The 230,686-nt window shown below is 43.4% G+C and carries 188 protein-coding genes and 3 pseudogenes (2 of these 191 only partly in view); 141 read left to right on the top strand and 50 right to left on the bottom strand.

The window, feature by feature from the left end:
- The 8 genes from MKY23_RS14260 to MKY23_RS14295 all read left to right on the top strand — a co-directional run.
- Window positions 1–611, top strand: partial view of a carbohydrate ABC transporter permease gene (locus MKY23_RS14260; RefSeq protein WP_221788779.1) — the 3' portion only. Its footprint begins 268 nt before the window's first position; only the last 611 of its 879 coding nucleotides appear in the window; its start codon lies beyond the left edge, outside the window; the stop codon is at window positions 609–611.
- A 42-nt stretch (window positions 612–653) separates the two neighbouring features.
- Window positions 654–5,129 (top strand): carbohydrate binding domain-containing protein, encoded by a 4,476-nt coding sequence (locus MKY23_RS14265; RefSeq protein WP_339839056.1) that lies wholly within the window; start codon window positions 654–656, stop codon window positions 5,127–5,129.
- Window positions 5,130–5,485: 356 nt separating this feature from the next.
- Window positions 5,486–5,860 carry a response regulator gene (locus MKY23_RS14270; RefSeq protein ID WP_090915992.1) on the top strand — a complete coding sequence of 125 codons (375 nt, stop codon included), beginning with the start codon at window positions 5,486–5,488 and terminating at the stop codon, window positions 5,858–5,860.
- The gene (locus MKY23_RS14275) at window positions 5,850–6,476 is read left to right on the top strand and encodes a chemotaxis protein CheC (protein WP_154984037.1); all 627 of its coding nucleotides are present in this window, start codon (window positions 5,850–5,852) and stop codon (window positions 6,474–6,476) included. The genes MKY23_RS14270 and MKY23_RS14275 overlap by 11 nt, the downstream gene beginning before the upstream one ends.
- A 2-nt stretch (window positions 6,477–6,478) precedes the next feature.
- Entirely contained in the window at window positions 6,479–7,453 is a 975-nt protein-coding gene (locus tag MKY23_RS14280) for a sensor domain-containing diguanylate cyclase (RefSeq protein WP_154984036.1), read from the top strand.
- Between the two features lie 223 nt (window positions 7,454–7,676).
- Window positions 7,677–8,108 (top strand): DUF3237 family protein, encoded by a 432-nt coding sequence (locus tag MKY23_RS14285; RefSeq protein ID WP_154984228.1) that lies wholly within the window; start codon window positions 7,677–7,679, stop codon window positions 8,106–8,108.
- 425 nt (window positions 8,109–8,533) lie between these two features.
- Window positions 8,534–9,193 (top strand): TetR/AcrR family transcriptional regulator, encoded by a 660-nt coding sequence (locus tag MKY23_RS14290; RefSeq protein WP_154984035.1) that lies wholly within the window; start codon window positions 8,534–8,536, stop codon window positions 9,191–9,193.
- On the top strand, window positions 9,190–9,537 hold the full coding sequence (locus MKY23_RS14295; RefSeq protein ID WP_154984034.1) for a DUF4260 domain-containing protein: 348 nt from the start codon (window positions 9,190–9,192) through the stop codon (window positions 9,535–9,537). Before MKY23_RS14290 ends, MKY23_RS14295 begins: the two co-directional genes overlap by 4 nt.
- Window positions 9,538–9,660: 123 nt before the next feature.
- Here the strand turns inward: MKY23_RS14295 and MKY23_RS14300 are convergent.
- Both MKY23_RS14300 and MKY23_RS14305 read right to left on the bottom strand, forming a co-directional pair.
- A protein-coding gene (locus MKY23_RS14300; RefSeq protein WP_260511209.1) for an IS3 family transposase occupies window positions 9,661–10,988 on the bottom strand; the annotation gives its coding sequence in 2 pieces (ribosomal slippage) (window positions 9,661–10,619 and window positions 10,619–10,988; 1,329 coding nt in all).
- Window positions 10,989–11,163: 175 nt separating this feature from the next.
- On the bottom strand, window positions 11,164–11,931 hold the full coding sequence (locus tag MKY23_RS14305) for a sulfite exporter TauE/SafE family protein (protein ID WP_154985326.1): 768 nt from the start codon (window positions 11,929–11,931) through the stop codon (window positions 11,164–11,166).
- 166 nt (window positions 11,932–12,097) lie between these two features.
- Between MKY23_RS14305 and MKY23_RS14310 the strand changes: the two genes are divergently transcribed.
- Window positions 12,098–14,362, top strand: coding sequence for a glycoside hydrolase family 3 N-terminal domain-containing protein (locus MKY23_RS14310; RefSeq protein WP_339839064.1), 2,265 nt, complete (start codon window positions 12,098–12,100; stop codon window positions 14,360–14,362).
- A 177-nt stretch (window positions 14,363–14,539) separates the two neighbouring features.
- Here MKY23_RS14310 and MKY23_RS14315 read toward each other — a convergent pair whose 3' ends face one another.
- Window positions 14,540–15,109 (bottom strand): GerMN domain-containing protein, encoded by a 570-nt coding sequence (locus MKY23_RS14315; protein WP_339839067.1) that lies wholly within the window; start codon window positions 15,107–15,109, stop codon window positions 14,540–14,542.
- Window positions 15,110–15,157: 48 nt separating this feature from the next.
- Entirely contained in the window at window positions 15,158–16,579 is a 1,422-nt protein-coding gene (locus MKY23_RS14320) for an N-acetylmuramoyl-L-alanine amidase family protein (protein ID WP_339839070.1), read from the bottom strand.
- Between the two features lie 461 nt (window positions 16,580–17,040).
- Here MKY23_RS14320 and codB point away from each other — a divergent pair, with 461 nt between their 5' ends.
- The 5 genes from codB to MKY23_RS14345 all read left to right on the top strand — a co-directional run bounded on the left by codB (window position 17,041) and on the right by MKY23_RS14345 (window position 22,684).
- Complete coding sequence (gene codB, locus MKY23_RS14325) at window positions 17,041–18,318, top strand: cytosine permease (protein ID WP_339839074.1); 1,278 nt, start codon at window positions 17,041–17,043, stop codon at window positions 18,316–18,318.
- Window positions 18,287–19,561, top strand: a complete 1,275-nt coding sequence (locus MKY23_RS14330) for a cytosine deaminase (protein WP_154985332.1) — start codon at window positions 18,287–18,289, stop codon at window positions 19,559–19,561. The genes codB and MKY23_RS14330 overlap by 32 nt, the downstream gene beginning before the upstream one ends.
- A gap of 334 nt (window positions 19,562–19,895) precedes the next feature.
- Complete coding sequence (locus MKY23_RS14335; RefSeq protein ID WP_154889021.1) at window positions 19,896–20,960, top strand: polysaccharide deacetylase family protein; 1,065 nt, start codon at window positions 19,896–19,898, stop codon at window positions 20,958–20,960.
- 207 nt (window positions 20,961–21,167) lie between these two features.
- Complete coding sequence (locus tag MKY23_RS14340) at window positions 21,168–21,662, top strand: sigma-70 family RNA polymerase sigma factor (protein WP_090916020.1); 495 nt, start codon at window positions 21,168–21,170, stop codon at window positions 21,660–21,662.
- Window positions 21,659–22,684, top strand: coding sequence for a hypothetical protein (locus MKY23_RS14345; protein WP_339839083.1), 1,026 nt, complete (start codon window positions 21,659–21,661; stop codon window positions 22,682–22,684). The genes MKY23_RS14340 and MKY23_RS14345 overlap by 4 nt, the downstream gene beginning before the upstream one ends.
- A gap of 93 nt (window positions 22,685–22,777) precedes the next feature.
- Here MKY23_RS14345 and MKY23_RS14350 read toward each other — a convergent pair whose 3' ends face one another.
- Window positions 22,778–23,128, bottom strand: coding sequence for a helix-turn-helix domain-containing protein (locus MKY23_RS14350; protein WP_154959093.1), 351 nt, complete (start codon window positions 23,126–23,128; stop codon window positions 22,778–22,780).
- 159 nt (window positions 23,129–23,287) lie between these two features.
- Between MKY23_RS14350 and MKY23_RS14355 the strand changes: the two genes are divergently transcribed.
- Complete coding sequence (locus tag MKY23_RS14355; protein WP_253500148.1) at window positions 23,288–24,202, top strand: DsbA family protein; 915 nt, start codon at window positions 23,288–23,290, stop codon at window positions 24,200–24,202.
- 269 nt (window positions 24,203–24,471) lie between these two features.
- Here MKY23_RS14355 and MKY23_RS14360 read toward each other — a convergent pair whose 3' ends face one another.
- Window positions 24,472–25,008: a GNAT family N-acetyltransferase gene (locus MKY23_RS14360; RefSeq protein ID WP_090916506.1), complete on the bottom strand. Its 537-nt coding sequence runs from the start codon at window positions 25,006–25,008 to the stop codon at window positions 24,472–24,474.
- Between the two features lie 543 nt (window positions 25,009–25,551).
- Here MKY23_RS14360 and MKY23_RS14365 point away from each other — a divergent pair.
- The 11 genes and pseudogenes from MKY23_RS14365 (at window position 25,552) to MKY23_RS14415 (ending at window position 36,701) form a co-directional block, all read left to right on the top strand.
- Window positions 25,552–26,925, top strand: coding sequence for a cytochrome ubiquinol oxidase subunit I (locus MKY23_RS14365; protein ID WP_339839087.1), 1,374 nt, complete (start codon window positions 25,552–25,554; stop codon window positions 26,923–26,925).
- A complete protein-coding gene (locus MKY23_RS14370) occupies window positions 26,925–27,938 on the top strand; it encodes a cytochrome d ubiquinol oxidase subunit II (protein ID WP_339839090.1) in 1,014 nt (337 codons plus the stop codon). Before MKY23_RS14365 ends, MKY23_RS14370 begins: the two co-directional genes overlap by 1 nt.
- A gap of 97 nt (window positions 27,939–28,035) precedes the next feature.
- Window positions 28,036–29,796 (top strand): thiol reductant ABC exporter subunit CydD, encoded by a 1,761-nt coding sequence (cydD, locus tag MKY23_RS14375; RefSeq protein WP_339839439.1) that lies wholly within the window; start codon window positions 28,036–28,038, stop codon window positions 29,794–29,796.
- Window positions 29,793–31,550, top strand: coding sequence for a thiol reductant ABC exporter subunit CydC (cydC, locus tag MKY23_RS14380; protein ID WP_339839093.1), 1,758 nt, complete (start codon window positions 29,793–29,795; stop codon window positions 31,548–31,550). Before cydD ends, cydC begins: the two co-directional genes overlap by 4 nt.
- Window positions 31,551–31,744: 194 nt before the next feature.
- Window positions 31,745–32,551 carry a type II CAAX endopeptidase family protein gene (locus MKY23_RS14385; RefSeq protein WP_261769266.1) on the top strand — a complete coding sequence of 269 codons (807 nt, stop codon included), beginning with the start codon at window positions 31,745–31,747 and terminating at the stop codon, window positions 32,549–32,551.
- Between the two features lie 220 nt (window positions 32,552–32,771).
- Window positions 32,772–32,951, top strand: a pseudogene (locus MKY23_RS14390) (MerR family transcriptional regulator); the annotation flags it as partial.
- Window positions 32,952–33,124: 173 nt separating this feature from the next.
- Entirely contained in the window at window positions 33,125–33,724 is a 600-nt protein-coding gene (locus tag MKY23_RS14395) for a hypothetical protein (protein ID WP_339839098.1), read from the top strand.
- Between the two features lie 164 nt (window positions 33,725–33,888).
- Window positions 33,889–34,680 (top strand): MerR family transcriptional regulator, encoded by a 792-nt coding sequence (locus tag MKY23_RS14400; RefSeq protein WP_339839101.1) that lies wholly within the window; start codon window positions 33,889–33,891, stop codon window positions 34,678–34,680.
- Window positions 34,667–35,146 (top strand): hypothetical protein, encoded by a 480-nt coding sequence (locus tag MKY23_RS14405; protein ID WP_154889000.1) that lies wholly within the window; start codon window positions 34,667–34,669, stop codon window positions 35,144–35,146. The genes MKY23_RS14400 and MKY23_RS14405 overlap by 14 nt, the downstream gene beginning before the upstream one ends.
- 101 nt (window positions 35,147–35,247) lie before the next feature.
- Entirely contained in the window at window positions 35,248–35,970 is a 723-nt protein-coding gene (locus MKY23_RS14410) for a GAP family protein (protein ID WP_339839443.1), read from the top strand.
- A gap of 134 nt (window positions 35,971–36,104) precedes the next feature.
- Window positions 36,105–36,701 (top strand): hypothetical protein, encoded by a 597-nt coding sequence (locus tag MKY23_RS14415; protein ID WP_154888996.1) that lies wholly within the window; start codon window positions 36,105–36,107, stop codon window positions 36,699–36,701.
- Window positions 36,702–37,206: 505 nt separating this feature from the next.
- Here the strand turns inward: MKY23_RS14415 and MKY23_RS14420 are convergent.
- Window positions 37,207–38,715, bottom strand: coding sequence for an alpha-N-arabinofuranosidase (locus MKY23_RS14420; RefSeq protein WP_154888994.1), 1,509 nt, complete (start codon window positions 38,713–38,715; stop codon window positions 37,207–37,209).
- A gap of 308 nt (window positions 38,716–39,023) precedes the next feature.
- Here MKY23_RS14420 and MKY23_RS14425 point away from each other — a divergent pair, with 308 nt between their 5' ends.
- From MKY23_RS14425 to MKY23_RS14450, 6 genes are all read left to right on the top strand, one after another.
- Window positions 39,024–39,962: an ArsR family transcriptional regulator gene (locus MKY23_RS14425; RefSeq protein WP_154888991.1), complete on the top strand. Its 939-nt coding sequence runs from the start codon at window positions 39,024–39,026 to the stop codon at window positions 39,960–39,962.
- A gap of 236 nt (window positions 39,963–40,198) precedes the next feature.
- Window positions 40,199–41,047 carry a PRD domain-containing protein gene (locus tag MKY23_RS14430; RefSeq protein ID WP_339839106.1) on the top strand — a complete coding sequence of 283 codons (849 nt, stop codon included), beginning with the start codon at window positions 40,199–40,201 and terminating at the stop codon, window positions 41,045–41,047.
- Window positions 41,048–41,203: 156 nt separating this feature from the next.
- Window positions 41,204–43,162: a beta-glucoside-specific PTS transporter subunit IIABC gene (locus tag MKY23_RS14435; protein WP_339839109.1), complete on the top strand. Its 1,959-nt coding sequence runs from the start codon at window positions 41,204–41,206 to the stop codon at window positions 43,160–43,162.
- Between the two features lie 278 nt (window positions 43,163–43,440).
- Window positions 43,441–44,907, top strand: coding sequence for a 6-phospho-beta-glucosidase (gene ascB / locus MKY23_RS14440; RefSeq protein ID WP_154888985.1), 1,467 nt, complete (start codon window positions 43,441–43,443; stop codon window positions 44,905–44,907).
- 171 nt (window positions 44,908–45,078) lie between these two features.
- Window positions 45,079–45,381: a metalloregulator ArsR/SmtB family transcription factor gene (locus MKY23_RS14445; RefSeq protein WP_154888983.1), complete on the top strand. Its 303-nt coding sequence runs from the start codon at window positions 45,079–45,081 to the stop codon at window positions 45,379–45,381.
- A 142-nt stretch (window positions 45,382–45,523) separates the two neighbouring features.
- Window positions 45,524–46,693, top strand: a complete 1,170-nt coding sequence (locus tag MKY23_RS14450; protein ID WP_154985424.1) for an MFS transporter — start codon at window positions 45,524–45,526, stop codon at window positions 46,691–46,693.
- A gap of 10 nt (window positions 46,694–46,703) precedes the next feature.
- Here MKY23_RS14450 and arr read toward each other — a convergent pair whose 3' ends face one another.
- Both arr and MKY23_RS14460 read right to left on the bottom strand, forming a co-directional pair.
- Window positions 46,704–47,120, bottom strand: a complete 417-nt coding sequence (gene arr / locus MKY23_RS14455) for an NAD(+)--rifampin ADP-ribosyltransferase (protein WP_154888981.1) — start codon at window positions 47,118–47,120, stop codon at window positions 46,704–46,706.
- Window positions 47,121–47,369: 249 nt separating this feature from the next.
- The gene (locus MKY23_RS14460; RefSeq protein WP_308721807.1) at window positions 47,370–48,254 is read right to left on the bottom strand and encodes a LysR family transcriptional regulator; all 885 of its coding nucleotides are present in this window, start codon (window positions 48,252–48,254) and stop codon (window positions 47,370–47,372) included.
- 165 nt (window positions 48,255–48,419) lie between these two features.
- Between MKY23_RS14460 and MKY23_RS14465 the strand changes: the two genes are divergently transcribed.
- Both MKY23_RS14465 and MKY23_RS14470 read left to right on the top strand, forming a co-directional pair.
- On the top strand, window positions 48,420–49,166 hold the full coding sequence (locus MKY23_RS14465; RefSeq protein WP_090916072.1) for an acetoacetate decarboxylase: 747 nt from the start codon (window positions 48,420–48,422) through the stop codon (window positions 49,164–49,166).
- Between the two features lie 13 nt (window positions 49,167–49,179).
- On the top strand, window positions 49,180–50,217 hold the full coding sequence (locus tag MKY23_RS14470; protein WP_339830302.1) for a 2-dehydropantoate 2-reductase: 1,038 nt from the start codon (window positions 49,180–49,182) through the stop codon (window positions 50,215–50,217).
- A gap of 171 nt (window positions 50,218–50,388) precedes the next feature.
- Here MKY23_RS14470 and MKY23_RS14475 read toward each other — a convergent pair whose 3' ends face one another.
- The gene (locus MKY23_RS14475; protein WP_339830305.1) at window positions 50,389–51,036 is read right to left on the bottom strand and encodes a TetR/AcrR family transcriptional regulator; all 648 of its coding nucleotides are present in this window, start codon (window positions 51,034–51,036) and stop codon (window positions 50,389–50,391) included.
- On the bottom strand, window positions 51,023–52,225 hold the full coding sequence (locus tag MKY23_RS14480) for an MFS transporter (protein WP_339830308.1): 1,203 nt from the start codon (window positions 52,223–52,225) through the stop codon (window positions 51,023–51,025). Before MKY23_RS14480 ends, MKY23_RS14475 begins: the two co-directional genes overlap by 14 nt.
- A gap of 138 nt (window positions 52,226–52,363) precedes the next feature.
- On the opposite strand from MKY23_RS14480, the gene MKY23_RS14485 reads away from it, so the two are divergent.
- The 6 genes from MKY23_RS14485 to MKY23_RS14510 all read left to right on the top strand — a co-directional run bounded on the left by MKY23_RS14485 (window position 52,364) and on the right by MKY23_RS14510 (window position 58,958).
- Window positions 52,364–53,104, top strand: coding sequence for a class I SAM-dependent methyltransferase (locus MKY23_RS14485; protein WP_261771648.1), 741 nt, complete (start codon window positions 52,364–52,366; stop codon window positions 53,102–53,104).
- Window positions 53,105–53,177: 73 nt separating this feature from the next.
- Window positions 53,178–53,363: a hypothetical protein gene (locus MKY23_RS14490; protein WP_090916079.1), complete on the top strand. Its 186-nt coding sequence runs from the start codon at window positions 53,178–53,180 to the stop codon at window positions 53,361–53,363.
- Between the two features lie 200 nt (window positions 53,364–53,563).
- Entirely contained in the window at window positions 53,564–54,265 is a 702-nt protein-coding gene (locus MKY23_RS14495; protein WP_339830314.1) for a response regulator transcription factor, read from the top strand.
- Entirely contained in the window at window positions 54,265–55,509 is a 1,245-nt protein-coding gene (locus MKY23_RS14500; RefSeq protein ID WP_339830317.1) for a HAMP domain-containing sensor histidine kinase, read from the top strand. Before MKY23_RS14495 ends, MKY23_RS14500 begins: the two co-directional genes overlap by 1 nt.
- A 112-nt stretch (window positions 55,510–55,621) precedes the next feature.
- Window positions 55,622–56,314, top strand: a complete 693-nt coding sequence (locus tag MKY23_RS14505; protein WP_154959114.1) for an ABC transporter ATP-binding protein — start codon at window positions 55,622–55,624, stop codon at window positions 56,312–56,314.
- A complete protein-coding gene (locus MKY23_RS14510) occupies window positions 56,307–58,958 on the top strand; it encodes an ABC transporter permease (RefSeq protein ID WP_339830325.1) in 2,652 nt (883 codons plus the stop codon). The genes MKY23_RS14505 and MKY23_RS14510 overlap by 8 nt, the downstream gene beginning before the upstream one ends.
- Window positions 58,959–59,014: 56 nt before the next feature.
- Here MKY23_RS14510 and MKY23_RS14515 read toward each other — a convergent pair whose 3' ends face one another.
- Window positions 59,015–59,632 (bottom strand): helix-turn-helix domain-containing protein, encoded by a 618-nt coding sequence (locus tag MKY23_RS14515; RefSeq protein WP_339830328.1) that lies wholly within the window; start codon window positions 59,630–59,632, stop codon window positions 59,015–59,017.
- A gap of 137 nt (window positions 59,633–59,769) precedes the next feature.
- Between MKY23_RS14515 and MKY23_RS14520 the strand changes: the two genes are divergently transcribed.
- Entirely contained in the window at window positions 59,770–60,537 is a 768-nt protein-coding gene (locus MKY23_RS14520) for an alpha/beta hydrolase (RefSeq protein WP_339830332.1), read from the top strand.
- Between the two features lie 102 nt (window positions 60,538–60,639).
- Here MKY23_RS14520 and MKY23_RS14525 read toward each other — a convergent pair whose 3' ends face one another.
- Window positions 60,640–60,897: a GlsB/YeaQ/YmgE family stress response membrane protein gene (locus tag MKY23_RS14525; protein ID WP_090916093.1), complete on the bottom strand. Its 258-nt coding sequence runs from the start codon at window positions 60,895–60,897 to the stop codon at window positions 60,640–60,642.
- 157 nt (window positions 60,898–61,054) lie between these two features.
- Between MKY23_RS14525 and MKY23_RS14530 the strand changes: the two genes are divergently transcribed.
- The 4 genes from MKY23_RS14530 (at window position 61,055) to MKY23_RS14545 (ending at window position 65,278) form a co-directional block, all read left to right on the top strand.
- The gene (locus MKY23_RS14530; RefSeq protein WP_154888955.1) at window positions 61,055–61,762 is read left to right on the top strand and encodes a response regulator transcription factor; all 708 of its coding nucleotides are present in this window, start codon (window positions 61,055–61,057) and stop codon (window positions 61,760–61,762) included.
- 44 nt (window positions 61,763–61,806) lie between these two features.
- Entirely contained in the window at window positions 61,807–63,186 is a 1,380-nt protein-coding gene (locus MKY23_RS14535) for a HAMP domain-containing sensor histidine kinase (protein WP_339830335.1), read from the top strand.
- A 125-nt stretch (window positions 63,187–63,311) separates the two neighbouring features.
- Window positions 63,312–64,031, top strand: a complete 720-nt coding sequence (locus tag MKY23_RS14540) for a hypothetical protein (RefSeq protein WP_339830338.1) — start codon at window positions 63,312–63,314, stop codon at window positions 64,029–64,031.
- 347 nt (window positions 64,032–64,378) lie between these two features.
- Window positions 64,379–65,278: a cation diffusion facilitator family transporter gene (locus MKY23_RS14545; RefSeq protein WP_090916101.1), complete on the top strand. Its 900-nt coding sequence runs from the start codon at window positions 64,379–64,381 to the stop codon at window positions 65,276–65,278.
- Window positions 65,279–65,428: 150 nt separating this feature from the next.
- Here the strand turns inward: MKY23_RS14545 and MKY23_RS14550 are convergent, their stop codons facing one another.
- From MKY23_RS14550 to MKY23_RS14560, 3 genes are all read right to left on the bottom strand, one after another.
- Window positions 65,429–65,899: a ferritin-like domain-containing protein gene (locus MKY23_RS14550; protein WP_154888949.1), complete on the bottom strand. Its 471-nt coding sequence runs from the start codon at window positions 65,897–65,899 to the stop codon at window positions 65,429–65,431.
- Between the two features lie 104 nt (window positions 65,900–66,003).
- Complete coding sequence (locus tag MKY23_RS14555) at window positions 66,004–66,474, bottom strand: hypothetical protein (protein ID WP_339830344.1); 471 nt, start codon at window positions 66,472–66,474, stop codon at window positions 66,004–66,006.
- 84 nt (window positions 66,475–66,558) lie between these two features.
- Complete coding sequence (locus tag MKY23_RS14560) at window positions 66,559–66,744, bottom strand: hypothetical protein (RefSeq protein WP_339830346.1); 186 nt, start codon at window positions 66,742–66,744, stop codon at window positions 66,559–66,561.
- A 291-nt stretch (window positions 66,745–67,035) separates the two neighbouring features.
- On the opposite strand from MKY23_RS14560, the gene MKY23_RS14565 reads away from it, so the two are divergent.
- From MKY23_RS14565 to map, 5 genes are all read left to right on the top strand, one after another.
- Entirely contained in the window at window positions 67,036–68,934 is a 1,899-nt protein-coding gene (locus MKY23_RS14565; RefSeq protein ID WP_339830349.1) for a beta-glucoside-specific PTS transporter subunit IIABC, read from the top strand.
- A gap of 43 nt (window positions 68,935–68,977) precedes the next feature.
- On the top strand, window positions 68,978–69,817 hold the full coding sequence (locus MKY23_RS14570) for a PRD domain-containing protein (RefSeq protein WP_339830352.1): 840 nt from the start codon (window positions 68,978–68,980) through the stop codon (window positions 69,815–69,817).
- A gap of 15 nt (window positions 69,818–69,832) precedes the next feature.
- Window positions 69,833–71,287, top strand: coding sequence for a family 1 glycosylhydrolase (locus MKY23_RS14575; RefSeq protein WP_339830355.1), 1,455 nt, complete (start codon window positions 69,833–69,835; stop codon window positions 71,285–71,287).
- Between the two features lie 227 nt (window positions 71,288–71,514).
- Window positions 71,515–73,563 (top strand): glycoside hydrolase family 16 protein, encoded by a 2,049-nt coding sequence (locus MKY23_RS14580; protein ID WP_339830358.1) that lies wholly within the window; start codon window positions 71,515–71,517, stop codon window positions 73,561–73,563.
- A gap of 284 nt (window positions 73,564–73,847) precedes the next feature.
- A complete protein-coding gene (gene map, locus MKY23_RS14585; RefSeq protein ID WP_339830361.1) occupies window positions 73,848–74,588 on the top strand; it encodes a type I methionyl aminopeptidase in 741 nt (246 codons plus the stop codon).
- Window positions 74,589–74,760: 172 nt separating this feature from the next.
- Here map and MKY23_RS14590 read toward each other — a convergent pair whose 3' ends face one another.
- Window positions 74,761–75,987: an FAD-dependent oxidoreductase gene (locus MKY23_RS14590; RefSeq protein ID WP_339830364.1), complete on the bottom strand. Its 1,227-nt coding sequence runs from the start codon at window positions 75,985–75,987 to the stop codon at window positions 74,761–74,763.
- A gap of 250 nt (window positions 75,988–76,237) precedes the next feature.
- On the opposite strand from MKY23_RS14590, the gene MKY23_RS14595 reads away from it, so the two are divergent.
- Together MKY23_RS14595 and MKY23_RS14600 are read left to right on the top strand one after the other, a co-directional pair.
- A complete protein-coding gene (locus tag MKY23_RS14595) occupies window positions 76,238–77,671 on the top strand; it encodes an MFS transporter (RefSeq protein WP_339830367.1) in 1,434 nt (477 codons plus the stop codon).
- A gap of 63 nt (window positions 77,672–77,734) precedes the next feature.
- Window positions 77,735–78,937: a macrolide family glycosyltransferase gene (locus MKY23_RS14600; protein WP_339830370.1), complete on the top strand. Its 1,203-nt coding sequence runs from the start codon at window positions 77,735–77,737 to the stop codon at window positions 78,935–78,937.
- Between the two features lie 155 nt (window positions 78,938–79,092).
- Here the strand turns inward: MKY23_RS14600 and MKY23_RS14605 are convergent, their stop codons facing one another.
- Window positions 79,093–80,481: an alkaline phosphatase gene (locus MKY23_RS14605; RefSeq protein ID WP_339830373.1), complete on the bottom strand. Its 1,389-nt coding sequence runs from the start codon at window positions 80,479–80,481 to the stop codon at window positions 79,093–79,095.
- Window positions 80,482–80,901: 420 nt separating this feature from the next.
- On the opposite strand from MKY23_RS14605, the gene MKY23_RS14610 reads away from it, so the two are divergent.
- Together MKY23_RS14610 and MKY23_RS14615 are read left to right on the top strand one after the other, a co-directional pair.
- On the top strand, window positions 80,902–82,200 hold the full coding sequence (locus tag MKY23_RS14610; protein WP_339830376.1) for an NCS2 family permease: 1,299 nt from the start codon (window positions 80,902–80,904) through the stop codon (window positions 82,198–82,200).
- Between the two features lie 380 nt (window positions 82,201–82,580).
- On the top strand, window positions 82,581–83,564 hold the full coding sequence (locus MKY23_RS14615; RefSeq protein ID WP_339830379.1) for an alpha/beta hydrolase: 984 nt from the start codon (window positions 82,581–82,583) through the stop codon (window positions 83,562–83,564).
- A 105-nt stretch (window positions 83,565–83,669) separates the two neighbouring features.
- Here MKY23_RS14615 and MKY23_RS14620 read toward each other — a convergent pair whose 3' ends face one another.
- Complete coding sequence (locus MKY23_RS14620) at window positions 83,670–84,041, bottom strand: helix-turn-helix domain-containing protein (protein ID WP_090916121.1); 372 nt, start codon at window positions 84,039–84,041, stop codon at window positions 83,670–83,672.
- 158 nt (window positions 84,042–84,199) lie between these two features.
- On the opposite strand from MKY23_RS14620, the gene MKY23_RS14625 reads away from it, so the two are divergent.
- The 9 genes from MKY23_RS14625 (at window position 84,200) to MKY23_RS14665 (ending at window position 97,899) form a co-directional block, all read left to right on the top strand.
- Window positions 84,200–85,159 (top strand): nitronate monooxygenase, encoded by a 960-nt coding sequence (locus tag MKY23_RS14625; RefSeq protein ID WP_339830384.1) that lies wholly within the window; start codon window positions 84,200–84,202, stop codon window positions 85,157–85,159.
- 331 nt (window positions 85,160–85,490) lie between these two features.
- Window positions 85,491–87,869, top strand: coding sequence for a glycoside hydrolase family 95 protein (locus MKY23_RS14630; RefSeq protein WP_339830387.1), 2,379 nt, complete (start codon window positions 85,491–85,493; stop codon window positions 87,867–87,869).
- Window positions 87,870–88,089: 220 nt separating this feature from the next.
- Entirely contained in the window at window positions 88,090–89,115 is a 1,026-nt protein-coding gene (locus MKY23_RS14635; protein ID WP_154888906.1) for a LacI family DNA-binding transcriptional regulator, read from the top strand.
- Between the two features lie 133 nt (window positions 89,116–89,248).
- On the top strand, window positions 89,249–90,238 hold the full coding sequence (locus MKY23_RS14640) for an ABC transporter permease subunit (RefSeq protein ID WP_339830391.1): 990 nt from the start codon (window positions 89,249–89,251) through the stop codon (window positions 90,236–90,238).
- 14 nt (window positions 90,239–90,252) lie between these two features.
- Window positions 90,253–91,140, top strand: coding sequence for a carbohydrate ABC transporter permease (locus tag MKY23_RS14645; protein WP_339830394.1), 888 nt, complete (start codon window positions 90,253–90,255; stop codon window positions 91,138–91,140).
- Between the two features lie 51 nt (window positions 91,141–91,191).
- Entirely contained in the window at window positions 91,192–92,835 is a 1,644-nt protein-coding gene (locus tag MKY23_RS14650) for a sugar ABC transporter substrate-binding protein (RefSeq protein WP_339830397.1), read from the top strand.
- Window positions 92,836–92,850: 15 nt separating this feature from the next.
- The gene (locus tag MKY23_RS14655) at window positions 92,851–94,209 is read left to right on the top strand and encodes a glycoside hydrolase family 30 beta sandwich domain-containing protein (RefSeq protein WP_339830400.1); all 1,359 of its coding nucleotides are present in this window, start codon (window positions 92,851–92,853) and stop codon (window positions 94,207–94,209) included.
- Between the two features lie 295 nt (window positions 94,210–94,504).
- The gene (locus MKY23_RS14660; RefSeq protein ID WP_339830403.1) at window positions 94,505–96,133 is read left to right on the top strand and encodes a response regulator; all 1,629 of its coding nucleotides are present in this window, start codon (window positions 94,505–94,507) and stop codon (window positions 96,131–96,133) included.
- A gap of 11 nt (window positions 96,134–96,144) precedes the next feature.
- Window positions 96,145–97,899, top strand: coding sequence for a sensor histidine kinase (locus MKY23_RS14665; RefSeq protein ID WP_336119967.1), 1,755 nt, complete (start codon window positions 96,145–96,147; stop codon window positions 97,897–97,899).
- Window positions 97,900–97,945: 46 nt separating this feature from the next.
- Here MKY23_RS14665 and MKY23_RS14670 read toward each other — a convergent pair whose 3' ends face one another.
- The 3 genes from MKY23_RS14670 to MKY23_RS14680 form a co-directional block, all read right to left on the bottom strand.
- A complete protein-coding gene (locus MKY23_RS14670; protein ID WP_090916140.1) occupies window positions 97,946–98,836 on the bottom strand; it encodes a carbohydrate ABC transporter permease in 891 nt (296 codons plus the stop codon).
- A gap of 15 nt (window positions 98,837–98,851) precedes the next feature.
- Window positions 98,852–99,742, bottom strand: coding sequence for an ABC transporter permease subunit (locus MKY23_RS14675; RefSeq protein WP_090916142.1), 891 nt, complete (start codon window positions 99,740–99,742; stop codon window positions 98,852–98,854).
- Window positions 99,743–99,819: 77 nt separating this feature from the next.
- Complete coding sequence (locus MKY23_RS14680) at window positions 99,820–101,415, bottom strand: hypothetical protein (RefSeq protein WP_339830415.1); 1,596 nt, start codon at window positions 101,413–101,415, stop codon at window positions 99,820–99,822.
- Between the two features lie 321 nt (window positions 101,416–101,736).
- On the opposite strand from MKY23_RS14680, the gene MKY23_RS14685 reads away from it, so the two are divergent.
- From MKY23_RS14685 to MKY23_RS14735, 11 genes are all read left to right on the top strand, one after another.
- Entirely contained in the window at window positions 101,737–102,972 is a 1,236-nt protein-coding gene (locus MKY23_RS14685) for a sigma-70 family RNA polymerase sigma factor (protein ID WP_339830418.1), read from the top strand.
- Between the two features lie 285 nt (window positions 102,973–103,257).
- Window positions 103,258–104,259, top strand: a complete 1,002-nt coding sequence (locus MKY23_RS14690) for an alpha/beta hydrolase (protein WP_339830421.1) — start codon at window positions 103,258–103,260, stop codon at window positions 104,257–104,259.
- Between the two features lie 119 nt (window positions 104,260–104,378).
- Window positions 104,379–104,999 (top strand): SDR family oxidoreductase, encoded by a 621-nt coding sequence (locus tag MKY23_RS14695; protein WP_221788060.1) that lies wholly within the window; start codon window positions 104,379–104,381, stop codon window positions 104,997–104,999.
- A gap of 320 nt (window positions 105,000–105,319) precedes the next feature.
- Window positions 105,320–105,727 (top strand): hypothetical protein, encoded by a 408-nt coding sequence (locus tag MKY23_RS14700; protein WP_260510788.1) that lies wholly within the window; start codon window positions 105,320–105,322, stop codon window positions 105,725–105,727.
- A complete protein-coding gene (locus MKY23_RS14705; RefSeq protein WP_221788064.1) occupies window positions 105,724–106,779 on the top strand; it encodes a CehA/McbA family metallohydrolase in 1,056 nt (351 codons plus the stop codon). The genes MKY23_RS14700 and MKY23_RS14705 overlap by 4 nt, the downstream gene beginning before the upstream one ends.
- Window positions 106,776–107,534 (top strand): glycerophosphodiester phosphodiesterase, encoded by a 759-nt coding sequence (locus tag MKY23_RS14710; protein ID WP_221788065.1) that lies wholly within the window; start codon window positions 106,776–106,778, stop codon window positions 107,532–107,534. The genes MKY23_RS14705 and MKY23_RS14710 overlap by 4 nt, the downstream gene beginning before the upstream one ends.
- The gene (locus MKY23_RS14715; RefSeq protein ID WP_336119972.1) at window positions 107,512–108,549 is read left to right on the top strand and encodes a LacI family DNA-binding transcriptional regulator; all 1,038 of its coding nucleotides are present in this window, start codon (window positions 107,512–107,514) and stop codon (window positions 108,547–108,549) included. The genes MKY23_RS14710 and MKY23_RS14715 overlap by 23 nt, the downstream gene beginning before the upstream one ends.
- Window positions 108,550–108,551: 2 nt before the next feature.
- Window positions 108,552–109,376, top strand: coding sequence for an ABC transporter permease subunit (locus MKY23_RS14720; RefSeq protein WP_221788067.1), 825 nt, complete (start codon window positions 108,552–108,554; stop codon window positions 109,374–109,376).
- 47 nt (window positions 109,377–109,423) lie between these two features.
- Window positions 109,424–110,464, top strand: coding sequence for an ABC transporter ATP-binding protein (locus MKY23_RS14725; RefSeq protein ID WP_221788068.1), 1,041 nt, complete (start codon window positions 109,424–109,426; stop codon window positions 110,462–110,464).
- Window positions 110,465–110,478: 14 nt separating this feature from the next.
- Window positions 110,479–111,642 carry an extracellular solute-binding protein gene (locus tag MKY23_RS14730; RefSeq protein ID WP_221788069.1) on the top strand — a complete coding sequence of 388 codons (1,164 nt, stop codon included), beginning with the start codon at window positions 110,479–110,481 and terminating at the stop codon, window positions 111,640–111,642.
- On the top strand, window positions 111,639–112,478 hold the full coding sequence (locus tag MKY23_RS14735; protein WP_339830429.1) for an ABC transporter permease subunit: 840 nt from the start codon (window positions 111,639–111,641) through the stop codon (window positions 112,476–112,478). The genes MKY23_RS14730 and MKY23_RS14735 overlap by 4 nt, the downstream gene beginning before the upstream one ends.
- 186 nt (window positions 112,479–112,664) lie before the next feature.
- On the opposite strand, the gene MKY23_RS14740 is transcribed toward MKY23_RS14735, so the two are convergent.
- Complete coding sequence (locus MKY23_RS14740) at window positions 112,665–113,087, bottom strand: VOC family protein (protein ID WP_221788071.1); 423 nt, start codon at window positions 113,085–113,087, stop codon at window positions 112,665–112,667.
- 191 nt (window positions 113,088–113,278) lie between these two features.
- Here MKY23_RS14740 and MKY23_RS14745 point away from each other — a divergent pair, with 191 nt between their 5' ends.
- The 3 genes from MKY23_RS14745 (at window position 113,279) to MKY23_RS14755 (ending at window position 118,018) form a co-directional block, all read left to right on the top strand.
- Window positions 113,279–115,093 carry a family 43 glycosylhydrolase gene (locus MKY23_RS14745; RefSeq protein ID WP_336119973.1) on the top strand — a complete coding sequence of 605 codons (1,815 nt, stop codon included), beginning with the start codon at window positions 113,279–113,281 and terminating at the stop codon, window positions 115,091–115,093.
- 360 nt (window positions 115,094–115,453) lie between these two features.
- Entirely contained in the window at window positions 115,454–116,806 is a 1,353-nt protein-coding gene (locus MKY23_RS14750) for a glucoamylase family protein (RefSeq protein WP_154888881.1), read from the top strand.
- A 192-nt stretch (window positions 116,807–116,998) separates the two neighbouring features.
- Entirely contained in the window at window positions 116,999–118,018 is a 1,020-nt protein-coding gene (locus MKY23_RS14755; protein ID WP_154888879.1) for a phosphotransferase, read from the top strand.
- Window positions 118,019–118,105: 87 nt separating this feature from the next.
- Here MKY23_RS14755 and MKY23_RS14760 read toward each other — a convergent pair whose 3' ends face one another.
- From MKY23_RS14760 to MKY23_RS14770, 3 genes are read right to left on the bottom strand one after another with little or no spacing between them, the layout of a single operon-like run.
- On the bottom strand, window positions 118,106–118,573 hold the full coding sequence (locus MKY23_RS14760; protein WP_261769262.1) for a hypothetical protein: 468 nt from the start codon (window positions 118,571–118,573) through the stop codon (window positions 118,106–118,108).
- Window positions 118,552–118,803: a hypothetical protein gene (locus tag MKY23_RS14765; protein ID WP_336119974.1), complete on the bottom strand. Its 252-nt coding sequence runs from the start codon at window positions 118,801–118,803 to the stop codon at window positions 118,552–118,554. Before MKY23_RS14765 ends, MKY23_RS14760 begins: the two co-directional genes overlap by 22 nt.
- Window positions 118,804–118,832: 29 nt before the next feature.
- Complete coding sequence (locus tag MKY23_RS14770; RefSeq protein ID WP_336122684.1) at window positions 118,833–119,594, bottom strand: AraC family transcriptional regulator; 762 nt, start codon at window positions 119,592–119,594, stop codon at window positions 118,833–118,835.
- Window positions 119,595–119,694: 100 nt separating this feature from the next.
- Here MKY23_RS14770 and MKY23_RS14775 point away from each other — a divergent pair, with 100 nt between their 5' ends.
- The gene (locus MKY23_RS14775; protein ID WP_339830437.1) at window positions 119,695–120,408 is read left to right on the top strand and encodes a hypothetical protein; all 714 of its coding nucleotides are present in this window, start codon (window positions 119,695–119,697) and stop codon (window positions 120,406–120,408) included.
- A gap of 78 nt (window positions 120,409–120,486) precedes the next feature.
- Complete coding sequence (locus MKY23_RS14780) at window positions 120,487–121,242, top strand: SDR family oxidoreductase (RefSeq protein WP_154985414.1); 756 nt, start codon at window positions 120,487–120,489, stop codon at window positions 121,240–121,242.
- Window positions 121,243–121,357: 115 nt separating this feature from the next.
- Here MKY23_RS14780 and ureC read toward each other — a convergent pair whose 3' ends face one another.
- From ureC to MKY23_RS14795, 3 genes are all read right to left on the bottom strand, one after another.
- On the bottom strand, window positions 121,358–123,070 hold the full coding sequence (gene ureC / locus MKY23_RS14785; RefSeq protein ID WP_339839452.1) for an urease subunit alpha: 1,713 nt from the start codon (window positions 123,068–123,070) through the stop codon (window positions 121,358–121,360).
- A complete protein-coding gene (gene ureA, locus MKY23_RS14790) occupies window positions 123,070–123,693 on the bottom strand; it encodes an urease subunit gamma (protein WP_339830439.1) in 624 nt (207 codons plus the stop codon). Before ureA ends, ureC begins: the two co-directional genes overlap by 1 nt.
- Window positions 123,694–123,983: 290 nt before the next feature.
- Window positions 123,984–125,000, bottom strand: coding sequence for a patatin-like phospholipase family protein (locus MKY23_RS14795; protein WP_339830441.1), 1,017 nt, complete (start codon window positions 124,998–125,000; stop codon window positions 123,984–123,986).
- Between the two features lie 506 nt (window positions 125,001–125,506).
- Between MKY23_RS14795 and MKY23_RS14800 the strand changes: the two genes are divergently transcribed.
- The gene (locus tag MKY23_RS14800; RefSeq protein WP_339830443.1) at window positions 125,507–126,487 is read left to right on the top strand and encodes an ROK family protein; all 981 of its coding nucleotides are present in this window, start codon (window positions 125,507–125,509) and stop codon (window positions 126,485–126,487) included.
- A 69-nt stretch (window positions 126,488–126,556) separates the two neighbouring features.
- Here the strand turns inward: MKY23_RS14800 and MKY23_RS14805 are convergent, their stop codons facing one another.
- Entirely contained in the window at window positions 126,557–127,759 is a 1,203-nt protein-coding gene (locus tag MKY23_RS14805) for an AraC family transcriptional regulator (protein WP_339830445.1), read from the bottom strand.
- Window positions 127,760–128,068: 309 nt separating this feature from the next.
- Between MKY23_RS14805 and MKY23_RS14810 the strand changes: the two genes are divergently transcribed.
- Entirely contained in the window at window positions 128,069–129,421 is a 1,353-nt protein-coding gene (locus tag MKY23_RS14810; RefSeq protein ID WP_339830447.1) for a glycoside-pentoside-hexuronide (GPH):cation symporter, read from the top strand.
- A gap of 81 nt (window positions 129,422–129,502) precedes the next feature.
- A complete protein-coding gene (gene uidA / locus MKY23_RS14815) occupies window positions 129,503–131,290 on the top strand; it encodes a beta-glucuronidase (protein ID WP_339830449.1) in 1,788 nt (595 codons plus the stop codon).
- A 194-nt stretch (window positions 131,291–131,484) separates the two neighbouring features.
- On the opposite strand, the gene MKY23_RS14820 is transcribed toward uidA, so the two are convergent.
- The 3 genes from MKY23_RS14820 to MKY23_RS14830 all read right to left on the bottom strand — a co-directional run bounded on the left by MKY23_RS14820 (window position 131,485) and on the right by MKY23_RS14830 (window position 133,785).
- Window positions 131,485–132,258: an AAA family ATPase gene (locus tag MKY23_RS14820; protein WP_339830451.1), complete on the bottom strand. Its 774-nt coding sequence runs from the start codon at window positions 132,256–132,258 to the stop codon at window positions 131,485–131,487.
- Between the two features lie 8 nt (window positions 132,259–132,266).
- Window positions 132,267–132,788 (bottom strand): DinB family protein, encoded by a 522-nt coding sequence (locus MKY23_RS14825; RefSeq protein ID WP_154888862.1) that lies wholly within the window; start codon window positions 132,786–132,788, stop codon window positions 132,267–132,269.
- A 238-nt stretch (window positions 132,789–133,026) separates the two neighbouring features.
- Window positions 133,027–133,785: an AraC family transcriptional regulator gene (locus tag MKY23_RS14830; RefSeq protein WP_339830453.1), complete on the bottom strand. Its 759-nt coding sequence runs from the start codon at window positions 133,783–133,785 to the stop codon at window positions 133,027–133,029.
- A gap of 138 nt (window positions 133,786–133,923) precedes the next feature.
- On the opposite strand from MKY23_RS14830, the gene MKY23_RS14835 reads away from it, so the two are divergent.
- Entirely contained in the window at window positions 133,924–135,345 is a 1,422-nt protein-coding gene (locus MKY23_RS14835; protein WP_339830455.1) for a family 43 glycosylhydrolase, read from the top strand.
- 124 nt (window positions 135,346–135,469) lie between these two features.
- Here MKY23_RS14835 and MKY23_RS14840 read toward each other — a convergent pair whose 3' ends face one another.
- Entirely contained in the window at window positions 135,470–136,384 is a 915-nt protein-coding gene (locus MKY23_RS14840; protein WP_339830456.1) for an AraC family transcriptional regulator, read from the bottom strand.
- A gap of 213 nt (window positions 136,385–136,597) precedes the next feature.
- On the opposite strand from MKY23_RS14840, the gene MKY23_RS14845 reads away from it, so the two are divergent.
- The 4 genes from MKY23_RS14845 (at window position 136,598) to MKY23_RS14860 (ending at window position 142,689) form a co-directional block, all read left to right on the top strand.
- On the top strand, window positions 136,598–137,476 hold the full coding sequence (locus MKY23_RS14845; RefSeq protein WP_339830457.1) for a fumarylacetoacetate hydrolase family protein: 879 nt from the start codon (window positions 136,598–136,600) through the stop codon (window positions 137,474–137,476).
- Window positions 137,477–137,532: 56 nt separating this feature from the next.
- On the top strand, window positions 137,533–138,999 hold the full coding sequence (gene gucD, locus MKY23_RS14850; RefSeq protein ID WP_339830458.1) for an alpha-ketoglutaric semialdehyde dehydrogenase GucD: 1,467 nt from the start codon (window positions 137,533–137,535) through the stop codon (window positions 138,997–138,999).
- Between the two features lie 18 nt (window positions 139,000–139,017).
- A complete protein-coding gene (locus MKY23_RS14855; RefSeq protein WP_339830460.1) occupies window positions 139,018–141,015 on the top strand; it encodes a YjhG/YagF family D-xylonate dehydratase in 1,998 nt (665 codons plus the stop codon).
- A gap of 81 nt (window positions 141,016–141,096) precedes the next feature.
- Window positions 141,097–142,689, top strand: a complete 1,593-nt coding sequence (locus MKY23_RS14860; protein ID WP_339830462.1) for a glycoside hydrolase family 43 protein — start codon at window positions 141,097–141,099, stop codon at window positions 142,687–142,689.
- 86 nt (window positions 142,690–142,775) lie between these two features.
- On the opposite strand, the gene MKY23_RS14865 is transcribed toward MKY23_RS14860, so the two are convergent.
- The gene (locus tag MKY23_RS14865) at window positions 142,776–144,344 is read right to left on the bottom strand and encodes an FAD-dependent monooxygenase (RefSeq protein WP_339830464.1); all 1,569 of its coding nucleotides are present in this window, start codon (window positions 144,342–144,344) and stop codon (window positions 142,776–142,778) included.
- 121 nt (window positions 144,345–144,465) lie between these two features.
- Here MKY23_RS14865 and MKY23_RS14870 point away from each other — a divergent pair, with 121 nt between their 5' ends.
- The gene (locus MKY23_RS14870; RefSeq protein WP_339830466.1) at window positions 144,466–145,113 is read left to right on the top strand and encodes a TetR/AcrR family transcriptional regulator; all 648 of its coding nucleotides are present in this window, start codon (window positions 144,466–144,468) and stop codon (window positions 145,111–145,113) included.
- Window positions 145,114–145,172: 59 nt separating this feature from the next.
- Window positions 145,173–145,526: an SH3 domain-containing protein gene (locus tag MKY23_RS14875; RefSeq protein WP_154888834.1), complete on the top strand. Its 354-nt coding sequence runs from the start codon at window positions 145,173–145,175 to the stop codon at window positions 145,524–145,526.
- Between the two features lie 48 nt (window positions 145,527–145,574).
- On the opposite strand, the gene MKY23_RS14880 is transcribed toward MKY23_RS14875, so the two are convergent.
- On the bottom strand, window positions 145,575–146,138 hold the full coding sequence (locus tag MKY23_RS14880; RefSeq protein ID WP_339830470.1) for a GNAT family protein: 564 nt from the start codon (window positions 146,136–146,138) through the stop codon (window positions 145,575–145,577).
- A gap of 41 nt (window positions 146,139–146,179) precedes the next feature.
- Window positions 146,180–147,070 carry a LysR family transcriptional regulator gene (locus MKY23_RS14885; RefSeq protein WP_339830472.1) on the bottom strand — a complete coding sequence of 297 codons (891 nt, stop codon included), beginning with the start codon at window positions 147,068–147,070 and terminating at the stop codon, window positions 146,180–146,182.
- A gap of 123 nt (window positions 147,071–147,193) precedes the next feature.
- On the opposite strand from MKY23_RS14885, the gene MKY23_RS14890 reads away from it, so the two are divergent.
- The gene (locus MKY23_RS14890) at window positions 147,194–148,372 is read left to right on the top strand and encodes an MFS transporter (protein WP_339830474.1); all 1,179 of its coding nucleotides are present in this window, start codon (window positions 147,194–147,196) and stop codon (window positions 148,370–148,372) included.
- A gap of 128 nt (window positions 148,373–148,500) precedes the next feature.
- On the opposite strand, the gene lpdA is transcribed toward MKY23_RS14890, so the two are convergent.
- Complete coding sequence (lpdA, locus tag MKY23_RS14895; RefSeq protein ID WP_339830476.1) at window positions 148,501–149,865, bottom strand: dihydrolipoyl dehydrogenase; 1,365 nt, start codon at window positions 149,863–149,865, stop codon at window positions 148,501–148,503.
- Between the two features lie 200 nt (window positions 149,866–150,065).
- On the opposite strand from lpdA, the gene MKY23_RS14900 reads away from it, so the two are divergent.
- From MKY23_RS14900 to MKY23_RS14925, 6 genes are all read left to right on the top strand, one after another.
- Window positions 150,066–150,647, top strand: coding sequence for a TetR/AcrR family transcriptional regulator (locus MKY23_RS14900; protein WP_154959170.1), 582 nt, complete (start codon window positions 150,066–150,068; stop codon window positions 150,645–150,647).
- Window positions 150,648–150,691: 44 nt separating this feature from the next.
- A complete protein-coding gene (locus MKY23_RS14905; protein WP_154959171.1) occupies window positions 150,692–151,111 on the top strand; it encodes a GNAT family N-acetyltransferase in 420 nt (139 codons plus the stop codon).
- Window positions 151,112–151,187: 76 nt separating this feature from the next.
- On the top strand, window positions 151,188–151,544 hold the full coding sequence (locus MKY23_RS14910) for a DUF4180 domain-containing protein (RefSeq protein WP_154959172.1): 357 nt from the start codon (window positions 151,188–151,190) through the stop codon (window positions 151,542–151,544).
- Window positions 151,545–151,797: 253 nt separating this feature from the next.
- Window positions 151,798–153,411, top strand: coding sequence for an FGGY-family carbohydrate kinase (locus tag MKY23_RS14915; protein ID WP_339830479.1), 1,614 nt, complete (start codon window positions 151,798–151,800; stop codon window positions 153,409–153,411).
- A gap of 331 nt (window positions 153,412–153,742) precedes the next feature.
- Window positions 153,743–154,237, top strand: a complete 495-nt coding sequence (locus tag MKY23_RS14920) for an SMI1/KNR4 family protein (RefSeq protein WP_339830481.1) — start codon at window positions 153,743–153,745, stop codon at window positions 154,235–154,237.
- Between the two features lie 203 nt (window positions 154,238–154,440).
- Window positions 154,441–155,826 carry an erythromycin esterase family protein gene (locus MKY23_RS14925; protein WP_339830482.1) on the top strand — a complete coding sequence of 462 codons (1,386 nt, stop codon included), beginning with the start codon at window positions 154,441–154,443 and terminating at the stop codon, window positions 155,824–155,826.
- A gap of 198 nt (window positions 155,827–156,024) precedes the next feature.
- On the opposite strand, the pseudogene MKY23_RS14930 reads toward MKY23_RS14925, so the two are convergent.
- Window positions 156,025–156,921, bottom strand: a pseudogene (locus MKY23_RS14930) (alpha/beta hydrolase); the annotation flags it as partial.
- A gap of 87 nt (window positions 156,922–157,008) precedes the next feature.
- Between MKY23_RS14930 and MKY23_RS14935 the strand changes: the two are divergent.
- The 5 genes from MKY23_RS14935 (at window position 157,009) to MKY23_RS14955 (ending at window position 160,587) form a co-directional block, all read left to right on the top strand.
- Window positions 157,009–157,923 (top strand): LysR family transcriptional regulator, encoded by a 915-nt coding sequence (locus MKY23_RS14935; protein WP_339830484.1) that lies wholly within the window; start codon window positions 157,009–157,011, stop codon window positions 157,921–157,923.
- A gap of 180 nt (window positions 157,924–158,103) precedes the next feature.
- Window positions 158,104–158,622, top strand: coding sequence for a GNAT family N-acetyltransferase (locus MKY23_RS14940; RefSeq protein WP_339830486.1), 519 nt, complete (start codon window positions 158,104–158,106; stop codon window positions 158,620–158,622).
- Window positions 158,623–158,692: 70 nt separating this feature from the next.
- Entirely contained in the window at window positions 158,693–158,821 is a 129-nt protein-coding gene (locus MKY23_RS14945; protein ID WP_222128654.1) for a DUF6254 family protein, read from the top strand.
- A 249-nt stretch (window positions 158,822–159,070) separates the two neighbouring features.
- Window positions 159,071–159,691 (top strand): DUF2239 family protein, encoded by a 621-nt coding sequence (locus MKY23_RS14950; protein ID WP_339830489.1) that lies wholly within the window; start codon window positions 159,071–159,073, stop codon window positions 159,689–159,691.
- The gene (locus MKY23_RS14955; RefSeq protein WP_339830491.1) at window positions 159,691–160,587 is read left to right on the top strand and encodes an alpha/beta hydrolase; all 897 of its coding nucleotides are present in this window, start codon (window positions 159,691–159,693) and stop codon (window positions 160,585–160,587) included. Before MKY23_RS14950 ends, MKY23_RS14955 begins: the two co-directional genes overlap by 1 nt.
- A gap of 222 nt (window positions 160,588–160,809) precedes the next feature.
- On the opposite strand, the gene MKY23_RS14960 is transcribed toward MKY23_RS14955, so the two are convergent.
- Window positions 160,810–163,338 (bottom strand): tetratricopeptide repeat protein, encoded by a 2,529-nt coding sequence (locus tag MKY23_RS14960; RefSeq protein ID WP_339830493.1) that lies wholly within the window; start codon window positions 163,336–163,338, stop codon window positions 160,810–160,812.
- 132 nt (window positions 163,339–163,470) lie between these two features.
- Between MKY23_RS14960 and MKY23_RS14965 the strand changes: the two genes are divergently transcribed.
- The 8 genes from MKY23_RS14965 (at window position 163,471) to MKY23_RS15000 (ending at window position 171,405) form a co-directional block, all read left to right on the top strand.
- Entirely contained in the window at window positions 163,471–163,854 is a 384-nt protein-coding gene (locus MKY23_RS14965; protein ID WP_339830495.1) for a tautomerase family protein, read from the top strand.
- A 48-nt stretch (window positions 163,855–163,902) separates the two neighbouring features.
- On the top strand, window positions 163,903–164,538 hold the full coding sequence (locus MKY23_RS14970; RefSeq protein WP_339830497.1) for an FMN-dependent NADH-azoreductase: 636 nt from the start codon (window positions 163,903–163,905) through the stop codon (window positions 164,536–164,538).
- Between the two features lie 138 nt (window positions 164,539–164,676).
- Window positions 164,677–165,360 carry a metal-dependent hydrolase gene (locus tag MKY23_RS14975; protein WP_339830498.1) on the top strand — a complete coding sequence of 228 codons (684 nt, stop codon included), beginning with the start codon at window positions 164,677–164,679 and terminating at the stop codon, window positions 165,358–165,360.
- Between the two features lie 180 nt (window positions 165,361–165,540).
- Window positions 165,541–166,569 (top strand): ornithine cyclodeaminase family protein, encoded by a 1,029-nt coding sequence (locus MKY23_RS14980; protein ID WP_339830499.1) that lies wholly within the window; start codon window positions 165,541–165,543, stop codon window positions 166,567–166,569.
- A gap of 12 nt (window positions 166,570–166,581) precedes the next feature.
- A complete protein-coding gene (locus tag MKY23_RS14985) occupies window positions 166,582–167,544 on the top strand; it encodes a threonine/serine dehydratase (protein WP_339830501.1) in 963 nt (320 codons plus the stop codon).
- A 373-nt stretch (window positions 167,545–167,917) separates the two neighbouring features.
- Complete coding sequence (locus tag MKY23_RS14990; protein ID WP_253500130.1) at window positions 167,918–168,775, top strand: ABC transporter permease subunit; 858 nt, start codon at window positions 167,918–167,920, stop codon at window positions 168,773–168,775.
- An 18-nt stretch (window positions 168,776–168,793) separates the two neighbouring features.
- Window positions 168,794–169,672, top strand: coding sequence for a carbohydrate ABC transporter permease (locus tag MKY23_RS14995; RefSeq protein ID WP_154985469.1), 879 nt, complete (start codon window positions 168,794–168,796; stop codon window positions 169,670–169,672).
- Between the two features lie 47 nt (window positions 169,673–169,719).
- Window positions 169,720–171,405: an extracellular solute-binding protein gene (locus MKY23_RS15000; protein ID WP_154888778.1), complete on the top strand. Its 1,686-nt coding sequence runs from the start codon at window positions 169,720–169,722 to the stop codon at window positions 171,403–171,405.
- 102 nt (window positions 171,406–171,507) lie between these two features.
- On the opposite strand, the gene MKY23_RS15005 is transcribed toward MKY23_RS15000, so the two are convergent.
- Entirely contained in the window at window positions 171,508–173,157 is a 1,650-nt protein-coding gene (locus MKY23_RS15005) for a response regulator (RefSeq protein WP_339830506.1), read from the bottom strand.
- Entirely contained in the window at window positions 173,135–174,865 is a 1,731-nt protein-coding gene (locus MKY23_RS15010; protein ID WP_339830508.1) for a histidine kinase, read from the bottom strand. Before MKY23_RS15010 ends, MKY23_RS15005 begins: the two co-directional genes overlap by 23 nt.
- Before the next feature lie 594 nt (window positions 174,866–175,459).
- Between MKY23_RS15010 and MKY23_RS15015 the strand changes: the two genes are divergently transcribed.
- From MKY23_RS15015 to MKY23_RS15125, 23 genes are all read left to right on the top strand, one after another.
- A complete protein-coding gene (locus tag MKY23_RS15015) occupies window positions 175,460–177,487 on the top strand; it encodes a tetratricopeptide repeat protein (protein ID WP_339830510.1) in 2,028 nt (675 codons plus the stop codon).
- Complete coding sequence (locus MKY23_RS15020) at window positions 177,477–179,651, top strand: hypothetical protein (protein WP_339830512.1); 2,175 nt, start codon at window positions 177,477–177,479, stop codon at window positions 179,649–179,651. The genes MKY23_RS15015 and MKY23_RS15020 overlap by 11 nt, the downstream gene beginning before the upstream one ends.
- Before the next feature lie 45 nt (window positions 179,652–179,696).
- Window positions 179,697–179,807 (top strand): ammosamide/lymphostin RiPP family protein, encoded by a 111-nt coding sequence (locus MKY23_RS15025; protein ID WP_139168847.1) that lies wholly within the window; start codon window positions 179,697–179,699, stop codon window positions 179,805–179,807.
- A gap of 88 nt (window positions 179,808–179,895) precedes the next feature.
- Complete coding sequence (locus tag MKY23_RS15030; RefSeq protein ID WP_339830516.1) at window positions 179,896–181,197, top strand: TldD/PmbA family protein; 1,302 nt, start codon at window positions 179,896–179,898, stop codon at window positions 181,195–181,197.
- A gap of 50 nt (window positions 181,198–181,247) precedes the next feature.
- Window positions 181,248–182,444 carry a TldD/PmbA family protein gene (locus MKY23_RS15035; RefSeq protein WP_339830518.1) on the top strand — a complete coding sequence of 399 codons (1,197 nt, stop codon included), beginning with the start codon at window positions 181,248–181,250 and terminating at the stop codon, window positions 182,442–182,444.
- Window positions 182,445–182,456: 12 nt separating this feature from the next.
- The gene (locus tag MKY23_RS15040) at window positions 182,457–184,190 is read left to right on the top strand and encodes a hypothetical protein (RefSeq protein ID WP_339830520.1); all 1,734 of its coding nucleotides are present in this window, start codon (window positions 182,457–182,459) and stop codon (window positions 184,188–184,190) included.
- A 14-nt stretch (window positions 184,191–184,204) separates the two neighbouring features.
- Window positions 184,205–185,458, top strand: a complete 1,254-nt coding sequence (locus MKY23_RS15045) for an MFS transporter (RefSeq protein WP_339830522.1) — start codon at window positions 184,205–184,207, stop codon at window positions 185,456–185,458.
- A gap of 11 nt (window positions 185,459–185,469) precedes the next feature.
- Window positions 185,470–187,929 carry a hypothetical protein gene (locus MKY23_RS15050; RefSeq protein WP_339830524.1) on the top strand — a complete coding sequence of 820 codons (2,460 nt, stop codon included), beginning with the start codon at window positions 185,470–185,472 and terminating at the stop codon, window positions 187,927–187,929.
- Window positions 187,930–187,958: 29 nt separating this feature from the next.
- Entirely contained in the window at window positions 187,959–189,089 is a 1,131-nt protein-coding gene (gene thiO / locus MKY23_RS15055) for a glycine oxidase ThiO (protein WP_090916280.1), read from the top strand.
- 8 nt (window positions 189,090–189,097) lie between these two features.
- Complete coding sequence (locus MKY23_RS15060; protein ID WP_339830528.1) at window positions 189,098–191,569, top strand: lantibiotic dehydratase; 2,472 nt, start codon at window positions 189,098–189,100, stop codon at window positions 191,567–191,569.
- The gene (locus tag MKY23_RS15065; RefSeq protein ID WP_339830530.1) at window positions 191,550–194,105 is read left to right on the top strand and encodes a lantibiotic dehydratase; all 2,556 of its coding nucleotides are present in this window, start codon (window positions 191,550–191,552) and stop codon (window positions 194,103–194,105) included. Before MKY23_RS15060 ends, MKY23_RS15065 begins: the two co-directional genes overlap by 20 nt.
- A complete protein-coding gene (locus MKY23_RS15070; RefSeq protein WP_339830532.1) occupies window positions 194,086–196,368 on the top strand; it encodes a lantibiotic dehydratase in 2,283 nt (760 codons plus the stop codon). Before MKY23_RS15065 ends, MKY23_RS15070 begins: the two co-directional genes overlap by 20 nt.
- Window positions 196,361–197,974: a hypothetical protein gene (locus MKY23_RS15075; protein ID WP_339830534.1), complete on the top strand. Its 1,614-nt coding sequence runs from the start codon at window positions 196,361–196,363 to the stop codon at window positions 197,972–197,974. Before MKY23_RS15070 ends, MKY23_RS15075 begins: the two co-directional genes overlap by 8 nt.
- Window positions 197,975–198,005: 31 nt before the next feature.
- On the top strand, window positions 198,006–200,543 hold the full coding sequence (locus MKY23_RS15080; protein ID WP_339830536.1) for a lantibiotic dehydratase: 2,538 nt from the start codon (window positions 198,006–198,008) through the stop codon (window positions 200,541–200,543).
- Entirely contained in the window at window positions 200,515–202,953 is a 2,439-nt protein-coding gene (locus MKY23_RS15085) for a lantibiotic dehydratase (protein WP_339830538.1), read from the top strand. The genes MKY23_RS15080 and MKY23_RS15085 overlap by 29 nt, the downstream gene beginning before the upstream one ends.
- Complete coding sequence (locus MKY23_RS15090) at window positions 202,937–204,856, top strand: hypothetical protein (RefSeq protein WP_339830540.1); 1,920 nt, start codon at window positions 202,937–202,939, stop codon at window positions 204,854–204,856. Before MKY23_RS15085 ends, MKY23_RS15090 begins: the two co-directional genes overlap by 17 nt.
- Entirely contained in the window at window positions 204,825–205,493 is a 669-nt protein-coding gene (locus tag MKY23_RS15095; RefSeq protein ID WP_339830542.1) for a tetratricopeptide repeat protein, read from the top strand. Before MKY23_RS15090 ends, MKY23_RS15095 begins: the two co-directional genes overlap by 32 nt.
- A gap of 41 nt (window positions 205,494–205,534) precedes the next feature.
- A complete protein-coding gene (locus tag MKY23_RS15100) occupies window positions 205,535–206,071 on the top strand; it encodes an NAD(P)H-dependent oxidoreductase (protein WP_339830544.1) in 537 nt (178 codons plus the stop codon).
- An 11-nt stretch (window positions 206,072–206,082) separates the two neighbouring features.
- Window positions 206,083–206,883 (top strand): class I SAM-dependent methyltransferase, encoded by an 801-nt coding sequence (locus tag MKY23_RS15105; RefSeq protein ID WP_339830546.1) that lies wholly within the window; start codon window positions 206,083–206,085, stop codon window positions 206,881–206,883.
- A 270-nt stretch (window positions 206,884–207,153) separates the two neighbouring features.
- On the top strand, window positions 207,154–208,212 hold the full coding sequence (locus tag MKY23_RS15110) for a helix-turn-helix domain-containing protein (RefSeq protein ID WP_339830548.1): 1,059 nt from the start codon (window positions 207,154–207,156) through the stop codon (window positions 208,210–208,212).
- A complete protein-coding gene (locus tag MKY23_RS15115; RefSeq protein WP_154959207.1) occupies window positions 208,193–208,984 on the top strand; it encodes an SDR family NAD(P)-dependent oxidoreductase in 792 nt (263 codons plus the stop codon). The genes MKY23_RS15110 and MKY23_RS15115 overlap by 20 nt, the downstream gene beginning before the upstream one ends.
- Before the next feature lie 328 nt (window positions 208,985–209,312).
- Window positions 209,313–210,059 carry an ABC transporter ATP-binding protein gene (locus MKY23_RS15120; RefSeq protein ID WP_154888732.1) on the top strand — a complete coding sequence of 249 codons (747 nt, stop codon included), beginning with the start codon at window positions 209,313–209,315 and terminating at the stop codon, window positions 210,057–210,059.
- Window positions 210,043–211,677, top strand: a complete 1,635-nt coding sequence (locus MKY23_RS15125) for a hypothetical protein (RefSeq protein ID WP_339830552.1) — start codon at window positions 210,043–210,045, stop codon at window positions 211,675–211,677. The genes MKY23_RS15120 and MKY23_RS15125 overlap by 17 nt, the downstream gene beginning before the upstream one ends.
- 91 nt (window positions 211,678–211,768) lie before the next feature.
- On the opposite strand, the gene MKY23_RS15130 is transcribed toward MKY23_RS15125, so the two are convergent.
- A complete protein-coding gene (locus MKY23_RS15130) occupies window positions 211,769–212,590 on the bottom strand; it encodes a MerR family transcriptional regulator (RefSeq protein WP_186811726.1) in 822 nt (273 codons plus the stop codon).
- 132 nt (window positions 212,591–212,722) lie between these two features.
- Between MKY23_RS15130 and MKY23_RS15135 the strand changes: the two genes are divergently transcribed.
- Window positions 212,723–214,231, top strand: coding sequence for an MFS transporter (locus MKY23_RS15135; RefSeq protein ID WP_154888726.1), 1,509 nt, complete (start codon window positions 212,723–212,725; stop codon window positions 214,229–214,231).
- A 233-nt stretch (window positions 214,232–214,464) separates the two neighbouring features.
- Window positions 214,465–215,028, top strand: coding sequence for a GNAT family N-acetyltransferase (locus MKY23_RS15140; protein WP_154888724.1), 564 nt, complete (start codon window positions 214,465–214,467; stop codon window positions 215,026–215,028).
- Between the two features lie 7 nt (window positions 215,029–215,035).
- Here MKY23_RS15140 and MKY23_RS15145 read toward each other — a convergent pair whose 3' ends face one another.
- On the bottom strand, window positions 215,036–215,929 hold the full coding sequence (locus MKY23_RS15145; RefSeq protein WP_154888722.1) for an AraC family transcriptional regulator: 894 nt from the start codon (window positions 215,927–215,929) through the stop codon (window positions 215,036–215,038).
- A gap of 130 nt (window positions 215,930–216,059) precedes the next feature.
- Here MKY23_RS15145 and MKY23_RS15150 point away from each other — a divergent pair, with 130 nt between their 5' ends.
- The 3 genes from MKY23_RS15150 (at window position 216,060) to MKY23_RS15160 (ending at window position 220,128) form a co-directional block, all read left to right on the top strand.
- Window positions 216,060–218,774: a glycoside hydrolase family 95 protein gene (locus tag MKY23_RS15150; protein WP_261769258.1), complete on the top strand. Its 2,715-nt coding sequence runs from the start codon at window positions 216,060–216,062 to the stop codon at window positions 218,772–218,774.
- A 145-nt stretch (window positions 218,775–218,919) separates the two neighbouring features.
- On the top strand, window positions 218,920–219,081 hold the full coding sequence (locus MKY23_RS15155; RefSeq protein ID WP_186809642.1) for a hypothetical protein: 162 nt from the start codon (window positions 218,920–218,922) through the stop codon (window positions 219,079–219,081).
- Window positions 219,082–219,237: 156 nt separating this feature from the next.
- Entirely contained in the window at window positions 219,238–220,128 is an 891-nt protein-coding gene (locus tag MKY23_RS15160) for a chromosome condensation regulator (protein WP_154959214.1), read from the top strand.
- An 86-nt stretch (window positions 220,129–220,214) separates the two neighbouring features.
- On the opposite strand, the gene MKY23_RS15165 is transcribed toward MKY23_RS15160, so the two are convergent.
- Both MKY23_RS15165 and MKY23_RS15170 read right to left on the bottom strand, forming a co-directional pair.
- Complete coding sequence (locus MKY23_RS15165) at window positions 220,215–221,756, bottom strand: BCCT family transporter (protein WP_154959215.1); 1,542 nt, start codon at window positions 221,754–221,756, stop codon at window positions 220,215–220,217.
- Window positions 221,757–221,993: 237 nt separating this feature from the next.
- The gene (locus tag MKY23_RS15170; protein ID WP_339830561.1) at window positions 221,994–223,757 is read right to left on the bottom strand and encodes a methyl-accepting chemotaxis protein; all 1,764 of its coding nucleotides are present in this window, start codon (window positions 223,755–223,757) and stop codon (window positions 221,994–221,996) included.
- 289 nt (window positions 223,758–224,046) lie between these two features.
- On the opposite strand from MKY23_RS15170, the pseudogene MKY23_RS15175 reads away from it, so the two are divergent.
- Window positions 224,047–224,526, top strand: a pseudogene (locus tag MKY23_RS15175) (CPCC family cysteine-rich protein).
- 164 nt (window positions 224,527–224,690) lie between these two features.
- Here MKY23_RS15175 and MKY23_RS15180 read toward each other — a convergent pair.
- Together MKY23_RS15180 and MKY23_RS15185 are read right to left on the bottom strand one after the other, a co-directional pair.
- Complete coding sequence (locus tag MKY23_RS15180; protein WP_336120003.1) at window positions 224,691–225,263, bottom strand: flavin reductase family protein; 573 nt, start codon at window positions 225,261–225,263, stop codon at window positions 224,691–224,693.
- A gap of 74 nt (window positions 225,264–225,337) precedes the next feature.
- A complete protein-coding gene (locus MKY23_RS15185) occupies window positions 225,338–225,715 on the bottom strand; it encodes a MerR family transcriptional regulator (protein WP_339830565.1) in 378 nt (125 codons plus the stop codon).
- A 134-nt stretch (window positions 225,716–225,849) separates the two neighbouring features.
- Here MKY23_RS15185 and MKY23_RS15190 point away from each other — a divergent pair, with 134 nt between their 5' ends.
- Window positions 225,850–226,821 carry an aldo/keto reductase family protein gene (locus MKY23_RS15190; protein WP_221789589.1) on the top strand — a complete coding sequence of 324 codons (972 nt, stop codon included), beginning with the start codon at window positions 225,850–225,852 and terminating at the stop codon, window positions 226,819–226,821.
- Between the two features lie 169 nt (window positions 226,822–226,990).
- Here the strand turns inward: MKY23_RS15190 and MKY23_RS15195 are convergent, their stop codons facing one another.
- The gene (locus MKY23_RS15195) at window positions 226,991–227,776 is read right to left on the bottom strand and encodes a leucine-rich repeat domain-containing protein (protein WP_221789588.1); all 786 of its coding nucleotides are present in this window, start codon (window positions 227,774–227,776) and stop codon (window positions 226,991–226,993) included.
- A 314-nt stretch (window positions 227,777–228,090) separates the two neighbouring features.
- On the opposite strand from MKY23_RS15195, the gene MKY23_RS15200 reads away from it, so the two are divergent.
- Entirely contained in the window at window positions 228,091–229,281 is a 1,191-nt protein-coding gene (locus MKY23_RS15200) for a glycine C-acetyltransferase (protein ID WP_221789587.1), read from the top strand.
- Window positions 229,282–229,318: 37 nt separating this feature from the next.
- Window positions 229,319–230,278, top strand: coding sequence for an L-threonine 3-dehydrogenase (locus MKY23_RS15205; RefSeq protein WP_221789586.1), 960 nt, complete (start codon window positions 229,319–229,321; stop codon window positions 230,276–230,278).
- A gap of 122 nt (window positions 230,279–230,400) precedes the next feature.
- Here MKY23_RS15205 and MKY23_RS15210 read toward each other — a convergent pair whose 3' ends face one another.
- On the bottom strand, window positions 230,401–230,686 hold the 3' portion of the coding sequence (locus MKY23_RS15210; protein WP_339830571.1) for a DinB family protein. It continues 188 nt past the right edge of the window; only the last 286 of its 474 coding nucleotides appear in the window; its start codon lies off the right edge, out of view; its stop codon occupies window positions 230,401–230,403.

Genomic DNA, 230,686 nt, shown 5'->3' on the forward strand with positions numbered 1-230,686 from the left:
TGATTATGCTTCTGACAGCTTTTCCGCTGTCGAAGGAAGATCTGAATTTCAAAGGCCGCTCGATCTACACCTGGTTCTTTGTATTTACGATTTTGTTCAGCGGAGGTCTGATTCCAAGTTACATCCTGGTGCAGAAGCTGGGTCTGATGGATACGATCTGGGCGCTGGTACTGCCAGGTGCACTGTCCGTGTGGAATGTTATCCTGATGATGAACTTCTTCCGCGGTCTGCCTAAAGAGCTGGAAGAAGCGGCTTACCTGGATGGGGCAGGTCATATTAAAACGCTCGCGCTGGTTTATATACCGCTGTCCATGCCAGCGATTGCAACCTTGTCATTGTTTACCATGGTAGGTCAGTGGAACTCTTGGTTCGACGGCATGATCTATATGTCCGATGTCAAAAATTATCCGCTGGCTTCCTTGCTACAAACCATTATCGTGCAACAAGACCTCAGTAAAATCAACGTGGACCCGTCCATGCTGGAGAATGTTTCCCAGCGTACGGTTCGCGCAGCACAGATTTTCATCGGGGCATTGCCGATCTTGGTCATATATCCATTCTTGCAACGCTTTTTCGTTAAAGGTATCGTCATTGGGGCAGTAAAAGAGTAGTACTGCCCTGCAAGTGACCACACATTCTAGGGAGGAATATGAGTGAAAAAAGGGTTGGCTTGTCTCGTAGCAGGAAGCATGATGGTTTCACTAGCAGCTCCGGCATTAGTCGGGGCAGAACAGATGAAGCAACAAACGGTAACGGAGCAGGGGCAGGCATCAAGCCTGCTTCGGGCGCCGTACAAAGATTTGAAGGGACATTGGGCTGAAAATGCTGTGATGCGTATGCAGGATATGGCGCTAACCAAAGGTTATGCGGATGGCACATTCAGACCGAGTGAACGTATCAGCCGTGCTGAATTTGTTGTGATGCTTGATCGGGTGTTCGGATTCGCAGGAGGATCAGGAGCGGCGTCATACACAGATGTTAGTGAAAAAGACTGGTATTATGATGCGGTTACACGTGCAAGCGGATCTGGCATTATTCAGGGAACCGATGCATCACATCTGTCTCCCCAGCTTCCGATTACCCGGCAGGATGCTGTCGTGATGGCAGATCGTGCGTTTCAGTTATCGACAGGCAGTGAGAATAAAGCGCTTGATTCTACATTTAAAGACGAAAAAGATGTAGCCGACTATGCAAGAAATGCGATGAACTACTTTGTGAAAAATAAAATTGTAAACGGATACAATGGAAATCTTACACCTGAATCCAACATTACGAGAGCAGAAGCTGCTACGATGATGTCTACTTTGATAGCAGATATTCATAGCAAACCCGGCACCTATGAATCCAATGTAGATGGCAATCTGATCGTTCGCTCAACCGATGTGACGCTGAAAAATACAACAGTTAACGGCAACTTGTTACTTACAGAAGCCATCGGAGAAGGTACAGTGATGCTCGACGGAGTAACGGTCACTGGAAGTGTAATCGTGAAGGGCGGAGGAAGCCACTCGATCGATATTCATAACTCTAAATTGAATCGAGTTCTGGTCGACAAAAACGTGAGTCCGGTACATGTGAAGATCACAGGGACAACACAGGTTGAAGAGCTATTTGTCGAACGCAAGGCTACAGTTGAATTGTCTGCCGAGAGTACAATTAATACTTTAAAAGTAAATAGTAAAGCCCGTAATACGATGATTGAGAGCAAAGGTAAAATCAAACTGTTGGACGTAGATGCCACCAACGTATTGCTAAATGGGAAAGCGGTTGCACCAGGGCAATATAAGGATAACATTACGTCTGGGACAGGACAGTCCGAGCAACCAAACACTGCTACACCAGGTACTTCTAACGGTGGCAGTAGTTCTAGCTCAGGCGGGGGCGGATCTTCCAATTCAGGAGGAACGACACCATCCGTTCCGGGCACTCCTTCAGGTGAAAAACCAATTCCGGCAACGACGATTCCGGATGAGCAGTGGGAAATGGTCTGGAATGATGAATTCAATGCGCCTTCCGTGGATGCATCCAAATGGACCATTCAAGATACGGAGCTTGTGTACAACAATGAGTTGCAATATTACAGCCCGAATAATACACGTATTGTGAAGGATGGCAACCGCAATGTGTTGCAGATTGAAGCAAAGCGGGAGCAGAAGGGCAGTAAAAATTATACTTCCGGCAAACTGATTACGAAAGAGAAGGGCGACTGGACGTACGGAAAAGTGGTTGTGAGAGCGAAGCTTCCCATCCAGCAGGGCATGTGGCCAGCAATCTGGATGATGCCTACGGATGAAGCGCATTATGGTGGATGGCCTGCTTCCGGTGAGATTGACATTATGGAGCTAATTGGCGGCCAAAACAAAGATCATGAAATCTACAGCACGATCCATTACGATTCAAAGAAACCAGACGGCTCTCACGGACATGATCAGGGAAAATTTACATTGCCGCAAGGTGAATCCTTTGCCGATGAATATCATGATTTTCAGGTGGAATGGTTGCCTGGCATGATCCGGTTCTATGTAGATGGCAAACTGCATCATCAGATTAACAACTGGCAGACAACAGCGGCTGGACAGCCGGAAAGCTACACGTTCCCTGCACCGTTTGATCGCCCGTTCTATCTCATTCTCAACCTTGCGGTTGGCGGAGACTGGCCGGGATCACCGGAGAATGATTTTGTTTCCGAGAAGATGAATGTGGATTTTGTGCGGGTGTATTCGTATAAAAATATGGATCAATGGCCTGACGTGACTTCCAGTCCGATTGAGCCTGAGAAACAGCGCGCACCGCAAGCGGACGGTAACCAGATTTACAATGAACGCTTCACCAAAGGTGCAGATGCAAATGGTGTTCCTGCGGACTGGAAGTTCATTACAAATGCTGGCGGAGAGGGCAAGGTTGAAGTTGTCGATGATCCGATGAAAGACAAAGTTGCCAAAGTAACGATCGCCAAAGCAGGAACTGAAACGTATTCGGTACAGCTCACTCAAATGCCGATGTATATCAAGAAAGACAAAAAATATAAAGTCGAGTTTGATGCAAAAGCTTCTGCAAACCGGATTATCCGCTCCAAAGTAACTCAGTTTGAGAAAAGCTGGACGAATTACTCTGAAGAAAAAGCATTTTCAGTCACAACTGATTGGCAGCCGTATGAATACGAATTCAATATGCGTAATGGTTCAGACAACAATGCACGCTTCGAATTTAATCTGGGATTAAACGAAGGCGAAGTTTCGGTAACCAACGTGAGACTGACGGAGATTGGGGAGGCTGATCCACTCCCAGTGGAACGAAAAGCACTCCCGGATGGGAATTACGTATTCAATGGTACATTTGATCAAGGGAAACAACGGCTCGGCTTCTGGAACACTGACATTCAATCCGATGCTGAAGCACAGGTATCCGTCAATAACTTCTTGAAATTCCCGATCATGGAGAGACAACTCGTTGTCGATGTGAAGAAAACAAATGGTCAACCTGAGCAGGTAGCTGTTGTTCAGCCCGGTATGAAGTTAGAAGGTAACACGACCTACGGGTTCTCGTTTGATGCCAAGGCAGATACGACAGGCGTTATGGATATCGGTTTATCTACCGAGGAGGGCCATGACGTGCAAGTTAATCAAGGCCAGCAGATTCAGATTGGGTCTGATATGAAAACATACACTGGTGAAATTGTGATCAGAGAAGGTGATGCTACAGCAACATCTACATTAAAGCTTTTATTTGGCGGGGCTACTGGCAAGCTTTATGTAGATAATGTGCGGCTGACGAAACGTGGAAAACCGGTAGCGATTCAGAATTATACTCATATTCCTGCCACAGATGCTTACGTGATGCAGGGATTACAGCTTGAGAATTCCGATGAAGGCGGCGAGCATGTTAGCTATATGGATGAAGGGGATCTACTTCAATTCAAAATTACTGCAGCGAATGAAGGTGCATATGCCTTCTCCACACGGATGGCAAGTGCAAAAGCTGATGCAAAGGTACGTTTTACAGTCAAAGATGAAGAAGGCCATACCGTTGCAAGTTCTAATCTTACGTTAGGAGATACTGGCGGCTGGCAAACATATAAAACGGTATATTTTCCGTCGGTATCTTTGAAAGCAGGAACAACGTATTACGTGAATTTTGAAGGAAACGAGTACAACACACGCTGGCTGGACATCTCTCGTAGTATAGTAAAGAATGGCGAGTTGAGTACAGCAACATCGGATTGGATGGTACCTGCTAGTGTCACTACGGCGACATATAGTAACGACCAAGGCATTAGCTTAACTGTACCTGGTACAACCCAGAATTGGTGGGATGCTATATTACAGCAAGGACAGCTAGCGCTTGAAGCAGGGAAAACGTATCGTCTAAGCTTTGATGCTTCGGCTACAGTACCGAAACCAATGCAAGTGGTTGTGTCACAAACGGGAAGTGATGATGTGAAGTATTTGGAGCAGGCAGCTGAACTGGCCACAACGAAACAGCCATATGCCTATACCTTTACGATGGGAGATACTGCGGATGAGGCGGGTTTATTAAACTTCGGCCTGGGTAATTCACTGGAGCCGGCAGCCGAACATGTGGTATCCATTCAGAATGTAATGCTGTTTGAGGTCAACCCCGGTGCAGACGAGGGTGGGCAACCTGTACATGTCAATCTCATCAAAAATGGTGACTTTACGCAAGGAACGAACGGCTGGTTCCCGTATGCGGCCAGCAATAAGCCGGAAGACTTGATGCTTAGCGCTGACAATCAGAAGTTGCAGGCTCGGATTGGGCAAGTTGGAGAGAATCCATGGGACCGGCAGTTGATTCAGGAAGGCTTTGCCATGCAGCAGGGATACACATATAAACTGACGTTCAAAGCAAAAGCGGATAAAGCACGCAAGCTGGGTGTTGGAATTGGATGGGTAGACATTCCTGCAAATTATAAGTGGACTGGATTCTATGGCAATCAAATGAATCTGACGACGGAAGAACAACAATTTACGTTTACGTTCCAGGCGACCGAGGCGAGTTATGCGAACAGCCGAATTGTGTTTGACATGGGTAAGATCGATGGTACTGAGCAAGCCGATACCACGATTACACTGTCTGATGTAAATCTGGTTAATATGGGGAAGACACAATAAAGCGTTATTATAAGATGTAAAGGAACGATCTTTAATGGAGATGTTTCCAAATGTAAACCGATTATCAAGCACATAGTCCAAGAAGTGACGAAGCAGAGATTCTCTGCTCGTCCTTTTTACTTTACGTATCCTTGGGATTTCCCTTCCATTGACAAATGAATACGTTTTAATTTATTTTTAAATATTGTTGACAATCTATTTTTCTAGTAACTATAATTTATATTGTTTTGCCTAATTTATTCGTCAGTCACTTTTAAGGGGTTCCACCTGTGCGCGAAGCTCCTTCTCAAGAAACTGTCTACAGCGCCTGATATCTTTGCGCCCTTAAAACTTTATCAAGGAGACTGAGTAGAATCATGAAAGTATTAATTGTGGAAGACTCGATTTTTGTGCAGAAATTGATGAGCAAGTTGATTAGTGATCATATTCCGGATTGCGAAATTCGAACGGCCACCAACGGAGAAGACGGTTACCAACTTTATCAAGATTACAAACCTGATTTGATAACAACAGATCTTTTGATGCCAGGACTGAATGGTCAGGATATGTTGCGTTTGATTCGAGAGAATGATCAGAATGTCAAAATTATTATTTTGTCTGCGGATATTCAGAAGGCTACCCGTGAGGAAGTGGAGGAGCTGGGCATTTCAGGATTCCTGAACAAACCTTTAACTGCAGAAAGAGCAGGTACATTGCTCCAAATGATTCAGGTGGCACGTTATGCTGAATGAGCTACAAAAAGATCTGCTTACTGAACTTGTCAATGTTTACGTCGGACAAGCTGCTAATATGTTATCGGAAATTGTAGACAAACATATTGTGCTCAATATCCCCGAGGTTGAGCTAATCTCCATTAAAGAAGTAGACCCCGAGGATCGTAGGTACAACATTTTATTTGCGGAAGGCCATCTCTTTCGGTCATCGTTGCAGTTCGGGTATCAGTTCCAAGGCAAAGCTTTCCTGATGTTTCCTGCCGAGCAGGCAAAAGTGTTAGCGAATATGTGTCTCGGAGAATTGACAGAGAACGTGGATGCAAACGATTCTCTATTAATGGACACGGATCTCGATGTGTTGCAGGAAATCAGCAATGTGCTGCTCAATGCCATTATTGGCGAATTCGGAAATTTTCTCGAAATAAAGCTGGAGTATGTCCTGCCTGATATTGAGCTGCTTCACGTTACACGAACTGACCCGCAAATTTTGCTTCAGAATGAAGTGTACATATTGGTGTTGCATACCTCCTTTTTGCTTGCGGATACAGATATAAAAGGAATTATCGTTATTGCATTGAGCATGGATTCCATCTCCAGTCTGCTGGATAAGATAAATGCTCTACTGGGAGGATAACCATGGATAATCTCATTGTACAGGCGCTGAACAAAACCAAAATGGGCATTATGATTGTCGACAAACAATTGAAAATTCTCGTGTGGAACGGCTGGTTGGAACGTTTAACAGGTATGCTCGCTGCAGACGTGCTGGGTAAAAACCTGCTCGAGATTTGCCCCAGATTCAAGGCTAATATGTACATGAACATCATACAAAATGCGCTGTATCACGGGCAGAGCAGATTCTGCTCCAGCGCTTTACATAAATCTTTTGTCCTTCCGAAGGATGGAGGAGATGAGAGTTTTTACAGACAAAATCTGCATGTTGAACCCCTTTATGAAAATGATCACAGTTATGCACTGCTACAGATTAGCGACACAACCAATACGAGCACTCGCGTTTACAAACTCAAAAACCTGATTAAGGAACTGGATACGGAGTATACCAAGATCAAAGTTTCCGAGAAAATCAGCAAACATCTTTCATTGCATGATTCCTTGACAGGTCTTCCTAATCGTTTAGCCTTTAAAGATCGTCTTGCATGGGCTGTCAGCAATGCGCTAAGAAGTGAGTCGCGGTTTGCAGTAATGTATATCGATACGGACGGGTTCAAACAGATTAATGATACCTACGGTCATGATATAGGTGATCAGGTGTTAATGGAAGTTTCCCGTCGATTGAAGGGCAGTATTCGTAGTACGGATTGCGTAGCAAGACTGGGAGGTGACGAATTCAGCATTATCTTGAACCAGCTTAAGGAAGATGATGATGCGGAGATCGTTGCCAGGAACTTGACTGCTGCGTTTGAAGCTCCGATTCATGTTAATGCCATTGAGATCCATCTGTCTGCCAGTATTGGCATCAGTTTGTTTCCAAAGCATGGACAAGATGCAACGGAACTTCTCAAACTTGCGGATATGGCCATGTACAGAATCAAGAAAAATGGAAAGTGTGGTTATGCCTTCTTTCATCCTGAGCTGGATCAAGTCTGGTAATATATTGTTCTTTTATAAGCGTCTGCTTCCAATCCTTATTAAATATATGCTCAACCTCTCAAAGTTGCTATTCTGGCAACTTTTTTTGTTAGGCTTCATAGAGAAGCTGTTCATTAGCTCGCTTGTTAGCAGGAGTCCTTAAGTAACTGACGAAGTGAAGTAAGGTAGTGTCAATACATGGGTAGAATCACGAAATAACAGACAGAGAGGATGACAATGATTGATGACGAAGCTAGAGATGGAAGAGTTGTTTACTGTGCACGTTAAGATTGAAAATTCAATTGAGCTAAAGAGCGCAGAGGGAGACTCAGTAGTGATGATTATGTTTACAGGACATGTCACCGGAACCTGTTTCGAAGGCTTCGTTCGTGAGGGAGGCGTGGATACACAAATTATTGGAAAAGCGGGAGGACGTCACAGCTTGTCAGCCAGATATATGTTACAGGGACAAGATTATACGGGGCAAGCTTGTGAGATCTACATCGAGAATAATGGGTATATCGGAGAAGTAAAGGGTGACATGTTGTTTCGCACCTCACCTCGAATTATAACCAACAGTCAGGCGTTATCATATTTGAACGTGGATGCGCTTATTGGTGAGGGTTATCCGGCGGAGGGCGGTGTAGATATTAAGATTTTCAATGTGAAGTCATAAGTTTAAGTCGCTGAAGGGAACGGCGGTGCGTGAACACATCTTGCAAAATTGGTTGAGACACTTTATATCTCGAAAGCGTTGTTATGGCAAACAACGCTTTTTTCATGTTTAACAGCATGTATTCACGGAAGTAACCCATGTTAATAAAGTTTGTTTTTCTCATCGTTTCAATATTCTTCGAATCAGCATAATCAATAGAATCAGAAAGACTATTGCAAATAACATACCTGGAAATCCCACACTGCTCATCACGTTTAAAACCTCCTAAAATAAACCATTAATATAACGTGTATAGTATAACATATTCATTTGGAAGCAACATACAATTTGAAATGTCAAAAAACATGTTGACTGTTCGACCAAACAGTTTTAAGATAAGTACATAAATTGACTGTTCAACCAAACAGTATTGGAGTTGAAATTAAATGTCTAAGCAACAATCCGAAAATCAAGATGAGCGCAGAAACGCCATTTTACAAGCGGCCTTTACATTGTTCGGTCAGGTAGGCTATTCCAAAGCTACCATGAAAGAAATTGCAGCCAAAGCTGGCGTGGCACAGGGACTGATCGGCTACCATTTTTATACGAAGGAAACACTTCTGGTGGAAGTTGTGCGGGAATGGATGATTAACCGCGGGATGAAGGAAGCACTGCAACAATTGGATATGTCAGCACAACCTGCAGCATTGCTCCAGCAAGCGTTGCAACACGTCGTTGAATTTCGTAAAACAAACCCGGAGTGGTTTACACTGTTAATCAGTCTCTGGACGGAAAGTGTCAGTAATGAGAAACTCGCGCACGAGTTAGTAAAGCTCTATCAAGAGATGAAATCGGGTATTCGATTAATCATTGATCGGTTGGATCTGCCTCTGGACGAAGGTGAAAAAGAAACCTTAGCAGTCTTAATTCAAGCTGTGTTCGACGGATTAACGTTACAATCGCCTGTATTGCTGTCCGCCCAGCCGCTCTCACACGAACAGGTATCTCAGGGCGTCGGGTGGATGCTAAGTGGAATAAAATCTCCCAATGGAGAACATGAAAATCAAAATAAATTACATTTAAACAAAGGAGATCAAACCAAATGACTAGATTATGGATTCGATTAGAGGGTTTGCTGGTGCTCGCAGTAGCGACAACGATTTACTTTTACAATGATTACTCCTTGTGGCTCTTCCTGCTGTTGCTTCTCGTCCCGGATGTGTTCATGATTGGCTATGTAGCTAACAATAAGCTGGGCGCACTGATTTACAATGTGGGACATACGTACATTATTCCTATGGTATTTTTGGCAGCGGGTTACGTGTTGAAAATGGACGTTCTGACGTTGATCAGCTTCATCTGGATCGCTCACATTGGTATGGATCGCATGTTTGGTTTTGGTTTGAAATATGAAACGGAGTTTAAGGATACCCATCTCCAGCGTGTATAATCTAATAGGGTATCTATGATAGATTAGTATTTTTACTTTAAAAATAGACACCCGAAAAAGGATGTCTCTCACATCATCGAGATGTTTAAAATGTACCCCTTGTAAAGGACAAATTAAAAAAGGTTAGGCTGCTTCAAGCTGTCGTCTGTATCTTGCAGGCGGCAGCTTGTTTAAGTTCCATTGGCCTCGATAATGATTGTAGTAGATCATGTAGCTCTTTACTTCTTGCTTAACCTCCTCCAGAGTCATGCATGTTTTAAAATTGGTTTCATCTTTAAAATGCCCAAAGAAGGATTCTTGTGGAGCGTTGTCCCAACAGTTTCCTCGCCGTGACATGGATTGATTGAACCCCATTTGTTTCACAAGCTTTTGGAACTTGGGGCTTGTATAGTGAAATCCTTGATCCGAATGAATCAAGGCATCCGAAGTCAGATGCCTATGCTTTTTGAGTTGTTTCAACGACTCCATTGCAATGTCCAATCCAAGGGAAGCGGAGACTTCATAGGCTAATATTTCATTCGTCTCGGCATCTTTAATCGTTGATAGATAGGCTCGTTTGCTTATCCCATAAGTTAAGTACGTAATGTCGGTTAAGAGAACCTTGCCTGCAATTCCTGGCTTAAAGGCTCGCTTTAACAGGTTGGGACAGGTTCGATGCTCTTGCGTCGCTTTAGCCATACGACGTGCTGGATTTGCTTTTCGAATGGGACAAACGATGTTGTACTTCTGCATGATCCGACGAATGCGCTTAAGATTGTATATGACGTTATACTCAAGTGCGAGCGTCATTTTAATTTGACGTGCGCCTTTGTTCCTCCTACGGTAATGGTAGGCTTTCAGGATGATCGCTTTCACCTTATGGTCGTCCTGTTCCTGCTTTTGACGATGTAGCCTGGCGCTTTCACTACAATAGCGGTAGTAGCCTGAGCGTGAAACACCAGCAATAGCACAAAGAACATGCACCTTGCCTTGGAAAGAGCAGGTATGCATCATCTGTTGAATCAGTTCGAATTTTTGTCGTGTACGGAGTTGGATTTTTTTCTTCTCATCTGCCTTTCGAGGTGATCGAGCTTTTTTAAGAATTCATTCTCCGCTTCAAGCCATTTCATTTTTGCTTCCAAACGGGCATATTTTTCTTCAAGACTTAATTCACGGTTTAGAGGACGGCCTGAAGCGTGTTTTCTACCATCCGTTAATCCAGCAGATCCTTGTTCCTGAAATGCCGTACGCCACCGATTGGAAGCCTTTTGAATCCGGGTTGCACCCAAAACGTCAATGGGGAAGCCAGCTTCCTGAAAGATTTCACTGGGAAGCGTACCTTGACTATGTTGTTGAATAAATCGTTCTTTGAATGCATCCGTGTATGTAATCGCTTTAGCACTAACATTTCTTACATAGGGATTTCTTCTCAACTGATCTTGCTCTTGCATTGTAAAGTGTTTTTTTGACATTTGCTTGACCACCGCTCGTTTTTTATTCATTGTACACAAAAAAGACCCTACAAGATGACCTTTTTTAAGTGTCCATCTTATAGGGTACATTTTAGTTAGGGGACATCCTTTTTTAATTGAACAATGAACTTCTTCGTTACATCTAGCACGCCTTACACAGAACGCTTCAAGAAAGTCACAGCCATAATATAGTTGCTCCAATCATCGGAGTCACGACCATACTCACTTTCAGCCATAGTGCAGGCACACGTTTCGTAAATTTCGCTCCAACGTATGAACCGGACATCGTGCCGATTACAACCAGCAATAGCAACTGCAAGTCCAGATAACCGATCCTCATATATCCGGCTCCGCCAGCCAAAGCTATGGGAATGATGACCAACATCGTTGTTCCAGCGGCATATCTCATAGGCATATTCAACAACAGCATAAGTCCTAATTGGATAAAGGGCGTGGAGCCAATACCGAACAGTCCGGATAACATACCTGTAACTACCCCAATCAATAACGAATATACCCAGTAACGCAGACCTTTTCCGAGTATGACAGTCTGTATTTCAGAACCAGCAGGGCGCCGCGAAACAAGAATCAAGCGAAGCCACAGCGCAAGTCCTGATGCAAAAAGCATAAAAGAAGTCAGCATACCAAGCCGATCCTCAGGAATATAGGATGACCATCCTGAGCTTACCCAGGCTCCTGTTGCACCGGCCAGACCAACGATCACACCGGTTTTGAGCATTGCATTACCTTCCCGGTAATGACTGATTGAACCCGAGAGCGAGGAGAAAAACATCGCAGCAAGCGCCGTCCCGAGAGCAACATGAATAGGATATCCGAATGCAACCGTCAGGATCGAGATAATGAAACCGGAACCTCCTGCGCCAACAAAACCAAGAAGAAGACCTAGCAAAAACATAACAAGCACTATATTTACCATTAACATAAGATGTCTCCAAACTCTTATTCCCCCGAAAACCATGTCAGACGTTTTCTTGACGAATAGTAATATGAATTCGATTATATCATGCATGAGCAACAAAAGCGGGGGGTTCGCGTCTAACCCTTCATGAACTATTGAATTAAACAGGGAGTGAAATGAATTGCGTTTAATGTATAAAACCATTGCGGCGGCAGCGTTCGGTTCTATGTTGATCTGGGCGGGGAGTGCCAACGCAGAAACCACCTTTGTCGACCTCCAGCATACGCAATGGGCCAAGGATGGTATTCAGTATATGGCCAAAAGGGGCACAGTCGCAGGTTATGGCAATGGCAAGTTCCAGCCACAGACATCCGTAACCCGAGGACAGGCCGTTACCTTCTTGGTGCGTGAACTTTATGCGGATCAGCTTGAACAACCCGTGGAAAAGCTGAAATATACAGATGTGCCGATAACCCATCCTTTTTACCGTGAGATTGCCATCGCTGAGCAACATGGGCTGGCTGGTGGATTTCCAGATGGCTCCTTTCGACCGAATATACCGATTAGTCGGGCCGAAACAGCAGCTTTTTTGACGCGCGCATATCCGCTTCAACAAGGGACTTTGATCGCTAAGTGGACCGATACGGAGAAACATTGGGGGGCGGCACCGATCCAGATTATGAGTTCAAACGGACTCGTTGGAGGTTATCCCGATGGGACGTATCAACCGGATCGGACGGTGACACGAGCGGAATATGCCGTATTCATGGCACGTGTCATTCAATTTGAACGTGAATCGGCGATTCAGGCGAAGGATTGGGACAAGCTCATTTCGTATATGACCGTTAGCGAGCAGGTAGGTCAGATGCTTATGCCCGATATCAGACAATGGAACGGCAAAGCGACAACGACTGTAAACGAGGGATTGAAACTTAACCTTCAAGATCAGCATGTGGGCGGACTTATCCTTTTTGAAAAAAATATCGTGGATGCACAGCAAGTTACAACGTTTACGCATCAAATCCAAAACCAGACTGGCGATATCCCGCTATTTATTGGCATCGATCAGGAAGGAGGGGTGATTCGTCGTATTCCTGGCGGCACCAATCTCCCTGGACAGATGGCGCTAGGCGCAACGGGTGATCCTGCACTGGCAGAAGCAGCCGGACGACTGACTGGAGAAGAGTTAAAAGCGCTTGGTGTTCAGGTTAATTTTGCGCCTGTGCTTGATGTGAATAGCAATCCGGACAATCCCATTATCGGTATGCGATCCTTTAGCTCGAATGCGGAGCTGGTAACCCGGCTCGGCCTAGCCATGATCAAGGGACTTCATCAGTCGGATGTTGTTGCAGGCGTGAAGCATTTTCCAGGGCATGGGGATACATCCGTTGACTCTCACCTGGGATTGCCTGTGCTTACACATGGACGTGAGCGACTGGACGCGGTGGAGTTAAAACCGTTTAAGGCGGCAATTAAGGAAGGTGTCGATATGATAATGACGGCACATATTGCCTTTCCGGCGATAGATAACGAGCAAGTAACCTCACGCAAGGACGGTACACCGGTTCCGCTTCCAGCTACACTATCTCGTAAGGTGTTAACCGGCTTGCTTCGTGAAGAGTTGCAGTATAAAGGTCTGATTATTTCCGATGCTTTCACGATGAAGGGGATTAGTGAGCATTTTGGTGAAACGGAAGCCGTTAGGCGTGCCGCTGACGCGGGTGTAGACATCATACTCATGCCACAAGATGTGTCCAATGCTCATCAGGCACTCATTCAAGCTGTGAATAACGGAACACTTTCTAAAGAACGGGTGCATGAGGCGGTAAAACGTATTTTGACGGTGAAATCGAAATATCATCTGTTTGAGTCTGGTCCATCTCTGACACAAAAGTTAAATAAGTTGAAAAGCATCATCGGATCTGATGCTCACCTTCAGGTGGAGCGTAGCATTGCGGAGCGCGCAGTTACGGTTTTGGCTGGAGCGGATGGCAAGAGCGTAGAGACAATTCGAGCCAGTGATCGAGTCGTCATCGTGGCTTCTGATGCCGATCAGGCTGAGCAGTTGCAAAAGCAACTCAAGCAAACCGCTGGTAATGCTTCCATTGAAACGGTGACGGTTGTTTTGAATTCGAATAATATGAAAACGGTGCTCCAGACCGTAAACAAGGCCGACTATGTTCTTATGGCTTCGTATCAATTCCGCAACGTAGCAAGTCAGTTTCGTTGGGAAGAGATGCAGTTATTCATCAACGAACTGAACCAACGCCAAGTCCGTTATACGTTGCTGTCTCTTGGCAATCCCTATGAGATGCTTCATTTGCACAATGTACGTTCAGCCCTTGCTGTGTATGGTAAACAGGAGCCCAACACGCTTGCTGTTATCAAGGTACTGCTAGGAAAACTTGAGGCAAAAGGCAAACTTCCAATCGATTCCGGACAGTCCGGCGAATAAACCGAATCGGATCACATTAGAAAAGATCAAGTTTCATCGTCGAAAAACCTTGCCCCTGAATAGAATCAGGTAGCAAGGTTTTTTACGCTTTACAGTGTGGCAATCGCTGAAGTTATCCACGCGTTGCCTTATTCATATCTTTGCTCTCGTAGACGCCATTTACCAGGCATGATCCAATTATTCCGTACCACGAACGATGGGATTCTCCAATTCCACATGCCCCATCAGGCTCTCGCTTTGTTTTCCATCTACCAGAAGCTGAATGCTTTGGATGTCTTTAAACTGAAACATGGTTTGTTTCAACGTATCCAGGAAAAGAAGTTCGCCGCCAGAACCGAGTCTGGCTTCGTCGGGAATATGAATATTTAACGTAAGTACGCCGTCGGCTTCGTGAAACTCAAGTGATTCCAGCCCGATGTCACTCCACAACGAGATATACTCCGGGTCATCCGAGCGCTGCATCTCATCAAACGCTTGTGTATATTTCTCGTTATTGTTTGAAAATTCAATTTGAGCTTTTTTGGTTTTGACTTGCGTGAGTTCCGAGTCCACATAACCCACTTCAATTTCCTGTGATTCTTTTTTCTCGGCATCTGGTGCAGAGGGGGAAGAGCCGTTAGATGGAGTCGTATTAGGTGCAGGCTCCGCATTCCCAGGGTCTGTAGCCGGTTTATTGCCGCAACCGGCAAGGATGAGCAATACAGCCGTAAGATAGAGCAGGAGCATAATATTTGTCTTTTTTTTCATCAAAGCACATCCTTATCTTCACATTCAGTTCTCAATTACATTCACTGTTCATTGCGATTGGTGTAAAAACTCCTTGATTCCATCCACGATAGCCTGAGCTGCTTTATTCTGAACACTGTCGGAAAGCATTGCTTGTTCTTCAACGAGATTGCTTAGAAATCCAATTTCAAGCAGTACAGCGGGCATCGTTGTATTGCGAAGCACTTCCAAATTGCCGTTCTTAACCTTGCGATCCTTAAAGCCTAACGCTTCTATGAGATGTCTGTGTACGATATCTGCCAGTTCTTTACTGCTGCTTCGTTTGTAATAGTACGTCTCGGTGCCTGTGGTCTGTGGTGAGGCTTTCACGCTGTTTCCATGGATGGATACAAACACATCCGCGTTTAACGTGTTAGCCAGCTGCACCCGCTCTGGGCGGGTAGGGTAAACGTCTGTGTCACGTGTCATTACAACTTCAATATCCGGCTCCTGAATTAGAAGAGCTTGAACTTTGAGAGCTAGCGGCAACGTGAAATCTTTTTCTTGTGTGTTGGAGATGCCGATGGTGCCTGGGTCTTTGCCACCATGCCCGGGATCAATGACAACGATTTTTTTGCCACCTTCATTTCCAACGGGGCTGATTGGAACGCCGATCGTAGGTGTAAGCGCTAAGTCAAGAATTAGTTTGCCACTGACATATTGAGAACTGACCTGCACGTCGCTCAAATTATTCAACTCAATAACAACTCTAACTTGAGCCGGATCATTTTTGAAAAGGGCATATCGAACTTCTGTTACATTCTCAATACCGCTAACATCAAGCTTACCCATCGTGCCCTGCTGTAATGTTGACCCGATATCTCCAAAGGTGGTATTCGGCAGATCAACCACGATACGATCAGGATTGGATAGTCTGGTGATCTGTGGCGTAACCTCTTTGTCAACAGATACAACAAGCTGCTGATTAGCAAAGCTGAGATCATTAACTTTGCCCCATACGATGTTATTTCCTACGCCTGGAACAGTGGGTGCAGGGGATGGCTCAGCAACAGGAGGAACTTCAGTGCTTGTCAGGCCAACAATTTTTTCTTTGTTATTCCAGCTTACGGACAGTCCCATCTCTTCACTAACAAAACGAAGGGGAACAACGACCGTATTTTTGATTAATTTCGGTGCCGTGTTCAGAGTTACTTTTTCATTCTGAACCCTAGCTTCTTTCTTGCCTACGTTGAGAGACAGGATCTTGGCATTTTGTTCAATGCTCACATTCTGACTCTTCTGATCCCATTTCACGTTGAATTTCAAATTCTCAGCAACAACACGAATGGGAATCATGACATTGTTGTTTACATTGACAACTTCGACATCTGACGGCAACACAAGCTCCTGACCGTCCAATATAATTTTAGTTTGCGGGGCAGCTTGTCCCACATTGGGCAGGACAATCAGAAAAAATAAACTGAACAAGAGTACACTTACGAATTTTCTCATTTCACACCTCAATTTAATTATGCTTGTGACAATATTCTACATTTATGCGAATTGTTCCTGCTACGTGCTTCATTCTTTTTTAATAAATTACATCCTATTTTGACGTAGCAAGGGAAGACGTGGAGACCAAGCTACGACAGGAATTATGAGTTAAATACCGGCTTCTCGCGATGCGAATATTAATGAATTTGGATGAAAATGACATTGACAGTCAACCAGTTTTCCAAAATAATAGAATGTAATTGAATACTGGTACCTTTAATTCAGTCCAGAGAGGCTGGCAAGGGCAGCGGATTTTGTAATCACGCGAGAATCAGAGCATTTCCTGCACAGGAATGTTCTGTGTCTTCGCGCGGATTATGATGCATAAAGAGGCTACTTGTCAGCGTATAAGCGTGACAAGTAGCCTCTTTTTCTGCTTTTTTTATGGTATCAGAACACTTTTAACTGGAGGGTTTCTGATGAGCAAACAAGATCAAGAGTTTTCATGGCAAGAGGTGCCGAAGGCACAGCGCAATCATTTCTGGAAGACGTTATCCGTCATGCTTGGATTCACGTTTTTCTCGGCTAGTATGCTGGCTGGTGGGACACTTGGTGTCAGCCTCACCTTTATGGAATTTATGGCGATCGTGCTGGCGGGTAATCTGGTGCTTGGCATCTACACCGGGGCGCTGGCGCATATCGCTGCCAAAACAGGATTGTCCACCCATTTGCTGGCGAAATATTCGTTTGGTGAAAAAGGATCTTATCTGCCTTCGTTCTTGCTCGGTTTTACACAGGTTGGATGGTTCGGGGTTGGGGTAGCGATGTTTGCCATTCCGGTTGCCAAAGCGATGGACTGGAACGTATACCTGCTTATCGTTGTATTTGGTCTGGCGATGACCGCATCCGCGATCTTCGGTATGAAGTCTCTTGTTATTCTTGGTTATATTGCAGTACCTGCCATAGCGATTCTCGGAGGGTACTCCATGTTTGAGGGAGCTGGCTCGCTGGGCGGGCTACAAGGGTTGCTGGATTACACGCCAACACAGACGCTTACCGCGGCCGCAGCGCTCACCATCTGTATCGGTTCTTTCATAAGCGGCGGGACGCTCACGCCAGACTTTGCACGTTTCTCCCGGACGTCGCGGCAGGCGGTTACGGCGACGGTGATTGCATTTTTCCTCGGTAACTCACTCATGTTCTTGTTCGGGGCTGTCGGCGCAATGGCGTACAATCTGGCTGACATATCAGAAGTTATGTTCCTGCAAGGGTTACTTATTCCAGCAATTATCGTACTGGGCCTCAATATCTGGACAACCAACGACAATGCTTTATATGCTTCGGGTCTTGGTTTTGCCAACATTACGAAAATATCGAAAAAATTCTTTGTTATCGTTAACGGGATCATCGGGACCGTATTTGCGATGTGGATGTACAACAACTTCGTGGGTTTCCTGAATGTGCTCGGCGCAGCAATTCCCTCGATTGGAGCAATCATCATTGCGGACTACTTCATTGTAAAACGCACATCGTATGCACCATTTGCCGACATGAATTTCAAAAAAGTAAACTGGGTTGCTATGGTTGCATGGGCTATAGGTGTAGCATTTGCGCAACTGGCTCCCGGTGTAACACCGCTTAATGCGCTTATCGGTACAGCCGTAGCGTATGTAATCCTCATGGCTATCGTGTCCATGACATCATCCAAAGAAAAGGGGAAAACACATGATTATACAGAACGCAAAATTGCGGGGTAAAGAAGGCCTCTGGAATATCGTCGTCAGAGACGGGAAGTTTGAGCAGATTACACAAGATCCACAGCCAGCTTCGGGTACAAATGAAGAGACGCTGGATGCAGGCGGAGCACTGGTGTTGCCACCATTCATTGAACCACATATTCACCTGGATACAACGCTGACAGCAGGGGAGCCGGAGTGGAATCTGAGTGGTACGTTGTTCGAAGGTATCCAGCGCTGGTCGGAGCGAAAAGCATTTCTGACCCATGAGGACGTGAAAACACGTTCCAAAACAGCTTTGAAATGGCAGATGGCGCAAGGCATTCAGCATGTGAGAACACATGTGGATGTGACAGATCCAAGCCTGATCGCCGTTAAAGCGATGCTTGAAGTGAAGGAAGAATTGGCACCGTACATCGATATTCAATTGGTTGCTTTCCCGCAGGAAGGCATTCACTCTTATCCAAACGGTGTGGAGCTGCTGGAAGAATCACTTAAAATGGGTGTGGACGTTGTCGGCGGCATTCCGCACTTTGAGTTTACACGTGAGTATGGCGTTGATTCCATGAGAGTTGCTTTTGACCTGGCTGAAAAATACGACCGTCTCATTGATATTCACTGTGATGAAATTGATGATGAGCAATCCCGTTTCATTGAAGTTGTTGCCAAGGAAGCGTATGAACGAGGGCTAGGCTCACGTACTACAGCAAGTCACACCACTGCAATGGGGTCATACAACGATGCATACACGTACAAGCTGTTCCGGCTGCTCAAGATGGCCAATCTGAACTTTGTATCCAATCCGCTGGTGAACATTCACCTGCAAGGACGCTTTGACACGTATCCGAAGAGAAGAGGGCTGACACGAGTGAAGGAGCTGCAGGAAGCGGGCTTGAACGTCTGCTTCGGCCATGATGATATCTTCGATCCATGGTATCCGCTCGGTACGGGCAATATGATGCAAGTGCTTCACATGGGTATTCACGCTTCACAGTTGCTGGGTTACGACCAGATTGTTAATTCCATCGATCTGATTACGAAAAATAGTGCCAAAACACTGCACATTGAAGATCGTTACGGTATTGAAGAAGGCAAGCCAGCAAACTTCATTATTATGGAAGCAGAGAATGAATACGAAGCGGTGCGCAAACAGGCAGCGGTTCTGTACTCCTTCAGAGAAGGACGTAAAATTGCGGAAACAAAACCGCGTGATACATCCATTATTCTGGATGGAAGCGTAGAAAAGGTTACCTTTAATAAATAGTGTGAAAGTTATCTCCTTGATACAGGTTTAAACCCTCTATGTTCTAGGTGGTGTTGACTCTGTATCAAGGATTTTCTTTTTGGGATCGAAAAATAAATAGGATATATTGTAATAATTTGAATTTACTTCAATATAATCATCGTTTATACTAGATTCAACCCGGGCGAAGTGCTAGAAACATCATAATGATAGAGTTTAATCTATTCATCTATGTAAGCGCTTTTATCGGAAGGTGATTTTGGTTAAGAGAGGAGGCAGAGCGAAGTACGGCAGTAAGCCATTTCGATTGAATCATAAAGAATATGATGTTAACCAATTAACTGGAGGTGTATTCATGTTTAAATCCAAGCTCATTAAAGCTGCCATGTCTGTTGCCCTTTTAGGTTCGTTATTCGCTATTCCGCCACTGCCTTCTGCGACTGCGGCCGATGCCCGTTGTCCTAACGGTTATGTAGGTCTGACTTTTGATGACGGCCCTTCCAACAATACCAACAATATACTTAATGCACTGAAACAGTCGGGTCTGCGCGCTACCATGTTTAATACCGGACAAAACTCGCAAAACAATCAAGCTTTGGTTCGTGCGCAGGTATCCGCCGGCATGTGGATTGCCAACCATTCCTATACACATGCGGATATGACGAAGCTGAATACTTCTCAGATGGCATCTGAGATTACACGTACACAGCAGACCATTCGTTCCATTACTGGTTCATCGCCTTCACTCTTCAGACCCCCCTATGGTGCTACCAACGCAACGGTGAAATCGGTCATTAGCCAGAACGGTTTGAGAGAAGTGTTGTGGAATGTCGATTCACAGGATTGGAATGGGGCGAGTGCCTCCCAGATAGTAGCTGCGGTGAATCGTATGGCAAGTGGAGATGTTATTCTGATGCATGATCAGTACCAGACAACACTTCAGGCTATTCCTCAAATTGCTCAAAATCTGAAAAACCGAGGCCTGTGTGCCGGTATGATCTCTCCATCCACCGGACGAGCTGTTGCACCGGATGGGGCAACCAACAATCCACCCGCAACGACGGTAAGAATCGAAACAGAAAATATGACCAAGAGTGGACAGTATACTGGCAATATCAGCTCTCCGTTCAACGGTGTTGTCTTGTATGCGAATAATGACGCCGTGCGGACGACGCATAACTTCTCAAGCGGGACGCATTCATTCGCATTGCGAGGTGCGTCGAATAATGCCAATATGGCCAGAGTGGATCTAAAGATTGGCGGGCAGACGAAAGGTACATTTTATTTTGGAGGCAGCAGTCCCGCAGTGTATACGCTGAATAATATCAGTCATGGCACCGGAAATCAGGTGATTGAGCTGATCGTAACAGCAGATGACGGTACATGGGACGCATATCTCGATTATTTGGAAATAAGTTAGTTTGTGAATCAACCCGTTTAAAGCGGGGCACTTTACCGTTAATGTTAATATGAATGGGCTATTTCAATGACACGCACTTGGTAGTGTGTTGTCAGCGAAATAGCCTTTTTTGCGTATTTTGCAAGCGGAGATAAAAAAAGTGAAAACAAAATGTGACCAAATGTCGTCCGTAAGAGTGTTTAGGGTATAAAGGAGGGCACAACAACCATGCAGCAAACCATATCCCAACCAAGTGATGAAGTCACGAACATCTATGATACATACGCGGATACGCTGTTCCGGATTGCAATGGTTCACCTCGGCAGGCGGGAAGACGCGGAAGAAGCCACTCAGGATACGTTCATTAAATGGATGGAAAAAGCGCCTGCGTTCAACGATGCGGAACATCAAAAAGCATGGTTGATCCGAGTAATTACCAATCATTGCAAATCCCTGCTCCGTAAAGGCTGGCGTAAACGGGAAGTCAAGCTGGGAACCGTGGAACCCGTCATGATGGATAATCCTGAAGATCAGGCTTTGATTGAACTGGTGTTGTCTCTGCCCGTGAAATATAGATCGGTAGTTCATCTCTATTATTACGAAGACTATGGCATCCGGGATATTAGCCAAATTTTAGAGATTAGTGAATCAGCTGTGAAGATGAGATTACAACGGGGGAGACAACTATTAAAACTGGAGCTTGAGGGGGAGGAACAACCATGAACGAACAACAATTCAAACAACGATATAAGAAAGCGGTGGATCAGATGAAACCAGATGACCAGATGAAAAAAAGAATCGAACAGAACGTGAATGTCCAGCGTCAACCCACGAAACGTCCTCGTAAATCGTTGTACATCGTCGCAGCAAGCATTGTTGTCGCCGCCAGTATCGGACTTGCAGCACCAACCGTCTGGCAGCAATGGGGTGGAACGACTGCACCTGCAAAAGAGACTGCGTTAAATAATGGAGAGGTTAACCAAGGAAAGGTTACCAAAGGAGAGACTGCGATCAAAACTGAAAACTCAAATATTGTTCCCGTCGAGATTCCGAAGATTGAGTTACCCAGTGATGATAAGAATGTTAAAGCAAGTATGATCGGATTAGTTGTTTATCATGGTAACGTCTACACCGAATCTGCGACAACGGTGGATGCTGCAGATGCCTTGGCGCTACGAGGTGAGAAACTGGGCAAAACGACTGGTGGCATCCATGAGCTAAGTGGTAAGGATGACTACAAGGATCTGGCCTCGACGATTGGTACAGCAGATATTTACACCGTGAACGGATACGATTCTGATTTTCGGATTATGTCTTATACGGAAATAGACGGACAAGTTTACGCCCAATTGTTCGATAAAACCAATGGTATGTCGATTAGCAGCGGCACCGATCTAATTGGCAAGCTTAACATCGAGGGTCATGTGACTGCAGCGCAGTGGGAGAGCTTTGATAGCTGGAATAATGGGCTGGGGCAGCTACAGCAGCTTCCGGCAGACGAGTCACTGAACCGTTTTATTGAAGCATTGTACAAAGCAACACCAGTTGCAACAAGTTCTGAACTGGAAGAACGTCTCTATGGCAAAGAAGATCGCAAAATGATTTATTTGACCCTGAAAGATAAAACAAAGGTTCAGCTTGTGTTGTTCGGTGAGGAAGGCATGGTGCGTTACGGTCATGTACCTGTATTTTTTGAAGTAGAGCAGGGGGTATTTCAGCAATTATGGAACAGTTTGAGTAAATAAAAGGATTATCAAAATTCATCTCTAAATTTGATGAGGGCAGCCCTAGCCGGGTGCCCTTTATAATACATGAATTGTCAGAAAGAGAAATTCAGCTTATACTGTCTCGGTTTTCCCCGTGCCTGCATTCATATTTCTTTGACCCCATAACACCATCGATTCAATTAAAGGAACGAGTTCTTTGCCAGATAGTGTGAGTGAATATTCGACTCTTGGCGGAATTTCGTTATATTGCTCCCGATGCACGATTCCGTATTGAATCAAATCTTTCAAACAATTGGTTAACATCGTTGGTGTGATGCCCGGCAGCCTTCTTTTTAATTCGTTATATCGAATAGCGTCATCTTCACTTAGAATCGCCAGAATTGGCAGATTCCACTTGCCACCAATCACTTGAAATGCATAAGTAGCCGGACAGAGTTGCTCAAAATTAAAATCATACTTCACACAAAAACCTCCAAGCCAAAGTTGTTGTTCCGGTCCATTAGTATACTTTTTGATACTTAGTCAGAAAAAGAATCGTACTTGTTCTGTAGATTGTAGATATTATAATCATACTAACACAAAGTCAATTCAATAGATAAGATCAAAAAGGATGGGATAATGATGAGTAATGAATCCATGATGTGTGATTTGGAAACGGGTATATGTGGTGTAAGTGATGAAGAAGAAATGCAAGTGATTAATCTAAAGCAGGAAGAGAAACAAATAACACTTTATTATGCTACAGACCCCATTTGCTCACACTGCTGGGCACTGGAACCTGTGTTGAATCGTTTTATAGAAGAGTACGGTCATTATTTTAATGTGGAGACCAAAATGGGTGGTTTGTTAGCGAGCTGGGAAGGGTTCTCTGATGGGGCAAATGGCATTTCGAAACCTGCAGATGTGGCAGGGCATTGGAGAGAAGTAGGTGAGCACTCACGGATGCCGATTGACGGTTCCGTTTGGCTTGAGAACCCAATCCAGTCATCCTATCCGCCTTCTCGTGTGTTTAAAGTCATAGAGCGCATGTATCCTGGGAAAGAACAAGCCTTTCTAAGAGTTGCACGTGAAGCCGTATTTGCGATGAATCGAAATATTGGAGAAGATGATGTGCTGATTGAGCTTGTGAATGGGCTAGGGCTGAATGGAAAAGAAATCGTGGCCAGTGCTGCTCAGCAATCTGCACAAGACTTGTTGGAAGAAGACTTTGAGATGACTGCTCGGCTAGGCGTAAGAGGTTTCCCATCTATTATTATTGTCAACAAGGAGCAGCAAGGCATTAAAGTGGTTGGGGCTCGCCCTCTGGAAACCTACGTTCAAGCGCTACAGCAGATTCTGGGTGATGCGCCGAAGCCGAAGAAGATTGCTACATTGTCTAACAAAATCAAAGAAGGACATCTTCTGTTCTCTAGAGAAATTGAAGTACTGTATGACGTAGAGAAGGATCGTGTGGAGTCATTTGTACAATCTGAATTAGAAGAGGGCACCTACCAAGTAAGGCATATCTTAAATGAAATGGCTGTTCAGCGGGTGTAACTGACTCAGGAAAAAGATAGAAATAGAATTAGTACATTTATCCATGTGTTATTGCAAATTTCTCGAGGTCTGTATTCAAAAAAAGTCACATTAATACATGTGAATATGAGTTGGTTAATATATGAAGTGTATCTCTGATCTGAATCCACATCGTAAAATAAATGTATTTTATTAGTTCACTTGGTCTGATCTGATATTGAAGTAAAAGCAGCTACCTTGGATGGTAGCTGCCTTTTTCAGGTTATCTGTTTTTAAATAAATAGACCGCTTTAAAACAGGTTCTTGAAATATACCAGATGATCCGTCCATTCCTCATGTTCATAGATAAAACCTTTGCGAATACATTCAAACTCCAGACCGACACTTTCAGCCAGCTTGATAGAGGGCAGGTTATCCAGGTTGATATGTGCTTCCAAACGGTGGAATTTTAAAGACTCGGCTGCAATACGGAGGACCTGACGCACTGCTTCTTTGCCGTATCCTTTTTTCCAGTGCTGATTGTGAATCGTGTACCCAAAGCTCGCCCACTGAAAAGGTTCTCTCGCCAAGGTGGCAATATCGATCATGCCCAAGTGGGTGCCATCTTCTTTGCGGAAAACCCCAAAGACATATACTTTATCGTTAAACGCCAGTTCCTGATGTCTTGCTACCAGACGCTCGAACCATTCTAATGTACATTCGCTCATATCCATTTTTCCAGGATCGTGTCGATGCTGGGAAGGAGAACGGCTCTCGAATTCGTGAAGCCAGTTCTCGTAATCTTTATCTTGTAGTGGGCGGATCACGAGTCTTTCGGTTTCTGACATATAATCGAATTTATTTTTAATATTACTCAATAGAACATCTCCTTAAGCTATGTATCGTTATTAATCGTTATGAATTGCATGTCTCTCTGTCGGAGGACAGAAGTATCTCTAGTGTAACACAGATCATTTCTAATATTGGTTGGATAATCTCTCAAGGATTCAAACTCAATCAATGAGCAATCAGCTAATATCATTAACACGGCATATCACGGCTAAGCTAGATAATGCAATAGCCCTAAAGGGTGATTGTGCCTATTTTCACGAAGTTGTCAGAAAGAGTTGAGCCTTTCTTGAACGTTTAACAACGAAGACGTATCAGCGATTGAATTGCTTAAAATTAAGGATATAATAATTTTGATTAATAGGTTTAAGCCAATGATTAAGACGCTTTGTGATTAGAGAAGAAGAGACATCCAACCTTGGATAGCGTTCAAGGGTTACAGGATTAAATGCACGGGACATGTGGCAACCTATCCTTGTATTTTGGTTTGTGATTTTTTTCTCATAATGAATCGAATGGAATTTGAGAGGAGGCAATACAAAATGGCAGTCGATACGGTGTTATGGAGCAGACTCGTAACGGGTCTGACACTTGGATTTCACGTTATTTTTGCAACACTTGGTGTGGGTATACCTTTGATGATTGCGATTGCTGAATTTATCGGTATTCGGAAGAAAGACCCCCACTACATACTTATGGCGAAAAGATGGTCACGAGGTTTTGTCATTTCGGTGGCTGTGGGGGTGGTGACAGGTACAGCGATATCGCTACAGCTGGCCCTGGTGTGGCCGAATTTTATGAAGCTGGCTGGTAATGTCATTGCATTGCCGCTATTTATGGAAGTGTTCGCCTTCTTTTTCGAAGCGATCTTCCTGGGCATTTACCTCTATACATGGGATCGATTCAAAAACCCGTATATTCACTGGCTACTTACAATTCCGGTTGTTGCCGGGGCAGGGATGTCTGCCGTTTTCATCACAACCGTGAACGGATTCATGAACCAACCGGAAGGATTTGTGATGCAGGCTGGTCAATTTACAGCGGTTAATCCCGTGCAAGCCATGCTGAATACAGCAACGTTCTCTAAAGTGTTCCATGTCTTAAGCTCGGCTTATCTGACAGGAGCGGCTTTGCTCGCCGGGATCGCGGCTCTTGCGATGTTGAAGAGAGGGGGATCTGCTTACCACAAGAAAGGCCTAAACCTGATGATGGCCGTAGTTCTGGTATTCAGTTTGCTGAACACACTTGCTGGAGATGTATCTGCAAAGTTTTTGGCTGAACACCAACCGGAGAAATTGGCAGCAGCAGAATGGCATTTTGAGACAGAGAGCGGCGCGGATTTGATCCTACTCGGCTGGCTGAATGCAGAACATGAGATTATAGGCGCGTTACATCTGCCCAAGTTGCTCAGCTTTCTGGCCTTTGGAGACTTCAATGCAGAAGTCACCGGGCTGAACGAATTCCCACCCGATGAACAACCGCCACTACTGGTGCATTATCTATTCGATCTAATGGCTGGCATCGGATTTGCTCTACTCGCCATCTCCAGCCTATATTTCCTTTTTGTGTTATGGAAGAAGCGTAATCCGCTGAACAAATGGCTGCTTGGCCTAGTTGCACTCAGCGCACCGCTTGCTTTCCTCGCTGTAGAGATGGGCTGGTTCTATGCCGAAATCGGGCGGCAGCCATGGATTATTCGTGGGTACATGCGTGTCGAAGAAGCCGCCACATCTTCTCCGAGTGTGCGAATTTTATTTTTTGTTTTCTTGCTTTTGTATATCGTGCTTGGTGTAATCTGCGTTCTCGTGTTGAAACGTTTGTTCAATAACAATCCTGCTGAGCTAGAAATGGAGAAATGGTTACAAGCGAAACAAGATAAGACTGCGGCGAATACTGAGAATGGAGGACATGCCTAATGAGTTATGAGTTGATTGGTATTTCGGTGCTCTGGCTGTTCCTGTACGGATATTTGATTGTTGCATCAATCGATTTCGGAGCTGGATTTTTTGCCTTTTATGCACGTCTAACGAAACAGGATCATCTGATTAACCGTTTGATCTCTCGTTATCTATCGCCCGTATGGGAGATTACGAATGTATTTTTTGTCTTTTTCTATATTGGTATCGTTGGCTTTTTCCCAGATACGGCCTCTTATTATGGCGCAGCCTTGATCGTTCCCGGAAGTATCGCCGTTATACTTTTAGCAATCCGTGGCTCGTTCTATGCCTTTGAAAATTACGGTTCCAAGAACAACATCGTGTACCTGTTTTTATATGGGGCAACGGGTTTGTTGATTCCGGCATCTCTGTCCGTAGCCCTGACCTTGTCAGAAGGTGGTTTCATTCTGAAGCAGGGAGAGGCGGTTTCACTGGATTACTGGGCGTTATTCACCAACCCGTTATCCTGGAGCATCGTTGGACTAGCGATTGTTTCTGTATTGTTTATCAGTGGAACTTTTCTAACCTTCTACGCCTCACGGGCTGAAGATCAAGGTGCCTTGAAGCTCATGCGGAATTATTCCTTATTTTGGAGCACACCTACGATTATTCTGGCGCTGACTGCATTTATATATTTGGGTCAGCACAATGAACGCCATTTTCAAAATATGATGGATCTCTGGTGGCTGCTCGCCTTATCCGTCGCTTTCTTCATAGTTGCCATGTGGCTGCTGTATAACGAACGCCGCTACGGACTTGCTTTTATTTGCATCATGCTACAGTTTTTCTGTGCGTTCTTTGCCTATGGCATCGGTCAGTACCCATACATCCTTGATCCGTACATCACGATTCAGAGCAGTGCTACCTCGCCAGCTATGGGTTTCGCATTGGTTGTCGTCTTTATCGGAGGATTATGTCTGCTCATTCCATCTCTGATTCTGGTGTTCAAACTGTTCCTGTTTGATGCGGATTATGTCAAAGGAAACAAATAAAAAGGAGGGTCGCCCTGTGAAAAGGCAAAGGAAAGAGCGAACCAAACAGCAAGGAAAACAGTCGGGTCGGCAAAAATCGATTCTGATTCAACAGCAGATGTCTTTACTTCGAAAAAGTAGACTTCTCCTTATGGCCTTTTCACTGGCCCTTGGTGCAGCGATTATAAGCCAGGCTGTATTTATGGCAGAAGCTGTACAGCGTATTTTTGTAGAAAAGGCGTCCTTATCATCGATCATGCCACTTCTCGGGTTATTACTTACCGTTATGGCTCTACGTACGCTGTTAACATACGGCAACGGCAAAGTTGGTTTGCATATGGCTGCACGTGCCAAAACCAATATTCGTGCCAAGGTGTTACAAAATCTTACCCACACTTCCATGTTCTCTGCATTGCAGGGACAGACAGGAGGCAAGGTCAGCGTTGCCCTGGACGCCATCGATGAGGCGGACAGCTATTTCAGTCAGTACATGCCCCGTATGATGGAAGCTTCGATGATTCCGATTGTGATTCTGGTTGTTGCCTTCACGCTACATGCCAACACAGGCTGGATTCTGTTGTGTACAGCACCGTTTATTCCATTGTTCATGATTCTCGTTGGTTTGCAGACCAAGAATAAATCTGAAGAAAAGTATGCACAGCTGGCGGAGTTTTCCGGTACGTTTCTCGATTCGCTGCAAGGTCTGGTGACACTGAAAATATTCGGACGGGTGAATCGTCAGCAACAGGAAATCGAACGCAGCAGTCTGGGTTATCGGGATAGCACGATGAGCATTTTGAAGATTGCTTTTACGAATACGTTTATGCTTGAAGCGATTGTCATGTTAAGTATCGGTATCGTTGCGTTAGAGCTTGCCATTCAGCTACTTGTGTATAAATCAATGACCTTTCATACCGCTTTTCTGTTGTTGTTGCTCGTTCCCGAGTTCTACAGTTTGTTAAAAAATACAGGTACCGCCTTTCACAGCGGTCGAACAAGCATGGGCGCTATTCGTAAGGTGGAGCAACTAATTGCGGAAAACGAACAACGAAAAGAGAATTCACAGCCTAAGGAAGTTGAGAAAAAGTCGTCACATCAGCAATTATTGACCGGACCTGCGTCAACGAAGTCAGATATGCCTTCATTCATTGAATTAAAAAATGTCCGGTTTCACTATGTCCCAGGTTCGTTTGCACTTGAAACGGGACATGTATCGATAAAACCAGGAGAAAAGCTCGCCATTGTTGGTCCAAGCGGCTCAGGTAAAACAACCTTATTAAGCCTGATCTCCGGTTTGTTACATCCAACCTCGGGAGAAGTTTGTATTAACGGAAGACCGCTTGTACAAATAAACGAGGCCGACTGGTTTAAACAGATCAGTTATATTACACAGCATCCCTATATTTTTGCAGGCACATTAGCTGAAAATATAGCTATAGGTTCAGGAAGCGCTGAACCCCGTGCGGAGATAGAAAAAGCGGCTGAACAAGCTGGACTCATTTCACTAATTGCTCAACTGGATAAAGGATTGGATACCCCTGTTGGGGAAGGAGGACGTGGACTTTCTGGGGGAGAAAAACAAAGATTAGCTCTCGCTCGCGCTTTTCTGAAAAAGCCTGCCCTCATACTGTTTGATGAACCAACAGTTGGCCTCGACCTTCGCACCGAACAAATTCTACAGCGTTCTATCGCAGCATTGTCGGAACAGGCCACGATCATTACGGTAGCGCACCGATTATATACGATTCAGCAAGCGGACCAGATTTGGTTCATGTCAGATGGTGTACTCGCAGATTCGGGAACACATCAGGAGTTGTTAGAACGAGTGCCTGTGTATGCCGAGATGGTACAAATTCAGAGAACAGGAGGGATCGCATGAAAGAGTTAGCTGTTCTGTCCAAGGCGATGATGCAGGAGCGCAAAGATATTTTGCTCTCTATATTATGTGGATTCATTGCAGGTACAGCAGGTGTAGCCCTTTTCTCCGCAAGTGGATACCTCATCTCGCAAACGGTATTTGCACCGCCACTGTACACCTTGATTGTTCTAACGTCGATGGTCAAACTGCTTGGATTCGTACGAGCGGCTAGCCGTTATGGGGAGAGACTTGCTTCTCACCGGGCAACCTTTTCTATCCTCAGCCGTTTACGAACCTCATTTTTTGCCAAGCTTATACCGGTTACGCCTGGAATTTTGAACAAAAACCGAAGCGGGGATCTGCTGGCACGAATCGTAGGAGATGTAGAGAGTTTACAACATTATTTTCTGCGTGTTGCTTATCCTCCTATTATGGTGGTGATGGTATTCTTGAGCACCGTCCTGTTTACAGCGATTTTTTCATTCTGGATTGCGTGTTTAATCATCGTTGGCATGTTGATTACAGCTTTTGTTGTTCCAAACCTGGTGCTGATCGGTCAACGGAAAATCAACGAACATGTACGTCAGCAACGGGCAAAGCTATCTACGGAGGTAACTGAAGTATTGTATGGTTTTCGTGATTTGAAAGTATATGGACAATTGGCAGGGCGTGAACAGCAACTTCAGCAGGATTCGGCTGAACTCGCAACGCAGCAACAAAGAGCTGCTACACAATTGGTGCTGGGACAATCCATGCATATTTTTGTCACCTATCTGGTCACATGGGGTGTGCTGGTAATCAGTGCTTTTCTCATTGCAGACGGAGTCTTTGCCGGAGTTTATCTTGCGATGTTGATTCTGGCAACACAAACGATGTTTGAAGAATCCGCAGCAATGGCCGTGTTACCAGCGTATAAGTTGGACAGTGAACATGCTGCGAAACGTTTGGCTGAGACGGTGCTTGAACCGCAGACCAATGGACATATTAGTCAGGCTCATTCATCTAAAACCTATTTATCTCTGCAAGTCGATGCAGAAGTGGAAGCGGCAACGATCGAACTGTCTCATGTTTCTTTTCAATATGAAGGGGAATGGAGATCTGCGCTAGATGACGTATCGCTCTACCTTGCACCTGGATCCAAAACGGCGATTGTCGGGCCAATCGGCTCTGGAAAATCTACGATTTTGGATTTACTTCTCAAGCTACGGACACCTGGTGCTGGCAAAATAAAATTCAATGACATCTCGGTGAATGAGTTGAATGAAAAATGCATATGGCAAAATACCCATGTTGTGTTGCAACAGAGCCACTTTTTCCGGGGAACGATTCGGGATAATTTACTACTCAGTGGCGAGTCTTACTCGGATGAATATGTGGAAGATATACTCCATCAAGTTCAACTTTCTAATACATCCTTGGACGACAACGTATACGAAAAAGGAGAAAACCTGTCCGATGGTGAGAAACAGCGGCTGGCTCTGGCCCGTGCCATGTTGCGCAAGGGCAGGTTATGGTTGCTGGACGAACCAACCTCTTCGCTGGACTATGTTACGGAAGCACGTGTGTTACAGAACTTGTTGACACAGGCGGCTGAAGACACGTTGCTACTAATCTGTCACCGTCTGACAGGGCTTGAACGGATGGATCAGATTGTGGTCATGGATCAAGGCCAGATTGTCGAAACAGGTTCCTTCGAGGAGTTGATGGAGCGTAAGGGTTATTTTTACGAAATGAAGAAGATTGAACTGCAGATGATTGGAGAGCAAGGAACTTAAGTCTATAAAGAAAAGCCGCACTTAAGCGGCTTTTTTGCGTTAGATTCGAAACTACCAAACGGCTAAATGGTTACTTTGCTCCAAACTATTGTAAATACAACGATCCATTACGAAGGATTGCTTGAAAGCAATATTCACGTCATACATATATACTAAAGGTAACTAGTCCAATCATGTGAGGAGGTTCGGTTGAAGTGAGGAAAATAATGCAGTTCCCGCTCGTATGGATGTTTACAGGTGTTATTCTCCTGGGCCTGTCCGGCTTCATGACCCAAAAGTTGTTCGTTGATTCGCAAGGCATACTGTCGATTATGCTGGCACTTGCAGGGGGGATCGTCTCCATTGCGGTCTACTGGTTTGTTATGAAATTCATGGCAGGGCGCAACGTACAGGAATTACAACTTCGTAGGGCAGGAACTGAGTTGGTATTAGGCTCGGGAGTTGGTCTTATCTTGATTGGGGTTTCTGTCGGGATCATCACGTTGCTTGGTGGATACAGCTTTACATGGTCAGCGACGAACGCGATTGGTTCTATTTTGGCTTTGGCGATTGGTGCGGCCATTGTGGAGGAATTGATCTTTCGCGGCCTATTCCTGCAAGCAATTGAAAAACGACTTGGAAGCTGGTTTGCTTTGGCAATAACTTCACTATTTTTCGGTTTGGCTCATCTGCCAAATCCCGGAGCAACACTTTGGAGTTCAGTTGCCATTGTCATCGAAGCAGGTATTTTGCTCGGAGCCGGGTTTCTGTGGCGACGTAATCTGTGGTTTGTCATGGGACTTCATTTTGCATGGAATGCACTGGAGGGAATGCTGGGAATACCGGTGTCGGGCATAGCGACACAAGGTTTTTTTGATGTACAGCTATCCGGGTCGCCTTGGTTGACAGGTGGAAGCTTTGGACTGGAGGCATCCATTGTACCGATCATCGTCAGTTTGCTGATCGCCATCCCCATGCTGATTAGCGCGTATCACAAAGGAAATATGAGATTCAAAAAATAGGCAAGCACACCGTACTTTTTTTCGGGATTTTTGCAAAATACGTACGCGAAGGGTGAACCGCTATATGGTTTTCCCTTCTTTGTGATGTTTCCGTACATTCATAATTTCAGACATACATAAAGGATTATAAGAAATTGAAAATTAATCTTGACCTTAGGTCAGACCTAAGGTTTATGCTAACTATAGATAAGAGAACAAAGGTGGAGTTTACATGAATGAAATAAAAGATGGAATTACGATTAGCGAGCTGGCTAAGCTCTTGCAAGTATCCGTGCACCAGATTCGTTATTTTGAAAAAAAAGGAGTGCTAACCCCGGCATATACCGGTGAAAATCAATACCGAATGTATGGAATGGATGAGGTGTACCGTTTAGCTCATATTTTATTGCTGCGTAAGATGGGCTTTCGTTCAATTACCTAAAATTATACAAAAAGACCTGGTACTTCTGGTATAATAGTAATTTCTATAAAGGTATCTTGATTATCCGTTCTACAAGTAATCCATCATGAAAGGAATGAAGGCCGGGGGTGAGTAGGTGGGAAATTGTTTCTTATGTTGCTATATTTGTTTACATGCTTGTGATGTTGTTGAATGACCAATCGATTTTTCTAGTGTTAGGTACAGTGCTGGTTGCTGGACTCATTATGTTTAGCATTTTTGTTTTATATCCTATGGTCTGGGAAACGCGTATGGATCGGTTAGAGGTTTTTTTACGAAGAAGACAACATGCACCTTATATTTATATTATTTATGCGACAGCCAACAGGTTGGATGAAGAAGTTGAGCTCACGATGGAAAAGCTGATGAGCAATACATCAGCCAGCAAGTCGACGAAGGCCAACTATCAGGCAGCATACGGTGCTTACCGGAAGGATCTGTTTACCGTGAGAAAAGCGGTACGCGAGATGCGTAAATCGGTTTATCGTACATACTATGAAACGTTTGTCCTGATCGAAGAAGGAGAGACTGAACGAGCCAGAGAGCATTTAAGTTCCATTAAAAGAGAGTGGATGCGATTTGCCCTTCTAGCCGAAATTGAGCGTAAGCTGAATCATTACAAGGAAGCAGAAGAGTTGGCTGCGCAAGCCGTACAAGCTAGTAGAGGAGTTCATCGATACGCGATGACGAAAGAATACGAAAGATATTACACTAAAGAACAGCAGGCACAATAATAGAAATTGTTTTCAAGGAGAGAGGAAGTTCATATCACAGCGAGGACGATGTAAGCATCGTCTTTTTTTCGTTTTATTGAGCAATAGTCTTCTATCGAAATTATGGGGCTTTACCCTAACGTATACGTTATGGTTTATAATGTTCTCAGGAAGGGGAGGTACGCATGATCCTGATTGGAGAATTAGCGAAAAAAACAAATATCAGCAAAAGAACACTTCATTATTATGAACAGATCGAATTGTTACAACCGACACTTATTACGGAAAACGGGTATCGATACTATGATGAGAGTGCTATTCTTCGCCTGCAAAAAATTCTTCTGTTGAAGTCCATCGGCTATACATTAGAACAGATTAAAGAATTGTTTCAGAACCAAGAAAATAAGGGAGACCATGAAAATTGGGTGGCCTCTTTAAACGAACAAATAGAGCTAATTGAACAGAAAAAAGAAGAATTAAGCCGAAAGCAATATTATCTCAGATCAACCCTTCATACGTTAAAATTTGCAGGAATGAGCAATCTCGAAAGTTTATTGCAAATTATTTCCCAAATGGAAGATCGGCCGCTCTCTGAAGGGATAATTCGTCCCGAATACAGCGATGATTTACAGTTAACATCAAGAGAAACGGATATACTGAATCATCTGCCTATACTCGGGAGTAACGATCCGCGAATGGAGGGACTTTTAACTATTTTCCAACGTGTACGATCCTTGATGCCCTCATCTCCCCATTCTGAAGAGGTCCAAGTCGTTGCGAGGCAATTGTATGAAACAGCATTAGAGCTGTTTGATCATGATGAAAAACTACTCGACAAGTATTGGGAACTTATCAATCCAAGAGATGCGTCTGAGCCTGTAGTCATGGGCATGGATCATGAATTCATGTCCTATGTTGATGAGATGATCCGCTTTTTTCTAAAACAAAGAGAGGACATTGCTAATGAAGGAGATTAAACAAAACAAGACAAAAATTAAAAACATCTGGATTCTGTTATTGCTCTCCGGTCTGCTTATAATATTCTCAGCTTGTGGAATGACAGAAGATGTAGTGAATGATGAACTGGATCGTGAAAAGTCAAAACAAAATACAGCACATGAGTCGGATGGCATCGTCGTTGAGGTGCTTGTTGAAAGTGATGTTAATTCGGCATCTGATCTGGAAGTAGAGATCAATGCTCGAAAAAATCCGGAGAGTGTATATTGGGATACGATTGAAGTTCCGTACAAAGATAGATTTGTTATTCCAAAAGATACGTTTATTCCGCTGCTTTCAACTCACGTTAGGGCAAAAGCAGATGACAGTGCAAGCTGGATAAGCTGTTCCATTTGGTATGACGGGGAGTTAGTTGCATCTCATAAGTCGCGAGGGAGCGATGCGAAGGCTGTCTGTGAGAAGAAGTTCCAGCTGGGGCCAGGATAACTTCGTTCGTAGATGGAGGTCCTGTTCTATGTTCTACATTTTGTTCCAGCAAGTGGTTAAAATTATAACAGAGAGTGAGGAAAATCATGACGTTAACCGCAATGTTATTTACCCTTGTACTGCTAGCACTAATAGATTCAACGAGTTTGGGCACTCTCTTAATTCCTGTCTGGTTACTGATGACACCTGGGCGTGTTCGAGTAGATCGGTTTTTGATCTATATATTCACAGTGTCCGGTTGTTACTTTGCAATTGGCCTCATCATCATGTTAGGAACAGATTCATTTCTGAAACAATATGCACCCCTAATGGGATCTCAGCCCTTCCTTTTAGGACAACTGGTGATAGGTATATTGTTAATGATTGTAAGCCAACTCATGGATACCAAAAGATCTCGGGCTCGTGCTGCGGAACGTGCAGGAAGTGGGGAAGGTACTATTTTAAAATGGAGGGCTCGTGTTACGGGAGAGACCGTTTCCAGCAGAAGTTCTATTAGTATACTTATTGGGCTTGCCCTGACCGCGGTCGTACTGGAACTTGGAACGATGTTGCCCTATCTAGCAGCCATAGGCGTATTAGTTAGTGAAGGACCTGCCTGGCCTATGTCGGGAATTCTGTTACTGGGATATTGCTTCGTTATGATATTACCTTCGCTCATTTTGCTGGCAGGGAGATTGCTCGCCTACCCTGTTTTGAAACAACCTCTAGCTAAAATGGATAGGTGGCTGGTGAACAATGCACAGAATGCTACTGCCTGGATTGTAGGTATCGTTGGTTTTTTGCTAACGGTTAATGCAGTTTATGATTTAGGCTGGTTTCAGTGAGACGATGTGGTATAAGCCGTGTTGACAGAACCCGTATCTTTTCTCTTTTCGGCACAAGCATGTGTTATTCGCACAGGCAAGTCGTCCACCCATCGCGTAGACTAGATTAGATCAAGTTGAGTGAGGTGAATTCCATGGCTAAGACCAATGAAATACACGTGAAGGCAAAACGATTCAAGGATCGTCCGGTCTGCGTGACTCTTCATAATGGTGAGACGTACATCGGGTACATCTCTGGCGTGAGCAACGAGGGTGTAGAGCTTACCGGGGGCGGGAAATTTACACAAACTTCAACAACCACGGCAAAAAAAGCGCGGGCGGTACGGAGTCGTGATCGTCAAATGAAAAACAAACCAATCAAGTCAAACAAGTCCGTATCTTCTTCAAGCCGGAAAAAGGTTAATCGTTCCCGCAAATCCTCCGTGCAACCCCGGGTAACTTCACATAGATCCTCTCGTCAACGTCAGGCACAGGTATCATCCTTTATGCCGATGATGGGATCTTTATTAGGTGGACTGGGCGGGGCAGGATCATTTGGAGGCATGCTCGGAGGCGGCATGCGTTTGTTCGGCATGATTCAGCGTTTTGTGCCTGTTGTGAAAATGGGCTACGGCATGATTAAACAAATTCAGCCGTTTATGGGAGCTGTGCAAGGGTTGATGTCACCAGCAAGTCAGGCATCGCAGACCGAGGATGAAGCTGAAGCCGAAGCGGAAACCCAACGGGGGTAACTTGAGTACACAAGTGTAGTGTCGAGAACATGTTGATGTGCTAAGAAATAGTGGAGAAAAGATTAGTAAACACTCCTAAGTCGCTATTATAGCGGCTTTTTTTATCATTTAAGTTGTTTCGGAATAGGATAAAGATTCAATGCGAGCTCCAATACTTACTCAATTTCTATAATTAAGAGGCGGAAACAACAGAGCATTAGAGATCTTATCGAGCAAAGCGCTAACGATCACCAGGAACCTTATTGGGCCGAATATCGAGCGTTCCAAATTCTAACGATCATGAGAGACCTTATTTTGTTGAAACACGAGATTGTACATTGAAAACAGCCGAATTGTCCAAAATAGCGTCTCCTGTGATCGTTAGAATTTAAGCTACATACTGGGGCCATTTAAGCACCTCAATATCCCATTACCACACGTCCGTCAGCAAAGGCAAAAGCTAATACTAATGCTAAAGCCCAGAGCGGGTATGCTCTGGGCTTTTTGATCTTATGCGATTTGTCGATTACGCTTGTTTTGTTTTCAAACGGATTACGTTCCAGGACGCTTTGTTCAGCACAGCTTGTACTTTACCTTGATCCACGGTTGTATGTCCGCCGTTGTGAGGCAACACGTTACGTGGATTTTCTTTGGTATTGCTTGCTTTCAGGTCATTGTTTTCCAGAACAATGTGTTCTACAAATGTTGTTTCCCCGAACGAACGAAGATCAACATTCAGTTCCATGGCCTCATCGAGATGTCTGTTCACCGCAAAGATGGTGATGGTGCCATTTTCTTCATCATGTACACTGATGGATTCGAGATAAGGTACATCCGTGAAGTCTTTTGAATCATATTTAGGTGAAGATGTGATGGACCGCAGCACCGTACCACGTCCGAAGTTGGAAGCGTGCAGGAACGGGAAGTACGTCGTTTGTAACCAGATTGCTCCGTTATTTTCAGTCATGATTGGTGCGATCGTGTTAATCAACTGCGCAAGGCAAGCCATTTTTACACGGTCAGCATGTTTAAGAATGGTGATCAGGTAACAGCCTACTGCCAGTGCATCTTCATGCGTGTACACATCTTCGAACTCAGGAGGTGCAATCTGCCAACGTTCTTCCATACGGCTTGTACCAATGGATTTCCACACATTCCATTCATCCAGAGAGAGCATCAATTTCTTTTTGCTACGTTTTTTCGCTTGTACAAAATCACAGATCGAAGCCACACTATCAATAAATTGATCCAGATCCAGTGAGGTTGCTAGGAAATCATACGTGTTGTCTTTGTTGTTATTGTAATACTGATGCAGAGACAAGTAGTCTACATTTTCATAGGTAAGATCAAGCACAGTTGCTTCCCAATCTGCAAATGTCTTCATGTCACGGCTGGAGCTACCACATGCAACGAGCTCGATCTCCGGATCAACCCATTTCATCGCTTTGGCTGTTTCATTGGCAATACGGCCATATTCATATGCGGTCATCGCACCAATCTGCCAAGGACCGTCCATTTCATTGCCGAGGCACCATGTTTTGAATTTATGTGGATCTTTATATCCGTGAGAGATACGCAGATCACTCCAGTATGTGCCCGAAGGGTGGTTGCAATATTCAACCAGATTTCTGGCTGCATCGATACCGCGAGTTCCCAAGTTAACAGCCATCATCACTTCCGTACCTGCCAGCTTAGCCCAATCTGCAAATTCGTTCGTACCTACCGCATTCGTTTCAATCGTCCACCAAGCCAGCTCTAGTCTACGTTTACGTTCAGCTACTGGACCCACGCCATCTTCCCAGTTGTAACCGGATACGAAGTTGCCGCCAGGATAACGAACGATGGGTACGTTAAGCGCTTTAATCGCTTCAATAGCATCCTGACGGAAGCCTTGTGCATCTGCGGTTGGATGACCTGGATCATATATGCCGCCATACACGGCACGTCCCAAATGTTCTATAAATGAACCGTAGACACGCGGGTCTACTTCAGCAATTTGAAAATCTTTATCGATCAGCATTTTGGATTTAAGCATAGTGAAAACCTCCATAAGATTGAATTTTATAGTGCATGTGAATGATTGTGTAATACATATCATCGTTTGTAATGTCATATGATGTCGCTAATCTATATTGAATTCGCCTGAAAGCAAAATCAATACATTGATTTGTTATCTAATATGTATCATAATGCGGATATACAGAGCAAGTTCATTTTACACAGTTCGCTAAATAGCGAATTCTATAATTTCAATACAAGATCAAATTAACCCATAGAACAGAAGCTTGAACACAAATGGGATACCAAATATATAAGCAAAAAATACAAAAGGAAGTGTATTCTATGATGCTTGGAACAGATGCATCCTCATTGCTTGTCTACGAGGCGCTGGCAAGTGAAGCCCGTTTAAATATTGTGAGGCTGTTGCTGCAAAATAGGGAGATGCATATCAATGCGCTCGCCCAAGAACTATATCTGAGCAAAGCCATCGTCAGTACACATGTTAGCAAACTGCAGAAAGCAGGCATCGTAGGCAGCCGAATGAAACGTGAAAATGGCGGAACCTATAAATATTGTTTTATCGTGCAGGAGTTCATGACCATTCAACTGTCGCCCCCCGAACCCGCTGAGGCTTCTTATCATGAAGTATCCATCCCCGTTGGACATTATACAGATTATGAAGCATGGCCGACATGCGGGCTCGCAACGACCACTCAGATGATCGGACAATACGATACACCCGCCTGTTTCATGGACCCCGATCGGGTTAACGCGGCAATTCTTTGGATGGCACGAGGTTTTCTGGAATATAAGATTCCCAATTATCTGAATAATGATCAGCATCTTCGGGAGATAGAGATTTCACTTGAACTCAGTTCGGAAGCACCCAAAGTCAATGAAAACTGGCCATCCGATATCCGTTTTACGCTTAACGGCAATGATCTCGGTACATGGACAAGCCCTGGAGACTTCGGAGATCGGAAGGGCAAGCATACCCCACTATGGTGGAAACTGGATGTAAACCAGTATGGTGTGTTAAAAGTACTGCGCATTAACGAGGAAGGCACGTTTATGGATGGTCAACAAATTTCGGATGTCACGATCTCGGATCTGGATCTACGAGCAGCTACCTATTGGACATTTGGGTTAAAACCCGAAGAGAGCGCAGCAGGTCGAGGTGGGCTGACCCTATTTGGGAAAGGGTTTGGCAACTATGATCAGGACATTCTGATTCGGTATTATTATGAAAATGCTCTAGAAAACAACACTTCAGAAGAATAAAATGTGCAATTTGGTATCAACCTATATAAGAGCAGCGCATAATCCGACTTAAACGAAGCATATACCCATTCCAGCGTTATGGTATTGACAACGATTACATGGCTGGTATAGAATACAGCTAAATAAGGAGTGTCACTGATTCGATCAGGCACCACCACAGTCTGGATTTCACAAGTTTATTTCTTGTGTACCTGGCCATGGTGGTGCTTTTTGCATATATGGGGGGTGAAAACATCATGAGGTTCAAGAAATCGTTAAACAACAATATCGCCCTGGCGGAGGACGCTGAAGGCTGTGAAGTCATTGTCATCGGAACAGGTGTAGGCTTCAAAAAAGTAAAGGGACAGCCGATCGAGCAAAGCCAGATTCAGAAAATGTTCCGGATCGGCTCGAATGATAAATATCAGCGAGTCGAGCAATTTCTTAGCGATATCCCTCTGCAAGTTATCGATATCACGGATCAGATTATAGAAGAAGGCAGGGAGATCATCGGGAAAAAGCTGAATGATTCTATCCTACTAACGCTTGCGGATCATATTCATTTTGCTCTGGATCGTTTCAGAAAAGGGGTGGACATGCAAAATCCGCTACACTGGGATATTCGCCATCTGTATCCTGCAGAATATCGTGCTGGTGAGTTAGCGGTACGCAAGATCAATGAAGCTTTTCTGGTCGCATTGCCTGCGGGTGAGGCCAGCTCCATTGCTTTTCATTTTGTGAATTCACAATTTGATTCGGGTAGCATGAATCAGACGATCAAGATTACACAGATGATTAATGACATTCTTGGGATCATGACCGATCATTTTGGGAGAACGCTGAATCAGGAGTCTGCTGATTTCTCCAGGTTCATTACCCATCTGAGATACTTCATCGTTCGGCAAATGAACCGGGAAGTGCTCTCATTCAAGGATCAGCAGTTTTTATATGATGTATTGTCGGAACGTTATCCAGATAGCTTCCAATGCGCACTCAAGATCAAGGAGACGATGGAACAGCAACGCGGATTTGTAATTACTCCCGATGAGATGGTATACCTTATGATCCACATCGAAAGAGTAACATCCCGTACCGACACGGGTTGACCTCAAAACAGCTCTTAGAAGATATTCCATTACCATGTTAATTGAATATGGAGTGTTACTGATTCGATCAGGCACCACCAAATGTTTCCGATTCCGCTTAAGTAGCGGGGCGGGTTTACATTTGGTTTTTTTTTCGCCAAAAAAGGAGGAAGCAGCATGAATCACCGGGAGTTGTCCAAAGAGATCATCCGATTAACAGGAGGGCAGGAAAATATTACGCAAGCCTGGCATTGTATCACTCGATTGCGCTTTAATGTGCGTGAAGAAAAGAAAGTGCAGCTTGAACAGATTCGCGCACTGGATGGTGTTCTTGGGGCACAGTTCCAAAACGATCAGTTCCAGGTTGTGATTGGCAACAAAGTTGCGGCCGTCTATGAAGAGCTGGAGGACCAGTTGAAACAAGCTGGTGCAACGGAGAGAGAAGCAGAACCGCCGCGTTCAAGAGGTCTTAATGCCGTACTGGACACGATCTCGGGTATTTTCACCCCGATTCTTCCAGCCATTGTAGGTACCGGGATGCTGAAAGGCATTCTCGCATTACTTGTTACTCTGGGAGTTATTCAAGAGACTAGCGGTGAGTATCAGATTTTGGCGTCCATAGCCAATGCGGCCTTTTATTTCTTACCCTTCCTGCTCGCTGTATCGTCTGCGCGGAAGTTTAAAGTCAATGAATATATCGCCTTGACGCTTGCAGGTACACTATTATATCCAACCATTTTGAATGCTTATCTGGAAAATCATCTGGAACCGATTCGTTTTCTATCTCTGCCGGTGTCGATCGTGAATTACACCCAGTCTGTCATTCCGATTATTCTCGGGGTGTGGCTTCTCAGTTATATACATCGCTGGGTCGATCGTTTCATTCCTGGTCCGGTTAAAGTCATCTTCACCTCAATGATCGTGCTGGTGATTACCGTCCCGATTCTGCTAATAGCTATTGGACCGCTTGGTAATTACATCGGCATTTATCTGGAGATCGGTACATCCTGGCTCTTTGCTCACTCGGGCCCATTAACAGGAATCGTGCTGGGCGGACTTATGCCAGTGATCGTTATGACGGGTATGCATTATGCATTTTTCCCGGGAACATTACAGAATTTGAGCAAACTCGGTTACGACGTGCTGTTACTACCGCTTAACCTTGTAGCCAATATGAGTCAAGCTGGTGCCGTAATGGCGGTATTCCTCAAAACTAAAAACAAATCGATGAGATCAATTGCTTTATCCAGCGGTATATCTGCTTTTCTGGGCATCACAGAGCCTGCAATCTATGGAGTAACGTTGAAGCTGAAAAAACCGTTCTATGCTTCGATCATCGGTGGAGCAGCCGGCGGTGGATTTATTACAGCGGTAGGGTTAAAATGTTTCGGTTTTGCCGTTCCGGGTCTGCTGTCGTTGCCTTTATACATTGGTCCAAACGGGGGGATGGCGAATTTCTGGTACGCGCTCATCGGTGTAGGTATCAGCTTCGTAGTTTCGTTTACAGTGACCTTATTGCTTAAGTGGGATGAACCGATTACGCAGCAACCTGCTGGGGCAAGTTCGTCAGCAATAGCTCCAACAACAGCATCGGAATCAGCAAAACGATCAGGAACAACAAATCGGTCTAATCAAGAACCTTCACAACCGCCTGTGACCGTTCATTCGATCGAGGAAAAGAAAGGTGAAATATTCAGCCCGCTTACCGGTGAACTGGTCTCACTCAAAGAACTGCCTGATCCTACGTTTGCAGAGGAAATGACGGGAAAAGGAATTGCTATTTTTCCAAAAGAAGGCCGTGTAACCGCACCATTTGACGGAACGGTCACAATGATCGCGAAAAGCAAACATGCCATCATGCTGACTTCCTCCAGCGGAATCGACATTCTCATTCATGTTGGACTTAACACGGTGTCCCTGAAAGGCAAGTTTTTTGAAGAGAAGGTTGTCATCGGACAACGAGTGAACAAGGGTGATTTATTGCTGGAATTTGATATCGAGAGCATTCAAGCCGCCGGTATTGATCTGACCACCCCGGTCATTGTAGCCAACACGCCAGATTACCTTGATGTAGTACCCGTTCAGGTGAAGGGGGTGGTTCCAATGAATGAATTACTGCTACTCACCGTTCGTTAAAAACACTTATTACAAAACAACGAATGAAGGATTTCTATTTTACCGAGTTATAGAATTTAACGATATATTTACACAAAAACGGAGAGGACAGAAATAACCAGAAAAAGCAACGCGATCGCCTAAAAGCTTTCTGTAAGAAAGCTGCTTCGGAAGCATATGCTTATCACCATATTTCTCAACTAAAAAATAATTCAAAAAAATCTGGGGATAACAGCGATGGGAAGGTTAATCTGTCATTGAAGTGGCACGTGTAAATAAAAAAAAGGAGAGAAACCATCATGACACAAACGACAAAACACACTTTTCCTAAAGGCTTCCTATGGGGCGGTGCTACCGCTGCCAATCAGCTGGAAGGCGCATTTGATGCTGACGGCAAAGGACTTTCTACCTCTGACATGGCACCTTATGTTCCCCATGAGGAGCGAAATGGCAAAGATTTTACGTTCGACGTCAATTCCGTGGAATTGGAGCAATATTTGAGCGGCAACAGTGACGTGTATTTCCCGAAACGGAATGGAGTAGATTTCTACCACCGCTACAAAGAAGATATCGCTTTGTTTGCGGAGATGGGCTTCAAAGTATTCCGCCTTTCCATTGCTTGGCCGCGAATTTTTCCGACAGGAGAAGAAGCCGTTCCGAACGAAGCAGGGCTTGCTTTCTATGATAAAGTGTTCGACGAACTGTTGAAATACGGCATTGAGCCGTTGGTTACGATCTCTCACTATGAGATGCCGATTGAGTTAACCCGCAAATATAATGGCTGGGAAAGCCGCGAGATGATTGATTTGTATTTAAAATTTGCGAACACACTGTTTGACCGTTACAAAGATAAAGTGAAATACTGGATTACCTTCAATGAGATGAATATGATGCTAACCAGTCTGTATACAGGTGGCGGCATTTTGGAAGATAAAATCAAGGGCACACCGGAACAGGTAGCCTATCAAGCAACACATCATCAGTTTGTGGCAAGTGCGCTGGCTGTAAAAAGCGGCAAAGAGAAAATGCCTAATGCCCAAATCGGCTGTATGATCTGCCGTCTGGAGACATACGCTGCATCCAGCAAACCGGAAGATGCGCTGCAAACCATGAAGGAAGATCAGATGAACCTGTTCTATCCGGAAGTACAGGCGCGTGGAGAGTACCCGTCCTATATGCAAAGATATTTTAAAGAGCAAGGCATTGAACTGGTGAAAGAGCCTGAAGATGATGCGATTATTCGCGACAATACAGTGGACTTCATTGCATTCAGTTATTACATGACGTATATCGGAAAATACGACCCGAATGACAACAGCAACTCCGGTATGCTGGTAAGTCAGATCAAAAACCCGCATCTGAAAGCCACCGAATGGGGATGGCCAATCGATCCAATCGGTCTTCGCATCGCACTGAACCGGTTGTATGACCGCTACCGGATGCCGCTCTTTATCGTAGAGAACGGGCTCGGCGCTACGGACACGCTCGAAGAGGATGGATCTGTACATGATCCTTATCGTATTGATTACCTGCGTAGCCACATCGAGCAGATGAAAGAAGCGGTAGCTGACGGTGTGGAACTGATGGGATTCACCAGCTGGGGACCGATTGATATTATCAGCTGCTCCACATCCGAGATGGGTAAACGTTATGGCTTTATCTATGTTGATCAAGACAACGCGGGTAATGGTTCGCTGGATAGAACACGCAAAGACTCATTCTATTGGTACAAACAAGTGATTGAGTCCAATGGAGAGATTCTTTAATAAAATGTAATTAGGACTCGTCATTCTTATCTCTAATTTTTTCACATATATAAGAAGGTTGCCTCATCAGGCAATCTTCTTATATTTCATTTCACGCCCCTGAAGCCTAACACAAAAGATCATTAATCATTTTAAATTGACATATCGCAAAAGATCGATATAATGATGATTATGAATCCAATTGAAATTTTGAAAGCTGTCTCGAATGAATCCAGATTTCAGATCTTACAATGGCTCAAAGAACCAAACGAGCATTTCAAACCCCATGAAGGAGTGGATATGAACGAAATAGGGGTATGTGTAAGTCAAATCACCGACAAACTCAACATGACACAGTCGACCGCCTCCCAGTATCTTACGATATTGCAGCGAGCAGGGCTGATCACGACCAAACGGATAGGCAAATTTACGTATTATCAGAGAGACGAGGAAGCGATAGCTGAATTTACTCGTTATATGATGAGTGATATGTAAGTTGCAACTGAGTTCTTACCAAGAATTCAGTTTTTCTTTAACTTTTCATATCGACAATTCACAATATGTCATTTTGTTGTTCATTATATCTACAAATTTAGATATAACAATTTATAAATTTATTGAGGAGTGGATTCAATTGATGTCATCCCATTCGAAAGTTTACATTTTAGCCATAGTCAGTTTTTTAGTCGGCACTTCCGAGTATGCTTTATCAGGTATTTTAGATAAGGTGGCCGCCTCTTTTGATGTCTCACTGGCTGCAGCAGGTCAGTTAATTACCATTTTTTCTTTGATCTACGCTCTTTGTACACCTATTCTAATGGCGCTCACCGCGAGTATGGACAGAAGAAAGTTAATCGTGATCAGTATGGGCATATTTGTTGTTTCTAATATCCTTGCCTTTGTACTTCCAGGATATGGACTCTTTGCAGCTGCTCGAGTCATGATGGCGATTGGAGCAGGAATTGTCGTGGTCACTGCTTTGAACATTGCCGCTAAAATTGCACCGTCAGGTAAACAAGCAAGTGCGATTGCTACAGTGGTTATGGGCTTCACAGCGTCATTAATCATTGGTGTTCCCCTTGGGCGAATTGCAGCTGACACTCTAGGTTGGAAATCCATGTTTGGAGGAATTGCCATTTTAGGCATTTTGGCTATAATCATTCTTTCTTTCGTCATTCCGCGTATTGAGGGGGACGCGCCTGTGCCGCTCAAGCAGCAGCTAAGTCTATTGAAAAACCCTAAAGTCGCATTAGGATTAGCGATCACTTTCTTCTGGCTGGGAGGATACTCAATCGCTTATACGTATCTCTCACCCTATTTGCTTCAAGTATCAGCATTAAATAACCAATATCTCAGTGGAGCTTTGCTTGTATTTGGTATAGCAAGCATGATTGGTTCCAAGCTTGGTGGCTTCAGTGCGGATCGGTGGGGAGTTCATCGCACATTATTCAGTGGATTTGCACTGCATATTCTCATGCTGATCCTGCTGTCCATTGTGACCCATACATTAGTGGGCGTAATGATCGTACTTTTGTTCTGGTCCTTTTCCGCCTGGTCCTCCGGTCCAACGCAGCAATATCATTTAACGACCATTGAACCGGAAGCTTCAGGAGTGATGCTAAGTCTTAATCAGTCCATGATGCAGCTTGCTATGGCAGCCGGTGCAGGTATGGGAGGAATCGCGATTGAAACGTTCTCTCTCTCATCGATAACCTGGATTGGTGCTGGTGGAATTGCTATCGCAATAATAGCATTAATCATCCTTAATAAAGTAAATGTAGCTACAAAAGTGAATGTTAATCATTGACTTCGATAAATTAATCGTAGATTACATTTTTACCTTCATCACTTAACTTTTTCAGAGATGAAGTCATATGATCAATTTCTGCATCCGTGTGTCGTTCCCATGAACCTAATTCAGCGACGATCTTTAGTGCGGATTTGGATCGATAGGATCGAGTCGGGTTTCCAGGGAACCGTTTATCCGTTACGTTGGGATCATTTTCGAAATCTCCTAAGGGTTCTACGATGTAAATTCGTTCTTTTGAATCAGATCGTGCTAATTCGGCACCCCATTTAGCAGCATTTAAGGTTCCGGTGAAGTAGATGTGATTCGACTTCTTGTCTTGATAATTGGATAAAAATTGCGGCTCTAATAAATCGCCAATGTTTAGTTCTGCTTTGGTACCGTGAAAAAAGGGACCCGGATCTAAGACTATTTTTTTGTCATCCATTACGGACACACCTCAACTTTTAGATTTGTATTTAGCAGTATAGTGCAGGCATCGGTGAAAAAACAGTCTGTTATTCTATTTTCATAAACGTTATAATTAGAGTAGAGGAAAGATACTGTCCCGTGGAACGGACCATAATTGTTTCAATTCAGCCGCTAATTTAGCGGCTTTTTTTGTTTTTAACACGAACAGCAGTCAGCCGAAGAGGCAAGGCTGCGTCAATCACCTGCCATCGAATCCTCATTCATATTACACCTTAAACATCGAGGCATTGGATGCGTAATACGAAATAATAAATTGTTGGAATTGTTCCAATGATGAAGAGAGGTTTCGATGTTTCATCCATGATAAGCTGATCGGATATACGGCGGCATCGTCAGCAATCGGCACATAGTGCAGTCCAAGATTACGACAGACAGAGACAGGCAGCAGTGCAACCCCACGATCCAGTCTGATGATCTCGACCAATGTATGAGAATCGACCTCGAATGCCAAATGAGGAACAAAACCTGCCCTTTCACACAGCATCATGGTGAAACGTCGGTATTCATCGTTATTGGCGAGAGAAAGAAAAGGTTCACTCGCAGCGGCGTGTAATGAAATTTGCTTTTCACTGCCATAAGCATGATCAGCAGGCAAGACAAGCACAATGTCCTCCTCGACAAGCACGCGGCTGTCAATCTCCTCATCCTGAACCGGGTAGCCGGTGATCCCCAGATCCACATCTCCTTTTTTCAGCTGTGTAATAATGTCATTTCGACTTGCAATACCTTGATGAAGCTGTGAATCGGGGAAAACTTCGATATACTCACGTATTAGACCTGATAGAAATCTTGAATTGGAGATGGAGATCCGGATCAGCCTCGACAGTTCATCCTCTTTTTCCGTAATGGCCAGCTTGGCATTCTCCAGCTCAACAAAAATGCGGTTCACATGTTTCAGCAAAATTTCTCCAGCGGCATTCAGCTCAATGTTTCTGCCTTTTCGATGAAAAAGGGGAGTACCCATTTCGTCCTCCAACCGCTTGATGGTGAGACTTAACGAAGGCTGAGCGATATTTAACTGAGCAGCGGCTTTGGAGATATGTTCTGTGTAGGCAACGGTTTGAAAATATTTCAATTGGAGAAGCTCCATTGGTATGCACTCCTTATTTATTTCAATAAATATATATAGTACTTATTAAGTATTATATTAAATTTAAAGAAAGATGTAGACTTTATTTATAGCAAATAAGTAAATAAACACACAACGCAATGACATAACCAATCAATCATTAATGCAAAGGCAGGTGTCTTTTTCATGAAAATCGATGTGAACAATATCGCCAAAAACCTGAACACGCCTTTAACAGCCCCGGCATATCCAATGCCACCGTATAAATTCGTTAATCGCGAGTACTTGAACATCATCTATCGAACGGATGAACAGGCTCTGCGGGCAGCTGTTCCTGAGCCATTGCAAATCACCGAACCCTTGGTGAAATTCGAAGTGATGTGGATGCCGGACGTCTCCGGACTTGGCGCATATACGGAAGCTGGACAGGTCATTCCCGTGCAGTTTAATGGGGAAGACGGGGATTACGTGCATTCGATGTACGTGGATAACTTTCCCGCCATTGCAAGTGGCCGAGAGTTAACCGCTTATCCCAAAAAGCTCGGTGCTCCCAAGCTGTACACAGACTCTGACACACTCGTCGGTACACTGGACTATGGATCACTGCGCGTAGCCACAGCAACGATGGGTTTCAAACATGTGGAGATGGACAAAGAGCTTGCGAAAAAAGAAATCTGCCGTCCCAACTTTATGATCAAAATAGCTACGGATTATACCGGGAATCTGCGGATCTGCGACCTGATACGTACCCAGATTACCGACATCGAGGTGAAGGAAGCTTGGACAGGCCCGGCTCGGCTACAACTTTTTGAGCATGCGCTTGCGCCTTTGGCTGATTTACCAGTGCTTGAAGTCGTGTCTGCTTCACACATTCTGACGAACTTAACTTTGAATGCAGCACAGCCTGTATATAACTATCTGGAAGAAAAATAAGGAGGCAACACATATGAGAATTGCAATTGTAGGTGCAGGTTCACTTGGAACCATCGTTGGAGCTTATCTGGCAGATGGCGGAATGGACGTGGAGTTAATTGATGCATATCAGGAACATGTCGATGCACTTAATCAGACAGGAGCAAAAGTAACCGGAACGACCGAGTTTCAGGCCAAAGTAAAAGCCATCACCCCTGAACAAAAGTCAGGGCAATATGATCTTGTGCTGTTGTTAACGAAACAATTGTACAATGAGTCTGTATTGAAAGAATTGCTTCCATATCTGCATGAAGACAGTGTTGTATGTTCTCTGCAAAACGGAATTCCCGAAGACAACGTGGCATCGATCGTTGGAGCTGAACGGGTTATCGCGGGTTCCGTTGAGTTTGGTGCTACATTCATGGAACCCGGCGTATCCAGTCTGACCACGGCGTATCCTCAATTCAAGCAGTACGCATTCCAGATCGGGGAATTGAATGGAGAGACAACCGAACGAATTCAGCGTGTAAAAGAAGTTCTTGATCTCGTTGGAGGTACACATATCTCGAATAATCTGGTAGGCACGAAATGGTCAAAACTGCTAATCAACAATGCTTTTAGCGGTTTATCTGCTGCACTGAACGGCACGTATGGAGATATTCTCGATCATGAAGCAGGCATTCGAAGTGCGGTTCATATCATTGACGAAACGATCAAGGTCGGACATGCGAATGGTGTTTCTTTTGTCACGATGAACGGATTCGATATGGCTTCATTGGAGCTACAGAGCGAAAAGGAAGTCCCTGCACGTATTGAAACGTTACGTCATGTAATGGAACCATCCAGACTGCTTAAGGCGAGCATGTTGCAGGATCTGGAGAAACAACGTAAAACGGAGATTCATTATATCAACGGCGTAGTTTCGAGCAAGGCAAAAGGTACCGGGATTGCAACACCGTATAATGATACGGTCGTTCAACTGGTCGAAGCCGCAGAAGACGCACAGAACGTACCTGAGTTTGCAACTAACATCCATGCATTTGAGCAGCTTTTGAATATGTCACAGGTGTAAAGCTTGAAGCTTGATGTAATCACAAATTCATAACACAAAACGCAAACAAAGAAGCCTTTCCTTCCGCATGAGTACAATGAACCATACGTGTGAGGGAGGGCTTCTTTTATTTTGTGAAGTTTGGCTAAAAGTCATTATTCCAACGGATTAATCTTGCTCCACGAATTGACTCTATCGGTTGTCCTCATTGCCTGCATAATGCAACAGCATATCAACCAACTGCTTTGTCATCTGATCATCCAGTTGATGAAGTTCATGTGAGCGGTGTGTAAACATCTTCTGCAACATGCCCATCATCACCGTAAATATGAACTGCGCCAGCTTAAGCGGAGGGGTAGCATTGCGGATGCTGCCGTCGGCAACACCTGAGTTCAATGCTTCAAGCAGGAAGTGGTTCTCTTTACCGTTTTGGATAAACCGTTCATAAGTATCCTTTAATTCCGGCTGAAAATGAACCACCTCATAATTGATATCAAATAATTGAATAAAACGAATATGGTCAGGATTTTCCTTAGCAAAAGAAACCCATGCGTTCAGCATTGTTGCAAGCTGTTCACGGCCACTACCACTTGGGCTTGCAGCCCGCTCTACGTGCTGGGTCATGGATTCAACCAACTGCATCTGAATGGTGAGCAGCAGCTCATCGATCGATTGAAAATGTTTATAGAAGGTCACGCGGCTTAGATTCGCTTCAGCACAAATGTCTTTGATTTTCACTTGAAGTAGACCGTGTTTCAGAAAAAGGTGCTTACCCGCTTCGATCAGTTCATCCCGATTCTGATTTTTTAACTGCTGATGCCAATTCTCATTCGCTTGCATATCGGTTTCCTTTCTTTGAACGTTGTGCGCTCATCGTAAGTGATAATGCTGCCAGTAACATAAAGGCACCAAAAATATACGGAAAGTTTACGTTTTTGTCAAACAGCAGACCTGCAACAAGTGGGCCGAAGACAGTACCTAAGCTCGAATACGTCGTATTCAAACCTGATGCATAACCTTGACGATCCCCGGCACTTTTAGATATCAGGGAGCTGACAGTTGGTCTCAGGAACGCATTGAATGCAAAATAAAGCGCTGATGCAAATAATAAAAATGTCAGATTAACCTTAATTAACATCAGCAGAAAAGCAATCGGGGTCATGATTAAGGACAGACGGATGAGTTTGATTTCGCCCAAGCGTTTCACAAAAAAGTCCAGTAACCAGATCTGGATCACGATACCGATAATCGCTCCCATGGTGATGATAACCGAGATGGTTGAAGCATTAAAGCCATATTTGTATTTGGCAAACAGCGAGAAGACCGTCTCATAACTCATCAGACCAAAGGTCATCACCAGAATAATCAACAAGTATCCAAAATAAGGAACCTTGAACGAACTCCAGATTTGCTCGCCCATGGTGAACCCTTTTTTCTTCGACGTTGAGATTGTTCTTTTTTCAGGTGGAAGAGTCTCTGGCAAGAGAAGAGTAAGCATTGCCGCAACTAAACCCAAACCGGAAGCGACGAAATACGGCATACGCACACCCATCTCGGCAATAAAACCGCCCAAACCTGGCCCAAGCACCATACCCAGGTTCATCGATGCACCGAAATAACCCATCCCCTTGGCGCGGGTTTCCGGGGTTGTAATATCGGCCACATAAGCCAGATTGGCTGGAACCATCAGACCTAGACTGATTCCCCCGATGAAACGAGCGATATAGAGGAGAGGTAGAGACGTCGATACCGCAAAAATAAGATCAGACACGACAACCAGAAACATACCTGCCATAATCAGCTTTTTACGTCCAAAACGGTCAGCCCATTGTCCTCCAAGCGGAGAAAACAGAAACTGGGCTGCGCCAAAGGCTGCGACCAAAAATCCGGCAACGGTGCCTCCTGCATGGAACAGCTTGAGATACTCCGGTAATATTGGAATCAGCATCCCTTGTCCAAGCAAAGCAATAAACAGATTTAACATCAAAATGAACATCGGAAAGCGGGTGGATTGTGTCATGGTACGCATACGTTTAAATTTCTCCTTCTCCATTATCTACATATTTTTATGGTTTACACACTGTTAACCTTTACTCATTGTAAACCATTATAGTGTGTTATAATTCCTGTTGTAAATACATTTTTGATGGAAAAAGGGGGAGGCATATTGATTGATCACAACAATCAGGAAGAGTACCGAGATCCAATGAACTATGATCTGGAATTCGGCGGCGAGACGGACAAATACGAATTTTTCCTTCAACTTGCCAAGAAAAATCCGGGACATGTGCTGGAGCTTGCTTGTGGAACAGGATTAGCCACACTTTATTTAGCCGAAAGAGGAGTTCCAATTAGCGGTGTAGATATCGTAGAGCCTATGCTCGCGTATGCGAGGGTCAAAGCGAAGGATCTACCGGTTGATTTTATCGAAGCAGATGCGCGTACGTTTGAATCCGATCAGCGCTTCTCCATGATTTTTCTGACAGGAAATGCATTTCAGGCTTTTCTGAGCGATGAAGATCAGCAGGCATTGCTGCAAACGGCGTATAATCATTTGGAGCCTGGTGGCATATTTGCATTTGAGATGCGAAATCCGGACGGCAATGATTTATCGGATGAAGAAGAAGAGCAGTGGGGCACATTTGTCGATGTGGATGGCGTGACCGTTAATGTATCTGGTAACCAGACATATGATGCCGAGAAACAGATCATGCACTGGACAACCGTTCGAAACTGGGGGCATCGTCAAACCACGTCACGCATTGCTTGCCGATTCACAGATGTGCAGACACTGCAGCAGTTGCTGGAAAAGCAAGGTTTTACCCTGGAGAAGCAATATGCGAACTGGGATCAAACGCCGTTTCAACCCTCAAGCCCAATGGTAATTAGTGTATGTAGGAAAGGGTAAGAATGCATCGTAATGATTAAAATGATTGAAATGATGCATTGAAATTACATAAGTAGAAAGGGGAATGTTTGATATGACAACATCTAGAACTTGTAACGATTGCGGAGGTACATCCTTTGTGGAGGCAACCGACTTTATTAATTTGCGGCCTTTGGATAAAAAGATGTCGCTTGGTTCTGAACGTGTGTATACGATTTGTCTGAACTGCGGTGAGGTCGTTTCCATTAAGGTGAAAAACCCGGAGAAGTTGGTGAATTAAATCGTTTTCCGAAGAGAAGACAAAAGGAATCCCGCACTTATAGTACGACTTGACCGTTTTATCATTTTCATCACAGGCAACCGATATGTTGGTTGTCTTCTTTTGCTTTTCCCACCTTGTATTTCAAATGATACATTTAGTAGAATGATGAAGCACATACACTTGATTTTAAGAGGTTACGCTAGGATAGGGGTGCTACAATGAATCGCATTTTGCTTGTTGAAGATGATGAAAATTTTGTATTTGGAATAGAATATACATTAACTAATGAAGGTTATGAGGTCATTCATGCCGGAACCTTGAAGGAAGCTCGCGATGCTCTTGCGCAGCACAAGATAGAACTTATTTTGCTCGATATTAATTTGCCTGACGGAACGGGATATGAATTTTGCAAGCAAATTCGTGTGGACTCAGAGGTGCCGATCATTTTTCTCACCGCGCTGGATGAAGAGATGAATGTGGTCGCGGGACTTGATCTGGGTGCTGACGATTATATGACCAAGCCGATTCGTACCAAGGAGCTGCTTTCCAGAATCAAGGCTGTTTTACGGCGTCATTCCCGCCCTGAACAGCATTCAAACATATGGAAATCCGACGACTTTGAAGTTCGCGTGCTGGAAGGTGTTGTTTTCAAAAACAAAAATGAAGTTCCGCTCACAACGCTAGAGTTCCGGCTGCTTCTTATGTTAATGTCCCATCCCAAACAGATATGTAGCAGGACATCAATCCTTGAGAAGTTATGGGATGTCTCTGGTGAATTCATTGATGATAATACGTTGTCCGTACATATACGCAGATTAAGGGAAAAGGTGGAGGAAACACCCGCCGCGCCTAAGTATATTGTTACAATTCGTGGGGTTGGATACAAATGGAACGCCGAAACGACAGGAGCATACCGCTGATGGTTGAAGTCATCCGTAATCCAGAGTGGAAATCTGTGTTCACCAAGTTCATCCTTGTTCAATTAGGTTTGACTGCAATCATTTATGTTGTGATGAACCTACAAACACAAAGCATTAATGAAACGGTTGTGAACCAGCACGCGGCCTTTGTTGGACAAGTGTTAAGTAAGCAACCACAGCTCGAAGATCAGCTCATTCATACAATTACTCAAGGGACAGACCCGCAGGATCTTAAGCTAGGTAAACAAATATTGTCTCAATACGGATATACAAATCATATGAATATTCAGGATCAGCCTGCCCTATCGGGAACAGCATTACCTGGAAATACAGCGTTGATCTTTTTCCTGTGCGGTATCCCGGTATTGATGCTTTTATTTTGGGAGTACCGCAAGCTATTTTCCAGAATTCGCCGTGTTACACATGCAGCGGAGCAGGTGGTGGAAGGTCAATTCGATACCTCATTACCTGAGAATGCAGAGGGAGACTTCAGTGCTCTAGGTCATAGCTTTAACATGATGGCAGGTAGGCTAAGTCATAGTGTAGATCAGTTGAAGCAGGAGAAAACATTTCTAAGCCATCTGCTGACCGATATATCACATCAACTCAAAACACCGCTCGCATCCCTGCTCGTATTTAATGAAAATATGTTGCATGACCCACACATGAAAGAAGACGTCCGAGCCACTTTTCTGGAACGAAGCAAGCAACAGATCGAACGCATGGAATGGCTCATTATCAGCTTGTTGAAGCTGGCAAGAGTGGAAGCGGGAGCCATCGTTTTTCAACTGCAAAACATTAAACCCAAGGACATCATTGAATCAACGGTGCAGACCTTGCAACCCTTGGCGGAGCAGAAGAAACAGACTATTGTCGTTCAAGGCGGCGAGGGCATGTTGCTGCATGCAGATGAAGAATGGTTAACCGAGGCGATTATTAATCTGACTAAAAATGCACTGGAGCACTCTCCCGTATCAGGAAAAGTCTACATTACCATGGAAGACGAAGGCTTGTTTCATTCGATTATCATCCGGGATGAGGGGGAAGGGATCGGGCCGGAACAGATCCCCCATGTGTTCACGCGATTTTACTTAGGCAGAAGCAATGCTAAACCTCACAGTACCGGGGTAGGTCTGTCCCTGACCAAGTCCATTATTGAAGGTTTGGGTGGAACGATCTCGATATCAAGCGAGCCTGGAGAGGGAGCTGAATTCCGAATTACTTTTATGAAAACAATGTATTGAGAGGAAGCTTACAATAACGTAAGCTTCCTCTTCACTTTAACGTAAGCTTCCGAGCCTATAATAACCATATGAATACAACAATTGTTCACAGCTCATGAAGGAGGCACATGCTTTGGAAATTTTAAAAACGCGTGAATTATGTAAAACATACGGAAGTAACGACGCGAAGGTCGACGCATTGAAAGAGATTAATTTAACGGTTCAACAAGGTGAATTTGTCGCTATTGTTGGTGCGAGCGGTTCGGGGAAAAGTTCGTTACTTCATCTACTTGGAGGTGTAGATCGCCCAACCAGTGGACAAGTCCATATTGATGGGACAGACCTGTATTCTCTGAACGAAACGGATTTAGCCATTTTCAGAAGACGAAAGATCGGATTCATTTTCCAGGCGTATAATCTGATTCCGGTTCTAAGCGCAGAAGAAAATATTAAACTGCCTATGCTACTAGACCATCGTCAAGCCGATGAAGACTATGCAGACGAACTAATGAACGTACTCGGTCTAAAAGACAGAAAGCATCATCTCCCTAACCAGCTATCAGGTGGACAGCAACAGCGTACAGCCATTGGACGAGCCTTGATTAACAAACCCTCGATCATACTAGCTGACGAACCAACAGGCAATCTCGATAGCAAAAACAGTAAAGAAATTGTAGATTTGCTCACCTATTCGGTTCGAAAGTACAATCAAACCTTGATTATGATTACACATGATTCCAATGTAGCCCGGAGAGCGGATCGGATTGTAAATATTAAAGACGGGGTCCTTTTCGATCAGCAATCTGGGGGCGAGAGCGATGCGTAAGTACACAGGGCTCACCGAGAAGTATTTACTTGGCCAGAAAAAGAGATCCATTCTCACCATTGTTGGCATCATTCTATCGGTAACACTTCTTACCGCTGTCGGCACACTAGCGATGAGTTATCAGGACAAACTGGTGCGTCAGACGATTCGGGATTATGGAAATTATGAAGTATCGTTCAATGGCGTTTCAGGCAAAGACGTACCTCGTATTGTGAATCAGGCCGCCATAGGCAGTGCAGGGGTCATTCATCGTATTGGTTATGCAACCATAAGTTCCACGAGTGAAAAGGAGCAAAAGGAAAACCCGTTTGCTGCCCCGTATCGTTATTTGAATGTGAAAGGATACGACTCGCAAGCCATGTCCAAGCTTCAGGTTCAGTTAGAGAGTGGACGTTTGCCGCAAAAGCCTAACGAAATCATCCTGTCATCCTGGAGCCTGAATACGTTCGCTTCAAAACCTGCGATTGGTGATAAGATTACGCTGGACCTGGGAGATCGGGTCGAAGCTTCCACCGGAAAGGTGAAGAGCGTGAACTCCATTGGTGATTATGGGTGGAATCTGGATGAAAAATTCAAACCGCGTATAAAACAGCAATATACTGTTGTCGGGGTGATGAAAACAGCCAAAAATGTAACGTGGTCATCCACTTTTATCTATTCAGCGATTACGTATGATGATCATCAAAAAATCGATCCGTCTCAGAATTTTTTTATCTATGCGACCATGAAATCGATGGACAATATAAAGGAGAAGAGCGAGGCCATTCTGTCTTCATTGGGTTTAGGGAATGTGGATCAAGGTTCTGCTCAGGAGCTGAACCGTGAAAATGTGTTAAAGGATATACGCATTGAATATAACAATGAATTGCTCAAACTGTTTGGCAAGAGCACCTATGCCAACGTTAACCAAAGCTCAATGTATGCATTTGCAGCTATTGTTCTAATTATCATGGGATGCACCAGCGCGGTAATTTACAATACGTTTCATATTTCAGTGCTTGAACGCATTTCTCAGTTTGGCATGCTGCGCTGTATCGGTGCAACACCAGCCCAGATTCGCAGGATCGTATTCAAGGAAGCGACTGTGCTTAGTCTAATTGCCATTCCAATCGGTTTATTTACAGGAACCATTCTAATGAAAGTTTTATTCTATAACATTAGCATGCTGACATTAGGCTTCCTGAACGATATGCACATGATTATTTCATTGCCTGTTCTACTTGTGGCAGCAGGTTTAGGACTGATTGTTGTCTATGTGTCAGCGCTGGGTCCAGCCAAACTGGCCTCCAACGTTTCACCGCTTGAAGCACTGAAAACCTCAGGCAGCACGGCGGTAGAGCAGGGGGATTTCAAGCGCTTGTCTTTTGCAGGTAGCAAATGGCTAGGGTTTGAAGGTCGGTTTGCCAGCCGAAATATTCGGCGGAACCGAAAGAGATTCCGCATTACGGCTTTTTCGATGATTATCAGCATTGTTATGTATATTGTGTTTGGCGGCTTGGTGAACCTTCTAGGAACAACCTCTGAATCAGGCATCGATTACTCTTACTCCTTGGACTATCAAGGGATGAATAAACGTATCCCTAATTCGGTGTATAATAAGCTGGTTACACTTGATGGAGTTAAAGAGGCGTATCCTTTCTACAACCACCAGCTTCAAGCGATCATTCCGAAAGAGAAAATAAATCCGGATTACTACCAGCAGCAGAAAGAAATGTACACGGTTGAACAGGAAAACGGGTATCGGATGGGTAACAACTTTCTGACATCTTACGGTATAAACGGACTTCAGGAACTTCGTCCCAAACTCACCTCCGGAAGCATTGATGCAAGCCAAATGAATGATGAAAATGGTGTCATTGTTATCCAGAAAATCAGAATGATCACCGACAAAGGAACCAATGTGATCATTGATCAAACCCGTTTCAAGGTTGGGGATAAAATTAAGGTCCGATCAATGGGTGACAAGCAGTCATACAAAACCGTTACTGTTGTCGGAACTGCAGATCAAGCCCCTCTCTCTGGTAAATACACCGAAAGTGCTGTTATTCAAATGATTACGACACCGAAGGTGATTGAAAACATTACGGGTGATAACGCGTATGACAGAATATTCATTCAAGCGAGTCCTGAGACAGATAACGGGGCAATTGTGGGTTATTTCAAAAGCCTTGTTCAGCAGGATGCAGGGTATAACTATCGCGATCGGGTAGAGGAGATGAAACAAGCCCGTAACGATGCGCTGACGCTAAATATATTCCTGTACGGTTTTATAGGAGTCATTGCAGCCATTGCGTTTCTGAATATTTTGAATACGGTAAGTACGAATCTTATTCTGCGGACGAAGGAGTTCGCCGTATTAAAAGCGATTGGTATGACGCAAAAGGAAATTCGTAAGATGGTTTTGCTTGAGGGTGTGTTCTATGGCGTATTTGCAGCTGTGTACGGAAGTCTTCTCGGTACAGGTTTGAGCTATGGTGTGTCCTATCTGATGAGGAATGCGGTGCAGATCGAATGGGTTATGCCTTGGAGTAGCATTCTGATTGGCAGTTTGGGTGCTATCATAGCCACACTCATAGCCTCATACTGGCCGCTTAGACGTCTTGAACGAATCCAGATTACAGATGGTTTGCGCGGGGAAAATTAATGCGTCAAAAAGCTCGGTTGTTCGCTTTAGAACGAACAACCGAGCTTTTTGACGTTTTAAGTGGTCGTTACTCCTTTAAGAAAAACACGTACAATTTTCTCCGCCATGACATGATGAGACTCATATTTTTGCTGATCATGCGCCCGGTTCCCCATCAACATTAGAGTCGAAAAAGCCTCAGCCAAGAAAAGCGGATCTTCTTCACGAAAGATTTTCTCATCCATGGCGTTTTTAAAATGCGAGGCTAGTACGTCATGAATCTGATGTTCTGCTTCACGAATGGCATGAATCTGTTCTTCCTCCAGAAAAGGCTCCGCTTCACGCATCATCATTTCAATCTCACCATGCGGATTAGCAAGACGAGCTTCCGCTAATCGGATTAATCCGTCTCGTAAATGTTCCGCCTCATCCAGCATATGCGCCGTAATTTTTCTAACGTTCTGCAACATCGTTGTCATGGCTGCAACGAATAGATCCGCTTTGCCCGCGAAATGATAATATATGGTTGGTTTGGATACGCCGCATTTCTTCCCAATCTGCTGAAGGGTAACCATCTCGTAGCCAAATTCTTTAAATAGGGTAGATGCCGTATAGATAATGGTTTGTTGCATGGAAATGTCATTGTCCGTCTGCTTGGGTCTTCCGCGCAAACGTTTAGGTACTTGCTCTGGCATAGATTCGTACACACTCCTTCCATAATATTTTATGTCAAATCATAAATATAAGCAAAGAAGCTTGTAATTTTACTTACCAGTAAATATAATTAGTTCTGTAATTAAAAATGATACGTTTAAAGGTGGGCAACGAAGTTATGGCAAAGACAACAGTGCGTAAGAGCAGATGGAAGAAAACAACGATATGGATTAGTGTAATTATTATTGCTCTGGTAGCAGGGGTGTTTGCGTACCTGGCATCTGTCACATACAGCCCTTCGGAACAAGCGGAAGTGGCAATGAAAAGTGATGATCGGGTCGTTGTTAGTGAAGTGAAGAACGGTTATCAATTTGAACCTAAAGGGCAGGACATCACACAGCCTAATGTTGTGTTTTATCCCGGAGGTTTAGTGGAGCCGGCAAGTTATGCGCCTATGGCACGAGCACTAGCGGAGCAAGGACATCGTGTGTATATTACGAAGATGCCGCTGAACTTGGCGATGTTCGGGGAAAACCGGGCGGATTCGTTTCTCGCGAAACATGCGGGTGAAAGCTTTGTTATTGGTGGACACTCCCTAGGAGGTGTATTCGCTTCAAGATATGCTGCGGCGCACACAGCTCAGATCAAAGGTGTCTTTTACCTAGCTTCTTATGCAGATGATGGCGGGAGACTGGACGGAAGCAACTTGTCCGCACTGCAAATTACGGGAAGCAATGATGGTGTTCTGAACTGGGAATCGTGGGAAAAAGCCAAATCCAATCTTCCGAATAACACGGCATATGTAAGCATTGAAGGCGGCAACCATGGTCAATTTGGCTCCTACGGAATGCAGAAGGGAGACAACGCACCTAAGATCACAGAACAGGAGCAGCTTAAGCAGGTTGTTCAGGCATTGGAAGAATGGATGAAATCAATAAAACCATAGATAAAATAAAAAAGACCGAAGTTTTCATCTGCAAACGATGAATGCTGTCGGTCTTTTTATGATTTTCTATTGAACAACGGGAGTGATTTCCACTTCTCTTGGTTAACGTCTACGGAAGGCTCCGCCGCGTGCCAGAGCAAAAAAGAGGAGCAGGGCAATGATTGAGCCAACGATCGCCGGAATAATATGAAACCCGCCAATCACCGGTCCCCTTGGTCCAAGCAATTCGGTTCCTAACCAGGAACCGATAAAACCCGCAACAATGTTCCCAATTACACCGCCCGGTACGTCCCGCCCAATCAAGTTGCCACTTAACCAGCCAATAAGTCCACCAACAATAAGTACCCAGAGCAGATCCATGGTTTGTTCTCCTTTCTTCGGGTTTATTACAAGTTATGTTGGGTTCAGTGGAATATACCTCATCTTATATTGGTGGAGTACTGCAAATGCTCTGTGCTAAGATGAGGGTACTTATGATTCAAGCTGGGGAACAAGGATAGAAGGGGTGTACAGTCCATTGAATAAAATACTTGTCATTGACGATGAAGTCGCCATTCGAGATTTAATTGAGCTGGTGCTCAGAAGAGAGAACTATGATGTAAAAACCGCAGAAGATGGCAAAACCGGGCTGCAATTGCTGGACTCTTTTCAACCAGACCTGGTAGTGCTTGATTTGATGCTGCCCGATTGCTCGGGATATGACTTGTGCAAGGAGATTACCGGGAAACGTGCTGTTCCTGTTATTATGCTCTCTGCCAAAAATGAGATTATAGATAAGGTGCTTGGATTAGAACTTGGCGCGGAAGATTACATGACCAAACCGTTTGACAATCGGGAATTGCTCGCTCGCATCAAGGTAGTTTTGAGAAGAAACGAGAGCAAGGTGGAGACAAGTGAAGGGGCGGAAGTGCCGTCGACACGTATCATCCATGAAGAGCTGACTTTTGATATGGAAAGCCGAAGAGTGCTGAAAAACGATGTTCCCGTCTCTTTGACGGCCAAAGAATTTAAAATTCTGGAAACTTTACTTAAAAGGCCTGACAAAATCTATACTCGGGATGAGCTCTTACAGATCGGATGGGGATATGATTTTATGGGGGATAGTCGTAGTGTGGATATGACCATCATGCGACTACGGAAGAAACTGGAGGATAACGCGGACGAACCGAAGTATGTCAGAACGATCTATGGATTCGGTTATCAACTTGGAGGTGGCGAGGCCTGAAGTACGCAACCCGGTTACTGCTGAACTATTTATTTTTCTCTGTATTGTCCTTTGGCATCATCATCTTTGCCGTTAATAAAGCCATTGATTACTACAGCTTCATTACTATTGAAAAACAAATGATGGAGAAGGCAGATCTCTCCGAGCTATCCTTCCGTGAAGTGCTAGCACAGCATCGATCATCATCAGGGGAGCCGCAGACGAAGGAAATCGTCAGACTTGCACTAGAGAAGCTTAAGGCTTCAGGCAAGGAAGTGCGTATCTATGACAGCTCCAAGCAGCTACTGGGCTTGGCTGTAGATGGCATCATCATTAATGATGGCAAACCACATATTTTCGAGAAAAATATTGAAAAAGCTCTGAGCGGTAGCTATGCCTACACTGTAACGAATGATCATCTGCTTTATTTTGCGACTCCCATTCAGAATCAATTTTACGAAAATGCTTATGTGTACGAGTTCGTAGAGGACATTTCGTACTTTTATGCAATCATGGATCAAATCCGTTATGTGCTGTTTGCAGGCGCGGGCGGATTCATTGTGCTGATTACGTTAGCCAGTCTGTGGATTGCACGAAATACAACCAAACCGATTAAGGTGCTCCTTGGTGCCGCGCAAAGTTTCTCCAGACAGGAATTTAAGCGAGTTCATCTGAACCGCAAGGATGAGCTGGGGATGCTCGCGGATGGACTCGACTCCATGGGACAGCAGCTTCATAATTACATTCAATACCAGAAACAATTTGTCTCGAACGTATCTCACGAATTAAAAACACCTCTGGCAGCCATTCGTGGTTTCTCTCAATACTTGTACGAAGGAGAGAATGAGAACGAAGAGTTACAAAAAATCTATGCTCATCTGTTGCAGGAATCGGATCGGCTCACCCGTTTGATTAATGAACTGTTGTTGTTATCCCGATTTGACAAGGCAGGTTCAAGCGAGCTGGAGGTCGAAAAGACGGAAATGAACGCACTGATCCAGCAAGTCGCCAGAAATATGGAAGCCAAAGCTAAGGATAAAGAGATCAGGATCACAGTTAAACAAGTAGAGGAAGGCCCGATGGATGAAGGTCTGACAAAAGTCTATGCGAGCGTCAATCCAATGCTCATGTCCCATGCAATTGCCAACCTGTTGGATAACGCTATCAAATATTCAGGCAGTCATTCGCAAATTGATGTGGAGATGGAACATACGTCAAGCGAGGTCGTTGTAAAGATAAGTGACCAAGGCATAGGCATCGCGGGTGATGAACTAGAGCGAGTGCAGGAGCGCTTTTACCGGGCGAAAAATGCAAGCACAGCGAATGGTTCAGGTCTCGGTTTGTCCATTTGCAAAGAGATCGTCGAGCGTTTTAATGGATATATCGACATCGAAAGTGAGTTAGGACAAGGTACGACAATTACGATTGTGTTACCTCGTGCCTAAACACATTTCTAAAATGAAGCCCAAATAAATACCGTTACAAGACTGATACATTTCTGTTATAAGACTAACAAATGCTTTTTTTATAATGACTTCATAAGAACAAATCACACATTTATGGAGGGATTATGATGAAATTAACAAAGAAATCTGCGAGCTTTATCCTGCTAAGTGCTTTACTAACGGTAGCTCTGACGGGCTGTCAGTCCACTGATGCGAAGTCACCAACAACCGGACAGAATCCTGCTGAGCAAAATACGTCGAATGGACAAAGTAAAGGTGAAGGAACATCCGATTCAAAAAAACCGGATTCCGAAGGCACTGAAGGACAGGGCTCTGAGGCAGTGAAGGAAGGCTCAGTGAAGAAAGAAGGCAATGTGGTGCTGAAGGAGCTTGCTTTTGTTCATAATGAGCACACCATTGCGATTTCGGATACAGCGAATGAAGAGCAGATGGAACAGATGCTGGGCAAACCAGAAAATTTCAAATCCCATACGTACACTGCTGGGGATGGAACCAATATGGATAATTTAATCGGATTTACGGAAAAAGTATACACGTATCCTGGTATGGAGATTAAAACGATCAGTGTACCTGAAGGAAAACAAGACTCGATCTTTGATATCAAAATTACCGATCCCAAGTATACAACAGTTCGAAACATTAAAGCAGGGGATAGCCTAGACACACTTAAAAAAGCTTATCCTGAAGGAAAGCTGGTAGGAGATGGGGCACCTGACGAGGAAGACGACTTCCGTTACGAGCCATCGAACTATGTAGATGTCATGTCATTCCATATTAAGGATGCCAAGGTCGAGAGCATTCATATCTTCAGCCTGCTGGACTAAAAGTGTAATCGATGTACTTCTTTGATTTATAGAGCCGTATCATAAGATTTACTTTTCGAACCTGCCCAAGAGTTGGGCAGGTTTTTATGTCGTTATGAGTTGATAAAAGATTGTAGCGTATTTAATGTATGTAGTGTTTTTGACGTTACATATCTCCAGATTTATACATAAAAATTCAGGCGGAGTACAAGTTTTCCTTACGCAACTTTTTTGGATTCCCATTAAACTCTTGCGGCACTCAGACTATGTTTGCTTACTCTTAAAACGTTTCTCTAGACCCACACAAATGTTCAATGATACCATCATACAAGTGTTACGACAATTGAATATTGCAGGAGGAACGAAATGTGGATCAAGTAAGATACGATAACTTAAAACTCGGGGAACGTGGGGCGATCATCAGTATCATCGCTTATATATGTTTGACCGCAATAAAGCTGGTGATTGGCACAATTGCTGGCTCTGAAGCACTCAAAGCAGACGGCTTGAATAACGCAACGGATATTGTCGCGTCCATCGCCGTACTGATTGGTTTAAGGTTCGCCCAGCGTCCGGCCGATAAAGATCATACATATGGGCACTGGCGGGCAGAAACAGTGGCGTCTCTTGTGGCCTCATTCATCATGATGGCTGTGGGATTGCAAGTATTATTCGAAGCCTTTGGTTCCGTATTCGAGGGCAAGCACGAATCTCCTGATCTCATTGCTGCGTATACAGGCATTTTCTGTGCAATTATTATGGTTTTGGTCTATCGATACAATAAAAGACTGGCCACACGTATCAAAAGTCAGGCTGTTATGGCTGCCGCACGGGATAACATCTCCGATGCTTGGGTGAGTATCGGTGCCGTCGTCGGGATCGTAGGTTCTCAGTTCGGCCTTCCTTGGCTTGACCCTGTAACGGCGATTATCGTCGGTTTGCTGATCTGCAAAACGGCCTGGGATATTTTCAGAGAAGCTACGCACCATCTTACCGATGGATTTGATGTAGAGTTGATTCAAGAATACCGGGAGACCATTGCCGGAATTGATGGTGTAGAGACGGTTAAAGATGTACGAGCACGTAATTACGGCAGCAACGCCGTAGTTGACGTGGTCATCACGGTTCGAGGAGATTTGGATCTGCAACAAGCACATGATATTTGTACCGATGTGGAGAATGAGCTGCTGGAAGAGCATGATGTGTATACGGTACACGTTCACGTCGAGCCGGAGCCAGAGCAGGAAGTGGTCAAAGAATACATGTAATATTTATAAAAAAAAAAAATGTAAAAGGGCCTTGAAAAAGCAAAAACCAGTAAACGATGATGTTTACTGGTTTTTTGATGTTGTTAAGTATTTAAGGTTCGTTCACTTTTTTAACATGCCCGCGTCAATCCGAATGATCTTATCTAGCAATCATTTAGGCATATTGTACATAATCAGATTGTTATACTTATCCGCATGTTTTTGTTCGTCGAGGATAATGCCCCATACCGTGTCTTTGTAAATACCGTAGGGGAGACCAAACCATATTCTTCTGTACTTCTCCACCGCGGCAAGCTCGCCCTGAAATGCCTTTTGTAAACCACCCAGATACGATGTAACGTTTTCCGGAGATTCACTGCTTACACCTGTGATCTCATGACCTGTGAGGTCTTTGTACATCTCTCTGAACATCTGATTGTGACCGCGCTCATCATCGCGAATGCTTGTAATGATAGCTGCTTGGTACGTATCCGGAGCCATACGAATGAGAGCATCATAAAACATTTCATCATTTCGTTCGCCCTGAACAGCAGATTGAATGAGTCCGAGCGCTTCAGCTGTTGATGTTGCCCATACCGGAGTAAATGGTTTTCGATAAAAATAAGGATACGTTGTGTACATACGAATACCTCCATAACAATGATGAGTTAAGATATGCACATATGCCCAGAAACGTAACCCGTTCTCTTTTGCTGTGCTTCATGCTATGCCTGTACCAGAGCCCCTTAACGTTCGATCCGCTTAACGATATCGTCTCTAATCATGATTTTTATCAGCTTACTGTAACCATAGGCAATTATAAGCGCCAGGAAATAAGACCAAAAGGTCCAAAAGATATTCCATCCGTTAAAATAAACAACATGTCCCATTAGCTTGGCAATATACTCGATTAATGTTAACAAAAGCGCTGAAACAACGATACTCGGCCAAGGTCTGACGTGTTTAACAAGGATCAGATACATCATAATACAACCCGTAACCGGATATATTCCCAGATCCATCGGAAGAGCCGCAAAGGCTTCATTGCGAGTGTTAGGTAGTATATTCCAGAAGAAATTGAAGCCAACACTATTAATACAAGTGGATGTAGCCACACCAAGCGGAAAATAAATCAAAACGAGTCTATAGTTCCGCCGTAAAATCCAAGCACCTATCAGAAGGGGGATGACCATACCAACGTTCCAATTGCCGAGCATATCTTTACCCTCCAAATTAAACTGTGAGTTTTGACTGTAGTTTCAGATTCATAAGATGTTTATATCTGAACAAACTCTCGCCATTTAATCCGATTTTTTCTGTTCAAGTAGATGGTTCACCATATCGGTCAGTGCATCTAATTTTCGATCGTAGTGTTTATAAGTGAACCAGCCTACAACGGCTTTAACTGCAAAGAAGAGAACTGCAGCGATAATCACCAAAATGTAATCATGGGCAATGTGTTTCAACCAATCATTAATGTGCTGCATTGTATATAACCCCCGTCGCGTACATATATCATCTGGTTAAGATGCCCATGGAACCAAGAGGTAATACATAAGATTTGCTAATGATCTAGCATACAAAGTGTTGCTTTTTGTCGAAATCCATGCTACATTATCGATGTAAACGTTTATATTTGCTTTAAACAACATCATATATGATTCAATTTGGCGTGTTACTGTTCGGCAGGCAAGGCCTAAATTGGGTGGTTTGTATATTTATTATACCCGCCCAATTTAGGCCTTTTTTTATGCACAATTTCAGGGTGAGGTGTTTACATGAATTACAAAGAAACCGCTAAGGCTATCCTTGATCACGTAGGCGGACAAGAAAATATCAATGATTTTCTCCATTGCTCCACCCGCTTAAGGATGAATCTGAAAGATCCGAATCAAGCAAAAACCGAAGAAATTAAAGCCATGGATGGCGTCATGGGAGCCGTATACAGCGGTGGTCAATATCAGGTTATCATTGGTAATGATGTTAGCTATGTATATAATGAACTTAAACAAATGGTCAATATAAACTCAGAGGCAGACTCACAGCCAAGCAAGAAAAGAGATTTGAGCTTCAAAGGTTTGTTTGAGAGCTTTGCCGGATTGATTACGGGAATTTTCCAGCCGATCATTCCAGCAATCGCAGCGGCGGGTATGTTTAAAGCTTTGCTTTTATTATGCACATCACTCGGTATACTTTCTAAAGATAGTCAGATTTATGCGTTATTGCTTAATATCGCTGATGCAGCGTTCTACTTCCTGCCTGTATTGCTGGCATACTCCAGTGCACAGAAATTCAAAACAAATCCATATATTGCAGCCACACTGGCGGGAGTTCTGTTACACCCCAAAATGATCGCGCTACTTGGAGGAGAAGTACCTGTAGATATTGCGGGTATTCCTGTTCCTAACATCAGTTATGCATCTAGCGTTTTACCTATCATTCTGACCGTATGGCTTATGTCCTATGTTGAGAAATTTGCGGATAAGGTATCCCCTGGTCCAGTGAAAATCTTCCTGAAACCTTTGATTGTCATACTTGTCATGGCACCACTGGCTCTCACTGTTTTGGGACCCATCGGTAACTATTTGGGTGTGGGATTGTCTGACGGTTTATTCTGGATTCAAGGTAAAATTGGCTGGTTAACCGTTGTAATTTTGGCTGTATTCCTTCCGTTCATCGTCATGTTCGGAATGCACAAAGTGTTTTATCCCGTTATTTTCGCAGCCATGGTTTCACCCGGCTATGAAACATTGATCCACAGTGCGATGCTTTCTTCTAACATGGCACAAGGCGCTGGAGCGCTTGCGGTCTGGTTCCTGGCAAAAGACAAGAAGTTGAAGCAGGTTGCTTTGCCAGCCGGCATATCCGGATTGTTCGGTATTACCGAACCAGCTTTGTACGGGGTACATTTACGTCTGAAACGCACTTTGGTCGCTTGTATGATTGGTGCGGGGTCAGCGGGACTCTTTGCCGGTATCGTTAACTTGAAAGCTTATGCAGCAGTAGGGCCGGGTCTTGCTTCTTTGCCGATGTTTATCGGGGCTGAAAATAACTTTACCTACGCGCTGATTACAGCAGCTATTTCGATCATTGTTACGCCAATTGCTGTTTATTTCATCGGCTTTAACGATCCTGGAGCAGATTCAGCTGCACAAGTTTCATCAGGAAAATCTGCGCAAGGCGAAACAACGCAATCAGCTCCGGAGAAAGAGAAACTGCAATCACGTTTGGTTGTTTTTTCTCCGATTGTAGGAGAGGCGATTCCATTAAAAGCGGTGAACGATGAAGCATTCTCCCAAGAAGCAATGGGGAAAGGCATGGCGATTAAACCTGCTAAGGGACAAGTTGTGGCTCCATTTGATGGAACAGTTCAAACCGTGTTTCGCACCAAACACTCGATCGGTTTGAAATCAGTAGAAGGCATTGAACTTCTGATTCACGTCGGCATTGATACCGTTAAATTAAAAGGACAGCATTTCAATGTTGTTGTTCAGGAGGGAGATATCGTGAAACACGGTCAACTTCTGATTGATTTCGATATGGAAGCCATTATAAAAGCAGGCTTTGATACAACAACACCGATCATTGTAACAAACAGTGGTGATTATCTTGAAATCCTTGGACATGAGCAATCTGAACAAATAGGACCTGAGACACCACTTATAACCATTTTGTAATATTATGGGGTGAAATTCACCCTGAACATAGAGGAGCATGGATATGAGAGTAGTTAAGGTTCTCAATACAAGTATTGTTTTGGCCAAGCGTAATGACAATAAAGAGGTTATCGCCATGGGCAAAGGAATCGGGTTCAGAAGCAGGCCCGGGGACATGATTAACGAAAATGAAATTGAAAAAGTATACGTCGTTGAGAATGAAGAAATGTCCTCGGATATGACTGCACTGATGAGAGAGACGCCGGAAGAGTATTTAATTTTGGCAGACGAAATCATATCCTATGCGAAACAAGTATTATCGCGTGATCTGAGTGAAAATCTCTATTTTTCGTTAACAGACCACCTCCATATGGCTGCCAAGCGATTCAAATCGAATATTACGATACAAAATCGAATGTTATGGGAAGTGCAGAAGTTTTACCCGCAAGAATTCCTAATTGGGAAGCAGGCTTTAAAGTTTATTAAAGATAAGCTTGGACTGGATCTGCCGGAAGAGGAAGCAGCTAACATCGCCTTCCATCTGGTCAACGCTCAGCAAACGGAACAGAACATGAGTCAGGTCATGATGATGACTACTACCGTTAAAGATATTCTTAACATTATTCGCATTCATTATGGAATCGAGCTGGATACATCAAGCATTAATTATTCACGCTTTTTAACTCATCTGCAGTTTTTTGTTCAGCGATTATTGGAGAATACCATGCTCGAATCCAAGGATGATGAATTGCTCGAACGAATTTCGAGTAAATATCCAGAGGAAAGCAATTGTGTTTCCAAGATCAATAATTATATTGGCGCGAAATTTGAACGATTTATGTCCAACGAAGAGAGATTGTATCTCATCATTCACATTAGCCGTGTGATGGACAGAGCGCATTAACAGGAGGATTATGATATGACAACCATCAGAACATTTCCCGAAGGATTTTTATGGGGCGGAGCAATTGCAGCGAATCAGGCTGAGGGAGCCTGGAATGCAGCAGGGAAAGGCATCTCTACCGCTGATACCGCTATGAATAAGAAAAACATAAGTAAAGGTGACTATAAAAAACAAAATGCTGTGAGCTCGGAGCAACTCGCGAGAGCGCTTCAGGATCAATCTACCGTGAATTATCCAAAACGCAGAGGAATCGATTTCTATCATCGTTATCCAGAGGATCTTGCTTTAATGGGTGAGATGGGCATCAAAACATTACGGACGTCCATTGCGTGGACTCGAATTTTCCCAAATGGAAATGAAACAAATGCAAACGAGGAAGGTTTGCTGTTCTACGATCGCCTTTTTGATGAGATGATTAAAAATGGCATCGAACCTCTGGTTACCTTGTCTCACTATGAGATGCCGATGTATCTGGTCGATCATTATGGTGGATGGACATCCAGAGAGGTTGTTGATTTCTTTGTACGCTTCAGCACAACAGTATTCAACCGTTATAAAGATAAAGTAAAATATTGGATCACTTTTAATGAAATTGATGGTATAGTTCGTCATCCGTTTACCAACGGTGGCATTGTTCCGGATCGTTTCGAGAATGTTGAGCAGGCGGTCTACCAATCGTTGCATCATCAATTTATTGCAAGTGCGTATGCGGTTAAGCTATGTCATGAGATTATTCCTGATGCTCAAATTGGATGCATGCTGACAAGCCTGTTGCACTATCCTCACACATGTAATCCGCTGGATGTACTGGCAGCACACAAGAACAATCAATTTAATCTGTTTTTTACCGATGTGCAGGTGCGTGGCGCTTACCCAGGTTACATCGAGAGATATTTTAGAGAGCAGGGAATCATTATTGAAAAAACTGAAGGCGACAGTGAGTTGCTAAAAAAGTTTACGGCTGACTTCATATCATTCAGTTACTATAACTCCTTTGTTGCAAGTGCAGATAGCGAAGGCCTGGACACGGTTAGTGGCAATACGATGGGCGGCGTGAAGAACCCTTACCTTCCTGTCAGTGATTGGGGATGGCAGATCGATCCGATTGGTCTGAGACTCGCGTTGAACAATCTGTACAGCCGTTATCAGGTTCCTTTATTCATCGTTGAAAATGGACTGGGTGCTTACGATACTATTGAAGAGGACGGTACAATTAACGATCCTTATCGCATTGAATACCTGCGTTCTCATATCGAACAAATGCATGAGGCTCTGCTGGATGGTGTTGAAATCATGGGGTATACCGTCTGGGGAATCATCGATCTGATCAGCTATTCCTCTTCCGAAATGGAAAAACGCTACGGTTTAATCCATGTCGACCAGGATAATGACGGAAACGGCACCCTGGAGCGAAGACGGAAGGAAAGTTTCTTCTGGTACCAAAATTTGATTGCGAACAATGGACTATAAATACAGGTAATGGATTATAGACACATGCTAAAAAGTTAAAGTAAGAGATGATTTCTGTGTTGTAAAGGAATCATCTCTTTTCATTTATACAATGAATTGACAGGCTAAAACAAATATAAATATACCTTTCAGCAGATTCTTCTTTTCGGTAGAATAGAGTTATCTGATCTGTAATCTTTTTCCTTATTGATAACGGATTGGAAAAATGATTTGAAGGAGGAGAATGAATGAAATCGGCTGCTTGCAGGGAGAGGCAATTGGTGTACAGAAGGATGGGCGTGATGCTCGTATTCATCATGCTGGCCAGTGTTTTACTTGGGCCCGGCTCAACGGCTCGGGCTGCCGGGAAGACGATTACGTCCATGGAGTACTTTTCATCTGCTGACGGACCTGTCATATCCAAATCCGGGGTTGGCAAGGCCAGTTTCGGGTTCGTGATGCCTAAGTTTAACGGTGGTTCTGCTGCATGGAGCGAAGTGAACGGGGATTTAGGTGTTAATGTCAAGGTAGGAAGCGAGTGGGTGGATATTGATCAGGCGGAAGGCTTTACGTACAACCAAAACTGGGGACACTGGACTGACGCCGGCTTTCATGGATATTGGTTCACTCTCTCCTCAACCACCGATGTTCAATTGTATTCCAAAGCGAACGGAATAAAGCTTGATTATCGACTGGTCTTTCAAAACATTAACGAAACAACGATCTCAGCAATGAGCCCTACACAGGGGCCTGACATCATTGCCAGCAGCACCGGAGGCGCCGGCTTTACGTATCCCACCTTTAACAATAATCCATCAGTCACCTATGAAGCCGTCGCTCAGGATCTCAAGGTGTATGTGAAACCGGTGCAGAGCAACACGTGGATTGATATTGACAATAACGCAGCCAGCGGCTGGATTTACGATCAGAACTTCGGTCAATTCACTGAGGGTGGAGGAGGATATTGGTTTAACGTAACCGAGTCTATTCACGTCAAGCTGCAGTCCAAAACATCGGCTGTGAATATTATTTACACCATTACATTCAATGAACCTGTGCGTAATTCATTCGTAGTTACTCCCTATGAAGGAACAACTTTCACAGCAGATGAAAGCGGTTCCATTGGTATCCCGCTGCCCAAGATTGGCGGGAGCGCACCTATTGCGAAGGAATTACAAAATTTTGTCTACCAAATCAATATCAATGGTCAATGGGTAGACTTAAGTAATAGTGGTCAAAGTAAATTTACGTATTCCGCCAATGGCTACAATCCGATTTCCGATGCCAATCAGTGGGGATACTGGGCCGATCATATCTACGGTCTATGGTTCCGGCCTATTCAGGAAAATATGCAAATTCGAATCGGCTATCCGCTTAACGGACAACCCGGTGGAAACGTAGGCAGCAACTATGTGAACTATACACTCATTGGCAACCCGGATGCCCCGCGTCCCGATGGCTCGGACCAAGAAGACATCATCATCGGTACACCGAACAATCCGGCGATTGAAGGCATGAATCTGATTTGGCAGGATGAGTTCAGTGGTTCTGCGCTGGATACAAGCAAATGGAATATAGAAACAGGGTATTATCTCAATGATGATCCGGGAACCTGGGGGTGGGGCAATGCGGAGCTCCAGCACTACACTACCAGTCCGCAAAATATTTTTGTTCAAGATGGAAAATTAAACATCCGTGCAACACATAGTAATCAATCATTCCCTCAAGACCCGAATCGTTTTGCTAAATATGCCTCCGGTAAGGTGAATACCAAAGACAAGTTATCATTGAAGTACGGGCGTGTCGATTTCCGTGCCAAGTTGCCTACAGGAGATGGCATCTGGCCTGCACTCTGGATGCTGCCGCAAGATTCGGTATATGGCACATGGGCTGCATCAGGCGAAATTGACGTAATGGAGGCAAGAGGTCGTCTGCCTGGAACAATCAGTGGGACGATTCACTTTGGCGGGCAATGGCCTGCAAATCAGTATGCAGGTGGAGAGTATCACTTCCCTGCAGGACAAACTATTGCTAATGATTATCACGTATATTCTGTAGTTTGGGAACCGGACAACATCAAATGGTACGTGGACGGAAAATTCTTCTATAAAGTTACCAATCAGCAGTGGTCGTCTGCAGCTGCACCGAACAACCCTAATGCTCCATTTGATGAACCGTTCTATTTAATCATGAACTTGGCGATCGGCGGTAATTTCGATGGTGGCCGCATTCCGGATGCTTCGGATATTCCTGCAACCATGCAGGTGGATTATGTTCGGGTGTATAAACAACAATAATGGTTTTAGCTTAGTCCGTTAAGTTAATTTAGCGAGAGCGAAATCCTTCGTGTAGCATTAAGATTAACGTTATTTACCTGGGGTGAACTTAGGTTCACCTCTTTTTTGCACACGTAAGAGAGGTAAGGGCCATCACGTAATCAAAGACGTAGATGTCAAATAGTTGAGTTTTTTCTTTGTGCGAGTACATCGAATCCTAAAAATGTTGCAAACTGTAGCAATTTATGTTGCAATGAGATGAAACTTTCTGTTTACAAAGAAGAAGGAACGTGAGGTAAGCGTATATGATTGCAAAAACGGAAGAGGATTTTAATGGTTTAAAAGAAATTGGAAGGATCGTTGCTTCCATCCGCGATACGTTGGTTGAGCGGACGGTTCCGGGTGTAACGACCAAAGAACTGGATGACTTGGCTGGGGAGCTGTTCGAGAAAGAAGGGGCAATTTCCGCACCCAAGAGTGAATACGACTTTCCTGGTTTTACTTGTATTAGTGTCAATGAAGAAGTCGCGCACGGAATTCCAGGGGATCGGGTAATCCAAGAAGGCGATATCGTCAACATCGATGTTTCCGGCTCCAAAAACGAATATTTCGCAGATACAGGCATCTCGTTTGTAGTTGGCCAGGGAGATGAAGTGTTAACGAAAATCTGTGAGGTAGCCAAACTCGCTTTTGAAGCAGGTCTGAAAAAAGCGAATCCTGGTTCCAAAAAGAGCGGTATTGGCAAAGCCGTTTTCCTGACCGCACGCCAGCACGGATTAACCGTTATACGCAACCTGACTGGACACGGGGTGGGTCGGGCTATTCATGAAGCGCCGGATCATATCTATAATTACAATGACACGTCAGATGATGAGTTGTTAAAAGAAGGTATGGTAATTGCGTTTGAACCCTTTATTTCCACATCTGAAGAAGAAGTGTATCAAAAAGGGGATGGATGGACGTTTGCTACCAAAAACAGTTATGTAGCTCAGATTGAACACACGATCATTCTGTCCAAAAAAGGGCCAGTCATTATTACTCTGTAACTATAGCGGGCATTAAAGGGTATTGTGAGTGAGATAATACTAAAAAGCCGATTCCAGCTGTGATGTGGAATCGGCTTTTAGCGTTGCTGTAAACACATATGCAAATGATAAAATTAAACAGTGTGCGTAACATTACTTTGACTAACGCCCGTTTCCATGCCTGTGAAACGGATTAGAGTGTAACTTTTGCAGCGAGTGGTCTGTTCTGCAAATAAAGATCCATATCCGGGCTGGAACCATGCACAATTTTGTCCGTTACAATTTTCGCCAACACACCGTTATACACCGTTCCATTGTCGCCGTATGCCATAATGACATAACAATGCGGATAGGACTCATATTGTCCGATTATCGGCAAGCCATCGTGTGTGCCTCCGTAAAAAGCACCTAAATAATAATCCGGTTCTACCTGAATATTCGGAAAAAGCTTGTTAAACTCGTGAATCAGTTTATCTTTACTCGCTAAAATTTTGGAATCCCTCGTCTCGGCGTAGGCTGTATCCTTATCCATGCCACCGATAATAATCCGGTTGTCCGGGGTCGTGCGCATATAAACATACGGACGTGCCGTTTCCCAAATCAATGTACGCTTGTACCATTGATCTAATTCGGAAACCGGCTTGGTGATAACAGCATAAGAGCTGGAGAGCGTGGCATTTTTCTCTACTTTAAAGTCTTTGTCTTCATATCCAGCAGCAATAATCACATGTTTCGCACGAATCTCGTGGCGTTCTTTGGTATAGAAAATAGCCAAATCGTTCTCAAAACGTTTACCTGAAATCTCGGTCTCCTCGTAGATTCGTACACCTTCTGATTTTGCTTTCTCGAGCAGTCCATAGACAAATTTTAACGGATTCATCTCCGCATCATCATGATAATAAAGCGCAGCTGATTTAGAGAAAGGATATACGCTTGATATACGCCGCTCATCCCAAAAATCCACGTTGAAACCGTGCTTTTTAAGAAGTGCATATTCTTCTTGTAATGCCTGAATATCTTCCTGGTAGCTCGCGTAATACAAACTATCGCGCCTTATAAAATCAGGCTTGATCGGAAGCTCGCCGCTGATCTGCTCGATATGATTAATCGACTGTTCGCACAATTTAAGATGACGGGCGGCTACGTCTTCACCGAACGTATTCTTCAAAGATACAAAACTCTTTTCCCCGGCATATTGAATCAATGCCGTATTGGTACTTGTGCTGCCTTCTCCAACCTTCCGCTTGTCCACAACAACGACCGATAATCCTTTATCAGCTAAAAAATGAGCACACTGTGCACCCGAACTGCCAGCACCGATGATTAGAACATCACAAACAATATCCTCTTCAAGCTTCGGGTAGGAAGGAGGGGTTGTTACCGTGGTTGGCCAATATAACTTACCGCTCTGCAGATCCATGTTGAATCTCTCCTTAGATATATTCGGTACGTAGTATAAGCACTTTGCCGGAAGTCGATACAGAGAAGACAATTCTTGCGAATGAGAGCAACATATGAATGTAGAGCCACTGAATGGGGTCTTTGGATATCAGCGAGATCAACGATGAAGGATGACTTATTAAACATTTTTGTTTACAAAGAGATTTACTTATCCTATATTAAAGATACATCTGCAGGTGTATTTTACTAATATTTCAATATTTATGGAGGTGTCCTTGACAAACGAGAAACCAATCGGTATTTTTCATCGACGTTACAGCCCCATGACCATTGGCATCATGTTAGTATTAACCACTTCGGCATTCGAAGGGCTCGCGATAACAACCATTGCTGCCAAAATAGCTCAAGACATGCAGGGAATCCATTTGTATGGCTGGATTTTCAGCGCGTTTTTGTTATGTCAGCTTGTAGGAACACTGGTTATGGGCCAGCAAGTGGACAGGCGAGGTGTGTTCAATTCCATTCTTATATCATTTGGTATTTTTGTAATTGGAACAATCATTGCTGCGACATCCATTAACATGTATATGCTTATTGGAGGAAGAGCCTTTCAAGGATTTGGGGCTGGCGCTTTAATTACATGTGTCTATGTGTGTGTAACATTATACTACCCGGAAACGCTCCGAACTCAGATTTTGGCAGCTTTTTCAATGGCGTTTGTTTTGCCTTCGCTAATCGGGCCTTATTTTGCAGGAGTTCTTGCTTCTTATCTGTCTTGGCGGTTTGTTTTCTGGATCGTGATCCCTTTGATTGCACTTGCTCTTCTGCTTACATATCGCTCGTTTCGTGATCTGCAGCGCAATCAGCACATTATAGAAAAAGCACGAGCAGTTGACTCAAGAACAGGTCAGGCCATTTTATTAGCTATTGGAACGGGATTGTTATTGACAGGTCTTGGTATGATTCCAAACTGGCAGGGCATAGTTCTATCGATCGCTGGATTCATAATCATGATACCGTTCATGCACAAATTATTGCCTCAAGGAACATTTCTATTCAAATCCGGTTTGCCGGCAACCTTGGTAACAAGAGGATTGTATGTGGCTTGTTATTTTGCAACCGAGAGTTTTGTTATTCTGGGTTTGACTGAGATGAAGGGGTTATCGGCAGAAACTGCCGGATTACTTGTCGCAGCAGGCTCATTAAGCTGGTCTGGAGCGGCTTGGTTGCAAGCCAGATTGGATGTAAAAGACCAAGGTGATGGGCGAAAGCTGAGAGTGATGTATGGAATTGGCATTATGATCATCGGAGTTATGCTCGTCATTCTGGCTTTATTTTTGACGGATATCGGAATTGCGCTTATTCTCCTCTCACAGGTTATTATTGGTTTTGGTGTGGGGCTGGCTAACCCGACTACCGCGGTTCTTGCTTTACAGTACGCTGAGCTTGGACAGGAAGGAAAGATGTCTGCCAATCTTCAGTTTGTCGATTCTTTTTATGTGGCTGTAAGCATTGGTGTAAGCGGTTCATTGGTTGCTTTAGCCAAAACGACGGGATGGGGCATATCCACAGGCATTCTGATGGTGCTGACGCTTCAACTTCTATTGGTTATACTGAGCTTTTTCTCATCGTTGCGAATTACAGCCCATAAATCCCAAACAGATCATCCCGCTGGACAAAAAATAGATACACTTCCGATGTAAACAAACAACCGGTCAGACCAGATACGGATCGGAGGCACATATTACATTCAGGAGGTGCGCACGATGGCGCGTGTATTGGTTGTTATTACTCCGGCTGAAGGCCATGTGAACCCATCCCTTGGGTTAATTACGGAACTAGTCAAACTTGGAGAAGATGTTGTTTATGTTTGTGTAGAGGAATATCGTTCTCGGATTGAGCAAACGGGAGCTAAGGTCATGACCTATCCTTTTGCGGAGGATGCGTTCTCACATGAACCTACACTTAAGCCTTTGGCGTATCGGCATCCCTACCAATTCCTACACATGGTTACTTGCGGTATCATTCCCAGAATGATTCCTGAGGTGCTTCGTTTGATAGAACATGAAACGTTTGACTATCTGATCTATGATTCACTGATGGGGTGGGGAGGCCAAATTCTCGCTGAGAAATTAGGGATTCCATCCGTATGTACGATAGCTTCTTTTGCTTCCGTCGAGCCAGCAAGCATAGAGAACGGGGAGGTTATCAATACACGAGAACTATATGAAGCGATTATGAACAAGGCAAAAGAAATAGCAACAACGTATAAGGTCAGCCTGCCTGCTGTGGAGGAGATGATGACACATCAAGCTCAATTAAATATTGTTTACACCAGCCGTTATTTTCAGCCACGGGCAGAAGAATTGCAAGATCGTTTTCTATTCACAGGTTCATCGATTATTCCGCGGGAAGATGCTCCCAAATTCCCATCTCATCTTCTTCGTGAACGGCATACGAAGACAGTATACATTTCCATGGGAACCATACTGAATAAAAACCTGGAGTTTTACAAACTGTGCTTTGATGCATTAAAAGATCAAGCAGTAAATGTTGTTTTATCTTCGGGGAAATACACCGATATTACATCCATTGAAGCAATGATTCCCGATAACTTTATCGTGAAGCCTTATGTTGCTCAGATTGAAATATTACAGCATGCAGACGTTTTTGTTACCCATGCAGGCATGAATAGTGTAAGCGAGGCATTATATTTCGATGTTCCACTTGTCATGATTCCCATGACCTCGGATCAACCGTTTGTTGCAGGTCGCGTAAAAGAGCTTGGAGCCGGGATTGTATTAGATCAACATCACCTGAACGCAATCCAATTACAGGAGGCGATTATGGAAACACTTCACAATCCTATCTATAAAGAGCAGGCACATCTCATCGGCAAATCTTTAAAAGAAGCTGGGGGCTGCACCTTTGCGGCGACGGCGATAATGCAACAATTTGCCAAAGTATAACTGCAATTCACCTCTTATTCTCATATAACAGGGAATAAAATTAATGCTAATACAACAACCCCCTCACTTCGTTTCTTTCGAAAGAAGAGAGGGGGCAATTTAGAAAAGTACTTGTACAGCTAACCATTGGATATCAAGACAGAGTGCAAAATCGTTTACTTGCCCTTTTTCAAAATATCAAAAATGATTTTGGCATTATCAGTGTTATCAATTAAGCCAGAGAAGCGCTGACTTCCTGGGCCATAGGCATACACCGGAACATCTTCACCTGTGTGACCACCTGTTGTCCAACCTGTGAAAGAGCGGTTATCAATAATAGCTTCGATCGCATTATCAATTTTGGTCACATCAGCACTTTGAGCAGCATCTTTCACGGATTGAATTTCCTCAGCTGTCAGCTCAAGTTTGAGATATTTTTTCAAAGTTTCATCAACGGAAGCCCCTTTGGCAATTTGAGCAGCCATGAAGTCAGGAGTACGCAGTGAAGCTTTGATTGGGTCTACGAAGAAGTTGTATTCTCCATCTTTACCCAGGGTAAGTCCTCCTGTGGAGTGATCCGCTGTAGCTACAACCAGTGTTTGTCCGTCTTTTTTCGCAAAATCAATCGCTGCCTTAAAGGCTTTAGCGAAATCTTCCATCTCACTCATTGCGCCAACAATATCATTATCGTGTCCTGACCAGTCAATCTGGCTTCCTTCAACCATCAAGAAAAATCCTTTTTTGTTCGTTTTAAGACGATCAATAGCCGAATTCGTCATCTCAGCGAGTGAAGGTGTCGCGCTTGTGCGATCAATAAATTTGTCCAATCCGCCATCTGCAAACAGGCCAAGAACTTGTTTGTTTTTGTTCGCGAGCAGGGATGTACGATCCGTCACATAACTATAACCTGCTTTTTGAAACTCTTTCGTAAGATCACGGTCTTTACGTACAAAATTGGTTTTTCCTCCGCCAAGCAGTACATCCACTTTGTGTTTGCCGTTAATCAACTCGTCGTAGTAGTCATTTGCAATAGCACCCATGTTTTTGCGGCTGATATCATGGGCTCCAAATGCCGCTGGAGTAGCATGGGTAATCTCAGAAGTCGCAACCAAACCAGTTGATTTACCGATCTGTTTGGCTTGCTCCAACACGGTTTTGACATTCTTTTGATTCGTGTCCACTGCAATGGCTGCGTTATATGTCTTCACACCTGAGGACATTGCGGTTGCGGCAGAAGCGGAATCCGTAACATTTTGTTTGTCATCGTCGGGATAGGTCATTTGAGCGCCTACCAGATACGGATCAAACACCGTTTTTTCCATCACTTTCGTCTTAGGATTATCTTTCATATAACGATAAGCGGATGTATACGATGTTCCCATACCATCTCCAATAAGGAAAATGATATTTTTGATTGGTTTTTTCTCTGTTCCGGCAGCTTTAGCGATAGTTGCTTGTCCAGGGGAAAGAAGAGTAGCAGCTGATACAGCCAACGTCAGAGCTAATGCAGGCAATGATTTTTTAGACAATTTCACAACGATTCCTCCTCGATATCTCTTTAACATGAATGCATGAAGCTTTGTTCATTTGTTCATCCTTAAGAAGATTATCATTCATTTGTAAATAAAAACCATCACAATTGTACGCTGATTGTAAAATATTCAACATTAACTTACATACAAGCTTAGATCAGTCTAAACCCTAAAAACGAATAAAATCTCATTTATCAACTTGAATAGTTCGTAAATAATGTGAACAAAGCTCGAATTCCATTGACATCCCGTGTTATTTTTAATAAAATTCGAAATGCACCTCAGATTAAAAACAAAATTCTTTTTTTGATCTTCACATTCGGAGCTGTTCAGATCCTAATGACGAATATAGGAGCGTAAGAATTCCAATCCTATAGGCAATTAGGATTTTTTGTTTTTAACTGTGCTGCAGAATCTAAGAAAACAAAATGAAAGTTGGAGGCTGGCTTGACGATGGACAACTGGTTCAAACTGAAAGAAAGAGGCACCACCGTTTCAACCGAAATTATTGCTGGTATTACTACATTTTTCACGATGGTATACATAGTGATTGTGAATCCCGGAATTCTTAGTGGTACGGGAATGAGCTTTAACGGCGTATTTATTGCTACGATCCTGGCGAGTATTGTGGCAACGTTGATTATGGGATTGTGGTCCAATTATCCGATTGTTATCGCACCAGGCATGGGATTGAATGCGTTTTTCGCGTTTAGTGTTGTACAGGGTTATGGGGTAACTTGGCAGACAGCACTGGGTGCTGTATTCATTGCTGGTATTCTGTTTATTATTTTATCGTTGACTTCATTTCGTTACATGCTGCTGGATGCTATTCCGGCAAGTCTCAAACACGCCATTACAGCAGGGATTGGATTATTTATTACTACGGTAGGACTGCAGAATGCAGGTATTATTGCCAATTCGGAATCCAATTTGATTACACTTGGAAATCTGGCGCAACCGATGACCTATCTGACTCTTATCGGGCTGATCATCACCGTTACGTTGATGGCTTATAATGTGAAAGGTTATCTGTTTATCGGAATGGTCATTACCGCGATTATTGCGTGGTTCATGGGACTGTTCCAAATGCCTGCATCCATTGTAGCTATGCCTTCAGGACTGGGAGAAACTGCGTTCCAGATGGATTTGGCCGGTGTCTTCTCCAATGGACTATACACGATCATTTTCACATTCTTGTTAATTACGTTATTTGATACGACTGGTACGATGCTTGGGGTGGCGGAACAAGCTGGATTGTTGAAAGATGGTAAGTTCCCACGTTCCCGCGGCGCATTGCTCGCTGATGCTGTTGGTACAACGACGGGTGCTATGCTTGGAACAAGCCCAACCTCGGCTTATATTGAGTCCAGTACGGGTGTAGCCGCAGGAGGGAGAACGGGACTGACTGCGGTGACGGTAAGTATCTTGCTCGCCGCGACTTTGTTCTTTAGTCCAATCGTAAGTGTCATCTCGAGCATCCCGGCAATTACATCCCCGGCACTCATTATTGTTGGTTTCTTTATGATCAGTGTGATTAGTAAAATGAACTGGAGTGATCTGGAAGAGGCATTCCCGGCGTTCCTAATCATTATTCTGATGCCGCTGACGCACAGTATTGCAACAGGCATCGGAATTGGCTTTATTTTCTATCCTGTGCTCAAGCTGCTTCGTGGCAAAGGCAAAGATGTTCATCCGATTTTTTATATTTTTGCAATTCTGTTCTTCATTCAACTTGTATTCCTCGACCACTAAGAAACGGTCTTGAACATGGCAAAGAGAGCTGCGTTTATATAAGCAGTTCTTTTTTTTCATGTATACTGCTTAAAAACGATACAAAATGAATGATTTATTTACACAAAAACGGAGAGGACAGAAAAAACCTGGAAAAGCGGAGCGCTCGCCTTTATCACCGGATTTTCCCCTTTGGAAAAGGGAATCCAAAAAAATCTGGTGATAACAGCTACTCTCCAGGTTATTCTGTCATCGGAGTGGACTGTGTAAACCAATTCAACTTATATATGCCAGTTCATATTCCGTTCATATTGGCGTCACGCTGGCAACATCTTGTCTCACTATACTGTAAATAAGTCACCAAGACAGTTACACAGACTAAGGGACAGGAGAAGATGAGAATGGAAGAAATCGTAGAAATAAAGCAGACAGAGAAGAAACGTGGAAGGAAACGTAAGTTATTATTAAAAATATTCGGGGGAATCATCGGAGCGCTCGTATTATTCATGGGCATCGTATTTGTGATCCATGTGATTAGCAATGGAATGGAAAAGAAAAAGATAGAATCCTATGGGCAGTATGTGCAAGTGGATGGCAAAAACATGAATGTCTCCATTCAAGGTCACGGAGAACAGACCATCGTGCTGCTTCCGGGACAAGGAACCCCATCTCCGGTGTTGGATTTCAAACTATTAATTGACCAATTAACGTCAGATTATAAAGTGGTAACGATTGAACCATTTGGCTATGGATTAAGTGACCGTACAGACAAAGAACGTACCTCTGAAAATATCGTTAGCGAAATACATGAAGCTGTGGAGCAACTAGGTCTTGACCGTTATATTCTTATGGGGCACTCTATTGCGGGACTGTATAGTGCATCTTATGTAAAAGATTATCCAGGTGAAGTGATCGCATTTATCGGTATAGACAGCAGTGTTCCTAATCAGCCTGGCATGGATGTTAAACTACCTCTGAAATCGATGCAGTTCCTTCAAACATCAGGTCTGATGCGATTCCTCAAAAATGTGAGTTCAGATCCTTACAAATCCATGGACTATGATGAGCATACCATAGAGCAGATGAACCTGATCTCGAATCAGGTGTCGAGCAATGCGACCTTAATAAATGAGTTGAAAAATCTGGGTTCTAACTTCAAAAATGCAGAGAAACTGACCTATCCTCGCGATTTGCCGATGTTGCTTTTCGTTCAGTCCAATAATACTGCGAATCCCAATTGGATACCGCTACATGAGGAGCAGATCAAACAATCCGATCAGGGCAAAATGATCCCGATGGAAGGCTCGCACTATTTGCATCATACAAAGTACAAAGAGATTGCAGCAGAATTCAAAGCTTATATGAAGAGTGTTCAATTAAAATAAAGTAAAGTTGTAAAGGGGAAAAACATCTCCCCATAGGAGTCGCTATATTAGCGGCTTTTTTTGTTTTATCGGTAGAAGCTTCCACTGGATCAATTAATATAATTCTCAAGCTTCCTTTATCTGAGTAATCTCCCCGTGCTTCAATCCGAATTTTTCCATCATATCTAAAATCGGTAGGAGATCGCGTCCTTTGTCTGACAGAGAGTATTCTACTCGCGGTGGAACTTCAGGAAATACGTGTCTGGATATGAGTCTATTTTCCTCTAATTCCCTCAATTGTTTGGTTAATGAACCTTGCGGTATGTCATTCAGAAATGACTTGATTTCATGAAATCGCCGTGCTTGATCCTTCAAAAACCATATAATGAGAAATTTCCAACGCCCTGATAGCACGTGTTGAGTGTAAGCCATGCCAAAAATGATAGGATACTTTTCCCTAAACTCTTCGTGAAATCCGTCTTTGCATATCCGAGTCATACACTTCCTCCTCTCAATGATAATCCAATAGTATTAAAAAAGTGACTATGTTCATTATTTTTGCCTACTACTAACTTATAGAGGTCTCAGCTAGTATAGAAGACATTGAGAAAATCTTCAATCTAGGCTTGAAATATACGTATAAAGGAGTTCGTCAGATGAATAAGATTACCGAATTACTGAATATAGAATATCCCATTATTTCTGCAGCTATGAATTGGGTAACTTCAGCAGAGTTTGTAGCTGCTGTTTGTAATGCAGGGGGGATGGGGGTACTCGGACCAAATGCTGGACAAAAACTACATCCTACTAATTTGAAAGAATATGCTGATAACCTGCGAAACGAGATCCGTAAAGTAAAGCAGTTAACGAATAAAAATTTCGCTGTAAATTATATATTCCCCCTAGATGACAGTGGCACTCTACCATTTGGCTCATTGCTTTTTGATATCATAGTTGAAGAAGAAGTCAAATATGTCGTAGCCATTGGGAACCAAATGGTCGCGAGCGAAATGATAAAATTAAAAGAGCAAGGTATAACCGTTATCTATAGGCCGCTTAACCCTACGGTCCATAACATTCTGGAGGCGGAGAAACATGGAGCTGATGCAGTTATCGTTACTGGTAGCGAGGCTGGGGGACATTTTAGTCAGTATAATCTTAGTCTATTTACGCTGTTACCCCAAATAACTGCAGTTGTTAATTTGCCTGTGATTGCGGCTGGTGGAATTATCGATGGACGTGGTGCTAAAGCAGCCTTTGCGATGGGGGCACAAGGCGTTTACATGGGAACTAGATTCATAGCAACCGTAGAAAATCCTGCGAGTCCTGCCGCCAAGCAAGCCATTATTGATGTCAAAAGTGAAGAAATACTCGAACTGGATGGGGTTTATGAGCGAACAATCCCGACTCCAGGAGGAAAAAAAGCTTATCAACTCATTAATGAAGGGAAGTCACTAGATGCCGTTCCGTACCACAAAAATGGATATAAAGAGACGCTCCTATTAGGGAATTTAGATCAAGGAACAATTAGCGTTTCTCCATCAGCAGGAGGGATTCGGGAAATATTGACATGTCAGGAAGTTATAGATGAGATTATAAACCATATAGGTTATTAATTAGCAAGATTATGCTTTCCAAAAATGGATTCATCACCACTATGATAACTAAAATCTATACGCAGCAAAAAGTGGTACCAGACCAGGTGCCGCTTTTTGCTTATCAGAAATTTTATATACAAGTACTTCATAATAGATACCGTGTTGAGATCACGGAAAATCTCCTCGTAACAAATGGAATTTTAAGGTTTATTTGTCATTGGTTTAAGCTTTTCCACTTCATTTTTATTAAATATATATCTTCCCTTAGCATTGAAAGTTATAATGATTCCTGAGCAAGTAAAATTAGAGTTTGTCCAAAAATCAAGTGCATTCGGAGGTAACGATCAGCATGAATATTCAGTTTGGCACTCCAGCCACCTATTGGGTTGAAGCACTGCCTATCGGTAACGGCAAGTTGGGCGGAATGGTCTTTGGCGGTATCGAAAAAGAACGCATTGCATTGAACGAAGACACGTTATGGTCAGGCTATGCACAGGATTGGAATAACCCGGAGGCTCGTGAAGTATTGCCTCAAATCAGGGAATTGATCGCCCGTAAACAGTACGTAGAAGCGGATCAACTTAGCAAAAAAATGATGGGGCCTTTTACACAATCGTACCTGCCATTTGGTGATCTGGAACTTGTGATGGAACACGGACAATTATGTGAACGAAAAACTTATCAGCGCAAGCTGGATTTATCTACAGGTGTTGTAAGCGTTTCCTATGAAATTGGTGGAGTACGATATGACAGGGAGGTATTTGCTTCCCATCCCGATCAGGGTATCGTCATTCGTTTAACCGCAAGCAAAGAAGGAAGACTTAACTTTCATACTAGGCTGAGCAGTCCGCTGAGACATGAAACTTCTGCTGCGAACGCTCAATATGAACTATCTGGAATGGCTCCTGAGTATGTGTCACCGAACTATCACGATGTTGAAGTGCCTGTTCGTTACGGAGATGAAGCAACTAGTCGTGCGATGACTTTCCATGGCAGACTTGCAGTATCTCATACTGGAGGCACACTGCATTCAAGCGGTGGTGGACTGCAAATCGTTGGTGCAACGGAAGCGGTCATTTACTTTTCAGGGGCTACAAGTTATGTATCCTCTAATCAAAAAGCGGACAGCGTAACCTCCCCCAAACAGAAGACTGCGGACGTTATTAAGCAGATTATGACTCGTGATTATACAGATTTGCGTCAACGTCATGTACAGGATCATCAAGCGCTGTTTAATCGTGTTCAACTCCACCTGGGTGAAAGTGTTGCTCCGCAGGACATGCCTACAGATGAGCGCATCGAGAAATACGGTAGCAGTGATCCAGGGTTAGTCGAGTTGTTGTTCAACTATGGCCGTTATTTGATGATTGCCAGCTCCAGACAGGGAACGTTACCAGCCAATCTTCAGGGAATCTGGAATCAGGAAACACGTGCACCCTGGAGTAGCAACTACACATTGAATATTAATGCAGAGATGAACTATTGGCCGGCAGAGACGTGTAACATGGCTGAACTGCATGAACCATTGCTTGATTTTATTGGAAAACTGGCGGAAAACGGACGAAAAACAGCTGAAGTAAACTATGGCGCTCGTGGATGGGTAGCCCATCACAATGCGGATATTTGGGGACAAACAGCCCCTGTAGGGGATTATGGTGCAGGTGATCCGTCATGGGCTTTGTGGATGATGGGCGGCGTATGGCTGACGCAGCATCTGTGGGAACATTATGCGTTCTCAGAGGATAAAGAGTTTTTGCAGGAGACCGGTTATCCACTGATGAAGGATGCCGCCTTGTTCTGTCTGGACTGGCTCATTGAGAATAAAGAAGGACATTTGATCACATCACCATCAACATCACCAGAGATGAAATTTGTCATTAACGGAGAACATACAGCTGTCAGTGAGGCAACTACAATGGACATTTCCCTCATTGCCGAGCTGTTCGAAAACTGTATTCAAGCAGCTGAAGTGTTGCAAACGGATGCGGAATTCGTGGATCTCCTGCGAGCGAAGAGAGAACAACTGCTGCCTTTGCAGATCGACCCAAAAGGTCGCCTTCAGGAATGGAGCGAGGATTTCACAGAAGAAGATCCGCAGCACCGCCACGTATCCCACTTGGTTGGTGTGTTCCCGGGAAGACTGATTACAAAGAAAAAATCTCCTGAACTGATGCAGGCAGCACGCACTTCACTCGAGGTTCGGGGTGACGGTGGTACAGGCTGGAGTCTTGGCTGGAAAATCGGTTTATGGGCTCGTTTTGGAGAAGGGAATCGCGCTGAACAGCTTATCTCCAATTTGTTAACACTCGTTAAAGCTTACGAGCCAAGCAAACATGAGCAGGGTGGCGTGTACGCGAACTTGTTTGATGCTCATCCGCCATTCCAAATCGATGGAAACTTTGCGGCAACCGCAGGTATTGCAGAGATGTTACTGCAATCTCATCAGGGGTATCTGGATTTCCTGCCAGCATTGCCTGAACGCTGGTCTACAGGTTCGGTTAAAGGTTTGAGAGCAAGAGGCGGGTTTGAGGTTAGCCTAAGTTGGGAGAACGGTAAGCTAGTTGAAGCAGAAGTCCTCTCACATACGGGCAATACATGTTATTTGCAGGTTGAGCCTGGCTTGAAAGTATATCAAGGGGATACGGTTGTACAAACCGTTCAGGAGAAAGACGATCAAGTTAGTCTGCCAACGCAAAAAGGACAAATATATACTATCCGATTTGAATAAAATGAACTTCAAACTTAATGTCGTTCGTGTGGATTAACTCATATGTCATAACTTCATTCACCACCAGAGCAATATAATGTTCTGGAGGTCATGCCGCTGATCAGGAATGGTCAGCGGTTTTCATTTGATACAAACTTGAAAAGTTAAGTGTTGTATTGAAAACGGTTTTATGCTATTTTGAATGTATAAAAACGTTTTAATAGCAAAGGAACCTGAATGTATGGGAAAAATCACAATTAAAGATGTTGCAAGGGAAGCCGGTGTCTCGATCTCTACGGTTTCGAATGCCTTAAATGGTGTGGATGTACTGAATCCGGAAACGAAGTCCCATGTGCTCAAAGTGGCGGAACGTTTAAACTACATTCCCAATCTGAATGGGAAACTGTTGAAGTCAGGTCAGACAAAAATGCTTGGTTTTTTCACTACAAGTGTGTCGGGTCCGTATTTTTACAAGTTAGTCGAAGCCATGTCGCGTGAGTGTGACCGTCTCGGATACGGACTTAATGTGTTTGTAACCAAAGATAAACATGTGATTATGAGCAATATTCTTGGCAGGCGGGTAGATGGAGTAATCATCTACGAAGAGCTTCGGATTGATGAACAGGATATTCTGTCCATGGAAAAAGACAAGATTAAAGCGGTATTCCTGGATCGTGTGTATGAGAGCGAACGAATGGGAAGTGTCATCTTTGACTCTTACGTAGCCAGTTATGAAGCAACCAAATATCTGATCGGGCTCGGTCATCAGAAAATTGCTTATATCTCCGGTGTAGATGAGATGTTTGACAGTGTACAGCGCCGGGAGGGGTATCTGGCGGCCCTTCGAGAATACGAACTTCCAGTCGATGAGGACTACATTATTCAAGGGTATTTTGAAGAAGAGGCCACTTACAGTGCCATCAAATCCTTCATTCATAAGCATCCAGGCAAGTTGCCTGATGCATTTCTCGCCGGCAATGACCTGAGTGCGATCGGATGCATACAGGCATTAAAATCTCATGGTTATGAGGTTCCGAGTGACATCAGTGTAGTCGGATTCGATGATATCGATATCGCTCCGTATTATTCTCCACCCTTAACAACCGTTCGGAACCAAATTGCAAGACAAGGCATTCTAGCTGTCACGCAATTGGTCAATATGATCAAGGGACAGGAACAAGGAATAGCGCAAAAGTTATCTGGAGAACTTATTGTACGCGGTTCAAGTCATGTGAAAATGAACAACCGGAGAGATGGCCGTAAATAACGGGTGAGAGGCTCGTCGGGTCCATTTTTCATTTTATATTACAGAGAAGGGAGTTTTTTCGGATAAAATAAAAACGTTTTTATAAAATGGAATACATGCATCTATCGACACATACAGAGGGGAGCAACGAAGCATGAGTCACTTGACGACTACAGCAGACAGACAGCAGCAACCTCTTAGACCCGGTGGCAAAGAGCCGTCCAAGCAACGGTTCAAGACGTTCTGGATCGATTTTTCCAGACAATGGGAGATCCAGTCCATGGTTCTGCCCGGCATTCTATTCATGATTGTTTTCTGTTACATACCGATCTACGGATTAACGATTGCCTTCAAAAATTACACCGTCATTGATACGCTGTCCAGTGCCCCATGGGTGGGGCTGGATAACTTCAGAATCATTATGTCAGATAAATACTTCTGGGATGCTGTTGTGAATACGCTGGGTATCAGCTTTTTGAAGCTAGGTATCGGGTTTGTCATTCCGATTATTCTGGCCATTATGATTTACGAGCTGAACAGCGGACGATTCAAGAAATTCGTGCAAACGGTTTCATATTTACCTCACTTTCTCTCATGGATCGTGCTGGGCGGTATGCTTATCACCTGGTTCTCCACAACCGGCTTGTTCAATGAACTACTGCTCGGTCTTGGCATCATATCACAGCCGCAAAACATATTGCTGGACGCGGGCAAGTACTGGTGGATCGCCACGTTATCGGATATCTGGAAGGAGGCTGGCTGGGGCACCATTTTGTATCTCGCCATCATGTCCAAGATCGATCCTACGTACTATGAGGCCGCCAAAATCGACGGAGCCAGCCGGATGCGTCAGATCTGGAATATCACCTTGCCTAACATGAAATCCATTATCAGCCTGAATCTGATTCTGACGGTCAGCGGATTGCTGGGTTCGAATCTGGACCAAACGCTGGTGCTTATGAACTCACAGAACCGCGAGAAGGCCGAAGTCATTAATTCCTATGTCTATCGCATGGGGATGTCGCAGGGTGACTTTTCATATGCTACCGCCGTAGGTTTGGGTGTTTCCATCATATCTGTGATTCTGCTCGTCACTGCAAACAAAATAACTAGCAAGCTAAATGACAACCAGTCTGTGCTGTAGAAGGAGGTTCCCTCATGAATGGAAAAGCGGCCAAAGAAGATCTGGACAGCCGGATTTTTGATACGCTCAATATCATTTTTTTAATAATCTGTACCATCGTCATTATTATTCCGCTCTGGAATGTCATCATCTCGTCCTTTAGTTCAGGCAAAGCACTGGCAGAAGGTGGATTCATCTTCTGGTCACCCGAGTTCTCGCTGGAAAACTACCGAGCGGTGTTTAATGATTCAAACATCTGGCAGGCGTTCTTCATCTCGGTATCCAAAACGTTAATCGGTGTCGTGACACATGTATTCTTCTGCGCCATGGTCGGATACGGTTTGAGTAAAAAGTACCTGAGAGGACGCAAATTGTATGTAGCCATGGGTGTAATTACCATGTTTTTCTCCGGCGGCATGATTCCAACCTTTTTGCTCATTAAGGCACTCGGTCTCCTGAACAGCTTCTGGGTGTATATTATTCCGGCTTTGTTCAGTTTCTTCGATGTCGTCATCCTGATGAATTTCTTCCGTAATGTACCGGATTCACTCGAAGAGTCGGCAAAGATGGATGGGGCTGGAGACTGGCATATCTTTCTCAAAATCTTTATCCCGCTATCCATGCCGGCAATGGCAACGATTGCTTTGTTTAACGGGGTAGGGCAGTGGAACGACTTTATGACGACCAAACTGTATATCACAGACCAATCGCTTTACCCGTTACAGATGATGTTATATGAAATTATTGTGCAATCCCAGACACAGTCCATGCAGAACGTGGGCGGGTCTGTCGTGATCGAAACAACAACCAAAGGCGTGCAGCTTGCCACCATCGTCATTACCACATTGCCAATTGTACTGTTCTATCCTTTGTTGCAACGATATTTCATTTCAGGCATGATGCTTGGGGCAGTTAAGGAATAAAACGATAGATTCACATCAACGATTTATATTCGACTACGAGGGGGAAAACACATGTTTAATATTCACCGGGTACTGGGCAAAAGAGGGGTTAAAGGATGTGCAGCATTATTGACAGCTGTATTAATGATTACGGGATGCAGCGGTGGTTCCGATGGATCGAGTGAAGCAAACTGGGTATCCATCGAGAATCGCTATACGGTTGATCCGGAGAAACCAGCATGGCAGCTCGATAAAAAGGAGGAAGTGACCGATCTGACCTGGTACGTTAATGCAGATTGGTGGAACACCGATTTTGGCAAAGACATTGTCACCAAAAAAATTAAGGAAGACTTGAACATTAACATTAAATTTATTACAGGTGATGATACCAAATTAAATACCTTTTTCGCCGGCGGAGATATGCCTGACCTGCTGACGGTGTTTGATTCCAATTCGCAAGTTGTGAGCAAAGCATCAACCTGGGCCATACCTCTGAATGAGTTGGCTGAGAAATATGATCCGTTTTTCAACAAGGTCGCGGCTGCGGACACGATGAAGTGGTTCCAGCAAGCGGATGGCAAGACTTACGGTTATCCGAATTACTCCAACACACAAGCAGATTATGATAGCGGTAACATTCCAGCCAAGACTGCCTTTATCATCCGCAAAGACGTATATGAAGCATTAGGCAGTCCAGTCATGGGAACACCGGAGCAATTCCAAAGTGTAATGAAACAGATCAAAGAAAAGTTCCCATCGCTTATTCCGTTTGGCTTTAACGCCATCGGTGGAGGCACCGGTTCGCTTGGCGATGCGTTACAGGATTTTATCGGCGTACCCCTGGAGACGGCAAACGGAGAGTTTTATGACCGCAATCTGGACGAAGATTATCTGACTTGGCTGAAAACCTTAAACGCTGTATACAGAGACGGCAATATTAGTGATGACAGTTTTGCGGATGACGGTACGGCCTTTGAAGAAAAGGTGAAATCCGGTAAATATGCGGCGATGCTGCTCGACGGTACACCTCAACAGGGCGGAAATCTTCAGATCTACATGAGTGACAACGAAGGCAAAGAGTACATCGCTATTGATGGGCCGCAAAGTACCAAGGGCAACGCACCGACTCTGAATCAGTCCGGTATTACAGGCTGGATGATTAATTTCATCTCCAAGGATGCCAAAGACCCGGCTAAAGCGATGCAAATTTTCACGTATTTGCTGAGTGAAGAAGGCCAGATACTGATGAACTATGGCGTTGAAGGAGAGACGTTTAAGAAAAAAGCTGACGGTACGGTGGAGTTACTTCCGGCAGTGAAGGACATGCAATTGCATAATGCGGATCAATTCAAGAAGGATTATCGCCTGGGTGAATTTATGTTTTTCGGTCATGACCGTCATAAGGCGCTGAGTGCCGATGCCTTTCCCGAGGCCATTAAACAAATGCAAGCATGGGGCAAAGGCAAGCTGACACCTCATTTTATTCTGGAAAATATCAATCCGAACCTGGGAACACCGGAAGCTCGCGCCTTGTCCGCCATTAACACCAAATGGAACTCAACACTGGTAAGCATGTTGCGTTCGAAGGATGATGCCTCGTTTGACAACGCCCTTGCCGCATATCAATCGTTCTTGGAGGAAAATCGCTGGCCTGACATTGTGAAAATCCGTAGCGAGAAGATGAAGCAGAATAAAGAGAAATTAGGCATGCAATAATGAGGAGGCTTTGCGATGACAACATTTAAAATGTTCAAAACTACGGGGGAAAATGACCTGTTTCGTCTTGTTCCCCCCGAGGAATACAATCCGATCAAGTCCATGGACGCTGATTCGATGGTCGTAACCGTTCAACTGGATGATCGTCAAACGTACCAGGAGATGGACGGGTTCGGAGCGTCATTTACAGATGCTGCGGCATATTTGATGAATCAAAAGATAACGCATGAACAGCGGGTTGAAGTGATGTCACGGCTCTTCCACCCTACAGAAGGGATCGGTTTGTCGGTTATTCGCAATCCGATGGGCGCTTCGGATTATGCCCGCACGGTATACAGTTACAACGATCTGCCCGACCATCAGACAGACCCGAAATTAACCACATTCAGCATTGCACATGATGAAGCGGATATCATCCCGTTAACCCGGCAGGCGCTTGCACTGAATCCCGAGCTGAAACTGTTCGCTTCGCCGTGGAGCGCACCCGGCTGGATGAAAACAAGCGGCTCGATGATTACAGGCCAGCTCAAGCCTGAGTGGTATCCGGCATATGCGGAGTACTTTGTAAAATATATTCAGTCCTATGCAGCTCACGGTCTGCCAATCTATGCAATCACCCCGCAGAATGAGGCTTTATATGAACCTGGACATTATCCAGGTATGCTGATGCCTGCTGAGGTGCAAGCAGAGTTCATTGTCAATCATCTCAAGCCAGCTTTCGTGCGCAACAACCTTGCCACCAAAATCCTGTGTTATGATCACAACTGGGATCGTCCGGATTATCCACTGACCGTTCTGGAACAAGCAGGAGAAGCCGTGGATGGAGTGGCTTGGCATTGGTATGGGGGAGATGCGTCAGCCCAATCCAAAGTGTACGAAGCTTTTGCGGGAAAAGAAGTGCACTTCACCGAAGGTTCTGGAGGGGAATGGATTCCGCCTTTTGAACAAGCGTTCTCCAATGTGATTCGAACAGGCATTCACATTTTGCGAAACTATAGCAAGTCACTCGTACTGTGGAATATGGCACTGGACGAACATAACGGCCCAACGGTGCCGGGTTTTGGAGAGAGCACGTGCCGTGGAATTGTGCAGATTAACCAACAGACGGGAGAGCTTGTCTACACGCTGGATTATTACGCGCTAGCTCATTTCAGTGCTTTGATTCGCCCTAAAGCGGTTCAAATCCAATCGGTGTCCAGCGATGATTCCATATACACGGTAGCTTTTCGCAACACGGACGGAAGCACAGCATTGGTACTGTTTAACGATGAGCAAGAAGGCAAACAGGTTAAGATTGAAATGCAAGATCAAGAGAGCCTTGTTGTATACATGGAATCCAAAAGTGCTATATCCATATTAATATCGAACGATTAAAGGGCAGTAGCTCGGCTATGACCTAATGGTTGTAGAAATGAGAACACCTGCCTCAGCATGTATTCTCGACATTACTAAAGAGCAATAGTGTCAACCATACAGACCGCCAACTTTGGCGGTCTTATATCTGTTTTCTAATCTGTTGTGTATTTTTTGATCGTTTTCTGATCATTTTTCTAACCTTTTAAGGGGATTTCATACATGCAGTCCGAATAAAGTACAAGATAGAATGTATCTGTCCCTGAATTTTTTGGGTGATGGCTCGTGTATAAATAACCAACTTTGGAGGACTTCCATGTATAAACTGATGATTGTGGAGGACGAATTGCTAATGCGCGTGGGCATTCGTTCCATGCTGAACTGGGAAGAATACGGTTTTTGTATAGCAGGTGAGGCTAGTAATGGAAAAGAAGCACTGGAGCTTGCGCTTGAAAAGGTACCTGACTTGATCATTACAGACATCCGAATGCCCGTTATGGATGGATTAGCATTAATCAAAGCATTATCCCCATCGTTAAAAAGCTGTAAATTCGTCATTCTGAGCAATTTCGATGAATTAGATTACGTGAAAAATGCTTTAAAGTTCGGTGCCACCGATTACTTAATTAAAAGCGAAATTAACGAGCAATCGCTTATCGAGTTTTTGACAAATATACGGGAGAAGCTGCAAAGTGAACGCCATCCATTTAACGCCTTACCCTATGTATCCTCCGATTATTCCAAGAGTATCCGATATTTGAAGGATAGCTTTTTCCAAGATATTGTAAGCGGATTCATCCATGAAAAAGAGATGTTTTCCAAAGCGGAGGAACTCCATTTTCGTATCCAGTCAGATCAGCTGGTCGTCATCAAATTCATCGTTAATCATTATGAGAAGGTTAAACGCAAGTACATTGAAAAAGGGGAGAAGCTGCTCCGTTTCTCGATACTCAACATTATGGAAGAGGTTATTCCATCCCGGTGGGCAAAGGAGATTTTTGTGGAAAGCTCGTCTGAATACTGGGTGGTGGTTAACGTCGGATCTAACACGGATGCACATGCTGATCTGAACAAATTGATTCGTAAAGTGCTCACTTCCCTTAAGGATTTTATGAACCTGTCGCTTACAGCGGGAGTAAGTTCGATTTGTTTCGGCTTTGTGTCGTTGCGGAGAGCATGTCAGGAGGCAGAATTTGCGCTTAAGGAACGCTTTTTTACGGGTGAAAGCCAGATCCTATATGTTGATGAGGTACGTGAAACTCCGAACAGGAAAGACGTTGAACATCTGCTGAGTCCGCAGCAGGAACAACATTTCATGAAAATTTGTATGAGCAAAAATAAGGAGGAGGCCCGGCAATTTGTTGAAGAAATCTACATTGACCTGAAGACCGTAAGGGCAGGCGAGAACAGTATCCGCAAGCAATACCTTACGTTGCTCGAAACAATGCACGCCCATTTGCTGAACAGCACATCACGAAGCAAGCTTTCCATGACGGAGAAATCCCCCTATGAGATTGTCCTAAACGGGGAGCATTGGGAGGATATCCATCAGAATGTGCTGACTTATATCACGGAGACGTTTAGCGCCAGTTCCCAGGTCACACACGAATTCAAATATACAGACCTCGCCATAGACATCATCAACCGTTATTATGCAGAGGATCTTTCCCTGCAAAGTGTAGCTGGCCAGATTAACGTGAATCCGTCCTATTTAAGCCGTTTGTTCAAGCAGGAGAAGAAGGAAAATTTCATCTCTTATCTGACCCGGGTTCGGATTGATCATGCGAAGGCTTTTCTGCTCAGCAAAGAGCTGAGAATATATGAGATTGCCGATAAAGTCGGGTATCACAACTACACGTATTTCAGTAAGATTTTCAAAAAGAACACAGGGCTTACGCCAGAGGAATATCGGGAACAGCAGCATGTGCATGCCATTCGGAAATAGAGGTGTGATCGATGAAATATAAGCGGCCTTTTCAGATTAAATACAAGATTATGGTGATCTGTATGATCGTCATCATCTTTCCTGTCGTTGTGATGACTATTAATTCGTACTACTCTTCCGAAAGGTTATTATCACAGAATTACAACACACTTCTTAGCGATTTGACCAAACAGACGAACATTCGCATCGACGAGTTTTTGAAAGAAATCGAAAAGATCACACTGCTTGCAAGTAATGGTCTCAGTGACAGTTTATCTGCTACCCATGAAGGAAGCTTTCCGATTCAGGATTTTCTGCGCGTAAGTAATGAAGAAAACGAAATCTCGGCATATAACATACTAATGAATTACATCATGATGAAGGATCGTGTATTTTCCATTTATCTCTACAATATGAACGGAGGAGAAGATCTGTTTGTAAGTCCACATCAACCGATTGACAAGGCCTTCAATGTGAGAAATGAGCTGTGGTTCAAGAAGTTTATGCATGAGGATGAGCGTACGATCACGTTAACAACCCGGGTTGACAAGCAACTCGAAAATAAAGTGCTGGCCGTGTCCCATGCACGAAAAATTCATGATGTCACGAACGGCAAATTGCTTGGCGTGATGGTAGTTAGCATCGATATTAAATTTATCGAAATCGTCAATCGTAACTTGCAGGAAGGACTTCGATCCAGATTTATGATCATTGATGAGGACGAAAAGATCGTTTACAACGTCAACGACCAGTTAATTGGCACCTTGTTTCGGGATAACGTTCGTCCATCCGAAGCAACCAACGTCGTGGTAAAGAGTCCGCTTAGTCAGCAGAAATGGACTACATATGTCTATATGCCGCTGGAAGAGCTAACTGCCGATGGTAGAATACTAGGTAAAAACCTCGTAACGCTAGCGATCGTCATGTCACTTTTTGCTGCGGTGATCTCCATTTTCCTGTCTCACGTCATTACACGTCCCATCAAAAAGCTGTTAAACAATATACGTCTTGTCGAAAAGGGGCAGTTTGAGCAGGTGCAGGATATTCGCTCTCGTGATGAGATTGGTCATTTATCCACCAGATTCAACCGAATGTCCCATGAATTGAAACGAATGGTGGAACGCATGCAGCAGGAAGAGATCGAGAAAGCCGCTGCCGAGATGCGGGCACTGCATGATCAGATTAACCCGCACTTTCTGTATAATACTTTAGGTTCCGTGAAATGGATCGCTTCCATGCAACAGGCCGACAAAATTGTAGATATGACCGATGCACTGATCTCTATGCTCCGATATGCCACCAAGTCTGATGGAAGTCTCGTTATGATTCGTGAAGAATTAACTCACATTGCACATTACGTGACTATCCAAAATGTTCGATATTATGGCAGTATTCAGATGAAATATGAGATCGATGAGAACCTGCTACAATATGCAATGCCTAAAATGATCCTGCAGCCCATCGTCGAGAACGCGTTCTTTCACGGTCTGGCCGAGATCGAAGAGGATGGCGTAATTACGATTCGAATAGGATCTCAGGAGGAAGACATCTGCATTGAAGTTTGTGATAATGGAACCGGCATGGATCAGAGTATGGTACGAAGCTTGATGGAGGAAAAGCATGAAACAGGAAATGGAGGCCGGGGGATAGGCCTCTATAATGTACAACGGCGTATTCAACTTCACTTCGGTGAGCCGTATGGGATACAGGTGAAAAGTGAGGTCGGCAAAGGAACAACGTTTGCAATTCTGCTTCCAGCGATCTCCTGTTTACCAGATAACAAGTGAATGTGGATTAGACAGTCGCATGCGAAGTGGCCCTTGATGTCACACTTTAACCTTTAACACTGCCGAGTACCAGTCCTTTGGTAAAATACTTTTGCAAGAACGGATAGATCAGCAGAATCGGTATCGCACCGAGGAACATCTGCGCGGCTCGCCCTGTCCGGGCATTCATCATGGATAACAGTTGCGTGTAATCCGATCCGGATTTCAGCATCATCTGCTCAAAGCTTTGAAGCAGCGTCTGCAAATAGCTCTGTAACGGATAGTTGGCGGGATTGTTCATATAGATAATGCCGTCAAACCAGGAGTTCCAGTGACCCACAATGCTGAACAATCCAACCGTCGCGAGCGCAGGTTTGAGAAGCGGCAGCATAATGCGGATCAACACTTGCAGAGGGCCTGCGCCGTCAATGATAGCCGATTCTTCGATCTCTTCAGGAAGTCCACGAATAAAGTTCATCAGAATAATCATGCTGAACACGGGGAGCGCTCCTGGCAGAATCAGAGACCAGATGGAATCAATCAGTCCCATTTTCACCACAACCAGATACGTCGGGATTAAACCGCCGCTAAACAGCATCGTTACGATAAAAAATCCCATGTAGACGTTGCGCCCCATCACTTTCTGTTTGGTTTTGGATAGAGGGTAGGCTGTTAGCACAATTAACACCAGATTCACAAGCGTGCCCAGAACTGTTCGCTGGATGGCAACCCATAGCGAGGAATAAAACGCGCCACCAGAAAGGGCAAACTCATAAGCTTTGGTTGTGAACTCGACAGGCCAGAAGGTAACACTACCAGCCGATACCGCTGAACTGCTACTGAAGGACACAGCGAGTAAATTCACAAATGGCAACACACAGAGGAGCGAGATGGTCAGCAGGATGGTGTAATTTATAATAAGAAACACGCGTCTGCTTATACTTTTATCATAAATCATGCGAATATGCCCTCCTTAGAAGATACGGTAACCCGCCACGCGGTAAGCTAGAATGTAAGAGACAGCGACTAAAATGCAGGAGATCACGGATTTGAATAATCCAACGGCGGTCGCAATGGAATATTGGGCTTGCTGTATCCCCAGACGATAGACATAAGTATCGATAATATCACCGGTCTGATAAACGACAGGAGAGTAGAGGTTGTAAATCTGGTCGAAACCGGCATTCAACACGTTTCCAAGGGAAAGCACAGACATCAGAACAATCGTTGGCATGAGTAGGGGCAGGGTGATATAGAGTGTTTGCTTCCAACGCTTGGCTCCATCGATCACTGCGGCTTCATATAGTCCGGGGTCAATGCTGGTTAAAGCCGCCAGATAAACGACCGTTCCAAAACCGAAACCCTTCCATATGTCGCTCACGATCATTGTCCATGGGAAGATGGAAGGGGTACCGAGAAAAGAGATCGGCTTGACGCCGAACAAACTCAGAAACGTATTCACGATGCCATTCGCACTTAGAACATCCAGCATGATACCCGCCATAATGACCCAAGACAAGAAATTCGGTATATACACGAGGGTCTGAAAGGTGCGTTTGATCCCGTTGTGCAAGACTTCGTTCAGCAGCAGTGCGAAAACAACCGGCACGACAATGCCGCCAAGCATTTTGAATATGGACATGTAGAGGGTGTTCCAGATCGTTCTCACAAAGTTAGGCTGATTGAATACATGCGTGAAATTGTCCCATCCGACCCACGGTGAGTTAAAGCCAAGACCGGGGTTATATTTTTGAAACGCAATAATGAGTCCATAGAACGGGATGTAGCTAAAAATAAATACCAGCACAACGCTGGGGATCAACATGAGGTGGTAAGGACTTTGCTGCTTCCATTTTTTCAGCATGGCTTTTCCTCCGTTCAGTTATCAAAAAGAGGGGATGAGAACGGGCTCACCCCCTCCGGCTTCACACCGCAAATGCTTTATTTCCCGTAGGCTTCGTTGACTGCTTCAATGGCATTATCTCCACCAGCTGCTCGCCAGTTCTGTACGACCACGTCAAAATAATCGATGCTTTCACTGCCCATAATGATTTTGGTAAATCCTTCGGTCAGAATGTCATCCTGCGTTGTGCCGTAACTGGAGAGAGCTTCGGGCGTAACACCCCATAGCGCGGTTTTGATATAGTTGTTGCTATCAAGCACTTTTTTGGCCAGACCATATGCATTCTTCGGAGCACCCTGTTGCAAATAATCGCCAGTTGCTCCCGGTGTCGCATTTTTAATAAACTCCACGCTATTATTGTATTTCTGCCACATTCCTGAAGTCGTAAGTCCGCTTGTATCCTTCGTTTCAAGAGCTTTGGACACAGCTTCAAACTGCTCATAGTCCGAATTCGGATTAAGTACACGGAACGCACCAACCACGTGGGCAATATCATTGTCGAGCAGGGCAGACAGTGTCTCCGGTTTTTCCTTGCCGTTACCTTCATCTACGATGTAGGCATAATCATTCAGGATTTCGATCACCGCTTGCGGATTGGCGGCATCTTTTTTCATAACAATGTAGTTGTTGTTGGCAAAAAAGATCGACTGTTTTGCTTCCTTACCGTCCACGGTTGGAATGAGATACGGATAAAAGATCGAATCTTTGCCCAGATTGGCAATCGTATCTACGCCCGGATTATACCCCCACCACTGATAGTAAGGCTGGATGCCTACTTTACCAGCAACGATATCGGCATTCATCGCGTTGAAGTCTTTAATTGCAAATTCGGGATCAATAATGCCTAATTTATACCACTCCGCCCACTCGGCAAGCGCATTTTTCATTTCAGGTTGAATGGAGCCATAGGTGAGTTTTCCCGAATTATCTTCAATCCACATGTCGGGATGTGCATTCCATGCAATGGCAAGCAGATTGAGGTAGTCCAGGGATTGATCCACAGCCATGCCGTATCCGCCGTGTTTTTCCATAAATTTGAGTGCCATATTTTTGATATCTTCAACGGATTTCGGATCTTGAAGTTTAAGTTCTTCTTTCCAGTCGTTCCGGATCCAGATAAAGTCGGGCTGTTCAATTAACCCCCAGTGCATCTGCGGTATACCGTAGAGCTTCCCGTCTTTTTTTCCTGATTCGTAGCTGTCTGCATCCGCTTTCATATAACCTTTCAGACGTTCCGAGGCATGCTGTTCAAAGGCTTCTGTCAAATCCATGACCATATCGGCTTCAACCAATTGGCGTAACTGAGAAGGATTCACCCGGAAAACGTCAGGTAGTTCGTTGGAAGAGATGGCGAGATTGAGTTTTGTTTCATATTCATCACTGACCCAGTCCGTCTTGACGTTAATGTTTAACTTCTCTTTATACCGGCGAGTCCAGACATTATTGGTGATATCATCGCCCTTTGGATATTTCGCTGAACTGTACTCCGATGTGACCGTATGAATGGTGACTGCACCTGTGCCGTCATCGTCCGCGTCGGTCTGTGTTTTACCTTTTCCCGTGTCACTACAAGCTGTGATGAGCAGAGCGGACATACTCACCGACATGATTAGAAGCTTCATCTTTTGGTTCATTGACGTTCCCCCTCAAGTTCAAGTCATATTTAGGAAAGTTGTACTTGAAGATATTGTAATGGAGAATAAGAGGAGGGGATATAAACGTTATTGACCAGAATCTGTATGATTTTTTACTTAAGAGGAAGATTGAAAGAGCGAATGGGATGGGAAGTGTGTACGGATCTTGCACTTATTTGAACTGTGTTGCACTTTTTTGACCTGTTCGAACCAAAGAAGATCGTGAGAATTATCGAAAGTATACATATTTTTCAGGTTACTTGTGGCTTTTCGTTGTGCTGCGGTGTCTAATTCATTGTAAATCAAGAGGAGGTTCACACCATGTCAGGAGCTCATGACACAGACTTTACACCTGTTTATCCGGATGAACAGGACAGCAATACCAGATTTGAACACATCTATGCATTATATCGTGACCGCATCCGTAGTTACTTTTTGCTGAAAATAAATGCCATGGTTGCAGACGACCTTACACAACAGGTGTTTATGAAAGTCTCGGAGAACATGCATCGCTTTAGAGGGAGTTCGCATATTTTCACATGGATCTTCAAGATTGCTCAGAATACGTTAAAAAACGAATATCGCAGATTGTCACGTCAGAATGAAACACCGCTTGATTTTACACAGTTAGAATCCCAATCCATCACTCTTGAATTTACAAAGTATGTTGACTTTCGAATTGACATTGGCGCGGCACTACAAACACTGGATGAGAAAAATCAGGAGATTATTGCGTTACGTTTTTTCGCAGATTGTACGCTACCCGAGATTGCGAGTATTGTTGGCATGCGTGAGAGCGCAGTGAAGAACCGATTATATCGCGCTCTTGGAAAGCTGAAGCATGAATTAAATGAATGGGGGAACATGGCCATCATGTCGATTGAACAATTGATTTCTATCGAAAATAAAGGAAGTTCAGAACATTCGGTTAACCGTCTGAAAAAAGCAAATCATGATCTCTTCACGCAACTAAGTGGAAATGTCGAACGACTGGCGACCAAATACAATTACCAGCCCAAACGTAAAGTTATCATTGAAATGTATCCAGATCTGCCAACGTTTCATCGGGCTGTAGGTGAAGCGCATGCGCCTAACTGGTTCACGGGTACGTATGAAGAAAATATTCTTAAGATCGTATCACCACTTAATCCCGGACCGGAACATACCTACGAGTCTATTATCAAAGGTACGATTCACCTGTTCTCCATGTGGCTGATTGAGGAGATTAATCCGCTGTCCCCCAAATGGATTAGACAAGGAATTGGCGGATACGAGGCTAAACTGATGACACCCGATTTTCTTAAAAATTCGACGAAAGAGGCCATTCGCACGAATTCTATTCCTACTTTTGCTCAATTAGACGATGATACGTGGGATTTTGAAACCAAGAAAGGATTCCAATTCTCGTATATGTTTGTCGAGTTTGTCATAGAGAAGTACGGTTTAGAAGCTATGAATCAATTGATCCGTCAGCCGCAGGATCTCAAAGGCATTTTAGGCTGCTCAGAGACTGAATTTCGTCAGAAACTGGTTAACTATCTGAATCAATTATTTTAAGAACTCACACGAAACGAACGACAGTTTAACGATTAATAAGCTCAGACACCTTCAGCAACATGTAGTCCTGTTCATTATGGGATATCATGACTGGAGGTGTTTTTTTACATTTAAATAAGGTAGAAGGAAGAATGAAGAAGGTTTGAAAGAAAGTTTATAGCGTTCGTTCATGTTCCGTTCATATTGCATTCATTCTAGGGACATCGAAGTTGAGTACACTTGACTTGGAGTAAAACAAGACTCACCCGAGAAGGAAACATGACATAAAGGAGCTGAAGGTGTTGAATGAACCAAGTCATTCAGATTCAAAAAAAAACAAAAGCAAGCCAGAATTCCAAAGTCAAGCGAGTGCTTAAACTTTTACTAAAAGTCATAGCCTCTATACTTATCGTCATCCTGCTTTTCATCGCGACCGTGTTCACGGTGAACCAAGTCAGCAGTCATTCTGAACAAAAGCGACTGGAACATTACGGGCAACAGGTATCTGTCGATGGAAAACGAATGAACGTATTCATGCAGGGGGAAGGGAAAGAAACGATAGTCATCTTACCTGGGTTCGGGACAGCTTCTCCTGTGCTTGATTTTAAACCGCTCATATCCGAACTGAGTCCTTATTATAAGGTCGTAGTTGTTGAGCCTTTTGGTTACGGACTAAGTGAACAGACTGACAAGGAACGTAGTTCGGCTACTATCACGCATGAGATCCATAGTGCGTTGCAAAGCCTCGGTATCAAACGTTATACGCTCATGGCACATTCTATCTCAGGTCTCTATAGCCTGGACTATGTGAACCGATATGCAGATGAGGTACAAGCATTCATTGGACTAGATCACAGTGTTCCGTCTCTTAGTGAGCAAAAAGTTGAAGCGTCCGACATTGAGCCCATTAAATGGTTCCGTAACCTTGGTTTTGCCCGTGTTCAGTTGAAACTGACTGATGACCCGTATGAAGGCCTCTCCTATGACGACGATACCAGAGAGCAATTAAACATTTTAATACGCAAAAACATGTATAATAACACGCAATTAAACGAGGCCGTAGGCATGTATTCCAATTTCCAAGCGGCGAAACAGCTTACCTGGCCAAGTGATTTACCAGTTCTTTTCTTTGTACAAAAGAACCACCCGGTCGTGAAAGAGTGGGTTGCAGAACATGAGAAACAGATGGCGAACACTGAACAGGGAGAAATGGTTTTACTGGAAGCAGGACATTACTTGTATCGCTCCCATCCCAAGGAAATCGCTGAGAAGATCAAGGAATTCACCGAAAAGATCACTACAGATTGAGGCAACGGCGTTATATGGCGTACTTAAAGTACCCGTGTAACGCTTTTTTTGTTATTCTATTGTTTTACGGGTAACATGCCGGTATATCACATCATGAACATAAAACAGGGGGTCTCTAAATGCATATTTTAGTGCTAGGAGCTACTGGACGTGTCGGGAGCCAAATCGTAACACTTGCGCTTCAAGACGGTCATCAGGTAAGGGCTATGGTTCGCACTCTAGAGAAAGTAGACACACAACACGATCGCTTAACCGTTATCCAAGGTAACGTACTTGAACCCAATGATCTTGTCCATGCCATGCATGGCGTTGATGCGGTAATCAGCGCGCTGAACACGGATGGAACAACCACACTGTCCCAAAGCATGCCGTTACTCATCAACGCCATGGGGCAGGAGGGCATAAAGCGTATCATTACTGTAGGAACAGCCGGTATTCTTCAAAGCAGAACCGAGCCGGAGAAACTTCGATATCAGTCGAGTGAATCCAGACGTAAGTCAACTAGGGCTGCCGAGGAACATGAACAAGTGTACACGTTGCTTAGGGCCTCCACCTTGGAGTGGACGATTGTATGTCCTACGTATTTGCCCGATGGGGAGATCCGCGGCAATTATCGTGTAGAGCGTGACGTTTTACCTGAAGGCGGCACAGAAATTACCGTTGGCGATACCGCTGAATTCACCTATCGTCAACTTAGCGACCGCCGTTTTATAAACACACGTGTAGGTATTTGTTACTGATGCTTTAAGAAAATAATGATGGTTTGGAAAAATACAGAAATCTCCTCTGTCAATGCGAAAACAATTCAGGTAGATCCACACGAATAGGGCCTGTCTTCTTTTAATAGAAGATAGGCCTTTTTGTGCTTTACAGAATATTAACATGTGCCTGAAACAGTGCTGATGATTTCACCTTAACATAAGTATTGGATGTGGGAACGGTCCCACACTGAACAATCATTTCATTTTTTTATAACACGCTGAAGGACGGTGTGGTTCAAATGAAGGTGCTGGATCTGCAAGGAAGCCTCACTCCCCATGATTCAAAGACACATATATGCATGCCATTTGTCGTTGAAGCCGGATGTTCGAAGCTTCATATGCGTTTACAATATGGACCCAAAACCCTTGAGGATCAGGATAGATCCATAGAGTTGCTTATAAAAAGTTACGATCTGTACATTTTACCCGAACACCGGGAACACGCCATTGCCAACGCAACTCGTCATCTCCCGTTAAAAAATCTGATTACACTCTCGCTGGATGATACCAATCGATATAGAGGAGCATGTCATCGGCATGACCCGATCCAAGAACTTTACATAAGTAAAATGGATGCTTCCCCCGGATTGATGCCGGGTGAACTTCCTGCGGGGACCTGGACGATCATGTTGAGCGTGCATTGTATTGTCACAGAAGAGTGTACGTACCAGATGCAAATCTGGACATCCGAGGAGGACAACCGATGAGATGGCTCGCTTGTGAACTGCACACCCATACTTTGCATAGTGATGGAAGTCAAACTTTGGATGAACTCGTTAAAGGTGCTGTTGATCTCGGGTTCGATGCAATCGCTTTGACGGACCATAACACGATGTCTGGTCTGATCGGCAAAGATGAGATAGAGAAAAAATATGAGTTATACATCATCCCTGGTATGGAGTGGACGACCTTCTACGGTCATATGGTGACCATTGGACTTCATGAATTTGCAGATTGGCGTGATGTGAGTCGGGAACATATCGAAAAAGGGATCGCGGCCGTTCATCAACACGGCGGTATTGCTGGAATCGCACATCCATTCCGCATCGGAAGTCCTGCCTGTACAGGTTGCTTCTGGGAATATGAGATTACCGACTGGTCCAGTGTGGATTATATCGAAGTGTGGTCAGGGACATTTCCTTCCATTCGAACGGATAATCATCGAGCTTTTGATTTGTGGACACAAAAACTGAATGAAGGATACCGCATTGCGGCCACATCAGGGCGAGACTGGCATTCACAGGATAAGACTATTGACCCGATCTCAGTCACATACCTTGGCATTGAGGAAGGGGCAAATATGACTTCACATCACCCCGATCGCTTGATTCGCTCCTTGCGTGAAGGAAGAGTGTCTGTAACGATGGGGCCATTACTCACACTGACACTGAGCGCTGGAGAAACCTTGTACCCACTAGGTTCTATGATTCCGGCACCGCTTCCCGAGACGCGAAATACTAAACAGCAGTTGCTGATGCATATTGCTTTGGACTTCTCTGTACGTGTCGGGAAATGGTCTTTGCCGGAGCAGCCTTTAAGGTTAGTGCTGTTCTCCAATCTTGGTGAGGAAGGGTATGCAGAGGTCGTTGTGCAACATAATGAGCATGTTCTGGAACTGGAGATGCCGTTGTCCACAAACGATGAAGCATCAACTCGAAGATGGATTCGAGCCGAATGCTGGGGTACGATGCAAGGCGCCTATGTACGAATTGCGTTTACCAACGCGATCTATTGGGAGGAAGGAGGGAAGACGTTATGAATAGCTTTCCACTGATTACAGCGCATACCGGCAGTATGGGGTATCCTGATCACTCGTTTGAATCCCTTCAAGCCTCCTTAACACTTGGGATAGATATTTATGAAGATGATATTCGGATAACCCGGGATGGCATCCCAGTGCTGGCACATGATGATGAGATCAAACTAGGCGACGGAAGACAAGGAAGTCTGGAAAAGCTCTCGTTGAATGAGGTACATGCCATGAGTCTAACGCCATTCCCGACCCTTCAGGAGATGCTAGTGCATATTCGCAAGGCAGGTAAAATCATGAACCTGGATATCAAAACGGATCGTGCATTAGAGCCCGTGTCTGCCCTGATTGAGCAGATGAACATGAAAGAACACGTATTTCTAAGTGGTTGTGCCTACGACACGGCTTTGAAAGCTGGCAAGTATGCAGCTGAAATTCGCCGGTTGCTGAATGTGAACCTTCAACATCTTGAACGTTTCAACTATGCGGATGCCATTATTCAGATGTGCGAAGAGGCCAAACATGCTGACTGCTTTGGATTGAATCTGCCCTTTCAAGTTGTGAGAGAGCAGCTTATAGATATTGTGAAGTCAAACGGTCTTGATGTCTATGTATGGACGGTCATGGACGTAGAGGATATGCGTACGCTAGCAGGCTGGGGTGTCGATTCTATCACAACGCGTGATCCGCTGAAACTGACGACTGTGCGCGAAGAGATGAAACGAGCGGAGGAGAAGCAGGTTGAACCAAAAGCTAAACTATAGTCTGCGTGAACTCGCAGAGCTGGCGGGTGTGTCCAAATCGACAGCATCGCGAGTAATCTCTGGAAACGGGTACGCAAGTCCGGATGTACGAGAGCGTGTACTTCAGGCTGTCGATCAGCTCCTCTACAAACCTAGTGCGGTGGCAAGAGCCATGGTTTCCAAACGCACGTATAACATCGGTGTCATCGTATTTCGGGACAGGCTACCGATTGTATCCCACACACTATACGGGCGAATCATTGATGAGATTCTAATGGCCGCCGAAGCGCTGGGTTACTCGATCTTTTTGAAGACAGATCGGGAAATGTCGTTACGCTCTACCGACTATATGCTGGAGCAGCGTGTGGATGGACTTATTCTGGTGAGCAGACTACAGAAGAACGTAATCGATTACGTAAAAAAATTCAATATTCCATATCTCATGGTTAACGGATCTACCGAAGATCCTGAGGTTGTGCATCTCGTTAGCAACGACGAGGCTGGAGGTGAACGTGCAGCAGAACATCTGGTTGCATGTGGACACCGCCGTTTCTTCATCATTGCAGGGCCAGGCGAACATCGAAGCCACTCGTTACGGCTGAAAGGTTTTTGCCAACGTTTGGAAAGGTTTGGTTTATCCGTATCTGAAGGACAGGTTCGTATTGTGCAATCCTCGGAATCGAGTTTTGAATCCGGGCACCAGTTGATGGAAGATCAGTATCAAACATTCCGGGAAGGACAATACAGTGCTCTTTTCAGTACAAACGATATGCTGGCACTGGGAGCGATGAAGGTCATGTTAGATCGTGGCATGCGAATCCCGGAAGATTTAGCTATTATGGGTTACGATAACACAGAGTTATCGATAATGGTTCACCCTTCACTAACAACCGTCAGCGTGGATGCTACAGGCATCGGACGGGATGCCGTATCCCTTCTGGATCGCCTGATTCGTGGGGAAGAGAATGTACCTCGTTTGACCGAATATGAAAGCCACGTACTGATTCGTCAATCAACGAAAAGAAAGGAGGAATAGCGATGTTTTGGTATTGGAAACATGTTGGACCAAGGAGAATCATTGAATTCGTGTTACTAACTCTATTCGCCATTTTCTTTGCAGGGCCTCTGGTTAATCTGCTTGTACTTGCATTTTCTGAAAAATGGAATTACCCGGACATTCTACCTCAGATCTGGGGGTTCAAATGGTGGAAATTTGTACTGGCTAAGGATGACATTGTCTCGTCGATCTCCTTATCCTTCCTGATTGCGACACTCGTAACCTTGCTGTCCATCGTGATCTGTATTCCGGCTGCATATGCTTTTGCCAGACTACAGTTTCCGCTTAAGCGTATGTTTCTGTTTTCGTTCCTTCTGACACATGCCTTTCCCAAAATGGGGTTGTACGTATCCATCGCTGTGCTTTTCTATCAGCTTGGTCTGATGAATACCCTGCTTGGTGTTGTGCTGATCCATATGATCAACGTACTGATGTTCATGACCTGGATTCCAACCTCGGCCTTCCGTAATGTACATCGGGCACAGGAAGAGTCCGCGCGAGATGTTGGAGCGAGCCCCTTCAAAGTGTTCCGCAGCATCACACTGCCTATGGCGATGCCTGGCATCATGGTTGCATCTATCTTCACGTTTCTCAATTCACTTGATGAAGCGCAGGGAACGTTCCTGGTCGGAATCCCCGATTATAAAACGATGCCTGTTGTGATGTATTCAATCATTTCCGATTTTCCAAGTAGCGCTGGAGCCGTATTCTCGATTATTTTGACGCTACCAACCATTATTCTGCTCGTGGCAGCCCAGCGACTTGTGAGCGCGGATGTACTGGCAAGTGGTTTTCAGATGAAATAACAACGTTTCGGTCACGAAACCGAGGCAAAAGGGAGGCAGTTAGTAAGATGCAGTTGTCTGTACGCGCGTTATCCAAACGTTATAAAACCGGTGATGGGGTCAGTGGGATCAACATCGATATTCAAAAAGGAGAGCTGGTTACGCTGCTGGGTCCTTCAGGCTGTGGTAAAACAACCGTGCTGCGAAGCATCGGTGGATTTCTCGAACCGGACTCTGGCGACATTCTGATCGAAGGCCAAAGTGTAATACAACTGCCGCCCGAGAAAAGGCCAACTTCCATGGTGTTCCAAAGCTATAATCTATGGTCCCATATGTCCGTATACGACAATCTGGCGTTTGGTCTGAAGATTCGTAAAAAATCCAAGGCCGAGATTCAATCCGCTGTAGAGGATGCGCTCAAACTGGTTCGGTTATCAGGCTTTGACAAAAAGTATCCGGCCGAGCTGTCCGGGGGACAACAGCAACGGGTTGCCCTTGCACGATCCTTGCTGCTTAATCCGGCGGTGCTTTTACTGGACGAGCCATTCTCAGCATTGGATGCCAAACTGAGACATGAGATGCGTGAGGAATTGCGTGAGATTCAGATGAAAACCGGACTCACGATGGTATTTGTCACGCATGATCAGGAAGAGGCCTTATCCTTATCCGACCGCATCATCGTTATGAATCATGGGCGTATCGAACAAATCGCAGAGCCTCAACGAATCTATGATGAGCCTGCTTCATTATATGTTGCCAGTTTTATCGGCAAAATGAATTTCCTGAGAGGGGTGGCAGCACAGGAAAGCATTCAAATTGGAGATATCCATCTCCCGAATGAAAAAAATCTGGATGGACAGGTGATCGCAGCCGTTCGTCCGGAAGATGTACAGTTGCAATTAATCGCAGGGGATCAGCCGTCCTTGGCAGGTAAGATTAAACAAGTCATGATCTTGGGGCATTATGCAGAAGTTACCGTTGATCTGGGCCAGTTAGGTGTCGTCCGTGCTTTTCTGAACAAAGATCGAGTAGATCAGCTTCACACAGGCAAGGACATTTACGTTTCGATCAGCAAAATGATCGCATATCCACATGAGGAATCATACTGAGGAGGATGAAAAGTATGTTAAAGAAAAAGCCTTTTCTATCATTGTTGACGGTAGTTGGATTGTCGATGTCCCTATTAGCTGGTTGTGGCAGTGCAAGTGATGCGAAGACAGCTTCAAGTGACAGCAGTGCAGCGGCATCAAGTAAACCCGTTTCCTTTAACTTCTACTTTACAGGCTCACAAAACGTTAAGGATCTGTGGGATTACCTCGAACCAATGTTTGAAAAAGAACACCCGGATATCGACGTAAAAATGGTCTACATTCCATCAGGAACCGGAGCAGAGCCGACATATGACCGGATCGTTGCTGCCAAGAAGGCAGGCAAAGGATCAGGAGATATCGATCTGTATGAGGATGGCATCGTCACTGTTTCTCAAGGGATGAAAGACGGCGTATGGGCACAATTGGATACAAAGGACATTCCTAATCTGAGCAAAGTTAATACAAACACGATGAAGGATGTTAACAATTATGCGATTCCCTATCGTTCATCGGCAGTGGTGCTAGCGTATGACAGCAGTAAGGTTAGCAATCCGCCCAAAACACTGGATGAACTCCTGACATGGATCAAAGCAAACCCTGAGAAATTTGCCTATAATGACCCTTCAACCGGCGGTTCGGGAAGCTCTTTTGTGCAAACGATCGTGTATAAAGACCTTCCGGAAGAAGACATTCACAACTCCGATCCAGCGGTTATGGAGAAGTGGAGTGCCGGTTTTAATACCCTTAAAGAAATTGGACCATTTGTATACGGCAAGGGGATCTATCCAAAGAAAAACCAGGGTACCCTGGACTTGCTCATGAATGGAGAAGTATCCATGATTCCGGCTTGGTCAGATATGGTACTGCAACAATTAAACGAAGGATTGCTGCCGGATACCATCAAAATGCAACAGATTACACCAGGATTTAACGGTGGGCCAACATACCTGATGGTGAATGAAGCGTCGGACAAAAAAGAAGTGATCAACACTTTCCTGGATTTTGTTCTTTCTCCAGAAGCACAAGAAGTGATTGTAAACAAAATGAATGGATTCCCGGGAATCGAGCTTTCTAACATGTCCAGTGAAGTACAAAGCAAATTTGATGGAGTAGCTGAGGGCTTTCGCACATTCAACATCGGGGATCTGGGCACAGAGATTAATAAACGCTGGCAGAGTGACGTTGCGGCCCAATGAGTAAGGAATTCAGACAGTCAATTACGGGCATAGCGATGGTACTCCCCTCCTTCGCAATCCTGCTGATTGTAGTCATCATTCCCATTATTCAATCGTTTATAATGAGTCTGAGCAATGACTCAGGTGGTTATGATCTGAGCAGGTACATGTATTTGTTTACCGATAAAGGTATGCGTGACAATATCGTTTTTACGCTGCGAATCACAGTGATAACCTGCATCGTCGTCATGCTTATCAGTTATAGTCTGGCGATCTACATGCGTTTCAATCAGGGTCCGATTGTAAATCTGATTCGTAAAACGTACATGATTCCGCTTTTTATCCCGGGGGTCATCGCAACCTATGGTCTGATTAATCTGCTTGGAAACCATGGCTGGCTGGCACGTATGCTGGAAGTGGTGGGGGTTACGTTACCACGAATCATTTTTGATGAAAAAGGAATTATTATTGCGAACCTCTGGTTCAACATACCGTTTACCACAATGCTGCTCAGTTCAGCACTGTCGGGCATCCCGTCATCGGTGATCGAAAGTGCAAAGGACATAGGTGTAGGCAGGTTGACACTGTTTACCCGGTTTATTTTCCCACTGTCCTACAAAACGTTCCTTGTTGCAATTACCTTTGTCTTTATGGGAGTCATCGGTTCGTTCACCGCGCCGTTTCTGATCGGAGCCAACTCTCCCCAAGTGCTCGGCGTATCTATGCAACAGGTGTTCAGTGTATTTCAGGAGCGCGAACAGGCCGCAGCGATTGCATTTTTCTCTTTCTTGCTCTGTTCCGTACTTGGGGCGTTCTACATTCGTTCCATGGCGCAGGAAGAGAAGGGAAGAATCTAAAGAAACAGCATGCGAAATAAAATGTAAGTTGAACCAAAGATGTATAAGTAGACACTCTACAGCATTAAATGAGCTAAACTAATGGTTTGAAAATGAAAGTAGCCCCTCGGAAGTAAGGGGCTACTTTCATTTTTTTTGCTTAAGATAAACATTCTGACTAAAGTTATCTCTACTTGTAGTTGAATACTACTTCATACGTTTGGAGATAGGGTGATCCTCATTCATTTGCAGCAAATCCCACAGGTTCCCATAAAGGTCTTTAAATACAGCAACGATGCCATAGTCTTGTTCCTTTGGTTCTCTCACAAATTCAATGCCTTTGGCAACCATGTCCTTATAATCTCTCCAGAAGTCATCGGTATTCAGGAACAGGAAAACACGCCCACCAGCCTGGTTACCGATAAAAGGCTGTTGCTCCGGTTTGGAAGCTCTCGCGAGTAAAATGGTTGTGCCTATAGATCCCGGAGGGGCAATCACCACCCATCTTTTGTCCTGCTCAGGTTGATAGGTGTCTTCAAGCAATGTGAAGTTCAATTTTTGAGTATAAAATTCGATCGCTTCATCATAATCGTTAACGACCAAAGCGATATGTATAATCGACTGAATCATAAGGGGGCCTCCATTTCATCTTTTGGTCAACGATACAGTTATACCATTGTAATTGGAGAGACTACAACGGTAAATAAGGAAAAGCAGGAAGTTTCCCTACTCCTAAACCCTGATTTGCAGTATGATATATACTAGGTTAAGCGCTTTCTTTTAGATCAAATTCAATATACATACTTAGGAGGCTACTAAACTTGTTGAATACAAACACCAATTACGCAGGATATCTTTTTGTGCATTTTATCGGCGAGCAGCCCGATGGAGAGCAGGTTTATTTTTCATATAGCGAGGATGGCCTTCATTGGAAGGACTTAAACGGGGGTAAGCCCGTATTGCGCTCCAATCTGGGGGAACAGGGGGTACGCGATCCGTTTCTCATTCGCTCCGCTAAGGAGAATAAGTTTTATCTGATTGCAACCGATCTGCGAATCGCAAACGGCAAAGGCTGGGGTGTTGCTGTAAACGAAGGCAGTCGTGATATTGTCGTATGGGAGTCCAGTAATCTCATGGATTGGTCTTCTCCTTGGACAGTTACACTTGGTATTGAAGGAGCAGGTTGTGTGTGGGCACCCGAAGCCATCTATGATGAAGCGGCTGATGAGTTTCTTGTATTCTGGGCCTCGGCCACACAAGATGCAGATGAATCTGAACGTAAACAGAAGATTTACAGCGCACGCACCAAAAACTTCCGTACATTCACTCCATCGGTAAAGTATATCGAGCGTGAAAACCACATCATTGATACGACCATTCTGGCTTCATCGGGTTCTTACTACCGATACTCCAAAGATGAAACAACCAAAAACATTCGTGTTGAAAAGGGGAACTCTCTGGACAAGGACGCCTTCACTCCGCTCCATGCGCCTGTGTTGGAGGCTCTGATGGGTGTAGAAGGGCCACAGATATTTAAATTCAATGACCGGGATGAGTGGTGCCTGATTGTGGATCGGTTTGCCGAGGGGAAGGGGTATCTTCCACTGCTGACCAAAGACTTGGCAAGTGGAGACTTCCGCATTGCAGCGGAGAACGAATTTGATATGGGAACGACGAAGAAACGGCACGGCGGCATTCTGCCAATTACCGCGGAAGAAAGTAATTGTCTGCTGGCCGCTTATGGAGACGGTCACCAGGTACTGGCTGGTCAATATGCTGACCCTGATGTGGCGAAGTTTGGCGACCGCTATTATATGTATCCTACTACGGATGGCTTCGACGGGTGGTCAGGTACGCAGTTTAAGGTGTTTTCCTCCAGCGATCTGCAATATTGGCAGGATGAAGGGATTATTCTTGATCTGGCAACGGATGATGTGGCTTGGGCCATCGGGAATGCATGGGCACCAGCGATTGCCAGCCACAACAACAAATATTACTATTATTTCTGCGGCAAAATGCCTAACCAGGAAAGTGCTATTGGTGTCGCTATTGCCGATTTACCGACGGGTCCATTCCGAGCGGAGCCTGAGCCTTTAATTACAATGGATCAATTAAGACATCTTGGGATCAAGATGGGGCAAGCCATTGATCCTTCAATCTATGCAGAGCAGGATGGCAAGATGTATCTGTTGTTTGGCAACGGTGATGCTGCAATTGTGGAGCTTGGTGACGATATGATAACTGTTCGTGAAGAAACGATGCGTAACCTTGCAGGATTGCATGATTTCAGGGAGGCCGTAACCGTGTTAAAGAGGAACGGCCTATACCACTTCACATGGTCTTGTGATGATACGGGAAGTGAGGATTATCACGTCAATTACGGTACGTCGGAAAGCCTTTACGGACCGGTCACCTATCACTACCCTGTCTTAAGCAAAAATGTAGAAAAAGACATGCTTGGAACAGGACATCACTGTATTTTCCATGATTCTGAAACGGATCAGTATTACATGGCTTACCATCGTTTTGTCACTCCGTTATCGCGGTTCTCGGAGGGAAAAGGATACCACCGTGAAGTGTGTATTGACCCGATTCAGTTTGGAGCGGATGGGCGAATGAAGCCCGTTGTGTTGTAATATGATGGGATGGTTTGAGCATTAAAGCAAACAATCACGATACAAACCAATACAATTCGATTAGAGTATCGTGATTGAACTCATCATTTGTATGTCTCATGGAAGCCGCTAACTATAGCGGCTTTTTTAGATTTTGCTTATATATGTACCTGGCTCGAAGCATTGTTATTACGAAAGAGGGCAGTTGTATACTTCAAGAATTCACGTTTCATATGAAACGTTTCGAGTCGAAAAATAAAAAGCGAATCTAAATACAACTATTTAAAGTAAGGGTTTTCATTTTGTTATTTACCAAATATGGACATTCATGATATCATAAATGCGAAACGTTTCGAATTCGTTTTTGAAGGGAGAAAAGAGATGAACATTGTAAAAAGGTTAGGACTAATAATAACTTTTTGTCTGTTTGCCAGTACAGCTTTCACTCCTGTCATATCTGCACATGATTCAAGCAAGCCGCCAGGCTTCAAACCGGAATTAAAAGCGGTTGCCAAAAAAACGTACAAGTACTTCAAAGATTTCACCGATCCCAAAACCGGGTTAACGTACGATGAAGTGCGAATGAAGGAAACGGGAACGGAAGAAGCCAGGCGTACCTCACCAACAAACATTGCGATGTACATGATGAGTACCGTTTCTGCAGAACAAATGGGACTGCTTTCGAAAAAAGAAGCCGTATCCCGCTTGAAAACAACGTTAAACACACTGGAGAAGATGGATAAGTGGAACGGTCTCTTTTATAACTGGTACAACACGGACGATGGTTCCGTCAAAAAAGATTGGGGGCAATTTATATCTCAAGTGGATAACGGTTGGTTATCCGCAGGCTTAATCGTAATTGGTCAAGCTTATCCGGAATTAAATGCACAAACCAGCACACTCGTTAAACAAATGAACTATACAACGTTATACGATCCGGAAGTCGGCCAATTCCGTGGTGGCTATGATGTCGCGAAAGGCGCACTGACAGAGCATCATTATGGGTCCTTTTATACGGAACCTCGTGTAGGAAGTTATATTGCCATCGGTAAAGGAGATGTACCAAAAGAACATTGGTGGAAGATGTACCGCACGATGCCACTTGAATGGGATTGGCAGTCTCAGATTCCACAGGGTCACACGGTGAATTATGATGGCGTGGACGTCTTTGAAGGAAGTTATGAGTATCAAGGTAAAAAGTTCGTTCCTAGCTGGGGAGGCAGTATGTTTGAAGGACTGATGCCGGGTCTGGTGATCAAGGAAAAAGACTTGGGTACTAAGGCGTTAGGTCTAAACAATAAACGTCATGTCGATCTGCAAATCGAATATGCCAAAGAAAAAGGCTATGCTGCATGGGGATTCTCGCCATCGGCAACACCTACCGGATATAGTGAGTTTGCAGCAACACCGCTTGGCATCTCAGGTTACAAAGACGGAGCAACGGTAACTGCGCATGCAACATTCCTTGCCTTGGACTATGCGCCTGAAGAGGCACGCAAAAACATCAAAACACTGAAAAAGTTAAACATGATGGGCAAATATGGCTTATACGACTCCATCAATCTGGAGACCAAAGAAATCGCCAAAGCTTATCTGGCATTGGACCAAGGCATGATTATGGTATCTATTGCGAACTATCTGAAGGATGGAGTTATCCGTGATTATTTCCACAGCGATCCTATTGGTCAGAAACCTGAAGAACTGTTGAAAAAAGAAGTATTCTCCATTCAGTAGACCCGATTCAGAAGGAACGAAGCATCACTTGATGACGCCTCGTTCCTTTTTTGTTGATTAGGCTTATGGCTTTTTTGTGTATAACATAGTTTAAATTGTTTACTACATATTTTTAAGCTTTTGCGATCGTTACAATAACGTATAAGAGAAGTAGGTGATTTTTACTACATGAAAATTGCAGGAGGATAACCAATGAAAGATTTTTTAAAATTTGATACGAATGAAGAACGGCAAGCGTTGTTAATCAGAGCAAGGAAGGTTGCTTTATCAGCAATCCAACAGTATGACTTAGAATGGGATAAAATCGAGTTTATTCGACTATCTGAATCGATCACGTATAAAATTGAAACCAGTACAGCTAACCATTATTTGCTTCGCATTCATTCGGACCGATTGAGCAGAGAGGAAATTCGTTCGGAGCTCCTACTGTTACAAGCACTGAACAAATCGAAAGAACTAAATGTATCCGAAGGGATACCAAGTTGTGATGGTAATTATGTTTTGGAGATTGAAACAGAAATGGGATATAGACGGCCTTATGTAACGATGATGCGGTGGATCGAGGGTGAGAAAACAACAGGGGAATTTACGGATAGTCATGCGTATAATATGGGAGTAATGATAAGCAGGCTCCATGCAGCAGCAAAGGATTTCAATCCACCTTCTGATTTTGTAAGGTCGACTTGGGGAGTAGAAAGCTTTAAACGTGAACTGGCTAAGTTGGAACGTTACTATCAACGTTTTTTATCTGAAAAGGCATGGAAGCTGTATCAAGATGCAGCGGAGAAGGTTGTATCCCAACTTACCACTATGCGTCCAACTGAACATAACTACGGACTAATTCATGCTGATTTACATACCGGTAATATGGTTTTTAACGATGATCAACCCTCACCAATTGATTTTGAAAGATGTGGTTACGGATATTTTCTCTACGATATGGCAGGCACCATGCTGGAGCTTTGGCCTAAACATCGATGGCAGCTTATCCAAGGTTATGAGCGTAGTGGGAAGCTGGAAACGGACTATACCCGGGATATGGAATGTTTTTTCATCATGTTCATGATCGAGAATTATTGTCATCACGCCTCTGATCCAAGAGAAACCGCCAGTTTAATTGATGAACAAAAATATGCCCAAGCATATATAAGAGAATATTTGAACGGTAATCCATTTTTATTCGAAGTGATCGAGCCTGTAAAAATGGATTAATACTAGCTTTCAGACGGAACGAAACGGAGGGTCTGCCTCGGATCGTTCCGTATTTTTGTTCGTGTTTTGCTTCAAAAGAATAAACGATCATCCCCGCCTAATGCGTCTCACATTCCTATTCATTAGATGCCGAACCACATGGCTAAATATCATGCTCTTGATTGGACTTAACTTTTGCGGGTGAAGAGAAAAGAAGTGATCCGGGTTATCAAAGGTACCGAAATCCTGAACAATACCTTCTTTTTGTACATAAGTGTCATTTTCATTCCAGAAAATAGCTGGATTCTGAAAATCGTTTGTCGCCACGCCATAACCACAAAATGAACCCGTACATTGTTCGAACTTTTGCTGAAGCTTGCTCAGATAAGGGAGATCAACGATGAAACCCTCCATATTTAACCACCTGTCGTTATATAACACTTCAATCCAGCTATGAATGATCTCTTTCGGAGAAAGATGATAATACCAGCCATTCATGGCCCCTTTTTGCAATTGCTTATGAATCGTAAAACCGTGAATCCGGCAAGGGATGCTTAGCGCTCTGAGTAGCGCCATGAATAAAATGCCTTTCGTATTACACTGCCCGTATCCGTCTTGCAGTACTTCTGAAGCTGGATATTATCGCTACGGTTATAACCAAATTCAATCTCGTCACGAACGTAATTATATACGTGAAGGATCTGCTCCTTTACAGGGAGTGAGGCCCAGTTACGACTGCGAATGAGGCTCTGAATGGTCGAATGATTGTAATCTAACAATTGCGTTTGCTCGAGATTGTGGTTCATGATGAGCACCTCCTGCAAACATTGTATCGTCAGTGCAGGGAGGAAACTTGCAAAAACACGCTATCTTTGCGAATATCTTTGGCGGTCATGCCGAGCAATCGCTTGCTGGTATTGGCAAAATGAGAGGGTGTATCGAAACCAGTTGCCATGGCTGCGTCCGTGATACTGGTTCCTTGGAAAATCAGATAACATGCTTTCTGTAGCTTATGTAACAACATATAACCGCTAAGCGATATGCCTGTATTTTCTTTAAACAGATGTGACAGCCTGCTGTTCGATAGACCGAACTGTTCAGCGTTCATACGAATAGAGTGCTCCGAATCCGTGCAATCCTTCATACGTTGGATCAGTTCCTTGATTCGTGAATCCGTAATCGCAGGTGGAGTGTAATCCAGTTGAAAAAGAGTCATGAGTTCTTGTAAAAATACACGGTAAGTCTCTGCATCATTGAGTAACGGTAACCGCCTTTTGATATGTTCGGCGACTTCTTTACTAAGCTCTTCGGGAAAACTGGCATAATTCCGCTTGCCCATATATTGTTTAAATGCTGTTGCCCTCTGGGATGTGCTATCTATTAAAAGCAATACTACGGGCTGCCCTGAGACCTGCAAACGATGAGATATATTGGAGTTAAGCACGATTACAGCAGTACTTATAATCTCTCCCTGAACCTCAATCTGAAAATGATTTTCTAGTGCAATCGTAACTTGAATAAACGTATGTTGATGTACCTCAGCATCGATGGCATTGGAATGCACAAGAATGTGATGCTGCGCGCCATATAAATTCATCAAACGGGTATCACCTCATAGGTAAAATAGATGGATCTAATAGATTGTATCAAATAATTGGATAGAAAAATCACTTATGTACCTAGACAACCTGATCTGAATGATGTCAACTTTAGGTACTGAAATGGGGGAGAGAGCATTGAAGAAAATGATAGTGATGATTCTATTACTTAGTTTAACATTGGTTGTATTAGGTTGTTCAACGGATCAACAATCCAGCTTGAGACTTAGCGATGAAAGAATCAAGGAACTTCGCAAAGAGTACCCGCTTTCCGATGGTCACTCTGATTATGCTCTAACCATAGATGTTCCTTTTGAACAAATTTTGAAGAAATCAGATTCCGTTATCATCGCTGAAGTTATAAAGCAAAACGAAAATTTTCAATCAACTTTATCTACGGAATTAGGAGCATCAGAGGGTAATTTAGCCAAAAAAAACAAGGAACAAGGTATACAATCATACAAACCCACATTTGTTTCATATGAAGTTAAAGTGAAAGAAGTCATTGTCGGAGAAGTAATCAAGGAAACCACCAACATATTTCATAACGCTGATTTCATAGGGATTGAACCTGATTTAAAACCTGGCATGACCATTGTCGCCTCCGTAAAAAAGGGAACAGCCCCTGAACAAATAGGAAGTTATTCTTTCACTAGGTATGCCACATATTATGTGGTGGATGAGAAGTATGTTCTTTCTGCTTATCACGGGAAAACGGAAGAGATGAGAGGCTTCACCAATCAGACCGATGGAATAACATTAAATTCCTTGGTTGAGCTGATTAAAGAACTTTGGTCAAATCATCAAAGGTGATGTTCATCAACTCTATTATCTATTATGATGAAGAATAATAAATATGATCTAGCAACTTTCACAAGTGGAGGTAGAATGATGACTCTAACTCAGAGAAAAATCGCGATTATCACAGGTGCCAGCGGTCCCAGAGAAATGGGAAGTGCTTTTTGTCGTAAACTAGCTTCCAGAGATATTGATATTTTCTTCACACACTATAAGGCTGATCCGGAATGGACACTTGCGTTTCACAAGGAAATTGAAGACATGGGGGTTCGCTGTACATCAATCGAGATCGATCTAACCGAGCGTAACGCAGCACAACGAGTATATGAAAGTGCAGTCCAGCAACTGGGACAACCCTCAATACTGATTAACAATGCGGCTTATGGTGTCAACACCGATTACAAGTCCTTTGACGCCGAACTCTTGGATAACCACTATGCTGTTAATATGCGAACGACATTTTTACTATGTACGATATTTGCTCGTGAATTCGAAAAGTCCAATCTAACCTCAGGCAGGATTATCAATATGACGTCGGGACAGGATATATCGCCGATGCCAGGTGAGTTAGCGTATGTTGCAACCAAGGGGGCGATCTCTGCCTTTACCACGTCCTTATCCCGTGAACTTGCACCATTGAAGATTACAGTAAATGCCGTAAATCCGGGGCCAACTGATACAACGTGGATGGATGATTCCATTCGTGATTATCTGATGCCAAAGTTCCCGCTGGGACGAATTGGAGCACCTGAGGATGCAGCGAACATTATTGATTTTCTCGTGAGTGAAGCAGGAGCTTGGATTACGGGACAAGTTATTCATTCGGAAGGTGGATTCATTCGAGAATAATCGAATGTTGCTGGAAAGAAAATGATTAGAATCATAAAAAGCCCGGCTAGGTTAGCTGGGCTTTTTTCTAGATTTAAACGGAGCCATTCAATGAAGGCAACAACGATTTCACATATTAACTCAAGAAGTATCTCTGAGCCATGGGTAATTCGTCAACCGGAAGACAGCGTAGCGTTTCACCATTCACGGATACGGTATAATTTTTCGGATTAACCATAATCGTTGGCGTTTCTCCATTTAAAATCATATCTTTTTTGCTAGCTGCACGACAGCCCGTCACTGGCTTTAAAGATTTACTGAGCCCCAGAGGGGAAAGGGTACCAGCATCAATAGAGGCCTGGGACACAAAGGTTGCACAAATGGCAGAACGTGCTTTGCCATAGCTCCCAAACATCGGTCTGTACATATAGGGCTGTGGTGTCGAGATCGTGGAGTTCGGATCTCCCATTACACTATGCATAATCATGCCGCCCTTAATAACAAGTTCGGGTTTAACTCCGAAAAAAGCGGGTTTCCATAACACAAGATCCGCCATTTTACCGACTTCAATCGATCCTACATATGTTGAAATGCCATGAGTAATTGCAGGGTTAATCGTATATTTGGAAATATATCGTTTCACACGATTGTTATCCGCCTGGGTATCTCCGGTAAGCGAACCGCGTTGTTTTTTCATTTTATCCGCCGTCTGCCAGGTTCGGATTGCCACCTCACCTACACGGCCCATCGCCTGTGAATCTGAACTAGTCATACTGATTGCACCGATATCATGTAATATATCTTCCGCACCAATTGTTGTCTCCCGAATCCGCGAAGCGGCAAAGGCGACATCCTCCGGAATTTTGGGATCGAGATGATGGCAGATCATTAGCATATCCAGATGCTCATCGACGGTATTTCGGGTATAAGGCATGGTTGGACTGGTGGAAGAAGGCAGGACATTCGGCATGGAAGCAACACGTAACAAGTCCGGCGCGTGACCACCGCCCGCACCTTCGGTATGGTAGGTATGAATGGCGCGACCATTGAATGAACGCAAACTGTCCTCCACATATCCGGCTTCATTCAGCGTATCGGTATGGATATTGACCTGAATATCATACTGTTCTGCCACGCTTAAACATTTGTCGATAACATATGGTGTGCTTCCCCAGTCTTCGTGAATTTTCAGTCCGCCAACACCAGCAAGTACTTGTTCCATCAACGCTTCAGGTCTGGAACTATTACCTCGGCCAAGCATCACAAAATTCATCGGAAGTGAATCAAGCGCCTGCAGCATGCGTTCAATATGCCACACCCCTGAGGTACAGTTAGTAGCGAGTGTGCCCGTGGCCGGGCCGGAGCCTCCACCAACCATCGTGGTAATCCCACTTTGCAACGCAATTTCAATTTGCTGCGGAGAGATGAAGTGAACATGGCTGTCTACACCGCCAGCGGTTACAATCAAATTTTCACCAGAGATCACTTCTGTACCTACCCCAATAACCATGTCAGGATCGACACCATCCATCACAAATGGATTTCCCGCTTTTCCAATGCCTCGGATCAATCCGTCCTTAATGCCAATATCGGCTTTGACAATTCCCCATGTATCTACAATAACAACATTGGTAATGACCGTATCCAGAACGCCTTCGCTACGCGTTGCCAGAGGATGCTGCCCCATGCCATCCCTGACTGTTTTACCTCCGCCAAAAACACACTCGTCTCCATACACGGTAAAGTCTTTTTCAATCTCGATTTTTAACGAGGTATCCGCGAGCCGAATCCGATCTCCGGTCGTGGGGCCATACATGCTTGCATATGTCGCACGATCAATGGTGTTCATCATTCAACCCTCCCGTTGGTTAACCCGGCGAATCCATGGATTTCCTTCGTTCCACCGATTTCAACCAGCGTAATTTCATGAATTTCTCCCGGTTCGAAGCGGACGGAAAGGCCTGAAGCGATATCCAGCCGATATCCTTTAGTACCTCCGCGGTCAAATGATAGAGCGGGGTTCGTTTCAAAAAAATGAAAGTGTGATCCGACCTGAATGGGGCGGCTTCCTGTATTGGTCACAGAACGGTTAATTCGTTTGCGGTTAGGCAACAGGACAATAGGATCATCCGCAAATTCATATTCACCGGGGATAATCGCACCATCGATCCGAGTAACAGGCTCATGCACAGTCACCAGCTTCGTTCCATCGGGAAACGTGGCTTCAATCTGAACTTCACTCAGCAACTCGGCTACGCCATCCATTACCTGGTTTGCTGATAAAAGGTGACGAGCTTCTTCCATCAGTTGTTTTACGGTTTTCCCATCCCGTGCACCCTCTACCACAAAACCTGAGATATAGGCAGCGGCTTCCGGATAATTCAACTGAACGCCACGTTTCAGCCGCTTTTCAGCCATATCCGCAGCGAGGTACATCAGTAATTTTTCACGTTCCTGTACAGTTAAATGCATAGTCAGCAACTCCTTCGCTGAGTTAAAATGAGAAGAAATAACAGGCTTGGTTCCATGTAATCTTTTTCTAATCATTGCTTATGTTTGAAAATGTAACATGGTTGTGGAGGGGAGTCAAACAAGAATGTCAAACAACATAACATTAGAAGATTGATTTGTGCAAGATCACAAAAGGTTTTAAAAAGAGTGGAGAATTAAGAATTCAGATTCAACAACAAAGAAATATAGACCCACACTCATAAGGAGGTTGGGCCTAAAGGAGGGGTTCCGGAAAGCTTAAGTGAATGATTCTAACCGGGGCGGTTACTCATCTCAATTTCAGGATTATCAAAACTTTTGAAATAAGTTTCTGTAGAAACAAATCCTGACTCAATTAATACATTCTTTTCCAGTTCAGTAATATTGAAATTTACTGCTGAAGTTTTATTTGTGTTTAATACATAGACAGTTCGGTCTGAATCAAGATCTTGCAAGCTAACATTCTGTTGAAAGTCTAAAATGGAACCGATTAAATTCTTTGTGAATTCATACACATTGTTTACTTCTCTTCTCTTGGGTTTCAATCCCATTAAGATATCTCGCTGGGCCAAGTTTTCGATTCTGAATCCCAGCGTCTCGGTATTCGTAATAAATGGATCGGATACACTTTCTAATTGATACTCCGAATATGATTCAGTGTTGATCCCATTCTCAACATTGTTTAGGTAGCTCTTTCTATCAAATAATTTAATTGGATAGTTAAGTAACACGCCCCCATCCACATAAATATCCTCCTTGAATTCAACCGCTTCAAAAAATAAAGGTATAGACATTGAAATACGAACAGCATCTGCTATTCTCATATCACTGTACTTCTCATGAGAGAAAATAGTAGAGAAGTGTGTATTTATATTTGTCCCGATAATGTAAAGATCTTTGAATGACTTTTCCGCTTTTTGTTTCTGGAGGTCACCAAACGTACTGTCTGGGCTTCCTGTTTTGTAATTAACTTTTTCTTCTAGCCAATTCAACATAGTTTTTCCCTTATGCCAACCATATTTATTAAACAGTCTGCTGGAATCTCGTATGATTCCCCAATCGTCATCAGCAAACTTTTTCAAATCAAGCTCCTTGAGTTCTTTCATTATCTCTGTACTTGAATAATTGAGACTAATAAGTAGAGCCACTATGGCTCCAGCAGATGTTCCACCTACTCTTGAAATGTTAGCAAAGACATTTCTCTTATGTAAAACCTCTACTACCCCTACATAAGCACAACCTAGTACTCCTCCACCCTCAAAGACCAGATTCTTAAAATGATATGTCACAAAAAACAACCCCCATTTTAGTATTTCTTACTTTTACATTTTTCCCAATCCAAATACTTTCATTCAAAACAAGCTAATTATGGATGGCACAAACAGAAGGTCTAGCACGGTTGCAAACGGCAGCGGGGATTTTCGAGGGACGCGCTGCTGCGTTCATTGTCATTTTTGTGACCATACTTATTACTGATGGCGTACAAGGCGAGAACGTCCGAAAATGAGGGGAACGTAAAAGTCGATACAACTCAAACTATATCGCAGAGCTACATTTCTATTTTTTGCTGGTATGTTATTGTTATTACCGGTTGAGTGCGTATATCCTAAATTACTATACAGACTTCGTGTATGGGGCTACCATTGTATTCTCTGTCTACTGAAAAAACATCATCATCACGGACCGTTGGTGCGGCGAAGGGAATAATAAATTATATGACTTTATATTTAGCGTTTCCTTTAATTTCGTGGTTTAATAGTGATGTGTCAAAACCATTAAAAGTCAGGATGTTAATATGAACCAATATATAATCGGAATAGATCTGGGCGGAACCAATATTAAATCCGCTATATTTAATACAGCATTTCAGAAAGTTCACGAACGAAGTGATGCCACGGAAGCCAATGAAGGCCCGATTCATGTGTTAAATAGAATGGCGAACATTACGCAAGAAATGATGGCGGCCGAAGGAATCCAACCAGATGAGGTGAACTGCATGGGTATAGGTGTGCCGGGCTTATTAGATCCACTAACAGGCTTATCTATATTTTCGCCTAATTTTCCCGAATGGGAGAATATCCAGGTAGTGAATCACATGAACAACCATTTCGATTTCCCCATTTTTATCGACAATGACGTACGCGTTAATCTATATGGTGAATGGCTGTTTGGTGCAGGAGACGGTCATCGTAATTTGGTATTACTCACCTTAGGGACTGGTCTGGGTTCTGGAATCGTCAATGACGGAAAAGTGATCTACGGAGCAACCTCAAGTGCAGGTGAACTGGGACACATGAATATGTATAGAGAAGGCCGTGCTTGTCGTTGCGGTAGTTCAGGCTGCCTGGGCAGATATGTATCTGCCATTGGGATGGTTCGGACGTTGACGGAAAAGCTGGAGGCAGGCCAATCCAGTATGATTACGGAGTGGGTAGAAGGAGATCTGTCCAGAATTACCGCTCATATGATCTCGAATGCATATGATCTTGGCGATGCACTTGCTGTTGAAGTCATGCACGAAACAGGAGAGATATTAGGTTTCGGCCTTTCTAATGTGATAAATATGTTGAATCCCGAAATGATTATCGTAGGTGGCGGCATGTCCGCAGCTGGTGATCGTCTCCTTAATTCCGTACGTAATACCGTTAGAAATCACTCATTAAAGCTCTCTTCAGGAGCTTGTACCATCGTGCAAGCTAAATTGGGTGGACAAGCGGGCATGATCGGTGCTGCCGCATATGCGAATCACAGGCTACTTTCGAACACCGGAATGTAACTTGGAAGTTACTAAATACACCTTTAAAGCCGCTTTTACAGCGGTTTTTTGTTGTTTCTGCCAATGAATTTAATCGTTTGTTCTTTGATCTTTAAATTGTTTGGGTGTACATCCCGTATACGTTTTGAACACTTTCGCAAAGTAACTTTGATCGTAAAAGTTTAAAAGCGTAGAAATCTCCGCTAACGTATAGTGAGAATACGTCAACAGATTTTGCGCCTCTTCAATTTTCGTTTTCAAAATAAACTGCGAAATGGAGATGCCGACTTCTTTTTTGAACAGATTGGACAAATAATTCGGATTCAACGAAGTGATTTCAGCCAGTTGTGAGATCGTAATCCGCTCATTTAAATGGTTAAAGATATAGTTTTGACATATGTTAATCGGTTTCGAGTATTTGTGTTTTTTACTACGCTTCACACGTTCCGCAAAATCAAGCAGAGCAACCTCCATTAAATCCTCAACCGCTTGGCTGTCGGTTAAGTCCTCAATTTTAAGGATATAAAAATCACTAAGATTATAAGCAATCTCTTGAAAAACACCACCTTCTACCGCTGATCTTGTTGCAAGCGTGATCAGAGAGATCGCCAGATTCTTTTGACTACGCAAATAACTCGTCTTGGACAACACACTCTTTTTGCCTTGTTTGTGAATCGTATGAAAGGATTCCAGCACCTTATCGGTTCTGCCCAAGCGAATGAAATCAAATACTTTTTTCTCTTTATCGATTTCCGTGTGAACGAGATTATTTTGACGGTCGTCTATGATTTGCTTATACGGTTGCTCGATTTCCAGCGTTTTTCTCCAACGGTCATCCTCATTCTTCATTAAGATTTCGTCTAGCGTTAGCTTTTTCTGATAGAGCATGAAATACATCGCCATACTAAGATTAATTAATTTAAACGTACTCATCACAGGCACTCCGTCGTAATATTTCTTCATTTCATGATGATCCGCTTTGGCTAACAAATCACTTAGAGTCACACGAATGATTTCCTCTGTCATTCTAAAATTGATAACCGGGCCTACAATGATGATTCCTTTCCACTGATGATCCGCATGAATACGTATTGCGAAAAATTTTTCCAAATAGATTGTTTCACGAAGGACAGGGAGTTGCTCGATTGGCATGCTGGAAAACAGGTCTGTCATGATCTTATATTCGGAGGGGAATAAGGGGTTACACCGGAAATCCACTGGGGTGACCTGATAGACTAGCTTGTATTCATTATCAAAATAGTAGACGGGTACATTGTATAAATGATGTGTCATATTACATATATATTCAAGGTTTTCATCACAAAAGTTATTCATCACCAAGCCTCCGTTCCAGTCTAAGAAGCGAAAACACATGTGAATATTCCTATTTACATGTGAAACTTACCATATGAAACCTCACAAGACCGATTATAATTTGTCATGAAATCGATTTCAAGCATGGATTTAAGGGGGATCAGCAACTTAGCCAATATAATACACGACCTATACCCTGAATTGAGAGCGTTATCAAAAGAACATATTTGTTTTGCAATAAAATACGACAATAGTTATTCCAAATTTTGAATAAAGAGGTGGATTTTTATGCGTCCTTTCGGATATAAGGATAAATTCGGCTACTTGTTTGGTGATTTTGGAAACGATTTCTTTTTCGCGCTAGTTGGCTCATTTTTGATGGTCTATTACACGGATGTATTTCATATTAACCCGGCAGCGGTCGGAGGATTATTCCTGTTAGCTCGTTTGTGGGATGCCATAGCGGATGTCTCGTGGGGGCGTTTTGTTGATACGCGTAAAGCAAGCAAACACGGTAAATTCAAACCATGGATTTATCGCATGTCATTTCCGCTTGTGATCTCCGGGGTACTCATGTTTGTTTACATTCCCGGAATGTCCGATGGATTTTATCTCGCTTACGCTTACGTTACTTACATTCTGTGGGGAACGCTGTACAGCACCGTTAACATTCCTTACGGTTCCATGGCTTCAGTCATTACTGCTGACCCAGTAGAACGAACCGTTCTGTCTACATGGAGATCGCTGGGAGCAACATTGGCGCAATTATTTGTAGGCGTGGTGGGCCCGTTGCTGTTGTTTGTTAATAACGAAGCGAATGCAAGCCGTTTTTTCCTGGGAGCTGTTATTTTTGGAATATTGTCTATTGCTTCTTATATGGCGTGTTATAAATTATCGCTCGAACGTGTTATCCCGGATATGAATGAGAAGCCAAATACCAATTTGAGAAAAACACTATATGGCCTTTTGAAAAATAGACCGCTTATCGTCTTCCTGATCGGATCGCTCATTTTCTTAATTAATTTAATGTTGCTGGGCACGGTTAATACGTATTTGTTCAAAGACTATTTCGGTAACGCGCAATTACTTAGTGTGTTCAGTCTGGTGCAAGCTGCGCCTATATTTATCGGAATGCCGTTAATCAAACCACTCGTAGCAAAGTTCGGGAAAAAAGAAGTCGCCGCTGCTGGCTTTTTACTCTCAACGCTCGTTTACTTGCTGCTCTATTTCATTCCGAATCTTTCCGCTATTCAATACATGGCGATTCTGTTCATTGGCTTGTTAGGATACGCTCTGTTCAATCTAATCAGCTGGGCGTTTATCACGGATTTGGTTGACTATCACGAACATGTTACAGGACTCCGAGAGGATGCGACGATATATTCCATCTATTCCTTTTCTCGTAAAGTCGGGCAGGCCGTTGCAGGTGGTATTGGCGGGGTAGCTATGGCGGCTGTAGGCTATAATGCTACACTGCATGTGCAGACACCACGTACACTTGAAGGCATTTATTTCTTGGCAACACTTGTTCCAGCTATGGGCCTATTTCTCGTATTTATCTGCATTGCTTTCCTGTATCCATTAAACAAAAAACGTACAGCACAACTTGTAAGCGATATCAAGGCAAAACGAATGAACTGATACCCGAGACCTGTTTCACAACGTGCATAAGGCAGGAGGTAGAGGAAGCACCTATTTTATAGAGAATGAAGGAGTGTTCATATGTTATACCCTATTTTGACCGAGACACGTAATCTAATCGATCTGAATGGAATCTGGAATTTCAAATTGGATGCCGGAGAGGGATTTCAGGAAAATTGGCAAAAGGCAAAACTCCAAGATCCGATGCGCATGGCTGTCCCAGCTTCATATAACGACATCGGAGTAAGCGCCAAAATTCGGGACCATGTAGGCTGGGTCTGGTACGAGCGGGAGATCACGCTACCGAGTGTGATGAATGAAGAGAGAGTTGTTTTGCGCTTTGGCTCCGTTACTCATATGGCCAAAGTGTATGTGAACGGGGAATTTGTTACCCAGCACAAAGGCGGATTTTTACCTTTTGAAGCTGAAATAAACCGTTACCTGCACACAGGGAAGAACCGCCTGACCGTCGCTGTAAATAATATTGTGGATGAAACAACACTACCCGTTGGCTCCATTGTTGAGAAACAACATTCAGATGGGCAAACAACGGTGCACAATCTGCCGAACTTTGATTTTTTCAACTATGCCGGTCTGCATCGCCCTGTAAAAATATACACAACACCAACGACCTATGTTAAGGACGTCACGATCGTAACCCAATTGGATGGACAGGTTCATTATTCCATTGATGTGGTTGGCTCTGCGTCGGTTAAAGCTGAAATTATCGATGAATCCGGCTCTTTGGTTGCAGCATCCGAAGGCGAATCGGGCACAATGATCCTATCTGATGTTAGACTCTGGGAGCCGCTGAATGCCTACTTATACACGTTGCGCGTAGAACTGCAAACCGAAGGGGAAACCATAGATGTATATGAACAGCCATTCGGGGTGAGAAGTGTAGAAGTGAAAGAAGGCAAGTTCCTGATTAATGATAAACCCTTTTACTTCAAAGGGTATGGCAAACATGAGGATACGACTATTCATGGCAGGGGATTTAATGAGGCCGCCAATGTGCTTGATTTTAATCTCATGAAATGGTCGGGAGCCAACTCCTTCCGAACTGCACACTATCCATATTCGGAAGAAGTGATGCGACTGGCTGATCGGGAAGGATTTGTTGTGATTGATGAGGTGGCCGCAGTTGGCATGCATCTGAACATGCTGGTTGTGCATCGCGGGGGCGTGCTGAAGAACACATGGGATGAACTTGATACGTTCGAACATCATCAGGATGTCATTCGGGAACTCATTGAGCGGGACAAAAATCATCCCTGTGTGGTCATGTGGAATATCGCTAACGAGCCTGCCTCTGAAGAAAAGGGAGCCTATGAATATTTTAAACCGCTGATTGATCTAACGAGAGAGTTAGATCCACAGAAACGTCCGGTGACTATTGTTACTCAAATGGAATCTTCACCAGAAAAAGATCAGATCGCAGAGCTGTTGGATATACTCACTTTCAACCGATATTACGGCTGGTATGTGGATGGTGGGGATTTGCATGCTGCCAAGGAAAAGCTTCGTGCCGAATTCAATGGCTGGCTAAAGCGATGCCCGAACAAACCTTTCATGATGACCGAGTACGGGGCAGACACGGTTGCCGGATTGCACGATGTTGAACCTGTCATGTTTACGGAGGAATACCAGGTGGAATTTTACAAAGCCAACCATGAAGTATTCGATGAATTTGAGCAATTTGTCGGTGAACAAGTATGGAATTTTGCTGATTTTGCCACCAGTCAGGGAATTATCCGTGTGCAAGGCAATAAAAAAGGCATTTTCACACGGGATCGCAAACCGAAAGCTATCGCACATGAACTGAAAAGACGCTGGACGAACATACCTGATTTTCATTATAAGGGCTAAGAACGAAGCGGGAATATGTACGTGAAGCAATCCGAGTGATCAAGAAGTAATTTTAGTGATCAAGTCATTCTAGTGATCAATAGGTAAGCCAGCTAATCAATATGGTTAGCTGGCTCTTTTTTATTTAGTAGCAGTGATAACACAGGTTGTAGGAGCAGGTCAGGAGGCGGCATCAGAATCGGTAGTTGGTGTCCTTAATCCTCTGTATCCGCTCCTTCAAACAACTGCTGAATCATCTTATCTTTGTTATTCAAAAATTCCTTCATGATCAAGAAATGATCGGTTTCCTCCAAGATCTGTACCTCGATGCCTTCCGGTGTCAGGTTATAGATCTGCGCATCAGGATAAGCCATCAGAATAGGAGAGTGGGTAGCAATGATAAACTGTGAATTTTGCTCTACCAACTCATGAATTCGGGCAAGCATGGCCATCTGGCGAAGCGGCGATAATGCCGCCTCAGGCTCGTCCAGAATATAAAGACCATGACCGCCAAACCGATGAACAAACGTGGAAAAAAAAGACTCACCATGGGATTGCTCATGCAACGATTTCCCGCCATATGAATCCTTGATGGGAGCACCATAGGAAGGCTCACGATCCAACTCATCAATGGTTGTTGCCAGATTATAATAACTCTCGGCCCTGAAAAAGAAACCATCCTTGGGACGCCGTGTGCCTTTGACTAATTGAACATACTCATACAAGTCCGAATGCGTGGCTCGGGTAGAAAACGTAAAGTTCATCGTGCCGCCTTCGGGATTGAATCCCCATGACACGGCAATCGACTCCATTAACGTAGACTTGCCCATCCCGTTCTCACCAACAATGTACGTAACTTTGGGATGAAAATCCATCGTATGCAGGTTACGAATAACGGGCAAGTCAAACGGATACTCATCATAAGTAGCAATTTGATTCCGTTTAAGCTGTATTTGCCTCAAATAGGCTGGAGATCCTTTCAATTTCACTTCACCTCTTATATCTGTACATCATAACGATCGCGAAGGACTGACAAGTGATGTAGTTCGTGTCCAGTAATCACATAAGCAATGGAACGAGTAGATGCCGTGTTATCATTGACCTGCCCCATACGCATCCAAGCTTCCGGACTCAGCCGGCGGAGCAGTACAATGGTGGAATACCGTACCGCTGCATATTCTTCAGCCAGATCAACCACGCTATATGCTTCAAAAGGGTGACCTTCCATAAGTGTGTCCTGATCATATCCTGGAAGAGAGGTCTTGTCTCCTCTGGCGATGCGTAACAAACGGCTGCTCATAATTCGCTCATTATCAATAAGGTGACCAAATACCTCTTTAACGCTCCATTTCCCTTCATCATAGCGGTAATTGGCTTGTTCCTCTGATAATGCGCGAATTGCGCTCTCCACACGTTCCGCTTGCTTTTGTAATAACTCAATGACATTTCCTTCAGGAACAAGGTGGATGTATCCTTCGTAGAAAGCAGCGTATTCTTCTTGACTCGGTCTTTCGTTCATGTTAACTCTCCTTTAATGGGCATCATTTTTTGTTTATTTTACCATTAATCTAAGGTAGAACCGAAGAAAACTACAACAACTGATCTCATATGAGGATTGATCAATAATCGGTCAGGATAAGTCATTGTATGCATGTGTTAAAAACCTTATCTTAAATCATAAGATAGCGCTACCATTTTACGAAGAAATGTAGAGAAACAAACAAGTCTGTTTCAGAAGTGCAGATGCTCATTAAGACTCACTGATGTTTGAATCGCTTAGGCGATACACCTGTTATTTGTTTGAATTGCCGGCAGAAATGCTCGACATTATGGTACCCGCACCTGTCCGCAATCTCTGCAACCGTATAGGCATGATGTCGAAGATACTCTTTAGCCAAGCGAATTCGGCTATGGATGACATCATCTATGCAGGACAAACCGAATGATTTCTTATAAATGAGTTGCAGGTATCCCGGGCTGATATTCATAGTTTTGGCCATTGTAGCCACAGTCCATGGATGACTTGGATTGTTGTGAATAGCTGTCCGAAGTTTCATCAGAGGATAATGCTGCGGGCCAATATTTTTTTGCACATAAGATTCAAGCAGTTTGTTAAACAATGTGCGAAGCAAATAATCGATGGATGATTCCTTGTAGCCTTTCTGGAGAGAATGCTCTGCGACAAGTAATTGAAACAGCTTATGACAATATTCAGGATCATCCAATGCAAAAGGCTCGCCCAGAGGGAGAGAGGTTTCGGTTACATAGAGCTCGTCACTTGCAAAACGTATCCAATCGTTCACATATTGGTCTGAGCAAGCGCGATAGTATATTTTCGAATAGGGCGGATACAGAACAGCACAATAGGGCGGGAATTCTTGCAGTTGACCATTAACCCAGAACAGTGCCGGAGTCTGCGTAATGACCAACAGCCAGCAATCATGACCTTCAGGTATATCAAACACAAATGGACTGTGATGCTCAGCATCATATTCAACGTAATAAATCGTATTCATCGTATTTCACCTTTACCATGCGTATTGTGAATCTCGTCTACGTGTACATCGAAACGCCATTGAAACATGAACATGCTCGGTGTCTCCTAATTATACGAAAGTTATCTTGACAAATCTAAACAAGGGGTGCATTTTCCAATGAAAAAACAAGGTTTAAACCCTTATCTCCCATCATGGGAGTACGTGCCTGACGGCGAGCCTTATGTGTTTAACGACAGAGTATACGTCTACGGGTCACATGATCGGTTTAACGGACATGCGTTTTGTCTGAACGATTATGTATGCTGGTCCGCACCCGTAGATGACCTGGGGAACTGGCGGAATGAGGGAGTTATTTATCAAAAAACAGATGATCCGCTGAACCCCGACGGTCATATGTGTCTTTATGCCCCCGATGTGACACTCGGCCCCGATGGTCGTTATTATCTATATTATGTACTTGATAAAGTGCCTGTTGTTTCTGTAGCGGTATGCGATTCGCCTGCGGGTAAATATGAATTCTATGGTTATGTTCAATATACAGACGGCACTCGGCTCGGGGAACGAGAAGGGGATGAGCCGCAATTCGATCCAGGTGTGCTGACAGAAGGAGAGCTCACTTATCTCTACACGGGCTTCTGTGCACCTGGTGACCGTTCCAGACATGGAGCAATGGCGACAGTACTTGGCCCTGATATGCTAACGATTGTAGAGGAACCGGTATTTATAGCCCCAAGTCAGCCATATAGTGATGGAAGCGGATATGAAGGACATGAATTTTTTGAAGCTCCTTCGATTCGCAAAAGGGGAGACCTCTACTACCTCGTATACTCCTCGGTCGTCATGCATGAATTATGTTACGCAATCAGTACGTCTCCAACTCAAGGCTTTGAATATCAAGGTGTAATTGTGAGCAACTGTGATCTTCACATCGATTCATACAAGCCGGCTGGAAAGCCCATGTATTATGGAGGGAACAATCATGGAAGTATCGTAGAGATCGGCGCAGAATGGTACATTTTTTACCACAGACATACGAATGGAGATGCATTTAACCGGCAGGGATGTATTGAAAAGCTTACGTTTGAAAAGGATGGCTTCATCCCTCAAGTTGAAATGACCTCTTGTGGTTCGAATGGGGAACCTTTGGAAGGTAGAGGCGAGTACCCCGCCTATCTTGCGTGCAACCTTTTTACCCAAGAAGATCAATTGTATACGGGTGGATTTGGTGCAGGTGCTTGGCTCGACAGTCGCTTTCCGAAAATTACCCAAGATGGCCGAGATGGTGACGAAGAAAGCGGATATATTGCCAATATGACGGAATCTGCGACAGCTGGTTTTAAATACTTCGATTGTAAAGACATTCAACAAGTCACGATTAAGGTGCGTGGATACTGTAATGGTAGCTTTGAGGTAAAAACCGCTTGGGACGGACCCGTTCTGGGAACCATCCCGGTACACTTCACCAACGTATGGAAGCCGTATTCAGCCGCGATTCACATTCCAGACGGTAAACAGGCCTTGTATTTTACATACCAGGGGATGGGCAGCGCGAGCCTGGCTTCATTTGAACTGAATTAACTTCATTTGTCTTCAAAAGTTCCAAGCAGTCAGTGGTGAGGGCACTCATCCTTGAGCTGCTTTTTTCTTTTTCACATGGAATCGCGTTTCATTTAAACAGTACGTTCTTCTCCATCTTTGCGCATTATTGTTCTTGCGTAAGACTCATCACATCCTGCTGGGCATGCACGCGAAATTCACTTGGCGCAATGCCTGTCCACCGTTTGAACTGGCGGCTAAAATGTGCATTCGTTTTGTATCCGAGCATCATAGCAATATGATCAATATTCAGATCCGTTTGTTTTAATAGCCGCTGGGCTTCGTTCAGTAACGTTTCGGATAAATACTTGCGCGGCGCCTGACCGTACACTTCTCGGAAAATTCGATTGACCTGTGACGTGCTCAAGTTGAGCGATTTTGCAATATCCTGAATCCAGGTTCTATCCGTTTCTTGAATCTCACTATGTAGATGGATATATCTTACCGAATCCTCGATATACTCAGCGATCTGATGGGCAATCGCCTCTTTTCTGGATACAGGGACGGATGCGTTCTGCGATAACTGTCCCACGAGTGAGCCAAGTAGCTCAAATACAGCGGCATGCACTTTCATTTGTTTCGAGGAGGATAAGGATTCAGACAAATGCTCTGTGGACAGCTCATACAATGTAGAGAGGATCGGGGACATCGCCATAGCCAGATTCGATGTTGCTGGATAGTAGGTGTCTTTGCTGCGGTTGAGTTCCCGGCAAAAAGAAGTATCGTGCACACTGAAATGAACTGAAAAATAGGTAAAACCTTCTGGCCCTGCCCCTGTGCAAGCATGGGTGATTCCCGGACGAATGAACAAAAGATCTCCTTTGGACTGCTGATGCAGTTTTCCATTGATCACCATGCTCATCTGACCCTCCATCATCCAGTGAATTTCATACATCGAATGTTCATGGGATGGATATGTCCAGTTCGAATCTGCTCTTCTGGCATGCAACCCCATTAATTGGAACGACAGACGAACATCAGGCAAACGGCCTAAATACATCGCTTCTGAATGCTTCGCCACTGCAAATCAAGCCCCCTTGTCCTGTACGATTTTTTATTCTGTCATCGGAGTGTCTGTGTAAATCAGCTCCTTGTGAAACTGATATCCTTATCTTAACAGAAAGTTGATGCGTGAAAAGGGTAAATGGTCGGAGTGATTAGAACATCGTCATGAGACATGGTGAATGCTAATCTAGAATTATCAACCCAATAGGGGCACAGGAGGCACGTTTATATGCGAATTATTCGATTTCTGGATGGAGAACAGAAGTGGCTGGCAGCCGTGACGGATGATGAACAAGCCTATCGTTTGCCACAGACCGATTTCATGACCTTGATCTACCAAGCGAGAGAACAGGGCATTTCAACAGTCCAACTTGTTGAAAGCGCTTTTAAACCTGTAAACAAACTGACCGACGATTGGACAACCCTGCATATTGTCAACCCCATTGAAGCACCCGAAGTATGGGCAGCAGGTGTAACGTATCAGCGAAGCCGGGAAGCTCGTAATTATGAAGCAACGGATGGCAAGCTGGATGCGACTACCTTTTACGATAAAGTTTATGATGCAGAACGTCCGGAAATTTTTTTCAAGTCCACAGCTGCTCGTACCATTGGACCCAATGAAGCGGTCACGCTACGCAGTGATTCCACATGGCAGATTCCAGAGCCCGAGCTTGGGCTTGTGCTTGCAGCTGATGGCAGCATTGTAGGATACATCGCAGGCAATGACATGAGCTGCCGGGATATCGAAGGGGAGAACCCACTGTATCTGCCGCAGGCCAAAATATGGCGCAATTCTTGCTCAATCGGGCCAGCGATCCGGCTAGCGGAAACGGTGCAGAACCCCTATGACCTAAGCATTATTTGTGAGATCTATCGCAATGGAGAAGTCATTGTAAAAAGTGAGGCCAGCACGAGTGAATTAAACCGTAAGCTGGATGAACTGGTGTCGTTTTTGGCAAGAGACAATGACTTGTTCGACGGTACAGTACTTCTGACCGGTACTAATATTGTACCGCCAAATGATTTTACACTTGAGCCAGGAGACCGTATCGAGATTTCAATCAGCAGCATCGGAACGTTAATTAATCCCGTTATTTCGAACTCGTGACAATCCGACAATTCTAAATACTAAATTCTAATGACTGATTAGAGAGGATGAAAACAATGAGCACTTTTCAGTTAGAGCAGACCTATAGCAATTTTATTAATGGAGAATGGGTGAAAGCTGCCAGTGGAAAAACAGACGCTAGCATCAACCCGGCCAATCGGAATGAAGTGGTGGGGCATGTACCTGCCTCTGGCGTGGAAGATCTAAATCAAGCGGTGGCAGCAGCAAAAGCAGCGGCAAAGTCTTGGCGGAAGTTAACTGGTGCTGAACGAGGTAATTTTCTTTTTCAGGCGGCAAACGTACTTGAACGCAGAGCGAATGAAGTCGCAGAAGCGATGACGAGAGAAATGGGGAAAACGTTCCCTGAAGCCAAAGGAGAAACAATGCGCGGCGTCGCGATCTTAAGATATTACGCAGGTGAAGGCATGCGCAAAACGGGTGATGTCATTCCGTCCACAGACAGCGAAGCTTTAATGTTTACTACGCGTGTACCGCTTGGTGTTGTTGGTGTAATTGCACCGTGGAACTTCCCGGTAGCTATCCCGATCTGGAAAGCTGCACCTGCGTTGATCTACGGCAATACGGTTGTTTTGAAACCTGCACAGGAGACAGCGGTTACGGCAGCCAAAGTGTTGGAATGTTTTGAAGAAGCAGGCTTTCCGGCTGGCGTTCTCAACCTGGTGTGTGGTAAAGGCTCGGTAATCGGTTCTGCAATGGCTGAACATCCAGATGTGAACGGGATTACGTTTACAGGCTCCAATGAAGTGGGTAAACGGGTCGGTGCTGCTGTACTTTCTAGGGGAGCCAAATATCAGCTTGAAATGGGTGGCAAAAACCCGGTCATCATTGCAGCTGATGCAGACCTGGATTTGGCTGTGGAAGGAACGATTAGCGGTGGCCTGAAATCAACGGGTCAGAAATGCACGGCGACCAGCCGCGTAATCATTGAACGAAAAGTCTATGATGCTTTCAAGGAAAAGCTTCTGGCAAAAGTTGAGGAAATTCGTTTGGGCGATGGTATGTCTGGCGAGAGCTGGATGGGTCCATGCGCAAGTGAAGGACAGCTTAATACAGTCCTGAGTTACATTCAAAAAGGACAGGATGAGGGTGCAATACTATTAGCCGGAGGGAACAGACCGGACAGTCCTGAGCTTGCAGAAGGATTCTATGTACAGCCGACGGTATTTGAAGGTGTCGAATCCCATATGTCGATCGCTAGAGAAGAAATATTTGGCCCAGTGCTGGCCTTAATGCCTGTAGATTCCATTGAAGAAGCTATAGAGCTAGCCAATGATAGTGACTATGGATTAAGTGCTGCAATCTATACACAAAACGTTGGATCGATGCTTTCGTTTATTCGTGATATGGACGCTGGACTTGTAAGAATTAATGCGGAAACAGCCGGTGTCGAGCTACAGGCTCCATTTGGCGGGATGAAGATGTCCAGTTCTCATTCCAGAGAGCAAGGTCAGGCGGCTATTGAATTTTTCACCGCAATCAAAACCGTCTTCGTGAAGTCTTAAACTGCGGGGAGAGATATCATGTACGAACAGATTCGATCCATTATGGGTGAAAATTCGCCTGATCTGAGTAACAATCAATCTGACCTCTTCACGATTCAAGCCCATGCTCCCGGGGTGGAAGGGCGTCTGCCTCTAACCGATGATTTACTGCGAAATGCGCCAAGTGGCGACTTGTTCGGTATGTCCCAGAATGTTGGCATGGGGTGGAAGCCTGGAGAGTTAAACGGTAAACAATATCTGATCTTAAGTACGCAAGGTGGTATACGCAATGAGGACGGCAGTCCCACAGCACTCGGTTATCATACGGGCCACTGGGAAGTTGGACTACTGATGAAAGCAGCGGCAGATGAATTGTCCAGCCGCGGCGGAATTCCGTTTGCCGGTTATGTTAGCGACCCCTGCGACGGCAGATCACAAGGAACAACCGGCATGTTCGACTCCCTGCCATATCGAAATGATGCTGCGATGGTGTTTCGCCGATTGATTCGATCTTTGCCCACACGCAAAGGTGTGTTAGGCGTGGCGACATGTGACAAGGGACTGCCCGCGATGATGCTTGCTCTAGCGGGTATGCCGCAGCTGCCAGGTGTTATTGTTCCTGGCGGTGTAACTCTTCCGCCTACGGATGGAGAAGACGCCGGGAAAATTCAGACGATCGGTGCAAGGTACTCAAGCGGAGAGCTTTCACTGGAGATGGCGTCAGAGTTAGGGTGCCGGGCTTGCGCTACCCCGGGCGGGGGCTGTCAGTTTTTAGGAACAGCGGCCACAGCTCAGGTTGTAGCTGAGGCGATGGGAATGACTGTGCCTCATGCTGCTCTAGCCCCTTCAGGGCAACCGATCTGGCTTGAGATGGCTCGGCAATCCTCACGTGCACTGATCCAAATGGAGACTCAAGGGTTGAGAATGGCGGACATTATCACCGATGCATCAATTCGCAATGCGATGGTAGTACATGCAGCCTTCGGCGGATCCACCAATCTGCTTCTTCATATTCCTGCCATTGCACATGCGGCCGGTTTAACCCTGCCCAATGTACAGGACTGGATTCAGGTCAATAAACATGTGCCGAGACTGGTGAGTGCGCTCCCTAATGGCCCCATTTTCTACCCAACCATTCGGGTTTTCCAGGCCGGTGGTGTGCCAGAAGTTATGCTTCACCTTAGACGTCTTGGTTTGTTGGATGAAACTGTAAAGACGGTAACAGGAACATCTCTGAGCCACGTCCTGGATTGGTGGGAGTCGTCTGAGCGTCGGCATGTTATGCGAAAACAATTGCAAGAGGCGGGTGGCATCGATCCGGACAGTGTCATTATGAGTGCGGAACACTCCCAGCGGCTGGGCATTTCCTCTACGGTGACATTTCCAACGGGCAATATTGCTCCCGAAGGCTCTGTTATCAAATCTACGTCCATTGACCCGGATGTACTCGATGAACAAGGAGTATATCATCACAAGGGGTTGGCCAAGGTATTTACCACTGAACGTGAAGCCATCCGTGCAATTAAAACAGGTGGAATAGTCGCGGGTGATATTATTGTCCTGCTTGGACGTGGGCCATCTGGAACAGGGATGGAGGAAACGTATCAACTTACTTCTGCACTTAAACATCTTTCCTTTGGAAAACATGTTTCGCTCATTACCGACGCCCGCTTCTCCGGTGTATCTACCGGTGCATGCATTGGTCATGTTGGACCGGAAGCGCTTGCCGGCGGCCCCATCGGAAAGTTGCGAAACGGTGATTTAATTGACATTGTCGTAGATCGGAACACGCTGGATGGAAGTGTTAATTTTGTCGGAGCGGAGGGGATCGAAGTTTCTCCCGAAAAAGGAGCATTGATCCTGGCACAGCGGCCTTTTCATCCGGATATGCGACCAGACCAAGCACTGCCTGACGATACACGCTTGTGGGCAGCGTTACAATCGGTCAGTGGAGGCACTTGGAGAGGCAATATATACGATGTAGACCGCATCATAACTGCACTTGAGGCTGGCAAAAAGGCGCTCGGTTGGAACTGAGGCTCTGCAATCAACGCATTCTTTTACCATGTGCTAGCCAGCAATGTTTCATAGCTATTACTTTTACCGGAGGTTGCTTTCATGAATACAACCACAACCATGATTACCAATCCGATCCTCACCGGCTTTCATCCCGATCCTTCCATATGCCGGGCAGGAGAAGATTATTATATTGCCACATCCACCTTCGAGTGGTTCCCAGGTGTCCGCGTTCATCACTCCAAGGATTTAGTTCACTGGCGTGCGTTACCTTCACCATTGACGCGAAAATCCCAGTTAAACATGGAGGGGAATATTAACTCTGGAGGCGTATGGGCGCCTTGTCTCAGCTATGATCACGGTGTGTTTTATCTGATATATACGGATGTGAAGAGCAGGATCGGTGCTTTTAAAGATACTCATAACTACCTCGTGACCGCAACAAATATCGAAGGTCCATGGTCGGAACCAATCTATCTGAATAGCAGCGGCTTTGATCCTTCTCTGTTTCATGATGAAGATGGACGTAAGTGGCTGGTAAACATGATTTGGGATCACCGTAAGGGCAAAAACCGCTTTGCAGGTATTGTACTTCAGGAGTATTCGGTTCAGGAGCAGAAGCTGGTCGGAACTGCTATCAATATTTTTAAAGGAACAGAACTGGGACTGACAGAGGCACCACATCTGTATAAACACAATGGTTATTATTATTTATTAACCGCTGAAGGTGGAACTGGTTATGAGCATGCAGTGACGGTTGCCCGTTCACGTACATTACAAGGCCCGTATGAAGTTGATCCGCACAATCCGATCCTCACATCACACGGAAGAACGGATTTACCACTACAAAAGGCAGGTCACGGATGTCTCGTCGAGACGCACACGGGCGAATGGTACATGGCACATCTGGTGGGCAGACCTGTTCAGGAGAAGCACTGTGTCCTTGGACGTGAAACGGCTCTGCAGCGCTGTACGTGGAGCGAGGATGGGTGGTTAAGGCTTGCAAGCGGGGATCGATATCCAGAACTTCAAGTGCCCGCACCGAATATAAAGCCTCATCCGTTTGAACCAACAGCGGAGATGGACCACTTTGATCAAGTAGAGCTTTGTAACGACTGGAATACTCTTCGTATCCCGCCCGACGAAAATTGGCTTACATTGAATGAACGTCCTGGCTACTTACGTTTGTATGGGATGGAATCCATGAGTTCAACACACCGACAAAGCATGCTTGCTCGCAGACTTGATGCTTTTGAGTGTGAAGCTGCAACGTGTCTGGAATTCGAACCGGATCATCCGCAGCAGATGGCTGGACTGATCCTCTATTACGATACGCAGGATTACCTTTACCTTAGGGTGACGTATCAAGAAGAAAAAGGACTATGCCTTGGGATCCTTCAGTCTAAATATGGAGTGTATGATGAGCTCTTGGAGGAAGACGTTCCGCTTCAGACAGGTAACCCAATCCGCTTAAAAGTAGTCGTTCACCATGATCGTGCCTGCTTCTACTATGCGTTAGAAAAGCGCGAAGCATCATGGACTCAGGTCGGTGAGTGGACGGATATTACGCATTTATGCGATGAATCCCCGGAATACATCCGGTTCACGGGTACTTATATTGGTCTTTGTGTGCAGGATCTCGGTGGAACCCGAAGACATGCTGATTTTGATTATTTTCGTTATTCCACATCATAGATAATGAAGAAGATGGCTCCTGTTTTCACGGGGGGCCATCTTTTAGGTTTAGAGACATAATTTTATAAAAGGTAGCCTCACTTTAACTAGTTCGCGTGATACATAGAGTTCAGGTATTTTAGAATCTGTGCGCTGTCCTCAATGGAAGTGCGTAATGCGATGTAGCCATCAGGACGAATCAATAAAAGTGTCTCGCTTGTAATATCGTACATTTTATAGGCATTACCTGCTGCGTCAATAATGCATTCTTCCCCTTCGACATGTGATGGTACAATGCAGTGCGTATGGAGTTCATCAAAAGTGAAGTCCATTAGAGAAAGGTGGTCTGTACGGTTTACAAAAGCGAAAAGAGTCCAGTGTGGGCCGCGCAACAGGTCAAAGGCATCTCCTGTGAACTCAGCACTTTGCAGACCCTTGGCATTAGGAGCACGATCTCCAGGCATTGAACGGGTAACATTGGCTTGATGAGAGGGGAGGGTAAGAGAACTTGAACGATAAGAAATAAGAAGTCCGCTCGTTAGATCATCAGATACGGTGTTTAAGGATTGGGATAATGCTCCACGTTCAGTCACTGTCCCTAAAATCGCTCTCATTTTTTTGGTGCTATCCTCAAGCACCGCTTGAGCTATAGGACGACGTTCTTCATCATAGGTGTCAAGCAGGGCGGATTTCGCTCCGCGTATGACGGATTCCAGTTTCCATCCTAGGTTGTAGGCGTCCTGCATCCCGGTATTCATGCCTTGTCCTCCGGCTGGTGAGTGAACATGCGCGGCGTCTCCGGCAAGAAAAACCCGACCGTTGCGGTAAGATTCAACCATTCGCACATTGATACGGTAGATAGATAGCGATGAGGCATCCGTAAGCCGAACATGCCCAGCACCTGCTCGTCGGTTAAACATATCCTGATACACTTCTAACGACGGATTTTCCGGTTCCTTAATCTCTGAAGAAATGGTAGCTTGGAGTTGCCAAATGTCGGATTTCGGTAATGGCGTTACTCCAATCATCCCTTCCGGAGAAGTCCAGATATGGATATGATCACGATCTAGTCCTTCCAAACGCACATCGCCAAGATACCAGCGTTCATGATCGTGTGTATTCCCAACCAATGGATGATGGATAAATTTGCGAACACTACTTTTCCCACCATCAGCGCCAACCACATAACGGGCATGAATTTGCTCTTTTCCTTCTGGTGTATTCACCGTTACCTGCACACCCTCCATGTCTTGAACAAGTCCTACGGCTTCCATATCCAACTCCACTTTACCGCCAAACATCTCATATCGGTCACGTAATGCCTTTTCCACATCAAATTGAGCAATCCAGACCGGATCTGGATAGGGTGATCCCAGTTCAGCGCTGGCCGCAACGGTAATAGAGGGCTTAACTATACTTCTGCCATCCTCGTTGTAATAGCGCACAGGTAAATCCACGACACCTGTGTCCATAATGTAACGAACGGCTTCCAAATCATCAACGACTTCAAGCGAACGGGGCTGAATTCCTTTGGCCCGGGACGCTACGTTATACGAAGTGCTTCGTTCGATAATCCGATGGTCTACGTTTCGACGGGCAAGGTCGCAGGCAAGTGTCAGCCCTGTAGGCCCAGCCCCGACAATAAGAACATCAACAAAAGACTGCGGCGTGTTCATAAATAAATTCCTCCTTGATCATGGATTGGGATAGGTCATATAAACTAAACTACACCGTGCAGTGTAGTTTGTAAAGAGCAACTCATTTTTGATAGTATAGTTATAGGGGGGAAGCTTAAGGATGAATACTACGGAAAACAAAAAAGTCCGCAAAGGCTCTTCTGACAAAAGAGCGAAAATTATTGCGGCGGCACGAGGCTTGTTTCTCTCAGATGGGTTTGATCGTTCCAGCGTCGATGCGGTCGCAGCTAAAGCAGGTGTTTCGAAAAGAACAGTTTATGATTATTACGGTGACAAACAAAACTTGTTGCTTGCTGTTGTGGAAGACACAAGTTGGGCGGTTTTGGACATGATCAAACAAGGGATAACAGACTACCTCTCGGAATTCGAAGATCTGGAGCAGGCGCTTATCTTGTTCTGTGAACAATTCATAGCTTCTGCGAACGGTTCTTCTGATTATAGAGCTTTGATCCGTCTGGTGACGATGGAAGAAGCCAACCTACCCATCTCTTTTTTAGAAAAGTTAGACAATGCAACAGAGGAGGGGCTAATCAGGAGGTTTACCGAGTTGGGAGAAAACGGACTTCTTCATGTGCCCGATCCTGAACTGGCTACAAAGCATTTCGCCGCATTAACGTTTTTAATGGTATTTAATCAACCGAAAAAAATCGAAAATTTTCAGGATGTACAAACCAATCGAATCATCACTGAAGGGGTACGTGTCTTTCTTCGCGCCTATGGGCAACACACCATTTATTATAAAAAATGAAGAATTGTCCTGATCGTTGGGTTCACTTTTGAAAGAATTACATTCAGGAGGGAGTACATATGAAGCAATACAAAGTGATTCACCCGCATAAGTCCAATTATCCAGACCCTATTGTTCTGGCTAAGGGAGATATCGTTCATTACGGAGAAGAAGATACTGAATTTCCGAACTGGATTTTTTGTGAATCTATCGAGTCTAAGAAGCGTGGCTGGGTACCCAAGCAAATACTGAGCACGCCTAATGAAGAACAAATGGCAAAAGTACAAGAAGACTACTCAGCATACGAACTAAACGTGGCTCCAGGTACGGTAGTGCAAAAAGAACGAGAACTAAACGAATGGAGCTATGTGCATACAACTGAAGGGGAGAAGGGCTGGGTGCCCAACAAAGTCATCACTCCATTAGAACAATGACCCGTTGGGTTCTACGTCATAATGGAACAACCCATTTCTTCACAAAGATTACTTACGCATGTGTAGCCATTCCGATTGCAAAATCGCGTATTGATACTCATCGACCCAATGACCCTTGGACATATAATTTTCGAGCAAATGTCCTTCGCGTCTCATACCCAAACGTTCCAGAACGTGAATAGACTTTGTGTTACGCACATCGGAAAAAGCGATCAATTTATGTTTGTTCAGTGTACCGAAAACATAGTCAAGCAGGGCACAAAGTGCTTCATGCATATATCCTTTCCCTTGATGCTCAGGCGCAAGCGTAAATCCAAGCTCGACAATTCGAGGTTCGGCTCCAAGGGTATGAAGCGCGCAATCTCCGATGATCTGATCAGACCCAGCTAAAGCAACCGCGTATTGAAACCACGTCCCTGGCTGATCAGGGGAAGATGCTAATTGACGGCTGACAAATGATTCTGCATCTTGAATCGAATAATTTTCCCACGATTGAAAACGGGCAATATCGGGATTAGAGCGGTATTGATAGAAGGACTGTACATCTTGCATGCCGAACTTTCGAATCACGAGACGCTCCGAAACGGCAAATACTTCGTTCGATTTTTTCATTTTAAAGACCTCATTTTTTTTCTTTTGATTTTCGCTATTCACTAGTTCGTTTTCGATTTGAAAAATTCAATCAGCCACTCCGCTAGCTGGTGTTGCGCTTTGCTAATGAATCGATCTGCATAGTAAGTCAACTCCATATGCCGAACAGGTGCAGGCCCTACGATGGGGATCGTTATGATATCTTCCCAGCCGGAATGCTGTTTTAACAGTTCTCTAGGCTGGATTGTTGCACCAATACCTGCAGCTACTAGCTGCAACAGGGAAGATGCAGAACCTGCTTCCATCACCGTCGTTAATTCCAGGCCTTGCTCCCGGAAAACTTCATCCACCAAATCTCTGCCAATATACCCTTTGGGATACATGACTAGCGCAAGCCGTGTCAATTCTTCCAGGGTTATTTCATGTTTTTTCGCAAGATCACTGGATGCATGAACAAACAGTTCATAAGGCTCACTTCCCAGTGGTATCTGTACGAGGCGCTTGTCCTTGGAACCACGTAGCCCGATACCAAGATCCACTTTATGTGTCAGTACTTCGTCTCGAACGAAAATGGTTGAAAAAGCCTGCAGTTTTGTATGAGGGTACCGGGTCTTGAATTCAACAAACAGCGGAACAAGTTGAAAATCAAGATCAGAGGGTAACACAGCAAGCCGGACCGTTCCTCGCTTCTCCGATACGAGTTCTTGAATCGCACTTTTTGCATCCATTTCAGCCTGAATCATTTTCATGCCGTATTGGTGAAGAAGCCTGCCTGCCTCAGTTGCAACTACTTTTTTTCCAATTCGATCGAAAAGGGGCATTCCGACTTCAGCCTCCAGCAGACGGATCTGCTGACTCAACGTAGGCTGTGAAATCCCGAGAAGCTCTGCGGCTTTCGTGAAGTGAAGATGCTCAAAGACGGCCATAAAATACGTTATATTTCGAGTATCCATCTTTTTCTCCTCGTTTAATCATAGTATTTCACTATCATAATAATACGAATTATTGGATTGATCAATGGATGGGACGGACGTATACTCAAAGTGACTTCAAGAAGAACCAGGAGGAAAAGAACGATGAAAAAATTATTATATTTATTCGCACTATTTATTGCGGCATTGAACCTGCGACCTATCATTACTTCCGTGGCATCCATGATGAGCATGATTCAAACCGAGCTAGGTATAAGTGCGTTAACAGCAAGCCTTCTGACTACACTGCCTGTCCTGTGTATGGGATTATTTGCTCCCGTCGCCACCACGTTAAGTCAGCGGCTCGGTTTGGAGCGAACTATTTTTATCTCGCTTCTTCTCATCACAGTGGCCACTGCACTACGCAGTGTAGATCAATCTGTTACCGTACTACTTGCTACTGCTTTAGTCGGAGGGATCGGCATCAGCCTCGCGGGACCGCTACTATCAAGTTTCATTAAAAAGTATTTCCCAACAAGCCCAGGCATAGTGAGTATTTATTCCGTATCGATGACGATTGGGGCAGCACTGGCATCTGGGTTAACCATTCCGATTTATAATCAAAATCAACACAATCTTTCACTAGCCTTGTCCTGCTGGGCCGCTTTTGGCTTCATTGCTGTGCTCTTCTGGATCGGACTTATTAGAAAAAACAAACCCTCCAGCAGCAGATCACAGCGTGTTAAACTGCCCCTGGGCAATAAAAAAGCGATTCAATTCACCTTGTTTTTTGGCCTCATGGCCAGTATGTTCTATAGCTTGACAGCCTGGATTTCCCCGATCGCTCTTAGCTTTGGATACAGTGCACCAAACGCAGCGTTGCTTCTGACCGTGTTCACATTAATTCAAGTTCCTGTCGCGGTACTGATTCCGAATCTTGTAAACCGTTCAGGCAAGATCAAACTATGGCTTGTCTTGTGTAGTATTTCTGAACTCATCGGTTTAGTGTTACTCTTGTCGCCTGTGCCCATGCTTCCAGCCATGATTTTTCTCGGTATCGGGGCTGGTGGATTGTTTCCGCTAGCGTTGATGCTACCCATTATGGCAACAAATACGGCTGAGGAAGCAGGATCGTGGTCAGCGATGTCACAGATGGGAGGTTATATCATGGGTGCCTTCGGTCCGCTTGTTATTGGATGGATCTTTGATCTCAGCGGACGGTTTAACGTATCCATTATTGCCATGCTGGCCATTGTAATGCTAATGATTAGTGTACAGTTATCCATGAACTTGGGGAGAAAAGCTGTTGAAGCTCCTAAGGGTAATGAAGCGCAAAAAAGCTGATAAGAAAATTACCAAAATCAGGTTCGATCATTGAATTAGAGCGCTTAAGCTGTTACAGATCCTACACAAATTCATAGTACAAATCGCCGCAACCTACTGTTTGAACAGGTTTGCGGCGATTGTTCATTCTATGCTTGTTCTGCAGCCTCCATAATGATTTCCCCCAGCGTCGGGTGAGGATGAATGGTCATGGCCAAATCTTCAACTGTCGCTCCCATTTCAATAGCAAGAGACAACTCGGAGATCAGCGTAGAAGCATCAGCCCCGACAATCTGTGCACCTAATACAAGCCCCGTCGTAGCGTGAGCTACAATTTTAACAAAACCTTCGGTTTCCTTCAGAGCGAGTGCACGGCCGTTGATGGAAAAAGCAGATTTTCCAACAACAGTAGGAATGGATTTCTGTTCACATTCCGTCTCGCTAAGACCAACGCTAGTGATCTCCGGATGTGAAAACACGACTAGCGGAATCGCCTTGTAGTCGATGATCGAGGGTTTACCTGCAGTTGCCTCAGCTGCAATTTTTGCTTCATACGAAGCTTTATGAGCTAGAGCAGGGCCTTGAACGATATCTCCAATAGCATAAATATGCGGGATGGATGTTCTGCACTGCGCGTCAATCTCGATCAAGCCTTGTGGAGTAGGGGAGAGACCTATATTTTCAAGACCTAAAGTGCCGTCTGTGTTCGGTTTCCTGCCGACCGTAATTAACGCATATTCCGCTTGAACAACGCCGTGATCATTCAGACGTGTATAGTGGAGATCGATGTGACTCGTATACTGATCTACTCCCGTAACTTTAGCTCCGGTTAAGATGGTTATGCCGTCCTTTTTTAGTTGACGAATAACAGGTTCAACAAGCTCTGCTTCGAATCCGGGCAAAATCTGTTCACCCCCCTCAAGCATCGTAACTTTGGTTCCAAATCTCGCAAACATCTGACCGAGCTCCACGCCAATATAACCGCCTCCAACCACAACTAGGCTTTCTGGAATTTTCGGCAACGATAGCGCTTCGCTGGATGAGAGGATTCGTCCGCCAAAGGGAAGAGCACTTATTTCAATCGGACGGGAGCCGGTTGCCAAGATGAGGTGCTTAAAGACTATATGGCGCTCACCCTCTTCAGCATGATGAATCGCGGCGGTATGTGCATCTATCAAGTTTGCTTCACCTGCCAGAACAGTAACGCCCGCCGTTTTGAGCAAAAACTGAACTCCTCCAGACTGCTTATCCACCACGGCTTGCTTGAATGCCTGAGCCTCCTGAAAAGAAATACCTTTGTCCACAGCACCCCAATGCTTGCGTAAAGCAAAACGCTCCGCTTCGCCAATTAGTGCTTTGGAAGGGATACAGCCTATATGCGTACATACGCCGCCGATCTGCTGACGCTCCACGACCGCTGTTTTCATCCCGAGTTGTGAGGATCGTAGTGCGGCCACATAACCTCCTGGCCCTGATCCAATGACCAGTGTGTCTACAGCTTCTAATGCATTCATAGTGGGTACCTCCGAAATAAAATATGATGATCGTAATATATTATAATCATCATATTTTAAAGGAGTCAATACTCCATTTATGATCACCTTTCCTCTGCTGAAAGTACTGATCTATGAATTGACATTACATAATATGATAAATATAATATTTTAAAAACGATCGATATATACAGACCTAGGCAAAAAGGAGAGGAAGCACGATGCCTTATCCGAAAGGGCACAAACTCAAAGTTCGCAACCATATCATTACTAGTGCGGCTAAAGCATTCCGAACCCACGGCGTTCGAAATATAAGTCTTCCACATATTATGAAAGGTGCCGGACTGACACACGGGGGATTTTACTCTCATTTTGAAAACAAAGATCAGCTTGTGAAGGAGACCTGTCATTTTGCTATTAGTGACACTATGGAGATGCTACAAAAAGTTGCTGATAAAAACAAAAATGAAGATCAGTCTGCAATTGAGGCTGTCATTGATTTTTATTTAGGCTCCTTGCATCGAGATCAAACGGAAGTCGGTTGTATCCTACCTGCACTGTCAGGTGAAATTTCTCAGCTATCGGAGGAAATACGGCAGGCTTATACACGAGAGTTACAGCGTTTTATTACGTTTATTACAGAGTTGGCTGAAATAGATACTTCTGCCGGTTATGCGCTAGTGAGCAGTATGGTAGGAACCGTTGCTTTGGCACGTGCAGTCAGTGATTCAAAGTTCAGTGATGATTTGTTACAAGCGGGCCGTACACAGGCCAAACAAACGGTGAACGCTGGCTCCAAGTAACACCCAAATGAATTGATGAGTCAGATGAATGGGGGATTGATCGAATGATCATTAGAGAAGCGAGAACTTCAGATTATGCACAATTGAGAGAAATTTATTTGCATTCCCGGCGGGAGAACTTCCACTGGGCTAATGCCGATGAGATGACTCTCGAAGATTTTGACCGGGATACATCGGAAGAAGAGATTCTTGTGGCCGAATCAGGGGATCAAATCCTTGGATTTGCTTCACTATATGTACCTGACCGTTTTGTTCATAATTTGTTTGTGCACCCCAAGGCGGCTGGGAAAGGCGCAGGTAAACTGTTACTCCAGCAATCGATAGCCAGATTGGGGACACCCGTCACGTTAAAGTGTGTTTCAGACAATCATAAGGCGCTGTCGTTCTATAAAAAGCAGGGCTGGAAGACCGTTATCGAAGAGGGTGAACCAGGAGCGAGATACTGGGTGCTTGTATATAAATAGGCTCTAACGATATTTAGATGATTTTTGATACTTAGTTAACAGAGATGAGGGAGGATCAGACATGAACATTTAACAAATAAACAAAAACGGAGTATCCATCGCTTACGTCACGAATAACGAAACACTAATCTCGGATGTGCAATCGGCCTTAGACTTAATGGCAACCGTTAGATATGAATTGGACTCCAACCTGATCATCGTTAATAAATCGGAAGTTAGTGAAGCGTTCTTTGATCTGAAAACACGTCTGGCTGGTGAAGTACTGCAAAAATTCATCAATTATCAGACCAAAATTGCGATTATTGGCGATTACTCAGGCTATACCAGCAAAAGTCTGAAAGACTTTATCTACGAGAGTAGTAATGGTAATGATATATTTTTCGTTCAAGACGTGGAACAGGCTATTGAAAAATTAAGCAGCTTGAAAGCATAAAGTCAACAGATCGACAGTGTGGTTAAAATAAAGCATGAGCGTTCCTTCGATTAAAAATAATCGCATGATTGAAAGACATATCTTATTTCATTTGCATGCAGAAAATGTGGTTATACATCCATTTCAGGCAGGTGAGAATCAAGTGTGTCTTTTTTACATTTTATAAAATCAACTTAGTTTATCCAATATACAAAGTTTCGTAAACATGTTATTATCTCACCAAGTTCAAGTAAAAGGTGGTGTAAAGCTTATAATGGATCAACATCTTAAACGAGCGATCCTCAGCGGAAATACCTCGCTTGGTATTGAATTTGGATCAACACGGATCAAAGCTGTTCTGATCAATAACACGCATGAAATCATTGCTTCCAGTAGCTATGAATGGGAAAATCAGTGGAATAATCATTACTGGACCTATCATCCCCATAAGATGGTTCAAGGGTTGCAAGAAGTTTATGCTCAACTGAAGCAGCAGGTTATGAACAATTATGGAGTGATGCTGAACAGCATAGGCTCCATCGGTCTATCCGGCATGATGCAGGGTTATCTTGTTTTGGACAGCATGGGAGAATTGTTAGTTCCATTTCGGACTTGGCGTAATATCGCAACGAGTCATGCAGCAACATTCTTAACCAGGGAGTTCCAATATAAAATTCCGGAGCGATGGAGTATTGCGCATCTTTACCAAGCCATCTTAAACGATGAAGAACATGTAAGGGACATTAACTATATGACAACGTTGTCGGGTTACATGCACTTTCTTCTAACAGGTAATAAAGCGCTCGGTGTGGGCGATGCTTCGGGCATGTTCCCGGTCAATAGGATGACCAGAGGATACAATGAAGAGATGATTGAGCAGTTCAACGAATTCATTAGCCATAAAGATTACCCATGGAAACTTGAAGATCTTTTACCTTCTGTTTATTCGGCTGGTGAACATGCAGGCTATCTTCATGAAGCCGGTGCACGTCTCATCGACCCGTCTGGCGATTTACAAGCAGGCATTCCGTTCTGCCCTCCGGAAGGGGATGCAGGAACAGGCATGGTAGCTACGAATAGTATCCATACAAGTAGCGGCAGTCTATCCGCAGGAACATCTATTTTTGCTATGATTGTTCTGGATAAAGATATGGGGGTGTATCCCGAGATTGACATTGTGACTACACCGGATGGAAGTCCTGTTGGTATGGTTCTTGCCAACAATTGCACTAGTGATATCAATGCATGGATCAGAATTTTTCATGAGTTTTATGAAGCATTAGGATATAAAGCTGACGCCAGTCACTTGTTCCATGTTCTGTTTAATAAAGCCCTCGAAGCAGACCCGGATGGCGGCGGTTTGCTAAGTTATGGTTACTATTCGGGAGAGAAAATTACCGGTATGACTCAGGGGCGTCCGTTATTTGTTCGTTCTCCAGAGAGCCGCTTTACACTCGCTAATTTTATGAGGACACATCTGTTCAGTGCGTTTGGCGCATTAAGGATCGGAATGGACATTTTAACGCAGAAAGAGAAAATAAAGGTTGACCATATCTTGTCACATGGCGGATTATTCAAGACGCCCTTAGTCGGCCAGAAAATGTGTGCGGCTGCACTTAACGTTCCCGTATCTGTCATGCCGACTGCTGGTGAGGGCGGCGCATGGGGTATAGCCGTATTAGCTTCCTACATGGTTTGTAAGGAGAAAAACGAAAGTTTGACAGATTACCTCCATCTGAAAGTATTCAAAGACATCGAAGCCCTGAAGATTGATCCGGACATTTCTGATGTGAACGGGTTCAACCGCTTTATGGAAAGGTACACGAAAGGAATAGCCATTGAGCAAGCAGCAGGCGATCATTTACAGAAAAGAGATGAAATCCATTGACTGAATTCGTTTGGGGAATATTCGCAGTAGATGCCTCTGCACACTTTCCTAATTTTTTTCCTATTGGCATGTACAGCACGAGGGAAGAGGACGTGAAAGAAATCGACACTTTACCCCGAGATCACAATTATCAATTGCTGCGAATGCCGCTGAATCATAACTTTGCGTTTTACCACAAAAAAACGGGGAAGCTGGCAGGAATGGATTCAATCCATCACGAACATTTCCATTTTAAGGATGAAGGTTAACTGTAGCTCTTATTTTTCAGATGGATTAGACTATGCTCAAACGTTCTGGAGGAAAATATTGTAAGATAGGGGCGATGTACGTTATGAATAAAACGATTCTCGAATTTGTGACTTGGGCTGAGTCAAACGGATGGATTGTAACTCTTAAATCCGAACGTGACCTCCATCTAGATCCTCGTTTACTCACTAGATACACGGATATTCCCGCGGAGTATACAGCGTTTTTGCGTGTGGTCAACGAATGTATGACACCTAACGAGCAGACGTGGTTCCTGTGTGAGGCTGACTACAACGATAGCTCTGATTCGGACTTTCACTGGAATGAATTTGAATTAATCAGCCTGGATGCAGCAGTGGACGATGAGGCGTGGCGATCAGAAATTACGGAATGGTGGGATAAGTATCTGCCGATTATGATGTCTGTTCGTGATGGATATTCTTTTTATGCCATAGATTTAAACAATGAGATTGGTTCTATAGTACGGGGAGAAGAACCTGAGTTTGAAGAGGTTAACAAAGTCGCAGACAATTTGCATCATTTTTTACGACAAATAATGTCCGATTCAATTAAACTTTAATAAGCAGTAACCCGTAGAAATACGTCCACAAGTTATACCACTTGTGTAAACATGGAAGAGCAGTTTTCTTTAAGAGAAGCTGCTTTTTGAGTTTCCAATTTGTATCATTACCATTTTTAAACAAACCTTAAACATGACGTGGACTGGTTTTAAACAGAGAATGTTAAGCTGAACTTCATCACAGCAGAAGGAGTGTCAGCCTAATGAATCCATGGTACAAAAAGGTTTTATTATCCACAGCAGTAATCTGCAGCTTAAGTATGGTGTCTGTGAGTGCATCGGCGTATATGGCAGGTTCTTCTAAAGAGGGACAAGAGAGCCTTATATCTTCTGATCTAATCTGGAAAGAACACGTTCGTACAAATGCCAAAACGATCACATCGGTCAAACTGGAAAAAGAGGATGAATACAATGATTTGAAGTTTCTGAAGTCTGTTCTAGCAGATAAACAAATCGTTAGCTTGGGCGAAGCTTCGCATGGTGCCTCTGAGTACAATTCGATGAAAGTGCGGTTAGTTCAATTCTTGCATGAGGAATTAGGATTTAACGTCATCGCATTCGAGTCTAATCTTTCGGATACAGCTACTGCGTATTCACAGGTTCAGCAGACGACGCCGGAACAATTGATGAAAAATTCTATTTTTGGTGTGTGGCAGGTTAAAGAAAACTTGCCTTTGTTTGAATACATTGCAGCGCAGAGCAAGACCGATCATCCATTGATTTTAACCGGATTTGACGCTCAAGGCCCAAAGGAATCTTTCATTACTTTCATCAAAGATTGGTTCGCCCAAGTCGATCCAAGTAAAGCGAGCGGTTTTGCTCAAACGGAACAATGGTATCTGAAAATGAACACGATTACCGACATGGATGAATTCAACAAGCAGAAAAAGAAGATTAAAGAAAAATATCTAGCTCTTCAGCAATTCGTAAGCGAAAATCAAGATGAATTACATCAAGCACAGCCAAAACAATCCGACTTGGTACCCTTGATTGAACGTGTATTGCAAAACCGTTTGGATATGCTGGATAACTATCATCCACACATCATAAACATGTTTGCTGGAATTGACCCTGAGAAGCAGTTACAAATGGCGAGTTATGAACGTGATCGCGTTATGGCCGATAACCTGACTTGGCTTGCCAAAACGGTATATCCCAATGAAAAAATGATCGTATGGGGACATAACTATCACATTCGTAAACACAATTCTACGATGATCACAGAGCATAACGGTTATGATTTTGACGAGAATCCATATCCCACCATGGGGGAGCTTCTGCCTTATTCACTGAAACAAGCTAATTATGTAATCGGTTTATTTGCTTACCAAGGAAGCTCATCCAAAAATAATGGCGAAGAGGAACAGGTTCAATCTCATGACAAGGGTAGCCTGGAAGATATTCTAGGAACAGAGATGGGTGTTGCAGGATTTATAGATCTGAGAGACCAAGCATTAAGCCCAGCGACGGAATGGATGTTTACACCTCGTATAGCCAAGGCGTGGGGCGTATTGGATGAAAAGATGATTCCTCGCGATCAATATGACGGAATCTTGTTGATCCGCGACATTCATCCTTCAACAAAGTAGAATTAGCACAAAATCTAAATTTTGCAAAAAATCTAAGGATACCTAACGAACTAAACGAGCCGAGCAAGTGGAGGAAAGTGCTCAGGACGTTTAAAAAAGCCGCTATTGAGCGGCTTTTTTAATTTTGGTTTAGATTAGACTTTTTTACAATGTCATTTTTCAAAATATCTTTTTCCGGAAAGTTATTGATACTTCTGCTTATCTTTGAATAATGTCTACAATCTGTTTAAGCGCCTTTTTCGCTTCAGGTATAGGAAATACGGGGAAGACATGATTCATTTTTGGATACTCAAAATAGTTTATGTCAACCGACTGACGGGCAGCTTTTTCTCTGAATTTTCGAGCATCCGGAAGGAAAAATTCATGTGTACCAATAAACAGAGAAATCTTGCCCAGATTTTTAATCTCTCCATGAATAGGACTAACTAAATAATGTGTTCGCGGGGTTTCACCAGCGTACCTCTTTCCAGCTTCAACCAACATGTCCCAATTCAACATCGGCTCTTTATCAATCATGGCAAGGACTTGAGGGTTATTTAGGGTGATATCAAGCCACGGAGAGAGTAGAATAATGTCTTTAGGCTGTGGCAATTCTTGCTCTAATAAATATTGTGCAAAGGCTAGAGAGAGACCACCTCCGGCAGAATCGCCCATGATGACCATATTTTCAGGTTTCGCTATTTTTAATATATGCTGGTACACCTTAAGGACACTTTCTATTGCAGCCGTATATTGATTGTCCGGAGCTTTCGGGTAGATTGGCACGAAAACCGTGCAATTCAATTGCTCCCTTAAGTTGTGTAAGAAATGCCAGTGCCAAGTTAGTGGTTGCTCAACATATCCTCCGCCAGGCAAATACAACACAATTCGTTCGTCGGAACGAGAATTTGATTTTAGTATATACGTATCCAAAGGCAGGTTACCGTCTTTAGTGATATTGTACTTCTGTTTAAGTTTAGCAGGGACTTGATAGGATTCACTGTTGATCTGACTGCGTTTTTCCATAAATTCATTTACGTCCATCTTTTTTTTCGTGATTCTCAGCAATACTTCTACAAGAAAACTTTGTATACTCCGCATCATATCTTCCTCCTGTAATGAGAATACTTGATTTTAAACATAAAAGATATTTAAATATAATTTAGTATCATTAATATATATTTAATGATGAGAGGAATGAACATGAATATTTCACAGTTGCAATATTTGCTTTCCGCTGCACAATGGGGTTCATTTACGAAAGCTGCAAATGTACATCATCTTACCGTACCAACCATTAGTCAGTCGATCAAACAATTGGAAGATGAGCTGAACACAGTTATTTTTCACCGGACAAAAAAAGGCGTCCTTCCAACAGCAGAAGGGGAGTTGATTCTCCAGCATGCGGCAGCCGTTCTCAAAAATATAGAACAGATGCAAGGTGCATTGCTTACTCTAAAAGAAGAATCCTTGGAGAGTATTACCATCTCCAGCATTCCGGGTTTTGTTCCTCAAGTGGTGCAGACGATGCTGGAATTGATGAAAACCTATCCGACACTTAGAGTTCAGATGATCGAGGGGGATACGCAGAAGGTAATGAAGGACGTTCAAGAGGGTCATGCCAATATGGGCTTGCTATCGTACCCAAAAAGCCAAAGGAACACTTTATTTGATTGGGTCCCCATTGTTGAAGGTGACGCAGTATTGATCATGAACACCCGTTCACCTTTACGTTTTTTTAAAACGATATCGCCTGAAGACTTACATAATGAAGTATTTGTCCTATATAAAGACGAACAGATCGAAACAATCGCACACACATTAATGTCCGCCAATCATACCAACCGTATCGCCTTGATCACCAATAATATGGATGCATTATGTCAAATGATTGTTTATGGGAATGCCATCACGATTGCTCCCGATTTTATATTAAATGCGTTATCTTCGATCTATCTGGAACAATTAGTTACGGTTCCTTTGCAACAATTCAGCGCAGAGAAAGCCGTTCTAGGCAGAATCACACGAACAGATGAACCCATTTCTAAAATGACGGGAGAATTGACAACCAAGCTGACAAATCTCGTGCAAAACACAAAAGGCTCTTCGTTGGATTAATCCAGTGTGAGCCTTTTATTATTGTTTATGTAAGAAACAAATTAAATTATACTCTGCCTATTTAGCGACTGATTCTACACAATATACTAATGATATGGATACAACATAATCGTCAGGATAGCATAGGTGTCCGGCCAACTAAGGGCTCAGAAAAGACAACAATATATTGCGGAGGTTACAATGAAGGCGACAATTCAACAAATAACAGTTACAAACAAAGAACCATTTGAAAATTTATTTAATTATTATCTCTATGAGCTTTCTGCTTACTCACAGGAGGATATTGGAACAGAAGGTACATTCGATATGGAAGATATCTCGCCATATTATAAGGATGAACGGTTGTATCCTTACTTCATCACATATAATGAAAAAATGGTTGGATTTATTCTGGTTACTTCTCCTCCCTATGTTGCAAATGAAGTGGACTATTCGGTGCAGGAGCTATTTGTATTACCCAAATATAGAGGCTCGAATATAGCCAAAGATGCTGTCATGCAAATCTTCAAACTGTATTCGGGTCGGTATGAGGTGGGGATGTTCAAATCGAATATGAAAGCTGTTAAGTTCTGGACAAAATTGATATCAACACTTGACGTTTCCGTCTTCGTAGAAGATAGTTTCATTGAAATTCAAGGAAATGTATTGCAGACGACTGGTATGAAATTTACGGTGTCCTGCGAGTCTATTTTGGTATGAATGAAAGTGACTTGTTCATGACATCCTACAGAAGTAGTACCATTCTCATTTCCTGAGGAGGAGATCTTATATGGCTCGCCAGAAGAAAAGGCAGGAAGCTGCTTGGAAGTCACGTAAGCAAGAACAGCACCCTCATGGTAAAATCAGATCGCTCAAAGAAATATCAAGCGAATATGAAGAGAAGAATACTACGGACTAAGAGCATGACTGTCGGCGATATTTGCCGGCAGTCATTTTGCATTTAAATTTGATTTTTAACAGCATTTTTTATATATGCAATATGTTCTCCTAAGGTAGTCAGTGAAATAGTTACTTTTGTTACTGTGAGGTGATTTTTTCATGCGAAAAGAACTCCAGGTACTGATACATGAATTATACCCGGGTAATATTGACTTTATATTTTTACCCGGGTATAATACATTAAGAAGATCATTAAAGGAGGGTTAATATGCAGGATTCATCTACCCAAGTGAACTGCACTGCCTTTGTAGGCAGAAAACATTTCGCCAAAGGTACATTACAACGCGTTGTTAAAGTCATACAAGAAAACTTGGAAGAGAATACACTTGTTGATTTGCTTGTTTTTGACGATTCTACTGGGAAACCGTTAGATATTGATTTTCGAGGAAGCTTAGAGGATGTATTGGACCGCCTAACAAGTAAGTCTGTACGTATAAAGGATACGAAAGAAAATGAACAACCCGCTCGCAGAGCCGGTCGTCCCAAACTAGGGGTAGTTTCCGGTGAAGTTACTTTGCTGCCTAGACAATGGGACTGGCTTAAAGCTCAACCCGGAGGCGCTTCGGTAACCCTAAGAAAACTGATTGATGAGGCTCGCCGTTCAGGGGAGAACGGAAATAAAGTTCGGGCGGCGCAGGAAGCAACCTATCATTTCATGACAGCAATGGCGGGGGATTTCCCTCAATACGAAGAAGCTTTGAGAGCACTGTATGCCCCGAATGAAAATCGTTTTTACGAATCCATTGATGATTGGACACCTGATATCAGAGACTATATTAAGTCTTTAGCCAGTAATGCATTCACACAGGAAGAGAGTAGAACATCATAATGAATATATTAAGAGTAAACGACATTGATATTGCCTATGACAGTTATGGTAGCGAAAAAAATGAAGCCATCCTGTTAATTGCGGGACTTGGTACACAGATGATTCGTTGGACGATCGCATTCTGTGAGATGTTAGCAGCACGTGGATTTCGAGTGATTCGTTTTGATAACCGAGATACAGGGTTATCTACACATTTTAGCAATCATGCAACATTAGATTTCGAAGCACTTGCTAAAACACTCATGTCGGGAAAACTTCCTGATCTTCCATATACCCTTGATGATATGGCTGACGATACAATTGGATTGTTAAATGCCTTGGGGATCAAAAAAGCACATGTTGTTGGTCGTTCGATGGGCGGTATGATTGCCCAGCTTATGGCCAGCCAATATCCCGAGCGTGTTCTCTCGCTTACTTCAATAATGTCAACTACAGGTAACCCGGAACTTCCACCGACATCTCCGGAAGTCATGGCGTTGATGACTGGGCCAGCACCGAATCCGATGGAGGATGAAGAGGGATATTTGGCTCACAGCGTAGCTTTTGCCAAACGTATTGCCGGTACAGGTTACCCTTTTGAGGAAGACGCGTATCGTTCACTCATTCGAGAGGAAATACAGCGAGCTTATGATCCGGGCAGTGTTGGGCGACAGATTGCTGCAATTGCGGTTTCAGGTGATCGGCGGGCGCGACTGGCAAAAGTTAAGGTCCCAGCCTTAGTGATTCACGGTGTGGAAGATCCGATGTTTGTTCCCGCTTGCGGTAGAGACACGGCGGAAGCGATCAACGGTGCAGAATTGATGTTACTTGAAGGTATGGGCCATGATTTGCCGCAGCAGCTGTTTGAAACCGTTGTTGATGGAATTGAAAGGACAGCCCGCAGTACACGCCCGTGACGAGTAAAAAGCCGCTTTAATAGCGGCTTAAACTGTATTATCTTTATTTGTGATAAGTCGCAGTAAACCCTGTTGTTCGAAATTTAATTATATTTTATGCTGTATCAACTGTGATCTTTGGGAAAACACTCAGACGGCAAACAGCATCACCAAAGCCTAGTATGCTTTTTAGACTTTGGCCCAGGATAGAATACGGCTTAAGTCGGTTCAGAAACGACCATTCTACAATTCGAGCGCATAAGCAAGGATTCGCGCTTGGCTCATGCCTGCCCCTTTATTCCACCAAATCTGCCATTCATGCTGCTGTAAACCTTGATGGATGCCTTCCACACATTCCAAATATTCTTCAGGAAAGCTCGGTTGATTATCCCCGCCATAGGACTGACGTCTTTTCTCGGCAGCACCGAGTAATAATGCGGCTTCCATTAATGCTCCCCGAACACATAATGTTATTCCCAAACCCTCAACCCCGCGAGAAAGAACCCAGGAACCGCGGTAGATCTGACTTGCAGCGATACATTTCTTGAAATATTCAACCGCTTGATTCATTGCCCCGCGTTTCAACGCGGAATACCCGAGACATTCGTACGGGCCAGATAGTTCCCATGGGTCCTTTACCATTTGGAAAAGACGCACGCTCTCTTCCAGCAAGTTGGAAGCCTCTGTATAACGTTGCTGTTCCAAACGAATTTTGCCGTATGCATGCAGTGAAGAAGCAAGATTCCAAGAGTCATTGATACTTCTTGCCAATTCTACGCTCTGTTGTGCCATTGCCTCCGCTTTTTGAAGATCGTTCTGCCGAATGTAGATAAAAGCAAGCAAGCGAAGGGAAGAGGCAGACAGGGAATTGTCTTGTTGTTCAAGGGCTAGCTCCACACTGCGTGTTGCAGCGTCCATTCCCGATTGGATGTTCCCTTGAACAAATTGAATGATGCCTAACCCGTGCCATGCTTTGGCACAATCCGTTGCAGAACCATCGTTTGATTCTTCTACATGCAAAAATCGTTCCAGCCAGAACAATCCATCCTTCAATCTGCCCTCATGAAGCCAGAACCCATACAGATGGGCCGCCAGATGAAGACCCGATGCACGTGCGTGAACATGAGCATAACACCATTGAAGTGCAGCACTTAAGTTGGCGTATTCCGTTCTAACAGATTCAATACTGCGCTCTCGTTCAATCGTTCTGAAGCGGGCTTCAGCTTGCATCAAATAACCTTTGTAATATTCCATATGTCGCATATAGAGAGTACTATGTTTTTCATCATCAGATTGTTCGTTCCATTTATCTGTGGCATATTCCTTGATTGCCTCCAGCAAAGAGTAACGAATGGAGCCATGGTGTGAATCAACCTCGGTAGATACCAGAGACTTGTTAACCAGACCCGATAAAAGATCGAGCACATCTTCAAACGTAATAGGGTCTTTCTGGCCAGGCAGATCCGGTTCACATATGCAGATTGCTTCTGCTGCTTCAAGCATGAAACCGCCCGCAAATACACTTAACCTTTGGAGCAAAAGGCGTTCCTTGCCCGTCAGCAGATGATAACTCCAATCAATGGTTGAACGCAGTGTTTGGTGCCGAGGCCCGGCGGTTCGTTTACCTGAAGTCAAAAGGGTAAGTTGATGAGTGAGACGTTCTTCAATCTGTCCCAAGCTCAACATATTCATTCGTGCTACCGTAAGCTCAATGGCTAGAGGTATGCCCTCAATTTTCCGGCAGATTGCACCGATTTGCTTCAAATGTGAAAGCGTAGGCACAAAGTGCGGAACCAGAACGCTGGCTCGTTCCACAAACAGCTGGATCGCTTCATAACTCATCCATTCTGATTCAGTATGTACATCCGATAAGTCCTCCTCCGCTGGATAAGAGAGTGGAGGAAGGCGATAAACCAATTCTTGAGTGATATTAAGAGGCTCTCGACTGGTGGTTATTATTCGTAGGTCTGGTGTTTCCATCAAAAGGATTTCCGCTACCTCAGCAATTGTATCAATGATATGTTCACAGTTATCAAAAATAAACAGCAGCTCATAATGACGTATCGCTTCAATGATCACAGCTTCATCCGACATCTTCCCCTGGTTGGTCAGTCCCAATGTAGATAAAAGCAAAGGATATACGTCATGTGCATCATGGATTGTACCAAATTCAAACATATATATTCCTTGCGAAAAACGAGCTGTGAGTGTGGAAGCCACTTCGGTAGCAAAAGACGTTTTGCCAATCCCACCAGGTCCGATGATTGAAATCAGAGCATGATCGAGCAATTTCTCAGTCAGCACTTCTCTGGAATGTTGTTGTCCGACAAAGGTGGAGGGTCGATTGCGTAATCGTACTGCTGCCTTGAACGGTGTTGTGGACACTTCTTTCACAGCCTCAGGTTGCACAGCTTCACTTGCCATGAGGGTGTTGAACCATGTTTGATCAAAATCTGCAAATTCACGACCTGACGCCGAACGCGCTTCCGAGAATCGCTTGACGGTATTCCATAACATTGTAGCTTCCTCTATAGCAGCATCCTCTAGAAAAAGTCCTTCTTCCCAAAAAGCCTGAATGATCTGCTTCAGGCTTCCGATACTGGGCAGACGATCCCCATTCTCCCATTGCTGTACCGTCCTTGGATCTACGCCAGCTCGCTTGGCCAAGTCCACTTGCCGCATTTTTTTAAAAGTGCCTTTCCGAGAAGGCCTTGTACGAATTTTTTTAATCCATTCATGGGGCCAATCGTTTGTGTATTTATCGTTTTCCATGACATCACCTGAATTTCATAGTCTAAGCAACCTGAGCACACGAACAAACACGAACTCATGTACATTCGTGTTCTGGATTGTAGCAGATAAAATAAGCCATATCAACACCAATTAACTAAGGAGGTAACACAGATGCCTTTAACTCGCATTGTCGCATTGAAAGGTCGTTCGAGCGAAGAGAAATCGCAGCTCAAGGAAGTTGTATTACAAACTATCGTGGATAAACTGCATGTGCCCGCAAATGATCGTTTTCTGATTATTGAAGAACTGGATCGAGAAAATTTCAGCTTTGATCCAACTTGTCTGGACATCGAAAGAAGTGAAGGTTTCCTGATCATTCAAGTCACCTTGAACCTGGGTCGTCCTGACGAAATGAAAAAGGAGTTTTATGAAGCGCTCGCTGAAGAGTTACATCAGAAGGTGGGGATTCGAAAAGAAGATGTATTCATTAATCTGATTGAAGTTACCAAAGAAAACTGGTCATACGGCAATGGAATTGCTTCGTTTATTGTCTAGATCTGTAACAATGCATTCATACCGTATATAAGAGAGGAAGTCATAACTATGTCAACTTTACTATATGTAACAGCTCATCCCGGCAACCCCGAGACATCGTATAGCCTTTCGGCCGGCGAGCAATTCTTACAAGCTTATCGTGAAAGTCACCCTCAAGATGAGGTCGTGCACGTAGATCTGTATCAACGCAATATCCCACACATCGATGCAGACGTATTGGATGCTTGGGGCAAACTGCAAACAGGCGGCACATTCAATCAATTGACTGAAATACAGCAACAAAAAGTAACTCAATTGAATGAACTTCTCGAAGAATTCGTGGCTGCAGACAAATATGTTTTTGTGACACCCATGTGGAACTTTTCTTATCCTCCCGTAATGAAAGCTTATATCGATTCCTTTTGTGTCAAAGCCAAAACATTCAAATATACCGAAAACGGTCCAGTTGGCCTGCTACAAAACAAAAAAGCGTTCCACATTCAGGCAAGTGGCGGAGTATACTCATCAGGTCCTGTAGCGGATCGTGAGAATGGCAACCGTCATCTGGAAACAGTACTTCATTTTGTAGGCATCACAGACGTTCAGCATCTGTTTATCGAGGGTGTATCCACAGCAGGAGAACGTGCACCACAGATTAAAGCCGAAAGCATTGAACAAGCGCGTAGCATAGCACAAACATTTTAATGCTAGATATAAAATAATGATGTAAAAACAGGAATTACAATACGTCAACTTGTATCGCATCTCATTGTACCCATCACGCATTTTTCGGTTCATCCGTCATTTGCAGGATGGGTATCTTGATTCAAGGAGGATTTAGTCATGAAAGTAACTTACCACGGACATTCTGTAGTAAAGATCGAAACGCAAGGCACTATCATTTTAATTGATCCTTTTATTACCGGAAACGCACATACCGATCTTGATCCATCCTCCATAGAAACAGACGTTATTCTGCTGACACACGGGCACGGCGATCATGTGGGAGATACCGTAGAAATTGCAAAACGCAACAATTCACTGGTTATTGCTTCACCCGAACTCGCCGACCTGCTCGGATGGGAAGGCGTTCGTACACATGCCATGAGCATTGGGGGTGCGTATACGTTTGACTTCGGGCGAGTGAAATTGACACAAGCTTTCCATAGTTCAAGTTATGTAAACCATATTTCAAAAAAAATTAAGTATACCGGCATGCCAACAGGAATTTTACTTACCTCCGAAGGAAAAACGGTGTTCCATGCAGGAGACACTGGCCTGTTTTATGATATGAAAGTGATTGGTGATCGCCATGCCATTGATCTCGCTTTTCTCCCCATTGGAGACAACCACACCATGGGACCCGAAGACGCGGCTGTGGCGGCTGAATGGCTTCAAGCCAAACAGGTGGTACCGATTCACTTCAATACCTTTCCGTTCATTCAGCAAAACCCGCATTCCTTTGTCGCGCTGTTGCCTAGTGGAGTAGGGAAAGTTCTAGAAGCCGGCGAAGGAATTGAACTCTGAGTCTCATTTGTATATCAAAACGGAATAATCGTTGTATTCTCAACAAAGTTCAGCTAAAATAAAGCTACAAATTTTATATCATGCTTGTTTTTATCCCCGGGTAAGAACGATGAAAAGCATTGAGTCTCGATCCCCACTAGGGCCTATGTCATGTAGGAGGGATGAGATTCAGTGCTTTTTTTGATAAAGAAGGAGGCATACCAGGTGCGATTTTTAAGTGATCACGATGTCAGACAAGGATTGAATGTACCTCAGGTGATACATTTAGTGGAAACAGTTTACAAGGCTAGGAGTGAAGAGAACACGGAGACTTGGCCGACAATCTTCTACGATTTTGTTCCAGGCAAGGCAGATATGGATATCAAATCAGGATATTTGAAGAGTGATAAGGTATTTGGACATAAAACAATTACATGGTTTGCCGAGAATGAAGCGAAGCAACTCCCCACGTTGACGGGCCTTATAAACGTATTTGATGCCGATACAGGCAGACCCTTAGGCATAACCGAGGCATCCTATATTACGGGCATACGTACAGGTGCTTCGGGGGCAATCGGAGCAAAATACTTGGCAAGAAAGGACTCTGAAACTCTCCTTGTCGTAGGCTCTGGCAATCAGGCGATCTTCCAAATCGCTTGTGCCTTATCCGTGCTTCCGAACTTGAAAACGGTTTGTGTGGCCGGTAGGGACCAAGAGAAGCTGAGAACTTTTGTAAACACCTTACCACACCGACTTCAATCTGAATTTGGTACGAACATAGAGAGCGTTACGTTTGAAGCAGCAGAATCGTTAGAAGAAGCTGTAAAAAGCAGTGATATTATCATCACCGTCACATCATCCAGAACGCCGATCATTAAGAGGGAGTGGGTAAAAGAAGGCACACACCTTTCTTGCATAGGTGCAGATATGACGGGAAAACAGGAGATTGACTCCAACCTAGTGTCACAAGCCATCTTATATGTAGATGATCGGGAGCACTGTATACACGTGGGTGAGATTGAGATACCGCTGAAAGAAGGCAAGATTACAGAAAGCCATATACGCGGTGAGATCGGGGATTTAATTTTAGGAAAAATAAAGGGAAGAACCTCAAACGAACAAATCACTATATTTGATGCGACAGGAATGGCGATTCTGGATATATATGCAGCGAAAATGGCATTGCAGACTGCAGAGGAACGAAATCTCGGCGTTAAAATTGACATCTAGGGAGAAAGAGAAATGACTTTTAACTATGAACATGTGTTACAAGCATATGATCGTATCAATAAATACCTGAAGAAAACACCACTTGAAGAGTCGTTCTATCTAGGGGATCTGAACAGAAGATACTTTTTCAAACTGGAGTCCTTCCAACGAGCAAAGAGCTTTAAAATCCGAGGGGCTTTAAACAAAATGATGACACTATCCGAGGAAGAAAAGAACAGAGGTGTTGCCGCCATTTCTTCAGGTAACCACGGTAGTGCTGTGAGCTACGCGGCTTCCATTCTCGGAATTCGTCCCGTCAAGGTGTTTGTTCCCGAAACGACAGCCCAAAGCAAAATTGATAAAATGAACTATTTCGGAGCAGAAGTGATGAAATTAGGTAAAGATTTTGACGAGGCTCATACGCTCGGCATGAAGTACATTCATGAACATCATTTAACGTATATTGATCCTTACTACGATGATCCGGAGATTTATGGTGGACAAGGCACGATAGGCATTGAAATTTTAGAACAAAACCAGGATATTGATACGATCGTCGTTCCAGTAGGCGGTGGGGGCCTGATTACAGGGATTGCGGTTGCTGCCAAATCGATCAAGCCGTCCATTCGAATTGTTGGAGTGCAAACCGAAGCCTGCCCAGCCATGATTAAATCTTACGAAGATCATACTTTATATGAACAATATCCTAGCGAGGAATCCCTCTGTGACGCACTTCTTGGTGGGGTTGGAAAACTGAGTTACGAGATGGCTAAAGATTATGTTGATGATTTTATTGCCGTGTCGGAGCATTCGATTGGCCGAGCCGTAAGTTTTCTGGCCAAAGAAGAAAAATACATTATTGAAGCAGGAGGCGCTACTGTAGTTGCAGCAATTATGGAACAGAGGGAACGAATCGGTGGTCGAAATGTCGCACTTGTGTTAAGCGGTGGCAACATTGATGGAGATGTACTCCTGAATATTTTATCCAAATACTAACACTTACACTTCATACTAAATACATGTTTAGTTGTTTTCGGTGAATTATACCTGTAAATCAATAACCCTCTTACCTGTGGAGAGAACGCTCTATAGGCATGAGGGTTATTTTCGTTCAACGAGCATGTCATATTAATAATTTGTTATCGAAGTTATCGTTTTATCATGTTGACTTCGGAGCGGTGAATCTATACTGAATATACGGAGATACAACAGAGCTGACGCCTATCTCTGCAAAACATAGAGAAAGAAGGGGAGCACACGAATGAGTAATGCAAAAGCCACCACACCCACACAAGCCGATGTGATTCGTCCGAGTCCCCGGCGCACCAAACGCAAAAAAGGCTTTAAACGAACACTGGTACTGGATCTTATGCTACTGCCAGCAGTCATCTTGACGTTCATATTTGCGTACATACCGATGGGCGGATTGGTCATTGCTTTTCAGGATTACAAGCCCTGGCTCGGGTTTGCCAAATCTTCCTGGATCGGCCTGGAACATTTCCAATTTCTGTTCAGCATGCCGGAGAATGTGCAGGTGATCTGGAACACTTTAATTATTGCGGGAATGAAACTGATTGGAGGTCTGATTGCACCATTGGTCTTTGCCTTACTCCTCAACGAAGTACGGAAGGAAACCTTCAAGAAGAGTATACAAACGTTCGTTTATCTACCGCACTTTCTATCATGGGTTATTCTAGGCGGAATACTGCTGGACATGCTCGCAACAAAAGGCATGATCAATCAGTTTCTTGGGGCCGTGTTTGGCCTGGAACCAATCTTTTTCCTCGGAGAAGGTACCTGGTTTAGAATCGTTGTCGTCACCAGTGATATCTGGAAAGAATTCGGATTCGGCGCGATTATCTTTCTTGCCTCGCTGGCTGGCATTAATCCTGCACTGTATGAGGCAGCAGAAGTGGATGGAGCGAGCCGGTGGCAACAAACCTGGTCCATTACGATTCCTGCTCTGATTCCGATCATGATTGTCGTAGGCACATTGTCGCTCGGAAATATTTTGAACGGAGGATTTGACCAGATTTTCAATCTATACAACCCACTCGTTTACGATAAGGGCGATATCATTGATACCTTCGTTTATCGGGTAGGTCTCATCGACGGGAAGTTTGGATTCTCGGCTGCAGTCGGGCTGTTCAAGTCGGTTGTCGGATTCGTTCTGATTGTGTTCGCATACCGTGCAGCTTATAAATTTGCAAATTACCGTATTTTCTAGAAAGGAGACCTTACCGGCATGTATCATAAAACAAAACCTTACAAAGTTTTCACCGTGTTTAACTATACGTTCTTAATTTTATTATCGTTACTCTGTATTATCCCGTTGATCCACATTCTCGCGGTCTCCTTCAGCGGTAAAGCAGCTGCCAATGCGAATCTGGTCGGACTCTTTCCGGTTGAATTTACTTTGGATGCTTATGAGAAAACGTTGGCTAATGAAAACTTTATACGTTCCCTATGGGTTGCTGTACAGCGAACCGTGCTGGGTACACTTCTCAGTATGATTGTTGTCATTCTGGCAGCGTATCCGTTATCTCGCGAAAATAGAAGCTTCAAACGTCGTAATATCTATACGTGGTACTTTGTATTTACGATGCTGTTCAGTGGAGGCTTAATTCCATTTTACATTCTTATTCAGAAGCTTAATTTGCTCAATACGATGTGGGTGCTTATTCTGCCCGGAGCAGTATCTGTCTGGAATATGATTCTGTTATTGAATTTCTTCCGCAATGTGCCTAAGGAGCTGGAGGAGGCTGCTTTCATTGATGGTGCAGGTTATTTTCGGACATTGATTTCCGTCTTTTTACCTGTGTCGATGCCAGCCATCGCTACACTATCCCTGTTCTCCATGGTAGGGCACTGGAACGCCTGGTTCGATGGTTTGATTTTCCTGACGGATCACGAAAAATATCCACTCGCAACGTTCTTGCAGACGATCATCGTTCAGCAAGACTTTAGCAAAGTTTCCGTGCGTCCCGAAGACCTCGAGAATATCTCACAACGGACGATCAAGGCGGCACAGATTTTCATTGGCATGGCACCGATCTTGGTGGTGTACCCCTTACTGCAACGCTTTTTCGTTAAAGGGATTGTACTTGGTGCTGTTAAAGAGTAAGACCAATTCAGGGTTAACTAAATTTTATATGATATGGGGGAGACAACATGTTAAAAACATGGAAAAAGCCGCTTCGCATTCTGATGGCTGCTACAATGTTATCTGGTGTACTCGCAGCATGCAGTAACGATTCTACATCACAGAAAAATCCTAGCGACAGTAATGAATTTTATTCCGCACCGTTTGAAAATGGTAAGTATGTTGAACCGGTTACCATTTCGACGGTATTCCCAATCACTAGCAGCCTGAAATTCAAAAATGGGGAAAACATTGAAAATAACGTTCATACCAAGTGGGCTCACGATACACTAGGGATCGATATTAAGTACTTATGGACGGTCAGTGAACAAAATAATGCTTACCAGACCAAACTTCGCCTAATGCTCACATCGGGTCAAAAAATGCCGGATATTATCTCTTTCCGTGGCAGCCAGACATTAATCAGTGATTTAATTGAATCGGGTCAATTCGTGGATGCAGGAGAACTGTTCGATAAATATGCTTCGGATACGTATAAAAAAGCGATGGCGGAAGATCCGAATGTATGGAATCCCTACATCCGTGATGGTAAACGAATGGCAATTCCTATTCTGGAGAACGCTTACAACAATGATCCAGTGATGTACATTCGTGAAGACTGGCTTAAGAAGCTGAATCTGAAGGCACCAACAACATTAGATGAATTAGAAACGGTAATGGATGCCTTCGTCAATCAAGACCCGGATGGAAACGGGAAGAAAGACACCGTTGCTCTCTCTGTAGGGTTCAAAAACAATTTGAACACATGGATGGCAGAATCCGGCTGGATTTTTGGTATGTTTGGAGCGATGCCGAATCAGTGGAATAAAGCAGCAGACGGTTCGCTTGCATACGGCTCTATCCAACCAGAGATGAAACCGGCACTGGAGAAAATGAAAGAGTGGATGCAGAAAGGTTATATTGATAAGGAAGCGGGACTATATGATGAGCCTAAGGCCGCTGAAGCATTCACTGCCGGCAAGTCTGGTATTATCGTTGGCCCTTATTGGATGACAGGCTGGCCAATCCCGGATCTGCAGCAAAATGTGCCAGGTGCTGAATATAAAGCTTATCCACTTCCTGCTGGTCCCGATGGTAAAATGGGACGCCACGGAACACCAATTAGTACGGGTGCTGTTCTGATCAACAAAGATATGGAACACAAAGACGCTTTCTTTGTATACCAGAACTATCTGTTTGATCACTGGGCTAATCCGGACAGCACAACATTCGTACACGGGTTTGCCAAAGGATATGATTATGATATCGGCCCTGACGGTGAGGTATATAAAGAGCAGCAAAGCGACAAAATTCCGGGCGGCTGGATTGATGCGATCCGTTATTCATTAACCTTTGATGGAGCGATCATTCCTAACCTGATGATGAATACGTTAGCTGATCTTGCGAATGGCAAAGAGCCGACCACTCAGTATGAGAAAAACCTGGCGGACCGAATCCCTGAACAGATTAAGGCAGCCAAAATTGTCATTGATCAAAAAGATATTGTAATGCCTCAGATGTTCACGGGTGTTCCAACGAAAACACAGGTTGCCAGAGGCGATATGCTGACCAAGCTGGAGAAGGAAGTATTGAACAAAATCATTTATGGCCAAGCGCCGATTGAAGAATTTGATACTTTTGCGGAGCAGTATATGACTTCTGGAGGTAAAGAGATCACCGAAGAAGTCAATGCATGGTATGACACGATAAAATAAAAAAACGAACCGCGCTTTACGTACAAGGGGTTTCATTGACCTGTGTACGTGAAGCGCGGTTTTTTACTTTGTTTTATGCTACTTTCTTCACGATATGCCGCATTACTGTTCCCGGTATTCCTGCGGTGTCATCCCGAATTTATCACGAAACACCTTGATGAAATATTGGGAGTTGGCATACCCCAGTTTTTCGGAAATCTCATATACCTTATCCTGCGAATGGTTGAGCAGGTAGAGGGCAAGATCCATTTTCACGCTTAAAATATACTCACTTAAGCTGATACCTTGAAATTGTTTAAATAGCTTGGAGACGTATACCGGATGCAAGGATACATGATCTGCGATCGATTGAAGACTTAGGGAGTGCAGATTAGCAGAAACAAATGTCTTGATCTGATGAATAACGTCATGTTGCTCATCAAAAGACTGTTCTTCCAGCTTAATACGCAGCCGATCAAGCATGTTATCCGCCCAATCCGTAAGTTGGGAGACTGAACGAAAGGGCACACGTGGAACCCGTTCGTTTCCTACCAGATCGGACAACAGCGCTTGGTTTTTGTGGGCAATGTAATGAAAGGCGGATAACAATACAATCTGAATCTCATCCAGATGTTCTTCGGTTTGTTCAGGTAGCGCACTATATCCGATCTTAATTCGGTGTAGACGTTCTTTGAATACTTCCCATTGTGCCGTTTCAAGTAAATGATTGAAGGTTGGAGGTTCATATAATATATGCAAAGAACGAATGGATACGGGGCGATAACTTTCCTCGAGGGAAAGGAAGTATCCCGTGCCGTTACCTACCTGCTTTTTGAGAGCCGATAGGGCTTGCTCGTACATGTCACGAATATCATGCTGAAGTCTGCCTCCATGGCTAAGAATAACCGAAATGCCACCTTTCAGGTACTCATTAACATTGTGGTGCAATTGCAGCGAAAGATGGGTGAGATCTTGATCTTGTTTTTGCTTCGTAAGCTGCTCATTATGATTCGTGTCTGGTGAAGTATGCCATTCGTTGTTGTCAGCAGGTCCAGCAGGCTTTAACAAAAAGACCAAATAATCGTATTGATCCCTGCAATGCCAGGTATGAAAAGCCGTATTAAATAACTCACACGCAATGTTGGTCACAGCGTATTCAAACAATTGCAAGCTGGTCGTTGTATACCTGGTGAAATGCTCTTCCAACCGCACCAGAACAAGCTGCACATTATCTTCCGCATTGAAGGGTAACTGATAATGGCCCAACTTATCGTTCAGAACATCTTCTGAATAACGATTACCTTCAATCAGTTGATTCAGTAATCTGTCCTTCAGCGAAGGCAGATGCTCACGAAATGAGTTCATGGCTTGTTCATAGGACAAAGCCCTGCGAATCTGTTCTTCAATGGACAGCACTGTTTTTTCGAGACAGGATGCCAGCTTTTCGACATCCAGCGGTTTCAATAAATACTCGACAACACCATATTTCGTCGCTTCTTTGGCATACTCAAACTCGGCATAACCGGTAAGCAAAATGCAGGGAAGGTTGGGTTTTACCGCCTTGATCTGCCGTATCAGTTCAAGTCCGTTCATGACAGGCATTGAAATATCAGTGATCACAATGTCTACCGTTTGTTCCTCCAGAATGGATAATGCCTGCATGCCGGAGTATGCTTTGTGAATACGCTCAATACGGTATTGATCCCATGGGAATGAGATCTCAAGATCGTCAATCACATAGGATTCATCGTCAACTAACAGAATCTGATGCATCTGCAATATCCTCCTTATGTATAGTAATGATGTACGTGGTACCTTCATATAAGTTAGATTGTATGGACAAGCCCGATCGTTTGCCATACGTAAGCTTGATTCGCTGATTTACATTTCGGACTCCAGTTCCAATCTGTTCTTCTGGACGTGTTAATTCATCCATATGCTCACTGATGAGTGCAAGCCGTTCTGCTGGCATGCCTACACCATTGTCTGCAACCGTGATACGTATGAACTCCTGATCCTGCTCTGCACGAATTGTAATTTTCCCAGGACCCATGGAAGGTTCTATCCCGTGTTTGACACCATTTTCAACGAGCGGTTGCAGGATCATGCGAGGAATGCGAATAGATAGAAGCTGTTTTGGCACATGAATCTCACAGGTAATACTCTTTTTTCGCATATGTATGATGGACATGTAGTGATTCACAAAACGGAGCTCTTCACCAAGCGTTGTATCCATATCTTCAATGCGGTGAATATAACGGCAATAGGCAGCCAGTTCCAGGGTCATGGCGGTTACCGATTCATAGTCTTTGACACTGGATTTGCTCTGAATATAGTTGAGGCAGTTATATAGAAAATGTGGATTGATCTGGGCTTGATACTGCTTCAACCTGGCCTCTTTGACCGAAAGCTCTCCAAGTAGCACCTGCTCGATTAACGTCTGAGTATTCTCGGCCATTCGGTTAAACGACCGGCCTAATATTCGAAACTCAAGAGTCTGGGTTTCATCAACACGGCTGGAGAAATCTCCCCGGTCAAAACGATCAATCGCTTTACGCAAACGAATAATCGGTTGTTGGATCTGATTTCGCAGCGCCAGAGTGTACAGTAGAGAGAGCAGAAGCATCGCCATCAGCGCCAGCACAAATAATGTATTGTTACGTGAGATAGATTGCTGTAGCTGATTGGTAAGATGGTAATCAATAAAGTACAAATCGAGAATACTTGCTTTCATATAACTGATGAAATAATTCTGATCCTGAAATTTGATTTCGAAGAAACCGCTATCATTTCTAATATGTGGAATAACCTGTGCGTCAGCTTCGGCAAGTTGTGAGGAGCCTGCTCCACGGATTGCTGTCTTAAAATGCGAATCATAGAGCATTGGTGTCCCGGAAGTATATTCAGACATCATTTTTTGCAACACCTCCAAGGATATTCGAATCTCGATGTACATTGGTCCTCGATGTCCCTTGGTAAGATGCGAATAATACCCCGTACCATCCTTGTTCATATGTAACGTCCATTTATCCAGCGGATCTTTGGACATGACAAACGGCTGAAATGAAAATTCACGGTCCGAAGATACGGTAGCCTTCTCATCTGGATAATATAGAATGATCGTATTGTTCCAAGCTGTTGAAGCACTGTTAAGGGCCAACTTCTCCATTAGCTCGAGTTTGGCTTTGTATTTAGCAAAATCATTCCCGAAAGTGAGAGCATACGTATATCCTCTAACCGACTGATCCTCGGATAATGTCAGCGCATTTATTAATACCTGCTCAAATTGATTAGACAGCTGGGAGGACATGAAACGTACTTCGCCCAGTTTATTCTTCTGCAGCTCACGCTGAATTTCATCTACGTTTAATCGATAGATCCACCAGAAGATCAGGATGATTAGTACAAACATCAAAACCAGGCCCAGCGCCAGTTTTTGAAAAATAGAAGCGTTTTCTTTTGAAAACTTTTCCTTCAACATATTTTCCCCCCTGTACAGCAAAGAGCATAATGACTACCCTTTATTCTACAATAACTTTTTGTACAAGGGGAAGGAACTTGAATCTTCTAAAGTCATGGGCGTCCTTGGAATGAGCTGAATCCAGCTTTAAAAAGGACGTGTTCTGTCGTATTTTAATAAAGCAACCGGCTCGATATAAGACAAATGTTGGCGGATATTTATCAATTATACGAAATTTGACACATGAAAAATCTATGTTATTATGTATAACAATAGAAAAATTTTACACATTAAAGAATTGCTGTAGTTAAATTGAATTTTATTGGATAATCCAATGATTCTACATAGCATTCTGCCCATATACTTTACCCTTCGCTAAAAAAGTCAGAATAGTTTTCGTATTGTACTTTGGAAAAGGTCACGACGTAAAATTACATGACGCTCTTCTTATTCTACTCAAAGTTGAAAGAGTAAATCCCGCACATTCTTTGTCCAAAATTTCAATACAAAACTCATATTACTCAATCTCACATGATCTCTTTTGTATCACATCATATTTGATAGACTTATCAACAAAATAACACGTCAGATTATTCAAAAAGGATGGTGTTATATATGCATTCTAAAGAAGTAGGGATTCCTTTTCCTATTGAAAGTAAGATAAAGTCAAAATATGAAATATTAGAATCTAATGTATTGAAAACCCTGGAACAAAAGAGGAACAAACTTCCCTTAAAAATAGAAGATAAACTATGGATTTATAACGATAATTTGATTAACAGAGTTACTTTTGCTAAAAAAACACATGATCGATTAGCTCATACAACGAATCTAATTACCATTGGAGGTAGATGGGGAACTGAGGGGTTTAATTCCATTGCACCTCTGATCTATACAATCGTTTCTTCCTTTCTCCATAACGGGAAACACCATCTTCTAAAAAGCCATGCACCTGAGATTCTGTATCTTTTTCCAAAATTCCGTTCCGAGTCTCCTTTTGTGAATGCTCAAAATCTTGAAGATATTGCACTTCCTCCATCACGTCGTAGGTTACATAAAGAATCGGAACAAATGTTCAGAGTTACACAAGCCATTGTAAAATTGTTATTAGAATATACAAAACATCTGAATCACACAAACACCATAATTCTATTTGACCAGATCGACAGAATGGACGAACATTCTCTTCGATGTTTTGCCCGCTTGTCTAAGTGTATTGAGCATCATCCCATTGTCATTGTTGCAACCGTATCCGAAGCCAGTGAACGTGATTCCCGTTTCCACATGGCATCACATAACGATATCTGCATGCATGTCAATCTGGCGGAAAACAGAAATAAATTACTTGAAAGTCTGTACCATCAAATCAAACCTAGTATATATGAATTAACAGACTTGAAAGATGAGAACCTAAGTGACTGCTCATACGAAAATTCATTAACCATGCAGCCTGTAAACAATGATACTCACAAATCAGCACAGCTTCTAGACAGCATTACCAATGGAGATGTAGACCATCTTGATGAATTGTTACTTGAAGCGCTAGAGATCAGTGTTTTCACGCAAAATTATGAACATGCGCTGTTTCTCATCAATAAGACATCCCCGTATATCCACAATCTGAGGAAAGAGACACACGTTGAACTATGGATTTATATGGGCTTATGTTATGCATTCATGGTTGAATATGATAAAGCATTAGCTATATTCAAGAATGCACTTTCCCTTACAGAAGATACATTAAAAAAGTCGGAATTACATTTGTATGTAGCATTGCTGTGTACGAAACGTTTGAACAAACCATTAGTAGGAAGGGAAATTATTGATCAGGCACTCCAGAGTATTGAGGGAACAACCGGTTCCGAAGTAGAAGTGGAGCGTACTTGGTTACATAACCTAAGGGCACTTACCTTCGTGGGAACGGGCGATCTGGCTCAGGCATTTAAAGAGTGCAAACAAGGGTTGGAACATATAAAAGAGGGCAATCGGAAAGAAGATGCTATCCATATCAAAATCAACTTAATCTCCAACATATCGGTCTTATTTGAATCGATGAAGAAGGTAGATGCAGCCCTCAAACATTGGTCAAAATTTGAACCGTTTGTCACACATTCAAGCCCGGTTTTTACGAAGCATTATTTATATAGAAAAGCAGGCCTGCTTTTTAAACTTCAGCGATATGCTGAAGCTATTGAGTCATTAGAAGATAGTTATCGAATTGCCAAAGAGATGAATGATGCTTTTCATATGGATATCATCGCCAGAAGCATAGGAGCCATATATTTCGAGCAGGAAATTTACGATAAAGCGACGCAATGGTACAGCCAAAGTCTTGATTCCAAGCTGGCTCTTATGCAAGATGAAGATCTTCCACGGGTTGCAACGGCGTTAGCCATATGTCTGGAAAGACAAGGAAACGGGGAAGCAGGGAAACAGGAAATTTTGAATAGCTTAAAAGTTCAATCCCAAGGAAGCGCTGCGCAAAAAGCATCAGAAATCGTACTAAAATGGGATCAAAAAAGAGATGAGACGTGGGAGAGTTACGTAAAATGGTCAATCCAAAAACCAGAAACCAAACTAAATCGACCTTTTGATCTTACTAATCTTTATTATGAAAAAGCGGAGAGAATCCGTGTGGGCTAAAACATCCACCTGGGAATGGTTAAAACCCTATGTTTTACGTAGCACATCTCTCCCTATTGAAGATATTCTTCAGCTAAGAGTAGTTAAAACGAAGGATTATTTTCATCAATGGCAAAAAGCTACGAAAGTTTTGAACGATTGGTGCAGCCAATGGATTGAAGAAATAAGAACTATTCCGAAGCAAAAGATCCTACTTTCCCAACAGCGTAGAATCATCCGAAGAATAAAACAGAAGAACCCTTTAACTGAAAATGATAAAACAACGCTACTGAACTTGCATATGGAAGAGAAAATCCAATTTTATTCACTTAAAAATCAAGAGTTGGTCCAGCTTGAAATCTTAACTCGTAATACATTTGAGCAAGAACTCGGACTTGTACAACAAAAACTATTTGAACTGTATCAATCGGAGCGTTATGATCGAGCGCTTTATACAATTAACTCGGCATTTTGGAGTTTTTATCAATCTTATAAGCGAAAAAAGCATACAAAGCATAGTCAGAAAAGACAAATGGGAAGAACTCTTTTCGCCTATATTCAACGTGTTACCACAAAAAACGATACGATGGGTGAATTTGGCCCCATTAGTTATGGCGTTTTAGATCAAGGAGCACCCCTTAAAGAAAGAAAGATTATAGAGAAAAAAGCATTCATGTCACATCAAGCGCTACAAAAAATATTAACTGCTATAAAGCATGACTTGGGTACAAATGCAGCGGAGTGGAGACTTCCTTCTTCCGCTGTAGATGGCTTAGATGAATTGCAGCTTCTTCTGAAATCAGGAGATTGTAATTCACCTAAATGGTCCGCTGTATTGTCTGAGATCAAGCACAATCTAGAAAAGTATGGAAGTAGTTTTTCACCCATTGAAAAGAGTAACACCTTAGCTAAAATCGAAGAGATGTATACCGAAATTACAGGAGAGCATTATCAAGGTAAAAACACCCAATATTTTGCTGACAAAACCTTAGTATACGAGGAGTGTTACGATCAGCAATTTTTGCCCGTCGTTATCTCGGAAGATCTTTGGCAGGAATTAGACCAAACGATATTGATCCAAGCAAAACTTCGATTAGAGCGGTGGAAGGCATTCCAGAGAACGGCAGTACAACAATTTGAAAAAATAAGTCATGGCCGTTCATCCGTACCAGTAAAGAGGTGGATATCGTATTGGCTTCGGAATCCTGCAGTTATTGAAAATCAGTCCATGGTCAAGTTTCTAGAGAGTTGGTTAGTTGAAGATCAGGGGAATTTTTACATTCAAGTGCCTCAAAACGTATTGCAAGAATGGAGATCAGAAATGGACTCATTCAGGTGGCTTCTTTCTCCTGATCTTATGATCATTGGCAATGAAAGCAAAACAGGAATTGAAGTTTCATCTATTGTTATAGGAGAGCTTCATCATGGATTTACGGGTGATGGGTGGATGCAATATTTTAACATCGAAAAAGATAAGATACGACAAACGGTCCAGAACGCCTTACAAGTCGAACACAGCACACAGTCGTGGGCCAATTGGGTATTTAAACGCACGATGAAAAGCACCCCACAAGAATATCCAGGTCTTTGCGTTGAATTAACAGGTGTCTCTGAATCGATCAAGGAGAATATTTTGTCTTTAGAGCAACTCGAAGTGCGAATTAAAAATAATGAAGTAGCTCTTTTTATAAAAGACTCGCAACAATGTTTACATTTTTATTCTCCTTCTCTTGGATTTAAAGAGGAAACCTTTTTCCCATTTGCTCTATTCGGTACACCCATTTTTGATCCACCTAAATCGATATCAAAAGGTAGACACGCACCCGTTAAAGTAGGAAGAGTCACCATGATACGCGAACATTGGAGATTTGAGCCTTCAGATTGGGTCGGTGGGCAGAACTTATCCGATTGGTTTCAACAGTTTGAGCGGCTGCAAAAGATCCAAAGCAGATTTAATTTACCAACGGAGGGTTTTATTCACTTTTCGCACGAACAGAAGCCCATGTGGTTCGATTTTGACAATCCTTTTTGTATTGATCTGTTTTTTACCGAAGCCAAAAAAGCAAAATCTTTCATTTTCACAAGAATGGACCCTTCTTTCCGGGATTTGTGGATGAAAGATAAGTATGGCCACTACTGTTCCGAATTACGAACTTTTCTATATAGAACAGAAAAATCGATTTAGCGTTATGGATAGTCTTTATTATACCTTGTGAAGGAGGTGATAAAGATGGCTGACACAGTTGAATTGGAAGAATTGGATCTGGAGTTAGATGACCTTGATGATATCGATTTCGAATTGGAAGAGATCGAAGATAAGATTGCACCTTTAGCCCTCTGATAATACAAGCTTTTGAGTATAGGGATCGGCTTATCACAGCTGATTCTTATACTCACAATTTACGTGAAAAATGAACAATAAGGGGGATATGATGCAGAATATTCACCTGTTTGCTGAACAAAAGAAAACCGAGCTTCTCATTTTTAATAACCTTGAAAAAATTGAAATGAAAAATTGGATCGAAAAGGGTAGTGCTGTTCGTTTGAATCACGGAGCACATCGACAAGTCATCGGTATCTCTGATTTGAGTCCGGATTCTTTATATGCTGCTTCCAAACAACATTTAAGTGGAGAACAATTCCAGTTATTTAAACATTGGGATCCCAAGCATGAGAACAGCTTTGAGGATGATATGACAAACGAAATAGAACAATGGAACCACCATATGAATGAATTAGCTCTGAACTTTGCACCAGAGATCTTGTCTACAAGAGCTTATTGGAAATCTGTAAAGCAGCATGTGTGGTTTTATTCGACAGCAACAGGATTGCGGGAAGATATTAGACCTTGTTTCATGTTAGAGCTAGATGTAATCGCAAGAAAAAACAAAAAAATAACGAAATCAAATGTTACGAAAAGCTGGCTTTCACCAAAACATGTGCACATGAAAGACATTGAAAAATTAGTGTCGTACGCTGCCGCATCGGCGTTGGACAAGCTCCAGGCCAAACCATTTCACTCTGGAACATACTCGTTAGTACTAGGTCCTTTAGCAGCACCAGGCATCTTTCATGAAGTTGTTGGGCATGGACTTGAAGCAGATATTGCGGCTCTTACAGGAGCGGCATTCCATAACTGTAAAGGTGAAAAAATTGGCTCCGATAAACTTAACATTGTTGACGATCCAACCATTTTGGGTTTACCCGGGAGCTATAACATAGATGATGAAGGTATTACCGCCAAGTGCACACCATTAGTCGAATCAGGTAGAATATCTAACTATTTAAGTCATCTGCACAGTAATGTTGAGAGCAACGGACATGGACGTGTCCTCAATTATGCGCATCCTCCTCTAGTAAGAATGTCGAATACGTTTGTATTACCAGGAGAGGACGCACCACAAGAGATCATTTTGGAAACAAAATCAGGAATTTATATCAAAAATGCTTTTAATGGAGACGTAAATATGATTACTGGTGAATTCAAAATTCATGTTACTGAAGGCTATCTTATCGAAGATGGTAAACTAACCTCACCAATAGCGCCTTCTATATTAGAAGGGGACGGCCGTAAGCTGCTTCGTTCCATTGATCGAGTAGGAAATGATTTTCAGATCCATGCAGAAGTAAGAGGTGGTTGCGGAAAATTAGGACAATCACCTTTACCCGTTTCGTCCGGTTCCCCGACTGTAAGAGTACTCAACTGGGAAGTTCAGGCAATCGACTCATGAGCAAATATGCGGATTATTATGGAACAGAACTATTCCAGAAATCATGGGTCATGACCGAGATTGAGTCTCTTTATTCCGAGAGAAAAGGATGCGGAGGAGCGCTACGAAGGTGGAGGGAAGATCGATTCTATTCATGTATTCGCCCTTTATCCAATTATACGGATGTGAAAAATCAAGATTGGATTCATTGGGCTTGTGATTGCGGAGTAGCAGGGTCTGTACCGCAGCGATCTGATGAAACGAATATAAATCAACCCTGTTTGAACATTCACCAGCCTATCTCAAACCAAGTTATAGATCATATTTTGCTTGAAGGAAAAGAAATCATATATTCGATTCCTGACCTTATCGTGAGTCCGACTCTTTTTTTTGAAGCGGAAGAGAAATCCGTTTTTTATCAAGATACGGAGGGAAGAGAACTCGAGAAACGAGAAGCTCAATATACTGTATCTATTTTGGTCCAGGGGAAATCCCGTAGGGCCAGTACGACATTCTCTTTTCGTTCCATTGCAGATTTAGATTGGCAGTTACAGTGTGAACAGTTAAACGTTCAACTGCAATCTCGAGCAGATGGTCCAAGCAGAAGCGCAGAACATTCACGCATCATATTAACGGAGCAGGGGACAGAAGAGCTGCTCAAAGCTCTTGGAAATCTTTTTATTTCTGACTATATGGATGCAAATGTACCTGTACTTTGGCAAAAACAAGGGAAAAGAATTGCAAGTCCCACATTCACATTAACGGATTGCGCTCACATCCCTGATTTGCTTAGAAGTTCGACTTTCGACGATGAAGGAGCCATCTGTAGGGACGTTGAGATCCTCAAAAAGGGCGTATTTAATGAAGCCTTGCATTCACTCTCTTCATCAACTAAACGTAAACAGACGGCCAATGGCCGAGCATTTCGCAAAAATTATCAAAGTACTCCCAAAATCCAATACACAAACTTGAAGGTAGAAGAAGGTACTCTTTCGACAGAACAAATGATAAGTAAGAAGCTATCCGATTTTGTACTAAACCGCAGCTATGGTGGACATATTCGAGGCGGCAAACTCATCTTTGAAGCGGAAGGCTGGAGAATTCACAATAACCAATTAGCGGAGAGATTATCACAAGTCCGCATTGAAGCACCTTTATTTCAGATGTTACGTTCAATTGATCCAGCGACAGATGGATATCATCATACATGTAGTAAAGGATTTATATCTCCATCTTTGTATGTAGAAAACGTATCTGTATTCTATTAAAGGGGTGAGAAGATGAAGGTAATGAAAAGCGACAAACACGACCTGCTCAATTGGATAGACCAAGGAGCACTGGATCAGTGGTTCTCCGCTTGTCCAAGTGTTACGGGCCAGGAACATCAAGAACTCCCTTCTTTAGATGGAAGAGTGGCCATTCTGATCCAACTACAAAAGGACACATACACGCCTGCTCATTTACTTTATAAAATGTGGGACGTTTTAATTCATCCTTACATCGGAAAAAGTATTCAATTGCAACATGCCTATACCCCTTTGCATCAGGCTCTTGAAGAGGATGAGACAGGCTGGTTGACGCCCCTTCCAGCTCACTCAATGGATCGACAATTCTCAACTAACATGGAGAAAATACTGCGTATAGCCAATGATATGGTAAGTTGTTTGCTTGAAATTCGTGCGCAAACGCCTGAAATACAAGTCCCTTGGATTCTACAATTAAATGTCTCCTGCCTGGATAAGGTAAGTTTGATATTTCTGCAAAGGCTAATTGTTCGGACAAAAGACCTTCCGTTTGGTATCGCAACATATTACTTCAACCAGGAAAACATTCCATGTAAAGATCAAAACGTAAATCAGCTCATCCAGATCCGTGTAAAGGATTTTTACAAATCACTAGGTGTAGACCACTTAAAGGAAACGTCCATAATCAGATCATCCTATGAACCGTACCCCTTATTAAATCTATCTTTAGAAAAAGCACTTGTTTGGTGTGACGGATATGCAGTATTAGCACATGCTAACGAAGCACTTGACAAAGCAGTGAACGACGAAGAAGAGGCTGAAGTTTTATTTCTTGTCATGCGTGCCTATCTTTTTGAGAGGCAGCTCTCTGCAGCAGAATCAACGTTGCAAAAAATCACTCAAGCCCATAAATATTCAAACGATATTCGTGCAAGAGCAGCGATATATGATGCGTTGTTATTAGCGAATCATATCAAACGTCCTGAAGATGCCATTCACGTTGTGAGAAAAGGGATATCTTTTCTTCGTGGAAGGAACGATGAATCAGCCATTAGAGAAATGGCTTGGTTACATAATGTAGAAGCTTTAACTTATTACAGGCTTCAGCAACTGCCTCAGGCAGCGAAATCATTACAACAAGTTAAAGAATACATTAAGCAGCTAGGCGAGGAAGATGCAGCCCTGCTCTCGTCTGCATATGCCCAGAATTCAAGCTACCTTTACGAAGCTATCGGGAAAATAGATGCAGCGAAACAAGCCCAGCACATATTCATCCATAAAAATGCAGGACAGGAAGACCGTTTTCTGCTCCCGCACTGGTTCCGCATAGGATTTCTGGCAGGAAAGAAGGGAGAACTCGACCAAGCGCTAAGTTGGTTAGACAAAGCGTATCAATCTTGTAACCGGTTATCTGACTCTTACATGCAAGAATGGATTGCCAGAAGCACAGCATATCTATTACTTCATTCCAGGGAGATGGATCGAGCAGCATTATGGCTTCAAAGAAGCGCAGATCTGTGCCAAAAAATTCATCTTCTGCCAGAGTGGATATCTATCTCTACAGCTTTAAGGGCAGTCCGCCAAATCACTGGTGTATCAGAAGAACTGTCAGAATCAACAGTCAAACGAAACGTGATTTTATCCCCTTCTCAATTGAGAATTAGAAAAAAACAACTAGAACAGATCGAAAGAGGGGAGATTGAAATCTACCAGATCGTCCCGAAACCGAATTCAAGATTCTTTTATCCTTTTCATCATTTTTGGTTTTAAGGGAGGCACTTCATTTGTCAGAGATCATACCTTTACGCAAAAATAGAAGTTTTAATTTTTGGGTATCTGCCCAAATTGTTTCACCCATTGCAGAGAGTTTCTCCACGATTTTAATAACCTGGACGATTTGGAAAGAGTCCAATTCGACTACACTTTTGGCTTTAACCTTAATCCTTACGACCATCCCGCAAATTATCTTTGGCATGGTCGCTGGAGTGGCAACAGATCGTTTTAACCGCAAAAAAATTGTGATGTTTTGTAATGCCATAAGAGCTGTGCTCATGGTTGTAATGGGACTTTTAGCTTTTTCTAGCCTCTTAAATGAAATCATTTTTATGTTGGCTTCGTTCATATTAGGTTTTCTGCGTTTATTTGCGATGACCGCATACAGAGCTGCCATGCCAGGTATCGTTCATAAAGAGCAATTAATGAAAGCCAACTCCATAACGAACAGCGTGAGAATGGGGTTTTGGCTCATTGGACCGTTATTTGCTGGATTCTCATTAACGTTGCTTAGTACGGGACAAATTATGATTATGAACGCTATTCTATTTATAATTTCTGTATTTTTACTTATGCCTGTGCAGATTAAGCAAGTGAAGGTGGAGCATAAGAACAAAAATCTGTTCAAAGATTTAGGCGTCGGATTAAAATTGGTATCCCAAGATCGACTGATCTTCTCCATTTTTATTACGTTTGCCGCATTTACCTGTTTTGGTCGGGGGATTGCCCACTTAGGTAATCTGATGGTTTCAAATGAAATTGGCTTAGACTCTTCGGGTTTTGGTGTTCTTTCGAGCGCCGATGGGTTTGGATACCTGATTGCAGGCATTATTATGGCTCGTCTTGCAATTAAGAACAAATACCGTACAATGATGCTTGCTTGGCTGGGAGGCGGAATCGCATTTCTTTTCATGCCGTTTAGTGACTCCATCTGGCTTCCTCTGATCCTATTATTCATGGTAGGGATAACTCAACCCTTCGTCGATGTTCCTTTAGTTACGTTAGTACAACAAAGAGTGGCAGATGAACACTTAGGTAAAGTTTTTGGATTTCATACAGTAACGATCTGGATCGGGGAATTTATGGCTTATTCTTTATTTGGATATCTGTTTGGAGCTTTCACGCCAACTATGGTCTATGCAACTTCCGGTTTTATCGTAGGACTTCTGGCAATCGGAATGTTAATCTTTGGTCGAATCAGACTAAACAATGCGAATAACAACATTCATCAACCAGATAGTATGACGAAGAACATCAGTAATTAGGAGGTGCAATAATGACATTAGAAATGACAGCAGATCCTACACGGAAACAGTTAGACCGAGGAGAATGGCGTTTCTTCCCACATGTCATTCTTCGGAGTGCAGGATTTCCTTTACATTGGTTACAACAACTTTCTTTTCTAAAAACATCAGCATTGATTTATGAAAAGAAACAGCAAGAAGCCAAGTGTAAAGAAGCGCTTAAGGATTTTAAAGTCGCACTAAGAAACATGCCTGAATTGACAAATCGACAACGAAAGAGATTACATCGCCAACTGGATCTCTACACCTGGCCAGCAGGTGAGGGAAGTGATGAACTACTAGGTAAGATTGAGAATCGTCGGCTCATGGAAACAAAAGAATTATTCGATACATTGAAGGAAATATCCGATCAAATAAACACGGTCTTTGCAGACGAGTTAAGGAGAAATCGCCGACATTTGCAACAAATATTTATGGAAAATGAAAATCTTCAAGAAGCGACCTACCTGTCATCTCCGAACGCATATGAGACCGGATTACATTTGTTCATAAACAGTGAGCTAGATTCATCTCGTGCTAACAGCCAGCGAAAAAAGGAAAAGATGGCCACGAAGTATTTACAGAGGTTTACTTCAAAGAATGAAACGGCGAGTTTCTATGGGCCTTCTAACTACGGCGTGTTTACATCTCAACCTGGCCGGCTAGATGTCCGTGTTAACGGTAAAATACAGCGCCGAATATTTCTTGCTTACTGGGCAGTACAGAGCTTAGCTGACAAAATTGCAAATGATATACATGTGCAGCCATATCTGAAACCCAAACTCAGCCCATTTTTGAAAAGAGAAAATACACAGCTCAGACAAGTAGCAACGGACAAATTGCTTCGGCTTCCAAACTTATATCAACAAATTATTGAAGAGAGCAACGGAATAAAGAACGTTAGTGAGATTGCTCATGTTCTAGATTTGCCTTTAACCGAATGTCTGTCACGAATTTTGAAATTAAAAGAAAAACGTGTCCTGGTTCTTGAGGTGGATTTCCCCACTTCCGTATTTGAAACGTTTCACGAATTAAAAGAATGGATCCATCAGCTGCCCAATGACTGTGCTTCGAAGGCGGCCTGGCAAGAAATTGCCCATGAATGGTCTGACCTTTTAAACGAATGGAATCATAGCAGCACCTTTGAACAACGTCGAAAGCTGCTAAAATCACTTGAAATCTCCTTTGAAAAACATATCGGAGTTTCTTCTAGAAAAGATCAAGGAAAGCATTATAGCGACAGAATGATCGTATATGAAGAGGCTCATGGAGATGTAAGCACTTGTCTGATTGGACAGGATTTAAAGGAGCAATGGAAAGCGCAATTAACCCCTATTTTTCGTTTATTAACTTGCCGTGCTGGTATTGAACACCAGGCATTCACAACGTTTGCCTATGAACAGTATCAGAAATTTGAGAGCAAACCTAACTTTCTTTCCTTCGCACTGCATATGCAACAATGCAAACAGGATGCACTGGAGTACGTAAACAAAGAACTTCAGGCATTTGATCATAAGCTAGTTACAATGCTACAAGGAATTCCCCTAGATTCAGACAAAATCAATGTTACAGGAGAGGAGATTGAACGATTTTGTTCTCAATTTCCTTCAACAGATTTGGCTTTATTCAGCCCGGATGTAATGATGGCGGCGCCTGATGCGGAAGCGATAAATGAAGGGCAATATCAATTGGTATTGGGTGAAGTTCACAGTGGTATACAGGTATGGAGCGTGCTTGACTCCGTTTACCCTGAAAGAGATCAACTCAATGCGGAGATTTATCATCATTTAGGTGACCGTTTACAAGCCCTTTGGCTTGAACATGTAGGGCCAAGAGCACCCGGGAAGACGTTTAGGCCAGAACTAAGCGGGGGCATAACTATTGAAAACCTAGGTCGCTCCATGAAATCGCAAGATGAAGTAAGAGCGGTTTCCGAATTAGATCTAGTCTATGATGATCGCTTTTATATTGTAGAATCCGGACATAAAAAGATTATGGACCTGGAGACGGATGTTGAACCTCTTAATCAGATCTTTAGTTTCCCTTCCGTCAAGTCGTTTTCGCTTCATATGGGTGAACATACGCCCCGGATTGAGATTAATGGGGTCGTTTATCAGCGTGAACGCTGGAAACTAAACAGTCAAGAGATTCTAACGAGTGCGAGTGATCAAGACATTAACGATGGGTTGCTTATTGAATGGGCCATAGAGTTCAAAGAAACATATTCGATGCCTCGCTATGTATATGTGAGGGGAGATCGCGAGCCTAAACCCATTTTCGTTGATTTCGAAAATTTCTTCACCTTGGAATTACTGATTCAGCTTCTGAAGAAAAATGAGCTTGTAGTGATATCGGAGATGTTACCATCAGCGGATGATCTATGGTTTGAACGTCATGACAGCAAGTATACTTCGGAATTCCGGTTCAGTGTCATATATGAGAATCTGACCTAGCAGTATAACGTTAAGGTTAGGAGGAACTTATGAGAGAGAACTTTGATATATGTGTTATAGGAGGCGGCGTTATCGGTCTATCTATCGCCATTCATGCAGCGCAAAAGGGAGCGAAGGTTGTCATCGTAGAGAAAGGACAACTTGGTCAGGAAGCATCGGGAGGCCGTGCTGGCTTGTTAACTACTGTCTCCGAAGGATCAAGTGAGGAACATCCTTACGCTAGATTATCCAGAGAAGCACTTCAATATCTTCTCCATTGGATACCTGAACTTCAAAGCAAAACACAGATCAGCAGCGGACTGGTTCAACAGGATTTATTGAGACTGTCCATAAATCACGAAGAGACCTCAATTCTTGAGGATACCTTTCAGCTTCAATCCGCAGCTAATCCGGGGACAACCGTACTGAGCGCTGAAAAAGCTAGAGAGATCGAGCCTTTGCTATCTCCCCATATTCAAATGGCAGTCCGCAGTCCAGGAGAATACCATGTAGACCCGGTACAATATTCTCATGCCTTAGCAAAAATGGCGAGGAAGTTAGGTGTAACGATCAAAGAACAGACCGAGGCTGTTCAGCTAATTCAACAAAACCAAAAACTGCACGGAATTTTAACGAATCACAATGATCAGATTCGAGCTAAAACGACTGTATTGGCTGCTGGAGCATGGTCTGCTTTACTTGCAAGATGGGCCAAGCTAAAGCTTCCCGTTTATCCTTTAAAAGGGCAGATCATCGTACTAAAACAGGGAAATATCGATCTGAACGTTATGATTAACACTTCCAGAGGCTATATTCTCTCAAAGCCAAATGGCACTGTTGTGTTGGGAGCAACCAACGAAAGAGAGAAATTTAACAAAGCTATTACTCCAAAAGGGTTGGAACAATTGCTCCCCTTATTTGACTACGTGCCTGAGCTTAAACGTTGCGAAATTCAGGAATTATGGGCTGGACTTCGGCCTGCTACCTCTGATGGACAACCGATTATTGGAGCTGTCCCTGAATGGGAAGGATTTTATCTAGCGACCGGCCATACAAGGCATGGTGTCCTGCTTAGCGGTATAACGGGACATCTAGTAACTCAGGAATTGGAAATGAACAAAACTCCCAATCTGCTGAATGCGTTCGGCTTCGAACGGTTCACAGCTGCAGGAATGAGGTGAAATCGGTGATGTGGTCTTTTTTATCGGATTATATTGTACGCAGTACTGGATTTCCTCAACATCTGATGGACACGCTTTTATTTACAGAGACAATAAATCAAATTCAACATACAACTCAGCTTAGAGAGCAATTAGAAAAAGAACGGGAATGGTTTCTCACTACTTTTGATGAATGGGTTATTGCAGCACAACATATCTACCCTCAGGGAGATCCTGTGTTTAAAACGTTATACAACGTAAAAAAACGGATCACGAAATATGCTCCTTTATTAACTTATGACTGGCCTCACAATCTGCCTCCCGGGGAAGTATGGCTTAGAGAATACGAGAAGCAAAGAGCAACACTAGTGAAGGAAGAAGAAAACACCTTACATGTTCTGCATGAAGAGAAAAATAGGAAAACAATCCAGCTGCGATTCCTATTAAACCTAGCAGACATCCAAGAAGCCATCGCCCATTCAAACCCTGAGGTATGGAATTCGTTGAACAGCTATCTTCAAAAAGAGACAAGTTCAATGAAACCTTCCAGAAGACGTTATGAAGAACGAACCTATATTAGTTACTTACAGCGGTTTTTGTTCAAAAATGATACGACCAGTTTTTTTGGCCCATTAAATTACGGATCTTTCAAAGAACAAAATCAGAATATTGGTTTGACAAGAACGGGACACATCCCTAGCCAACGACGAACATTTCTTGCCTATTGGGCGGTCGAGTCTTTAGCTCATCAAATCAATCGCGAAGAGACATGGAGCCGGTTTTTCCCTCTGTCTTTACATGATAGTTTTTATCTGGACGATACAGGCATTGTGCATGCTCAGAGTGGTAAAAAAATAGGAACCCGAACCGAAATCATTAAAATTTTACAGCAATGTGACGGACTGAAATCAGCGAACGACCTACTCGGTAGCCATTCGGCTGCTGTTTTAAAACAGATGGAACTCTTGATCAACAAAGGTATCGTCATTCGAGGGTTCAGATTGACACCTTCCAAACATCATTTACTTGAAGACTTAATCAAATTCGTTGAGAAGTTACCCGAAAGCTCTCGGAAAGAAAGCTGGCTACTACATTTGAGTCAATTTAAGAAGTGGCAATGGGAGTACAGTAACGGAAACGCGGAAAGTAAAGTGAAGATTATTCAACAAGCCGGCGAACTTTTTAAAAATCTCACAGGTATGGAGCCATATCAATCATCAGGGAAAAATTATGCGGATCGTAGTTTGTATTGTGAAGAATGCGCAGGAGATGTGACCCAGTTCATTTTATCCGAAAAAATAAAGGAAGATTTAGAACATCGTATATCTCCTTTGTTAGATTGGGGCTGGACACTGGCTAATCAGAAGAAGAAATTGGCACAATCTCAAGCCAGGCAGCTGTTCAAGCAATTAAGTAACGATTCTGGGTCACAACAAGTTCCTTTTTTAGTATTTTTACTTGCTCTACAGCAGCAAAGATTTCAATTAGAGGTAGAGGGGGCATCGCCTTCTGAACTCTTGAAGAAGTGGGTTGATGAAGAGGAACTGCAACATAGTAGGGTCGTTGAACTGAAGGAGGAATGGGTGGAAAACGTCATCGATCTTCCAGAAGCAGAGCAGTATCTATGTGTTACGTCCCCAGACGTCATGATTCAAGCCAAAAGCATAGATGAAATCAATAAAGGAAACTTCCAGTGGATCATTGGCGAGGTTCATTGGGGAACACAAGGGATGAGTAATTTGCTTTATTATCATCCGAATCGTGATCCATGGATCAAAGAGGTCAAACAGGCTATCGAAAGCTTGCCTAACGGAAAGCATATTGTAAATGTGGTTTTAAAGCAGAGAGCCGGAAAAAATTTCTTTCTAGAAATTTTCAATCGAAGTATTACACTCATGGGTTATTCGGCGAAAAACAAAGATGACGTGTTGTCGTTTAGCCAATTATATGTGGTCGAAGAGAACGGGGAACTATTGATTCGGGATATACATCATGAGCGGATTATTCCACACATGGGAGAACCAGACGATTTGGTATCGCTTGTTTTCTCTGAACCTAATGTTGTCGTACCCAAATTTAAACTTCCTGGGCATACACCACGGATTCTGTTTCGTGACATTGTACTGCAGCGTGAAACATGGACCATGTCAACCGAAGAATGGCACAGCATTTTGACAGCGGATGAGAATAAGCGTTTTATAGAAGCCTGGCTCTTAAAGGAGAAGTATCAACTTCCTGATGAGGTATTTGTGCGTCTGGAGAGCGAGTTAAAGCCGTTCTATATTCATTTCAAAAATTATTATCTAGTTGATTTGTTCCTTAAGCATCTGGTTCCAGAGCAGAATGTAACCTTCAGTGAATTACTGCCGAACCGAGACTCTACTTGGTTTGAAAATGAGAAGGGAAGCTATTGTTGTGAACTCAGGGGCATTATGATTCGCCCTCCCATAAAGCAGAACAGCCTTAAGGAGGAACTTCAACATGCTGTTATCCAATCATGAGAAGAAGTGGACGTTGATGGATAGAATGATCCTTCGAACGACAGGTTTTCCTTTTGACATGGTGGAGAGATTAAATTCTCAAAAAGTAGTCGTTTCACTAGAGCGTTGGGAAGATATTCAACAGCGTAAAGAAGAGTTGGCCAAACGGTATCTTCAAACCATTTACGATCTGATGATGAGTTGGGAATGGAGTCAGACGGAAAACGAGCAACACCACCACCAAGTGAACAAGGTTAGAAAGTACTTTTTTAAAAGAACCCCTATTCCCGGCGAAATGGTGCGTTGGTGGTTATCCAGAAACTACCCGAAAAAATGGAGGGAAATCCCTGTTTTGTGGAATGCTCTTTTTGAAGAGGAATCACGAGTTGAGTTAGAGGCAAAGGAGAAATTTGAACAAGAGTTCAGCAAAATAAGAGCAGGTCTTAAGGAAATTGCAGAAGATTCCCGTTTTCAGGAAGCAGTATATTTTAGCAGTCCGTCTGCTTATGAAGCATTGGAGAGGCACGCCAAGTTATGGCAACATTCTGGTAGGGAAGGCCCCTCTTTGAATAAAGAGGTTCGCAAAAATGAATCTTTAATCTTTGGTTATTTGCAGCGTTTTTGTACGAAAAACGATACAACCAGTTTTTTTGGGCCGATTAACTACGGGCGATTTGAACAAAAGAATGCTCGTTCGTTAGAAATACAGCATACAGAGGGAAGAACATTACAGAGAAAAGCAGCTACTTTTAGTCAATGGTGCATACGTGCAATGGCTTCAAAAATCAGTAGTGATCCTGCTGTTCTGAGACATATTGCTCCTAGTAAAAATCCGTTAGTTACCATGGTGGACAACAGACTAAGGTATCATTTCACGGACAAAACAAGGGTTCTTCCAGAAGTCTATCTCTCTCTATTAAAACGAATCGACGGTCAAACGCAACCACATGAGTTAGCCCGCTTAATAGATGAGCCCATTGAAAAAATAGATTACATGCTTGCACAACTCAAAAAAATTGGAGCGATTCGGCATGAGGTTGAGCTTTGTGCCACAAGGGTCCCATTACTAGAGGATTTAAAACGAATTGTAGAGCAACTACCTCCGGATGCTCGAAATCGTTGGGCTTCGTTAGTGGAAGAAGCTGTAACACTGAGAGATCAATTCGAAGCTTCGGCATGGCCTGAAAAAGCCCGTATTTTTGAAGCAACGGAAACGTGGTTTGGTTCGTGGCATGAAGATGAAGTTCGCCGTAAAGCGGGTACGCTCTATGGTGATCGGTTGATTCTTACCGAAGATTGTGTTGGCAGTGTAACCCATTTACAGATCGGCGGAGAGCTCTATGAACGGCTATATAATCAAAGCGTTCTCGTATTGGAATTTTTAAAAATCCCTGCAGCCTTGCGCTGGTTAGATTATCAGGAAGCCGCTCTTCTTGTTTATGAAAAATTAAGAGGGGAGAGGGACTCCATATCTTATACCGAGATCATTCAGAGTCTGGATAACCCTGGCGTAACTTTTGTTTCATCAAGAGTGAATGAATTTGAAAAAAAAGCAAGTTCAGTACTCCAGGAGACGACGGAGGGGTATGTGCTTGATAAGCATCAAGTAGAGCAGTTCATTCGAGAATATGAAGAAATCATAAATCAGGTGTATTCACGTGCACCAATTAGTTTTCCTAGCCCGGATCTCATGATTGCTGCCCATTCAGTAAGGGATCTTGAAGAGGGAGCCTACCAAATTGTATTAGGAGAAATACATGATGACTGGAGTACGATTTATGATGGTGTGTTCGGCTTCTTTCATCCCGAAAATGAGAAAGTGAAAAAAGAGATGCAGGATTTTATATCTGCTTTACCTGTATCATCTCAAATGTCTAGTGTTGTTTCTAACCGGCGCCATAAACATGTCACCCCGGAGTTACCTGGTTGGACCATTGAACTCGCATCGAAATCCACCAAAAGCAGGGAACACGTTATTCCTATTGGCGAAGTGAATGTTGTCAAACATGGAGAACATCTAACTCTTGAATATCAAGGCAAGGAAATCATCCTTTATCCCGGGGATGTCAGAACCATAGCTCATGGAGCATTCTCTTTACCCCGGATCATTTCAATAAACCTATTGGATTCGCATGATCGAACAATGTTACCTCGAATTTATGTTGGAGAAATGGTGTATCAACGAAAAAAATGGAAGATCAATACACGGGATTATCAAAGCCAGACTGTACCATCTGGATATGAACTTCTAAAAGAAGGTTACAAGTTCAAGGCTGCTCATCATCTTCCAACGCAGTTCTTTGTAAAGTGGTCGCATACTGAGAAGCCGGTATTTGTCGACATCCGAAATTACTGGGCTTTAGATTGGTTGTTCCGGATCATGAAAAATACTTCTTCTATTGAAATTACGGAATTTTTGCCTGCAGCAGACCAGCTATTCCTGGAGGGTGGACACGGTAAGCAAACCTGTGAATTCAGAATGGGATTTACATACTCCCATCAGCCATTTTCAACAAATTTAGAGGGTGTGTTAGCTAATGAATCTGTTAACAGATAATTCTAAAAATACTTCGCCGCATGAGCATGATTTTTCCAGTGGTTGGCAGTGGTTTGGGCATTTCGTTTTGAGAAGTACAGGTTTTCCTTTCGAATGGTTAGCTGAGTTAAGAATGGAGCAAACCTCACTCCTTTTAAACCAGGATTCCAATCAAGAGCGAGCGGAGATTGTCTTTGAAAAAGAATTCGCGGAGAAAAGAACCAAACTAAAATACTTTTTTGATACGGAAGACTTTCGGCAGGCTATCTTTATATCCAACCCAGATATGTATCAGCATATTGATCGATATATGCAACACTTTTCAGCTTCCCAAAGACCTTCCAAGGTAAAACGAATCGAAAAAAAACTATTTTCTTATCTCCAGCGGTTTTGCGCTAAAAACGAATCGGCTAGTTTTTTTGGTCCATTGAATTATGGAAAGGTAGATCGTGAAGAGCCTTGCTACTGGAATGGAGAATGGGATCATCGAAGCTATTTACAAGATAGAGAGTCCTTTATATCCTATTGGGCTGTTAAGGAACTTATTAAAGCTGTGGCGGCTGAAAAGGAACTTAGTGCCTACGTCCCGTTGCATATTTCTGCCCGGACTATTTTAGAGAAAAATGAAATTCAAATCTCTTCAGAAAATCGAATCAAACTGCCTGCACAGTTGATGTCTATATTACGCTATATTCAGCAGTATTCACCATGTCTTGCGGAAGTCATGGAGGTACATTCGCATCTTGCACCAGCACAAATTAAAAAATGGATAGATCAACTCACCTCCAAAGGAATTTTACGAAAGGAATGGGTGATCCCATCCACATTGGTTCATCCCATTTCTATGTTTTTGAAACAGCTTCGAGCTCTGCCAGATAACGAAGTGAAAGAAAAATGGTGCAGTGAATTACAGGAACTATGTGGAATAGCAGAGCAATTGGCCGAACAACCCATAACGTCCAAGATAGAATGGGTTCAGAAACTCGAAGAGAAATTTGAGCAACTAACGGGTAAGCCAAGTAGACGTGGCAAAGCTTCTTTATATGCAGACCGGTTTGTTTATTACGAAGATGCTCACGGACATATCAAGCATTTTACTTTGGGAGCCCCCTTTATTAAAGATTTGGAGTCCAAGATGTCAGGGGTTCTGAATCTGAGCGCAGCATACGGGGAAGAAGTGTGGAACCACTACCAGCAGCTTGGGAAAAATGTGTTCGAAAGAATGGAAACGGTAGATCGTGAAGGCGTTCCTTTTTCTAAATTTATAGAGCAATTAAGAGAGCACTACCCGGATATACCCACTTTGCCGTCATTTTCGCTTACACAACATCTGAGAGAAATGGTTGAAGAGAAGGGTTCGGAGTTGCAACAAGTCGAACTATCTTCCAAATCCATGCAGATCAAACGTTCCAATCGTTCATTATACGCTCTACCGGATCTATTTCTTCAGGCCAGGAATACAGAAGATTTACAAACCGGCAACGTACAAATCATTCTGGCCAAGCTGCATCATCATTTATTGATGAATAATTGGATGACCTATTTTTACAGAGAAAAAGAAAGTCTGGAGACAGAGCTGGTTCAACTATTGGAGCAGATGGATCAGACGGATGGTACTACGCTGGCCGGAATTGAAGTGATGCGCAGAAATAAAGCCTTTTATGATTATCCATCCAAAGTCATTGAGATCGCAGAGAAGCCCGCGCAGGGTAAGCCATCCTTACACTTGTCCGAATTAGTTGTAACAACAAATGATGAAGGACATCTCATTCTTATGAGAAAAGGCAGCTTGGAGCAAATAGAGCTTTACATCCCTCTGGCCGATCAAGTATTTTATTTGCCTTTTGCAATATTTAGTAAACCTATGCTGCTTCATGTTCCTATATCTACTGGAAAACATACACCTAGAATCGTGATTGATGGTGTAGTTTATCAACGAGAACGTTGGAGCTTTGAAGCAGAACCCTTGGATCTAACCTTTAAAGGTTTGCATGGCCTTGAATTAATGAAGAAAAGCGAGGAATGGAGAATAAAAGAAGGCCTTCCTGAAATCATTTATATGAAAGGATCTAACGTTAGGAAACCTTATTTTATTGATTTCAAAAATTACTTTTCTCTTGAACTGATGCAGCAGATTTTAATGGACAATGACAATGTGATGATTGAAGAGATGCTTCCGGGCCCGAATCATCTATGGTTGACCTCAAACAAAGGAAGCCATTCTTGCGAGCTCAGAATGGGTGTTTACAAAATCGGAACAAAGGAGGAAGAAGAACATGTATAAAGATCCTTCTACCTTTGTTACGCATAAAGAAATCAGAGTCTCTATTTCCTTCGAAGAGAAACTGTTCCATTCATTCTACGGGTTAAAGGAATGCTGGTGGCAACTTCGAGACGTTGTTGAGAACCATCACCCCGAGTTGAAGCGACGATTCTCAGCTGAGTTACAATTTTTATTCCCAGAAGAATCGTTTAACGAGCGTATAGACCCTTTAGAAGCGCTGGCTGCAGGTTCTTCCGAAAGAAGGTTATCCAAAGAATCCGAACAGATTTTTCGCGTCGTTTGGGGCATATCCAAGTTAATTCAGTTTGTAAGTTATCACAGTCCTCTACAAATTCGTTTTTATAACCTAGCAGAGGCGGACCGAGTTAGTCTTCAATTTATCAGTTATCTTTCTTCATTGAAGGGAAACATGAGACTACGAATACATGTTGGCGAGGTTCCAGCAAGCTGGGATGAAGAATGCAAACTCTTGCGCTTTGAACTTCTGCAGTTATGGAAGAAGAGCCTATATAAGATTGATGAAATTGAAGCCCCATTTGAACAAGTAACACAGAGTAGGTCTTTATCCTTCGATGAAAAAGTCTCGTTATCCTGGTTTCAGCATCGTGAATCCAGCGACACTTACGATATTGAGGAAACCATTCAGCGGTTGGTTATGGATGGGAATTATGAAGCTGGTCTGGCACTGATTCAAGAAGGACTGCAACAGATTAGCGATAAGGAACGCCTAGCAACCTTTTGCATGAAAAAGGGGCTTGTATACGCCTTCATTGGCAACTACAACAGGGCAATAGCTTGTTACAAACATCTATTTTCACTCTCAATGAATGCTCAGAAACGAACTGCAACCTGCATGTACCTGGCTCTGCTCTCTAGTAAACGACTGGATCAGGAAGACGAAGCACAGTCTTGTATTAATAAAGGGATGCAAGAGGCCGAACAGTTGGAAGGGAAAGAAGCCGATATTGAAAAGGGCTGGCTATTTAATGTCCGTGCATTGTCTGCTTTCCGGGAAAAGAACTACCGTGAGGCTTTAGAGTACAGTCAATCTGCTCTGAAACGAATTAAGAACCATCAAGCAGGAGATGCACTTCATTTAAAAATTAATGTTATTTCTAATTTAAGTGTACTTTTTGAAAAAATGGGGTTGAGCGATAAAGCACTGGCGACTTGGCAAAAATTTGACCAATTCATAACCCGTGGCACAACCGCAGCGTTTAGCAAAACTTATTATTTCCGATTGGGAGCACTCCTTGTAGTGTCCGGTCGGCAAAAAGAGGGTATTGCACACATCATGCAAGCTTATGAAATTGCAAAAGGGATTGACGACGTGTTCCATGCCGCCTTTATTGCCCAGGAGCTGGCGATCTATTCCTACAATGACAATAATTTCGATCAAGCTGTCCACTGGCTGGAACAGTCGGCGTCTATGGCAATTGAGTTTGGTGATGAGGAGATCGCTTCGCTGCAGAGGAGAAGAGTCGAGATATTACAACAACATGATTCCATGATGATAAAACCACAATTGGATCTGGGTTTACCGATTACGAAAATCGGTCGTCCCTTTTATCCGATCCATATTCCTAATCCGTTAATCCAACAGTAACTAGAATACGATGTTTGGAGGTATGAACAGGATGGATATCAACGAAAATTTGGACTGGACGTTTGTATCAAAATTGGTTGTCAGAAAAACGGGGTTTCCTTTTGAAATACTAGAGCAGCTCCACTGGAAAGAAACTATGCAGCAGTTAATCGTTGTCGCTTCCTTAGAGAAAGATAAAGAATTACTAACGGAACAATTATTACGTGACATCATTCCTCGGTCCGTCAAACTGTATGCCGAACAGAACCAAAAATCGATCTTACACCTCCTGTCCCGAATTCGGAAATATCTAGCAAAAAATGTGATACGAAACCGTGAACTGGAGGAAGTGAATCAATTCTTTCCTTCGGATCACCCTATGCGTAAAGGTTTGCAGAGATGGCATGATGTTGATCTGCTTATCCATGAAACTATAAGAGGGGCTAAGGATAAATTTCTTGAAGAACTAAAGATGAATAGGCAACAACTTCAGAAAATATTTCAAGATCCGTATTTAGCAGAAGCTGTATATATCTCTAATCCGGATGTTTTCAATATTTCCTATCCTCGTTTTATGACACATCGGGACTATGAGAGTCGACCTTCGAAAATTAGAACACTGGAAATGCGTTTTTATTCTTATTTGCAACGTTTTTGTTCGAAAAATGATACCGCCAGTTTTTTCGGACCAATGAATTATGCAGAGTGGGATATGGAATCGCATGAACCTGTGCATTATGAAGCACACTCGGGCAAATTCACAGAACGTATCGTCCATTACTCCTTCTGGATGGTCAGAGAGCTCGCCAAAGGTATGACAGAAGAGCAGGAGATCCAAAACTTTCTGATTCCCAGACTACACCCGATGTGTACACTCCAACAAAATAAACTGTTCTTTTTACACCTAAATAAAGAAGTTTTACTCCCTACAAAGTACGAAAAGATTGTCCAGGAAATATCGAATGAAGAGCAAAATCTGCATCAATTGTCAGCAAAATTGGGTCTGAGTATTCCTGAACTTACGAGGTACATCAAACAACTGGCCGATAGAAACATCGTTCTTTTTGAAATTGAGATTCCTTCTACCATTTTTGATCCGTTAAGTTACTTGTATTCATGGTTAAAGGATCTTCCGCTAAACAACGGCAGTAAGAGAAAATGGCTCGACATATTGGAGCAGTTTATCCATTTGAAAAAAGAAGCATTAGCGAAAGATTTAGCTCATCGTCAAGATGTCACCGATCGTATGGAACAACTTTTTGAAGAAGTTACTCGTTCCTCGGCACGGCGAAGCCAAGGGCAAATGTATGCGGATCGAACGTTATACTATGAAGAATGTAAGGGAACCATTGATAGGCTATCGTTTGGACAGAATTTCTACGATGATTTTATGGAAAGGCTCAAACCGGTTCTTGATTTAAGTGCCGCCTACGGTGATGTAATGAGGGATTATTACCAAACCATTGCTCAACGTATCTTTGAAAAAATAAAAGACAATCGAACTCATATTCCATATTCAGAATTTATATATCAATCCCAAGCCTTATTAGATGAAGCCAAGGTTGACCTTTCTTTTGCTGCATTAGACCAATTTCATACGCTGCTTGATGAACTGGTTCAAATTCGGCAGGAAGGTTCAATCGCTCACATCACCTCTGAAGATGTCGAGCATTTTAAACGCTTCAGAAAATTTGAGGAGTGTCATACTTCTCCAGATGTCATGTTTTCAGCTAAGGATTTAGATGCACTATCAAAAGGAGATTACAAAATCATTTTGGGTGAGGTCCACCAATTTATTGCGATGTGGGGTTCACAACTTCTCTTTGATTCGAAAAGAGAGCAGGTAAATGAAGAGATTAATCACATGATTTCCGATATGCCCATGTACCAAAACCTCTCTGTCATCCTCAATACAAGGAGGCACAAAGGACTTATTCATGAAACTTTTCCGGGCACGATTATCAAACTATTTGGTACACCATCCACAAGAGCTCAAGACGTAGTGTCCATTCGTGATCTAGTTGTAACCTATGAAGATCGGGAATTGAAATTAATAGATCAGGATCAAAGACAGCTCTATTTATACAATAGCGGGGACGAGAACATTCATTTATGGGCTTTTGCTCCCTCACGTGTGAGTTCGCCTGTAGTCCGAATTTCGGAGCATACACCAAGGATTGAAATTAACGGTGTAATCTTTCAGCGCGAACGTTGGGAACTCGGAGAAGCAAATTTAGAAAGGCTGCGTAACGCCAAAGATGCGTTTGGCATTTTTGTTGAAATGCAACGTCTTCGTGAACAATACCAACTTCCAAGATATGTATTTTTTAAGGTAGATTCAGAGAAAAAGCCATTTTTCTTTGATTTCGAAAATTTCTTTGCGATCGAACTGCTCCATAGTTTACTCCAAAAAAATAAAGGTGTAACTTTCATTGAAATGGAACCCTCGCCCGATCATTTGTGGCTTAAAGATGAGGAGGGCAAGTACTGTTTTGAGATGAGGGGAACTGTTTTTCAAAAAGGAACATCCGTATCCGAACGATTAGGAGGTGAGCGGTATCGTGACTCCAAAGTGGGAGCACTTTCCTGAATTTATTTTACGCTCAACCGGGTTTCCTGTGGAATGGATACAACAACTTCGCTTTGAAAAGACCGTTCAAACGTTTCATCAACGCTATGACATAGAGAGAGCTATAGAACAGGGTATTACCCAATTGAAGGAATTGGAACGTGCCGACTCCATCTCAAACGCAGTACTTCCTTTTTGGAAAAAAGCTCGCAAAACGATGTCGAAAAGAAAACCAATACATCCGGAGCTCATCACAAGCCTTGAAACAGGTGGATTAGACTCAAACGTATTAGATGAATTAAAACGTTATCAAATAAATGTTGAACGTTTGGAAATGGTCTGTGAAGAAAGTAATCAAGTATTCAAAGAGGAACTTTGTTTAAAACAACGTCAATTACAGGACATCTTTAAGAACGTGCGATTACAAGAGGCTGTTTTTCAACAAAGCCCATCCATGTATAAGAACGCATTATTACCCTATCTGCAGAATTCTCTAGAAAAAAGGAATGCAGATGTAAAGCGGACAGAGAGACAATTAATTTCCTATCTGCAACGATTTTGCACAAAAAATGAAACCACGAGTTATTTTGGTCCTATTCAATACGGCAAATTAACAAATATTGATGAAGACGTGACATACACTATTAGCGTTTCGGGACATGAAAGGGAGCGGAGAACCTTTTTTTCCTACTGGGCGGTGTCCAGTTTAGTCAACGTCTTGAAGGTCAGAGAAGTGTTTAGACCCTATTGTAGTGTGAAATTATCTTATCTGCTTAACAAGGAAGGCTCCACACTTTATTTCCCTCATTCCGGGAAACGCATTACACTTCAGGAGCGTTATCATCCATTGATTGAGGGGCTTTCTCATGATTTTCAAACCATATTGGAGCTGACGGATCATTTACCTTGGACGTACGAAGAAACAGAACCAATGTTATCGAGGCTCGAAAGCAAAAAATGGGTTGACATTGAAATACCCATTTCCATTACGGAACCAGATGCCCTACGCAGTTTAAGAGAGTGGCTGAACAATCCAGTCTTACCCACACATCCAGAAGTAACCTTATGGAGACAAAGGATTAATTGGCTCTGGGATTTAAAAAATTCATATGCCTCATTTCCATTGGAAGAAAAGATGAATGCATTGACCCAACTGGAGCAGTCTTTCACGGAATGGACAGGGGAGAATCCCCGAAGAAGTGGTGGGGCTATATATGCAGACCGTACTCTTTTGTATGAAGAAAGCCACGGTCCATTAGATGAATTACAGATAGGTGGCACCATTGAAGCGGTTATTCGGGAAAGCGTACCTAAATGGCTCAATCTCTGCGCTAAACATGGCCAAGAAAAGTATGAGAAACAGCAAAAACTGGCGAAAGAGATATTTACCGCCCTATATCCGTCAGCAAAAGAGGTACCTTATCTGAAATTTATACAGGATGTTACTCAGCATCCTGAAGCTCAGATCTGGGAAAATCGATGGCAAAACATACAAACGGATACAGAGCAGCACGTGCAATCCTTTGTACAAAAGAGCAATGACTTTGTTGTTGAGCTTCCTAACGATTCACCCTATGAATTTGATTCAGACCTCGGCTGGATTAACTCTCCCGACCTGATGCTAGCCAAAAAGAACGATGGTACTTATCAAGTTATACTCGGAGAAATTCACGATACCGTTATGATATGGGGATGGGCATTGCAATTTCATAATGATGAAGAAAATCTAACGGCACAATTAGAAAACAAGATTAAAAGCAGCACAATGCATCAACCTATGTTGAATCTGTTATCCAATAAACGATTTAAAATTGTACCCTTCGAATATCCTGGCATAACCGCACAAATGAGCAGCATATCGAATAGCCCAAATCAAAAAATTCCCCTGGCTCAAGCGAAGGTGCAATGTTTAGACAACGGTGTTGCTATATCTCTTCCAGAGGACGATGGCATGTATCGTATTTATAACGGTGAACTTCACACGATGGTACATTCGTTCTTCGCTTTACCTAAAGCGGTGCCATTTGTTATTAACACAGGCTCATTCACTCCAAGATTGATGATGGGGGAAGTAGTTGTGCAAAGAGCTAAATGGCAGATCAAAAAGGAAAATTTCTGGGATGGAGTATATAAAGGCTCTTCCAGTGAACTTTTTTATGCTGCTTTTAAATTTCATTTGGTAAACGGACTCCCCAAAGAAGCATTTGTCAAAACTTCGAATCAGCCTAAACCATTTTATATTGATTTTGAGAACTACTTTCTTCTGGAAATGTGGAATGCATTCTGGACTGACGAGGAATGTACTCTAAGTGAAATGTTACCCGGTCTGAACGAAACGTGGCTGACCAAAGGTCACGAGCAACATCATACAGCCGAATTAAGAATAAGCTGCTTTGTTGAAAGGGGAAATGGGCATGACTCTTCCGATTAAAGTAATCTATCCACCTTTGAAAGATCCCTCCGAAATTCCTTTTTTGTTAACGTCCTGTATCTCTTCTGTACAAGCTTCTTATACGGAGATTGAATTTGTAGACGCCAATCTTTTGTTTTGGAACGATGTCGTAGATTCAGATGCGGTAAAAGAACGGTATCAACAACTTGAATCCGAATGGGATCACCTGCATATTCGAAACGAAATTCAACCAGAAGATCAAGAGTATGTGAGAGGTTTGATTAGGGCCTTTTTGAGAAGGGACCTCATAGAAAAAAAACTTCCTGAAGCGGTACAAGCGATGAAGACAAAATGCGGTGTACGCGAACGAGAAGAGGCAAGAAATCTGATCCGGTATGCAATAGAGCTTTTTCAACTGCCTTATCTCCCAACTCAATTAGCAATGAATGATATTAATTTACTGTATTCCACTGAAAGTACAGCGCAACTGGAGAAGAGCGTTACTGACGAGAAAACGAATCCCTTTAAGCCATTCCTGAAATCCATTATAGAAACCGAAGAGAGAGAATGGATCATTTGGATCGAGTCAGATCAACAAATCGTTTCAGCCTACACGCTGACCGCCCTTATTCGTGAAAAGAATTCAAATGCGTCGATTTCCTGGGCTGGCCCGTTTTTTTCGGATTTTGGGAGAGCTTTAATTAGCAATCCTCCGATGAATCTAGCCCAGGTTATAGCTGTTAGACATCCTCAAGACTTCATTTTGCATCAAAGCTCTAAGCATGACGTCAGCTGGGGATTCGGGGAATTAGAGTCAGCTGAATATTGGACTCCATACCGAGATGTTCGAGTACAGAAGAACTGGATGCAGGACGATTCATTTTTCTCCTGGTTAACCGAGAGCAAGCACTTAGATAATAAACGCCTGTATCTGTATGAACCTACGACCCTGAAAGAAGCTCTACACTTTGGAGAACGCTTGGAAAAATCACATACTGAAGTCCCTTGGGGGATCTATCTCAAATTCGATCAATCCTTGAAAGAGGATGAATTGATATGGCTAAAGAGTAGAGGGCTACGGTGGGTCCACTGGGAGATCAAGGGTTGGCTTGAAAAGGATAACGTTGAACAGTTCAAGCAAAAGATGCTTCAAACTTGGCAAGCATGCAGGTCTCAGCAACTTCCGGTGTACCATTCTGTCGTTCTAGGTTATCCGCTGACTTCTCCGGAAGGATTTACAGAATTTATATCCTTTTTGAAAGAACATTCCGAATGGACAGATCGTTATATTCGTTTCAAAATTTTCCGTCTTTATGAGGGTAGCAGCTTTTGGAATAAATCCAAGGAATACGGAATCGAGCGGATCGCTGAGAAAAACCCGGAGAAAGATTTGCAACGGAGTTATCCTTTCCAAACAGAAACGGGTTGGGACAGTAAACATTTTCTTAGCTTTGCCTCTTCACTAGTAGGGGAGCTTCAACATAAGGAAAGATACGACTTTCCTCGTGATGTGCTGGCTGTAGATGATACGGAGCTCTTCTTAGATCCACCTCGAAAAGCGGATTCAGAAGCTGAACCCGTTTTGAAGCAGGATTTAGTAGTGTCGCTCTCACCTTCATGTAAAATGTACACCTTACCTTACTCTCTATCGGAATTAGAAAAAAATATGCAATCAACTGTTCCAGGTAAGGAGAAGGAGTACGCTAGCGTAGCCATTGAGAGAAAGGAAACACGTATACTGTATGATTGTAAAAAAGATAGCTTTATCACGATCTCTCCAGCTATCGTCACCGTTCTTACACAATGCAAAAATCCAATCACAATAGGCAATTTATTGAACAAGTTTCCAGAAAAGCAGGAGGCCTCCGTAAGAAAGTTATTACTTAAGTTATACACGGGGGGAATATTGGTTGAAGAAACTGGAGCAACGATCTCCTCATAAGGGATCCAAAGTGACTTATTATATCCTATCTTTCTTTTGGCGCTCTGTTTACTTTTGGAGAAGGGATACAAATTCCCTTTATCATCTTGGAAATGTATATTTTGCTCACGGCCACCTATTCAAAGCAACACAACTGTGGAACAAGGTCGTTCTTAAAGACCCAAGTCATTCTAAGGCGTGGCATAATTTAGTACAAGCAGCTGTTTCGAAGGAAGAATGGATGCAAGCAACGACTGGCTTATCTGCGCTTTGCCGATTGCACCCTGATCACTTGGAATACGCTACGTTGTATTCACAAATTCTGAAAAAGCAAAATAGAACGAACGATCTGGAGCAGTTATATCTCAATTATGTAGATAGCGTCCATAAAAAATGGGCAATAACTGAACTGGCGCTACTGTATATTCGTACTAAGAAAGAACAAGAAGCATGCTTATGGCTTACCCCTTACTTGAAAGAACATCCCCAAGATGCTTATGGCTGGCGATTGCTCGGGATAAGTTATATGAAGTTAAAAAATTATCCCAAGGCTTTAGAAGCCTTGCAAGAATCTTACAGTTTACATGCCGACACGGAGGTTAAGTCATGGATTGTAAAAATGAATAGCAGGTTAGAACAATTGAAAAACACCAATTAAAAAACAATTAAAATCTTTTTAGTAGAAATAGGAGGAGCGATATGGCTAAAATTGTTCTGATTAATGGAAGTATGAATCCAAATTCGCTAGGAAAAAAACTGTTAAACATGGCAAGTCGAACGCTGCAGAAGAAAGGACACGATACAGAGATCATTTGTGTATGTGATACGAACTTTCCTTTATACAGCCCAGCAGTACCTCTAACAGAAGAGATGAATATCGTTTCAGAGAAAATAAAGGCGGCTGATGCTTTCATTATTTCTTCGCCAGAGTATCATGGAGGGTACTCTGGCGCACTGAAAAACTTACTGGACTACCAAGATGGATCAGGATTTAAAAATAAAACCATCGCACTAATGTCAACTTCAGGCGGAATGAGATCAGGCATCAACACCCTGAACTCGATGCGCTTAATATTTCGTTCTTTACATGCTCATGTTATTCCTCAGCAAATCTCTGTGTGTGAAAAAGAGTTGTCAGAGAATAACGAATTAAGCGAAGAAGCTCAATCACAGTTTAAAAGCGTCCTCTTAGGTTTGTTACAAGAGGTCTCCTATCGATTCCAACATAGATCGTGAGTGTGATGAACATGGAAACGTATGGTCATGTATTTGCCGGATTATATAATAAAAAATGGTCAAACTTCGCTCTTCAAGCAGCGCCAAGAATTTGGAAATATTACGTTGAACAGGCTATACACCTTGATAACAATTATGTTCTTGATTTATGTTGCGGAACAGGGCACTTAGCTCATTATTTTCTAAAAAAAGAATTTCAAGTAACGGGTATCGATCTTTCCTCAGGGATGTTGAATTACGCAAAGCGAAACAATTCCAGATATGTTGAGACAGGACAGGCTGCATTTGTACAGGCAGATGCAACTGATTTCAAGTTGGAGCAGAAATTTGGTCTCATTGTTTCAACATTTGATGCCCTTAACCATTTACCTGATATACATGCCTTAAAGAGATGCTTTCGTTCCGTTTATAACGTGACCGATGATCACGGGATCTTTATTTTTGATCTGAATACCAATAAAGGTCTTAAAGGATGGACCAATATCGTGATTGAGGACAATGAGGAATCCATGATTGTATCTAGAAGTTTCTATGACGAAATGAATTTAAGAGCCGTTACAAATATGACAGGTTTCTCTAAAAACCAAAATGGGGATTACGACAGATTTGTACATTCAATCACCAATACCTGTTTTAGGTTAGATGAAGTAAAGGCCGCTCTTCTAGAAGTGGGATGGAACCAAGTCCACTTTTCCAAAATGAAAGACTTATCCGCCCCTATTGAAACCCCGGAAGAAGAGGACCGTATTTTTATTGTTGCGCAAAAGAACGAATCGTCTGATAATATGAAAGCACACATGTCAAGGAATTAAAAACACTCTCATTTAAGTCGCTAATTTAGCGACTTTTTACGTTAATGGGGACAGTTTTCCATAGAGCTAAAATACACGGAAGGATATTCGAAGAAAGGATTGGAGCACGACCTGAATATGGTTTAGAAAATGGCGTAATTTGTTGGTCTGTTGTCACCCTGTGCTAGTTACATATCAGAAAGTTAAGGGTATCATCATATTCATGAGTCAGCGAAGACGAGGAAGGTTTGTCATTCGAGTGTGTCAGTCAACAGAAGGAGGTACAAATGAATGTCATCCCATTCCTATAACCGTATCAAAATGCCACAAGGTCTCTGGGAAGGACTGCGTCAGTTAGGGATTGCCTCACATGATCTAGCTCGTAAAGCCGGATTACCGCTTACCATCATTTCCGAAACGACGGTAAATACCGCTCAATATTATGCTATTTGGCAAGCCTATTCTGACCTTTCAGGCGATATTGCCCAAGGGCTCATCAATCTTGCAACCGTTTATGAAGTAACGAAGTATCCACCGCCGATATTAGCCACTTATCATGCCCGTAATTATCGCGATGCATTGCATCGGATGGCCAGGTATAAACAACTTTGTCCTCCCGAAAGATTAAAGATGGTTGAGGCGGGGGAGAGTTTTACAATTGATCTGGAGTGGATCATCACCGATCAGACTTGTCCGCCATTACTGGTCGGCATCACATTAGCATTCCTGCTTGAATTGGGACGGAAGGGAACAGGACGGCCTCTTATTGCAAGTGCGGTAGAATTTACTCAACCGATGGGAGATGAAAAAGCTCTCGAAGCTTATTTTGGTTGCCCCGTCCGGACAAATGGCAGTAGAAATCGGTTGACGTTACATCGAAAAGACCTGGATCTTTCTTTCCTCACCTACAATGAAGAGTTAATTGAGATTTTGAACCCTGCACTGGATCATACGCTACATGAATACAAAGTAAATCGTTCCATGTCGGACAGGGTCAAATGGATCATGAAGCGTAGCTTAAGCGCCGGACGTCCAGAAGTACAGACTATCGCTAAGGAATTGGGCATGAGTGACCGCACTTTACAGCGCCGATTAACGGATGAGAAAACAAGTTTCGTACATCTGCTCACCCAGGCAAGGCATGAACAAGCACGGATGTACCTGGCAGACTTATCGCTTGATATCAAGGAAGTCGCATTCCTGATCGGATATGAAGATCAGAATTCATTTTACCGTGCATTTCGTGCTTGGGAAGGAGATACACCTGCCAATTGGCGAAGCGAACATGCGGAGAGATACGCCAAACTAGACAGAAATGGAGAAATGGTTTATGGATATGGGATTAAATAATAAAACAGCATTGGTGACAGGCTCCACCAAAGGAATCGGTAGAGCGATTGCTATGGAGTTAGCCCAAGAAGGTGTCAACGTACTTATCAATGGACGATGTGCTGAAGAGGTAGAACGAGTCGTTCGCGAGATCAAATCTGCCTATCCGAACACTTCTCCTCAAAACGCGGCTGCCGATATCGTCAACGCCGATGAACGTGAAGCTTTGTTCAAAACGTTCCCACAGGTTGATATTTTGATCAACAATGCCGGGATTTACGAAATCATGTCCTATTATGATGTAGACGACGCTGTATGGGAAAAATACATTCAGACAAACGTTCTTTCCGCAAACGCACTGACCAAGTTTTATTTACCTATCATGCTGGACAGCGGCTTCGGAAGGGTCATCTTTATCGCGAGTGAAGAAGCTGTGATGCCTGGACATATGCCGCAATATGCTGTAACCAAATCCATGCTACTCTCTTTATCGAAGAGTCTAAGCCAATTGACAAAAGGTACGGAAGTAACGGTCAATACGATCATGCCTGGACCAACCCTTTCGGAGAATGTAGAGCAGATCATAGAGAGTGTCATCCAGGATGAGAGTCTGACCTTTGATGAGAAAGAACAAAAGTTCATGGCGGCCAATCTTCCCCAATCCGAGTTGCAGCGTTTCATCAGACCAAGCGAGATCGGAAGACTAGCAACATTTGTATGCAGCCCTTATGCAGCGCCATTTAAAGGTTCACCGATTCGTATGGATGGAGGAATGGTTCCAACCATTTACTAATGAAGTTACAGCCATAAGTGGTTTACATGGACAGGAACTAGTAATTCAATAACTTGCATAAGCGGACTATCATTCGATAGTTCGTTTTCTTTTATTTGCAGATACAACAAGGAATATTATAAATCAAGATCGAATACAAGATTAAGTAATTGTCTAATTTCCCAAGATTATCTACTGGGTTCCATTAAGACGATTTACCTTCTAAAGGGATGTGAATGGCTATCCTTTTATGAAAATAATTTGAAGGGATTGATAAGTATGAAAACTAAACAATTAATCAATTTGTATATGGACAAAAATAAGGGTTTTGAAAGCGAGGAGCTAATTAATGAAACTGGTATTACAGAATGTAAGGAAGAGTTTTGGTGAGAAAAATGTTTTAAACGATCTAAACTTTCAATTTGAAAAAGGAAAAATCTATGGCCTTCTTGGTCGAAATGGCGCTGGAAAAACAACATTATTCAATTGCCTAGGTGGCGAGATTCAGGCGGATGGCGGCGCAATGGAACTAGTTAACGATGCGACATCGCGGCACTTAGAGGTAGATGATGTAGGTTATGTTTATTCACTGCCTATGTTGCCAGAATTTCTGACGGGATATGAGTTTGTACGATTTTTTATAGATGTTAACGCTGATGTAATCGAAGGGCGAGGAAACAATATTGATGACTTATTCGATATGATGCACATGACATTAGAAGACCGTCACAAACTCATTAAACAGTATTCACACGGAATGAAAAATAAAGTTCAAATGATGCTATTCTTACTGATGAAACCCGCTGTGATTCTACTGGACGAACCGCTCACTTCCTTTGACGTCATTGTTGCGAGCGAGATGAAACAACTGTTGCGTGATCTGAAAAGGGACCATATCCTGATTTTTTCAACTCACATACTGCAACTGGCAACGGATCTGTGCGACGAGTTAGTTATTTTAAATCAAGGGAGTTTGACTCGGATTTCACCTGATATTCTCACTCAACCCGACTTTGAAGCACAGATTATTGAGTTATTGCGACATGAAGGCGAAGAGGGTAGCCAGAAGGAGAATGCCGATGCAGGGAATCTTTAATACAGTTTCTCTCATGTGGCAGTTGCAGGTGATCACGCTAGTCAACCGTTTAATATATTTCATGCAAAGGTTACCGGTGGTAGGCCCTCTCATTAGTGACCAAACATATGCTGCTTTCCGGGCGAAACGCACATTAGGTGCAGTCGCAGTAGTTCTAATGTTTGGCGCTGGTTTATTAGAAAGTTTAATCTACTTCTGCGGAATGCTCGCATTGCCCATACTTTTATGGACGGAAGATCATTATACGGATCGATTTGTACTCGCTCTTCACATGTATTTTTGCATTAGTGGAGTGATGGGTGCAGTAACGGGTGCGAAAGTGCTGGAAACAAATAAGATGAAGTATACTGCGATCAAGCTTATGCGAATAGCGCCAACTCGATTTATGCGAGCTATACTGTTTCACAGGTATACCACATTTTTCTTGTATCAAGGGATAGCCTTTACGCTGGTCTCCTTATTTTTCAATTTTTCGATCAGCCATGTATTGCTGGTCGTCGGAATCATGACTTGTTGGAGAGTCTTATGCGAATTTTTACATTTGGCAATATTTCAGCAGAAAGGCATTGTTCTCATACAGAAAACGTGGGCTACGAGTTTAACAATGTTAATCGCACTTGCTCTCGCTTACCTTCCTTTAACCCAATGGAGCATTCCTTTATTTGGGGCTACGATATTGGATCAACGATGGTTTATGACCATCATCGTGTTGTCAGGAACTGTCGCCGGGTATATTTTGCTCAAACATACGGAATATGCAGCCGCAGTGCGCGCAGTAACAAATAATGCTGATCCGCTGTTGAACACAGAACTCATGATCGCTGATCTTCAACAAAGAATGATCCAGTCGAAGGGGAGCAATCTTAGCCAGCCTTCATCCACTAACCTCCATGTCATTGAGCAGAGCGTCCAAAACACCGTAAACAAAAAGGGATACGAGCAGATGCATGAATTATTTGTTAAGAGGCACTCGAATCTCCTTCGCGCACCGTTCCACAGACGTTTTATCGCTATTATGATCATTGGTTTATTGTTATCTTGCTTGGCATTCATTTTCAAAGATCATATTTCGCTGAATGAAGTAGAAAGATTTACGCCTTTACTCATTCTAGCCATGCTAAGTCTGACGGTAGGTAGTCAAATCTGTAGAATGTTATTCTATCATTGTGATATACCACTTATGCGTTATGCATTTTACCGTAAGGATGCGAAACAACATTCCCTTTTGAGGTTTAAATATATATTAAGCACCAATTTAAAATTAGGCTTGTGTTTTGCGGCTGTCACAAGTGTGCCTGTACTCATATTAAGTGAGGGACGGAATATAGATTCACTTCTTGCTATCTGGATTTTAATCATTACGCTGGCTGTTTTTTTCTCAGTACATCATCTATTGTTGTACTATGTACTCCAGCCCTACACAGTCGAGTTGGAGACCAACAATCCTCTTTTTATAATCGCGAACAGCCTTATCTCATTAGGTATTGTTGTCGCGATCTTTCTAGGGCCTGCACTCTGGTTGTTAACTGCTGCCATAATCGTGTTGACGGTAGGTTATCTATTCAGTGCTGTGCCTCTTGTCAGCAAATATGCTCATCACCATTTTAGAGTCAAATGAGAGTGAACATATTAAACGTTTAACATTAATCCTCCCTTTGAAAAAGAAGGGGGGATTTTGTTATTCATCTGGCATGCAAATGAGGAAGAGATCAATGTGATACTTGAACAAATATCCTTATTTTATAGTCGTCTGGATTCTTTTCTGTCCAATAGGTGTGCAGTTCCAATGCATATACATCTCCGCTTATATACATTCCTTTACGTGCAATGAAATTTTTAATGACAGAATACGTTTGTGGCATGCTATCGTATGATCCTTTGTGATCTATAACTGCATATAAACCTGCAGGTTTGATCAACATCTTTTCTTCAGGAATGGAGGTCTTTATTTGGTTAGCTATGTATTCAGGATAATAGCCCCCGGATTCAAATCGGTCTTTACTTATAATCGTCCAAATCGCAAATTCATGATCGATATAGTGTGTTTCACAAAAGTCTCGATGTTCGGTTAATTTTTTGGCAAACTCCTTATCACCATCACCTATATCCAGTTGGGTAGTTATAAAATATTCCTCTAGGCATTCTAGAATCATTGGTGCGTTTCGTAACTCTACTGTTGCTTCCTCTGTCATCTTGATGGCACTTGTCAAAATATTTTGCATCTGAGTAATTCTACGTTGTTCTCTTTCCAACTCCACCTGTTTTTCTTTTAACATATTGATTAATAGAGGTGTATTTTGCTTCTGGAGAAACACTTTGATCTCCTCTAGTGAACTCCCGGCTTTTTTGAGCACCATAATCAAATCAAGTACAAGACATTGTTGAACGGAATAATAACGGTAGCCTTTAGAATTGACAAATTCAGGTTTTAACAGTCCAATATCATCATAATGAAAAAGGGTATGTTTAGTCACTCCGCAAGTTTTAGCTAGTTCACTGGTTGTGAAATATTCGTTTGATATATTCGACATTTTTCTATCCTCCATGCCTCTATAGCTATGTATTAAATTCGCTGAAATTGTTTGTTGACTATAGGGTTACCCTATACATTATAGTTCAATATGTTAAAAGTTTAAAATAATTCGTACGGAGGAAGATTACTTATGTCAACATTCAAACGCTGGATGATTTTAATCATTGTATCCAGTGCACTCTTACTCATCGTCATGGATATGACCATTCTTTACACGGCTATGCCAACGTTAACACATGAATTAGGTGCGACTGCTTCACAAAAATTATGGATATTAAATGGTTACTCACTTGTTATGGCGGGTTTGCTTCCCGCAATGGGGACATTAGGAGACCGCCTGGGTTATAAACGGGTTTTCTTAATAGGTTTGATTATATTTTCAATCGCTTCACTTACTGCGGCTTTTGCTCCCAACCCCTATGTTTTGATCGCGGCAAGGGTACTTCTTGCTGTCGGAGCATCGATTATGATGCCTGCTACCATGGCAATCGTCAGAGTTACGTTTACAGATCCGCGTGAGTTAGGCTTGGCTATTGGTATTTGGGGTGCTGTTGCCTCAGGAGGTGCAGGACTTGGACCCATTGTTGGTGGACTTCTTCTCGAGTATTTCTCGTGGGGATCTGTATTCTTAATTAATTTACCGATTGCAATACTAGCATTTGCACTAACCATACTGATCGTTCCTAAACATGAAGGGAATAGAAGTAAAAAATTTGACTTAACCAGTTCAATCCAAATTATGATTGCCTTGGTGACTCTAATTTATGCGATCAAGGAGTTTACTCGCCGCGAAGGTTCGGTAACTTTTGCAGTAATCGGAGCTGCTGTCGGCATTGTAGCACTTGTTATCTTTATACGTCGTCAAAACAGAAGTTCTGACCCACTTATTGACCTTTCATTATTTAAGATACCTCTGTTTACCACAGGATTTATTACGGCATTGGTAGGTTTATTTGCTATGACGGGAATCCAATATATTGTGACGCAACGCCTTCAATTAATAGAAGGTTTCAGCCCACTACTAGCCGGAGTATATACGTTAACGATCCCTTTTGCATCTGTCATTGCAGCTCCAGTGACCGGAATGCTCTTGAATCGCTTCAATGTTATTTATATCAAGGGTGCTGTTCTATTCCTTACAGCAGCAGGATTGGGAATCTATCTTGTACAATTTGATTCGGGCATTGCTGGTCAGGTATTTGGACTAGCCATTTTTGGAGCAGGCTTAGGTGGCGGGATGACGGTAGCATCTCATTCTATAATGAGTAGTGCTCCGTATGAAAAAGCAGGTATGGCTGCATCGATGGAAAGTGTGGGATATGAAGTTGGTGGAGCTACAGGAATAGCCATAATCGGCAGTCTATCAGGTCTTGTGTACACATTAACCATGAAAATCCCAACAGGATTGACTGTTCCAGTAAATGTGAAAGATAGTTTGGATGAAGCTTTAATCGTAGCAGAAGGGCTGCCTGGAACAGCCTCGGAAACATTGAAACAGGCCGCGCGATTTGCGTTTGATCAGTCCTTTTTTGCTGTTATTGTAGCCCTTATTGTGTTATTGGTAGTTGCTTCATTAAGCATGTTATGGATTGGATCACGATCAATGAAAAAAGCAGAAGAACCGCGGCGCTTGAGATAAGGCGAGTCGGAAACAGACTCTGAATGCTGTCCAGAATCATCATAAGCAAGTAAAAACCTGTGCGTGCAGGTCTGAAGTTGGGAGCGTTCCCCCATTGAAGTCGCTTTAATAGCGGCTTCTTTGTTTTGATCAGGATAAGCTGATTTAGTCTTATAAATAGTATAATTAATAAAACTTGCTGTTGATCGACAACATGAGACAGGAATTGGGATAACCATCTGGAGGCGATAAATGTGCTGGAATTAGAGTTTGCAACGATAGAGACCTGGGATGAAGCCTTGTGGACGAGGATAGAGCGGATCTATGAAGAGGCTTTTCCAACCGGCGCTAAGCCAAAAGTGATTCTGCGCAGTATGCTGGATCGGGGCATTGGTTACTTACACACGGGCATGCATCATGGGGAAGTGGTCGCAATGGCCGTTACTGGACTCGGGGGGAAGGGCGAAGAACGCATCCTGATCATCGATTATCTCGCGGTTGAACAGAAGTTGCGCGGATCGGGTATAGGAACATGGATGCTGAAACAGCTTCGAGCTTGGGCAACAAGGGAACATGGGGTCAAAGGTATAATTATCGAGGCGGAGTCCGGGACAACGGAGGCACATCTGGAACGTATTCAGTTCTGGCAACGCAACGGCTTCGTTCTGACCTCCTATGTTCATCAATATAGCATGGTGCCAGAACCGTATCAGGCAATGATTTTGCCACTGGGTAGAAGCAAGCATGTGCCTGATGATGGTAAAGCACTATTTCGTTATATCAATGCTTTTCATAGGGTTGCTTATCGGAAGAGCTAGACGCAGTCTAGGTTATAAGATTCTCACTGCGATATTTAGAGGGAGACTGGTTATAATATTTTTTAAACGAATGACTGAATCGTTCCGGTGTTGAAAAACCTGCCGCGATCGCTACCTCCCGAATCGGCAAATCGGTCGTCAGCAGAAGCTGCGCTGTAGCCTCCATACGCGCTTGCCATTTTTTGTCCTTAAACGACATTCCGTATTGCTTCTGCACGGTCCTTTCTGTCTGCCTTGTGCTTAGTCCAATTTTATCTGCAAGCTGTTTCAATGTTATGGATTGATAATCATATAAGAAACTGTTCTCAATGGTCACAAGCCTGCTATCATTTAATGTTTTAACAGGTGCATTCAGTACCGCGGTGGCACCTTGGTGATAATGTCTGATTGTTCGAGCTACAATCATCTCAAGTATGCTCGATGTCATTTGATGAAAACCTATATGTTTGAGTGACACCTCTCGAGCAAGCATCTCAAATAAAGTCATCATGTTTTCCTGATCGGGGCCGATCCAGAAAGGCGTATCCAGTAGCCACCTAGAGAGAAGCCCCTTTCTCGGAAGATGTCTTGTGGTTTGTTTCAGTTGAAGTGGTCCCGTAATAATCTCGAAGAAAATACAATACTCAGCCATGGGGTCCGTTTGATCTGGAATTTGCTCATGCTCGACCTCAGGGCCAGTCATAAACAACGTGCCGGGCGTTAAGGAATAATGCTGGCCGTCGGCAATAAGAAGCCCCTTACCGCTCGGAATATAATGAAGCTCATAGCTTCCATGACTGTGGCTGTGTTTGGGCATCGTTTGATGAAAATAACCGAATTTTACATAAAGTACGTTAAGGACAAGGTCATCGAGTTTTAACTTGATATCCATATCATCAATATCTATCGGGGGTAGATTCATGGTCTATTCTCCTCTGTCATAATGCGACATCATGAACGGAATTTGGTCGGCTCTTGTGATAACACAACTCCATTGCTCATCTTTATAATTATATCTATGAATCCAAGATTGGGAAACGGGGGAGAAGAAGTTGGGAAAAACGAAAACGCGAACTAATCTGTACGATAGAGGCAATTACGCTCTGCATTATACCGAAATACCCGCTTTAAATCCGGGTCATGCCTGGAGAGATGGCATGGTGAGTGGTAATGGAAGAAACGGCTATATCACGTCAGGTTCACCGTATTCCGACAGCTTTATTTTTCAACATATGTGGTTCAATTTCCCTTCCGCTGACCCCAGAGAGATACCACCAGAACTGACTAGTCAATTGCAGGAAGCCAGACAAAATGTATTTGAACAGAATGACCAATGGAAAATCAAACACAACAATGGTGAGACCCGTGTAAGAACATTCTATTACAGCTACCATCCAGGTCATCAGCTTCGCTTGAACATGGTGAACAGAGGACAAGTTGCAGATTATGAACGTTGGACGAACTATGAAACGGCTGAAACTGGCGTAAAATATCGTGATAACGACGGCCTGTGGGTACGGACCTCGTTTACATCCAGAACAGATGACGTGTCCATCACCAAGCTGGAGCATTCGGATCTTGGCAAAAAAATAACTATGGTGTTGCAGCTTGATGATATATCACATATGGACGGAGCGCATAATGGGATGTCCGAAGTTCATGCACTTCGATACAAAAAACTGGTGGATCCCGAAGCCCGTTATCTTGCTCAAGTGGCCCACTATCCATCTTATGCAGGCAGTGAGTTGTGCCATGGAGGATATGCCGGAGTCACTCAAGTTATTGTTGTTAATGGTACGAAGGAACGTATTGAGCTGGAAGATACCCACGAGGAGATGAATGTAGGACTTGAACGGAACCCTGCAATTCAGATTAAAGATGCCGATGCTGTATTTCTGATCACAACTTCGGGACGAACTCATGAAATGGGCAGTATAGAGAACTTTGCCGACTGCGCAAGCTACTTCCTTGTAGATGAGTTGTTACAGCAAACCCAGTCGGTCGTGGAGAAGTATAGTCATGCGCAATGTGCATTTGATTATGAACAGGCACTTTCATTACATGCCGCATGGCATTCCCGTGAATTTAACACTGTACGTTTTGCTCTCGGTGGTGATGAGGAACACAAAGATGTGGATAATCTGAAACTCATTGAACTGCAACGGGCATCCCCAAACCGAATTAATCATGCATTTATGGAACAGGTCTATAACCAGGGGCGGTATGCTATGATCTGTTGCAGCGGAAGCAGTGCACCTCGCTTATACGGAATGTGGACAGGCGAGTGGAATCCGGGATGGAGAGGCATTTACACACTTGATGCGAATGTGAACCTGCAGGTCGCAGCCATGAATACGGGGAGTCTGACACAGGCTCAGCTTGGATATATTACATTTTTCCTGAGAAATGCTCCGGATTTTGAAGCTAATGCCCGTATGGCCTACGGCATGCATGATGCGATTCAGGTAAGTGTTAACTCGGACGGAGATCGTGCTATGCATGTCGAATATGATAACGACTATCCTTTTGAATACTGGAATGCCGGCGCGAGCTGGTGTTTACTTCCTATTTTTGAATACTGGCAATGTTTCGGCAATCGCGATATTCCCATAGTAGAGGACATGAACATTGATCGTCTGCAACCGCTGTTATCTGTCAATGATAACGGCTTATCCGATGAGGCATTTGTTAGTTTAAAAGAACGCGGGACGCTGAATCTGCTTCAAGATATTTTGCTACCGCTGCTCACCAAACAGGCTAACTTCTGGGAGCAGATCTGTACACCTGAGTATTTCACAGATGTTGCGGGACAATCACGTTATGAACCAGGCAAACAATCATTACTTGCCGGTGAGCGTTATATGATTATTCCTACGTACTCTCCTGAAAATCACCCAATCGGTTATAACAGCACCATCACCGCTAACGCTACGATGGACATTTCTGCAGCACGAGATGGATTAAACATGGTTATTCAGGCGGAGATGGCTTTAAAGCGCCCAGGATATGACAAAGCGGTAGGCAAGTGGAACAAGTTGCTGGAACAGTTACCAGCATATCGTTACGATGAAGATGGTGCGCTCTGCGAATGGGCCATGGCCGAGTATATTGAAAACAACAATCACCGGCATTTGAGTCATTTATATGCTGCCTGGCCTGCGTATGAAACCCACAGTGATGCTGACCTCGCATCGGCTTCTGCTGTAGCTCTGGCAAACAGAGACCAGTTTAACACAACGGATGCCACAGCAGGACATGGCTGGATGCATAAAGCACTCGTACATGCACGCTTGAAAAATGCAGATGGTGTCCTTCATTCACTTCTGCCGATGATGATCGAAGGGGGTTATTATGATTCTTTAATGACTGATCATGATACCAACCGTAGAAATCATTGTTATTGTACGGACACAGCTTTTGGTGTAGTTGCTACGGTACAGGAAGCACTGCTCTATTCCAACACGGGAGAGATTGAAGTGTTGCCTGCACTTTCTTCAGACTGGATATCGGGTCACATCGAAGGGCTAATGGCAAGAACACAAGTGCAAGTAAGCCGTTTGTCTTGGGACCAATCCGTGGGGATAACAAGCGTAGTTTTGTCCTCACTTATTCAAAATAACACCATTCGACTGAGTTCGGGGTTGCCATGGACAACCGCGCTGGTCGATGGAGTAGAGGTACAAGTTCACATGCATGGCAAGCAGAAATATGTGAACTTAACACTGCAAGAAAATCAGGAGACTTCAATCGTTTTTAGTAGGGCATAGATATGGATTCAGTAGAAACTGACTTTCTTTGAGCATCGTAAAATCCTTTTACAAATATTATCAGTAAGTTATAATACAATCACCCGATGAAATTACCCAACAATAAAGTGAAATATTGTTATTATTCAGTGAAGGAGGTATTGTTATGGTCAAGAAAAAAATTTCGACTGCCCTGAGTGCAACTTTAATCATTTCTATGTTAGCTGCTGGTGTAATCGTTGCGATCCAAGGCACAACCACGTTAGAGGTAGCGAAAACAGCAGGGGATAAAAAGGTTGAAGTTATCAAAGGTATTGAAAACAACTGATACAACTGTCACTAGAATTAAAAGACTGCAACATGATAGAATTTTGATAACATAATGAATGGATTAACCTCAGAATAGTTATATCATCTGAGGTTTTTTTCATTAGTGCAAATATTCTGCTTGAAAATCGCAGGTTTTCAATTGGTGGAGGGAGATATGGACTACAATTCAGGAGAAAAAGCATGGTTTGACACGAAACAACTTAGAAACTCTACTATAGCGGCGGGTCGTCGTCATACCGCCCGTCTTCGATCAGACGGTACAGTGACAGCAGTGGGTGATAATAACTACGGACAATGTAACGTAAGCGATTGGAACCACATCGTCGCAGTTGATGCTGGCAATGTTCATATGGCTACGAACACGGGTAATGCCCACACCGTCGGTCTTAAATCTGATGGTACGGCAGTAGCTACAGGTTGGAATAAGCACGGGCAATGCAATGTAAACGAATGGCGCGATATGGTTGCTGTTTCAGCTGGTTGGTGTCGCACTGTCGGGGTTAAGTCAGATGGAACCGTGGTTGCAGTGGGGCGAAATAACGAAGGGGAGTGCAACGTTAACAGCTGGCGCGATATTGTAGCGGTCACGACGGGGGACTGGCATACAGTCGGCCTCCAATTAGACGGTACAGTAATAGCCGTTGGTAACAATAAGTATGGACAATGTAACGTTAACGATTGGAGCGACATATTAGCTGTTTCCGCCGGGTACCTTCATACGGTCGGGCTTCGATCGGATGGTACGGTTGTGGCTGTGGGTAGGAATAAGGAAGGTGAATGTGACGTAAGCGGATGGCGTAATATTGTAGCTATTGTCGCAGGAAGTTATCATACGGTAGGTCTAAAATCGGACGGTACAGTCATTGCTGTGGGTTCGAATAAACATCAGCAATGCGTTATAAGTGAATGGCAAGATATTAGAGCTATTTCAGCAGGATGTACCCATACCATAGGACTGAAATCAGATGGTACCATGGTTGCTGTGGGTGATAATGATTATGGACAATGTGATGTAATCGAATGGAGTAACATCATGAATAAATAAAAGGACACCCACACAAAAGTGAGTGTCCTTTCTTTCTGTAGAGATTGCATACGTTAGAGATCAAGGATACATTACCTGCCGGCTATTCAGATCTGCAGGTTTTCCTGTTCTTCCAGCAGTCGTTTCAGTTTTTGGCGCTGTCGTTTTTCCTTCTGACGGCGCTCTCGATCTTCAGCTTGCAGAGCTTTGAGAAGGGACACACACATGCCAATAAGTACAACTGCGAATGGCAGCGCAGCTACAATAGAGGCTGTCTGAAGACCATTCAATCCCCCACTAATCAGCAGTACGACCGCAATTGCCGATTGAAAGATACCCCAGGTTAATTTGACTCTTGCACTCGGGTTCAAATTACCATCTGTTGTTAACATGCCAAGAACAAACGTAGCCGAATCCGCTGACGTAATGAAGAAAATCATGATTAAGATTGTGGCAATGAAAGCTACGATCGTGCCTAAAGGTAGTTGCTCCAACATAAGGAATAGAGCCGTTGTCGTATCTTGCTTGACAGCTTCCGCCAGATTTGCAGCATTAAACAACTCCATGTGAAGACCTGTTCCACCAAAGACAGAGAACCAGACAAATCCGAAGAGGCTTGGAATGAGCATCACGTAAATCACGAATTCTTTTACCGTTCTTCCTTTGGATACCCTTGCGATAAAAGTTCCGACAAACGGAGCCCACGCGATCCACCATGCCCAGTAGAATAAAGTCCATGCTCCAATCCAGGTTTCTCTTGAGAACGGCGTTAGTCTCAAGCTCATGTTAACAATATTTTGCAAATAATTACCTAAGGTTGTTGTAAATGTGTCAAAGATAAACGTAGTCGGTCCGGTCACCAATACAAATAACATCAATAGCAAAGCTATAACGAGGTTCGTATTGCTTAGAATTTTAATCCCTCGGTCCAGTCCGGAGGTTGCCGAGATTAAATAAAGTACGGTTACTACCGTAATGATGATCACCTGTACCGTCGTGGAGTTAGCGATACCGAATAAGTGATTCAGTCCTCCACCAATCTGCAGTGCACCCAGTCCAAGTGATGTCGCTACACCAAAAATGGTGGAGATGACCGCCAAAATATCGATGGCCTTGCCAAGCCAGCCTGCCGCAAGACGCTCTCCGATCAAAGGGATAAAGGTGGAACTAATCAACCCTTTATACCCTTTTCGGAACTGGAAGTAAGCAAGCGCTAAGCCGATAACGGTATAGATCGCCCAAGGATGCAGCCCCCAGTGGAAGAAGGAATACCGCATGGAAAGTCTTGCTGCCTGAGCGGTTCCGGCTTCTGCTCCTTCCGGTGCAGATAAAAAGTGGGACAGCGGTTCGGCAACTCCCCAGAAAACCAGTCCAATCCCCATACCAGCGCTAAAAAGCATGGACAGCCAGGAAATCGTAGAATATTCCGGTTCATCATCGTCATCCCCCAGTCTGATATTGCCGAATCGACTGAACGCCAGATAGAAGGCGAAGATCAGGAAGAACAGTGTCGCCAGCAGATAAAACCAGCCAAAATTGTGAATCGAGAAGTTGTAGGCCACGTTAGCCACATCAGCCAGCTGATCAGGAGCAACGGCTCCCCATATTGCAAAGAGTGCAACGATGATAATTGTGATTGTGAATACCATGATGAGACCTCCGTTATGTAAGCTATAGCCAACTAATCCTTAGTATTGCTAGTCCGGCTTGTAATCATGCGAAAAGCCAGCTGTTGATAATTTAAAACAAACCGCTATGTAATGAAACACTGGCCGGCTGAATTTTAGTTACAGAGAACCGTAACTCAAACTATGAAGTAAAACAAAATGTCAAAACGATAAAAAAAAGCCCGACACTTTATTGAATCAAGCATCGGTCTTTACTTATTATTTATCCGTATCATGGATTTCGATTTGAAATTGATCTGAATACGATTTGAGGTTATCAGCAAGGAGGGTCAGCTCTCCGGAAATGCCTGATAGTTCATTGGCCGAACGCTGTTGCTCTACAGCACTGGCGGAAACTTCTTCGGACATGGCTGATGTTTCCTCAGTTGTGGAAGCAATGTAACTCAAATGTTGCTCCACCTCTTGGCGAATGGATTGCATATGGATTGTCCGATTTTCCAGACGTTGAGCAAGCTCATGCACTTCAGAGGATAACCGGCTTACCTGTTTGAAGCTTTGAAGACATTCAGCGATCTGTTCTTCCTGCTCCTTGGCAGCTAACATATTTGAATCCAGATGCGTTCCCATATGATGAATTTCTTGAACAAAAGAACTCAGTATCTCATCAATCTCCTGAATCGAACGTTCGGATTCTTGAGCGAGATGTCCCATCTCATTAGAAACAACTCCAAAGCCTTTACCTGCTTCACCAACACGAGCTGCTTCAATCGAAGCATTCAAAGATAAGATTTGAGTTTGTTTTAATATGTTGTGAATCTGTCCACTGATGGAAGAAGCAAGTTCCGAACGTGTCGTCAGCGACTTGGAAATATTCTGTTGATCCTCAACAAGTTTGGCGTTCTCACGGCCCTTTTCTAGCAGAACCTCATGTTGGCGTGTCACTTGTATTTGCAATGCAGATAACTGATCGGAAGTACGGGTGAACTGTTCCACATAAGAACCTACTTCATTCATAATACTGCCCAGATTTTCAGAATGCTGGACGGAGTGTTCTGTCTCTTCAGCTTGTTTCATGGAGCCTATGGCAATTTCCTCGATGGCTCTGGAAAGCTCTTCAGACTGACGCTGATTGGTAAGAGATGTTTTGGCAATATTTTTAGAAGCCTGTTGCAGTGTAGAAGAACCTTGTTGTATTCCCTTCATAATATTCGTTAGTTGCACAACCATAGTATTAATTAGGTTACTGATGTCCCCGAGTTGATCGTTTGTCATCTGAGTGGATACAACCCGGAGATTTCCGGAAGAGACCTGTTCCAGGCTTGACTTAATGTCAGATACTTGACGAAGGATTCCTCTTACGACAAGCCACATGATGATGAACGATAAAATTAAAACCACTGCAAAAATCGGGATAACTTTACCATACGTATTATTCAACGTTATTGCAGAGACGCCTTCAACTTCTGCTGCAGACTGATCCATACCCAAATAACCAATAATCGTTCCTTGCGAATCTTTAATTGGTGTAAAAGAGGACATAAGCAGTCCCCAGACAGGATCTTCGACGATGCCAGTCGTTACAACTTCACCGCTTGCCAAACGTTCTAGAGTTTGAGAATTCAGCTCAAACGCAGTCCCGTAAGGACTGTATTCCGCATCTCCCCAATCCGCGCCATCCACGGTGTATATCCATCCATTTGGTGTTTTATTATACATATAAACATAAAGGGCTCCCGATTGAAGGCGAGCCTTAACAAGCTGTTCTCTAAGTGTTTTGTATTCAGAGCTTTCCTCCGAACCTGAAGTGTATAAGGAGTTGATTAATGCCGATTCCTTACCCATCTCAGAAGCGATGTTCACTGCAAGCTTCTGGTTGTTATGCTGCATTGTCATTAAGGATGAATTTTCACTGGAGTAGTTCGTGGCCCACAGAATCAGACCGCCCATAGTCAGTAGTGGGACAAGGATGATCAAATATAGTTTTAACCTTAAATCCATTCTTTTGTTGCGCGTGTGTTTCATGTTCTGTTCCCCCTCGGAAGTAAATAAAGCATAAGGCTATATGTATAGCTCCATACTCTTTATCGTAAAAATGACGAGGGAACTGTAGACTGATTCATAATTTAGTTGCATCCGCTCATGTTTTTAGGAGAATGATACTGCATAATAGAATCAAGCGCTTCTCCCAATAAGGATAAGTACAAAATTTGGAGCAAGTATGAATCGGGGTGGTATAGTGTTAAGGCAGGAAGCAATAAAGATTATCATTGAAAATGATATTACTAAACTAACCAGAGATGAACGTGAAGCAATGTTATTGAATTCCTGGGGAATTGATGAAGATGACCCGGAATTTCATTTTTTTTCGAAATCTTTGCAGGATGAACTGCTTAGTTCAGATGAACCAACAAATGATATAATGCACATTCGTTACAACGAATTGTTATTTAAGGTGTCTGAAGGCAGTTTCTATGGAAAACCTAACGAATATTTATCTAAACTCCTCTCAGAAATAGCAGGGAGCGATATTGAGGTTGAAGGCCGCGTGGAGCAATTATTAGCTTGTCCTTGTTGTAATTATGAAACCTTGGAACAGAGAGGAGAATATGATATTTGTCCAGTTTGTTTCTGAGAGGATGATGGTAACAATGATCCAAGCAGGTACAGTGGACCTAATCACATGACATTGTCAGAAGGCAAAAGTAATTACGAAAAGTACGGAGCATGCTCAGAAGGAGAAGCTGATTTCGTAAAATCTAATCGATATGAAATCTACAAAAAGGCTGATTAAGAAATAAGGCCTTTTGTTTGGAGTACTGTTAAAGAACTGACCCCTAACGACCATATTTATGGAGAGCTCAGTATCGGGAAAAACTCGTAAAAACCCATAATCACGAAAGGAGGAGTCCCCAAAAGGGGACTCCTTCTATTTAGCTCTAATCAGTCGATTTAGTTCTACTTCGATCGATTAAGATGCAATGGATGGTTCTTTTCCGCGCTTTCCTGATTTAGTATTTTGTAGGTTGATCGGCCTGCATATAATGGAATCTCAAGCTTTGAGAAGTCGGGGAGTCCATTCTCTAAAAAACATGAATCATCTCTATAGCGCTGAACAATTTCTCCTGCGATCCACTCATGGTCGCCAAAACTTGTAATGCTCAGCGAACGGCATTCATAAGCAAAGTAGGCATCCGTAAGAACAGGTATATCGACTTGAAGTCCTTCTTCATACTCAATATTAAATTCCTTGAATTTGTCCAAATCTCTTCCACTGTATGTTCCAACGGCTTGAATTATTTCTGAACAATGTGCAGGCAAAAAGTGTACACCGAATGCTCCGCTTTGCTCTATTAGTGTATAGGTATAGGTCTCTTTGCGAAGAGATATGCCATATATTCCTGGTGAAGAGCCGATGTAAGTGTGCCATCCTGAAGCCATAATATTTTGCTTTCCCTCATGACGCGCAGTCACTATTGCAACCATTCCGGGGTATGAGTACCATGATTCGTCTTGGATCGGTTGTCGCATGAAAATCACTCCTCGTAACCATATTTTCAGAGCTAAACTTGAAAAGGCCACCCGTCTGAAAAACAACAATCATATTATCGGGTATCGATATGAAAGATGCCAATCTCATTATAGTGATCTAGCTTGTAATCAATGGTTCCTAGGCTACAGTTCAACACGTCCATTTGCTTCACGATATTTTGCCGATGTTGCTGTAACATTTCTTTCCTCTGTTCACTAGTACTTGAACCTTCCAGACAGAGCAGCATGAATGCTTTTATATCCTCAAGTGGCATACCACTATCTCTCAGACAGCGTACTAATTCCAGCCAACATATATCCATCTCGGAATATTTACGGGCACCGTATTCTGTCTTTTTCAACAAAGGCATCAGACCTGTCCGATCATAGAACCGCAGCGTGGAAGCAGGCAACTGGGTGCGTTCTGCAACTTGTTTAATCGTAAATTCCAAACAAATCTTCCTTTCAAAAAAAAGGTTGAAGGTATTGACTTAAACCTAAGTTTAACTACTATCCTAAGATAGTACAATAGAGCGTTTTCATAAATAGCCTCTAGTCAAACCATTCTCAAAAAGGAGTGATTCAGTTGAAATACAGAAAGCTGGGTAGAAGTGGATTGAAAGTTAGTGAAATTGGATTAGGAAGCTGGCTGACCTATGGATCGGCCACTTCTGAGGAGGCAGCGCGTGCATGTATGCATAAAGCATACGAACTCGGTGTCAACTTTTTTGATACGTCGAATTCATATACAGGTGCTGAAGAGGTCATGGGAAGTACGTTGAAGTCGTATTCACGCAGTAGTTATGTCCTTGCTACAAAATTGTTTTTCCCGCAAGGATCGGGACCGAATGAACGTGGATTGTCCCGTAAACATATCGTCGAGCAGTGTGAGGCGAGCTTGAAACGATTGGGCACAGATTACATTGACCTCTACCAATGTCATCGTTTTGATTCCGAAACTCCTGTTGAAGAGACGCTTCGAGCATTGGATGATCTGCAAGCGCAAGGTAAGATTTTATATGCAGGTGTCAGTGAATGGACGGCCGCACAGATTGCGGAAGCCTCCGGAATCAGCAAAAGTTTGAATCTGCGCCCGTTGATTTCAAATCAGCCAATCTACAATATGTTTGAGCGATATATCGAGAGAGAAGGTGTGATTGAGCAATGCGAGCAGGAGGGACTTGGTCTCATTGTGTTCTCTCCATTAGCACAGGGTGTACTCACAGGCAAATACAAACCAGGACAGCAAATTCCAGAAGGCACACGGGCTGCGAATGATCAAACAAATGGTGTCATCAACAGTTATTTACGTGAGGATGTGCTCCAATGTACTGTACAACTATCGGAAATGGCTAACGAACTCGGGGCAACCTTATCCCAATTCGCATTAGCATGGATTCTCCGACAACCCGCAGTAAGCTCTGCCATTATTGGCTCCAGCAGACCCGTTCAGATTGAAGAGAATCTCAAAGCAATTGAGCTTAAGCTTACACCGGATATTATCTCGGAAACAGAAAAAATCCTGTCTTCCATCAGCCATTTTGTGCCAATGCGGTAACAACGAAAAATGAATGGAGATATAGACTAACAGGTAGAGAAGCGCTCGTGTGACTTATATATACTGCAATGCACAAAAAAGGCCGTTAATATTAACGGCCTTTTTGTCCTATTTGAAAGAAAGATGGTCTAATTACTCACTAAAAAAATCTAAATTTAAGTTGATTAGACTAATCCACTTTATCAATCTCCAGGCTCACAATCACTCCGTTCTTCTCCAAATCTTTAACGATCTGCTTCGCATGTTCATTTAGCGGGTTGTTTCCCAGATATACCTCGGTTAAATGAGGAATCGTTTCAAGCACAGCAATATCTTGAATAAGATTATCTTGCAGATAAAGATGTTGTAAAGTTGGATGGTTTTTTAATGGTGTCAGATCCTTAATGCGATTATTGTCCATACTAAGCCATTCAAGATTCATCTTTTGGAGTGGTCTTAAGTCTGATACTTGATTGCCGCCGGCAAGCAAACTTGTAAGATTGCGTAAATTTTTTAGAGGTCCTAGATCTTTTATTTGGTTATCATTAATCAATAAACTTTCCAAATTGCGCAATCCTGAAATTGGAGATATATCTGTAATTTGATTTCCATCTAAAGCCAATAGGTTTATTTTTGTCAGCTTGGAGAGGGGGTTTATATTTTTGATTTTATGGCCGGGTAGAACTAGTTCCGTTATGTTAACTGCATACTCAAGTCCTTGCAAATTTGAGATTTTTCTTTTTTCATCCAATGAATACAAGGATTTCATTTTTTTTAAATCGGCTGCTTTCAGTTCATTTTTACCCGATAGCTTTAATTCTGTTCGAATGATTTGTGTTAAAACGGGATCTTTAACGACTGAAGCTGCCAAAGTTGTGGATGTCGGTAATATTAAAAGCATCAAACAAAATACGATTAAACGTTTTACGAATGGATTAGGCATAGTGCACTCCTTAAAATTAGGTTCTACATTCATTCTTCGATCTCTTTCTCTCAACTATGTATGACTATGTACGATTCATGATCCACTCCTTATATGATTTAATAATAAAGAATATACCATGATTTGGAGCATAGTACATGGTTATATTGTCAAAATATTATACTAGTCCAGCGATGCAATCGCTATGTTTATTTGCGGATTTTTCTGTCATTTTGTCCACCATATGTGTACAAAAAACAAAAAAGATGCTACATTGAAATCAGGAAAATTCCTTTTATAACAAGGTTTTAAAACAGAAATTTCTTGTCTCCTGTACGAGGACATACGTATATCGAGGAGGGAATAGAATGTCAAGTCAAGCATTGGATCAATTTTTAAGTTCGAACATCGAAGATCTAAAGTCTAAAGGTCTATATAACGTTATCGATACGCTACAGGGTGCAAATGGTCCGGTTATTCGAATCAACGGAAAGTCTCTAATCAATTTGTCTTCTAATAACTATTTGGGGCTGGCAACAGATAATCGCCTGATTGATGCTTCAGTTAAGGCAGCTCAGACATACGGGGCAGGTGCTGGGGCTGTGAGAACCATTAATGGTACGATGGATCTTCATATTGAGCTTGAAGAAAAACTGGCCCTTTTCAAAAAAACGGAAGCCGTTATCGTGTATCAATCGGGATTTAACTGCAATATGGCTGCTATATCCGCGGTAATGGACCAGCATGATGCGATTTTATCAGATGAGTTGAATCACGCTTCGATTATTGATGGCTGCCGTCTGTCGAGAGCCAAGGTGATCCGCTATAAGCATTCGGATATGAATGATTTAAGGCAGCAGGCGAAAGAGGCCAAGGAATCCGGTCAGTACCATAAAATTATGGTCATTACCGACGGGGTTTTCTCCATGGATGGTGATATCGCAAATCTGCCCGAAATCGTGAAAATAGCAGAAGAATTCGATCTGATTACCTATGTGGATGATGCTCACGGTTCAGGCGTTCTCGGAGCAGGTGCTGGAACCGTGAAGCATTTTGGATTGTCCGACCGTATTGACTTTCAAATTGGCACTCTTTCCAAGGCGATCGGCGTTGTCGGCGGTTATGTCGCGGGTAAGAAACAACTGATTGAATGGTTGAAGCTGAGAAGCCGTCCGTTTTTGTTCTCAACATCGTTGCCTCCGGCTGTAATCGCTTCTTGTAGCGCTTCTGTTGACATTTTGATGAATGACAAAGAACTGATCGAGAAGCTGTGGAAAAACGGCAATCATTTGAAAAATGGCTTGAGCCGGCTTGGATATGATGTAGGCCAAAGCGAAACACCGATCACACCTTGTATCATTGGCGATGAAGTAACCACCCAACAGTTCAGCAAACGGCTCTATGAAGAAGGCGTTTACGCCAAGGCAATCCTGTTCCCTACGGTTCCGAAAGGAACCGGAAGAATACGCAACATGCCGACATCTGCACATTCCAAGGAGATGCTGGATCAGGTGATCTCCGTTTATGAGAAAGTTGGCAAAGAAATGAAGCTGATTTAGTTGCACCTACGGGAGTCTATTTCGGGAGGAATGTCTTATGAAGAAGATATTGGTGACCGGAGCACTGGGCCAGATCGGTTCTGAGTTAGTTGTTAAATTACGTGAAATTTATGGTGGAGATCACGTCGTTGCTACGGATCTCAGGTCATCGTCCCACGAAATTACCCGATCCGGACCATTCGAACTGCTGGATGTGACAAATGATAAGGCGATGTTTGAAATCGCCAAGCGGTACGAAGTAGATACCGTCATGCATTTGGCTGCGCTACTGTCGGCTACGGCAGAGGATAAGCCCCTGCTTGCCTGGAACTTGAATATGGGCGGACTGATGAATGCACTTGAAATATCCAGGGAGCTCGGTTGCCAATTTTTCACTCCAAGCTCCATTGGATCTTTTGGCCCTTCGACTCCCAAAGACAATACACCGCAGGATACGATCCAGAGGCCCAATACGATGTACGGCGTGAACAAGGTGTCCGGCGAACTGCTTTGTGATTATTATTTTTATAAGTACGGTCTGGATACGAGGGGGTTACGATTCCCCGGATTGATATCTTATATGACGCCTCCCGGTGGAGGAACGACGGATTACGCGGTGGAAATTTACTATGCAGCTGTGACGACCGGTCGGTATACATCTTATATCGCCAAAAACTCTAACATGGACATGATGTATATGCCGGATGCCCTAAACGCTATCATTGATTTAATGGAAGCGGATTCATCACGGTTGATACACCGAAACTCATTTAATGTCACCGCAATGAGCGTCGATCCAGAGGCGATCGCTGCCGCGATCCGTGAAGAAATTCCCGGCTTTATCCTGGATTACGATGTTGATCCGAAGAGACAGGCAATTGCCGATAGCTGGCCGCATTCCATGGATGCTACGGCGGCGAAAACAGAATGGGGATTTCATGCCCGCTACGACTTGAGGGCCATGACGAAGGATATGCTTTCACACCTAAGCGATAGACAAATGCTTCGCAAAGCTTAAAGTTATGTTGAATTCGCTGTGTAAAGCGAGTAGAAATACAAAAGAAGCTGCATCAAGAGGTTAGGCGTTACCAAGACCTTTTGTTGTAGCTTCTTTTTTTATCCTCCAGCCCAGTCGTTTCCTTAGTCGGATTCAATTATGCTCTTAATATTTTTAATTGTTGCAAAATGCATTGCTTCATGGTAAATCAGAAAACTCAGTAATTGTTCTGCATTGGTAAAGCTAAGTCCTGTAGAAGACTTGTAATGAGGATTGATTTCTTCTTTCAATTTGCTTGAAATTACCGATTCAACCCTTTCCATTTGTTCAGTTAACAAGTCGATTAATTGAGACAACGTCGGAGGCTCTGTATCCCAGTCAGACGGTTTGGTTCCTGGATCAAACAATTTACTAAAATTAGCAGGATAT

Source organism: Paenibacillus sp. FSL R7-0272 (assembly GCF_037969905.1).
Lineage (GTDB): Bacteria > Bacillota > Bacilli > Paenibacillales > Paenibacillaceae > Paenibacillus > Paenibacillus polysaccharolyticus.

Bases quoted from the DNA above. Each gene is read 5' to 3' on its own strand.
- arr (WP_154888981.1), bottom strand. From the start codon at position 47,120: ATGGATGACAAAAAAATAGTCTTAGATCCGGGTCCCTTTTTTCACGGT.
- MKY23_RS14845 (WP_339830457.1), top strand. From the start codon at position 136,598: ATGCGAATTATTCGATTTCTGGATGGAGAACAGAAGTGGCTGGCAGCC.
- MKY23_RS14865 (WP_339830464.1), bottom strand. From the start codon at position 144,344: ATGAACACGCCGCAGTCTTTTGTTGATGTTCTTATTGTCGGGGCTGGG.
- MKY23_RS14495 (WP_339830314.1), top strand. From the start codon at position 53,564: ATGAATCGCATTTTGCTTGTTGAAGATGATGAAAATTTTGTATTTGGA.
- MKY23_RS14925 (WP_339830482.1), top strand. From the start codon at position 154,441: ATGAATCCATGGTACAAAAAGGTTTTATTATCCACAGCAGTAATCTGC.
- MKY23_RS15155 (WP_186809642.1), top strand. From the start codon at position 218,920: ATGGTCAAGAAAAAAATTTCGACTGCCCTGAGTGCAACTTTAATCATT.
- MKY23_RS14710 (WP_221788065.1), top strand. From the start codon at position 106,776: ATGAATAGCTTTCCACTGATTACAGCGCATACCGGCAGTATGGGGTAT.
- MKY23_RS14410 (WP_339839443.1), top strand. From the start codon at position 35,248: ATGTTATTTACCCTTGTACTGCTAGCACTAATAGATTCAACGAGTTTG.
- MKY23_RS14700 (WP_260510788.1), top strand. From the start codon at position 105,320: ATGCCATTTGTCGTTGAAGCCGGATGTTCGAAGCTTCATATGCGTTTA.
- lpdA (WP_339830476.1), bottom strand. From the start codon at position 149,865: ATGAATGCATTAGAAGCTGTAGACACACTGGTCATTGGATCAGGGCCA.
- MKY23_RS14425 (WP_154888991.1), top strand. From the start codon at position 39,024: ATGATGCTTGGAACAGATGCATCCTCATTGCTTGTCTACGAGGCGCTG.
- MKY23_RS14835 (WP_339830455.1), top strand. From the start codon at position 133,924: ATGAAAAAACAAGGTTTAAACCCTTATCTCCCATCATGGGAGTACGTG.
- MKY23_RS14720 (WP_221788067.1), top strand. From the start codon at position 108,552: ATGTTTTGGTATTGGAAACATGTTGGACCAAGGAGAATCATTGAATTC.
- MKY23_RS15170 (WP_339830561.1), bottom strand. From the start codon at position 223,757: ATGAAACACACGCGCAACAAAAGAATGGATTTAAGGTTAAAACTATAT.
- MKY23_RS14575 (WP_339830355.1), top strand. From the start codon at position 69,833: ATGACAACCATCAGAACATTTCCCGAAGGATTTTTATGGGGCGGAGCA.
- MKY23_RS14950 (WP_339830489.1), top strand. From the start codon at position 159,071: ATGCAGGATTCATCTACCCAAGTGAACTGCACTGCCTTTGTAGGCAGA.
- cydC (WP_339839093.1), top strand. From the start codon at position 29,793: ATGAAAGAGTTAGCTGTTCTGTCCAAGGCGATGATGCAGGAGCGCAAA.
- MKY23_RS14600 (WP_339830370.1), top strand. From the start codon at position 77,735: ATGGCGCGTGTATTGGTTGTTATTACTCCGGCTGAAGGCCATGTGAAC.
- MKY23_RS14435 (WP_339839109.1), top strand. From the start codon at position 41,204: ATGAATCACCGGGAGTTGTCCAAAGAGATCATCCGATTAACAGGAGGG.
- MKY23_RS14955 (WP_339830491.1), top strand. From the start codon at position 159,691: ATGAATATATTAAGAGTAAACGACATTGATATTGCCTATGACAGTTAT.
- MKY23_RS14370 (WP_339839090.1), top strand. From the start codon at position 26,925: ATGAGTTATGAGTTGATTGGTATTTCGGTGCTCTGGCTGTTCCTGTAC.
- MKY23_RS14270 (WP_090915992.1), top strand. From the start codon at position 5,486: ATGAAAGTATTAATTGTGGAAGACTCGATTTTTGTGCAGAAATTGATG.
- MKY23_RS14635 (WP_154888906.1), top strand. From the start codon at position 88,090: ATGGGAAAAATCACAATTAAAGATGTTGCAAGGGAAGCCGGTGTCTCG.
- MKY23_RS14810 (WP_339830447.1), top strand. From the start codon at position 128,069: ATGCGTCCTTTCGGATATAAGGATAAATTCGGCTACTTGTTTGGTGAT.
- MKY23_RS14365 (WP_339839087.1), top strand. From the start codon at position 25,552: ATGGCAGTCGATACGGTGTTATGGAGCAGACTCGTAACGGGTCTGACA.
- MKY23_RS14565 (WP_339830349.1), top strand. From the start codon at position 67,036: ATGAATTACAAAGAAACCGCTAAGGCTATCCTTGATCACGTAGGCGGA.
- MKY23_RS14335 (WP_154889021.1), top strand. From the start codon at position 19,896: ATGTTTAAATCCAAGCTCATTAAAGCTGCCATGTCTGTTGCCCTTTTA.
- MKY23_RS14340 (WP_090916020.1), top strand. From the start codon at position 21,168: ATGCAGCAAACCATATCCCAACCAAGTGATGAAGTCACGAACATCTAT.
- MKY23_RS14555 (WP_339830344.1), bottom strand. From the start codon at position 66,474: ATGCTCGGCAATTGGAACGTTGGTATGGTCATCCCCCTTCTGATAGGT.
- MKY23_RS14640 (WP_339830391.1), top strand. From the start codon at position 89,249: ATGAGTCACTTGACGACTACAGCAGACAGACAGCAGCAACCTCTTAGA.
- ascB (WP_154888985.1), top strand. From the start codon at position 43,441: ATGACACAAACGACAAAACACACTTTTCCTAAAGGCTTCCTATGGGGC.
- MKY23_RS14525 (WP_090916093.1), bottom strand. From the start codon at position 60,897: ATGGATCTGCTCTGGGTACTTATTGTTGGTGGACTTATTGGCTGGTTA.
- MKY23_RS14695 (WP_221788060.1), top strand. From the start codon at position 104,379: ATGCATATTTTAGTGCTAGGAGCTACTGGACGTGTCGGGAGCCAAATC.
- MKY23_RS15165 (WP_154959215.1), bottom strand. From the start codon at position 221,756: ATGGTATTCACAATCACAATTATCATCGTTGCACTCTTTGCAATATGG.
- MKY23_RS14420 (WP_154888994.1), bottom strand. From the start codon at position 38,715: ATGCTTAAATCCAAAATGCTGATCGATAAAGATTTTCAAATTGCTGAA.
- MKY23_RS14330 (WP_154985332.1), top strand. From the start codon at position 18,287: ATGATTATACAGAACGCAAAATTGCGGGGTAAAGAAGGCCTCTGGAAT.
- MKY23_RS15115 (WP_154959207.1), top strand. From the start codon at position 208,193: ATGGATATGGGATTAAATAATAAAACAGCATTGGTGACAGGCTCCACC.
- MKY23_RS14730 (WP_221788069.1), top strand. From the start codon at position 110,479: ATGTTAAAGAAAAAGCCTTTTCTATCATTGTTGACGGTAGTTGGATTG.
- MKY23_RS14670 (WP_090916140.1), bottom strand. From the start codon at position 98,836: ATGATTTATGATAAAAGTATAAGCAGACGCGTGTTTCTTATTATAAAT.
- MKY23_RS14935 (WP_339830484.1), top strand. From the start codon at position 157,009: ATGAATATTTCACAGTTGCAATATTTGCTTTCCGCTGCACAATGGGGT.
- MKY23_RS14900 (WP_154959170.1), top strand. From the start codon at position 150,066: ATGCCTTATCCGAAAGGGCACAAACTCAAAGTTCGCAACCATATCATT.
- MKY23_RS15035 (WP_339830518.1), top strand. From the start codon at position 181,248: ATGACCGAGATTGAGTCTCTTTATTCCGAGAGAAAAGGATGCGGAGGA.
- MKY23_RS15110 (WP_339830548.1), top strand. From the start codon at position 207,154: ATGTCATCCCATTCCTATAACCGTATCAAAATGCCACAAGGTCTCTGG.
- MKY23_RS15050 (WP_339830524.1), top strand. From the start codon at position 185,470: ATGACATTAGAAATGACAGCAGATCCTACACGGAAACAGTTAGACCGA.
- MKY23_RS14630 (WP_339830387.1), top strand. From the start codon at position 85,491: ATGAATATTCAGTTTGGCACTCCAGCCACCTATTGGGTTGAAGCACTG.
- thiO (WP_090916280.1), top strand. From the start codon at position 187,959: ATGAGAGAGAACTTTGATATATGTGTTATAGGAGGCGGCGTTATCGGT.
- MKY23_RS14805 (WP_339830445.1), bottom strand. From the start codon at position 127,759: ATGACACATCATTTATACAATGTACCCGTCTACTATTTTGATAATGAA.
- MKY23_RS14625 (WP_339830384.1), top strand. From the start codon at position 84,200: ATGAATAAGATTACCGAATTACTGAATATAGAATATCCCATTATTTCT.
- MKY23_RS14295 (WP_154984034.1), top strand. From the start codon at position 9,190: ATGACTAGATTATGGATTCGATTAGAGGGTTTGCTGGTGCTCGCAGTA.
- MKY23_RS14280 (WP_154984036.1), top strand. From the start codon at position 6,479: ATGGATAATCTCATTGTACAGGCGCTGAACAAAACCAAAATGGGCATT.
- MKY23_RS14570 (WP_339830352.1), top strand. From the start codon at position 68,978: ATGAGAGTAGTTAAGGTTCTCAATACAAGTATTGTTTTGGCCAAGCGT.
- MKY23_RS14430 (WP_339839106.1), top strand. From the start codon at position 40,199: ATGAGGTTCAAGAAATCGTTAAACAACAATATCGCCCTGGCGGAGGAC.
- MKY23_RS15100 (WP_339830544.1), top strand. From the start codon at position 205,535: ATGGCTAAAATTGTTCTGATTAATGGAAGTATGAATCCAAATTCGCTA.
- MKY23_RS14740 (WP_221788071.1), bottom strand. From the start codon at position 113,087: ATGATTCAGTCGATTATACATATCGCTTTGGTCGTTAACGATTATGAT.
- MKY23_RS14735 (WP_339830429.1), top strand. From the start codon at position 111,639: ATGAGTAAGGAATTCAGACAGTCAATTACGGGCATAGCGATGGTACTC.
- MKY23_RS14770 (WP_336122684.1), bottom strand. From the start codon at position 119,594: ATGAATTTATATGGCGCGCAGCATCACATTCTTGTGCATTCCAATGCC.
- MKY23_RS14885 (WP_339830472.1), bottom strand. From the start codon at position 147,070: ATGGATACTCGAAATATAACGTATTTTATGGCCGTCTTTGAGCATCTT.
- MKY23_RS15205 (WP_221789586.1), top strand. From the start codon at position 229,319: ATGAAGAAGATATTGGTGACCGGAGCACTGGGCCAGATCGGTTCTGAG.
- MKY23_RS14860 (WP_339830462.1), top strand. From the start codon at position 141,097: ATGAATACAACCACAACCATGATTACCAATCCGATCCTCACCGGCTTT.
- MKY23_RS14855 (WP_339830460.1), top strand. From the start codon at position 139,018: ATGTACGAACAGATTCGATCCATTATGGGTGAAAATTCGCCTGATCTG.
- MKY23_RS15105 (WP_339830546.1), top strand. From the start codon at position 206,083: ATGGAAACGTATGGTCATGTATTTGCCGGATTATATAATAAAAAATGG.
- MKY23_RS14450 (WP_154985424.1), top strand. From the start codon at position 45,524: ATGTCATCCCATTCGAAAGTTTACATTTTAGCCATAGTCAGTTTTTTA.
- MKY23_RS14760 (WP_261769262.1), bottom strand. From the start codon at position 118,573: ATGGCGCTACTCAGAGCGCTAAGCATCCCTTGCCGGATTCACGGTTTT.
- MKY23_RS14480 (WP_339830308.1), bottom strand. From the start codon at position 52,225: ATGCGTACCATGACACAATCCACCCGCTTTCCGATGTTCATTTTGATG.
- MKY23_RS14475 (WP_339830305.1), bottom strand. From the start codon at position 51,036: ATGCAAGCGAATGAGAATTGGCATCAGCAGTTAAAAAATCAGAATCGG.
- MKY23_RS14515 (WP_339830328.1), bottom strand. From the start codon at position 59,632: ATGCCAGAGCAAGTACCTAAACGTTTGCGCGGAAGACCCAAGCAGACG.
- MKY23_RS14650 (WP_339830397.1), top strand. From the start codon at position 91,192: ATGTTTAATATTCACCGGGTACTGGGCAAAAGAGGGGTTAAAGGATGT.
- MKY23_RS14275 (WP_154984037.1), top strand. From the start codon at position 5,850: ATGCTGAATGAGCTACAAAAAGATCTGCTTACTGAACTTGTCAATGTT.
- MKY23_RS14705 (WP_221788064.1), top strand. From the start codon at position 105,724: ATGAGATGGCTCGCTTGTGAACTGCACACCCATACTTTGCATAGTGAT.
- MKY23_RS14940 (WP_339830486.1), top strand. From the start codon at position 158,104: ATGAAGGCGACAATTCAACAAATAACAGTTACAAACAAAGAACCATTT.
- MKY23_RS14775 (WP_339830437.1), top strand. From the start codon at position 119,695: ATGATGTCAACTTTAGGTACTGAAATGGGGGAGAGAGCATTGAAGAAA.
- MKY23_RS14395 (WP_339839098.1), top strand. From the start codon at position 33,125: ATGCTTGTGATGTTGTTGAATGACCAATCGATTTTTCTAGTGTTAGGT.
- MKY23_RS14725 (WP_221788068.1), top strand. From the start codon at position 109,424: ATGCAGTTGTCTGTACGCGCGTTATCCAAACGTTATAAAACCGGTGAT.
- MKY23_RS14660 (WP_339830403.1), top strand. From the start codon at position 94,505: ATGTATAAACTGATGATTGTGGAGGACGAATTGCTAATGCGCGTGGGC.
- MKY23_RS15090 (WP_339830540.1), top strand. From the start codon at position 202,937: ATGACTCTTCCGATTAAAGTAATCTATCCACCTTTGAAAGATCCCTCC.
- gucD (WP_339830458.1), top strand. From the start codon at position 137,533: ATGAGCACTTTTCAGTTAGAGCAGACCTATAGCAATTTTATTAATGGA.
- MKY23_RS15005 (WP_339830506.1), bottom strand. From the start codon at position 173,157: ATGCATCAGATTCTGTTAGTTGACGATGAATCCTATGTGATTGACGAT.
- MKY23_RS14355 (WP_253500148.1), top strand. From the start codon at position 23,288: ATGAGTAATGAATCCATGATGTGTGATTTGGAAACGGGTATATGTGGT.
- MKY23_RS14590 (WP_339830364.1), bottom strand. From the start codon at position 75,987: ATGGATCTGCAGAGCGGTAAGTTATATTGGCCAACCACGGTAACAACC.
- MKY23_RS15195 (WP_221789588.1), bottom strand. From the start codon at position 227,776: ATGAATGTAGAACCTAATTTTAAGGAGTGCACTATGCCTAATCCATTC.
- MKY23_RS14400 (WP_339839101.1), top strand. From the start codon at position 33,889: ATGATCCTGATTGGAGAATTAGCGAAAAAAACAAATATCAGCAAAAGA.
- MKY23_RS14285 (WP_154984228.1), top strand. From the start codon at position 7,677: ATGACGAAGCTAGAGATGGAAGAGTTGTTTACTGTGCACGTTAAGATT.
- MKY23_RS14560 (WP_339830346.1), bottom strand. From the start codon at position 66,744: ATGCAGCACATTAATGATTGGTTGAAACACATTGCCCATGATTACATT.
- MKY23_RS14970 (WP_339830497.1), top strand. From the start codon at position 163,903: ATGTCAACTTTACTATATGTAACAGCTCATCCCGGCAACCCCGAGACA.
- MKY23_RS14580 (WP_339830358.1), top strand. From the start codon at position 71,515: ATGAAATCGGCTGCTTGCAGGGAGAGGCAATTGGTGTACAGAAGGATG.
- MKY23_RS15160 (WP_154959214.1), top strand. From the start codon at position 219,238: ATGGACTACAATTCAGGAGAAAAAGCATGGTTTGACACGAAACAACTT.
- MKY23_RS15010 (WP_339830508.1), bottom strand. From the start codon at position 174,865: ATGTTGAAGGAAAAGTTTTCAAAAGAAAACGCTTCTATTTTTCAAAAA.
- ureC (WP_339839452.1), bottom strand. From the start codon at position 123,070: ATGAACACCATTGATCGTGCGACATATGCAAGCATGTATGGCCCCACG.
- MKY23_RS14540 (WP_339830338.1), top strand. From the start codon at position 63,312: ATGATGAAATTAACAAAGAAATCTGCGAGCTTTATCCTGCTAAGTGCT.
- MKY23_RS14870 (WP_339830466.1), top strand. From the start codon at position 144,466: ATGAATACTACGGAAAACAAAAAAGTCCGCAAAGGCTCTTCTGACAAA.
- MKY23_RS15070 (WP_339830532.1), top strand. From the start codon at position 194,086: ATGAATCTGTTAACAGATAATTCTAAAAATACTTCGCCGCATGAGCAT.
- MKY23_RS15060 (WP_339830528.1), top strand. From the start codon at position 189,098: ATGTGGTCTTTTTTATCGGATTATATTGTACGCAGTACTGGATTTCCT.
- MKY23_RS14890 (WP_339830474.1), top strand. From the start codon at position 147,194: ATGAAAAAATTATTATATTTATTCGCACTATTTATTGCGGCATTGAAC.
- MKY23_RS14750 (WP_154888881.1), top strand. From the start codon at position 115,454: ATGAACATTGTAAAAAGGTTAGGACTAATAATAACTTTTTGTCTGTTT.
- uidA (WP_339830449.1), top strand. From the start codon at position 129,503: ATGTTATACCCTATTTTGACCGAGACACGTAATCTAATCGATCTGAAT.
- MKY23_RS14605 (WP_339830373.1), bottom strand. From the start codon at position 80,481: ATGTTAAAGAGATATCGAGGAGGAATCGTTGTGAAATTGTCTAAAAAA.
- MKY23_RS14550 (WP_154888949.1), bottom strand. From the start codon at position 65,899: ATGTACACAACGTATCCTTATTTTTATCGAAAACCATTTACTCCGGTA.
- codB (WP_339839074.1), top strand. From the start codon at position 17,041: ATGAGCAAACAAGATCAAGAGTTTTCATGGCAAGAGGTGCCGAAGGCA.
- MKY23_RS15075 (WP_339830534.1), top strand. From the start codon at position 196,361: ATGTATAAAGATCCTTCTACCTTTGTTACGCATAAAGAAATCAGAGTC.
- MKY23_RS14975 (WP_339830498.1), top strand. From the start codon at position 164,677: ATGAAAGTAACTTACCACGGACATTCTGTAGTAAAGATCGAAACGCAA.
- MKY23_RS14990 (WP_253500130.1), top strand. From the start codon at position 167,918: ATGCTACTGCCAGCAGTCATCTTGACGTTCATATTTGCGTACATACCG.
- MKY23_RS14500 (WP_339830317.1), top strand. From the start codon at position 54,265: ATGGTTGAAGTCATCCGTAATCCAGAGTGGAAATCTGTGTTCACCAAG.
- MKY23_RS14290 (WP_154984035.1), top strand. From the start codon at position 8,534: ATGTCTAAGCAACAATCCGAAAATCAAGATGAGCGCAGAAACGCCATT.
- MKY23_RS14690 (WP_339830421.1), top strand. From the start codon at position 103,258: ATGAACCAAGTCATTCAGATTCAAAAAAAAACAAAAGCAAGCCAGAAT.
- MKY23_RS14680 (WP_339830415.1), bottom strand. From the start codon at position 101,415: ATGAACCAAAAGATGAAGCTTCTAATCATGTCGGTGAGTATGTCCGCT.
- MKY23_RS14345 (WP_339839083.1), top strand. From the start codon at position 21,659: ATGAACGAACAACAATTCAAACAACGATATAAGAAAGCGGTGGATCAG.
- MKY23_RS14875 (WP_154888834.1), top strand. From the start codon at position 145,173: ATGAAGCAATACAAAGTGATTCACCCGCATAAGTCCAATTATCCAGAC.
- MKY23_RS14965 (WP_339830495.1), top strand. From the start codon at position 163,471: ATGCCTTTAACTCGCATTGTCGCATTGAAAGGTCGTTCGAGCGAAGAG.
- MKY23_RS14800 (WP_339830443.1), top strand. From the start codon at position 125,507: ATGAACCAATATATAATCGGAATAGATCTGGGCGGAACCAATATTAAA.
- MKY23_RS15025 (WP_139168847.1), top strand. From the start codon at position 179,697: ATGGCTGACACAGTTGAATTGGAAGAATTGGATCTGGAGTTAGATGAC.
- MKY23_RS14645 (WP_339830394.1), top strand. From the start codon at position 90,253: ATGAATGGAAAAGCGGCCAAAGAAGATCTGGACAGCCGGATTTTTGAT.
- MKY23_RS14880 (WP_339830470.1), bottom strand. From the start codon at position 146,138: ATGAAAAAATCGAACGAAGTATTTGCCGTTTCGGAGCGTCTCGTGATT.
- MKY23_RS14765 (WP_336119974.1), bottom strand. From the start codon at position 118,803: ATGAACCACAATCTCGAGCAAACGCAATTGTTAGATTACAATCATTCG.
- MKY23_RS14305 (WP_154985326.1), bottom strand. From the start codon at position 11,931: ATGTTAATGGTAAATATAGTGCTTGTTATGTTTTTGCTAGGTCTTCTT.
- MKY23_RS14675 (WP_090916142.1), bottom strand. From the start codon at position 99,742: ATGCTGAAAAAATGGAAGCAGCAAAGTCCTTACCACCTCATGTTGATC.
- MKY23_RS14615 (WP_339830379.1), top strand. From the start codon at position 82,581: ATGGAAGAAATCGTAGAAATAAAGCAGACAGAGAAGAAACGTGGAAGG.
- MKY23_RS14470 (WP_339830302.1), top strand. From the start codon at position 49,180: ATGAGAATTGCAATTGTAGGTGCAGGTTCACTTGGAACCATCGTTGGA.
- MKY23_RS14620 (WP_090916121.1), bottom strand. From the start codon at position 84,041: ATGACTCGGATATGCAAAGACGGATTTCACGAAGAGTTTAGGGAAAAG.
- MKY23_RS14315 (WP_339839067.1), bottom strand. From the start codon at position 15,109: ATGAAAAAAAAGACAAATATTATGCTCCTGCTCTATCTTACGGCTGTA.
- MKY23_RS15015 (WP_339830510.1), top strand. From the start codon at position 175,460: ATGCATTCTAAAGAAGTAGGGATTCCTTTTCCTATTGAAAGTAAGATA.
- MKY23_RS14685 (WP_339830418.1), top strand. From the start codon at position 101,737: ATGTCAGGAGCTCATGACACAGACTTTACACCTGTTTATCCGGATGAA.
- MKY23_RS15080 (WP_339830536.1), top strand. From the start codon at position 198,006: ATGGATATCAACGAAAATTTGGACTGGACGTTTGTATCAAAATTGGTT.
- MKY23_RS15065 (WP_339830530.1), top strand. From the start codon at position 191,550: ATGCTGTTATCCAATCATGAGAAGAAGTGGACGTTGATGGATAGAATG.
- MKY23_RS14915 (WP_339830479.1), top strand. From the start codon at position 151,798: ATGGATCAACATCTTAAACGAGCGATCCTCAGCGGAAATACCTCGCTT.
- MKY23_RS14960 (WP_339830493.1), bottom strand. From the start codon at position 163,338: ATGGAAAACGATAAATACACAAACGATTGGCCCCATGAATGGATTAAA.
- map (WP_339830361.1), top strand. From the start codon at position 73,848: ATGATTGCAAAAACGGAAGAGGATTTTAATGGTTTAAAAGAAATTGGA.
- MKY23_RS15030 (WP_339830516.1), top strand. From the start codon at position 179,896: ATGATGCAGAATATTCACCTGTTTGCTGAACAAAAGAAAACCGAGCTT.
- MKY23_RS14520 (WP_339830332.1), top strand. From the start codon at position 59,770: ATGGCAAAGACAACAGTGCGTAAGAGCAGATGGAAGAAAACAACGATA.
- MKY23_RS15040 (WP_339830520.1), top strand. From the start codon at position 182,457: ATGAAGGTAATGAAAAGCGACAAACACGACCTGCTCAATTGGATAGAC.
- MKY23_RS14460 (WP_308721807.1), bottom strand. From the start codon at position 48,254: ATGGAGCTTCTCCAATTGAAATATTTTCAAACCGTTGCCTACACAGAA.
- MKY23_RS14360 (WP_090916506.1), bottom strand. From the start codon at position 25,008: ATGTCAGAAACCGAAAGACTCGTGATCCGCCCACTACAAGATAAAGAT.
- MKY23_RS14755 (WP_154888879.1), top strand. From the start codon at position 116,999: ATGAAAGATTTTTTAAAATTTGATACGAATGAAGAACGGCAAGCGTTG.
- MKY23_RS14320 (WP_339839070.1), bottom strand. From the start codon at position 16,579: ATGAGAAAATTCGTAAGTGTACTCTTGTTCAGTTTATTTTTTCTGATT.
- MKY23_RS15120 (WP_154888732.1), top strand. From the start codon at position 209,313: ATGAAACTGGTATTACAGAATGTAAGGAAGAGTTTTGGTGAGAAAAAT.
- MKY23_RS14310 (WP_339839064.1), top strand. From the start codon at position 12,098: ATGTATAAAACCATTGCGGCGGCAGCGTTCGGTTCTATGTTGATCTGG.
- MKY23_RS14490 (WP_090916079.1), top strand. From the start codon at position 53,178: ATGACAACATCTAGAACTTGTAACGATTGCGGAGGTACATCCTTTGTG.
- MKY23_RS15180 (WP_336120003.1), bottom strand. From the start codon at position 225,263: ATGCGACAACCGATCCAAGACGAATCATGGTACTCATACCCCGGAATG.
- MKY23_RS14415 (WP_154888996.1), top strand. From the start codon at position 36,105: ATGGCTAAGACCAATGAAATACACGTGAAGGCAAAACGATTCAAGGAT.
- MKY23_RS14510 (WP_339830325.1), top strand. From the start codon at position 56,307: ATGCGTAAGTACACAGGGCTCACCGAGAAGTATTTACTTGGCCAGAAA.
- MKY23_RS15200 (WP_221789587.1), top strand. From the start codon at position 228,091: ATGTCAAGTCAAGCATTGGATCAATTTTTAAGTTCGAACATCGAAGAT.
- MKY23_RS14995 (WP_154985469.1), top strand. From the start codon at position 168,794: ATGTATCATAAAACAAAACCTTACAAAGTTTTCACCGTGTTTAACTAT.
- MKY23_RS14830 (WP_339830453.1), bottom strand. From the start codon at position 133,785: ATGAATACGATTTATTACGTTGAATATGATGCTGAGCATCACAGTCCA.
- MKY23_RS14655 (WP_339830400.1), top strand. From the start codon at position 92,851: ATGACAACATTTAAAATGTTCAAAACTACGGGGGAAAATGACCTGTTT.
- MKY23_RS14905 (WP_154959171.1), top strand. From the start codon at position 150,692: ATGATCATTAGAGAAGCGAGAACTTCAGATTATGCACAATTGAGAGAA.
- MKY23_RS15125 (WP_339830552.1), top strand. From the start codon at position 210,043: ATGCAGGGAATCTTTAATACAGTTTCTCTCATGTGGCAGTTGCAGGTG.
- cydD (WP_339839439.1), top strand. From the start codon at position 28,036: ATGTCTTTACTTCGAAAAAGTAGACTTCTCCTTATGGCCTTTTCACTG.
- MKY23_RS15135 (WP_154888726.1), top strand. From the start codon at position 212,723: ATGTCAACATTCAAACGCTGGATGATTTTAATCATTGTATCCAGTGCA.
- MKY23_RS15145 (WP_154888722.1), bottom strand. From the start codon at position 215,929: ATGAATCTACCCCCGATAGATATTGATGATATGGATATCAAGTTAAAA.
- MKY23_RS14465 (WP_090916072.1), top strand. From the start codon at position 48,420: ATGAAAATCGATGTGAACAATATCGCCAAAAACCTGAACACGCCTTTA.
- MKY23_RS14985 (WP_339830501.1), top strand. From the start codon at position 166,582: ATGACTTTTAACTATGAACATGTGTTACAAGCATATGATCGTATCAAT.
- MKY23_RS14825 (WP_154888862.1), bottom strand. From the start codon at position 132,788: ATGAACGAAAGACCGAGTCAAGAAGAATACGCTGCTTTCTACGAAGGA.
- MKY23_RS14665 (WP_336119967.1), top strand. From the start codon at position 96,145: ATGAAATATAAGCGGCCTTTTCAGATTAAATACAAGATTATGGTGATC.
- MKY23_RS15130 (WP_186811726.1), bottom strand. From the start codon at position 212,590: ATGTCGAATATATCAAACGAATATTTCACAACCAGTGAACTAGCTAAA.
- MKY23_RS14945 (WP_222128654.1), top strand. From the start codon at position 158,693: ATGGCTCGCCAGAAGAAAAGGCAGGAAGCTGCTTGGAAGTCACGTAAG.
- MKY23_RS14405 (WP_154889000.1), top strand. From the start codon at position 34,667: ATGAAGGAGATTAAACAAAACAAGACAAAAATTAAAAACATCTGGATT.
- MKY23_RS14780 (WP_154985414.1), top strand. From the start codon at position 120,487: ATGACTCTAACTCAGAGAAAAATCGCGATTATCACAGGTGCCAGCGGT.
- ureA (WP_339830439.1), bottom strand. From the start codon at position 123,693: ATGCATTTAACTGTACAGGAACGTGAAAAATTACTGATGTACCTCGCT.
- MKY23_RS14445 (WP_154888983.1), top strand. From the start codon at position 45,079: ATGAATCCAATTGAAATTTTGAAAGCTGTCTCGAATGAATCCAGATTT.
- MKY23_RS14920 (WP_339830481.1), top strand. From the start codon at position 153,743: ATGAATAAAACGATTCTCGAATTTGTGACTTGGGCTGAGTCAAACGGA.
- MKY23_RS14610 (WP_339830376.1), top strand. From the start codon at position 80,902: ATGGACAACTGGTTCAAACTGAAAGAAAGAGGCACCACCGTTTCAACC.
- MKY23_RS15000 (WP_154888778.1), top strand. From the start codon at position 169,720: ATGTTAAAAACATGGAAAAAGCCGCTTCGCATTCTGATGGCTGCTACA.